This is a genomic window from Azospirillum canadense, assembly GCF_025961225.1.
Lineage (GTDB): Bacteria > Pseudomonadota > Alphaproteobacteria > Azospirillales > Azospirillaceae > Azospirillum > Azospirillum canadense.
Genome location: NZ_JAOQNG010000001.1, coordinates 1400243 through 1630928 on the forward strand (window position 1 = coordinate 1400243; position 230686 = coordinate 1630928).

At 68.1% G+C, this 230686-nt stretch carries 206 protein-coding genes, 1 tRNA gene and 1 riboswitch (2 of these 208 cut by a window edge); of the genes, 141 read left to right on the forward strand and 66 right to left on the reverse strand.

The annotated features are described in order from the left end of the window. Positions 1-1216, reverse strand: partial view of a peptidylprolyl isomerase gene (locus M2351_RS06675; RefSeq protein ID WP_264655326.1) — the 5' portion only. The gene continues 674 nt to the left of window position 1, outside the view; the window shows 1216 of its 1890 coding nt (coding positions 1-1216); it begins with the start codon at positions 1214-1216; its stop codon lies off the left edge, out of view. Positions 1217-1455: 239 nt separating this feature from the next. Between M2351_RS06675 and tpiA the strand changes: the two genes are divergently transcribed. The 6 genes from tpiA to M2351_RS06705 all read left to right on the forward strand — a co-directional run bounded on the left by tpiA (position 1456) and on the right by M2351_RS06705 (position 6714). Beyond that, the gene (tpiA, locus tag M2351_RS06680) at positions 1456-2211 is read left to right on the forward strand and encodes a triose-phosphate isomerase (RefSeq protein ID WP_264655327.1); all 756 of its coding nucleotides are present in this window, start codon (positions 1456-1458) and stop codon (positions 2209-2211) included. A 161-nt stretch (positions 2212-2372) separates the two neighbouring features. After that, positions 2373-2705 carry a preprotein translocase subunit SecG gene (secG, locus tag M2351_RS06685; protein WP_264655328.1) on the forward strand — a complete coding sequence of 111 codons (333 nt, stop codon included), beginning with the start codon at positions 2373-2375 and terminating at the stop codon, positions 2703-2705. A gap of 146 nt (positions 2706-2851) precedes the next feature. Continuing rightward, on the forward strand, positions 2852-4480 hold the full coding sequence (locus M2351_RS06690; protein WP_264655329.1) for a CTP synthase: 1629 nt from the start codon (positions 2852-2854) through the stop codon (positions 4478-4480). Positions 4481-4642: 162 nt separating this feature from the next. Continuing rightward, the gene (locus M2351_RS06695; RefSeq protein WP_264655330.1) at positions 4643-5341 is read left to right on the forward strand and encodes a dienelactone hydrolase family protein; all 699 of its coding nucleotides are present in this window, start codon (positions 4643-4645) and stop codon (positions 5339-5341) included. 79 nt (positions 5342-5420) lie between these two features. Continuing rightward, positions 5421-6248: a 3-deoxy-8-phosphooctulonate synthase gene (gene kdsA, locus M2351_RS06700; protein WP_264655331.1), complete on the forward strand. Its 828-nt coding sequence runs from the start codon at positions 5421-5423 to the stop codon at positions 6246-6248. A gap of 130 nt (positions 6249-6378) precedes the next feature. Then, complete coding sequence (locus M2351_RS06705) at positions 6379-6714, forward strand: hypothetical protein (RefSeq protein ID WP_264655332.1); 336 nt, start codon at positions 6379-6381, stop codon at positions 6712-6714. 41 nt (positions 6715-6755) lie between these two features. On the opposite strand, the gene M2351_RS06710 is transcribed toward M2351_RS06705, so the two are convergent. Continuing rightward, the gene (locus M2351_RS06710; RefSeq protein WP_264655333.1) at positions 6756-7496 is read right to left on the reverse strand and encodes a DUF1194 domain-containing protein; all 741 of its coding nucleotides are present in this window, start codon (positions 7494-7496) and stop codon (positions 6756-6758) included. Positions 7497-7601: 105 nt separating this feature from the next. On the opposite strand from M2351_RS06710, the gene M2351_RS06715 reads away from it, so the two are divergent. Next, a complete protein-coding gene (locus M2351_RS06715; RefSeq protein WP_264655334.1) occupies positions 7602-8045 on the forward strand; it encodes a ComEA family DNA-binding protein in 444 nt (147 codons plus the stop codon). A gap of 86 nt (positions 8046-8131) precedes the next feature. Here M2351_RS06715 and pqqE read toward each other — a convergent pair whose 3' ends face one another. The 5 genes from pqqE to pqqA are packed head-to-tail and all read right to left on the reverse strand — an operon-like array spanning position 8132 to position 11375. Then, complete coding sequence (pqqE, locus tag M2351_RS06720; protein ID WP_264655335.1) at positions 8132-9241, reverse strand: pyrroloquinoline quinone biosynthesis protein PqqE; 1110 nt, start codon at positions 9239-9241, stop codon at positions 8132-8134. Next, the gene (gene pqqD / locus M2351_RS06725) at positions 9238-9537 is read right to left on the reverse strand and encodes a pyrroloquinoline quinone biosynthesis peptide chaperone PqqD (RefSeq protein ID WP_264655336.1); all 300 of its coding nucleotides are present in this window, start codon (positions 9535-9537) and stop codon (positions 9238-9240) included. Before pqqD ends, pqqE begins: the two co-directional genes overlap by 4 nt. Further along, positions 9534-10310: a pyrroloquinoline-quinone synthase PqqC gene (gene pqqC / locus M2351_RS06730; RefSeq protein WP_264655337.1), complete on the reverse strand. Its 777-nt coding sequence runs from the start codon at positions 10308-10310 to the stop codon at positions 9534-9536. Before pqqC ends, pqqD begins: the two co-directional genes overlap by 4 nt. Further along, positions 10307-11236 carry a pyrroloquinoline quinone biosynthesis protein PqqB gene (pqqB, locus tag M2351_RS06735; protein ID WP_264655338.1) on the reverse strand — a complete coding sequence of 310 codons (930 nt, stop codon included), beginning with the start codon at positions 11234-11236 and terminating at the stop codon, positions 10307-10309. The genes pqqC and pqqB overlap by 4 nt, the downstream gene beginning before the upstream one ends. A 58-nt stretch (positions 11237-11294) precedes the next feature. After that, positions 11295-11375: a pyrroloquinoline quinone precursor peptide PqqA gene (pqqA, locus tag M2351_RS45060; protein WP_014240199.1), complete on the reverse strand. Its 81-nt coding sequence runs from the start codon at positions 11373-11375 to the stop codon at positions 11295-11297. Positions 11376-11655: 280 nt separating this feature from the next. On the opposite strand from pqqA, the gene eno reads away from it, so the two are divergent. Then, positions 11656-12933, forward strand: coding sequence for a phosphopyruvate hydratase (gene eno / locus M2351_RS06740; RefSeq protein ID WP_264655339.1), 1278 nt, complete (start codon positions 11656-11658; stop codon positions 12931-12933). 160 nt (positions 12934-13093) lie between these two features. Continuing rightward, positions 13094-13882: a rhomboid family intramembrane serine protease gene (locus M2351_RS06745; RefSeq protein ID WP_264655340.1), complete on the forward strand. Its 789-nt coding sequence runs from the start codon at positions 13094-13096 to the stop codon at positions 13880-13882. A gap of 42 nt (positions 13883-13924) precedes the next feature. Here M2351_RS06745 and M2351_RS06750 read toward each other — a convergent pair whose 3' ends face one another. After that, complete coding sequence (locus M2351_RS06750; protein WP_264655341.1) at positions 13925-14455, reverse strand: peroxiredoxin; 531 nt, start codon at positions 14453-14455, stop codon at positions 13925-13927. Between the two features lie 124 nt (positions 14456-14579). After that, positions 14580-16127, reverse strand: coding sequence for a histidine ammonia-lyase (gene hutH / locus M2351_RS06755; protein WP_264655342.1), 1548 nt, complete (start codon positions 16125-16127; stop codon positions 14580-14582). A 248-nt stretch (positions 16128-16375) separates the two neighbouring features. Here hutH and M2351_RS06760 point away from each other — a divergent pair, with 248 nt between their 5' ends. Further along, the gene (locus M2351_RS06760; RefSeq protein WP_264655343.1) at positions 16376-18073 is read left to right on the forward strand and encodes a type I secretion system permease/ATPase; all 1698 of its coding nucleotides are present in this window, start codon (positions 16376-16378) and stop codon (positions 18071-18073) included. Positions 18074-18134: 61 nt separating this feature from the next. Continuing rightward, complete coding sequence (locus tag M2351_RS06765; protein WP_264655344.1) at positions 18135-19496, forward strand: HlyD family type I secretion periplasmic adaptor subunit; 1362 nt, start codon at positions 18135-18137, stop codon at positions 19494-19496. A 91-nt stretch (positions 19497-19587) separates the two neighbouring features. Here M2351_RS06765 and M2351_RS06770 read toward each other — a convergent pair whose 3' ends face one another. The 3 genes from M2351_RS06770 to M2351_RS06780 all read right to left on the reverse strand — a co-directional run bounded on the left by M2351_RS06770 (position 19588) and on the right by M2351_RS06780 (position 21806). Then, positions 19588-20232, reverse strand: a complete 645-nt coding sequence (locus M2351_RS06770; protein ID WP_264655345.1) for a glutathione S-transferase family protein — start codon at positions 20230-20232, stop codon at positions 19588-19590. A gap of 82 nt (positions 20233-20314) precedes the next feature. Beyond that, positions 20315-20806, reverse strand: a complete 492-nt coding sequence (locus M2351_RS06775; protein WP_264655346.1) for a response regulator — start codon at positions 20804-20806, stop codon at positions 20315-20317. Positions 20807-21062: 256 nt separating this feature from the next. Continuing rightward, positions 21063-21806 carry a hypothetical protein gene (locus M2351_RS06780; RefSeq protein WP_264655347.1) on the reverse strand — a complete coding sequence of 248 codons (744 nt, stop codon included), beginning with the start codon at positions 21804-21806 and terminating at the stop codon, positions 21063-21065. Positions 21807-22019: 213 nt separating this feature from the next. Between M2351_RS06780 and M2351_RS06785 the strand changes: the two genes are divergently transcribed. Beyond that, positions 22020-23495: a hypothetical protein gene (locus tag M2351_RS06785; protein ID WP_264655348.1), complete on the forward strand. Its 1476-nt coding sequence runs from the start codon at positions 22020-22022 to the stop codon at positions 23493-23495. A gap of 81 nt (positions 23496-23576) precedes the next feature. Here M2351_RS06785 and M2351_RS06790 read toward each other — a convergent pair whose 3' ends face one another. Further along, on the reverse strand, positions 23577-24356 hold the full coding sequence (locus tag M2351_RS06790) for an alpha/beta fold hydrolase (RefSeq protein ID WP_264655349.1): 780 nt from the start codon (positions 24354-24356) through the stop codon (positions 23577-23579). A gap of 180 nt (positions 24357-24536) precedes the next feature. Here M2351_RS06790 and murJ point away from each other — a divergent pair, with 180 nt between their 5' ends. Beyond that, positions 24537-26087, forward strand: a complete 1551-nt coding sequence (gene murJ / locus M2351_RS06795; RefSeq protein ID WP_264655350.1) for a murein biosynthesis integral membrane protein MurJ — start codon at positions 24537-24539, stop codon at positions 26085-26087. A 2-nt stretch (positions 26088-26089) separates the two neighbouring features. Here the strand turns inward: murJ and M2351_RS06800 are convergent, their stop codons facing one another. Beyond that, entirely contained in the window at positions 26090-26935 is an 846-nt protein-coding gene (locus M2351_RS06800; protein WP_264655351.1) for a sulfurtransferase, read from the reverse strand. Between the two features lie 201 nt (positions 26936-27136). Between M2351_RS06800 and fliN the strand changes: the two genes are divergently transcribed. Next, on the forward strand, positions 27137-27439 hold the full coding sequence (gene fliN / locus M2351_RS06805) for a flagellar motor switch protein FliN (RefSeq protein ID WP_264655352.1): 303 nt from the start codon (positions 27137-27139) through the stop codon (positions 27437-27439). 127 nt (positions 27440-27566) lie between these two features. Continuing rightward, entirely contained in the window at positions 27567-27905 is a 339-nt protein-coding gene (locus tag M2351_RS06810) for a cupin domain-containing protein (protein ID WP_264655353.1), read from the forward strand. A gap of 58 nt (positions 27906-27963) precedes the next feature. Here the strand turns inward: M2351_RS06810 and M2351_RS06815 are convergent, their stop codons facing one another. After that, positions 27964-28245: a DUF2312 domain-containing protein gene (locus tag M2351_RS06815; protein ID WP_264655354.1), complete on the reverse strand. Its 282-nt coding sequence runs from the start codon at positions 28243-28245 to the stop codon at positions 27964-27966. A gap of 170 nt (positions 28246-28415) precedes the next feature. On the opposite strand from M2351_RS06815, the gene M2351_RS06820 reads away from it, so the two are divergent. The 3 genes from M2351_RS06820 to M2351_RS06830 all read left to right on the forward strand — a co-directional run bounded on the left by M2351_RS06820 (position 28416) and on the right by M2351_RS06830 (position 31357). Further along, the gene (locus M2351_RS06820) at positions 28416-29648 is read left to right on the forward strand and encodes a diaminopropionate ammonia-lyase (RefSeq protein WP_264655355.1); all 1233 of its coding nucleotides are present in this window, start codon (positions 28416-28418) and stop codon (positions 29646-29648) included. Between the two features lie 77 nt (positions 29649-29725). Next, positions 29726-29998, forward strand: a complete 273-nt coding sequence (locus M2351_RS06825; protein WP_264655356.1) for a hypothetical protein — start codon at positions 29726-29728, stop codon at positions 29996-29998. A gap of 174 nt (positions 29999-30172) precedes the next feature. After that, positions 30173-31357: an aminotransferase gene (locus M2351_RS06830; RefSeq protein ID WP_264655357.1), complete on the forward strand. Its 1185-nt coding sequence runs from the start codon at positions 30173-30175 to the stop codon at positions 31355-31357. 3 nt (positions 31358-31360) lie between these two features. Here the strand turns inward: M2351_RS06830 and M2351_RS06835 are convergent, their stop codons facing one another. Next, positions 31361-32032: an ATP-dependent Clp protease proteolytic subunit gene (locus M2351_RS06835; protein ID WP_264655358.1), complete on the reverse strand. Its 672-nt coding sequence runs from the start codon at positions 32030-32032 to the stop codon at positions 31361-31363. Between the two features lie 131 nt (positions 32033-32163). On the opposite strand from M2351_RS06835, the gene M2351_RS06840 reads away from it, so the two are divergent. The 8 genes from M2351_RS06840 to M2351_RS06875 all read left to right on the forward strand — a co-directional run bounded on the left by M2351_RS06840 (position 32164) and on the right by M2351_RS06875 (position 41796). Then, a complete protein-coding gene (locus M2351_RS06840; RefSeq protein ID WP_264655359.1) occupies positions 32164-33039 on the forward strand; it encodes an alpha/beta hydrolase family esterase in 876 nt (291 codons plus the stop codon). Between the two features lie 150 nt (positions 33040-33189). Continuing rightward, positions 33190-34044 (forward strand): ABC transporter ATP-binding protein, encoded by an 855-nt coding sequence (locus M2351_RS06845; protein ID WP_264655360.1) that lies wholly within the window; start codon positions 33190-33192, stop codon positions 34042-34044. A gap of 8 nt (positions 34045-34052) precedes the next feature. Continuing rightward, positions 34053-34862, forward strand: a complete 810-nt coding sequence (locus tag M2351_RS06850; protein WP_264655361.1) for an ABC transporter permease — start codon at positions 34053-34055, stop codon at positions 34860-34862. Positions 34863-34897: 35 nt separating this feature from the next. After that, positions 34898-35917: an ABC transporter substrate-binding protein gene (locus M2351_RS06855; RefSeq protein ID WP_264655362.1), complete on the forward strand. Its 1020-nt coding sequence runs from the start codon at positions 34898-34900 to the stop codon at positions 35915-35917. Positions 35918-36040: 123 nt separating this feature from the next. Continuing rightward, positions 36041-36472: an ArsC/Spx/MgsR family protein gene (locus tag M2351_RS06860; protein ID WP_264655363.1), complete on the forward strand. Its 432-nt coding sequence runs from the start codon at positions 36041-36043 to the stop codon at positions 36470-36472. A gap of 50 nt (positions 36473-36522) precedes the next feature. Beyond that, positions 36523-37149, forward strand: a complete 627-nt coding sequence (locus M2351_RS06865) for a glutathione S-transferase family protein (protein WP_264655364.1) — start codon at positions 36523-36525, stop codon at positions 37147-37149. A gap of 128 nt (positions 37150-37277) precedes the next feature. Continuing rightward, positions 37278-39881, forward strand: a complete 2604-nt coding sequence (locus M2351_RS06870; protein ID WP_264655365.1) for a PAS domain-containing hybrid sensor histidine kinase/response regulator — start codon at positions 37278-37280, stop codon at positions 39879-39881. Between the two features lie 19 nt (positions 39882-39900). Further along, positions 39901-41796 (forward strand): response regulator, encoded by a 1896-nt coding sequence (locus M2351_RS06875; protein ID WP_264655366.1) that lies wholly within the window; start codon positions 39901-39903, stop codon positions 41794-41796. 286 nt (positions 41797-42082) lie between these two features. Here the strand turns inward: M2351_RS06875 and M2351_RS06880 are convergent, their stop codons facing one another. Together M2351_RS06880 and M2351_RS06885 are read right to left on the reverse strand one after the other, a co-directional pair. Next, on the reverse strand, positions 42083-42904 hold the full coding sequence (locus M2351_RS06880) for an alpha/beta hydrolase (protein ID WP_264655367.1): 822 nt from the start codon (positions 42902-42904) through the stop codon (positions 42083-42085). An 81-nt stretch (positions 42905-42985) separates the two neighbouring features. After that, positions 42986-43666 carry a dienelactone hydrolase family protein gene (locus M2351_RS06885; RefSeq protein ID WP_264655368.1) on the reverse strand — a complete coding sequence of 227 codons (681 nt, stop codon included), beginning with the start codon at positions 43664-43666 and terminating at the stop codon, positions 42986-42988. 121 nt (positions 43667-43787) lie between these two features. On the opposite strand from M2351_RS06885, the gene M2351_RS06890 reads away from it, so the two are divergent. After that, positions 43788-44291, forward strand: a complete 504-nt coding sequence (locus M2351_RS06890; protein WP_264655369.1) for a cupin domain-containing protein — start codon at positions 43788-43790, stop codon at positions 44289-44291. Between the two features lie 19 nt (positions 44292-44310). Here M2351_RS06890 and M2351_RS06895 read toward each other — a convergent pair whose 3' ends face one another. Further along, the gene (locus M2351_RS06895) at positions 44311-45285 is read right to left on the reverse strand and encodes a UDP-glucuronic acid decarboxylase family protein (RefSeq protein ID WP_264655370.1); all 975 of its coding nucleotides are present in this window, start codon (positions 45283-45285) and stop codon (positions 44311-44313) included. A gap of 271 nt (positions 45286-45556) precedes the next feature. On the opposite strand from M2351_RS06895, the gene cobU reads away from it, so the two are divergent. From cobU to M2351_RS06910, 3 genes are read left to right on the forward strand one after another with little or no spacing between them, the layout of a single operon-like run. Next, a complete protein-coding gene (gene cobU / locus M2351_RS06900; protein ID WP_264655371.1) occupies positions 45557-46081 on the forward strand; it encodes a bifunctional adenosylcobinamide kinase/adenosylcobinamide-phosphate guanylyltransferase in 525 nt (174 codons plus the stop codon). Next, positions 46078-46701, forward strand: a complete 624-nt coding sequence (gene cobO / locus M2351_RS06905; RefSeq protein ID WP_264655372.1) for a cob(I)yrinic acid a,c-diamide adenosyltransferase — start codon at positions 46078-46080, stop codon at positions 46699-46701. The genes cobU and cobO overlap by 4 nt, the downstream gene beginning before the upstream one ends. Positions 46702-46704: 3 nt before the next feature. Further along, positions 46705-48192: a cobyric acid synthase gene (locus M2351_RS06910; protein ID WP_264655373.1), complete on the forward strand. Its 1488-nt coding sequence runs from the start codon at positions 46705-46707 to the stop codon at positions 48190-48192. 30 nt (positions 48193-48222) lie between these two features. Here M2351_RS06910 and cbiB read toward each other — a convergent pair whose 3' ends face one another. Then, the gene (gene cbiB, locus M2351_RS06915) at positions 48223-49182 is read right to left on the reverse strand and encodes an adenosylcobinamide-phosphate synthase CbiB (RefSeq protein WP_264655374.1); all 960 of its coding nucleotides are present in this window, start codon (positions 49180-49182) and stop codon (positions 48223-48225) included. Positions 49183-49267: 85 nt separating this feature from the next. Between cbiB and cobD the strand changes: the two genes are divergently transcribed. Next, positions 49268-50281: a threonine-phosphate decarboxylase CobD gene (gene cobD / locus M2351_RS06920; protein WP_264655375.1), complete on the forward strand. Its 1014-nt coding sequence runs from the start codon at positions 49268-49270 to the stop codon at positions 50279-50281. 134 nt (positions 50282-50415) lie between these two features. Beyond that, complete coding sequence (locus tag M2351_RS06925) at positions 50416-52059, forward strand: sensor domain-containing diguanylate cyclase (RefSeq protein WP_264655376.1); 1644 nt, start codon at positions 50416-50418, stop codon at positions 52057-52059. An 11-nt stretch (positions 52060-52070) separates the two neighbouring features. Here the strand turns inward: M2351_RS06925 and M2351_RS06930 are convergent, their stop codons facing one another. Continuing rightward, positions 52071-52370 (reverse strand): hypothetical protein, encoded by a 300-nt coding sequence (locus tag M2351_RS06930; protein WP_264655377.1) that lies wholly within the window; start codon positions 52368-52370, stop codon positions 52071-52073. Positions 52371-52477: 107 nt separating this feature from the next. On the opposite strand from M2351_RS06930, the gene cutA reads away from it, so the two are divergent. Next, positions 52478-52816: a divalent-cation tolerance protein CutA gene (gene cutA / locus M2351_RS06935; protein ID WP_264655378.1), complete on the forward strand. Its 339-nt coding sequence runs from the start codon at positions 52478-52480 to the stop codon at positions 52814-52816. A gap of 100 nt (positions 52817-52916) precedes the next feature. After that, positions 52917-54128: an MFS transporter gene (locus M2351_RS06940; protein ID WP_264655379.1), complete on the forward strand. Its 1212-nt coding sequence runs from the start codon at positions 52917-52919 to the stop codon at positions 54126-54128. 162 nt (positions 54129-54290) lie between these two features. On the opposite strand, the gene M2351_RS06945 is transcribed toward M2351_RS06940, so the two are convergent. The 3 genes from M2351_RS06945 to M2351_RS06955 are packed head-to-tail and all read right to left on the reverse strand — an operon-like array spanning position 54291 to position 56912. Continuing rightward, a complete protein-coding gene (locus M2351_RS06945) occupies positions 54291-55577 on the reverse strand; it encodes an O-acetylhomoserine aminocarboxypropyltransferase (protein ID WP_264655380.1) in 1287 nt (428 codons plus the stop codon). A gap of 13 nt (positions 55578-55590) precedes the next feature. Further along, the gene (locus M2351_RS06950; RefSeq protein WP_264655381.1) at positions 55591-56109 is read right to left on the reverse strand and encodes a CoA-binding protein; all 519 of its coding nucleotides are present in this window, start codon (positions 56107-56109) and stop codon (positions 55591-55593) included. After that, positions 56106-56912 (reverse strand): enoyl-CoA hydratase, encoded by an 807-nt coding sequence (locus tag M2351_RS06955; protein ID WP_264655382.1) that lies wholly within the window; start codon positions 56910-56912, stop codon positions 56106-56108. The genes M2351_RS06950 and M2351_RS06955 overlap by 4 nt, the downstream gene beginning before the upstream one ends. 279 nt (positions 56913-57191) lie before the next feature. Between M2351_RS06955 and M2351_RS06960 the strand changes: the two genes are divergently transcribed. From M2351_RS06960 to M2351_RS06985, 6 genes are all read left to right on the forward strand, one after another. Then, on the forward strand, positions 57192-57662 hold the full coding sequence (locus tag M2351_RS06960) for a PaaI family thioesterase (RefSeq protein ID WP_264655383.1): 471 nt from the start codon (positions 57192-57194) through the stop codon (positions 57660-57662). A gap of 195 nt (positions 57663-57857) precedes the next feature. Next, the gene (gene rplM / locus M2351_RS06965; RefSeq protein ID WP_264655384.1) at positions 57858-58322 is read left to right on the forward strand and encodes a 50S ribosomal protein L13; all 465 of its coding nucleotides are present in this window, start codon (positions 57858-57860) and stop codon (positions 58320-58322) included. A 4-nt stretch (positions 58323-58326) separates the two neighbouring features. After that, positions 58327-58815 carry a 30S ribosomal protein S9 gene (rpsI, locus tag M2351_RS06970; protein WP_264655385.1) on the forward strand — a complete coding sequence of 163 codons (489 nt, stop codon included), beginning with the start codon at positions 58327-58329 and terminating at the stop codon, positions 58813-58815. A 113-nt stretch (positions 58816-58928) separates the two neighbouring features. Next, positions 58929-59981 (forward strand): N-acetyl-gamma-glutamyl-phosphate reductase, encoded by a 1053-nt coding sequence (gene argC / locus M2351_RS06975; protein WP_264655386.1) that lies wholly within the window; start codon positions 58929-58931, stop codon positions 59979-59981. A 122-nt stretch (positions 59982-60103) separates the two neighbouring features. Then, positions 60104-60622: a gamma carbonic anhydrase family protein gene (locus M2351_RS06980; protein ID WP_264655387.1), complete on the forward strand. Its 519-nt coding sequence runs from the start codon at positions 60104-60106 to the stop codon at positions 60620-60622. Between the two features lie 217 nt (positions 60623-60839). Continuing rightward, entirely contained in the window at positions 60840-61433 is a 594-nt protein-coding gene (locus M2351_RS06985) for an OmpA family protein (protein ID WP_264655388.1), read from the forward strand. A gap of 216 nt (positions 61434-61649) precedes the next feature. On the opposite strand, the gene M2351_RS06990 is transcribed toward M2351_RS06985, so the two are convergent. Beyond that, positions 61650-63449: a PHA/PHB synthase family protein gene (locus M2351_RS06990; protein ID WP_264655389.1), complete on the reverse strand. Its 1800-nt coding sequence runs from the start codon at positions 63447-63449 to the stop codon at positions 61650-61652. Between the two features lie 277 nt (positions 63450-63726). Here M2351_RS06990 and M2351_RS06995 point away from each other — a divergent pair, with 277 nt between their 5' ends. The 13 genes from M2351_RS06995 (at position 63727) to M2351_RS07055 (ending at position 83159) form a co-directional block, all read left to right on the forward strand. Further along, positions 63727-64134 (forward strand): hypothetical protein, encoded by a 408-nt coding sequence (locus tag M2351_RS06995; protein WP_264655390.1) that lies wholly within the window; start codon positions 63727-63729, stop codon positions 64132-64134. 285 nt (positions 64135-64419) lie between these two features. After that, positions 64420-64872: a MarR family winged helix-turn-helix transcriptional regulator gene (locus tag M2351_RS07000; RefSeq protein ID WP_264655391.1), complete on the forward strand. Its 453-nt coding sequence runs from the start codon at positions 64420-64422 to the stop codon at positions 64870-64872. 17 nt (positions 64873-64889) lie between these two features. Continuing rightward, positions 64890-66197 carry a multidrug effflux MFS transporter gene (locus tag M2351_RS07005; RefSeq protein ID WP_264655392.1) on the forward strand — a complete coding sequence of 436 codons (1308 nt, stop codon included), beginning with the start codon at positions 64890-64892 and terminating at the stop codon, positions 66195-66197. Between the two features lie 137 nt (positions 66198-66334). Continuing rightward, entirely contained in the window at positions 66335-67609 is a 1275-nt protein-coding gene (locus M2351_RS07010) for an LL-diaminopimelate aminotransferase (RefSeq protein WP_264655393.1), read from the forward strand. Then, a complete protein-coding gene (locus M2351_RS07015; protein ID WP_264655394.1) occupies positions 67609-68901 on the forward strand; it encodes a homoserine dehydrogenase in 1293 nt (430 codons plus the stop codon). The genes M2351_RS07010 and M2351_RS07015 overlap by 1 nt, the downstream gene beginning before the upstream one ends. A gap of 45 nt (positions 68902-68946) precedes the next feature. Then, positions 68947-69942, forward strand: coding sequence for a class II fructose-bisphosphatase (glpX, locus tag M2351_RS07020; RefSeq protein ID WP_264655395.1), 996 nt, complete (start codon positions 68947-68949; stop codon positions 69940-69942). A 221-nt stretch (positions 69943-70163) separates the two neighbouring features. Beyond that, complete coding sequence (gene recJ, locus M2351_RS07025) at positions 70164-71969, forward strand: single-stranded-DNA-specific exonuclease RecJ (RefSeq protein WP_264655396.1); 1806 nt, start codon at positions 70164-70166, stop codon at positions 71967-71969. Between the two features lie 112 nt (positions 71970-72081). Further along, positions 72082-72157, forward strand: a tRNA-Glu gene (locus tag M2351_RS07030). Positions 72158-72241: 84 nt separating this feature from the next. After that, positions 72242-73411 carry a tyrosine-type recombinase/integrase gene (locus M2351_RS07035; RefSeq protein WP_264655397.1) on the forward strand — a complete coding sequence of 390 codons (1170 nt, stop codon included), beginning with the start codon at positions 72242-72244 and terminating at the stop codon, positions 73409-73411. Between the two features lie 660 nt (positions 73412-74071). Beyond that, positions 74072-76840 carry a hypothetical protein gene (locus M2351_RS07040; RefSeq protein ID WP_264655398.1) on the forward strand — a complete coding sequence of 923 codons (2769 nt, stop codon included), beginning with the start codon at positions 74072-74074 and terminating at the stop codon, positions 76838-76840. Then, positions 76840-80154 carry a bifunctional DNA primase/polymerase gene (locus M2351_RS07045; RefSeq protein ID WP_264655399.1) on the forward strand — a complete coding sequence of 1105 codons (3315 nt, stop codon included), beginning with the start codon at positions 76840-76842 and terminating at the stop codon, positions 80152-80154. Before M2351_RS07040 ends, M2351_RS07045 begins: the two co-directional genes overlap by 1 nt. A 238-nt stretch (positions 80155-80392) precedes the next feature. After that, complete coding sequence (locus M2351_RS07050; protein ID WP_264655400.1) at positions 80393-80647, forward strand: PAS domain-containing protein; 255 nt, start codon at positions 80393-80395, stop codon at positions 80645-80647. A 274-nt stretch (positions 80648-80921) separates the two neighbouring features. Further along, the gene (locus tag M2351_RS07055) at positions 80922-83159 is read left to right on the forward strand and encodes a PAS domain S-box protein (RefSeq protein WP_264655401.1); all 2238 of its coding nucleotides are present in this window, start codon (positions 80922-80924) and stop codon (positions 83157-83159) included. A 16-nt stretch (positions 83160-83175) separates the two neighbouring features. On the opposite strand, the gene M2351_RS07060 is transcribed toward M2351_RS07055, so the two are convergent. The 4 genes from M2351_RS07060 to M2351_RS07075 form a co-directional block, all read right to left on the reverse strand. Then, positions 83176-83995, reverse strand: a protein-coding gene (locus M2351_RS07060) for an IS5 family transposase (protein WP_264655402.1) whose coding sequence is annotated in 2 segments (ribosomal slippage) — positions 83176-83625 and positions 83627-83995 — 819 coding nt in all. Because the reading frame shifts where the segments join, the coding sequence is not laid out codon by codon here. 53 nt (positions 83996-84048) lie between these two features. Further along, the gene (locus M2351_RS07065) at positions 84049-84195 is read right to left on the reverse strand and encodes a hypothetical protein (RefSeq protein WP_264655403.1); all 147 of its coding nucleotides are present in this window, start codon (positions 84193-84195) and stop codon (positions 84049-84051) included. A 487-nt stretch (positions 84196-84682) separates the two neighbouring features. Further along, the gene (locus tag M2351_RS07070; RefSeq protein WP_264655404.1) at positions 84683-85744 is read right to left on the reverse strand and encodes a hypothetical protein; all 1062 of its coding nucleotides are present in this window, start codon (positions 85742-85744) and stop codon (positions 84683-84685) included. Positions 85745-85796: 52 nt separating this feature from the next. Then, on the reverse strand, positions 85797-87272 hold the full coding sequence (locus M2351_RS07075) for a PIN domain-containing protein (protein WP_264655405.1): 1476 nt from the start codon (positions 87270-87272) through the stop codon (positions 85797-85799). 1508 nt (positions 87273-88780) lie between these two features. Here M2351_RS07075 and M2351_RS07080 point away from each other — a divergent pair. After that, positions 88781-89038: a hypothetical protein gene (locus M2351_RS07080; protein WP_264655406.1), complete on the forward strand. Its 258-nt coding sequence runs from the start codon at positions 88781-88783 to the stop codon at positions 89036-89038. 667 nt (positions 89039-89705) lie between these two features. On the opposite strand, the gene M2351_RS07085 is transcribed toward M2351_RS07080, so the two are convergent. From M2351_RS07085 to M2351_RS07100, 4 genes are all read right to left on the reverse strand, one after another. Next, on the reverse strand, positions 89706-90119 hold the full coding sequence (locus tag M2351_RS07085) for a hypothetical protein (RefSeq protein ID WP_264655407.1): 414 nt from the start codon (positions 90117-90119) through the stop codon (positions 89706-89708). A gap of 100 nt (positions 90120-90219) precedes the next feature. Beyond that, complete coding sequence (locus M2351_RS07090; RefSeq protein WP_264655408.1) at positions 90220-90564, reverse strand: DUF6527 family protein; 345 nt, start codon at positions 90562-90564, stop codon at positions 90220-90222. Then, positions 90561-91958, reverse strand: coding sequence for a ThiF family adenylyltransferase (locus M2351_RS07095; RefSeq protein WP_264655409.1), 1398 nt, complete (start codon positions 91956-91958; stop codon positions 90561-90563). The genes M2351_RS07090 and M2351_RS07095 overlap by 4 nt, the downstream gene beginning before the upstream one ends. 3 nt (positions 91959-91961) lie before the next feature. Then, positions 91962-92705, reverse strand: a complete 744-nt coding sequence (locus tag M2351_RS07100) for a multiubiquitin domain-containing protein (protein ID WP_264655410.1) — start codon at positions 92703-92705, stop codon at positions 91962-91964. A 152-nt stretch (positions 92706-92857) separates the two neighbouring features. On the opposite strand from M2351_RS07100, the gene M2351_RS07105 reads away from it, so the two are divergent. From M2351_RS07105 to M2351_RS07120, 4 genes are all read left to right on the forward strand, one after another. Next, positions 92858-93463 (forward strand): hypothetical protein, encoded by a 606-nt coding sequence (locus M2351_RS07105; protein WP_264655411.1) that lies wholly within the window; start codon positions 92858-92860, stop codon positions 93461-93463. Then, positions 93460-93891 carry a hypothetical protein gene (locus M2351_RS07110; RefSeq protein ID WP_264655412.1) on the forward strand — a complete coding sequence of 144 codons (432 nt, stop codon included), beginning with the start codon at positions 93460-93462 and terminating at the stop codon, positions 93889-93891. Before M2351_RS07105 ends, M2351_RS07110 begins: the two co-directional genes overlap by 4 nt. Continuing rightward, positions 93888-94658 (forward strand): ImmA/IrrE family metallo-endopeptidase, encoded by a 771-nt coding sequence (locus M2351_RS07115; RefSeq protein ID WP_264655413.1) that lies wholly within the window; start codon positions 93888-93890, stop codon positions 94656-94658. Before M2351_RS07110 ends, M2351_RS07115 begins: the two co-directional genes overlap by 4 nt. A gap of 331 nt (positions 94659-94989) precedes the next feature. After that, the gene (locus tag M2351_RS07120; protein ID WP_264655414.1) at positions 94990-97047 is read left to right on the forward strand and encodes a trypsin-like peptidase domain-containing protein; all 2058 of its coding nucleotides are present in this window, start codon (positions 94990-94992) and stop codon (positions 97045-97047) included. A gap of 475 nt (positions 97048-97522) precedes the next feature. Here M2351_RS07120 and M2351_RS07125 read toward each other — a convergent pair whose 3' ends face one another. The 3 genes from M2351_RS07125 to M2351_RS07135 form a co-directional block, all read right to left on the reverse strand. Then, complete coding sequence (locus tag M2351_RS07125; RefSeq protein ID WP_264655415.1) at positions 97523-97774, reverse strand: hypothetical protein; 252 nt, start codon at positions 97772-97774, stop codon at positions 97523-97525. A 452-nt stretch (positions 97775-98226) separates the two neighbouring features. After that, positions 98227-99945 (reverse strand): DUF4236 domain-containing protein, encoded by a 1719-nt coding sequence (locus M2351_RS07130; RefSeq protein ID WP_264655416.1) that lies wholly within the window; start codon positions 99943-99945, stop codon positions 98227-98229. Positions 99946-99955: 10 nt separating this feature from the next. After that, positions 99956-104944, reverse strand: a complete 4989-nt coding sequence (locus M2351_RS07135) for an AAA domain-containing protein (RefSeq protein ID WP_264655417.1) — start codon at positions 104942-104944, stop codon at positions 99956-99958. A gap of 799 nt (positions 104945-105743) precedes the next feature. Here M2351_RS07135 and M2351_RS07140 point away from each other — a divergent pair. The 8 genes from M2351_RS07140 (at position 105744) to M2351_RS07175 (ending at position 111291) form a co-directional block, all read left to right on the forward strand. After that, positions 105744-106541: a class II aldolase/adducin family protein gene (locus tag M2351_RS07140; protein WP_264655418.1), complete on the forward strand. Its 798-nt coding sequence runs from the start codon at positions 105744-105746 to the stop codon at positions 106539-106541. Between the two features lie 42 nt (positions 106542-106583). Further along, the gene (locus M2351_RS07145; RefSeq protein ID WP_264655419.1) at positions 106584-106772 is read left to right on the forward strand and encodes a 4-oxalocrotonate tautomerase; all 189 of its coding nucleotides are present in this window, start codon (positions 106584-106586) and stop codon (positions 106770-106772) included. 10 nt (positions 106773-106782) lie between these two features. Continuing rightward, complete coding sequence (locus tag M2351_RS07150) at positions 106783-107307, forward strand: L-2-amino-thiazoline-4-carboxylic acid hydrolase (RefSeq protein ID WP_264655420.1); 525 nt, start codon at positions 106783-106785, stop codon at positions 107305-107307. Next, positions 107304-108509: a M20 aminoacylase family protein gene (locus M2351_RS07155; RefSeq protein ID WP_264655421.1), complete on the forward strand. Its 1206-nt coding sequence runs from the start codon at positions 107304-107306 to the stop codon at positions 108507-108509. Before M2351_RS07150 ends, M2351_RS07155 begins: the two co-directional genes overlap by 4 nt. A gap of 108 nt (positions 108510-108617) precedes the next feature. After that, positions 108618-109004 (forward strand): YciI family protein, encoded by a 387-nt coding sequence (locus M2351_RS07160; protein ID WP_264655422.1) that lies wholly within the window; start codon positions 108618-108620, stop codon positions 109002-109004. Beyond that, entirely contained in the window at positions 109001-110254 is a 1254-nt protein-coding gene (locus M2351_RS07165) for an RNA polymerase sigma factor (RefSeq protein WP_264655423.1), read from the forward strand. Before M2351_RS07160 ends, M2351_RS07165 begins: the two co-directional genes overlap by 4 nt. 91 nt (positions 110255-110345) lie before the next feature. After that, positions 110346-110840: an SRPBCC family protein gene (locus tag M2351_RS07170; RefSeq protein WP_264655424.1), complete on the forward strand. Its 495-nt coding sequence runs from the start codon at positions 110346-110348 to the stop codon at positions 110838-110840. 19 nt (positions 110841-110859) lie between these two features. Further along, entirely contained in the window at positions 110860-111291 is a 432-nt protein-coding gene (locus M2351_RS07175) for a VOC family protein (RefSeq protein ID WP_264655425.1), read from the forward strand. Between the two features lie 99 nt (positions 111292-111390). On the opposite strand, the gene M2351_RS07180 is transcribed toward M2351_RS07175, so the two are convergent. Next, positions 111391-112131, reverse strand: a complete 741-nt coding sequence (locus M2351_RS07180; protein ID WP_264655426.1) for a FadR/GntR family transcriptional regulator — start codon at positions 112129-112131, stop codon at positions 111391-111393. Between the two features lie 236 nt (positions 112132-112367). Here M2351_RS07180 and M2351_RS07185 point away from each other — a divergent pair, with 236 nt between their 5' ends. The 19 genes from M2351_RS07185 (at position 112368) to M2351_RS07280 (ending at position 136274) form a co-directional block, all read left to right on the forward strand. Further along, positions 112368-113255 (forward strand): fumarylacetoacetate hydrolase family protein, encoded by an 888-nt coding sequence (locus M2351_RS07185; protein WP_264655427.1) that lies wholly within the window; start codon positions 112368-112370, stop codon positions 113253-113255. A 5-nt stretch (positions 113256-113260) separates the two neighbouring features. Further along, a complete protein-coding gene (locus M2351_RS07190; RefSeq protein ID WP_264655428.1) occupies positions 113261-114040 on the forward strand; it encodes an alpha/beta fold hydrolase in 780 nt (259 codons plus the stop codon). Positions 114041-114106: 66 nt separating this feature from the next. Beyond that, positions 114107-115396, forward strand: a complete 1290-nt coding sequence (locus M2351_RS07195; RefSeq protein ID WP_264655429.1) for a metal-dependent hydrolase family protein — start codon at positions 114107-114109, stop codon at positions 115394-115396. Positions 115397-115553: 157 nt separating this feature from the next. Next, positions 115554-116420, forward strand: coding sequence for a branched-chain amino acid ABC transporter permease (locus M2351_RS07200; protein ID WP_264655430.1), 867 nt, complete (start codon positions 115554-115556; stop codon positions 116418-116420). Continuing rightward, positions 116417-117445: a branched-chain amino acid ABC transporter permease gene (locus M2351_RS07205; RefSeq protein ID WP_264655431.1), complete on the forward strand. Its 1029-nt coding sequence runs from the start codon at positions 116417-116419 to the stop codon at positions 117443-117445. The genes M2351_RS07200 and M2351_RS07205 overlap by 4 nt, the downstream gene beginning before the upstream one ends. An 18-nt stretch (positions 117446-117463) precedes the next feature. Continuing rightward, complete coding sequence (locus tag M2351_RS07210) at positions 117464-118714, forward strand: ABC transporter substrate-binding protein (RefSeq protein ID WP_264655432.1); 1251 nt, start codon at positions 117464-117466, stop codon at positions 118712-118714. 133 nt (positions 118715-118847) lie between these two features. Further along, complete coding sequence (locus M2351_RS07215; RefSeq protein WP_264655433.1) at positions 118848-119627, forward strand: ABC transporter ATP-binding protein; 780 nt, start codon at positions 118848-118850, stop codon at positions 119625-119627. Beyond that, entirely contained in the window at positions 119620-121797 is a 2178-nt protein-coding gene (locus M2351_RS44920) for an ABC transporter permease (RefSeq protein ID WP_319801875.1), read from the forward strand. Before M2351_RS07215 ends, M2351_RS44920 begins: the two co-directional genes overlap by 8 nt. Before the next feature lie 163 nt (positions 121798-121960). After that, a complete protein-coding gene (locus tag M2351_RS07230) occupies positions 121961-122803 on the forward strand; it encodes a phosphoenolpyruvate hydrolase family protein (RefSeq protein WP_264655434.1) in 843 nt (280 codons plus the stop codon). 17 nt (positions 122804-122820) lie between these two features. Continuing rightward, entirely contained in the window at positions 122821-124509 is a 1689-nt protein-coding gene (locus M2351_RS07235) for a flotillin family protein (RefSeq protein WP_264655435.1), read from the forward strand. 19 nt (positions 124510-124528) lie between these two features. Next, positions 124529-124969 carry an SRPBCC family protein gene (locus M2351_RS07240; protein ID WP_264655436.1) on the forward strand — a complete coding sequence of 147 codons (441 nt, stop codon included), beginning with the start codon at positions 124529-124531 and terminating at the stop codon, positions 124967-124969. Position 124970: 1 nt separating this feature from the next. Further along, the gene (locus M2351_RS07245) at positions 124971-126470 is read left to right on the forward strand and encodes an SRPBCC family protein (protein ID WP_264655437.1); all 1500 of its coding nucleotides are present in this window, start codon (positions 124971-124973) and stop codon (positions 126468-126470) included. A gap of 63 nt (positions 126471-126533) precedes the next feature. Then, positions 126534-127388: an aldo/keto reductase gene (locus M2351_RS07250; RefSeq protein ID WP_264655438.1), complete on the forward strand. Its 855-nt coding sequence runs from the start codon at positions 126534-126536 to the stop codon at positions 127386-127388. A 192-nt stretch (positions 127389-127580) separates the two neighbouring features. Beyond that, positions 127581-128948, forward strand: coding sequence for a 2-hydroxycarboxylate transporter family protein (locus M2351_RS07255; RefSeq protein ID WP_264655439.1), 1368 nt, complete (start codon positions 127581-127583; stop codon positions 128946-128948). 88 nt (positions 128949-129036) lie between these two features. After that, positions 129037-130134 carry an AbrB family transcriptional regulator gene (locus tag M2351_RS07260; RefSeq protein ID WP_264655440.1) on the forward strand — a complete coding sequence of 366 codons (1098 nt, stop codon included), beginning with the start codon at positions 129037-129039 and terminating at the stop codon, positions 130132-130134. Between the two features lie 4 nt (positions 130135-130138). Next, positions 130139-130813, forward strand: a complete 675-nt coding sequence (locus M2351_RS07265) for a response regulator transcription factor (protein WP_264655441.1) — start codon at positions 130139-130141, stop codon at positions 130811-130813. Further along, entirely contained in the window at positions 130773-133295 is a 2523-nt protein-coding gene (locus tag M2351_RS07270; protein ID WP_264655442.1) for a sensor histidine kinase, read from the forward strand. The genes M2351_RS07265 and M2351_RS07270 overlap by 41 nt, the downstream gene beginning before the upstream one ends. Before the next feature lie 369 nt (positions 133296-133664). Beyond that, the gene (locus M2351_RS07275; protein WP_264655443.1) at positions 133665-135932 is read left to right on the forward strand and encodes a hybrid sensor histidine kinase/response regulator; all 2268 of its coding nucleotides are present in this window, start codon (positions 133665-133667) and stop codon (positions 135930-135932) included. Positions 135933-136067: 135 nt separating this feature from the next. Then, the gene (locus M2351_RS07280; protein ID WP_264655444.1) at positions 136068-136274 is read left to right on the forward strand and encodes a hypothetical protein; all 207 of its coding nucleotides are present in this window, start codon (positions 136068-136070) and stop codon (positions 136272-136274) included. 221 nt (positions 136275-136495) lie between these two features. Here M2351_RS07280 and oxlT (M2351_RS07285) read toward each other — a convergent pair whose 3' ends face one another. Then, positions 136496-137797: an oxalate/formate MFS antiporter gene (oxlT, locus tag M2351_RS07285; protein ID WP_264655445.1), complete on the reverse strand. Its 1302-nt coding sequence runs from the start codon at positions 137795-137797 to the stop codon at positions 136496-136498. A gap of 495 nt (positions 137798-138292) precedes the next feature. On the opposite strand from oxlT (M2351_RS07285), the gene M2351_RS07290 reads away from it, so the two are divergent. From M2351_RS07290 to M2351_RS07320, 7 genes are all read left to right on the forward strand, one after another. Further along, entirely contained in the window at positions 138293-139222 is a 930-nt protein-coding gene (locus tag M2351_RS07290) for a histone deacetylase family protein (RefSeq protein ID WP_264655446.1), read from the forward strand. Positions 139223-139399: 177 nt separating this feature from the next. Beyond that, positions 139400-139840 (forward strand): GNAT family N-acetyltransferase, encoded by a 441-nt coding sequence (locus tag M2351_RS07295; protein WP_264655447.1) that lies wholly within the window; start codon positions 139400-139402, stop codon positions 139838-139840. Between the two features lie 248 nt (positions 139841-140088). Beyond that, a complete protein-coding gene (locus M2351_RS07300) occupies positions 140089-141111 on the forward strand; it encodes a 2-dehydropantoate 2-reductase (RefSeq protein ID WP_264655448.1) in 1023 nt (340 codons plus the stop codon). A gap of 73 nt (positions 141112-141184) precedes the next feature. After that, positions 141185-141652, forward strand: a complete 468-nt coding sequence (locus M2351_RS07305) for a CBS domain-containing protein (RefSeq protein WP_264655449.1) — start codon at positions 141185-141187, stop codon at positions 141650-141652. 145 nt (positions 141653-141797) lie between these two features. Then, a complete protein-coding gene (locus tag M2351_RS07310) occupies positions 141798-142985 on the forward strand; it encodes a Re/Si-specific NAD(P)(+) transhydrogenase subunit alpha (RefSeq protein ID WP_264655450.1) in 1188 nt (395 codons plus the stop codon). A 13-nt stretch (positions 142986-142998) separates the two neighbouring features. Beyond that, complete coding sequence (locus tag M2351_RS07315) at positions 142999-143433, forward strand: NAD(P) transhydrogenase subunit alpha (protein WP_264655451.1); 435 nt, start codon at positions 142999-143001, stop codon at positions 143431-143433. Positions 143434-143435: 2 nt separating this feature from the next. Next, positions 143436-144833: an NAD(P)(+) transhydrogenase (Re/Si-specific) subunit beta gene (locus M2351_RS07320; protein ID WP_264655452.1), complete on the forward strand. Its 1398-nt coding sequence runs from the start codon at positions 143436-143438 to the stop codon at positions 144831-144833. Positions 144834-144993: 160 nt separating this feature from the next. Here the strand turns inward: M2351_RS07320 and M2351_RS07325 are convergent, their stop codons facing one another. Continuing rightward, positions 144994-145698: a CBS domain-containing protein gene (locus tag M2351_RS07325; protein ID WP_264655453.1), complete on the reverse strand. Its 705-nt coding sequence runs from the start codon at positions 145696-145698 to the stop codon at positions 144994-144996. A gap of 584 nt (positions 145699-146282) precedes the next feature. On the opposite strand from M2351_RS07325, the gene M2351_RS07330 reads away from it, so the two are divergent. From M2351_RS07330 to thiC, 10 genes are all read left to right on the forward strand, one after another. Next, positions 146283-146930, forward strand: coding sequence for a GntR family transcriptional regulator (locus M2351_RS07330; protein ID WP_264655454.1), 648 nt, complete (start codon positions 146283-146285; stop codon positions 146928-146930). A 41-nt stretch (positions 146931-146971) separates the two neighbouring features. After that, the gene (gene oxc, locus M2351_RS07335; RefSeq protein ID WP_264655455.1) at positions 146972-148735 is read left to right on the forward strand and encodes an oxalyl-CoA decarboxylase; all 1764 of its coding nucleotides are present in this window, start codon (positions 146972-146974) and stop codon (positions 148733-148735) included. 136 nt (positions 148736-148871) lie between these two features. Beyond that, the gene (frc, locus tag M2351_RS07340) at positions 148872-150146 is read left to right on the forward strand and encodes a formyl-CoA transferase (RefSeq protein ID WP_264655456.1); all 1275 of its coding nucleotides are present in this window, start codon (positions 148872-148874) and stop codon (positions 150144-150146) included. A gap of 194 nt (positions 150147-150340) precedes the next feature. Further along, a complete protein-coding gene (locus tag M2351_RS07345; protein ID WP_264655457.1) occupies positions 150341-152494 on the forward strand; it encodes an acetate--CoA ligase family protein in 2154 nt (717 codons plus the stop codon). A gap of 140 nt (positions 152495-152634) precedes the next feature. Continuing rightward, entirely contained in the window at positions 152635-153834 is a 1200-nt protein-coding gene (sucC, locus tag M2351_RS07350) for an ADP-forming succinate--CoA ligase subunit beta (protein ID WP_264655458.1), read from the forward strand. Then, the gene (gene sucD, locus M2351_RS07355) at positions 153834-154709 is read left to right on the forward strand and encodes a succinate--CoA ligase subunit alpha (protein WP_264655459.1); all 876 of its coding nucleotides are present in this window, start codon (positions 153834-153836) and stop codon (positions 154707-154709) included. Before sucC ends, sucD begins: the two co-directional genes overlap by 1 nt. Positions 154710-154802: 93 nt before the next feature. After that, complete coding sequence (locus tag M2351_RS07360; protein ID WP_264655460.1) at positions 154803-156560, forward strand: NAD(P)H-dependent oxidoreductase subunit E; 1758 nt, start codon at positions 154803-154805, stop codon at positions 156558-156560. Continuing rightward, a complete protein-coding gene (gene fdhF / locus M2351_RS07365; RefSeq protein WP_264655461.1) occupies positions 156560-159316 on the forward strand; it encodes a formate dehydrogenase subunit alpha in 2757 nt (918 codons plus the stop codon). The genes M2351_RS07360 and fdhF overlap by 1 nt, the downstream gene beginning before the upstream one ends. A gap of 151 nt (positions 159317-159467) precedes the next feature. Continuing rightward, the gene (locus M2351_RS07370; RefSeq protein WP_264655462.1) at positions 159468-160292 is read left to right on the forward strand and encodes an IclR family transcriptional regulator; all 825 of its coding nucleotides are present in this window, start codon (positions 159468-159470) and stop codon (positions 160290-160292) included. A 415-nt stretch (positions 160293-160707) separates the two neighbouring features. Then, positions 160708-160818: riboswitch (TPP riboswitch) on the forward strand. 96 nt (positions 160819-160914) lie between these two features. Beyond that, complete coding sequence (thiC, locus tag M2351_RS07375) at positions 160915-162732, forward strand: phosphomethylpyrimidine synthase ThiC (protein WP_264655463.1); 1818 nt, start codon at positions 160915-160917, stop codon at positions 162730-162732. Between the two features lie 105 nt (positions 162733-162837). Here thiC and oxlT (M2351_RS07380) read toward each other — a convergent pair whose 3' ends face one another. The 4 genes from oxlT (M2351_RS07380) to gcl all read right to left on the reverse strand — a co-directional run bounded on the left by oxlT (M2351_RS07380) (position 162838) and on the right by gcl (position 168166). Continuing rightward, the gene (oxlT, locus tag M2351_RS07380; protein ID WP_264655464.1) at positions 162838-164088 is read right to left on the reverse strand and encodes an oxalate/formate MFS antiporter; all 1251 of its coding nucleotides are present in this window, start codon (positions 164086-164088) and stop codon (positions 162838-162840) included. A 394-nt stretch (positions 164089-164482) separates the two neighbouring features. Next, on the reverse strand, positions 164483-165391 hold the full coding sequence (gene glxR, locus M2351_RS07385) for a 2-hydroxy-3-oxopropionate reductase (RefSeq protein WP_264655465.1): 909 nt from the start codon (positions 165389-165391) through the stop codon (positions 164483-164485). A 33-nt stretch (positions 165392-165424) separates the two neighbouring features. After that, positions 165425-166222: a hydroxypyruvate isomerase gene (gene hyi / locus M2351_RS07390; protein WP_264655466.1), complete on the reverse strand. Its 798-nt coding sequence runs from the start codon at positions 166220-166222 to the stop codon at positions 165425-165427. A gap of 174 nt (positions 166223-166396) precedes the next feature. After that, on the reverse strand, positions 166397-168166 hold the full coding sequence (gene gcl / locus M2351_RS07395; protein ID WP_264655467.1) for a glyoxylate carboligase: 1770 nt from the start codon (positions 168164-168166) through the stop codon (positions 166397-166399). A gap of 139 nt (positions 168167-168305) precedes the next feature. Between gcl and M2351_RS07400 the strand changes: the two genes are divergently transcribed. Continuing rightward, complete coding sequence (locus M2351_RS07400) at positions 168306-169013, forward strand: thiamine phosphate synthase (RefSeq protein WP_264655468.1); 708 nt, start codon at positions 168306-168308, stop codon at positions 169011-169013. A gap of 141 nt (positions 169014-169154) precedes the next feature. Then, the gene (locus M2351_RS07405) at positions 169155-169856 is read left to right on the forward strand and encodes a GntR family transcriptional regulator (RefSeq protein WP_264655469.1); all 702 of its coding nucleotides are present in this window, start codon (positions 169155-169157) and stop codon (positions 169854-169856) included. A gap of 162 nt (positions 169857-170018) precedes the next feature. Here the strand turns inward: M2351_RS07405 and pyk are convergent, their stop codons facing one another. After that, entirely contained in the window at positions 170019-171482 is a 1464-nt protein-coding gene (gene pyk, locus M2351_RS07410) for a pyruvate kinase (protein WP_264655470.1), read from the reverse strand. A 171-nt stretch (positions 171483-171653) separates the two neighbouring features. Here pyk and M2351_RS07415 point away from each other — a divergent pair, with 171 nt between their 5' ends. Continuing rightward, positions 171654-172406: an NUDIX hydrolase gene (locus tag M2351_RS07415; protein ID WP_264655471.1), complete on the forward strand. Its 753-nt coding sequence runs from the start codon at positions 171654-171656 to the stop codon at positions 172404-172406. Between the two features lie 215 nt (positions 172407-172621). Next, positions 172622-174313 carry a pyruvate, phosphate dikinase gene (locus M2351_RS07420; protein ID WP_264655472.1) on the forward strand — a complete coding sequence of 564 codons (1692 nt, stop codon included), beginning with the start codon at positions 172622-172624 and terminating at the stop codon, positions 174311-174313. A gap of 57 nt (positions 174314-174370) precedes the next feature. On the opposite strand, the gene M2351_RS07425 is transcribed toward M2351_RS07420, so the two are convergent. Then, positions 174371-174820 (reverse strand): CBS domain-containing protein, encoded by a 450-nt coding sequence (locus tag M2351_RS07425; protein WP_264655473.1) that lies wholly within the window; start codon positions 174818-174820, stop codon positions 174371-174373. Positions 174821-175136: 316 nt separating this feature from the next. On the opposite strand from M2351_RS07425, the gene M2351_RS07430 reads away from it, so the two are divergent. Further along, positions 175137-175886 carry a sulfite exporter TauE/SafE family protein gene (locus tag M2351_RS07430; RefSeq protein WP_264655474.1) on the forward strand — a complete coding sequence of 250 codons (750 nt, stop codon included), beginning with the start codon at positions 175137-175139 and terminating at the stop codon, positions 175884-175886. Positions 175887-175935: 49 nt separating this feature from the next. Here the strand turns inward: M2351_RS07430 and M2351_RS07435 are convergent, their stop codons facing one another. The 6 genes from M2351_RS07435 to dctP all read right to left on the reverse strand — a co-directional run bounded on the left by M2351_RS07435 (position 175936) and on the right by dctP (position 183635). Then, on the reverse strand, positions 175936-177624 hold the full coding sequence (locus M2351_RS07435; RefSeq protein ID WP_264655475.1) for an L-lactate permease: 1689 nt from the start codon (positions 177622-177624) through the stop codon (positions 175936-175938). Between the two features lie 102 nt (positions 177625-177726). Then, entirely contained in the window at positions 177727-179109 is a 1383-nt protein-coding gene (locus tag M2351_RS07440) for a malonyl-CoA decarboxylase (RefSeq protein WP_264655476.1), read from the reverse strand. Between the two features lie 70 nt (positions 179110-179179). Continuing rightward, positions 179180-180703 carry a malonate--CoA ligase gene (locus tag M2351_RS07445; RefSeq protein WP_264655477.1) on the reverse strand — a complete coding sequence of 508 codons (1524 nt, stop codon included), beginning with the start codon at positions 180701-180703 and terminating at the stop codon, positions 179180-179182. A 12-nt stretch (positions 180704-180715) separates the two neighbouring features. Then, positions 180716-182053 carry a TRAP transporter large permease gene (locus M2351_RS07450; RefSeq protein ID WP_264655478.1) on the reverse strand — a complete coding sequence of 446 codons (1338 nt, stop codon included), beginning with the start codon at positions 182051-182053 and terminating at the stop codon, positions 180716-180718. Then, complete coding sequence (locus tag M2351_RS07455; protein ID WP_264655479.1) at positions 182053-182613, reverse strand: TRAP transporter small permease; 561 nt, start codon at positions 182611-182613, stop codon at positions 182053-182055. Before M2351_RS07455 ends, M2351_RS07450 begins: the two co-directional genes overlap by 1 nt. Beyond that, the gene (dctP, locus tag M2351_RS07460; RefSeq protein ID WP_264655480.1) at positions 182613-183635 is read right to left on the reverse strand and encodes a TRAP transporter substrate-binding protein DctP; all 1023 of its coding nucleotides are present in this window, start codon (positions 183633-183635) and stop codon (positions 182613-182615) included. The genes M2351_RS07455 and dctP overlap by 1 nt, the downstream gene beginning before the upstream one ends. A gap of 357 nt (positions 183636-183992) precedes the next feature. Between dctP and M2351_RS07465 the strand changes: the two genes are divergently transcribed. After that, entirely contained in the window at positions 183993-184676 is a 684-nt protein-coding gene (locus M2351_RS07465; RefSeq protein ID WP_264655481.1) for a GntR family transcriptional regulator, read from the forward strand. A gap of 22 nt (positions 184677-184698) precedes the next feature. Here M2351_RS07465 and M2351_RS07470 read toward each other — a convergent pair whose 3' ends face one another. Further along, positions 184699-185217, reverse strand: a complete 519-nt coding sequence (locus tag M2351_RS07470; RefSeq protein ID WP_264655482.1) for a gamma carbonic anhydrase family protein — start codon at positions 185215-185217, stop codon at positions 184699-184701. Between the two features lie 159 nt (positions 185218-185376). Between M2351_RS07470 and M2351_RS07475 the strand changes: the two genes are divergently transcribed. Beyond that, positions 185377-185604, forward strand: coding sequence for an FmdB family zinc ribbon protein (locus tag M2351_RS07475; RefSeq protein WP_264655483.1), 228 nt, complete (start codon positions 185377-185379; stop codon positions 185602-185604). A gap of 15 nt (positions 185605-185619) precedes the next feature. Here the strand turns inward: M2351_RS07475 and M2351_RS07480 are convergent, their stop codons facing one another. Further along, the gene (locus M2351_RS07480; protein WP_264655484.1) at positions 185620-187158 is read right to left on the reverse strand and encodes a sigma 54-interacting transcriptional regulator; all 1539 of its coding nucleotides are present in this window, start codon (positions 187156-187158) and stop codon (positions 185620-185622) included. A 122-nt stretch (positions 187159-187280) separates the two neighbouring features. Between M2351_RS07480 and M2351_RS07485 the strand changes: the two genes are divergently transcribed. The 3 genes from M2351_RS07485 (at position 187281) to M2351_RS07495 (ending at position 190122) form a co-directional block, all read left to right on the forward strand. Then, on the forward strand, positions 187281-188759 hold the full coding sequence (locus tag M2351_RS07485) for a D-amino acid dehydrogenase (protein ID WP_406567391.1): 1479 nt from the start codon (positions 187281-187283) through the stop codon (positions 188757-188759). A gap of 24 nt (positions 188760-188783) precedes the next feature. After that, complete coding sequence (gene nfi, locus M2351_RS07490; protein ID WP_264655486.1) at positions 188784-189470, forward strand: deoxyribonuclease V; 687 nt, start codon at positions 188784-188786, stop codon at positions 189468-189470. A gap of 79 nt (positions 189471-189549) precedes the next feature. After that, complete coding sequence (locus tag M2351_RS07495) at positions 189550-190122, forward strand: type 1 glutamine amidotransferase domain-containing protein (RefSeq protein WP_264655487.1); 573 nt, start codon at positions 189550-189552, stop codon at positions 190120-190122. Between the two features lie 123 nt (positions 190123-190245). Here M2351_RS07495 and M2351_RS07500 read toward each other — a convergent pair whose 3' ends face one another. Next, a complete protein-coding gene (locus M2351_RS07500; protein WP_264655488.1) occupies positions 190246-190797 on the reverse strand; it encodes a LuxR C-terminal-related transcriptional regulator in 552 nt (183 codons plus the stop codon). 459 nt (positions 190798-191256) lie between these two features. Here M2351_RS07500 and M2351_RS07505 point away from each other — a divergent pair, with 459 nt between their 5' ends. From M2351_RS07505 to M2351_RS07580, 16 genes are all read left to right on the forward strand, one after another. Continuing rightward, positions 191257-191958, forward strand: coding sequence for a LuxR C-terminal-related transcriptional regulator (locus M2351_RS07505; protein ID WP_209772172.1), 702 nt, complete (start codon positions 191257-191259; stop codon positions 191956-191958). A 265-nt stretch (positions 191959-192223) separates the two neighbouring features. Continuing rightward, positions 192224-193678, forward strand: coding sequence for a xanthine dehydrogenase small subunit (xdhA, locus tag M2351_RS07510; RefSeq protein ID WP_264655489.1), 1455 nt, complete (start codon positions 192224-192226; stop codon positions 193676-193678). Continuing rightward, a complete protein-coding gene (gene xdhB, locus M2351_RS07515) occupies positions 193671-196025 on the forward strand; it encodes a xanthine dehydrogenase molybdopterin binding subunit (RefSeq protein WP_264655490.1) in 2355 nt (784 codons plus the stop codon). Before xdhA ends, xdhB begins: the two co-directional genes overlap by 8 nt. Further along, on the forward strand, positions 196018-196860 hold the full coding sequence (locus tag M2351_RS07520) for an urease accessory protein UreD (protein ID WP_264655491.1): 843 nt from the start codon (positions 196018-196020) through the stop codon (positions 196858-196860). The genes xdhB and M2351_RS07520 overlap by 8 nt, the downstream gene beginning before the upstream one ends. A 49-nt stretch (positions 196861-196909) precedes the next feature. After that, positions 196910-198175, forward strand: coding sequence for a glycosyltransferase (locus M2351_RS07525; RefSeq protein WP_264655492.1), 1266 nt, complete (start codon positions 196910-196912; stop codon positions 198173-198175). A 37-nt stretch (positions 198176-198212) separates the two neighbouring features. Further along, entirely contained in the window at positions 198213-198515 is a 303-nt protein-coding gene (locus M2351_RS07530; protein WP_209772192.1) for an urease subunit gamma, read from the forward strand. 11 nt (positions 198516-198526) lie between these two features. Then, on the forward strand, positions 198527-198832 hold the full coding sequence (locus tag M2351_RS07535) for an urease subunit beta (RefSeq protein WP_264655493.1): 306 nt from the start codon (positions 198527-198529) through the stop codon (positions 198830-198832). Between the two features lie 24 nt (positions 198833-198856). Further along, the gene (gene ureC / locus M2351_RS07540; RefSeq protein WP_264655494.1) at positions 198857-200566 is read left to right on the forward strand and encodes an urease subunit alpha; all 1710 of its coding nucleotides are present in this window, start codon (positions 198857-198859) and stop codon (positions 200564-200566) included. A gap of 12 nt (positions 200567-200578) precedes the next feature. Beyond that, positions 200579-201430: a glutamate racemase gene (gene murI, locus M2351_RS07545; RefSeq protein ID WP_264655495.1), complete on the forward strand. Its 852-nt coding sequence runs from the start codon at positions 200579-200581 to the stop codon at positions 201428-201430. Further along, positions 201427-201981 carry an urease accessory protein UreE gene (gene ureE / locus M2351_RS07550; RefSeq protein WP_264655496.1) on the forward strand — a complete coding sequence of 185 codons (555 nt, stop codon included), beginning with the start codon at positions 201427-201429 and terminating at the stop codon, positions 201979-201981. Before murI ends, ureE begins: the two co-directional genes overlap by 4 nt. 265 nt (positions 201982-202246) lie before the next feature. Further along, the gene (locus M2351_RS07555) at positions 202247-202843 is read left to right on the forward strand and encodes an urease accessory protein UreF (protein ID WP_264655497.1); all 597 of its coding nucleotides are present in this window, start codon (positions 202247-202249) and stop codon (positions 202841-202843) included. After that, positions 202840-203478 (forward strand): urease accessory protein UreG, encoded by a 639-nt coding sequence (ureG, locus tag M2351_RS07560; RefSeq protein WP_264655498.1) that lies wholly within the window; start codon positions 202840-202842, stop codon positions 203476-203478. Before M2351_RS07555 ends, ureG begins: the two co-directional genes overlap by 4 nt. Before the next feature lie 97 nt (positions 203479-203575). Beyond that, complete coding sequence (locus tag M2351_RS07565) at positions 203576-204475, forward strand: PRC-barrel domain-containing protein (protein ID WP_264655499.1); 900 nt, start codon at positions 203576-203578, stop codon at positions 204473-204475. 34 nt (positions 204476-204509) lie between these two features. Then, on the forward strand, positions 204510-204938 hold the full coding sequence (locus M2351_RS07570; protein ID WP_264655500.1) for a YgaP-like transmembrane domain: 429 nt from the start codon (positions 204510-204512) through the stop codon (positions 204936-204938). 306 nt (positions 204939-205244) lie between these two features. After that, complete coding sequence (gene fabI, locus M2351_RS07575) at positions 205245-206030, forward strand: enoyl-ACP reductase FabI (RefSeq protein WP_264655501.1); 786 nt, start codon at positions 205245-205247, stop codon at positions 206028-206030. 270 nt (positions 206031-206300) lie between these two features. After that, a complete protein-coding gene (locus M2351_RS07580) occupies positions 206301-206711 on the forward strand; it encodes a bacteriohemerythrin (RefSeq protein ID WP_264655502.1) in 411 nt (136 codons plus the stop codon). A gap of 14 nt (positions 206712-206725) precedes the next feature. On the opposite strand, the gene hutG is transcribed toward M2351_RS07580, so the two are convergent. Both hutG and M2351_RS07590 read right to left on the reverse strand, forming a co-directional pair. Further along, a complete protein-coding gene (hutG, locus tag M2351_RS07585) occupies positions 206726-207550 on the reverse strand; it encodes an N-formylglutamate deformylase (protein ID WP_264655503.1) in 825 nt (274 codons plus the stop codon). Between the two features lie 123 nt (positions 207551-207673). Continuing rightward, on the reverse strand, positions 207674-208015 hold the full coding sequence (locus M2351_RS07590) for an ArsR/SmtB family transcription factor (RefSeq protein WP_209772215.1): 342 nt from the start codon (positions 208013-208015) through the stop codon (positions 207674-207676). A 263-nt stretch (positions 208016-208278) separates the two neighbouring features. Here M2351_RS07590 and M2351_RS07595 point away from each other — a divergent pair, with 263 nt between their 5' ends. From M2351_RS07595 to M2351_RS07615, 5 genes are all read left to right on the forward strand, one after another. Then, on the forward strand, positions 208279-208749 hold the full coding sequence (locus M2351_RS07595; RefSeq protein ID WP_264655504.1) for a DUF3299 domain-containing protein: 471 nt from the start codon (positions 208279-208281) through the stop codon (positions 208747-208749). A 127-nt stretch (positions 208750-208876) separates the two neighbouring features. Further along, entirely contained in the window at positions 208877-210061 is a 1185-nt protein-coding gene (locus tag M2351_RS07600) for a hypothetical protein (protein ID WP_264655505.1), read from the forward strand. Between the two features lie 28 nt (positions 210062-210089). Continuing rightward, entirely contained in the window at positions 210090-211394 is a 1305-nt protein-coding gene (locus M2351_RS07605; RefSeq protein WP_264655506.1) for a glycosyltransferase family 4 protein, read from the forward strand. After that, on the forward strand, positions 211387-212340 hold the full coding sequence (locus M2351_RS07610; RefSeq protein WP_264655507.1) for a hypothetical protein: 954 nt from the start codon (positions 211387-211389) through the stop codon (positions 212338-212340). The genes M2351_RS07605 and M2351_RS07610 overlap by 8 nt, the downstream gene beginning before the upstream one ends. Beyond that, positions 212337-213185, forward strand: coding sequence for a glycosyltransferase family 2 protein (locus M2351_RS07615; RefSeq protein ID WP_264655508.1), 849 nt, complete (start codon positions 212337-212339; stop codon positions 213183-213185). Before M2351_RS07610 ends, M2351_RS07615 begins: the two co-directional genes overlap by 4 nt. Positions 213186-213201: 16 nt before the next feature. Here the strand turns inward: M2351_RS07615 and M2351_RS07620 are convergent, their stop codons facing one another. The 4 genes from M2351_RS07620 to M2351_RS07635 form a co-directional block, all read right to left on the reverse strand. Beyond that, positions 213202-213669 (reverse strand): helix-turn-helix domain-containing protein, encoded by a 468-nt coding sequence (locus M2351_RS07620; RefSeq protein WP_264655509.1) that lies wholly within the window; start codon positions 213667-213669, stop codon positions 213202-213204. 122 nt (positions 213670-213791) lie between these two features. Further along, positions 213792-214592 carry a glycosyltransferase gene (locus tag M2351_RS07625; protein WP_264655510.1) on the reverse strand — a complete coding sequence of 267 codons (801 nt, stop codon included), beginning with the start codon at positions 214590-214592 and terminating at the stop codon, positions 213792-213794. Further along, positions 214589-217534 carry an SLBB domain-containing protein gene (locus M2351_RS07630; protein ID WP_264655511.1) on the reverse strand — a complete coding sequence of 982 codons (2946 nt, stop codon included), beginning with the start codon at positions 217532-217534 and terminating at the stop codon, positions 214589-214591. The genes M2351_RS07625 and M2351_RS07630 overlap by 4 nt, the downstream gene beginning before the upstream one ends. Before the next feature lie 49 nt (positions 217535-217583). Continuing rightward, a complete protein-coding gene (locus tag M2351_RS07635) occupies positions 217584-217787 on the reverse strand; it encodes a hypothetical protein (RefSeq protein WP_264655512.1) in 204 nt (67 codons plus the stop codon). On the opposite strand from M2351_RS07635, the gene M2351_RS07640 reads away from it, so the two are divergent. Further along, positions 217786-218391 carry a putative metalloprotease CJM1_0395 family protein gene (locus tag M2351_RS07640; protein ID WP_264655513.1) on the forward strand — a complete coding sequence of 202 codons (606 nt, stop codon included), beginning with the start codon at positions 217786-217788 and terminating at the stop codon, positions 218389-218391. The genes M2351_RS07635 and M2351_RS07640 overlap by 2 nt on opposite strands. Positions 218392-218412: 21 nt before the next feature. Here M2351_RS07640 and aguB read toward each other — a convergent pair whose 3' ends face one another. Both aguB and M2351_RS07650 read right to left on the reverse strand, forming a co-directional pair. Beyond that, positions 218413-219309, reverse strand: coding sequence for an N-carbamoylputrescine amidase (gene aguB, locus M2351_RS07645; protein ID WP_264656850.1), 897 nt, complete (start codon positions 219307-219309; stop codon positions 218413-218415). A 132-nt stretch (positions 219310-219441) separates the two neighbouring features. Next, complete coding sequence (locus M2351_RS07650) at positions 219442-219573, reverse strand: hypothetical protein (RefSeq protein ID WP_264655514.1); 132 nt, start codon at positions 219571-219573, stop codon at positions 219442-219444. A gap of 308 nt (positions 219574-219881) precedes the next feature. Here M2351_RS07650 and M2351_RS07655 point away from each other — a divergent pair, with 308 nt between their 5' ends. Beyond that, entirely contained in the window at positions 219882-220349 is a 468-nt protein-coding gene (locus M2351_RS07655; protein ID WP_264655515.1) for a MarR family winged helix-turn-helix transcriptional regulator, read from the forward strand. Between the two features lie 78 nt (positions 220350-220427). Here the strand turns inward: M2351_RS07655 and M2351_RS07660 are convergent, their stop codons facing one another. Then, positions 220428-221735 (reverse strand): pentapeptide repeat-containing protein, encoded by a 1308-nt coding sequence (locus tag M2351_RS07660; RefSeq protein ID WP_264655516.1) that lies wholly within the window; start codon positions 221733-221735, stop codon positions 220428-220430. 214 nt (positions 221736-221949) lie between these two features. On the opposite strand from M2351_RS07660, the gene phoU reads away from it, so the two are divergent. Together phoU and M2351_RS07670 are read left to right on the forward strand one after the other, a co-directional pair. Next, entirely contained in the window at positions 221950-222675 is a 726-nt protein-coding gene (gene phoU / locus M2351_RS07665) for a phosphate signaling complex protein PhoU (RefSeq protein WP_264655517.1), read from the forward strand. Between the two features lie 91 nt (positions 222676-222766). Beyond that, positions 222767-223210 (forward strand): hemerythrin domain-containing protein, encoded by a 444-nt coding sequence (locus M2351_RS07670; protein WP_264655518.1) that lies wholly within the window; start codon positions 222767-222769, stop codon positions 223208-223210. A 210-nt stretch (positions 223211-223420) separates the two neighbouring features. Here M2351_RS07670 and M2351_RS07675 read toward each other — a convergent pair whose 3' ends face one another. Then, positions 223421-223669: a ChaB family protein gene (locus M2351_RS07675; RefSeq protein WP_264655519.1), complete on the reverse strand. Its 249-nt coding sequence runs from the start codon at positions 223667-223669 to the stop codon at positions 223421-223423. 197 nt (positions 223670-223866) lie between these two features. Beyond that, on the reverse strand, positions 223867-224718 hold the full coding sequence (locus M2351_RS07680) for a helix-turn-helix domain-containing protein (RefSeq protein ID WP_264655520.1): 852 nt from the start codon (positions 224716-224718) through the stop codon (positions 223867-223869). A gap of 441 nt (positions 224719-225159) precedes the next feature. On the opposite strand from M2351_RS07680, the gene M2351_RS07685 reads away from it, so the two are divergent. The 4 genes from M2351_RS07685 (at position 225160) to M2351_RS07700 (ending at position 229948) form a co-directional block, all read left to right on the forward strand. Then, entirely contained in the window at positions 225160-226761 is a 1602-nt protein-coding gene (locus M2351_RS07685) for a DegQ family serine endoprotease (protein ID WP_264655521.1), read from the forward strand. Positions 226762-226867: 106 nt separating this feature from the next. Beyond that, the gene (locus M2351_RS07690; protein ID WP_264655522.1) at positions 226868-227674 is read left to right on the forward strand and encodes a glycosyltransferase family 2 protein; all 807 of its coding nucleotides are present in this window, start codon (positions 226868-226870) and stop codon (positions 227672-227674) included. Then, complete coding sequence (locus M2351_RS07695) at positions 227671-229371, forward strand: ArnT family glycosyltransferase (RefSeq protein ID WP_264655523.1); 1701 nt, start codon at positions 227671-227673, stop codon at positions 229369-229371. Before M2351_RS07690 ends, M2351_RS07695 begins: the two co-directional genes overlap by 4 nt. A 175-nt stretch (positions 229372-229546) precedes the next feature. Continuing rightward, complete coding sequence (locus M2351_RS07700; RefSeq protein ID WP_264655524.1) at positions 229547-229948, forward strand: hypothetical protein; 402 nt, start codon at positions 229547-229549, stop codon at positions 229946-229948. Here M2351_RS07700 and M2351_RS07705 read toward each other — a convergent pair. Further along, positions 229935-230686, reverse strand: the 3' portion of a protein-coding gene (locus M2351_RS07705) for an ROK family protein (protein ID WP_264655525.1). It continues 178 nt past the right edge of the window; 752 of the gene's 930 nt are visible here — the last part of the coding sequence; its start codon lies beyond the right edge, outside the window — the gene reads right to left on this strand; its stop codon occupies positions 229935-229937. The genes M2351_RS07700 and M2351_RS07705 overlap by 14 nt on opposite strands.

Below are 230686 nucleotides of genomic sequence, written 5' to 3' on the forward strand. Positions count from 1 at the left end.
CCTTCATGCCCTGGGCCTGGGCGACCTCATCCAGCGACGCGCCGCTGGCCAGCTGGTCCTCGACCCGATTGGCGATGGAGTAGACCGAGTCGAGCGCCTTTTCCTTCTGCATCTCGGCGAGCAGCTGGGCGCGCACGTCCTCGAAGCTCTTGGTGGCACCCGGCTGGATGGCGGTCACCGCCAGCACGTGCCAGCCCAGGCCAGACTTGACAGGGCCGCCGACGGCGCCCTGCGCCAGCGCGAAGGCGGCGTCGCCGATCTCCGGCAACTCGTTGCGGGCGATGTTGTCCAGCGTGATGGGGTCGACGCCGGCGTCCTTGGCGGCGGTGGGCAGCCCCTTGGCCTTGGCAGCCTCGGCGATGGCCTTCGCCTTCGCCTCGTCGTCCACGACCACCATCTCGATGGAGCGGCGCTCCGGCGTGCCGAACTCCGACGCGCGCTCGTCATAGGCGGCGCGCAGCTGATCGTCGGGGATCTGGATGTCCTTCGCCAGCGAATCGGGGGACAGCTGGGCGATGGTCAGCGCCCGGTACTCCGGCGCTGTGAAGCGGACCTGATGGTCCTCGTAATAGCGGGTCAGCTCCGCGTCGTCGGGCACGCCGACGTCGCCGACGCTGGCGTTCGGCAGGGTGATCATCTCGGCCACGCGCTTCTCGCCGCGGTAGCGATAGAGATCCTCCACCAGCACCTTCGGCGGCGCCACGCCGGAGCTGACGGCGCCGGACACGAACTCGCGCGCCAGTTCGCGGCGCAGGATCGCGACGTAGCCGTCTTCCGTCAGCTGGTTGTTGCGCAGCACGGTGCGGAACAGCGCCGGGTCGAACTGGCCCTGCGGGTTGCGGAAGGCCGGTTCGTCGCCGATGCGCAGCCGGACGACGTCCGGACCGACGGCGATGCCCAGGTCGCGGGCCGCTTGGTCGTACAGCGCGCGCTGCACGAGCGCCGACAGCGACTGGTCCAGCAGGCCGAACTGGCGCGCCTGCTCGGCCGTCAGGTTGCCGCCGAACATCGGGCGCAGCCGCTCCATCTGGCGGCGGAACTCCTGGTCCAGCTCGACGCGGTCGATGTCCACCTTGCCGACCGACGCGACGGTGCTGGAGACGCCGCCTTTGCGGATCATGTCGCCGATGCCCCAGATTCCGAAGCTGAGGATCAGGAGCACGAACAGGATCTTGACGATCCACGAACCGGCGTAATTGCGGATGAACTGAAGCATGGGACCCGAATGAGAGCGCGAAATTCGGCCGGTCGGCCGGGCGGGGCATCATAGGCACCCCGCGAAAGCCCGGCAACACCCCATTTCCCCCGTCATTTCGCCCCGGAAGTGGCGGCCGGAAAGGTGGATTCGCCAGCGGATTCGGATAGGTGGAAAATGCCCGCGCGGCTTGCTAGACAGGGTCCGCACTTCGCCAAAACAACCGAACACCAACCAATAATTCCGGAGGACCGAACCCGATGACCGCTCGCCGCAAGCTGATCGCCGGAAACTGGAAGATGAACGGCCTGAAGGCCGACGGGCTGGATCTCGCCTCCGACCTCGCGGGGCGGCTGAAGGGGGCGGGCGCCGTCGCCTTCGACATGCTGGTCTGCCCGCCCTTCCCGCTGCTGTTCCCGGTCCACGAGGCCATCGCCGACAGCCCCCTGGCGCTGGGCGCCCAGGACTGCCACGCCGAGACCTCCGGCGCCCACACCGGCGACGTCAGCCCGGTGATGCTGAAGGACGCAGGCTGCCGCTTCGTCATCCTCGGCCATTCGGAGCGCCGCGCCGACCACGGCGAAACCGACGCGGAGATCGCCGCCAAGGCGGTGGCCGCCCACAAGGAAGGCCTGGTCGCCATCATTTGCGTCGGCGAGACGGAAGCGCAACGCGACGCGGGCCAAGCGAACGCCGTGGTGTCCACCCAGCTGAAGGGCTCGATCCCCAAAGGCGCCACCGCCGCCAACACGGTCATCGCCTACGAGCCGGTGTGGGCCATCGGCACGGGGAAGACCGCGACGCCGGACGACGTGAAGGCGATGCACGCCCACATCCGCGCGGAGCTGGACGGCAAGGTCACGGAACCGGGCGCCGTGCGCATCCTCTACGGCGGCTCGGTCAAGCCCAGCAACGCGGCGGAGCTGATGGCGGTGGACAACGTGGACGGCGCGCTGGTCGGCGGCGCGTCGCTGAAGGCGGACGATTTCTGGGCCATCGGCGTCAGTTGCCGCTAGCATATCGGACCGGTCCGCGCTAAAAACGATGGGCGCGCGCCACGGGCCCCTACCAAGGTCCGTGGCGCGCTGTTGGTTTGGGCGATCCTTTGGGGTCGCCCCTCGCTGCGTTGGGCGGTCCTTAGGGGCCGCCTTGGGATGGGCTCAAGGGAACGGGTTGCATGGAATCGGTGATTCTGGTCATTCACCTGCTGATCGCTCTGGCGCTCGTCGGGGTCATCCTGATCCAGCGTTCGGAAGGCGGCGGTCTCGGCATCGGCGGCGGCAACATGGGCGGCATGATGACCACCCGCGGCACCGCCAACCTGCTGACGCGGACCACGGGCATCCTGGCCGGCTGCTTCATGGCGACCAGCCTGATCCTGGCGATCATGGCGGGGGCGCACACCCAGCCGGCCTCGATCATCGACACCATGCCGGCCCAGCCGGCGGCTCCGGCCGCACCCGCCCAGCCGGCGGCGCCGGCGCAGCCCGCCCCGCCCGTCGCCCAGTAACGACGGCGCGGCACGGTCGGGTCTGACGCGAGAGGCGGCCTCCCCCGAAGCCGCCTCTTTCTTTTGAGGAACGCGCATCTTGGACTAGTCCGGGGCGCCATCCTCTCTCGGGGAACGGATCTGGCTCTCAAGGTCTTCGGACGGACATGACTCGCTACATCTTCATCACCGGTGGCGTCGTTTCCTCGCTGGGCAAAGGTCTGGCGTCGGCGGCGCTGGGGGCGCTCCTCCAGGCGCGCGGCTACAAGGTGCGGCTCCGCAAGCTGGACCCGTACCTGAACGTTGACCCCGGAACGATGAGCCCGTACCAGCACGGCGAGGTCTACGTGACCGACGACGGCGCTGAGACCGACCTCGACCTCGGCCATTACGAGCGCTTCACCGGCGTTCCGGCCCGCCGCGGCGACAACATCACCACCGGCCGCATCTATTCGACCGTGATCGCCAAGGAGCGGCGCGGCGACTATCTGGGCGCCACTGTGCAGGTGATCCCGCACGTCACCGACCAGATCAAGGACTTCATCCGCGCCGACACGACCGACGAGGACTTCATCCTCTGCGAGATCGGCGGCACGGTGGGCGACATCGAGTCGACCCCGTTCCTTGAGGCGATCCGCCAGTTCGGCAACGAGGTCGGGCCGGAGAACGCGCTGTTCATCCACCTGACCCTGCTGCCCTACATCCCGACCGCCGGCGAGCTGAAGACCAAGCCGACGCAGCATTCCGTGAAGGAACTGCTGGGCATGGGCATCCAGGCCAACATCCTGCTGTGCCGCGCCGACCGCCCGATCCCGGAGAACGAGCGCAAGAAGATCGCGCTGTTCTGCAACATCCGGCCGGAGCGGGTCATCGCCGCGCTCGACGTCGATTCGATCTACCAGGTGCCGATCAGCTACCACGAGGAAGGCTTCGACACCCAGGTGCTGGAGTATTTCGGCCTGCCGACCGCCGGCAAGCCGGACCTCTCGCGCTGGACCAACATCATGGAGCGCGTGCGCAAGCCGCAGGGCGAGGTGACCATCGCCGTTGTCGGCAAGTACACGAGCCTGCTCGACAGCTACAAGTCGCTGGCCGAAGCACTGACCCACGGCGGCATCGCCAACAACGTGAAGGTCAAGCTCGACTGGATCGACTCGGAGATCTTCGAGGACGACAGCGCCGTCCAGAAGCTGGAGAACGTGCACGGCATCCTGGTGCCGGGCGGCTTCGGCTCCCGCGGGACCGAGGGCAAGATCCGCGCCGCCCAGTTCGCGCGTGAGCGCAAGGTGCCGTATTTCGGCATCTGCTTCGGCATGCAGATGGCGGTGATCGAATCGGCGCGCAACATGGCCGGCATCGTCGACGCCGGCTCGACCGAGCTGGGCAAGCCCGGCAATCCGGTCGTCGGCCTGATGACCGAGTGGATGCGCGGCAACATGCTGGAGAAGCGCACGGAGGGCACCGACCTCGGCGGCACCATGCGGCTCGGCACCTACCCGGCGAAGCTGGTCCCCGGCAGCAAGGTCGCCGATGTCTACGGCATGACCGACATCACGGAGCGGCACCGCCACCGCTACGAGGTGAACGTCTACTACAAGGAGCGGCTGGAGAAGTGCGGTATGCTCTTCTCGGGTCTGTCGCCGGACGGCGAGCTGCCGGAGATCGTCGAGATCCCGGACCACCCCTGGTTCATCGGCGTGCAGTTCCATCCGGAGCTGAAGTCGAAGCCCTTCGACCCGCATCCGCTCTTCACCTCCTTCATCAAGGCGGCGATCGAGCAGAGCCGGCTGGTCTGAGTCGCCAACGGTGCTGACCTGAACGGACGGGGGAGTTGATGACTCCCCCGCGTGCTCCAGATTCCGGGTCTTGAGGCTATAGTGAGAACGGCGGCCGAGCCAACGGCCGCCGTTTTTGCGCGTTGAGGGCTGGAAACCAAAAGAACGGAAAGGGGTACGGGCATGACCGACATCAGCATCCAGGCCGCGGACGGCGGCAGCTTCTCGGCCTATGTGGCGAAGCCGGTCAAGGGTGGCCAAGCGCCGGCCATCGTGGTCATCCAGGAAATCTTCGGTGTGAACAAGGTCATGCGCGACCTGTGCGACGGCTTCGCCGCGCAGGGCTACCTGGCCGTTTGCCCCGACCTGTTCTGGCGGCAACAGCCGGGCATCCAGCTGACCGACAAGACGCAGGAGGAATGGAACCGCGCCTTCGAGCTGCTGAACGGCATGGACCAGGACAAGGCCGTGGACGACATCAAGGCCACCCTCGCCTGGGCACGCCAGAGCCCGGACTGCACAGGGAAGGTCGGCTCGGTTGGCTACTGCCTCGGCGGGCGGCTGGCCTTCATGGTGGCGACACGTTCCGATTCGGACGCCAACGTCAGCTACTACGGCATCATGCTCGACGCCCTGACCGGCGAGGTGCCGAACATCAAGAAGCCGCTCCTGATGCACATCGCGGAGCAGGACAAGTTCGTCCCGCCGGAGGCGCGGGAGACGGTGCTGGCCGCGGTGAAGGGCAACCCGAACGTCACCGCCCACGTCTATCCCGGTGTGAACCATGCCTTCGCCCGCGTCGGCGGCGAGCACTACGACCAGCAAACCGCCGACCTCGCCAACGGGCGCACGGCTGCCTTCTTCAAGCAGCATCTGGGTTGACCCGGATCCCCACTTTCTGTGATTGAGAGACGAGGGCGAGAGGGCGTATGCCCTCTCGCATCGCTTTTGGGAGCATGAGATGACCACCGCCAAGACCGTCCAGATCGGCAACCTGACCATCGCCAACGACCGGCCCTTCACGCTCATCGCCGGGCCGTGCCAGATGGAAAGCCGCGAGCACGCGCTGGAAACGGCGGCGGCGATCGTCGAGATGACGGGCAAGCTGGGCATCGGCCTGATTTACAAGTCCTCCTTCGACAAGGCGAACCGCACCTCCATCAGCACGGCGCGTGGCCTGGGCATGGACAAGGCGCTGCCGATCTTCGCCGAGATCCGCGAACGCTTCGGCTGCCCGGTGATCACCGACGTGCACGAGCCCGACCAGTGCGCCGCGGTGGCCGAGGCGGTGGACGTGCTGCAGATTCCGGCTTTTCTCTGCCGCCAGACCGACCTGCTGATCGCGGCGGCCAAGACCGGCCGTGCGGTGAACGTGAAGAAGGGCCAGTTCCTGGCGCCCTGGGACATGAAGAACGTCGCGGCGAAGCTCGTCGCCTCGGGCAACGAGCGCGTGCTGCTGTGCGAGCGAGGCGCCAGCTTCGGCTACAACACGCTGGTGTCGGACATGCGCGCCCTGCCGATCATGGCGGAGACCGGCTTCCCGGTGGTGTTCGACGCGACTCACTCCGTCCAGCAGCCGGGCGGGCAGGGGACGACGTCGGGCGGCCAGCGCGAGTTCGTGCCGGTGCTGGCCCGCGCCGCCATCGCGGTCGGCGTTGCCGCCGTCTTCATGGAGACGCACGAGAACCCGGATTGCGCGCCCAGCGACGGCCCGAACATGGTCCCGCTGAAGGACATGCCGGCCCTGCTAGCCCGGCTCCAGGCCTTCGACCGGCTGGCGAAGATGTAAACGGAAAGCGCGTCGGGCGGCAGCTGCGACAGTGTGACGCGCTAAATTCCACAAGAGTCATATTCGGTTAGGTTGTTGATGGCTCGCCCGAAGATTAGCATTCCGGCATATAGATTTGCTGGAGGTGCTCATGCTTACGCCTGTGCAGGCAGCCATCGCTAAAGGAATGCGCGCTCGTGGTGAGTTCAACCATCACATTGCGGCGTGGTTGGATACCAACCAAGGTCGGCCTGCCGAACTTAATACTGGAGAGGAATATCCAAATATTCAGCCTGCTCTGCCGCAATGTCTTCCTCCAAGGGGGACGCCAGTCGGCCACCTTCGTTACGCTGTGACGACAATGCGTACGTTGCAAACTATGATTCATCAGGGACGATCGACAGAAGAACTGCGACCTGCCATTGAAGAGTTTCTATCGAACGTTACTGGCGGTACGAATTTCTTCGACGGTCAAGGATTCCTGTGAGTTCGAATTCATTCGACTGCGGAACTAAAGGAAGCTGAAATTTATGGACGCTCCGCGGTCTGCATGGCCGCGGGGCGATTCTCGGTGATCTCCCAGATGAGCTTGTCGAGGAGGGCGCGGCCGAAGCTCTCCACGCGGTCGGCAACCGCCACGAAGGCGGACGGCCCGCCGATGACGTGCGCCGCGAAATAGTCGGCCAGCCACGGCACCTCGTCGAGGATGACCAGCCCGTTGACGGTGATCCCCTGGGCTAGGATGCGCTCGCGCGCCGCGTCGGGCGTGATGCCGATGTTGTTGTAGCCGTTGCTGACGATGTCGATGACCCGCCGCGGCCCGCCCTCACCGGCGCTGCGGAACAGCCCGGCCGCGTTCAGCATGGCGGCACCGATCCCCGTGCTGCCGCGCAAGGGGCGGCGGGGCAGGGCGTCGATGGCGGCGGCGAACCTCGCGGCCCCCGCGGGATCGGCGACTTCCGTCCAGGGGATCAGGACGCGGAAGGCCGACGGGTCCGACCATTGCACCAGCGTCACGGCGATCCCGCCGCTTTGGCCGCTGATCGCCTCCACCAGTTTGGTGTCCCGGAAGGCGGCGGCGTGGCCGCGCAGCTGGAAATCGAACAGGTCGCCGTCGACGCTGGTCGACGCGTCGATCGCCAGCACCAGTTCGAGCGCCGCCGAACCCTGGGCCCGGCCGTCGCCGGCCCACGTCAGGGCGGCAAGCGCGAGAATTGCGGCGATGAAGGACCTGCCGATGCGCGAATCCATGCCGTAGGGAACGTCCATCGGCCTCAGACGTTGCCTTGGCATCGCGAACGCCGTGCTTACGGTGGAGCGTTCGCGGGCATCCCCGTGGGAAAACCCCGGGGTGCACCAGACATGGAGGATGCCATGAAGCTGACCCGCCTGTGCGCCGTCGCCGCCATCGGAGCCCTGCTCGCCGTTCCGGCGCTGGCCCAATCGACGACGACCAGCCCCTCCACCACCAACCGGACGGCGCCGCCGATGGCACCGCCGACGCCCCAGGCCAAACCGGTTCCGCCGGCGACCAGCGGCTCGACGGCCCCGTCCTCCACGATGGGCACCGGCGCCTCGACCTCGAAGTCGTCGAAGGTCATCGACATCAACACCGCCAGCAAGGACGAGCTGATGACCCTGCCGGGCATCGGCGAGGCACGGTCCGACGCCATCGTCAAGAACCGCCCCTACCGCTCCAAGGACGAGCTGGTCAGCAAGAAGATCGTGCCGTCCAACGTTTATACCGGCATCAAGGACCAGATCGCAGCCGTCGGCGGTTCCAAGAACACCGCGTCCGCCACGACGAAGAAGCAGTAGAACGAATCGTAGGTTGGGTGAAGGCGCAGCCGCAACCCAACATCGTCCCTACGGCGACGTGTTTTGGGCTTCACCCAACCGACGATTCACAGGCTGAAGCTGCGATAGGTGAACGGCACCTCCGCCGTGCCGCCGTCCGCAGAGGTGATGCCGGCGAGCAGCCCGTGATGCTCCGACAGGTCGCAGACCGGGTCGGCGTTGTCGGCGTTGCCGGTCAATGCCATGGCCTGGCAGCGGCAGCCGCCCCAGTCGACCTCCTTCTGGTCGCAGGACCGGCAGCGCGCCGGCATCCAGTCGGTGCCGCGGTAGCGCTGGAAAGCCGCGGAGTTCGCCCAGATGTCGGCCAGCGGACGCTCCGTCACCCGGTCGAAGGTCAGGCCGGGGATGGTCTCGGCGGCGTGGCAGGGCAGGACCGCGCCGCTGGGGTTGATGTTCAGGAACTTGCGGCCCCAGCCGCCCATGCAGGCCTTCGGGCGCTTGCCGTAATAGTCCGGCACGACGTAATCGACGACGAGTCGGCCCTTCAGCTCCGGCAGGCGGGCGCGGACGCGCTCGTCCATGCGGATCAGCTGCTCGTGCGTCGGCATAAGCGCGCCGCGGTTCTTCAGCGCCCAGCCGTAATACTGGACGTTGGCGATCTCGATGCGCCCGGCCCTGAGGCCCAGCGCCAAGTCGATGAAATCATCCACCCGGTCGATGTTGTGGCGCTGGACGATGGCGTTGACGGTCAGCGCCAGCCCCAGGTCGGTGACGTCCCGCGCCACCTCCAGCTTCTTCGGGTGCCCGCCAGGGAAGCCGCTGATCAACTCCGCCTTGTCCGCTACCGTGTCCTGGAAGCCGATCTGAACGTGCTGGAGCCCGGCGTTGCGCAGCCGCTCCAGCCGCGCCCGGTCGAGCAGGACCGCGGAGGTGATCAGGTTGACGTAGAGCCCGGCCCCGGTCGCGTGGGCGACGAGCGTCTCCAGATCCTTGCGCGCCGTCGGCTCCCCGCCGGAGAAATGGACCTGGATCACGCCCATGTCCGCGGCCTGATCCAGCACCCGGCACCAAGTGGCCGTGTCCAGTTCCCGGCTCGCCGGGTCGAGTTGCAGCGGGTTGGAGCAGTAGGCGCAGCGCAGAGGGCAGCGGTGCGTCAGCTCCGCCAGGATCGCCAGCGGTGGTTCAAGGACCGTTCCGGTGCTGCAATGGGCCGTCATCGGGTCAGGAATCCCTTTGCGATCATGTCGGCCAGAACCTCCCGCACGTCCGCCGCGATCTCCGTGCGGGGGGCGTCGAACTGCGCGGCGAGCGCGTCGATGGCCTCGGCCACTGTCACCGGCGGCTGCCCCGTCGTCGCCCGCACCACCTCCAGCGCCACCTCGTCCAGGATCAGCACGCGCTCCGGCCCCAGAAGCTGCCAGTGGTTGCGCACCCGGTCCTGGCGGAGCATGACGCCGGGCGCCAGCCGCACCCGGTCGTCCTCCCCGACCGACATCTCCTGTGGCGCCGTCATCGCGTGTAGACCGGCGGCTCCATGTCGTCCGGCACGAAGGCGCCGGGCGGGATGAGGCCGGGGGACACATAGGCGTGGTGCAGCGCGTCCAGCTGGGCCCACAGCAGCTCCGCCTTATGGCGCAGGGCGGCGATGACCTGCTGCTGCTGCTCCGCGGTGCGGGCGTTCTCCAGGACGTATTCCAGCCCGAACTCCACGTCGCGCGGCGCCTCATCCAAGCGCTTGCGGAAATAGGACAGGGTGGCGTCGTTGGCGAAGGCGTAGTAGGCCTCGAACCCGGCGATGCGCTCCCGGTGGATGGCCGGCGCGAACAGCTCCGTCAGGGAGGAGGCGATGCCCTCCAGCGTGCTCTTGCTCGCAACGAAGTTGACATAGCTGTCCACGGCGTAGCGCGTGGCCGGCAGGATGCCCTGCAGCGACATCACATAGTCGCGGTCGAGTCCCAGCCCGTCGGTCAGGCGCAGCCAGCGCTCGATGCCACCGACCTTGCCTTCCTCGCGCTGCGCTTCCTCGCCGAAGCCGTCATGGTCCAGCACGCGGCGGATCCAGGCGCGGCGCAGCGCCGGATCGTCCATGCGCGCCATCAGGGACAGGTCCTTCTTCGGGATCGAGACCTGGTAGTAGAAGCGGTTCAGCGCCCAGGCCTGGACCTGCCCGCGCTTCAGCTTGCCGCCGTGCAGGAGTTTGTGGAACGGGTGCAGGTCGTGGTATTGGCGCTCGCCGATGGCGCGCAGCTCGCGTTCCAGTTCCTCACGCGACAGCAGTCTGGTCATAAGGTGAACTCCATCCCGTCTTGGGCGATCTCCCAGCCGGCACCTTCGGCCGCGGCTCGTTCGGGCGAGTCGTCAAGCAGTGCCGGGTTGGTGTTGTTGATGTGAATGAAGATTTTGCGGTGCACGTCCAGCCCTTCGAAGGCGGCGATGGAGCCCTTCGGGCCGGACATCGCCATATGGCCCATGCGCTGGCCGGTCTTGGTCCCGGTGCCGGCGCGGATCATCTCGTCGTCGGTCCAGGTCGTGCCGTCGAACAGCACCAGCGGCGCCCCGCGCAGCCGGTCGGCCAGCCAGCCGGGCATGGCGGAACAGCCGGGAATGTAGAAGAACACCGCGTCGCTGTTCAGGTCGCGGATGCGCAGCGCCACCGTGTCCTCGGCGACCGAACCGAATCCGGTTGCAGTCGGGTCTTCCAGATAGAGCGCCACCTTGCCGGGCACGGCGAAAGCCTCGATCTCGAAGGGCAGGGGCACGCCGTCGGCGTCGGCGGGGACGTAGGGCCGGTCCAGCGCGACGGCGCGGCGCGGCACCAACTCCGGATTCACCACGCGGAAGACCGAGTTCGCGGCCAGCACGGAGTGCACCCGTTCCGTCGCGTAGACGGCGAACGGCTGGGACTCGCGGAGCGTCAGCAGGCCCGCGACATGGTCGATGTCGGCGTTGGTCAGCACCGCCGCCGCGATCGGGCTGTGGCGGATGCCATCCCTGGGGTGCAGCGCCGCGTTGGCGCGGATCTGGTGGCCGAGGTCGGGCGAGGCGTTCAGCAGCACCCAGCGCCCGTCGCCGCCACTGACCGCCAGCGAGGACTGGGTGCGGGGCTTTGCCGCGGGGTCGCCTGAGCGGGCGCGGCGGCAGCCGTCGCAGTTGCAGTTCCATTGCGGAAACCCGCCGCCCGCCGCGGAGCCGAGGACCAGGATCGTCAGCATCGGGGAATCCCCCTGTGAAGGGTGTAGAGCGGCGGGTTCCGCAACGGGCGCGCCAGGATCAAAGGCGGGCGCAGGCGTAGGCGTTGATCTCGGTGCCGACGGCGATTTCGACGATCTGGGGCTTGCGCCAGGTCTTCATGGTGCGTTCCTCCGCGTGGGGTGCCGGGATGGCGATTCGTTCGCCGGACCAGCGAACACTGAAACGCTACGAGCCCCCGTTCAGCCGGTCTATGCGACTTTGGAAGGAGGCGCCGGCTCAACAGGATAGGGAGCTGCCGGGCGGGACGCTTCCTTCCGCGCGTCCATCCGATCGATTTTCCGCCCCTGCGGCCTTGCATCCCCCCTCAGGCGGGGCTATCAAGCCCGCGCGCTTCTTTTTTCGCCCGGATTACGCGCGCAACGCGGAGGAAAAACCAATCATGAGCGCCATTACCGAAATTCACGCCCGCGAGATCCTCGACAGCCGCGGCAACCCGACCGTGGAGGTCGACGTCCTGCTGGAATCCGGCGCCTTCGGCCGCGCCGCGGTTCCGTCGGGCGCCTCGACCGGCGCGCATGAGGCGGTCGAGCTGCGCGACGGCGACAAGTCCCGCTACGGCGGCAAGGGCGTGCTGAAGGCCGTGGTGTCGGTGAACGGCGAGATCTACGACACCCTGGCGGGTCTCGACGCCTCCAACCAGCGCGCGGTCGACCTGGCGATGATCGAGCTGGACGGCACGCCGAACAAGGGCCGGCTGGGCGCCAACGCCATCCTCGGCGTGTCGCTGGCCGTCGCCAAGGCTGCGGCGGAAGAGGCCGCGCTGCCGCTGTTCCGCTACGTCGGCGGCGCGTTTGCCACGCTGCTGCCGGTGCCGATGATGAACATCATCAACGGCGGCGCGCACGCCGACAACCCGATCGACATCCAGGAGTTCATGATCATGCCGGTCGGCGCCACCTCCGGCGCCGAGGCCGTCCGCATGGGCTCGGAGATCTTCCAGGCGCTCAAGAAGAAGCTCAAGGACGCCGGCCACAACACCAACGTCGGAGACGAGGGCGGCTTCGCCCCCAACCTCGCCTCCACCGACGAGGCGCTCGGCTTCGTCATGAAGGCCGTCGAGGCCGCCGGCTACAAGCCGGGCGACGACGTCATGCTGGCGCTCGACGCCGCCTCGACCGAGTTTTTCAAGAACGGCAAGTACGAGCTGGCCGGCGAGGGCAAGTCGCTGAGCTCCGAGCAGATGGTCGCCTACTGGGCGGACCTGGTCGGCCGCTACCCGATCATCTCGATCGAGGACGGCATGGCCGAGGACGACTGGGAGGGCTGGAAGGCCCTGACCGACGCCATCGGCAACAAGGTGCAGCTGGTCGGCGACGACCTGTTCGTGACCAACCCGGCGCGCCTGGCCGAGGGCATCAAGAAGGGCGTCGGCAACTCGATCCTGGTCAAGGTCAACCAGATCGGCACGCTGTCGGAGACGCTGGAAGCCGTGGACATGGCGCACAAGGCCGGCTACACCGCCGTCCTGTCGCACCGCTCCGGCGAGACCGAGGACAGCACCATCGCCGACCTCGCCGTCGCCACCAACTGCGGCCAGATCAAGACCGGCTCGCTGAGCCGTTCGGATCGCCTCGCCAAGTACAACCAGCTGATCCGCATCGAGGAGATGCTGGGCACCGCATCCCGCTTCGCCGGCCGCGGCATCCTCAAGGCCTAACCGCCGGGCGCGCCTGACCCTGGTCTGGAACGCGCGAGGGGCCCCATTGTGGGCCCCTCGTCGTATATTCAGGGTGCGGTGCGACGCTGCGGGAACTTGGCGGAACACAACGCCGTCGCCATCCTATGGGCGGGGTTCCCCGCAACCATAGGCCCGGCCGATGCTGTTCCTTCCGCTGTACGACGACAACCCGACGCGGCGGACGCCGGTCGTCACCATCGCGGTGATCGCGCTGTGCGTGCTGGTCTTCCTCTGGCAGCTCTCGCTCGGGTCGCGGGGGGAGCAGTTGGCCGTCTACTCCTTCGGGGTCGTGCCGGCGGTCCTGTTCGGCCATGCCGAGTTGCCGGAACCGTTGCGGGTGATCCCGCCCTGGATGTCCGTCGTCACGTCGATGTTCATGCACGGCGGCTTCCTGCACATCGCCGGGAACATGCTGTATTTCTGGATTTTCGGGAACAACGTCGAAGACAGCATGGGGCGGGGCCGCTTCATCGTCTTCTACCTGCTGTGCGGCACGGCCGCGGCACTGGCGCAGAGCATCGCCAACCCGACGTCGGAGGTTCCCATGCTGGGCGCCAGCGGGGCCATCGCCGGCGTTTTGGGGGCCTATCTGGTGCTGCACCCCCGCGCCAACGTCGGGGTGCTGTTCTGGTTCATCATCATCGTCCGGATCATCACCGTGCCGGCGATCCTGGTGCTGGGCGTCTGGTTCCTCGGCCAGATTCTCAGCGGCCTGTCCACACCGACGACCAGCGACGGCGGGGTGGCCTTCTGGGCGCATGTCGGCGGATTCGTGGCCGGGGTCGTGCTGATCACCTTCTTCAAGCGGCCGAACGTGCCTCTGCTGGAACCGGCGCACAGCCAAGCCTTCGCGGTGCTGCCGCCGGGCGCACCGATGCGGCGGGGCAGCGTCCCCGACGCGGGCGACCGCCGCCGCCCGTTCCGCTGAATGCCCTCTCCCGCGTCATGCGGGAGAGGGGAAAGCCCTGGCTCAGCGCGCGCGCAGGTAGGCCAGCACCGTCTCCGGCGACGATTCGCCGTACGGGTCGCCGCCCTGGCCGGCGTCGTTGATGCCCGGCTCCTCGAAAAGCTTCTCGATGACGCCGTCGTTGACGACCATGGCGTAGCGCCAGCTGCGCTGGCCGAAGCCGACATGGTCCTTGTTGATCAGCATGCCCATGCGGCGGGTGAAATGGCCCGAGCCGTCGGGGACCAGCTTCACGTTCTTCACGTCCAGGTGCTTGCCCCACTGGAACATGACGAAGGCGTCGTTGACGCTGAAGCAGTAGACCTCGTCGATGCCAAGCTCCTTGAACTCCGGATAGAGCTTGTCGTAGGTCGGGACCTGCTGGTTGGAGCAGGTCGGCGTGAAGGCGCCGGGCAGCGAGAACACGACGACGCGCTTGCCGGCGAACAGCTCGTCGGTGCCGACGTCCTGCCAACGGAACGGGTTCGGCCCGCCGACGCTCTCGTCGCGCACGCGGGTCTTGAACACAACCTGGGGGACCTTGCGCCCTTCCATGACCATCTCCGGAATGATTGGTGCGGTGGCGGCCGCGACGGGGCGGCCGGCGGAATGAGATCCCGACCTTAACCGTTTGTTTTCGCCGCTCCAAACGAAGACGGAACGCGTGCGCGGTCATGTCTCATGCGCGGGCGTTCGCGATGTCGTGCCCGGCCTCGCGCAGGATCCCGGCGAAGACGTTATCCACGACCAGCGCCTTCGCGGCGGCGATGTCCGGGGCCATGGCGCGGTCGTCCGTCCACGGCGCCACACGGGCGCGCAGCAGGGCTTTCGCGCGCTCCAGAAGGGGGGAGGAGGCGAGCGGCGCTCGCAGGTCGATGCCCTGCGCGGCGGCCAGCAGCTCGATGGCCAGGATGCCGGCAAGGTTGTCTGCCATGTCGCCCAGCCGTCGGGCGGCGTGGGTCGCCATGCTGACGTGGTCCTCCTGGTTGGCGGAGGTCGGCAGGCTGTCCACGCTGGCCGGGTGGGCCATCTGCTTGTTCTCGCTGGCCAGCGCCGCCGCGGTGACCTGCGCGATCATGAAGCCGCTGTTCAGGCCCCCGTCGGCCACCAGGAAGGGCGGCAGGCCGGACAGGTTGGTGTCCATCAGCAAGGCGATGCGCCGTTCCGACAGCGCGCCGGTTTCGGCGATGGCGAGCGCCAGCACGTCCGCGGCCATCGCCACCGGCTCGGCGTGGAAGTTCCCGCCGGACAGGATGTCGCCGCTGTCGGGGAAGACCAGCGGGTTGTCGGAGACGGCGTTCGCCTCCCGCTCGAGCACCCCGGCGGCGAAGCGCATGTGGTCGAGCACCGCGCCCATCACCTGCGGTTGGCAGCGCAGGCTGTAGGGGTCCTGCACCGTCCCGTGGTCGCCGCGATGGGACTCGCGGATGGCGCTGCCCTGGAGCAGGTTGCGGTAGACGGCGGCCACATCCCGCTGCCCGGGCTGGCCGCGCAGATCGTGGATGCGCGCGTCGAACGGCCCGTCGCTGCCCAGCGCGGCGTCGACGCTGAGCGCGCCGGCCACCAGCGCTGCGGCGAAAGCGTCCTCCGCCGCGAACAGCCCGACGAGGCCGAGCGCGGTGGACACCTGCGTGCCGTTGAGCAGCGCCAGACCCTCCTTCGCCTCCAGCACCAGCGGGGACAGGCCGGCGCGCTTAAGCGCCTCGGCGGCCGGCAGCCTTTCCCCGTCGATGTCCGCCTCGCCCTCGCCGATCAACACGGCCGTGAGGTGGGCGAGGGGGGCGAGGTCGCCGGACGCGCCGACGGAGCCCTTGGCCGGTACCACCGGCAGGACCCCGCGGTTGAACAGGGCCAGCAGCGCCTCGATCACCTCCACCCGCACGCCGGAATGGCCACGGGCCAGCGCGTTGACCTTCAGCGCCAGGATCAGCCGCACCACCGCCGGGGACAGGTCCGGCCCGGTGCCGGCGCAGTGTGACAGGACAAGCCGCCGCTGCAGCTCCCGCACCTGGTCGGGGGCGATGCGCTTGCGGGCGAGCAGGCCGAAGCCGGTGTTCACGCCATAGACGGCCCGGTCGCCGCCCGCCGCCGCCGCCACGGTCCGGGCCGACGCCTCGATGCGCGGGCGGCAGTCGGCCGCAAGCAACAGCGTGGCCGGACCGCGCGCGATCCGCCGCAACTGCGCCAGCGTCAAATGGCCGGGTTCCAGCGTCAGCCTGTCGTTCATGCGATCTTCCCCCTCGGGTACTTGCGAAAACGTCCTCCCCTACACATGAGGTTCCGACCTGGCCTGCGCAAAGGGGGTGGTTTTCGGTGGCAAACCTGTGATGTGGGTCAATCTTTATCTTTCATTTACCAAGCTGGCGTCAATTGGTCCTCGCCTGCATCCAGTGGGCACTGCCTCAAACGGTGACAATTGGAGGGCTATAAATGCCTCGCCTCTTTAATCGCGGCTCTGAAAAGGCCGATAAAGACATGACGTTCGGTGGGCGCTATTTCTCCAGGATACTTGTTGGTGCCTTTGTGTTCAGCGCCGCCATCAACGCCTTGATGCTGGCGATGCCGCTGTATTCCCTTCAGGTGTTCAGCCGGGCCATCCCGTCCGGAAACATTGAGACGCTGGTCATGCTGACGGTGATCGTGGTGATCGCCCTGTCGCTGATCGCCGCCATGGAAACCGTCCGCTCCCGCATCCTGTGCCGCGCCGGCAACGCGCTCGATGTGGCTTGGCGCCGCCGCCTGACCGCGGACGTGCTGGAGGCCTCGGGCCGCGGCCGGCCGGACAGCACGCCGCTCAACGACCTCATGGAGGTCAAGGGCGCGCTGACCCGGCCGTCGATCCCCGCCCTGATGGACCTGCCCTGGGCGCCGCTCTACGTGATCGGCATCTACCTGATCCACCCGCTGCTCGCCGCCCTGCTGGTCGCCTCCATGGCGGTCATGGCCTTCATGGGCTTCCTCGGCCACTGGGCCGTCAAGGGCTTCGCCGACGAGGGCAAGCTGCCGGCCGGCCGTTCGCAGAAGCTGTTCGACGCGCTGCTCACCAAGTCCGACACCGTGCGCGGCCTGCGCATGGGGCCGAGCGCGCTGGACGCCGTCGCCCGCGACGCCCTGACCTCGTCGGCCCTGCAGGGCCGCTCCACCGAGCGGTCGGCCGCCATCGGCGCCGTGACCAAGTGGGTGCGCATGATCCTGCAGATCGCCGTGACCGGCGTCGGCGCCTGGCTGGTGATCGAGCAGCACCTGTCCTTCGGCGGCATGATCGCCACCTCCATGCTGGTCGGCCGCGGCCTCGCCCCGGTCGAGCAGACGGCCGGCGCCTGGGGCCAGTTGCAGAAGTCCTGGCAGGCTTTCCGCCGCCTCTACCCGCTGCTGAAGCGCCTGGCGCGTGAGCCGGCCCGCCCGGCGGTCCCGCTGGAGCGCGAGCGCCTGACGGTGGAGAACCTGCTGTTCGTCTCGCCGCGCGACCAGAAGCCGATCCTGCGCAGCGTCACCCTGGCGATCGAGCCGGGCCAGACCATCTGCATCGCCGGTCCCAACCGGTCGGGCAAGTCGGTCCTGGCGCGCCTGCTGGCCGGTGTCGCCGTGCCGTCGGCCGGCACCGTCCGCCTCGGCGGCCTGGCGCTGGCCGCGCTGAACCCGGACGAGCCGGCGCACGGCATCGGCTACATGGCGCAGAACGCCGACCTGCTGCCCGGCACCATCGCCGAGAACATCGCCCGCTTCACCGAGGCGACCCGCGAGCAGGTCGAGGACGCCGCCAAGCGCGCCGGCATCCACGAGTGGATCGAGACGCTGCCGAACGGCTACGAGACGGACGTCGCCGATCCCTTCTTCCCGATCACCGGCGCTTCGGCCCGCCTGATCGCGCTGGCCCGCGCCGGCTTCGCCACCCCGCCGCTGCTGGTGCTCGACGAGCCGTCGGCCGGCATGGACGAGATCGGCCACAAGGCGGTGCGCGAGTTCATCGCCGAGGCCAAGAGCCGCGGCACCACCACCATCGTGCTGACCCATTCCCCGGCCTTCGTCGACCTGTCCGACAAGACCTTCGTGCTGAAGAACGGCATGGCGGTCGAACTGCCGCAACGCCAGGAGCAGCCGCAGCAGGGCGCCAACTGGGCCCGCCTGCGCAACATCGGCCCGGCGCCGGTGCAGCAGAGCGCGGCCGGCTGACGCCGACCCCCTGATTGCACCGAAGGCAGCCGCGACTCCAGGCGATTAAGGACCGAATTCCATGACCGACATCACCCTGCATTCCTACAAGACCAAGACGATGACGTCGCTCAGCGCGCTCCGCGCGCTGGTCCCCGACACCCGGGTCAGCGGGCTGCTGACCGGCGGCTTCCTGGTGCTCGCGGTTGGCTTCGGCGGCATGACCGCCTGGGCCGCCCTGGCGCCGCTCCACAGCGCGGTGATGGCGTCCGGCGCCCTGGCTCCGGAGACCGGCCGCAAGACCGTGAAGCACACCGAAACCGCCCAGATCGACGAAGTCCTGGTCAAGGAAGGCGACAAGGTGAAGGCCGGGCAGGTCCTCATGCGTCTGGACAGCACCGAGGCCGCGACCAAGCTCCAGGTGCTGACCACCTCCTGGATCGAGACGCAGGCCCTGGAGGCCCGCCTGACCGCCGAACTGTTCGAACAGCCGCAGATCCAGTGGCCGGACGACCTGTCCCGGCGCCGCGGCGCCGACCGCACGGTGGACAAGCTGATGGGCAACCAGGACACTCTGTTCCAGGTCCGCCGCAACCAGCTGGACACCGAGGCGCGCCTGACCAGGGAGCGCGTCGCGACCCTGCGCGAGGAAGGCGTCAGCCTGCAGAGCCAGCGCCAGTTCCTGGCCCGCGAGATCGCGCTGAGCGAGGAAGACCAGCGCATCACCCAGGGCCTGCTGTCCCGCGGCAACTCGACCCGGACCAAGCTGGTCGAGCAGCAGAAGGAACTGGCCCAGCTGATGGGCCGCGACCGTGAGCTGGAGGCCCGCATCGCCCAGTCCAAGCAGTCCGCGGTGGATGCCGAAGGCGACCTGTTGCGCCGCCGGAACGATTTCCGCGAGAAGGTGCTGGTCGATCTGGAAAAGGCCCGCGGCGACATCGTGAAGCTGGCGGAGCAGATCCGCGACGCCGCGAACCGGCTGGAGACGCGCGCGATCAAAGCGCCGGACGAAGGCACGGTGGTGATGCACAGCCATTGGACCGCTGGCGGAACGATCACCGCCAACGAGCCGATCATGGACATCATCCCGGACGAGCGCGCCCTGCTGGCCGAGGTGAAGGTGCAGCCGAAGGACATCAAGTCGCTGTCGGTCGATCTGCCCGTGAAGGTGCAGCTGACCGCCTACGACAGCCGCGTCGTCGGTTCGCTGGACGGCACGGTGACCTACGTGTCGGCCGACCGGATCATGGACCCGATCACCCGGCAGGAAAACTACATCGCGCGCATCCGCCTGCAGGACAGCGATTCCCACCAGGTGCACAACCTGAAGATCAAGCCGGGCATGCCGGTCGAGGCCCGCATCGTCCTGTCGGCGCGCACGCCGCTGGACTACCTGATCCAGCCGATCAAGAGCACCTACGTGAGGGCCTTCATTCAGGAGTAATTCCTGGACGATCCGACGGGTTCTCGACAAGGAAAGGGCGGCTTCCCCAGGGAGAGCCGCCCTTTCCTTGTGCCCATTTGATGTCTGGATGTCAGGTGCCAACCGCGGCCGCGTGCGCGGCGGCGAGTTCGGCGTCTTCCGCCTGGACCTTGGCGAAGGAGGGGCGGGCGGTGACGCGCGCGATGTAGTCCATGAACTCCGGCCGTTCCGGCACCAGCTTGAAGCCGACCGTCCAGGAGAGCGCCATGCCCCACAGCACGTCGGCGGCGGTAAAGCGGTCGCCCAGCATCCAGGGGCCTTTGCGCAGCTGGCCGGACAGCGTGTCGAACACCGTCTCGGCGCTGCCGTAGGGCGACATCGTCGCGGGCGCCGGCTCGCGTTTCAGGGCGATGTCGACGACCGCCGGTTCGAAGCAGGAGCTGTAGAACACCATCCAGCGCAGGTACGGGCCGCGCAGCGGGTCGTCGAACGCGGGGGCGAGGCCGGCCTCCGGAAACAGGTCGGCGAGGTGCAGGAAGATGGCGGCCTGCTCCGTGACCAGCGCGTCCCCGTGCAGGATGGCGGGCACCTTGCCCATGGGATTCACGGCCAGGAACGCGGGCTGGCGCTGTTCCCCCGCCTTCATGTTCAGGACTTTGAGCGTGTAGGGCGCCCCGAGCTCCTCCAACAGGATGAGCGTGCCCGTCGAGCGGGTGTTCGGGCTGTGGAACAGCGTGACGTCGCGGTTTGATGCCACCGGTGGAATCCTCCCTTTTTCGTTGAAGCCGATCATCGGCTGCAACGAAAGGGCGGTCAAGGCTTCCGGGACGGGGAGGGGGTCAGTCGCGCGCCACCCGCACCCGGCGCGCCGCGAGGTCGAGCGCGAGCTTGAGCTGGGTCAGCGAGAAGGGCTTGTTCACGATGCCCAGCGGATAGGTTTCCGTGATTCGGGCCATGATGGTGTGGTTCGCGTAACCCGACAGGAAGATCGACCGGATGCCGTAGTTGGCGTGCAGCCGTCGTGCGGCCTCGATCCCGTCGCCGCCGGCGAGGCGGACGTCCATCAGCGCCACGTCGGGACGCTCGCGCCCGGCCAGTTCGACCGCCTCCGCCTCGGTGCGGGCGGTGCCGCACACGGTGTGGCCGAGGTCGGTGACGGCCATACACACGGCCTCCGCGGCAATGGCCTCGTCCTCGACGATCAGAAGGCGCAACGACCGGACGACCGGCGGTGCGTACCCGCGGACGGAGTCATGCCGTTGCAGGATGTTTGCGGGGCCGCAGCGATGGCGTCGTTCCGCGCTGGAGCCCGGCTTGGTCAATGTATCCATGTCGTCCCGTGCCACGACCGCCCCCGCGCGCTTGTTGCGCCCGATGGGACCAGCGCTGCCAGCGAAGCGCCGCCGGCGTGGCCCCATCCTGTTTTTTTGGTAAAAATTCATTTACCAAAGAAAGTGGTAGCCTTCGCCAAAAGGAATATCAAGCAAAATTGCAACGAACACGCACATTCGCGGCAACAGCGTCACAGACTGTTGCTGGAATGCTTCAGTGTGTCCCGTTTGGCACCGGACGACGGAAGGTTGCGGTTCAGCGGTCGGAGCGGCTGAGCCAGTCGATGCCGTTGGGCGGGTTTGTGGCTGTCCCGTCTCGCGGTTCGGACTTCCGCCCGTTTCCCGTCAAGGGCGACAGCCATGACCCGGATGACGACTTGGCGGGTTCCTGTTTCGGTGGCTCCGGCTTGGGTGGAGGAGGGGGCGCGGCATAGACCGTGGGCGTGAAGCGCGATGCGGAGGGCGGCGGTGGCGCCGCGGTCGGCTCCGGCCGCACACCCGGGAACTCCGGCGCGGCCGGGGGAGCCGGCGCCGCTGGAGGAGGTTCAGGTTTCCTCGCAGCCGGAGCGGGGGGCGCGGGCGGGGAAGCGGGCGTATCCGGAGCTTGCGCCGGCTGGCTTGGACGCAGGCGCGGTGTTTCGTTCGCCGCCATCCAAGACGGGCGGTCCTCGTCCGCGACGGGTCCGGTCCGGGTGTCGATGCGGCGTGCCTCGTCGCGGATTTCCAGGAGCGTGGACACGGCGAATTGCAGGAGCGGCGCCATGCGCTCCGAGTCCGCCAGATCCTCCGCCGTCATCGACGCGAAGCGCTTGCGGACCAGTTCCACCGCATCCTCAATCCGGTCGCGAAGCCCTTCCGTCCCCTGGACCAGCCGTTCCACATCCTCGCGGAGGGTCGAGATCTCCCAGGCCTGCCGAAGCTCCTGGAAGCCGATCGCCTGCGACGGACCCCGGGTCCCGTCGGGTCCCGGCGGCAACTGCGGCCGAAAGTCATTGGGCATCTTTGCCAAACCCCTGGGTCCTATCCTGCAATCAACCCTGGGACGAAGGAAGGATGCCGTGTCACATGTTTAACGCGGTTGAACATGTTTGGAAACCGTTTGCGCACCCCAATCGCTTGTACTATTTTTTGCGCGCCGGAGGGAACGGAATCCTGCGGTATCACAAATCCTACCCACCCCTCCCTCGAACGACCTATTTGCCGGACAAGCACGGTGTCGATTGATCGCGCGGAACTTGAACGGCTCCTGGCCGATCGCCCGACTGGCAACCGCTCGGCCATGCAGGCGGTTCGCGAAAGCTACGCCGACATCGGCCTGATGCGAGAGCGCGGGCTGTCCTGGGCCGACATCTCGGACATCCTCGCAAAACTGGGCATCACCGCCCGCGACAACCAGCCGATTTCGCCCGTGACGCTGCGCTCCGCCTTCTTCCTGGTGGGCAACGAGGCGCGCTCTGGCGATGCGGAGGCCGACGGCCCGCCGGCTTCCGCGGAGACGCTGGAGGCGGTTCACCGCGCCGCCCTTGAAGCCGGACGTGCGTCCGACGCCTCGGCAACCGCGTCCGATGCGAGCGAGCCTATGGCCGCCGCGCCGGGCGGCGTTCCGGAGGAGGATGCCGCACCGGTGTCCGAACCGCCGCCGTCTCTTCCGTCGACTCCCGTCGTGCCGCCCGAACCGGAACCGGCTGAACTGGCGTTTCCCGAACCGGAGTTGCCGGTGGCAGTTTCGCCCGTGGCGGAGTCCGTCGCCGTCGAGGCCGCCGTCCTGCCGCCCGCCACGCCGGCGCCTGTGGCGCCCGCGCCGATTCCATCCACCCCCATTCTTCAAGACCCGGTCCACGGGATTTTGACAACGAACACTCTTTTGAAAGGCGATCGCATGCTGGGCACGATCTTCGTCCTCAATGACCGTGGCGGCGTCGGCAAGACGTTGCTGTCCCATCACCTGATGGCGACCGCCATGCTCGAAGGCCTCCAGCTCAAGGTCGTCGAGTACGAAGTGAACGAGCGCCTTGCCCGTCTCTTCGGGCCGGAGGTGGTGGAGCACCGCCGCATCACCCAGGACTTCATGAACATGATGGGTTCGGGCGATGGCTTCTACGAGTTCTGGGACCTGATCGGGCCGGAACTGCAGCGCGGCGGCCGCCTGTTCGACTTCGGCGGCAACATCTCCCAGTGGTTCTTCAACTGGGCCGAGGTGTCCGGCTTCGATTACTACGTCGGCGAGGGCGAGCGGCTGACCTTCATGGTGCCGGTGACCGTCGATCTGGCCTCGCTGTCCACCGGCATGAACACGCTGGAACGCATCGCCACCATCGCCCCGAAGGCGAAGCGCGTGCTGGTGGAGAACGGCTTCTCCGGCCCCTTCTCGCAGTTGGAGGACAGCCAGTACGCCCGCCGCAAGGCGGAAATGGTGGAGCGTGAGGGCGTGGAGGTCATCTCCATGGCGCCCTGCACGGCCCCGGCCTGGGCGCGGCTGACCGGCCACCGCATCGACCAGGTCGCCCAGATGACCCGCGAGGATCTCGTGAAGCTGGGCATGACCCCGCCCGTCGCCTCCCGCTCGCTGATCATCATCCACGAATGGCTGCGCACCATGCGCCAGGCGCTGTCGCCCTACCTGCGCGACGCCTTCAACCAGACGGCGGGCGCGGCGGCCAAGAGCGGCGTCCGCCAGGGCGCGGTCTGATCCTCGGTTCGGCTTTTCGCTTGCACGCGCATTACGGGGGCCTTCGGGCCCCCGTTTCTTTTGTGCTTGGACTTGTTTGGCTCAGACGAACGCTTCGACGATCTTGGCGAAATCCTCCGGCCGCTCGGCGTGCAGCCAGTGGCCGGTGCCCTCGATCATCTCGATCCGCGCGTTCGGGAAGTGGTGGCGGATCGGGGCGGTGTATTCCGGCAGGATGTAGTCGGACCGTCCGCCGCCGACGAACAGCGTCGGGCCGCTGTAGCGGGCGTCGCCCAGATCCGGGAAGCCGATCAGGCTCTCCATGCAGGACCCGATGGCGTCCAGGTTGATGCGCCAGTGGAACGCGCCCTGCTCCAGCACGAGGTTCTGCAACAGGAAGGAGCGCAGCGGCGCCTCCGGCACCGCCTCGGCCAGTTGGGAATCGATCTCCGACCGCCGGGTGCGGCCGGCCAGGTCGGCGCGCTTCATGGCGGCGACGAAGGGGGCGTGGGTGTGGGTGTAGGTCACCGGCGCGATGTCGGCGACCAGCAGTCGCTCGACCCGGTCCGGGTGCTTCAGCGCCAGCGTCATGGCGGTCTTTCCGCCCATGGAATGACCGACCACCGCCGCCCGCGCGAAACCGCGGTCGTCGAGGAAGCGCAGCACGTCGTCGGCCATTTCCGCATAGGTCATGCTGTCGGACCAGGGCGATCCGCCGTGGTTGCGCAGGTCGAGCGCGTAGACGCGGTGCGTCTCGGCAAAGCGCCGGGCCAGCGTCTGCCAGTTGCGGGCCGAACCGAACAGCCCGTGCAGGACCAGGAGGGGCGTGCCGCCGTTCGCTTCGCCGGCTTCCAGATAGGTGAGGGGAAGACCCTGGGCCATGGAGATCCCGATGCATGGTCGTTGGATGATGGCCGATCCTAGCAGAGCGGTCCGCTTGAAAGCCCCGCAAATTCCACGAACGGTGCCATGCCGAAAGGCGTGACGCGGACGCGGAAAACGCTAGGATGGCCCAGCTTTTAGGGGGCCTTTTCGGGGGCCTTTCAGGGGATTGGACCCATCGTGCTTCGCAACATCCTGTCCGTCGGCGGGCTGACGCTGGTCAGTCGTGTGCTTGGCTTCCTGCGCGACGTGCTGACCGCGGCGCTGCTCGGCGCCGGGCCGGTCGCCGACGCCTTCTTCGTCGCCTTCCGCCTGCCGAACCACTTCCGCGCCCTGTTCGCCGAGGGCGCCTTCAACTCCGCCTTCGTGCCGCTGTTCTCGGCCAAGCTCGTGCAAGATGGCCGCGACGCCGCGCGGCGCTTTGCCGAGGAGGTGATGGCGCTTCTGGTCGTGGTGCAACTGGTCTTCCTGGTCGTCATCCTGGCGATCATGCCCCAGTTTATGACGGTCTTCGCCCCCGGCTTCTCCGACGAGCCGGAGAAGTTCCGGCTGGCCGTCCTGTTCACCAGCATCACCTTCCCCTACCTGCTGTTCATCTCGCTGGTCTCGCTGCAAGGCGGCGTGCTGAACAGCCTGGGCCGGTTCGGCGGAGCGGCGGCGGCGCCGATCCTGATGAACCTGTGTCTGATCGCGGCCATGGTGGTGCTGAGCCCGCTGCTGCCCACCGTCGGGCACGCCCTGTCCTGGGGCGTGTTCGCGTCGGGCGTTGCCCAGTTCCTTTATTTGTACTGGGACATGAACCGCGCCGGCATGAGGCTGCGGCTGCGCCTTCCCCGGCTGACGCCCGACGTGAAGCGGTTCCTGACGGTGCTGGGGCCGGCGGCGCTGGGCTCCGGCCTCACGCAGATCAACCTGTTCGTGGACACGCTCGTCGCCTCCATGCTGCCGACGGGGTCGGTGTCCTACCTCTACTACGCGGACCGACTGAACCAGTTGCCGCTGGGTGTGATCGGCATCGCGGTGGGGACCGTTCTGCTTCCGGAAATGTCCCGGCGCATCAAGGGCGGGGACGAGCCCGGCGCGGTGGAGAGCCAGAACCGCGCGGTGGAACTGTCGCTGGTGCTGACGCTGCCGGCCGCCGCCGCCTTCATGGTCGCCGGGCTGCCCATCGTCTCCGTCCTGTTCCAGCACGGCGCCTTCGGCCCCAGCGACGCGGCTCAGTCGGCGGCGACCCTCCAGGCCTACGCCTTCGGCCTGCCGGCCTTCGTGGTGATCCGCAGCCTCGTCAACGGCTTCTACGCCCGGCACGACACGGTGACGCCGGTGCGCATCGCGCTGGCCGCCACCGTGGTGAACGTGGCGCTGAAGCTGGCGCTGATGGGACCGCTGGCGCAGGTGGGGCTGGCGGTGGCGACCTCCGTCTCCGCCTGGGTCAACGCCGGCCTGCTGGCGTGGCTGCTGACCCGGCGCGGCCTGTTCCGCGCCGACGCGCGCCTGACGCGGAACCTGCCCCGCATGGCGATGGCGGCGGTCGCCATGGGCGTTGCCCTGTGGGCGGCGCAGGAGCGGCTGTCGCCCTGGCTGACTGCCCACGGGCTGATCGAACGGCTGGGCGGCCTCGTGCTGCTCGGCGCTGCCGGGATGCTGGTCTACGCCGTGATGGCCCTGGTGCTCGGCCTCGTGCGGCGGTCCGACCTCGGCCGGATTCGCCGCCGTCGCAAGCCGGCCTGACGTTACTCAGCGGGGCCGTTCTTCAGCGGGCGCGCGGGATCGGCGGCCCATTCCGACATCGAGCCGTCGTACAGCCGCACGCCGGACAGGCCGGCCAGTTCGCTGAGCGCGAACCAGGACACGGACGCAAGGTGCCCGGTGTTGCAGAAGGTGATCGGCGCGTCCGTGGCGTCGGCCTTCTCCGCCAGAAACTTGACCGTGTCGGCCGAGGCGAAGCGCTTGTCGGCGCCAAGGTAGAAGGCGCCGTTCGCGATGTTCACCGCGCCGGGCAGCGTTCCCGGTGCACGCGCTTGGGGGCTCTTGGCCTGCCCGGCAAACTGGTCGGCCGCCCGGGCGTCGATCAGCGGAACGGTGCCGGCGGCGATGGCCGCCTCGACCTCGGGCAGGGTGGCGCGCAGGTCGCTGCGCGGGGCCGCCGTAAAGGTCTTCGGCGGGCGGCTTCCGGCGGAGTCGGCAACCGGGTTGCCGGGATCGGCCGTCCAGCCGGCGAACCCGCCGTCGAGGACCGACACGCGGTCGTGGCCCAGCGATTTGAAGGTCCAGTAGACGCGGGTCGCGTTGCCCATGTCCGACGCGTTCTGGCCCGCCGCGACCAGCACGACATGGTCGTCGTTGCCGATTCCCAGCCCGCCGATCAGGCGTTCCAAGTCCGCGGCCTCCGGCAGCAGCCCCGGCACGCCGTCGACGGTGGCGCGCCAGCCGGCCGTTGCGTAATCGGAATGAACCGACCCCGGAATGAAGCCACCGGCGGGCGGGGTGCGGACGTCCATCACCACGAGGTCCGAACGCCCGAGCTGGCCCTTCAGCCAGGCGGCGTCCACCAGCGGACGAAGGGAATCGGTCGTCATGAGGTCTGCCTTCGCTGTGGATATGCTCGGGTGGACAGCCTAACAACACAAGTGCGGTACGGAAAACCAATTCTTCCCTGTTGATACCGCCCGCCCATTGTCGCACCCCTGCCGCACGCGCGGCGTTGCCCCATTAATGCTGAAGGGTGTAACTCTACCGAATCTCGGGAATGCGCGCCGGACGCGGCGAAGGAGTTCTGCATGGCCAACATCGATGACCTGCTCGGCGCCAGCTCGTCCGACGACATGAGCACGGACGCCTTTGCCATCGGCGACGCTCCGGTCGAGATCAAGGTCGTCATCGGCACGGCCATGTTGCGCGTCCGGGACCTGCTGAAGCTCGGCCGCGGCGCAGTCGTCGAACTGGACCGCCATCTTAAGGATCCGACCGACGTCTATGTGGAGGGCGTGCTGGTCGCGCGCGGCGAGGTGGTGATCGTCGACGACAAGATCGGCGTGACCCTGACCGACTTCGTGAAATCCAGCCGCGAGTGGAAGCGCTGAGCACGGCACCGTTGCGATAGCGCAATGACCTACTGACCAAAACATCCGTTCCCGGTATTGCCGTCTCCGCCGCGTGACCTTTCGGCCCGCCATGCTGTTGGCGAAGAGGAAACGGCTGGAGGGTCCGATGGCTGACAGCAGCGTGAAGAAGGTCGACGCCGACTATTCGCCCACCGGGGCGATGGGGCAGCGCTATCTGGCGTCCGGGAAGCTGGTGTCGATGCGCCTGTGGGACGAGGAGCCGCTGGCGACCGACAAGGCGCCGAGCCGGCGCGACTATGAAACCGTGGGCTTCGTCATCGCCGGGCGTGCCGAATTGCACATCGAAGGGCAGATCATCCAACTGCGGCCTGGCGACTCCTGGGTGGTGCCGAAAGGGGCCGAGCACGCCTACCGGATCCTGGAGCGCTTCCAGGCGGTGGAGGCGACATCGCCGCCGGCCCAGGTGCACGGGCGCGACGAATAGGGCGACACCTTAAAGCGACGGCCGCCCCCTCCCGACGGCGGGAAGGGGCGGCCTGCGGTCATTCGGCCGGCTCGGGCATCACGATGTCGAGCGGCGTACCGGTGGCGTGGGCGTAGAGCATCAGGTCGTTGAGCATCTCCGCCTCCTGCTCGCTGGCGTCCTTGCGGCGGATGGCGACCAGCTTGTCGAGCGCCTTGATGTTGAAACCGGCGGCCTTGACCTCGCCGCGCAGGTCCTTCAGGTCGCCCTTCAGGCCGTCGATCTCGTCCATCAGCCGCTCCATGCGGTCCGCGAACTGCTTCAGCTGGTCGGCGGCGGTGTTGTTGAACCCGATCGTCACGTCGGAAAAACTCCCCTGATCCTATGATCCGCTGTGGCCTCCGCCGCCCGAGTGGCGACGGGGGAGGGGCTGTTAGCACAGCTTGTGACCGTTTGTCCGGGGACAACGCGCGCGGCTTGACGGGGGCGGTTGGCAATGCTTTCGTGGCATCGGCCTGGAGAGCGAAACCGATGCACGATCTGCCCCCGCTTGGCGCCCCGCGTCTCTTTTCGAACCCGCGTGCCGATCATGACCGGGTCTATGGACCATCGGAGCGCGCGATCCTGAGCCGCGCCGCCTTCCAGGAGGCCATGACGGAAATCGGGGCATGGCCCGGTTACGCGCCGACGCCGCTGCGGTCCCTGACCGGCCTTGCCCGCGCCGCCGGGATCGACCGGATCTGGTACAAGGACGAGGGCACGCGCTTCAACCTGAACAGCTTCAAGGCGCTCGGCGGCGCCTACGCCGTGCTGCGGCTGCTGGCGCGCGAGGTGCAGGCGCGCGTGCCGGGCGTGCCGGTCACGGCGCTGGACCTCGTCGTCGGCCGCTACGCCAAGGTGACTCGCACCGTCACGGTGACCACCGCCACCGACGGCAATCATGGCCGTTCCGTCGCCTGGGGTGCCCAAGTGTTCGGCTGCGACGCCGTCGTCTACATCCCCGCCAATTGCTCCCAGGGCCGGCAGGAGGCCATCGAGGCGTTCGGCGCGCGCGTCGTGCGCGTGAACGGCCTGTACGACGACGCGGTGCGGCAGGCGGCGGCCGACGCGCGGGACAACGGCTGGCACGTGGTGTCGGACACCTCCTACACCGGCTACATGGACATTCCCCGCGACGTGATGCAGGGCTACGCCGTCATGGTGGAAGAGGCGATTTCCCAGCTTCCGGCCAGCGAGCGCCCGACGCACGTGTTCATCCAGGGCGGGGTGGGCGCCCTTCCGGCTGCGGTTTGCGGCCACCTGTGGGAAACCTGGGGGCGCCAGCGCCCGCGCCTCGTGGTCGTGGAGCCGCACACGGCCGATTGCCTGTACCAGAGCGCCCTCGCCGGCCGGCCGATGAAGGCGGACGGCGATCTCAACACCGTCATGGCCGGGCTGGCCTGCGGTGAGGTTTCGCTGCTCGCCTGGGCGATCCTGGAACGCGGGGCCGACGACTTCCTGACCATTCCCGACCAGGCGGCCGTGACGACCATGCGGCTGCTCGCCGACGGCGCCTATGGCGCCCGCCCGGTGGTGGCCGGCGAGTCCGGCGTTGCCGGCTTGGCGGGATTGCTGTGCGCCGCCGCCGACCCGCAGGCGCGGATCGGGCTCGGCCTCGCGCCCGACGCCCGCGTGCTGGTCTTCGGCACGGAGGGGGCCACCGACCCCGATGTGTTCGAAAACCTCGTCGGCCGTTCGCCAGAGGCGGTTCTCAACCCTGCTTGATGACAAATAGTTTAGATTCGGAACATCCACGCTTTTCGCTCGTCTTTCCTGGGCACAATCCAAGGAGGACGGGTGCGATGAAAACGATTCTGACGCTGGGTGCCGCGGCCCTGCTGGCGGGAGCGCTCGCTCTGCCGAACGCGGCTGAAGCCAAGGGCTGCGCCAAGGGCGCCGCCGTGGGCGGCATCGCCGGGCATGAGGTCGGCTCCGGCCATGGCGTCGCCGGTGCCGCGGTCGGTTGCGCGGTCGGGCACCATGAGGCGAAGAAGAAAGACGAGCAGAAGCAGCAGCAGGCTGCCTCTCAGAACAACGCCCAGAACGGGCAGCCGAACGACCAGCCGAAGAAGTAGGGGCTCGGTTTATTCGGTAATGCGCGGAACAAGGGCGGCCAGGATACGGCCCTGGTCGTCCAGCCGCTTCAAAGCAGCGTTTCCAGCCCTGCATCGCAGGTCACTTGCGCGCCGTGGCGATGCCGGTCCACCATGGCGGCCCGAAAAAGGCCAACGAAGACTGGACACCAGGGCATGGACCGCAGAGACGTCAACCCGCTCGTCACCGCCACCGAGGCCCCGCCCATCGCCGAGGCGTGGCGCTGGGTGGAGGGGCGCGTGTTCCCGGCCGACAAGCCGCTGATCGACCTCTGCCAGGCGGTGCCCGGCTACCCGCCGGCGGACGCGCTGACCACTTACTTGGCGGAGCAGGTGAAGGCACCGGACACGGCGCGCTACACCGGGATCGACGGTGTCCCGGCGCTCTGCGCCGCGCTCGCCAAGCGGACGAGCGACCTGTACGGAGCGACCGTCGCGGCCAACGAGGTGCTGATCACCGCGGGCTGCAACCAAGCCTTCGCCGTCGCGGCCATGAGCCTCGCGCGGGCGGGCGAGAACATCATCCTGCCGGCGCCCTGGTACTTCAACCACAAGATGACGCTCGACATGCTGGGCATCGAAGCCCGGCCGCTGCCGTTGCGCGAGTCCGACGGGCTCGTTCCGGATCCGGCCGAAGCGGAAAAGCTGATCGACGCGAACACCCGCGCCCTGGTGCTGATCACGCCGAACAACCCGACCGGCGCCATTGCCCCGCCGAAAGCGATCGCGGCGTTGTACGAGCTGTGCGAGCGGCGCGGCATCCGCCTCCTGCTCGACGAAACCTACCGGGACTTTCCGGAGTGGGGCGGGCAGGCGCCGCACGGCCTGTTCCGCCGGTCCGGTTGGCAGAAGACGCTGGTGCAACTCTACAGCTTTTCCAAGGTGTACAGCTTGGCCGGCTATCGCGTCGGCGCGGTGATCGCCGACGCGGCCCTGTTGACGCACGCGCGCAAGGTGATGGACTGCCTCGCCATCTGCGCCCCGCACATCGGGCAGAAGGCGGCGCTGTTCGGCCTGGAGAACCTCGACGATTGGGTGGCGGGCAAGCGTGCCGACATCCTGGCCCGCGTCAACGCCTTCCAAGGCGCCATGGAGGAAAGCGGCACGGCGTACCGGATCGCCAGCATCGGCGCTTACTTCGCCTATGTCCGGCACCCGTTCGGCGACCGGCGCGCCCACGACGTGGCGGAGATGCTGGCGCGCGACCACAACATCCTGTGCCTGCCGGGCTCCATGTTCGGTCCGGGCCAGGATACCTATCTGCGCTTCGCCTTCGCCAACGTCGATGCCGCGGTGATGCCGGAGATCGGCCGGCGTCTGGTGGACAGCGAGCGGTCCTGACGGTCAGTGCAGCAGGTCGGTGACGATGTTCGCGCCGACCGCCGCCAGATGATCGGCACGGTCGCGGTAGTCGAGGTGGCCGGAGAAACCGCCGGCGGCCTTGACCTGCTCGATCCACCCGGGTGAGGCGCCCAGCGCCACGAGGCGCTTCACCATCGTGTCGGTGGACCGCAGCGTCATCCGGCCGTTCTCGGCCAGCCGCGGGGCGTGGACCATGAACTCCGCGGCCGGGGCCGCGTAGCGCGGGTAGCCGGCCAGATACAGCCCGACGCACATGCTTTCGCAGGACTGGCCGTCCAGAACGCGCGTGGCCACGGCACGGCCGGCCTGCCGCTGGGCCAGGATCGCGTCGATCATCCGATAGCCGGACATCGTGAACCCGCCGGGGCTGTTCAGTTCCACCACCACCGGACGGCCGGACGGCACACCGTTCAGCGCGTCGTTGAAGCGCTGCTCCGCGCCGGGGGTGATGATTCCGTCCAGGCGCAGCAGGGTGGAGCCGGGCTGGTCGACCCGGACCAGCGTGGCGTCCGGGAATTCCGACGACGTGGTCTGCGGCTGGGGCTGCGGCGATGGGCGGTTGACGGAGACGCTGTCCGCCGTCGCGGCACTGGTGGCACCCACGGCCAGCAGCAGTCCCAGACCCATCAACCTTGCGGTCGCTCGCATCGCCATCCCAACCTCCTTGATCCGTGAAGGAGGGTGGCCGGAAATGCTTGCATGATGGTTAACGCGTCGCCTGCCCAGAAGGGTAACATCCGTCGGTGACGGCTGTTGCTGGAATAAAGTGGCCGGACGGACGCCGAATGAAGACCGAAGTTTGCGCATTTTGCGCCATTGTTGTGATGATTCTATGCCCGTCAGTCGGCATAGCGGGGAAATTGGTTAATAATGTGGCGGCGCAACATGGATCGGCGGGTTGTGGAAACCCTCCTCCGGACGCCGCTCCGACCAGCGTGGCGATCGATGGCCGGACCCGCAACCTGATCACGGTGATTCCTTCCGACTACCGGCCGGACCGGCCGCACGATCTCGTCGTCGCGTTCCACGGTCGCACCAACTCGAACGCGGAGGTGCGCCGATACTTCGACCTGGAACGGCACGCGGTCGTCCCGACGATCTTCGTCTATCCGGAGAGCCTGCGGGACGCCCAGGGGCGGAACATCTGGTCAGACCCGGCGGACCGTCCGGAAAAATTGCGTGATTTCAGCTTCTTCGACACCATTCTTCAGACGATGTCCGAGGACTATTGCATCGACCGCGAGCGTGTGTTCGTCGTCGGCCACTCGTTGGGAGCGTCCTTCGCGAACGCCTTGGCCTGCGCGCGCGGCGACGTCATTCGCGGGCTCGCCGGCGTCGGCGGCGGGTCGTCCCGGCCGAGCCGCTGCGCCGGCCCGGTGGCCGCCATGGTGATGCACAACCCGCGCGACGCGCAGGTGCCGATCGCCGAAGGATTGCGCCTGCGGCGGGAACTTCTCAGCCAGGACGGCTTGCCCACGGGAAGCGAGCCGGCCGTCCCGCAACACTTCAACTGCCGCCGCTATGGCCTTGAAAACGAAGAAAACCCGGTGTTCTGGTGCCCACTGGGCGACGATCGCACGTCCTCCGGGCGGTTCTACCCGCACCAATGGCCGGCTGGCACCGGGGCGGCGATCATGAGCTTCTTCAGCCGGCTTGGCTAAGCCGCTGACCCGGCGATGAACCGGTCTGCCGATGATGGGCCAACGAGGGGCCAATGATGGGGAAGCAGGATTGCGTGCCACCCCCATTGCCGTAATCGGTTCGTTCCGCCAAGATGCCGGAAAAGACACATCAGGGACGGATTGTTGCCAATGCCAGAAGTCGCCGCCAAGGCGCCCGCGCTCCAGACGGATGGAGGCGCCCCGCCCGCGCTCCGCCTGGAGGGCGTGACCTGCACCTTTCCATCCCCCGACGGACGGGGGCGCACCTACACCGCGGTGCAGGGTGTCACCTTCACGGTCGCGGCCGGGGAATTCGTGTCGATCGTCGGCCCGACGGGCAGCGGCAAGTCGACGATCCTCAACGTCGCCGCCGGCCTGCTGACGCCCAGCCAGGGCAGCGCACTGACCTTCGGCGCGCCGGTCAGCGGCATCAATCCGCACGCCGGCTACATGTTCCAGGCCGATGCCCTGATGCCCTGGAAGTCGGCGCTGGAGAACGTCGCCGCCGGCCTGGAGTTCCGCGGCGTGCCAAAGCGCGAGGCGGAGGAGCGGGCACGCCCCTGGCTGGCGCGCGTCGGGCTCGACCGCTTCGGCGACCGCTACCCGCACCAGCTCTCCGGCGGCATGCGGAAGCGCGTGGCGCTGGCCCAGACGCTGATCGTCGACCCGAAGATCATTCTGATGGACGAGCCCTTCTCGGCGCTCGACATCCAGACACGGCAGCTGATGGAGAATGAACTGCTCGACCTCTGGTCGGCGGACCGCAAGTCGGTGGTCTTCATCACCCACGACCTGGAGGAGGCCATCTCCATGTCCGACCGGGTGCTGGTGCTGTCGGCCGGCCCGGGGGCCCGCCTGATCGGCGAGTACAAGGTGGACCTCGACCGCCCGCGCGACGTGGCGGAAATCCGCATGACCCCGCGCTTCCTCGACCTGCACCGGGAGATCTGGGGGCAACTGCGCGAGGAAGTGCTGAAGGGCTATGCCCAGACCAAGCTGACGTGAGGATTCCCATGGCCCTGGCCCGTACGAAACGTCTGCCGAGCCGCCCGGTGATCTTGCTGCTTCAGCTGGGTGTCCTGGTCGCCTTTTTCCTCATCTGGCACGTCCTGACCGAAACGAAGATCCTCAGTCCCTTCTTCTTCGGCACGCCCATGGCGGTGCTGGCGCGCACCTGGACCGATTTCATGTCGGGTGCCGTCTGGTACCATCTGGGGATCACGCTGCTGGAGACCGCGCTGGCCTTCGCCATCGGCACCGTGGCCGGCATCGCCTTCGGCTTCTGGTTCGCCCGCGCGCCGCTGATCTCCGTCGTGTTCGACCCCTACATCAAGGCGGTGAACGCGCTGCCCCGCGTGGTGCTGGCGCCGATCTTCGCGCTGTGGCTCGGCCTCGGCATATGGTCGAAGGTTGCGTTGGGCGTGACGCTGGTCTTCTTCATCGTCTTCTTCAACGTCTACCAGGGCGTGAAGGAGGTCAGCCCGGTCGTGCTTGCCAACGCGCGCATGCTGGGAGCGAATTCCCGCCACCTGTTCCGCCACGTCTACCTGCCGTCGGCGTTGTCCTGGGTCTTCTCCAGCCTGCACACGGCGGTCGGCTTCGCCATGGTCGGCGCGGTGGTGGGCGAATATCTGGGCTCGGCCGCCGGGCTCGGCTACCGCATCCACCAGGCGGAAGGCGTGTTCGACACGGTCGGCGTGTTCTCCGGAATGCTGGTGCTGACCATCTTCGTCGTGGTCATCGACGCCGTGGTGACGGTCATCGAGAAACGCCTGCTGCATTGGCGCCCGCAAGAGGCGCACACGACCAACGCGCAGGGTTAAGCAAACAGCTATCGAAAAACATCGGGAGGGACTCCATGCGTCTGAAAAGCGTGATCGCCGCCGCGACGGTGGTGCTGGCCTTCGGCATCGGCGCTGCACATGCGCAGCAGGTCGAGAAGAAGGACCTGAAGCTGGCGGTCGGCGGCAAGCCGCTGCTCTATTACTTGCCGCTGACCATCGCGGAGCGGCTGGGCTACTTCAAGGAAGCCGGGCTGAACGTCGAGATCAGCGACTTCGGCGGCGGCGCCAAGAGCCTCCAGGCGTTGGTCGGCGGGTCGGCGGACATCGTCACCGGGGCCTTCGACCACACGGTCCAGATGCAGGCGAAGGGGCAGCCGATCACCGCGGTGACCCTGCTCGGCCGCTATCCGGGCATCGTGCTCGCCTCGGTCAAGAAGGCCGGCGAGATCAAGTCCATCAAGGACCTGAAGGGCAAGAAGATCGGCGTGACCGCGCCGGGGTCGTCCACCAACTTCATGGTCAACTACCTGCTCTCGCAGAACGGCATGAAGGCGGAGGATGTGTCCTTCATCGGCGTCGGCGGCGGCCCCAGCGCCGTGGCGGCGGTGAAGCGCGGCGAGATCGACGCCATCGCCAACCTCGACCCGGTCATCAGCCAGCTGCAGGCCGACGGCGACATTGCCATCATCGAGGACACCCGCACCGAGAAGGGCACGCTGGACACCTACGGCGGTCCGTACCCGGCCGCGGTGCTCTACACCACGCCGGCCTTCATCAAGGAGAATCCGAAGACCACCCAGGCGCTGGTCGACGTGTTCGTCAAGACGATGAAGTGGATCGACCAGGCGAAGACCGAGGACGTGCTGAAGGTCCTGCCGGAGGAGTATTTCCTCGGCAACAAGACGCTGTACGGCCAGGCCTATGAGCATTCCAAGCCGACCTACTCGCCGGACGGCCGCTTCACCCGCGAGGGGGCCGAGGCCGCCTACAAGGTGCTGAAGGCCTTCGACCCGGCGGTCGCCTCGGCCAGCATCGACCTCGACAAGACCTACACCAACGCCTTCGTCGAGGACGCGCTGAAGCGCCTGAAGTGATCCCGCCGCGGCTGTAAAAAGCATTGACGGTTCGGGGGTGCGACATTCCGTCACCCGCACCCCCGGTTCCGCTCCCGCTAGACTGGACGAAATTCGTCCTGTTTCCCGAGCGGAGCGATCCCCATGACGGAAGTGATCTTCTACGGCCTGTCCGGCTGCACGGCGAACGCCAAGCAGAAGCTGCAGCTCCAATCCGCCGGCCACACGCTGGTCGAGCGCGACTTGGCGACGGAGCCCTTCACGGCCGACACCCTGCGCCCCTTCTTCGAGGACCGGCCGGTCGAGGACTGGTTCAACCGCCGCGCCGCCGCCGTGAAGTCCGGCAGCGTCAAGCCCGACGAGTTGGAGGAGGCGGAGGCACTGGGCCTGCTGCTCGCCGACCGCGAGCTGATCCGCCGCCCGCTGCTCCAGGTCGGTGCGGACCGCAAGGCCGGCTTCGATCCCAACGCGCTCAACGCCTGGATTGGCCTGACGGCAACGGGCGAGAGCTGCGACGACAAGCATTCCCGTGGTCAGTGTGACCACGGCCACCATCATTTCCCCAAGCACGCCTGATCCCCAACGGCGCGCCGCGGCGAGGGGATCGGGCAGGAAAGGACCGACGCATGATCCTGATCGGCCAATACGACAGCCCCTTCGTCCGGCGCGTGGGCATCGCGCTTCGCCTCTACGGCTTTTCCTTCGAGCACCGGCCCTGGTCCGCGTTCAGCGACGCGGACAAGATCGCGCAGTTCAACCCGTTGCGCCGCGTGCCCACGCTGGTGCTCGACGACGGGGAGGTGCTGATCGAGAGCGGCGCGATCCTTGACCATCTGGACGAGCGCGCCGGCCCATCGCGCGCCCTTATCGCGGACAACGGCGCAGAGCGGCGGCAGGCCTTGAAGGTCTGCGCGCTGGCCACCGGCCTGGCCGACAAGGCGGTCAGCCTGATCTACGAGCGCGCGCTGCACGCGCACACCTCCGACCGTTGGATCGAACGCTGCACGGCGCAGATCCAGTCCGTGCTCGACGCGCTGGAGGCCGACCGCGCCGGGCGGGCAGGGCCGTGGTGGTTCGGTGCGTCCATCGGTCACGCCGACATCGCCGTCGCCTGCGCCCTGCGCTTCCTGCGCGATGGGCACCCGGCCTTGCGCGACGACGCACGCTGGGGACGGCTGGCCGCGCATCTGGAGCGTTGCGAGGCCCTGGACGCCTTCCGGGAGATCGCGCAGCCTTTTTCACCACCCTCGTGATCATTCGAAATAAATTACAGTCCTGAAACGAGCCGTTAACGGCTTGCCTTCTAAGAAGACGGAACGCCCCCGTCTGCAACATCGTGTGCAGCGCGGCACAACCGTCTTCCTCGAAGGGGCAGGGCTCCTTGGACGCTTCCGGAACCGGCGACCGCCGCCAGGACAGGACCGAACCGCCCGCCGCGCCCACACGCAGGAGCGCGGTGCCGGAGCTTTTGCTCGTCCTGCTCGGCGCCGTCGCGGTGGTCGTCCTGCTGGCGCTGGACCGGGGCGACGACGGGCTGGCGCTGCCGATCGGGGGCGTGCTGGCTGGCATGGCTGCGCTGGCGGTCCTGGCGGTGCGCCGGGCGCACGCCGCCGCTGCCGCGCTCGACCGTTCGGCCCGTCTTCTGCGCGCGGCGAACGAGGAGCTTGATGCCAGCCGTCTGCGCTTCCGCGACTTCGCCGAGGCGGCCTCCGACTGGTTCTGGGAAACCGGGGCCGACCATCGCTACAACTACCTGTCCGACCGCCTCGCCGCTTTGCTGGGCCGCGACCCGCAGCCGGTCTTCGGCACCTCCCTTCTTGACCTCGGCGCGCTGGTGGAGGATGCCGGCACCTGGCTGGAGCGTCTGGCCGACATCGAGGCCGGGCGAGCCTTCCGCGACCTGGAAGTGATGGTGCGGGATGCGGCCGGCGGAATCCGCGTCTTCCATCTCAGCGCCCAGCCGGCGTTCGACCGGTCCGGGCGGTTCGCCGGCTACCGGGGCACAGGGATCGACGTCACGGCGGAGACGCTGGCCCGGCGCGACGCCCAGTTCCTCCAGGAGGTCGTGCACGACGCGCTGGCCAGCATTTCCGAAGGCTTCGTGCTGTTCAGCGCCGACGGCCGCCTGATCCTGTGCAACGAGCGTTACCGGCAGGCCTACCCGAACCTGGCCGACGTGTTGGTGCCGGGGGCGGCCTTCGAGGACATCCTGCGCGCGGCGGCGGAGCGTGGCGCCTACGGCGGCGACGGCTCGGACATGGCCGCCTGGATCGAGGACCGGCTGAAGCGCCACCTTCTGCACACCGACCCGGTGGACGGTTGCCTGTCCGACGGGCGCTGGTACCGCATCAGCGAGCATGCCACGGGCTCCGGCGGCATCGTGAAGATCCTGATGGACATCACCGAGCTGAAACGGCGCGAGGAGGAACTGGCCGGGCAGACCGAACGGCTGGAGGCGACCGTCGGCGCGCTGCGGGAAAGCGAACGCCGCTACCGGCAATTGGTCGAGCTGGCCCCCTACGGGATCGCCATCTGGGACCGCGCCGCCATCCGCTTCGCCAACGCCGCCGCGGCCTCCATCCTCGGGGTGGGCGGCGGCGGGGGCGAGGGCGGGCTGGTCGGGCTGGGCATCGCGCCCTTCATCGCGGACGGCGGCCCGGTGGTCGAGCGGCTCGCCCGGGCAGCCGACGGCGAGGGGCAGCGCGCGGAATGCGAGATCCTGCGCCCCTCCGGCGAACGCCGCCACGTGGAGATCGGCGCCTACCCGGCGGTGTACCAGCGCGCCGCCGCGGTGCTTCTGGTGCTGAACGACGTCACCGACCGGCGGCGGGCCGAAGCGGAACTCCAGCGCTCCCAGAAGATGGAGGCGGTCGGCCGGATGGCCGGCGGCATCGCGCACGAGTTCAACAACATGCTGACCGCCATCGGCGGATTCGCGCGGCTGGCCGAGCGCGGCCCAGACGACCGGGACCGGGTGGTGACCTGCGTGCGGGAAATCGCCAAGGCGTCGGACCGGGCGGCGGCGCTGACCGCGCAGCTGCTCGACTTCTCCCGCCGCCGCGCGTCGGACGAGATGGAGGTTGTGGCGCTGGCGCCGCTGGTGCGCGACCTGCGCATCTTCCTGAAGCCGCTGATGAGCGCCGGGATCGACCTCGACCTCCAAATTCTGGACGAGGATGCGCACGCTGTCGCCAACCCGGTCACGCTGAACCAGGCGATCCTGAATCTTGCCCTGAACGCCCGCGATGCCATGCCCGACGGCGGGCGCCTCTGCGTCTCGCTGGCGGTGGAGATGCCGGACAGCCTTTTCCTGGCGCGGCACAAGACGCTGGCGCGCAGTCCCTTCGCCGTCATCCGCGTCACCGACGAGGGCGGCGGCGTTCCCGCCGACATCCGCGACCGCATCTGGGAACCCTTCTTCACCACGAAGGAGCCGGGGAAGGGAACCGGCCTCGGCCTCTGGATGGTCTACGGCACCGCGCAGCAGGCCGGCGGCGCCGCGGAAATGGAGTCCCGGCCGGACGGGCGCGGCAGCGTCTTCTCCATCCATCTTCCGGCGGTGGGCGCCCCCGACGTCCCGGTGGGCGACGACGACAGTGTCCGCCTGGGCGAGGGCGATGGGGCATCGATCCTGCTGGTGGACGACGAGGATTCGGTCCGCGCCTACCTCAAGCTGACCCTGGAGGAAGCCGGCTGCACCGTCACCGAGGCCGCCGACGGGCTGGAGGCGCTGGAGCGCTGGGACGAGTGCGGCGGCCTGTTCGACGCTCTCGTCACCGACGTGTCGATGCCGCGCATGAACGGCCCGGAGCTTGCGCGGGCCCTGGAGGAACGCAACCCCGGCCTGCGCGCCCTCTTCCTGACCGGCTACGCCTCCCGCGGGACGGCGGCGGATCTCACCGCGCAGCCGGGCCGGCGGATCCTGATGAAGCCGGTCCCGCCGGAACGGCTGGTCCAGGCCATCCGCGACCTGCTGGCGGATTGACGGCGGGGATGCGGCGGACATGACGGGACCCACCACAGCGGACGTCGTCGCACCCCTGGACGCGGGGCATGCGGACCCCGACGGCGGGGCCGATGCGCCCGTCTGCCGCGAACCGGACGAGTTCTACACGGCGCAGGCCCGGGACACGATCGGCCGCTACTGCCAGCGCTTCTTCGACGAGAACGCCCTGACGCCGACCGAACTGCTCCACTCGCCCAAGCACCAGCAGAGCCTGTCCAACACGCCGACCTTCGTCGCCATCCTCCAGCAGGCGGAACGGGCGATGGACCGCAAGGGCGCGCTGACCGCGCTCGTCAACGAGGTGGCCCGCCTGACCCGGGAACGGCTGAAGGACGCCCTGCCGCCCGACCTGACGCCCGCCACCTACGCCGCCGCGGTGGCCCGCCTGACCGGCGGAACGGACAGCTTCAGCGGCCGTTTCCGGGTGGACGCGGCCCTGACCACGCACCTGTACCAGGGGCGCAGCTTCGCCGAGAAGGCGCGGCTTCTGCTCGACCTCGGCGCCGAGACGGAGGATGCGGACGCACTCGCCCCCATCGACCGGTTGCTGGGGGAAATCGTCCGCAGCGACAGCGGCACGGCCTCCTGCGCGCAGGACGCGCCCTTCGCCGACCTCGTGGAGATGATCGTCACGCTGATCGTCGGCGACCGGACCCTGCCCGACACGGCACCCTCCGCGCTGGCGGGGCTCGAACGGCTGATCCGGCGCACGGCGATGCCCGCCCTGTGCGACGGCCTGATCGTCGCGCTGCGGCGGGAGCTGTCGAAGCCCCACCGCTTCACCATCACCAGCTCCGGCGACCTGTTCGGGATCGAGGCGGTGCAGCGGGAGATCATGGCGCTCAGCCAGCTGGCGCAGCGGCTGCGCACGGGCGAGGGCTATTTCGGGGGCGAGCGGACCGAGGCGTCCCTGCAACGGCGGACCGCGCTGCTGGTCAACGAGGATACGCTGCCGGAGATCACGAAGGGGCGGAGCCTGATGCAGAAGCTTCGCATTCTGTTCGTCCTGCAGAAGATGCCCCTGTCGCCCAGTGCGGCCCGCGCGGTCAACGGCTACGTGCGCCAGTTCTTCGACGGCCGCGACTTCGCGGGACGCCTGCTCGACTGCTGGAAGGAGCGGCACGACAAGCTGAAGGGCTTGGGCGAGGTGCAGAAGCTCGTCCTCGACAGCGACTTTCCGGAGGACGACCGCGCCGCCATGGCGCAGCAGGTGGACGAGATCCAGAACGCCTTCATCCGCACCCAGCGCCTGCTCGGCCCCCTCCAGGCCAAGGAGGAACCGAACCCCGACCTCGTGCTCGACATGGTGCGGCTGGCCGGGGAAGGCGCCTTCTGCACGGGCAAGAGCCGCACGGGCGTGGCGAAGCTGCTCTACCGGCAGGTCCACCGCCCGCGCTTCGTGCGGTCCTTCCTGCTCGGGGCGGCGGGGGGCAAGGAACGGTCGGCGCGCGCCTCCTGGCTGCGCGGGGCGTTGGCGGAGGTCGGCGTGCCGTTCATCGACCTGGGCAGCCTGCGCGCGCTCGTGGTCGACGACGAGGAGGGGCCGCGCCGCTTCGTCGCGTCGGTGCTGCAGGACCTCGGCATCGGGCACATCGACACGGCGGTCGATGGCCAGGACGCGCTCGACCGGTTGGCCGCGCCGGAGGCCCGCTACGACCTGATCGTCTGCGACTGGATGATGCCGAAGGCGAGCGGGCTCGACGTGCTGAAGCGCGTTCGGGAGACGCGGCACGACCTGCCGTTCCTGATGGTCACGGCGCTCGCCACGCTGAAGGCGGTGCAGCGCGCGCTCGCCTTCAACGTCAGCGCCTACATCGCCAAGCCCTTCACGCCGGAGCAGCTGGAGGACAAGATCTTCCTGGTGCTGACCCAGAAAGGAACGCCGGCGGCTTAGCCTTCTGTGCGTCAATACGCGCGGGGCGCGAGACGCACGCGGATGTATTCGAACGCTTGTTGTGTCTGTGGGGGGCCCTTAGCCTCTGGCGGTCGGCCGGGAATTGGCCCGGCCGACGCAACAGACGGAGAACACGATGCTGACGTCATCGTTTCTCTTCCTGTTTCGGCGCAAGCCCCTGCGGTTCAAGATCCGCTGGGAACTCACGCTGAAGTGAGGAAGGGCCGGGGTGCGGTTGGCGCCGCTCCCCGGCTTCCTCTCAAGATAATACAACCCGTTGCCTTTCTCAATCCGCCGCTTCGCGCTGCCCCTCCCGCGCCGTGGTCTTTTCGACCCAGCCGGCGATGTGGCTTGCTACCGTCTCCCACCCCTGTTCCAGCATCATGGCGTGGCCCATGGCAGGGAAGAAGACCGGCTCCGTCCGGAACGCGCGGGCGGTGGCGCGCACCTGGTCGGCGGGGAACAGCAGGTCGTGTCCGGCGCCCAGGACGGCGACGGGGATGCTGCGGTCGGGCAGGGGCGGGAAGGGGATCCAGCCGCCGATGTCCATCAGGACGCGGCGCGATTCCTCCTGGAGGTAGGGCTCATAGCGCCGCGCCTCCGCGGCCGGCATGGCGTCGGAGAACATGGCGCGGCGAATCGCTTCCGGATCGATGGCGTTCGCCCCGAAGGTCATCAGCATGCCCATCTGCTGGAACACGTAGGGGGACCGCCAGGCGAGCCCGACAGTCGATTCCCACAAGCCATGCGGCGGCGCCGAAGCCATCAGCACCGCGCCGGGCAGCTTGCGGCGCAGCAGCGTCCGCTGGACCATCATGCCGCCCATGGAGTGGCCGATCAGCACCGGCGGCGCCCCGCAGCGCTCCACGGCGGCCAGCACGTCCTCCACGAAATCCGAAATGCCGAAGCTGTGCAGGCGCTCGCGTCCCGGGCTGCCGCCATGGCCGCGCAGGGACACGGCGTGGGCCTCCCAGCCCTGGTCGGCGAACCAGGGCAGGAACTTCTCGGCCCAAATCCAGGCACCGCAGAAGGCACCGTGGACGAACAGCAGGGGCACGGGTCTGGCGGGGCCGGAGGGCTTCCGGCTGAGAATTTCGAGCTGCGGCATGAATAATCCGGTCAGGAGAAGCCAGCGGCGGACAGGGCCGCCCATCACCTAGATCCGGACGGTATCCCTGTCCACCCGCGCTCAGCCGTTGTCTGCCTTGAGAAAATCCGCCTTGAGCAGATGGCTGTCGAACCATCCCCGCGCGGAGTCGGAGACCATGTCGAGCTTGCCCGGTTCCTCGAACAGGCGCCCCGCGCCGGGCACGACCTCCAGCGCCTTGACGCAGTGCAGGCGGGAGAAGGCGTCGCTGTTCAGGTCCAGCGCCGTGGCGTCCTTGCTGCCGACGATCAGAAGCGTGGGGGCGGCCACCCCGTCCAGCCACGCCTCCGCAAGGTCGGGACGCCCGCCGCGGCAGACGACCGCGCCGATGCCGTCGTGCTCGGCCGCGCGGCCCGCGGCGATCAGCGCCGTGGCGGCCCCAGTGGCGCCGCCGAAGAATCCGACGGGCTTCTGCTCGACGGCGGTTTCCGACCTCAGGAAGCGCGTCGCCTGGATCAGCCGTTCCGCAAGGCGGTGGACGTCGAAGTCGTTGGCGGGATCGGCCTTCTCCTCCTCGGTCAGCAGATCCATCAGGAGGGTGGCATAGCCGGCCTCCCGCAGCTTGGCGGCGACGTGGAGATTGCGCGGGCTGCAGCGCCCGCTGTTGACGCCCGTGCCGTGGGCGAACAGGACGGCTGCGGAAAACCCGTCCGGCACGTCAAGGGATCCGGGGAGGTTCAGCGGCGGTATGCGGATGTTCGGTTCGCCTGCCTTCGGATCCATGCGTGCGTCCCCCTGCCGTTAAGATGTTGGACGGATCAACAGCCCGGCTGGCCGGTCGGTGCCGCCCCATGTAATCTTATGGTCAAGATAGGAACTGAACCTGCATGAAGGGAGACGCCCTGTGTCTGCAGATGGTCCGTCCACCGAAACCGAAAGCCTGCGACCGGTTCCACCCATCCTCGATCCCGCGACGCTGGAGGCAAAGACCGGCGCCAGCGGCTACCCGGAACCGTTCCTGGCAGCGGTCGCCGGACGCACGCGCAAGCGGCTCGGCAACCCGCTCGGCCTGACACGTTTCGGCGTCAACCTGACGCGGCTCGATCCCGGGTCGGCCTCGGCGCTCCGCCACTGGCACACCAACCAAGACGAGTTCGTCTATGTGTTGGAAGGGGAACTGACGCTCGTCACCGACGCGGGCGAGACGGTGCTGCGGCCGGGCATGTGCGCGGGATTCCCGTCGGGCCGGCCGGACGGCCACCATCTGGTCAACCGGTCCGGCGCGCCCGCCGTCTATCTGGAGGTCGGCGACCGCGCGCCGGGAGACGACGCCTTCTACCCCGACGAAGACCTCGTCTACCGCAGCGAGGACAACCGCTACTACCACCGCGACGGAACGCCGTGGTAACGGCCGGTCGCCCGGCCGGTCATTCGGCCGGGCGGACCTTCTGCCGGTTGATCTGCATCTCGAAATAGGCGATGGTGCGGCGCAGGCCCTCCTCCAGCGGGATCGTCGGCTTCCAGTCGAGCAGGGTCTTCGCCCGCGTGATGTCGGGCTGGCGCTGCTTTGGGTCGTCCTGGGGCAGCGGGTGGTGGACGATCTTGGACTTGGACCCCGTCAGGCGGATGACCGCCTCGGCCAGTTCCAGGATCGTGAACTCCCCAGGGTTGCCGAGGTTGATGGGACCGGTGATGTCGGCCGGCGAGTTCATCAACCGGACGAACCCCTCGATCAGGTCGTCGACGTAGCAGAAGGAGCGGGTCTGCGATCCGTCGCCGTAGATGGTGATCGGCTTGCCTTCCAGGGCCTGCACGATGAAGTTGGACACCACGCGGCCGTCGTTGGGGTGCATGCGCGGTCCGTAGGTGTTGAAGATCCGCGCGACCTTGATCGACAGGCCGCAGTGGCGGTGATAGTCGAAGAACAGCGTCTCCGCGCAGCGCTTGCCCTCGTCGTAGCAGGCGCGCGGGCCGATCGGGTTCACGTTGCCGCGGTAATCCTCCGGCTGCGGGTGCACCTCCGGGTCGCCGTAGACCTCGCTGGTGGACGCCTGGAAGATCCGCGCGTTCAGCCGCTTGGCGAGGCCCAGCATGTTGATGGCGCCGTGCACGCTGGTCTTGGTCGTCTGCACGGGATCATGCTGGTAGTGGACCGGGGAGGCCGGGCAGGCGAGATTGTAGATCTCGTCGACCTCGACATAGAGCGGGAAGGTGACGTCGTGCCGCATCAGTTCGAAACGCGGATGCGACAGCAGGTGGACGACGTTGTCGCGCGTGCCGGTGAAGTAGTTGTCCACACACAGCACCTCGCACCCGTCCGCCAGCAGGCGCTCGCACAGGTGCGAGCCGAGGAAGCCCGCACCACCGGTGACCAGAACGCGTTTTGAAGCAAACGTCTTCACGGTGTTCCTCGCTGTTGACGGCGGTCACCAGACCGTCCGGTGATCGTCCATCCGTTGGTGTTTGTTCCGATCGCGATCCCACCGGGGGCTCGACCGGGCGTCCATGCGCAACGCCCGGATGAATCCGATGTTCATTTCCCCTTTCGACATATTCCCTCCGAACCGCGGCCGTCGGTGCCGTGCGGAAGGCGGTTTGCAAGGGGAGGGCTTTTGCGCTAACCATCCGGCCTTCGCAGCCACGGGGTGCGCCATCGTTATGAGCACCGGCACCATGAGCACCGACCTCACCTTGGTTCTGGGCGGTGCCCGGTCCGGCAAGAGCCGCCATGCGGAAGCGCTCGTCACCGCCATGCCCGGCCCGCGCGTCTACATCGCCACCGCGCAGGTCTGGGACGAGGAGATGGCCGACCGCGTGGCCCGCCACCAACAGGATCGCGGCCCCGGCTGGATGACGGTGGAGGAGCCGCTGGACCTTTCCGGCGTCTTGCGCCGCCACGCCGTGCCGGGCACCAACGTGCTGGTGGATTGCCTGACGCTCTGGCTGTCCAACCTGATGATGGATGAGGCCGACATTCCCGCCCATTCCGCGCAGCTTCTGGAGACGTTGGCCGCGGTCGGGGGGCGAGTGGTGCTGGTGTCGAACGAGGTCGGGCTGGGCATCGTGCCGGACAACGCGCTGGCCCGCCGCTTCCGCGATCATGCCGGGCGCCTGCACCAGGACGTGGCGGCGCTGGCCGGCCGGGTGGTCTTCGTCGCCGCGGGGCTGCCGATGGTGCTGAAAGGGGAGAGACCATGACCGAAGATGCGCCGAATGAGGCCGAAACCAACGCCCGGCATGCCGAGAAAATGAAGCGCCGCAAGGCGCTGCGCGACCGCGTGATGGCCAGCAAGACGGAGGAGAAGGGCCTCCTGATGGTCAACACCGGCAACGGCAAGGGCAAATCCACCGCGGCCTTCGGCCTGATCCTGCGCGCCGCCGGCCACGGCCAGCGCGTCGGGGTCGTGCAGTTCGTCAAGGGCGCCTGGTCGACCGGCGAGACCGTGGCGCTGGAACGCTTCGACGACCTCGTGGACTTCTACACGATGGGCGAGGGCTTCACTTGGGAGACGCAGGACCGCGCCCGCGACATCGCCGCCGCCAAGGCTGCCTGGGCCAAGGCGCAGGAGCTGATGGCCGATCCCAAATACAGCCTGATCGTGCTGGACGAGCTGAACATCGTGCTGCGCATGGACTATCTGCCCGTTGCCGAGGTGCTGCCCGTGCTGACCGGCCGGCGTCCGGGCTTGCACGTTCTGGTCACCGGCCGCACCGCGAAGCCGGAGTTGGTGGAGGCGGCCGACCTCGTGACCGAGATGACGCTGGTCAAGCACCCCTTCCAGGCCGGCATCAAGGCCCAGCCCGGCATCGAGTTCTGAGCCATGGCCGGACGGACGCCGCCGCAACAGACTCCGCCGCGCGCGATCATGCTCCAGGGGACGGGCTCCGACGTCGGCAAGTCCCTGCTGGTCGCCGGGCTGTGCCGCGCGCTGGTACGGCGCGGGCTGTCCGTGCGGCCCTTCAAGCCGCAGAACATGTCGAACAACGCCGCCGTCACCGCCGACGGCGGGGAGATCGGCCGCGCCCAGGCCTTGCAGGCACGGGCCTGCGGCGTCGCTCCGTCGGTCCACATGAACCCCGTCCTGCTGAAACCGCAGTCGGAGGTGGGATCCCAGGTGGTGGTCCGCGGCCAGGTCGTCGGCACGGCCAAGGCCGGCGACTACCAGTCGCGCAAGGGGCAGCTGCTCCCCACCGTGCTCGACAGCTTCGCCCGCCTGAAGGGCGAAGCCGACATCGTGGTGGTGGAAGGTGCGGGGAGTCCTGCGGAGGTCAACCTGCGCGCCGGCGACATCGCCAACATGGGCTTCGCCACGGCGGCGGACGTGCCCGTGCTGCTGGTCGGCGACATCGACCGCGGCGGGGTGATCGCCAGCCTCGTCGGCACCCACGCGCTGCTGCCGCCCGACGAGCAGGCGCGGGTGAAGGGCTTCCTGATCAACAAGTTCCGCGGTGACGTCCGTCTGTTCGACAGCGGCCTGTCGATCATCGCGGAGCGGACCGGCTGGCGCTCCTTCGGCGTCGTGCCCTGGCTGGGGGAGGCCGCCCTTCTGCCGGCCGAGGATGCGGTCGCGCTCGACACCTGGAAGACCCGGAGCGGCGGGCGGCTGAAGGTCGCCGTGCCCATGCTGTCGCGCATCGCCAACTTCGACGACTTCGACCCGCTGGCGCAGGAGCCCGACGTCGCGCTGACCATGGTGCCGCGCGGCCAACCGCTGCCCGGCGACGCCGACCTGATCATCCTGCCCGGCACCAAGGCGACCATCGCCGACCTCGCCGTGCTGCGCGCCCAGGGCTGGGACGTGGACCTGCTGGCCCACTGGCGGCGCGGCGGGCGGGTGCTCGGCATCTGCGGCGGCTACCAGATGCTCGGCCGCCGCATCGCCGACCCGGAGGGGATCGAGGGACCGCCCGGCGACGCCGCCGGCCTCGGCCTGCTCGACGTCGAGACGGTGCTGAAGGGCCCCAAGGTGCTGGAGGAGGCGCAGGGCACCGAGCACAGCACCGGCGCCGCCGTTGCCGGCTATGAGATGCACATGGGCCGCACAGACGGGCCGGACCGCGCCCGCCCGATGCTGACCCTGGCCGACGGCCAGACCGACGGTGCCATGTCGGTCGACGGGCGGGCGATGGGCTGCTACCTCCACGGCCTGTTCACCGCCGACGGCTTCCGCGCCGCCTTCCTTGGCCGGCTCGGGGCCACGCCGTCCGGCGTCTCCTACCAGGACACGGTGGAGCGGGCGCTGGATAGCGTCGCGGACCGGCTGGAAACGCACCTAGACGTGGACGGCCTGCTCGCGGTGGCGGGCTGACCGTCGCGTAGGTTCGTAGGATCTGGTCCCCTACACCACCGCCAACACCAGCGCGCCGACGATCAGCGCCAGGCAGGCGCGGCGGTAGAGGAACAGCGCACGGTCGATGTCCTGCGGGGTCGCGGCGGTGCGGCCAGGACCCATCCAGGCGTCCTCGATCCGCACGGAGCCGTAGACGCGCGGCCCGCCCAGCCGCAGGTCCAGCGCACCGGCCATGGCGGCCTCCGGCCAGCCGGCGTTGGGGGAGCGGTGGCGGTGGGCGTCGCGGCGGACGGAACGCCACGCCTCCGCGGCATCGGCCCCCGCCGTGAATCGGGCGGCGAGCGTGATCAGCACCGCTGTCAGGCGGGAGCCGGGCAGGTTCACCAAGTCGTCCAGCCGGGCGGCGGCCCAGCCGAACGCCTCGTGCCGGGGCGTGCGGTGGCCGATCATGCTGTCGGCGGTGTTGATGGCCTTGTAGAGCGCGACCCCCGGCAGCCCGCCGACCAGCAGCCAGAAGGCCGGCGCGACGACTCCGTCGGAGAAGTTCTCCGACAGGCTCTCGATGGCGGCGCGGCACACCCCATGCTCGTCCAGCGTGGCCGGGTTGCGGCCGACGATGCGCGACACCGCCTTCCGCGCCGCGTCGAGTCCTCCGGTGCGGAAGGCCATGGCGACGGCCGCCACATGCTCGTAAAGGCTCCGCTGCGCGATCAGAGTGGAGGCCAGCGCCGCCTCCACGATCCCGCCGAAGGGCAGATGCCGGCACAGCCACGCCACCGCCGCCGCGACGCCGCCGACCACCAGCAGCAGGACAACCACCGCCAGCACGCCCATCGCCTTCCGCAGGTCGAAGCCGTCACTCTCCCGGTTGAGGGCGCGGTCGAGATGGGCGATAAGCGCGCCGATCCACACCACGGGGTGGCGGATTTGGGCGTACAGTGCGTCCGGATAGCCGACGGCGGCCTCGACGACGAGGGCGACGGCGAGCACGAACGGATGAAGCTCCACGGCACGGGATCCTGACGGGGGAGGGAAGGGGCGCGATCATGGCGGAAACGGCGGGATTCACCAAGGGCACGATGAAGGTGGCACGATGAAGCCGGGCATCATTCCCCCCATCATCCATGGCGGTGACCTGGACCGCGCGCGGGCCGCCTTTCCCGATGCGCCGGAGCCCTGGGTCGATCTGTCGACCGGAATCAATCCCTGGCCCTATCCCTTGCCCGCCATTCCCGCGGATGCCTGGACCCGGTTGCCCGCCCGTTCGGCCGAATCCGGCCTGCGCGCCGCGGCGGCCGGCTGCTACGGCGTGCCGTCCCCTGACATGGTCGCGGCGGCTTCCGGCTCGCAGGCAATGATCCAGCTGCTGCCGCGATTGCGCGCGGCGGGAAGCGTCGCGGTCCTCGGCCCGACCTACGCGGAGCACGCCGCGGCTTGGACGGCGGCCGGGCACGGCGTGGCCTTGGTGGAGGGGCTGGACGGTCTGGACGCGGACGTGATCGTGATCGTCAACCCGAACAACCCCGACGGCCGGATCGTCCCCATCGACCGCCTGCTGGAACTGGCGGACCGGCAGTCCGCGCGCGGCGGCTGGCTGGTGGTGGACGAGGCCTTCGCCGACGTGACCCCGGCGGCGAGCGTTTCCGCCCACGCCGGCTGGCCGGGGCTGCTGGTGCTGCGCTCCTTCGGGAAATTCTTCGGGCTGGCCGGGCTGCGCCTCGGCATCCTGCTCGCGGAGCCGGCGCTGGCCGGCAGGGTGCGCGCCGCCGTCGGTCCCTGGGCGGTGTCGGGCCCGGGGCTGGTCGTCGCCACCGCGGCCCTGGCGGATTCGGCGTGGATCGCCGCGACGCGGGCGCGTCTGGACGCGGAGGCAGATCGGCTGGACAAGCGTTTGATCGCCGCCGGCCTGCCGGTCGTCGGGGGCACGTCCCTCTTTCGTCTAATTTGCACGCCGGGCGCGCATGAGTTGTACAATGCGCTGGGGCGCGCGGGGGTGATCGTGCGCCGCTTCGACTACCGGACGGATTGGCTGAGGCTGGGGCTTCCGAAGGATGACAAATCAACCACGCGCCTTCTGGATGCCGTTCGAACGGTCAAAAATTCGTAGCAATTGCCAACGATTTGAGCGATCAACTCTGTCGGCGCGACAAGATGGCACACACGGACCGATTCACACTTCGGCTAACGTATGGGCGGTTCGGACCGCCGCGGCGCAAGAATCTTCCATGACATCGGGCCGCCATGCTTGATTCGGTTGGTACAACGACGGGTCCCGCGGGGGGCGCCGGGGAGACGCGGGGGCCGCTGTGGCAAGCGTTCGACGCGCTGCCTACCGGCGTCTGCGTCACCGCGCCGGACGGTACGGTCGTTTATGCCAACCCCGCCCTGCACCGGCTGTTGGGGCATGCGCCGGAGTCCCTGCCGGGCCTCGATTTCAACCGGTTGGCAACGCAGGATGGTGGAGCCGACCTCCCCGGTGAGCCGGAAGTCCGCGAACGGCTGCTGCGCCGACAGGACGGTGGGGCCGTCTGGGTGGCGGAGGCCGCGAGCATCATCGAAGATTCCTCCATTGGCGGTCTTGGGGGCGAGGCGCTGACCCTGCGCGTCCTGACCGACGTCAGCCACCATCGCCGGGCCGAGGCCGCACTGCGCGACCAGCTGCTGATGAAGGAGGTTCTGTTCGAGACGCTGCCCGTGCCCGTGTTCGTGAAGAACGCGGAGGGGGAGTATGTCGACTGCAACGATTCCTTCGAACGCTACACCGGGCTGTCGCGGCGCAAGATCATCCAGAAGACCGCCTTCGCGGTGATGGACCCGCGCATGGCCAAGGCGCATGAGGAGCAGGACCGCGAACTGGTCGTCAACTGGGGGCAGCGCAGCTACGAGGAGGCGGTGCCCTTCGCCGACGGGTCCACCCGCATGGCCAGCTTGACCAAGGCGGTCTACTGCGACAGCACCGGCAATTTCGGCGGCATCGTCGGCGTGATCCACGACCTGTCGGAGGGGCTGCCCAGCGAGGAGCGGCTCCAGACCATCCTGGAGCAGAGCCCGATCGGCGTGTCCGTGTCGCGCCGCGACAACGGGCGCATCATCTTCGTCAACACCCGCTTCGCCGAGCTGATCGGCCTGACGCGCGAGGACGTGATCGGACGGCAGGCGCGCGACTACTACCTCGATTCCAACCAGCGGGAACGGGTGATCGAGCGGCTGCGGCTGTCCGGGTCCGTCGTGAACATGGAAATCCAGTTCCGCCGCGCCGATGGTTCGTCCTTCTGGACGCTGTTCACCGTCAACCAGGCGGTGATCCAGGGCGTGCAGGTGAACCTCGCCTGGATCTACGACTACACGGAACGGCGCAACATGGAGGAGGCCCTGCGCGACATGGCCTCCCGCGATCCGCTGACCGGCATCTACAACCGGCGCTCCTTCATGGAGTTGGCGCGGTCGCAGCTTGCCCGCGCCCATCGCTTCCAGGAACCCCTGTCGGTCTTCGTTCTGGACGTCGACCATTTCAAGCGCATCAACGACAGCTATGGGCACGCCACTGGGGACGACGCGCTGCGCATGGTGGCCGGCGGGTGCCAGTCGATCCTGCGCGAATACGACATCCTGGGCCGTCTCGGCGGGGAGGAGTTCGTGGTGGTGCTGCCGGGCGCCACGGCGGACGAATCGCGCGTGGTGGCCGAACGGGTGCGGCGCCATCTGGCCCGCATGGCGATCCCCGGACCGGAAGGCCGTTTCCACCTGACTACCAGCATCGGCATCTCGGCGCTGGACGGTTCCAGCGACACGTTGGAAAAGGCCATCCACCGCGCCGACCTCGCGCTCTACCGTGCCAAGCGCGAAGGGCGCAACCGCGTCGTCGTGTTCGAACCGGGTATGTAATCCCCGATCCCTTACTCCACCCGCACACCCTGCTGGAAATCCACCGCGATGACCGTGGAGCGGTCGAGGATCGCGCTGCGGCCCGACTCGGTCAGGCGACAGACAAGCCAGTCGGGCTTTAGGGGATTGTGGAACCAGCGCTCCGCCCAGCCAGCCTTCAGGCAGCTTTCGATGGTCTGCCGCTTCACCCGCTGGCCGGTGTCGTCGAACAGGGGCAGCTTGCCGCCGGGCTGGTCCAGGCCGCGGCAGAGCCAAGCCGCCTGCTGGTCGGTGGGCTTGCGGCGGGACCCGGGGCGGCGCGGCGTGGCCATAATCGTCTCGCGGTTGTTGCGGTCGGAAGCGGCTGTGGCAAAGATGGGCCCAGTCTACGCGCAAACGGCGCAGGGCGCATCACGGCCCGGCGAAAAAGAGGTGCGGCATGGAACGCCATGAGGAAGGAGACGGCGACGTCGTCTTCGCCTACATCACCGCGGGCTCGCCGGAGGAGGCGCGGCGCATCGGCCGCGCCCTGGTCGAAGAACGGCTGGCCGCCTGCACCAACATCCTGGACGGCATGACATCCATCTACCGCTGGCAGGGCGCGGTGGAGGAGGCGACGGAATCGGTGCTGATCGCCAAGACCCGGGCCGCGCTGTTCGAGCCGCTGGCCGCGCGGGTGCGGGAACTGCACAGCTACGACGTGCCCTGCGTCGTGGAACTGAAGGTCGGCCGCGGCAACCCCGCCTACCTCGACTGGTTGCGCGACGGGACCGCTTAGCGTCTCCAGTTCGCATGCCGGCCATGTCCGGCGCGCATTGGACCACCCCCGGCCGGCGTGTCAGTTTCATCGGCAATCCATCCGGGGGCGGAGATATCCCATGACCGATCTGTCAGCGCGCCTGTCCATCGGCTTTTCCTGGATCGGCCACGCGCTGATGCACATCGTGTCCGCGCTGTTCCTGACCGTCGTGCTGGCGCTGGAGCGGGAATGGCATCTGCCCTACGACGAGCTGATCCGGCTGTGGACGCTGGGGGCGCTGCTGATCGGGCTCGGCGCGCCGCTGGCGGGCTGGCTGGGCGACCGCTGGAGCGAGTGCCGCATGATGGCGGTCTTCTTCCTGGTGACCGGCGCCGGCACCATGGCTTGCGGCCTGACGGAGGGGCCGACCAGCCTGCTGTGGGCGCTGGCGGCGCTGGGGCTGGGGTCGTCCATCTACCACCCCGTGGGCATGGCCTGGATGGTGAAGAACGCCGTCAACCGGGGCAAGGCGCTGGGCTATCTCGGCATCTTCGGCACGGTGGGCATCGCGTCGGCCGCGCTGGTGGCCGGCGGCCTGACGGAATGGCTGGGCTGGCGCGCGGCCTTCCTGATCCCCGGCGCCATCTGCGTGGGGCTGGGCGTGTTGCTGGCGGTGCTGATCGCCGTCGGCGTGGTGGAGGACCGCAAGGGTGACCTGAAGCCGCAGCCGAAGGCCTCGCGCGGCGACGTGATCCGCGCCTTTTTCGTGCTGTCGGTGACGATGGTCTGCGCCGGTCTGATGTTCAACGGCATGCAGGTCGTGTTGCCCAAGCTGTTCGAGGCGCGACTGAGCCATCTGCTGGGCGACAGCACGCTCGGCGTCGGCGGTCTGGTCACCGCGGTCTATCTCGTCGCCGCGCTGCCGCAGCTGATCGGCGGGCACCTTGCCGACAAGTTCCCGCTGAAGCGCATCTACACGCTGTGCCTGCTGGTGCAGGTTCCGATGATGGCGGCCGTGGCGGTGCTGGCCGACCTGCCGCTGGTTGGGGCCGCCGCGTTGGTGGTGATCGCCTCCCAGGTGCAGATCCCGGCGGAGAACCTGCTGCTCGCCCGCTACACGCCGGAAAAGCACCGCGGCCTCGCTTACGGCGCCAAGTTCATCCTGTCCTTCGGCGCCGGCCCGATCGCCGTGCAGCTGGTCGCCTACGTCTACGAGCGGACCGGCGAGTTCGTGATGCTGTACGTGACCCTGTCGGCCCTGGCGCTGATCGCCTTCCTGGCCGCGCTGCTGCTGCCCGCCGACCGCGACGGCGGCCGCAAGGCGGAGGCCGTGCCGGCACCGGCGGAGTAGGCGAGGGCGGTCTGAGTGTAAATTTCACCACAGAGACACGGAGACACAGAGGGCGTGGTTTCTCTGTGCCTCTGTGCCTCTGTGGTTATTAATTGTTTCCGCATCCCGCCTCCTCTCCCAAGCGGAGAGAGGAGGCTTTAAAACAATCGGAAAGCTCCGGTTTTACGCCGACAACGCCCGATCCAGGTCGGCGATGATGTCCTCCACCGTCTCCAGGCCGATCGACAGGCGGATCACCTCCGGCCCCGCGCCGGCCTTGGCCTGGGCCTCCGGCGAGAGCTGGCGGTGCGTGGTCGAGGACGGGTGGATGACCAGCGAGCGGCTGTCGCCGATGTTGGCGAGGTGGCTCAGCAGCTGGACGTTCTCCACCACCTTCACGCCAGCGTCATAGCCGCCCTTCACGCCGAAGGTCAGCACCGCGCCGGCGCCGCGCGGCAGGTACTTCTTCGCAAGGCCGTTGTACTTGGACGATTCCAGGCCCGCGTAGCTGACCCAGCTCACCGCCGGGTGGCCCTCCAGGAACTGCGCGACCTTCATGGCGCTGTCGCTGTGGCGCTGCATGCGCAGCGGCAGCGTCTCGATGCCGTTCAGGGTCAGGAAGGCGTTCAGCGGCGCCTGGCTCGGCCCCAGGTCGCGCAGGCCGACGGCGTGGCCGTGGATGGTGAAGGCCAGATGGCCGAAGGTCTCGTGGAACTTCAGCCCGTGATAGCCGGCGTCCGGCTCCGACAGGGCGGGGAACTTGCCGGACTTGGTCCAGTCGAATTTACCGCTGTCGATCACCACGCCGCCGACCGAGGTGCCGTTGCCAGACAGGAACTTGGTGGTGGAGTGCACGACCAGCGTGGCGCCCCACTGGGTCGGGTTGATCAGGTAGGGCGTGGCCAGCGTGTTGTCGACGATCAGCGGGATGCCGGCGGCGTCGGCGATCTTGGCGATGGCCTCGATGTCGGTCACCACGCCGCCGGGGTTGGCGAGGCTTTCCACGAAGATCGCCTTGGTCTTCGCCGTGATGGCGGCGCGGACGTTCTCCGGGTTGTCGGTGTCCACGAAGACCGACTTCCAGCCGAAGGCGCGCGGGAAGCTGATGCCGAGCTGGTTCAGGCTGCCGCCGTACAGCTTCTGCGAAGCGACCACCTCGTCGCCCGGCTCCATCAGCGGGAAGAGGGCGAGCAGTTGGGCGGCGTGGCCCGACGAGGTCGCCGTGGCGCCCGCACCGCCCTCCAGGTTCGCCAGCCGCTCCTCCAGCACCGCGACCGTGGGGTTGGTCAGGCGCGAGTAGATGAAGCCGACCTTCTGCAGGTTGAACAGCGACGCCGCGTCGTCCACGTCGTCGAAGACGAAGCTGGTCGTCTGGTAGATCGGCGTCTGGCGCGCGCCGGTGGCCGGGTCGGGGGCGGCGCCCGCGTGGATGGCGCGGGTTTCGAAACCGAAGGTCTTCTGCTCGCTCATGGTCGGATTCCCCTTACATCAATTTTTTGAAGCTTTTCGCGGGTGCAGTCTTCTTGGACGTCAGGATGTTGGAGTTGACGCCGATGCGCCCGATTTCGTGGAACAGGCGCTGAACCTCGATCTTCGGGCAGCGGTTCATGATCACGGTCAGCCCGGCCGCCTCGGCCCGGGCCGCCGCCTCGTCGTTGCGCACGCCCAGCTGCATCCACACGACCTTGACGCCGGCGGCGATCGCCTCCTCCGTCACGCCCGCGGCGGCGGTGGCGTTGCGGAAGATGTCGACCATGTCCGGCGGCTCCGGCAGGTCCTTCAGGCTGGCGTAGACCGGCTCGCCCAGGATGGTCTGCCCGGCCAGCTTCGGGTTGACCGGGATGACGCGGTAGCCCTTGTCGCGCAGGTATTTCAGCACGAAGAAGCTGGCCTTCACCGGGTCGGCGCTGGCGCCGACGATGGCGATGGTCTTCACGCGGTCCAGGACGCCCCGGATGTGGTCGTCGCTGTAGTCGTCGTGGTGGGGCAGGTGAACGGTCATTGGCCGCACCACACCGGCGCGCGCTTCTCGATGAAGGCGTCGATGCCCTCCGCGGCGTCGCGGGCCATCATGTTCTCGGTCATCACGCGGGCGGCGTAGGCGTAGGCCTGCTCCACGTCCAGGTCGATCTGGCGGTGGAAGGCCTCCTTGCCGGTCGCCACGGTCAGCGACGACTTGGACGCGATCTTGGCGGCGACTGCCTGGACCTTGGAGTCCAGCTCCCCAGCCGGCACGGAGCCGTTGACCAAGCCGATGCGCACCGCCTCCGCGGCGTCGATCAGGTCGCCCAGCAGCAGCATCTCCATGGCCGCCTTGCGGCCGACCGCGCGGCTCAGCGCCACCATGGGGGTGGAGCAGAACAGGCCGATGTTCACGCCCGGCGTGGCGAAGCGCGCAGTGTCGGCGCAGTAGGCGAGGTCGCAAGTGGCGACCAGTTGGCACCCCGCGGCCGTGGCGATGCCGTGCACCTTGGCGATCACCGGCTGGCGCACCCGGTTGATCGCCAGCATCAGGCGGGAGCACTGGACGAACAGCGCCTCGTACGCCTCGCGTGTGGGAGAGGCGCGCATCTCCTTCAGGTCGTGCCCGGCGCAGAAGGCGGGACCGGCCCCGGCCAGCACGATCACCCGCACCGACGGGTCGTTGTGCAGCGCGTCCAGCTGGTCCTGCAACGCGGCCATCAGCCCGACCGACAGCGCGTTGCGCGCCTGCGGCCGGTTGAGCGTCAGCTTCGCGACTCCGTCGCGGTCCTCGCGCAGGACCAGGGCGTCGGACGATGACGTGGCGGGGTGGGCTGTGCTCATCGGTATCAATCCTCCCGGCAACCTCGGCGGTTGGCTCTTTTGGCAATTGGAGGGGCAGACTACCCCGCCGCCGGCCGCCGCGGAACCGGGCGCGTTGACGAAGTTGCCATAAGGCGACGAGCCTATCAGACGACAGGCCGCCGCCGTGTTCAACACTTAAATCCGCCAATTAGTGTGAAAACATGTCTTGCAATGCGGTGGGGAATACCGCCCGCGCATTCCTGCTGCCGGTCGCCTACAATCGGGGGCAAGCGAAGACCAACAAAGGAAGGGTGAGGGATGAGCAAGCCCGCTATGACAGCTGACGAACTCGAAGCCCTGATTCGGGAGGGCGTCCCGCTGGTCGGCGCCCACGGAATCTCCATCGAGCAGCTGGGCGCCGGCAACGTCCGGATGCGCATGCCTTACAAGGACGAGTTCGTGCGCCCCGGCGGCACCGTGACCGGCCCGGCCATGTTCGGGCTGGCCGACGTGGCGCTCTACGCCGCGGTGCTGAGCCTCGTCGGGCGGGTGGAACTGGCGGTGACCACCAGCATGACCATCAACTTCCTGCGCCGCCCGGCGCCGGTCGCCATCACCGCGGACTGCCGCATCCTGAAGATGGGCAAGCGGCTGGCCTACGGCGAAGTCCTGCTGTTCTCCGACGGCGATCCGCAGCCCGTGGCGCACGTCACCGGCACCTATTCGATTCCCCCGCACGAGCCCGTGTCCGTCGCGGTATCAGGATACCAATCTCCCGACGCTGACTGAAAAGTGCAACAATATCAACGGCTTTGCTTTTCGGGTATTATAATACCGTTCCAGCAAGCCGTTGATATCGCGCGGAATTTTTTCCATTGACAGGGCGTCGGCCAAACCGTACAAAACCGGCCGCTTCGGCGCCCCGGGGATTGAACGTCCAGTATCGGTGGCCCGCCGATCCACGTTTAGTCAACGAGTGTGGCGATGAAGACCTTCAATCTGAAGCCGACCGACATCGAGAAGAAGTGGTACGTCGTCGATGCCGACGGCCTCGTTCTCGGCCGGCTCGCCAGCATCCTGGCGAACATCCTGCGCGGCAAGACCAAGCCGACCTACACCCCGCACATGGATTGCGGCGACCACGTCGTCGTGATCAACGCGGAGAAGGTGAAGCTGACCGGCAACAAGCGCCAGGACGACATCTTCTACTGGCACACCGGTTATCCGGGCGGCATCAAGGGCCGTTCCAAGGGCCAGATCCTGGACGGCAAGTACCCGGAGCGCGTGATCGAGAAGGCCGTGGAGCGCATGGTTCCGCGCGGTCCGCTCGGCCGTAAGGTCATGACCCACCTGAAGGTCTACAAGGGCGCTGCCCACCCGCACGAGGCGCAGCAGCCGGTGGCGATCGACGTCGCCGCCATGAACCCGAAGAATAAGCGGAGCGCGTAATCCAATGGCTCAGGTTACCACCACCCTTTCCGGCCTGAAGGACCTCGCCGGCGCCGCCGTTCCGGCCGCCGCTTCCGCCGAAGTCGTCGCGCCGAAGCTGGACGCCCAGGGCCGCGCCTACGCCACCGGCAAGCGCAAGGACGCCGTCGCCCGCGTGTGGATCAAGCCGGGCTCCGGCAAGATCACCATCAACGGCCGCGACCAGGAAGTCTACTTCGCCCGCCCCGTGCTGCGCATGATGATCGCCCAGCCGTTCGGCATCACCGACCGCGTCGACCAGTTCGACGTGATGGTGACCGTCGCCGGCGGTGGTCTGTCGGGCCAAGCCGGTGCCGTCCGCCACGGCATCTCCAAGGCTCTGACCTACTTCGAGCCGGCGCTCCGTCCGCCGCTGAAGGCCGCCGGCTTCCTGACCCGCGACGCCCGCGTCGTCGAGCGTAAGAAGTACGGCCGCGCCAAGGCCCGCCGCAGCTTCCAGTTCTCGAAGCGCTAAAGCCTACCGCGGACCCGCGTTTCTACTGTACAAGCGAGGGGCGTCCCGGACGGGGCGCCCCTTTCTTGCTTTCTGCGCCTTCCATTACCTGTGCGTCGAGAGGATACCCTTCCATGGCCAACAGCAACTCCCCGATCCGCGTCGGCATCCTGGGCGCGTCCGGTTACACCGGCGCCGAGCTGGTGCGCCTGCTTCTCCGCCATCCCGGCGTCGAGATTTGCGCGCTGACGGCCGAGCGACAGGCGGGCAAGCCGATGGCCGAGGTGTTCCCGCACCTGGGCAGCTACAATCTGCCCGGCCTCGTGAAGATCGAGGAGGTGTCGTGGGACAAGCTCGACGCCGTGTTCTGCGCCCTGCCGCACGGCACCACGCAGGAGGTCATCGCCGGCCTGCCGCGGCACCTGAAGGTGGTCGACCTGTCGGCCGATTTCCGGCTGAGCGACCCGGCCGAATACGCCACCTGGTACGGGCATGAGCACCGCGCCGTGGAGCTGCAGAAGGAAGCCGCCTACGGCCTGACCGAGTTCAACCGGCAGGGCGTGCGCAAGGCCCGCTTGGTCGCCAACCCCGGCTGCTACCCCACCTGCTCGCTGCTGCCGCTGCTGCCCCTGCTGATGGAGGAGCTGATCGAGCCGGGGGGGATCGTCATCGACGCCAAGTCGGGCGTGTCGGGCGCCGGCCGCGACGCCAAGCAGCAGAACCTCTTCTCCGAGGTGTCGGAGGGCTTCAACGCTTACGGCGTCGGCTACCACCGCCATATGCCGGAGATCGAGCAGGAGCTGCGGCTGGCCGCCGGCCGCCCGATCACCGTCAGTTTCACGCCGCACCTCGTGCCGATGAACCGTGGCATGATGGCGACCATCTACGTCCGCATGGCCGACGGCGCCAACGCCGACGATCTGCGCGAGGCCCTGGTCAAGCGCTACGAAAGCGAGCCCTTCGTCGGCGTCACGCCGGCCGGCGTCGTCCCGGCGACGCGGCATGTCCGCGCCTCCAACCACGCGCTGATCGGCGTCGTCCCGGACCGCACCCCGCGCGGCGCCATCATCGTCTCGGTCATCGACAACCTGGTGAAGGGTGCCTCGGGCCAAGCCGTCCAGAACATGAACGTCATGTTCGGCCTGGGCGAGACCGCCGGCCTGGAGCAGGCTCCGCTCTTCCCCTAACCACTTGATCCACCCGTAGGTTGGGTGAAGCGCAGCGCAACCTAACACGCACCGCACGGCGACGCTGTTGGGTTGTGCCTGCGGCTCCACCCAACCTAAGTTCTCCCATTTCCGGAGTCGCCATGTCCGGCCTGATCCTGCCCTACAAGGGCATTTCGCCGACCATCGACGCGAGCGTCTACATCGCGCCGACCGCCACGGTGATCGGCGACGTCGTGATCGGGCCGGACACCAGCGTCTGGTTCGGCTGCACCGTGCGCGGCGACGTGAACGAGATCCGCATCGGCGCCCGCACCAACATCCAGGACGGCACCGTCATTCACGTCGCGGCGGCGGGGCAGGGCACCTACATCGGCGACGACATCTCCGTCGGGCACATGGCGTTGCTGCACGCCTGCACGATCGACAGCGGCTGCTTCATCGGCATGAAGGCCTGCATCATGGACGGCGCCCACGTCGAATCGGGTGCCATGGTCGCGGCCGGCGCGCTGGTCACGCCGGGCAAGCGCGTGCGGACCGGCGAGCTGTGGGCCGGAAGCCCGGCGCGCCCGATTCGCAACCTCACTGAAAAAGATTTGGACTTCTTCCCCCTCAACGTCCGGAACTACGTCGCCCTCGCGGCGGCCTACCGAGGCGCGTAACTTGCGCAACTTTTCGCCGATCGTAAGTGTTGCAACGCAGCAACAGTGACGCCGAAGCGAAACGGTTAGGACTTCAGGAGGGGATGTCTTCGCGCGGATTCACCCCACATGTCTCGCGATTTGTCACTTCGCATGCACGCGGAATGACCTATCGTTCGCACGATTCGTCCTCCGCGAGACAAGCGGTAGGGAGAGGATCTCGAAGGGAGTGGAGAACATGAAGACCCTGATCCGCGCAACCATGGCCGTCGTTCCGGCCGCTGTTATCGCCATCGGCCTGTCGGCCGGTGCGCAGGCCCAGACCGTCGACGGCACCGTCGCCGAGTGGTGCAACCCCGTCATCGGCTGGGGCAACACCCCGGTCCGTACCGCCTCCGGCGGCTACGCCATCCACCAGGGCAGCTATCCGTGCCCGCCGGCCGCCGCCCCGGCGGTCGCCCCGGCCCCGGCCGCCCGCGCCCAGACCGAATATCTGGTGTTCTTCGACTGGGATAAGTCGAACATCACCCCGGCCGCCGACCGCGTGATCGGCGATGCCGTGAACGCCATCGGCCGCGGCGCCAACGCCCGCGTCCACGTGATCGGCCACACCGACACGTCGGGCTCGCCGGCCTACAACCAGCGCCTGTCGGTCCGTCGCGCCGAGGCGGTGAAGTCGTCCATGGTCGCCAAGGGCATCCCGGCCACCAACATCACCACCGAGGGCAAGGGCGAGAGCCAGTTGCTCGTCCAGACCGGCCCGAACGTCCGCGAGCCGTCGAACCGTCGTGCGCAGATCCTGCCGCGCGGCGCCAACGCCCCGTCCTCGTAACGACGCGGCGTTCCCTCGCGGGAAAAAGGAAAGGCCCCGGACGATGTCCGGGGCCTTTTTCTTTGGCCGACTTTTCTTCGGAAGGCATTTGCCCCCTCCCTAACCCCGCAGGGGAGGGAACTCCGCCGCTGCGGGTAAACTCCCTCCCCTGCGAAGCGGGGGAGGGAAGGGGCCCGTGGCAACGCCATGGGAAGGGTGGGGGCAAGCGCCCCCTTATCAGACGATCCGCACCTTCGCGTACGATCCGGGCGCGTCCTCCAGGGCCGGCAGGCCGCCCTTGTTCGGGTCGCGGGCCGGGACCTTGCCTTCGGAGAACTTGCCAACCCACGTGTTCCACTCCGGCCACCAGGAGCCGGGGGTCTGCTCCGACGACTTCAGCCACTCGTCGGAGGTTTTCGGCAGCTTGGCGTTGGTCCAGTAGCAGTACTTCTCCGCGGCCGGCGGGTTGACGACGCCGGCGATGTGGCCGGAGGCCGCCAGCACGAACTTCACCGGGCCGGTGAACAGGTTGGCACCCATGTAGGTCGACTTCCACGGGGCGATGTGGTCCTCGCGCGCCGACAGGAAGAAGGACGGGGTCTTCACCGTGCGCAGGTCGATCGGCACGCCGCGCAACGTCACCGCGCCGGGCTGGGCCAGCAGGTTCTTCTGGTACATGTTGCGCAGGTAGAAGCTGTGCATCGCCGCAGGCATGCGGGTCGAATCGCTGTTCCAGTACAGCAGGTCGAACGGGAACGGATCCTTGCCCAGCAGGTAGTTGTTCACGACAAACGACCAGATCAGGTCGTTGGCGCGCAGCATGTTGAAGGTCGTCGCCATCTTCGAGCCGTCGAGATAGCCCTGCTCGGCCATCTGGCTCTCGATGAAGGTCAGCTGCTCCTCGTCGATGAAAACGGACAGCTCGCCGGCCTCGGTGAAGTCCAGCATGGTGGTGAAGAAGGTCGCCGACTTGATGCGGTCGTCCTTCTTAGCCGCCATGTAGGCGAGCGTGGAGGCCAGCAGCGTGCCGCCCAGGCAGTAGCCGATGGCGTTTACGTCCCGCTCGCCGGTGATCTTCTCGATGGCGTCGAGCGCCGCGAGCGGGCCCTCGACCATGTAGTCCTCGAAGCCCTTCTGGGCCAGCTTCTCGTCCGGATTCACCCAGGACAGGACGAAGACCGTGTGGCCCTGGTCGACCGCCCACTTGATGAAGCTGTTCTTCTCGCGCAGGTCGAGGATGTAATACTTGTTGATCCAGGGCGGCACGATCATCAGCGGCCGCTTGTTCACCTCCGCCGTGGTCGGGGTGTACTGGATCAGCTGCATCAGGCTGGTCTGGAAGACGACCTTGCCCGGCGTCACGGCGATGTTCTTGCCGACCTGGAAGGCGTCGTAGTCGGTCATGGAGATGCGCAGCTCGCCCTTGCCGCGCTCCAGGTCGGTCAGCAGGTGCTCCAGGCCCTTCACCAGGTTCTCGCCGCCGGTCTCGATGGTCTTGCGCAGCACCTCCGGGTTCGTCATGACGAAGTTGGAGGGCGCCATCGCGTCGACGAACTGGCGGGTGTAGAAGTCGACCTTCTTGGCCGTGTGGTCGTCAAGCCCGTCCACCTCGTTCACGGTGGACTGCATCCACCGGGCCGACAGCAGGTAAGACTGCTTGATGAAGTCGAACAGCGTGTTCTCGTCCCAGGCGGAGTCCTTGAAGCGGCGGTCGTCCTTGGCCGGGGCGATGACCGGCTGGGCCTCCTGGCCGAAGAAGCGCTGGGTCGTACGCTGCCACAGGGTCAGGTAGTCCTGCCACAGCGTCATCTGCGCCTTCATCAGCTTGGCCGGGTCGGCCATCATGCGCGTGGTCATTTCCAGGAAGGCATGGCCGACGCCCATCGGGTCCGGATTCTTCGCGCCGACGCCGTCCGAGGCCTGACGCGACAAGAAATCGGTGACCAGCCGCTGGCTCTGCTCGGCGATGCGGGTCATCGCCCGCGACATCTCGACCGGGTCGGGAAGCTTGACGTCAGGGGCCTGGTTCTCGGCCATGGGTTCGGTCCTTCTTCTTTAGGCGAGTTTGAGCTTCAGGAGGCGCGTGCTGCGGTTTATACAAAGCCAGCCGGGCATCGGGGTGTTGGACGCCGGTCCGGCTGGACGTGCAGTCCGGGGCCCGTGCTTCGGATGGAGTGTCGAAATGGTGTGTCGCGTGGTTCGTCGGTTGCGGGGACCCTCATACACCTCTCGTATGAAGATTTCATTTCGCCCTGCGCCGTGCAAGCGGTGCGGCAGGCAGGAGCATAGGGGACCAGAGCATGAGGGGTGCGGGATGAAGACGGATATCCGCCGGGGAACGACGGCCATTGGACAGCTGGCCCGCCTGGGCGCCGCCGCGCTGGTTGCGCTGGCGCTGCCCGCCTGCAGCAACCGCGTGCTGGACACCGGCCTGGTCGGCGCGGTCACGGGGTCGGACGTGCCGGTCAAGGACGACACCACGCTGATCCGCGGGCTGAAGAACGAGAACCGGGAGTACCCGAACCTGGGCAGCGTGCCGCCGCGCCCGACTGACATCCGCACCGAGGCGCAGCGCCAGCAGGAGCTGAACAAGCTGGCCGAGGACCGCGCGTCGGCGAAGAAGATGCTGCCGAACCCGGCGCTTCCGACCCCGGCCGATGTGCCGCCGGCGCCCGACATCACGCCCGGCAAGCCGTCCGCCAAGACAGGGAAAGCCGGCTGAGGGGACGCCACGGACGGGCAGGGCGCGGCCGGGCCTTCGCCGGGCCCTTCGCTGGACCGGTGCGACCGTTCGACGGTGGCGGAGCGGACCACGGGGCACCCTCTGCTGGAACAAGGATGGAAAACCTACGTCCGTTGGTGGTGAACGGGCAATAGAATTTCAGGCTGCGACTTTTGGGCGCACCGTTCGGGGGCAGCGACAAGGCCATCGGCGGTGCCCGCGCGCATGGCCGCCCCGCAATCACGGCGGATTGCCGGCATTGATAAGGCGCCCTTACGATGGCGCATGCTTGACGAAGCTCCCTTCGGGCTGGTCCTGATCGACAGCGCGCGTCTTCTGCGCGCGCGGTGCGACCGTGCCCTCGACGCTGCCCAGCTCGGCCTCACGGCGGGCGAGGCGCGGGCTCTCTTCTACGTCAACCGGCACCCGGGCTCGCGCCAGGCGGCGCTGGCGGCCTTCATGGGTGTGGAGCCGATGACCCTGGTCGGCTATCTCGACCGGCTGGAATCGCTGGGCCACATCCTGCGGGAGCCGGACCCGACCGACCGGCGCGCCAAGACCGTGCGCCTCGCGCCGGGAGCGGAGCCTCTGCTGGAGCAGGTGCTGGCGGTGTTCCGCACCGTGCGCGAGAGCGTGCTGGAGGACTTCGCGCCCGAGGAGTTCGACCGCTTCAAGTGCATGCTGGCGCGCCTTCGCGCCCGGCTCCTGGCCGACGAGCGGGACGGGGTGGCCCCTTGACCACCCGGATGTCCGAGATGCGGACGGCGGTCATCGGCACGCTGATCGTCACGCTGGGGCCGCTCAGCCTCTCGCTCTACACCCCGGCAATGCCGATGCTGGTGGAGGCCTTCCACAGCACCCCGGCGGCGCTGAAGCTGACCCTGTCCGTCTACTTCTTCGGATTCGCCTTCTCCCAGCTCGCCTGCGGGCCGCTGTCCGACGCCTTCGGGCGCCGGCCGGTGGCGCTGGCCTTCTACGTCACCTACGCCATCGGCAGCGTCGTGGCGGCGCTGTCGGACAGCATCGAGTGGCTGCTGGTCGGCCGCGCCCTGCAAGGCATTGGTGCCGCGGCGGGAATTGCCATCTCGCGCGCCATCGTGCGCGACCAGTTCACCGGGCAGCAGTCAGCGCGAATCCTGAACCTGATCGGCCTGATGCTGGCCATCGTGCCGGCCGTGGCGCCCACGCTGGGCGGCCTGATCCTGGCCACGGTGGGGTGGCACGCGATCTTCCTGGTGATGACGATCTACGGGCTGGTCGTGCTGGGCGTCTTCGCCTTCGGTGCGGCGGAGACCAACGCCAACCGCAACCCTGCCGCGGCGCGGCCTAGGCTCGTGGTGCGCAACTACGTCGCGCTGCTGACCGACCGCCGCTTCATGCGCGCCGGCCTTGTGCTCGGCCTGACGCTGGGCGGGCTCTACACGTTGGCGGCGCTGCTGCCCTTCGTGATGATCGAGCGGGTCGGCTTGACGCCGACCGAGTTCGGCTTCGCCATGCTGCTGCAAACCGGGTCCTACACGCTGGGGGCGACGGTGACCGGGCGGTTGCTGCGCCGGACGGACGCGATGCGGCTGATCCCCTATGGGCTGGGCTTCGTGATTCTCGGTGGGCTGGGCTACGCGGTGGGGCTGCGCCTGCTGCCGGCCTCCGTGGCGACGATCATGGCGCCGACCGCGGTGTGGGCGTTCGGGATCGCACTGGTCATGCCCGGGGCGACCAGCGACGCGCTGGCGGGGTTCCCGCGCATGGCGGGGGCGGCCTCGGCGCTGATCGGCTTCATGCAGATCGGCGGCGGGTTGGCAGGCTCCGCGGTCGCGGCGCTGTTCCCCGACCCCTTCCTGGCGGTGACCACCATCATGCCGGGGATGGCGCTGCTGTCGCTGCTGTCCTACGTCCTGCTGCGCGTGCGCGGCCAGGGCAGGACGGAGCCGGCCACACCCGCCGACCTAGAGGTTGCGGTGGACCCCGCCGCGGTGGTCGGCGCCGGCGGCGAGGAGATCGAGGAGGCGCTGCACCAGCGCTCACGGAAGAATATCGGGGCGGGTGGCCGACCGCTGCGGTGAAAATCCGCGGCGCTCCGCACGCGGAGTTCACGGATTGCAAATTTTAGCCTCGCATCTGCTGGGGCGGGGCGGTAAGTAAGTGGTCCCGGTCCGCTGGTATGGGTTCGTGGCGCGGCCGGACAGGCTTCGGAGCGTCCATGAGCGATTCAGAATTCCACCGCATCAAGCGGCTTCCGCCCTACGTCTTCGCCGAAGTGAACGCGATGAAGGCGCGAGCTCGGGCCGCCGGCGAGGACATCATCGACCTCGGCATGGGCAACCCCGACCAGCCGACCCCGCAGCACATCGTCGACAAGCTGGTCGAGGCCGTGCGCGATCCGAAGACGCACCGCTACTCGAATTCCCGAGGGATTCCCGGGCTTCGCAAGGCGCACGCGGCCTATTACAAGCGCCGCTTCAACGTCGACATCGATCCGGAGACGGAGTGCATCGTCACCATCGGGTCGAAGGAAGGCCTCGCCAACCTCGCCCAGGCGATCACCAGCCCCGGCGACATCATCCTGGTGCCCAACCCCAGCTACCCGATCCACCCCTTCGGGTTCATCCTGGCCGGGGCGTCGGTGCGCCACCTGCCGGTGGGGCAGGCGAATGGCACCTCCACCGACATCGACAGCTTCATGAACATGCTGGAGCGCGCCGTGCGCCACAGCGTGCCGAAGCCGCTGGCGCTGGTGCTGAACTACCCGTCCAACCCGACGGCGGAGGTGGTTGGGCTCGACTTCTACCGCCCGATCGTGGAGTTCTGCCGCAAGCACGGCATCTACATCCTGTCGGACCTCGCCTACGCCGAGGTGTTCTTCGACGGTGAGCCGCCCCCCTCCATCCTGGAGATTCCGGAGGCGCGTGACATCGCGGTCGAGTTCACGTCGATGTCCAAGACCTATTCGATGGCCGGCTGGCGCATCGGCTTCGCCACCGGCAACAAGAAGCTGATCACCGCGCTGGCGCGCATCAAGTCCTACCTGGACTACGGCGCCTTCACGCCGATCCAGGTCGCCGCGACCGCCGCGCTGAACGGCCCGCAGGACTGCGTGGAGCAGGTGCGGACCATGTACCGCCAGCGCCGCGACGTGATGATCGAGGGGCTGGCGTCGGCCGGCTGGCAGGTGCCGAGCCCGGCCGCGTCGATGTTCGCCTGGGCGCCGATTCCGCCCCAGTTCGCACACCTCGGCTCGTTGGAATTCTCCAAGCTGCTGCTGCAGGAGGCCAAGGTGGCCGTGGCGCCGGGCATCGGCTTCGGCGAGTACGGCGACGGGCACGTCCGTCTGGCGCTGGTGGAAAACGTCCACCGCATCCGCCAAGCGACCCGCAACATCAAGGAGTTCTTCCGCTCCAACGCCGCGGGCGCGGCGTCGAGCCAGGACCCGGCGGCGCGCGCTGCTCTCCTCGAACCGGCGAAAGCGAAAGCCTGATGACCGAGTCCTTGAAAATTGCGGTCGCGGGCCTCGGCACGGTCGGCGCGGGCGTCCTGAAGCTGTTGGCCGAGCAGGCCGACGTCATCGAGCAACGCTGCGGCCGCCGCATCGAGGTGGTGGCGGTCAGCGCCCGCTCCCGCGGCAAGGACCGCGGCGTCGACCTCTCCACGGTCGAGTGGTACGACGACCCGGTCAAGCTGGCCGCCCATCCCGGCGCGGACGTGGTCGTCGAGCTGATCGGCGGGTCCGAAGGTGCCGCGAAGGAGACGGTGGAGACCGCCCTGGAGGCCGGCCGCCACGTCGTCACCGCCAACAAGGCCCTGCTCGCCCACCACGGCACCGAACTGGCCGCCAAGGCGGAGTCCAAGGGCCTCGCCGTCGCCTTCGAGGCGGCGGTGGCCGGCGGCATCCCGATCATCAAGGGGCTGCGCGAAGGGCTGGCGGGCAACCGCGTGTCCGAGGTGCACGGCATCCTGAACGGCACCTGCAACTACATCCTGACGGAGATGCGCACCACCGGCCGCGACTTCGCGGACGTGCTGGCCGACGCGCAGAAGCTGGGCTACGCCGAGGCGGACCCGAGCTTCGACATCGACGGCGTGGACGCGGCGCACAAGCTGGCGGTGTTGACCTCGGTCGCCTTCGGCACGCCGGTGGACTTCGGCAACGTGTATGTGGAGGGCATCCGCCACGTCTCGGCGCTGGACTTCGACTACGCCGACGCGCTGGGCTACCGCATCAAGCTGCTGGGCATCGCGCGCCGGACGGAGCAGGGGATCGAGCAGCGCGTGCACCCCTGCATGGTGCCGAAGGCCGCCCCGATCGCCGCGGTGGACGGCGTGTTCAACGCCGTGATCGCCCAGGGCGACTTCGTGGACCGCGTGCTATTCGTCGGCCGTGGCGCCGGCGCCGGCCCGACCGCGTCGGCCGTCGTCGCCGACCTGATGGACGTGGCCCGCGGCCGCTTCACCCCCACCTTCGGCGTGCCGGCGGCCCAGCTTTCCAAGGCCCAGCCGTCGCCGATGGAGGCGCGCCGGGGGGCGTACTACGTACGCCTGATGGTCGTCGACCGGCCCGGCGTGATAGCGGATATCGCGGCGGCCATGCGCGACCAGAACGTCTCGATGGAGCAGTTCCTGCAGCGCGGCCGCGCGCCGGGAGAAGCGGTGCCGGTGGTCCTGACGACCCACGACACCAACGAGGCGGCCATGCAGCGGGCGCTCGCCACCATCGGCGCGAAGGAAGCCGTGGTGGAACCCCCGCGCATGATCCGCATCGAGCAGTTTTGACCGTCTCATAGAACATAACCGAGCATCGATTCGGGGGAGAACAACATGTCCGTTCATGTCGACCTGTCCGGTATGGACCGGAACCTGGCGCTGGAAGCCGTCCGCGTTACCGAGGCCGCCGCGCTGTCCGCGTCGCTGCTGATGGGCCGCGGTGACGAGAAGCTTGCCGATCAGGCCGCGGTCGACGCCATGCGCCAGGCGCTCAACACCCTCTACATCGACGGCACCGTCGTGATCGGCGAGGGCGAGCGCGACGAGGCGCCGATGCTCTACATCGGTGAAAAGGTCGGCGCCGGCATCGGCACGGGCCCGAAGGTGGACATCGCGCTCGACCCGCTGGAAGGCACGACCATCTGCGCCACCGGCGGCCCGAACTCGCTGGCCGTGATCGCCATGGCGGACGAGGGCGGCTTCCTGAACGCCCCGGACGTCTACATGGACAAGATCGCCGTCGGCGCCGGCCTGCCGGAAGGCATCGTCGACCTGGACGAGACCCCGGCCAACAACCTGAAGGCGCTGGCCAAGGCCAAGGGCACCGAGGTGCAGGAGCTGCTGGTCTGCATCCTGAACCGCCCGCGCCACGCCGAGCTGATCGCCCGCGTCCGTGAAGCCGGCGCCCGCATCATGCTGATCAACGACGGCGACGTCTCCGGCGTCATCGCCACCAGCCAGGCCGGCACCGGCGTGGACATGTACGTCGGCTCCGGCGGCGCGCCGGAAGGCGTCCTGGCCGCGGCGGCGCTGCGCTGCATCGGTGGCCAGTTCCAGGGCCGCCTGCTGTTCCGCAACGACGACGAAAAGGCCCGCGCCGCCCGCTGGGGCGTCAAGGACCTGAACAAGAAGTATAGCCTGCACGAGCTGGCCAGCGGCAACGTCATGTTCGCCGCCACCGGCGTGACCGACGGCGCCATGCTCCGCGGCGTCCGCCGCTTCGCCGGCGGCGCCACCACCCACTCGGTGATCATGCGTTCGAAGTCCGGCACCGTCCGCTACATTGAGGCGCACCACAACTGGAACCGCAAGCCGGGCGTGGCGAAGTAAAGAGCGCAGGGTCAGGGTGCCGAAAGGCCCTTGTCCGGATTAGAGAAGGGGCGTGCGGCACACAAGCCGCGCGCCCTTTTTCGTTGTGGCTGATGATCGATCGGGATCACCGGTCGCCATGGCACCGGTCGTCACACGCTTGGCGCATGAGGCAGTCTGTACCAGCGTCTCCCTCTTCTGCTATGGGTTCGGGCTTCCCGATCCGTGGCATCCTGGGCAGCATGACCGACACCGTTCCCGCCTTCCTGAACGTCGCCCACTCCCTCTCCGGCAAGCGCTGGCAGGCGCGGCCCTATGACGAGCGGCTGGCCTGGGGGCTGGCGCAGGGCAGGGGGCTGCCGGAGATCGTCGGGCGGGTGCTGGCCGCCCGCGGCGTGACGGAGGAGGTCTGCGATGGCTTCCTCAACCCCACTCTGAAGGCGCTGCTGCCCGACCCCTCCCGATTCAAGGACATGGACGCCGCCGCCGCGCGCATCGCCCGCGCGATCCAGGAGGGGGAGCCGGTGGCCGTCTTCGGCGACTATGACGTGGACGGGGCAACCTCCGCCGCCGTCATGCGGCGCTTCTTCCGGGCGGTTGGGGCGGACATCCGGGTTTATGTGCCCGACCGCATGATGGAGGGCTACGGGCCCAACGCGCCCGCCCTGCTGCGGCTGAAGGCCGAGGGCGTGCGGCTGGTCGTCACCGTGGACTGCGGCGTCTCCGCCTTCGCGGCGCTGGAGGCCGCGGCGGAGGCGGGCCTCGACGTTGTCGTGCTGGACCACCACGCGGCGGAGCCGCGGCTGCCGCCGGCCGTGGCGCTGGTCAACCCGAACCGGCTGGACGAGGATGGGACCTACCGCACGCTCTGCGCGGCCGGGGTGACCTTCCTGACCATCGTGGCGATCAACCGGGCGCTGCGCAGCGCCGGCTTCTACCAGGCCCAGGGCCGGGCGGAGCCGAACCTGCTGGACTGGCTGGACCTCGTGGCGCTGGGCACCGTCTGCGACGTGGTGCCCCTGACCGGGCTGAACCGGGCGCTGGTGGCGCAGGGGCTGAAGGTCATGGCGCGGCGCTCCAACCCCGGCCTCGCGGCGCTGGCCGACATCGCCGGGGTGAAGGACAAGCCCGATGCGTACCACGCCGGCTATGTGCTGGGCCCCCGCGTGAACGCGGGCGGGCGGGTCGGCGCCTCGGACCTCGGCGCGCGGCTGCTGTCCACCGACGACCCCATGGAGGCCATGGAACTGGCGCAGAAGCTGGAGGCTCACAACGCCGAACGCCGCGCGGTGGAGCAGGGCGTGCTCGAAGACGCCCTGGCGAAGCTGGACAAGCACGCCGACGAATTGGCCGAACTGGTCTTCGTGGCGGGGGAGGGCTGGCACCCCGGCGTCATCGGCATCGTGGCGAGCCGCTTGAAGGAGCGCTACAGCCGACCCGCTTGTGTGATCGCGCTGGAGCAGGGCGCCGACGGGACAGTCATCGGCAAGGCCTCCGGCCGGTCGGTGCGCGGGGTGGATCTGGGCGCGGCGGTGATTGCGGCGCGGCAGGAGGGGCTGCTGCTGGCCGGCGGCGGGCATCGCATGGCCGCCGGCTTCACGGTGGCCGGCGACAAGATGGCCGACTTGCAGGCCTTCCTGACCGGCCGCGTCGCCGAGCAGGTGGCGGCCGCGCCCCTGGTGCCGACGCTGGAACTGGACGGGGCGCTTTCGGTGGGGGCGGCGAACTCCGGCCTCGTCGGCACGCTGGACAAGCTCGGCCCCTTCGGCACCGGCAACGCGGAGCCGCGCTTCGCCATCACCGACGCCCGCGTGGTGCGCGCCGACGTGGTCGGGGCGAATCACGTCCGCTGCATCTTGCAGGGCAATGACGGCGCCCGGCTGAAGGCCATCGCCTTCCGCGCGCTGGACAGCGATCTCGGCAAAGCCTTGCTGATGGGCCGCGGATCGCCCTTCCACGTGGCCGGCATCCTGCGCATCGACCGCTGGAACGGGACGGAGGGAGTCCAGCTTCTGATCGACGACGCCGCACCCGCGCAGACCATGTGAATGCAAACAAAATCGGTGCATGGGCGGCATACGCCGGGGCCGTGACGAGGGGTTGGAAAAAGTGCTTGCACTCCCGCCGCTTGGCCATTAGTAATCCCGCCACGCCAACGACGTCCCCGTCGTCTAGAGGCCTAGGACACCGCCCTTTCACGGCGGCGACACGGGTTCGAATCCCGTCGGGGACGCCACGCTTTTCCGCCCACGGCCGGCTTGGCCGGGCCAACCTTGGTCCAATCTCCCTTTCGTCCGTTTGACGTGAGCAGGAGAGGGCCATGCCCCGCACCACGACATCCGTCGATCCCGCCACCGGCCTGCGCTTGCCCACGGGCGTGGAGTGCCGCGGCGACGGTCAGTACCGCGCCCGCAAGCTCATCGACGGCAGCCGCCACTCCCAAACGTTCGCGACGGCCGCCGCCGCCCGGGCCTGGCTCGAGGAAGTGTCGGTCGATGCACGGCGCAACGCCTTCCGCGACCTGCGCGAGGCGCGGCGCACCACCCTGCGCGACGTGATCGACCGTTACGAGAGGGAGGCGCTCGGCGCCAACTCGGAACTGCTCGGAGCTCAGGAATTGCGGACCGGCCATCTGCCGACGATCCGCGCGGATCCGGTGTGCGACATCACCATGGCGCGTCTGGAGCGGCACCACATCGCGCAGTTCCGCAATCGGATGAGGAAGGCCGGGTACGCGAAGGCCACCATCGTCCGCCGCCTCAACATCCTGGCGAAGATCATTCGCTACGCCATCCAGGAGTTCGGCCTCGGCATCACGGACAACCCGGCGTCGTCCGCGAACGTGGCCCGCCCCGCGTACGCCGACGTGTGCCGCGACCGCCGCCTTGTGGGCGACGAGGAGGAGCGGCTGATCGCCGCCATGGAAACCTCCTGCAATTCCTGGGACGTTTGGCTGGTCCGCTGGGCCATCGCCCAAGCCATGCGGCGCGGCGAGACGTTTGCGCTGCGTTGGTGCGACATCGATCAGGAGCGGCGGGTGGTAACGGTGCATGGCCGCAGCGGCATCCGCAACAAGAACGGCAGCGTGGCGGAACGGCGTCCGCTAATGCCCGAAGCCATCGCGATCCTCCAGCAGATCCCGCACGGCGGCCCGAACGATCCGGTGTTCCCGGCAGGCCCGCGGGGGGCGTTCAGCAAGCGCTTCGAACGCCTGGTGGCCGCGGCCGGCATCGCTGACCTGACCTACCACGACCTGCGGCATGAGGCGACGTCACGCTTGGCCAAGCGGTACAACAACAAGCTCGACCTTATGCGCGTCACCGGCCATCGCACGCTGAAGAGCCTCAACCGGTACTACAACGTCCAGCCGGAGGAACTGGCGTGGACCGCCGACCGGCACGCCCGTCGGAGCGTGGCTCGGCAGGCGGCGCGTGCGGCGGGGCGCCCGCATCGGTTCAGCGTGGCGGCCTTCACGCTGCCGACGCTGTGACCCCGCGCGACGGTCGGGCCGGTGTCTTGAGCCGGACCGCCGGACACCCACGCCAAGCTCGGCGCCAAACGAGCGGAGCCCCGATGACGCGGCAGGATCCCGACGATGTGAGCCCCCGTCCCGAGCATGTCCGGCGGGGCGCCGTTGCCAAACGGCGCGCTCGATGCGCGGCTGGCGGAGCCACGCCCTTGCGACAGGCGGGGCGGTGCCGTGCGGCCCCGCGCTGTGGCACGGGACCGGTCATAGGCTCATCGTCCGAGCGGGACCCCGTTGCCGAACCCGGGTTGCTGATTCATCATGTTCGCGTTTTGTTCAGAGAGGCGCATGAGACTCAGGCAAGCATTACCGGCCGCATGGGGGTCCAGACCCGAAACGAGGATTGCGGCCGGGCTGCCCGCAAGGGCCCACCGCGCTCTGCGCAATCCCGGTTCCGAAGGAGAGCCATCATGACGCCGTAACCGTGACCACGCAGGCTCGCCGCCGCTCGAGCGGCGGGCTCTCACACGCCTGACCCGGAAAAGAGGAACGGGGCGCCAGCGGCAACTGGCACCCCGTCCAACGATCAGAATCCGTATAGCGCCGGATCTGCCGTCAGTCTCCTCAAAAGCGGGTCGTTCGTCAACCGCTCCGTCCGCACGGAGCGAACGGGAGACTGCATCCATGACGTCCCGAAATCGCCCCGCCTCGACGCCTTTGACCGTAACCGCCGGCCGAAATGGCACGGACGCCACGGATAAACCGCTCCACCAAGAGGCCGCTGAGCCGGTTGAAGCCGCACCGCCAACATCCTCAAGCGGCGCCCAGCCGATCCCCGGAGCGGGTGCGGCGCCGGCGGCCGTGACGTTCCGCGATGTGCTGGCGGCCGATGCCTGCGCGCGGTCGACGCGGCGCCGCGATGCCCAAGCCCTCAACATCCTTCTGGCGCTCTGGGGCAAGTCGCTCGACGACCAGGTTGGAGCGGAACTGCTGGCTGATGACATCGAGCCGGTGTGTCGCACGCTGCGGGAGCGGCTTGGCTCCAACTACACCCAAAAGCGCGTCGGACAATTCGTGGCGGCGGCCAAACGGCTGCATCTGGCGGCGCTCGACCTTACCGGACGTCCGCGGCCGGCGTCGTTGCACAAGAACGCCGGGAAGCGGCCGCCGCCGCGCAAGGTGGTCTCCCCAGCCGGATACCCACGGACTTGGCGCGGCTTGCTGGACTACCGGAACAGCACGCTGAAGTCGTGGTCGCGCGTGACGCAGTGCACGGACTACAACCATCTCCGGCAGTATCTGGAATTTGCCGACACCGATGTTCCGGATGACCGAATCCTCGGCGGATTCGCGGCGACCAAGGCGGGGTTCCTCGCCCTGAAGACCGCCCAGGGATACTCGGCGGCGTCGCTGGAGGGGTTCTCGTCCTTCCTCAACGAGCTTCATCGCGCAGCCCAACGCATGTTCCCGGCGCGTGGAACGACGGACCCGGACAGCGACGCGCCCACGTTCGGCGCCCTTCTGGACACGCATCGGGATCACGTCCCTGAGGCCGTGTTCCCGCAGCACGCGTCCACGCTGCGGGCCTTCATGGGGTACGTGCTGGCCAGCGACGACACGGCGATCGTTCCGTCGATGGCGGCCGACCACGACGACTTGGCGGCCGCCTTCCTCGCCGACCGGACCCGTGGCGGCGACGGCGCCAAGCGCGTCGCCGAGCACCGTCGTCACCTCCGGGCGCTCAAGGCCACGGCGGATCTGATCCTGCAGTCTCAGGCCAGCCAGCACGGCTTCGCAGCGGCGCTCACCGCGGGGATCCACAACTCCGGGCTCACCTTCGAGCAGGTGAGTCACGCGGCGGGGATGACCGACACGTTGCTGCACGCGTGGGCAAAGAGTTACAGCCGTCCCCGGACGGTGGGCACCAAGGCCGGTCGCACCTTCGAGCGCATCGCCGCGCTCGAGCGCGTGCTCCGGCTGCCCGAGGCCGCGCTCTCGTCGTTGCTGGCGACCCGCGCCGATGCCGGCACGCGCGGCGACGGCGGGCGGCCGGACGAATCCATGGCCCATCGTCGGCGCGGAGGCATCCTGACGCAGTTGGAATACCGCTTCGCTCTTCCCGATCACGTCGAACAGCCGGCGCGCCGGCTCATCGCCTTCCATCGGAGCGTCAACCCAGGGCGCCGGCGCGACGGCAAGCGCTTGGTCCGCCACCGTCGGGGCGAATGGCGCAGCAACGAATTTGGGACGCCGGCCGAGGACATCACGCGCAACACCCTTGAGGGCTTCTTCGGCTGGCTACGGCTGCCGTCCGACCCCGCACAGGCCCGGGAGAGGGTGGCCGCGAGCCTTGCCGCAGAGACGCCCGACGACACCGTGGAGGCCCACATCCCGAGCCTAATGGGCAGGGGCTGGCAGGACGCCGATCTCGACCTCTGCCAGATCACGGATGACCAACTCGTCACCGAGTTCCTCGAATTCACGGTGGTGCGCAACAAAGGGTGGAGCGGACACCAGACGCTGCTGCTGGCCAAGATCAAGGCCATCATCCATCCCAATCAGGGGTGGCTTGCGCAACACCCGGAAGAAGCCGAACGCTACAAGGGTTGGCCGTCGATCGATCCCCGGATCGATCCGGACGGCTATGAGGCGCAGGCGCGCATGTGGCGCGAGCACTGCCGGGATGCTTGGCAGGCTCTGGAAGCGATGACGCCGTCGGTCGAGCGCAAGGCGCGCCGTGAGAGCCGCAAACTCAAGCGCCTGTCCGACGTCTTCCAACTCGACGACCCGGCGCAGGCCTTGGCGCTGCTGGAGCGCCGTCTGGACGAGGACCGTCCGGTGGAGCGGATGCGGGAAGCGTCGACGGCCGTCTGGCTGCGCGATGGTCTGCTCGTCGGCATGATCAACCGCAACCCGCTGCGGGCTTACAACTACGCCATCATGACGTACCGCGCCGACAACACGGGGCATCTCTACCAGCGCCAGGATGGGTCGTGGTGGCTGCGCTACGCCCCGCACGAGTTCAAGAACGAGGAAGGCGCGGCCCAGACCGCATACGATGAGCCCATTCCCAAGGACGTCTGGCCGCTGATCGAGGCGTATCTCAAAGCGGGCCGGCCGCAGCTGTCCGGGGCCGACCACTGCGATCGCGTGTTCCTTACCCGCGACCAGCACAACAAGCACGGCTACGGCTTCCTGCCGTCCAGCATCAGCGTGCGCCTCGAAGAGCTCGTGATCCGCTACCTGCCCGAGTATCGCCCGTGGCGCGCCCACACTTGGCGCCACATCATTGCGACCAGTTGGCTCCGGAGCCACCCGAACGACTTTCTCAACGTCGCCCTGATTCTGCACGACAAGTTCGAAACGGTCATGCGCAACTACAGCCATTTGCGCGTCGCCGATGGTCTGCAGAAGTACCACGAGCATTTCCACGGCCTGTTGGAGGGCGTGTGATGCCCGGTGAGCGGAACCCCCGGCTCGGCGCGGCGCTCGAGTACGCCGCACTCGGGCTGCGCGTCGTCCCCGGCCACTGGGTTCACCGCGAGGGGCGCTGCTCCTGTGGCAATCCGGAGTGCACGTCCCCCGGCAAGCATCCGCGCAGTCGGCATGGCTACAAGGACGCGACGGTCGACCCACGGCTCCTGCGCGAGGTCTGGCGCCGTAGCCCCTACGCCAACGTGATGATCGCCACCGGCCCGGAGTCGGGGATCTGGGTGCTGGACATTGACCCGCGGCACGGTGGGGCGGACAGCTTGGCGGCGCTGCTCGACGCCCACGGCGCGCTGCCGGAGACGCTGGTTGCAGCGAGCGGCGGCGGTGGATGGCATTACTTTTTCCGGTGGGTGCCGGACCGCCCTGTGCCCTCGCGCAGCGGCGCGCTCGGCGCCGGGCTCGACATCCGCGGCGCCAAGGGCGTCATCGTGGCGCCGCCGTCGATGCACGCCAGCGGCGTCGCCTATGCGTGGGTGGACGGCCGCGGGCCGGGGGCGCGCCCCATCGCCGATCCACCGGCGTGGCTGCTGGACTGTGCGCAAACTGGGCGGTCGGGGGCGCCGCTCCGCGCCGCGCCTCCTGTTGGGCGCCTTGGTGTGGCCACGGGGGCGCCCTCCAGTCATCCTTCCGACGGCGCGGCGGAGCGCGGGTTGCCCCGGGCCTCCGCCGAGCGCGTCGATTCGCCAAGCGTGCCGGCGGGCGGCGGGGCGGGCGGCGCCCCATCCCCCCGGCGCCCCGCCGAAGCCGTGTCGCTGCCGGCTTACGTCGAGGCGGCGTTTCGCACGGAGATCGCGCGCGTGGAGGGAGCCACGCCGGGAACGCGGAACGAGACGCTGCTGGCCGCGGCGCGCGCGCTCGGCACGCTGGTCGCCGCCGGCGCGCTCGGTGAGCCGCTGGTGCGGGCCACGCTGACCGCGGCGGCGCTGCGGGCCGGCTTGAGCGAGCCGGAGATCACGCGCACCGTCGAGTCCGGCCTTGGCTACGGCTTGGCGCGGCCCCGCGACCTGACGACCGTGGTCGGCCGGTCGCAACGCCCCCCGAACGCCGAGGCCCAGGCGGTGCGCCAGCGGCGCCTCGCCGACAATCCGGCGGCGCTGGCCTTCGTGACTGATGGCTTGGGGCTGGACGCAGAGACGCGTCGGCATTTCCAGCTGGGGCTCGACCCTCCGTACCAGAGCCGCAAAACCGGGTTGACGCGCGCCGACAGCCTCACCATCCCGATCCGCTCGGCCGAAGGCGCCGCGCTCGGCGCCTTTTGCCGCGCGGACATTCCCGGGGTGACGCGCAATCCGCGCGCCCGGCTGTGGAGCGCTGGCGAGCCGGTGACCTTCTTCGCCTACCCGCAGACGGCGCAGACCACGGCCGTGGTGGTCGATCTGCTCGACCTTCTCCGCCTGTGGCAGGAGTGCCGGGCGGTGCCGCCGGCCGAGCGACCGCAGTTCATCGCCTCCACCGGCGCCGAGCGGTTTCCCACGGCGTGGGGCGATCCAGCCTTCTGGCAGCGATGGCGCCGTGTTGTCATCGGGCTGCCGGACCGCGGCAGCGCCGAGCGGTCCTTGGCGATCGCACGAGCCGCCGGTCGACCGGTCACCGACATGGCGGCCCGCGCCCCGTGGCTTGAGCATTTTCGAGCCGGTGGGACGATCGCGCAGGTCCTTGAGGCGATCGATACGGCCGAGCCGGTCGGCGAGCCGGCGCCTCACCCAGCGTCCGATGACCAAGCGCTCGGACGAAGCGCGTACCGTCCGGTCGATCTTGGGCGCTCGTACCACCGTGGCCATCTCTACTACCCGGTCGACACCCTGTTCCGAGACCAGGAGATCGACGGCAACGGTTTGGCGCGGGTCGTCGAACGGCGGGAGACGATGGTCGTGCGCTCCGACGGCAGCCTGTTGAGCATCGTCGAGGTGCCGGCACCACGCGGCACGCCGGCCGACCGCCGGGTGCTGCGCCTCTCCGACGGCACACTGATCGAGGAGCGGCCGCAGTCCTCGACCGCCGCAAGCTGGTCTTGGGACGCGGTGGACGGCTACATCCGGGCCAAGAAGGCCGGCCATCCGGCGGCGACGCGGCCGCTCGGCGCCATCGTCGCCGAGATCATGGCGATCTTGAAGGCCACCGTCTGGTTGCCCTACGAGGATGATCACACGATCTTGGCGCTGGCCGCCGTCGTGAGCTTCGGGCAAGCCGTGTTCGACGCGGTGCCGCTCATTCTGCTGTGCGGCGAACCGGACAGCGGCAAAAGCACGTTGGGCATTGCCATGGCCAACCTGTCCGCCAACGGCAGCATCGTCGGGCAGGTCAGTGCGGCGGCGGCGGCGCGCCTCATTCATGAGACGCGCGGCCTCGTGGTCCTGGACGATTTGGAAAAGATCGCCTCGCGGTCGGGCGACGACACGTCCTTCTCCGAACTCGTGCAGTGGCTCAAGGTGAGCTACAACAAGAACACGGCGGTCAAGGTCTGGGTGGACACCGCGCGTGGCATGGCGGTGCGCCGCCTCAATGGCTTCGGCGTGAAGATCGTCAACAACACGGGCGGCGCCGACGGGATCCTCGGCAGCCGGATGATCCGGATTCAAACCCGAAAGATGCCCGCGGCGGTGGCCAGCGTGCGCGCGAAGGCCACGGTTGCGGATCCCGCGCGCCTGCAGGCGATTCGGGACGAACTGCACACCTGGGTGTTCGAGAACGCCGCGGTGATCGATCAGACCTACCGCCGCCTCACCCCGGCGGTGCAGGATCGCGCGGAACAGATTGCGGCCCCTCTGCGAACGTTCGCCCAGCTCTGCGGCGAGGCCGTTTCGGCGTCTCTGGAGGCGGCGCTCGCGCGCAGCGCCAGCCGGCCGGTGGAGTTCGACGACCCCATCGCCCTGTTGCAGGAGGCCGCCGCCACCTTGGTCCGGCAGGGATTCCGCGAGGTCAACCCGAGCCACCTGATTCTCGAAATGCGGCGTCTGGTCGACACGGATTTCGGCAAGCGGGCCACGACCGACATTCCGGAGTGGGAGCAGCCGGGCTGGGTCGGGCGCACACTGCGCAACCGCGACATCATCGATCCCGGCCATCCGGGATTTCGCAAGCGGGTGAGGCAGCGCAACCTGCGCTTCTACCCATTCAGCCGGAACTTCCTCACCGAAGCGCTCGCGGATCCGGACACCACCGTGCGCGACCCGGCCAGCTTTTGTCAGGGGTGTGGCGGCTGCGCCTATCAGGCGGTGGGATGCACGCTGATGGAGGCGGAGACACGGTCGCAACGGCGCCCTCGCCGTGACTGAAGCCACACTGTGGTGCGCAGCCGGACTTCGCGCGGCTGAACCCGTTACTCGCGTTACAGGTCTTGCGGGAGATGGATTCACGTCTTCGGCCCTGGTGGCTCATAGCCCACCTGGAAGGTGGTCGCATGCCCTCCTAGGCTCACCCACGCGGACGGCCGTTCAGACATCCTAGCCTTGCGATTAGGGCGCGTTGGCAAAGGGGTGGCGAGTTGAAGAAGATTTCCCTAACTCATGCCGGATGGAAGCCGAGTATCGTGTCCGCCACCGAGACGGCCATTGGATCTGGGTCTGGCAGCGCTCGATCGGCGTGCGGGACGAGACCGGACGGCTGCGCCGCATGATCGGCAGTATTCTCGACGTGACCGCGCGGCACGAGGCCGAGGCGGCGCTGCGCGAGAGCGAGCGCCGGCTCACGGAAACCATCATCCTACAAAGCAGTGGAAAAGGTATCGGTGTTGCGGCGTTCAGTCTCCCCGGCTGGACGCCGCAATGATATCTACCTGCTGACAAAGCCGGCCTCGTCCTTCGCGATATGCCCTCTGAACTGACGTATAGGCACGGCCACGCGGTGTTGAACGAGCATATCGTTGCACAGGGGAAGGAGCTTTCATATACCCCCGATGACACGACCTCCTAAGAACAGTGAGCAACGCGGCGTCCGTTAAGCTTCTGGGGTGCCGCGCATCTTTGTCTGTCCTTCAGCCCCCCTCTCTGCGCCGTCACCCTCTGGGAATTCGTCCTATGAGTGCTTCCACGGAGGGAATGAAGTGAGCGCGGCGGACGGTTTCCCCGGCGGCGGCATCATGGGCGAATGCGTGCGAACCCACGACTGGACGGCCACGCCTCTCGGGCCGGCAGAGACTTGGCCACAGTCGCTCCGCACCGCCTTGAGCATCATGCTGAATTCCGCCTTCCCCACCTACCTGGCCTGGGGGCCGGAACTGACGAGCTTCTACAATGATGCCTACATTCCGATCATGGGTGACAAACCGAACGGCCTCGGGCGGCCGTTCCCCGAGGTCTGGTCGGAGGTGTGGGACACCATCGGTCCGATCACCGAGCGGGCCATGCACGGCGAAGCCAGCTACTTCGAGGACCTGCCGCTGACGCTTATGCGCCGCGGCCATCCCGAGGCAACATGGTTCTCGTTCTCCTACAGCCCCATTCGTGATGAGACGGGCGGGGTTGGCGGGGTCCTGTGCACGGTCCATGAGACCACCCAGCGTGTCCACGCCGAGACGGCCCTGCGCCAAAGCGAGGCGCGGCTCCAGGCCGCCATCGATCTCGTCGATGTCTCACCCTACTCATGGGATCCGGCAACCGGTGCGCTGGACTGGGATGCTCGCCTGAGGGCCATGTGGGGCCTGTCCCCGAATACGCCGGTCTCCAAAGATGTCTGGATGTCCGGCATTCATCCTGAGGACCGGGCCCAGGTCGAAGCCGCGCTGGCCCATTGTCTCGATCCCACGAGCGATGGTGTCTACCACATCGACTATCGCGTCATCGGGATTGAGGACGGGGTCGAGCGCTGGGTCTCCACCCATGGCCAGACCACCTTCGAAAATGGCCAGCCGGTGGGCTTCATCGGGGTTGCGCTTGAGATAACCGAGCGCAAGCGGGCCGAGGCGGCCCTGCGTGAGAGCGAGGCCCGGCTCTCGGCGATCCTGGACCAGCTGCCGGTCGGTGTGGGGCTCGCCGACCAGGAGGGGCGCATCACGCTGGGGAACCGGATGCTTCAGCAATACACCCTCGTCAACATCCCCTCCAGAAGCTCGAAGCAAGTTGGGCGTTGGCGAGCCTACACCCCCGAGGGCCAGCCTCTCAGCCCCTCAGACTATCCAGGCGCGCGGGCGTTGCGGGGCGAAACGGTCGTTCCCGGGATCGACTTCATCTTCACCTTGCCGGACGGGCGGGAGGCGTGGACGCGCGTGAGCGCTGCGCCCTTCCACAACGCCGCCCTGGAGAGCCTGGGCGCGGTCTTCGTGGTGCAGGACATCGACCGTGAGAAGCGGGCCGAGGAGCGCTTCCGCGAGTTCGCGGCGCATTCCACGAACGCGTTCTGGATCGCCAACGCGGGAGACCGAACGGTTGAATATCTCAACCCGGTCTTCGAGACGGTTTTCGGGACAGCGCATAACGGCTTCCGGCAGGACATAAGCCGGTGGATCGAGGTCGTTCATCCCGATGACCGCGCCCGCGTCGTAGAGGCTTTCGGCAGGACTGCGCTCGGTGTGGTCTCCGTGGAGGAGTTCCGCATTACCCGATCCGACGGGGCGTTGCGTTGGATCCGCAACACCTTCTTCCCCATCCGGAACGAACAGGGTCAGATCCGGCGCACCGGTGGCATTGCCCAGGACATCACGCGCCATGAAGGGCGCTTCGTGTATATCGTCGACGCAGATGGGACCTCACGCGAGAGCCTCTCTCGCGTGCTCCGGGAGGCCGGTTATGACGTCAGAGCCTTCCCTTCCGGCAAAGCCTTTCTGGAGTCGGCACCCGCCCTGGTGTCAGGCTGCGTCGTGCTCGACATCCAGCAACCTGACGCGGGTGGCCTCACCATCCCGAGAGAACTCAAGGCTCGGCGGATCGGGCTGCCGGTGATCGTTTTGGGTGATGCCGAAGGCGACGTAACCTTTGGTGTGCACGTGATGAAGGCCGGCGCGGTGGATTTCCTGCCGTTGCCTTATCGTACCGATACCCTGCTCGCCGCCGTCGCATCAGCCGCGGCTGACATTCGTCAGACTGAAGAGGCCGAGCACGAGGCCGGCTGGGCCCGGGCTCGCATGGCCGAGATGTCGGAGCGGGAACGGGAGGTGTTGGCCGGCATTCTGGCTGGCCAGACGAACAAGCAGATCGGGCGGGACATCGGCATCAGCCCGCGCACGGTGGAGGCCCATCGGGCCCATGTCATGCAGCGGCTTGGTGCGAAGACTGTGGCCGATGCGGTGCGGATTGCCGCATCAGCGGGCGTGCAGGCGCCGCGGCGGTCAAGTGATGGAGGCTAGGCCATGTCGGCAAAGCTCAGAGCCATAGAAGGATCGCCGCGATGGTGATCATGGCGAGATAGTTGGCGGCGCGCTTCTCATACCGTGTGGCGATTCGGCGGAACTGCTTCAGCTTGTTGATCAGCCGTTCGACGCGATTGCGTTCACGATAGGCGTTTCGGTCGAAACTCGGGTCCGGGCGCTCATTGCTCTTGGTCGGGATGACCGGTTGGATGTGGCGGCGACGCAGGGCGCACCGGATGACGCCGCTACTGTACGCTTTGTCGGCAGCCAGTCGATCCGGTTTGAGGCGCGGACGTCCACGCCCCAGGCGCTTGATCCAGCCGCTCCCCATCAGCGTGGCAAATGCTTTGCTGTCGTGGACTTCCCCGCCGGTCAGGGTGAATGTCACTGGTTTGCCCAGGCCTTCGGCCCGAATGTGGATCTTGGTTGAGAAACCACCGCGCGAGTGACCGAGCGCCTCACCGTCGATCCCCCTTTTTGCCGCTGGCCTTGCGGGCTCCAGCGGCGTGCTGATGGGCGCGAACAATGGTGCTGTCCACGAAATGCAGGCTCCAATCCACCCGGCCCTGGCGGTCGGCGCGGGCCTGCAAGGCTTCCAGGATGCGCTGCCAGATTCCGGCGCGGCGCCAGCGGTAGAACCGGCTCGCCACTGTGCCGAACGCGCCGTACCGCTCCGGCAGGTCCCGCCACGGCGCGCCCGTCCGGGCGATCCATAACATGCCATTGATTATCCGGCGGTGAGAATGGTTCGGCCGTCCGGTCCACGGTTTTTCGGGAGGAAGGTGCGGTTCCAGCCGCTCCCATTGAGCATCGGTCAGGTCATAACGTCCCATCCAGCATAAATGGGGAACGCTTTTTCAACCTTCTAACACTTTGCCAAAGCGCCCTAGATATTCCGTGACCGCGGTTCCTTGCTCAATAGGGCCACGCTGCGGTCGGACAGCGGCAGCTCGGCGGTCGCGTCGTTACCGACGCTGCGCAGCAACGGGCCGCGGGTAAAGGACACGGCGAGCCAGCCGAGGATGGCGACCATCGGACAGGTGGCGGGAACCCGGCCGAAGCGGATGGCGACGGTGCGACCGCGGCCGGGCCCTCGCGGTCGATCTTGCCGCGGCTGACGCGGACGAGAAGACCATCCGGGGTGAACGTCAGGTCCTCCGCCGAGAGCGCCGCCAACTCGCCGCGCCGGAAGCCGGCGGCGAAACCGAGCAGCAGCAGGGCACAGATGCGCCGGCCGCGGATTGTCGGTCGGCGGGGCGGCGCTCATGCGGCGCAACTCGGCGGCGGAGACGGCGGTCTTACGGTGCGCCGCGACGATGTGGACGGTGCGGGTGCCACGACGCACCAGATTGACCACGCCGTCGCGGCGAGTGCGTTGCGTCGGTGCGTGGGGCGCGAGGTCGTCCCCGCTTCCCGTCCTGGCCATCTCCCCTCCGGCGTCGGCGGCGGTTCGTGCGAGCGCGATCCTGCCAAAGGTCAACGGACGTTGCGGCCGGTGGTGCCGGCCATCGCCGCGTGGATCATGCCGTCGGTCCTTCGAACGCCTGCTGCTCGATCCTCCGCCCGGTGTAGAGGTCCTGATCGTGATGCCGGCGCCAATACGCGAAGAGATCGCCGTCCTCCTCGCAACGCTCGATCTTGAACAGCTCCCGTGTGTCCTCTTCGTCGTACGGCGCGACGAGGCCGGCGTGGGTGGTCGCAAAGCCAAGGACGGCATAGTCGAAGCGCTTGAGCGCGGCGCGCGCCAAGTCCACCGCACCATCGGCGAACGGGAGGACGGTTCCAGGTTCGAGGCCGACGCGGAAAATGGCCGGGTGGCTTGCCTCGTAGTAGGTCGGCTGGTCGTTGGCGTCGTGCCGCCAGACGTGCTGCGGCGCTACCGTGTCGGCCGGCACCCGCAGGCGGATCGTGTTCCGGCGGTTGAGGGTGCTCTCGCGATAGACCTTGATACTCAGGATGTCGCGCGGCGCCACGCCGTTCGTGGTAATGAGACGTAGCGCTCCGTCGGTGGCCATGGCGATGCGCTCGAGGTGCTTGCGGCTGGAGATCCTTGGCAGGCTGGTGAAGTAGGCGTATTCGACGTTGGTGAGCCGCTTGGTGCCCTGGATGTTCCAGCGCGAACCGCGGAAATGCTCGCTCGCGCGGATCGCCGCCGCGGCGTCCGCCGACGTGTGGTGGAACAGGTCGAGCCAGACCGTATGGTTGGCGTCGAGGGAGCAGGTGCCAGCGGCGAAGGCCTTGAGCCGCTTCGGGCCGGCGAGCCGACAGCGGTACAGGAAGGAGCCGTCGGCGTAGGATCGCACCAGACGATCGCGGGTGATCCCGATCAGCAGCTTGACTCCGGGCGCCGGCTCAATATTGAACTCGGCGTGCCCGGCGTCGTCGAAGAAGCTGAGGAGCGGCGCGCTGAAGTACTGCGGCTGGAACCAGCGCCAGCCGCCGAGGTCAGCGATCAGCAGGTCCGGCAGGAGCACCGTGAAGCCGCGGGCGTGCGCCAGCTTCACCTTGACGTAGCCTTCGTGGATAGCCTCCCCACGCAACGGGATAAGGTCCAGTAGGTCGCGGTTCGGATCGTCGGGCATAGTCTCCAGGGGGGCTTGTCGGGGATACCTGCCGTGTCGGCCGACATCGGCGCTACGGGAGCAGTAGGCGCGCCTCGGCTGCCGTGTCCTTCTCGTCGTAGGCGATGGCGACCGGCACCGTCACCGAGACGGGCTCTGGCAGGTTGCTGGCGCTCACCCGGCAGGTCACCGCGGCTTTGGTGATCAGCGCGGTGCGCGGGACGAAGATCACGAGATCGAACGGCTCCGGGTCGGCCTTGTGGCGGAACTCCGCGCAGGTGAGGGTCCATTCGGACTGATGCCGTACTGGCCGCCCGCCTTTCCAGTAAAAGGCATGCGGGTCCCGCTCGGTGCGGCCCTGGGGGAGGAAAGGAGGGATGTGCGGCGTGGCGAAAACGGGGTCGAGGCCGTAGCCGCGCAGCAGGGAGTCGGTGAGGCTTGAGGCCAGCCCTCGGTAGCGCGCCGCCGGCGGGCGCGGGGGCTGAGGTAGCCTGGGCGCGCGATCGGGTGCGCCGTCCGTCTGTTCTGCGTCATCCTCATCCCTGCTCTTTGGCGGGGCGATCAGCAGCCCGCCTTGCGCCCGGATCTCGACGACCACGTTCTCGGCAGGACGGGCGCCGTCGTTGGTGAGCACGAAGCTCAAGCCGAAGCTGCGCACCGGAGCCTCGAGCTGCTCCGGCAACTCCTCCAGCCACGTCCGCGCCGCCCGAAGCCACGCGGGGTAATCGACATCGCGGTACTGCTCGATTTCCGCCTCAGTCGGCGGCTCGTAGCGCCCCCGCGTTGAAAAACCGGCGAGGCCCCCCGCGATGCCCAAGGGAGGCCGCGTCGGCATCGGCTTGCCATGCCCCTCGAAGCTGTCCGCGATTGGATGATTGGCCTGCAGCTCCGCGAGGATGCCGTCGATCTCCGCCTCGGCGAGATCCTTGAAGGCATCGATGCGGTGCCGCACGCGCTGCATCGGATTCCCCTCGCCGTCGGTAGCGGAGACGGCGATCGCCGGATGGACTCGTTCCAGGGTATCCAGTCGTCGTTGGACCTCAGCCAGCGCCTTGTCGCGCTCGTCCGGCTCCGGCGGCAGCAGCCAAGCGTCGGGAACGGCGACGCAGGGCAGGCCGCAATGGCGTGCCGTCAGCATCGGGTTCGTGTCGTGCGTCAGCAGGCGCACGTCCTCGTTCGGGTGCGTCGCGCGGTACGCCAGCGCCTCCTCGATGATCCGGTCGTCCGCTTGCGCGAGGTCGAGCTGCGCCGGCCGTGCGCGGTGCGGGTCCGGGGGCGGCGGGAACGACAGCTCGATGCGGGGACCGGCGTCGTGCGCCGCCGTCTTCAGGTCCGGAGACTCGATGATCCGGCGGAACAGCGACGACGCCTTGCGCGCCCGCTTGGCCCGTCGGGAATTGCCGGCCTGCTTGAGCCGGTCGACCTCCTGCTGCACCGTCCGCGGGATTAGCACCAGCGCATCCTGCCCGCCAGTCGCCTGTTCCCAGGCGAGTTCCGCCGGGTCGCGGCACTGCAGGAAGAAATTGGTGTCGACGAAGAGGATTAGCATTGCACGCGATGGTAACGGCTCGTCGATGTCATGGCAACCGGTGCGTCGCCGCCCCCGGGATCGGCCTGTCGGCGTTCCGGCTGGGAGACGGAATGAGCGCAGCCCGCCGCGGCGACGAGGTGTATCCGGATGCTGAGCGGCGGGTCGGTCCGCGCGCTACTCTTCGTTCGCGGTCGCAATGGCGGTTGAACAAATTGGCGCTCCAATGTGGCTGACATCCAAGGCCGTCAAGCCATTGATAAACCCTAATGTTTTTCAAAAAGCTCCGACGAAAAGGGCGCGCTTTAAGTCAAGAATCGTGGTGACGTAAGCAACCGTTTCCAAGACGTAGAATTGTGGTAAAACAAAGGGTTGCGAGACTTATCCACAGTGAACGCCCTAAGAATAGGAAAATCCAGCCGTCGCGATACCGAAAAAAGTGGCTTTCGGAAGACGGGGGAGGACATCAGTCCGCTGTGTCACCAGAGCCGGTTCAGATGCCGAATTCATCTAGCAGCTCAGGGTGTTGTGTGGCGCGGATGAGTGTTCCAAATGCAGATCCCGTTCCGCGAGCGATTCTTATAATATATTGTAAAACATAATAAAATGGCCCTTCTGGCGGGTGTTCCGGTATGTGTACCAGCACGCCACTGAATGAACCGGTACCGCCGGTCCAGGACTTTTGTCCGGTGCCACCGCGGCGCGCTTCTGGTCGCCCGGCCGGGTGCGGAGAAAATGCTGTGTAGTCAGTCCCTTGCGTGGGTTCCCGGCGTGTGGACCCCGAACGGACGGCGCGATCCGGTGCCTGTGTTCGTTTTTTGTTCTGGTGGCTGCGATTCCTGCCAACGGATTTGGCTGGGACTGAAGCCCTGGGCGTGGGCGGGGTCGGCCTGCACGCGCGAATTTCTTTGGCTCTTGCTGGCGGTGCCGGCGCGGCTGGTTGTCGTGTGAGCGCGTCGGCACGGGGCGGCAGGCCTCCCGGAAAATGCCCGGCGCCCTTTTGGTGCGCGCCGGCGTCCAGAGCGCGCTCAGCTCGTTGGTGTTGCGGGCAACATCTCTGGACGGACCATGCGCGGGCGCCTGACCCGGCGTCGATCGGTGGAGCAGGGGGCGCTGGCGTGTTCGTGCGTCGTCTCCGGCGCGGCGCCGTTCGTTGGGGTACGTCGGCGGCGTCAGCGTCGCGGTGCCCTGGTCCGCGCAACGCGGTTTCGACGGCCGTGTGCGCACCGACGACCCAACATGGTTGGCCATCGAGCGCCTGCGCTTCGTCAGGTCTTGGGCGGCGGCGCCATGACGGTGGGACCAGGGACGCGCGCCACCGGGCGCGAGCGGATGATGAGAACCGCGTGGTCCTACGTTGCGCGGATCCGGATCGGCAACGTTTGCCCCGCAGGCGTTTGAACGCTTCAGCGTTATCAAGACCTTGGTTGCTGCGGCCAGATCGGCAAACCGATCGGCAAAATTCTGACGCTTGCGGTCATTTCGGGTTTAAGAATCAAGATTTTAGTCCGTGGGAAGATCGGCAGCCCATGTGTGCCGCACGGGAAACGCTGAGGCGCATTGCGCACTGCCGCATTGAAGATGCGATCGAGGCGTTGAGCACTCTGATGGCCGAGCAGCAGAGTATGGAGTTCCGCCAGCCCAACACGATCAGCCAGGCGCTGCGCCACAGGAGGGCGCTCGCCGATCAGGAGGACAACGCACGCCGACGTCGCTACGGCGTTGTCATCCGTGTTGTCGAGTTCGAACCGGCGTTCGTCGGCAGTATCCTGGATGGCCTACGCTAGGCTGGGCCGCCGATCGCGGTACAGCACCAGGGTGAGATCCCGGCCTTCGCCTTCGGCGAGGCGGTGGCTTGCGGCGGTTGCCTGTACGCCTCCTTGCTCTAAGGCCTGCCTGGACCTGACGGAGTCCAAGGAGTCCGGGCGCGGCGTCGGCGCGGCGCGTCGGCGCAGGTAGCGGAGGGCTCGACATGGCCGACGACACGACGTTTACCCCGACCCCGCGACCCGCACGGTTCCGCCCGGATGGCCAACCGTATCCCACATGCCCCTGCGGTGAGTTTCAGGCCACGTCCCCGGACTGGCATGGCTGGCGCGCCTGCCCGTGTGACGGCGCGACCGGGGAGGTCACGAGCGTCGGGACGGCGCGCTGGTTGTTGTCCGATCGGCGCCTCGTCGAGGAGAGGCGCAAGGCGCGGACGGAGCGGCAGGAGGCTGAGGTGGCCGACCGTGTGCGGGGCCGGCTCGCAAGCCTCAGAAAGCGGCCCTGAGCATGTTCTCAGCATCGAAAAACAACGGAGGCGAACAGCCTCAGCGCTGTGATGCCGCAACGCCGTTGTGGCCCAGAGGGTAGAACAGGGAGACGAGGGGGGGTGGGAAGGCAGCCTACGGGCTGTCTTCCCTGCCGATGTTGGAACGCGGTACCCCGACAGGGACCACTTCGACACAGCGGTCAGTAGCCGCGCTTCGCGCGCGCGTTGAGCCCCAAGCCGGCGCCGATCAGCACCATGCCGCCCATGATGTGAATCCAGTAGTGAGCGTACCCGGGCAAGTCGGACTTGGGGGCCTCGAAGCGCGGATCCAGAACCTGTGCTTGGCGCGGCGGGCTGAGCAACGAAGGCGCTTGCGTGGTCCTGGCCTGCGCGATCGCGACGGCGACACCCTCACCGTAACCGACGATGAGCGGGCTGATGGCGATCCAGAGCACGCCGACGGCGACCAGCCGCTGGCCGCGCCGCATCTCCTCGTAGGCGCGCTTCATGAGGACATGGAGAAGGAAGGCGCCGGCGAGCAGAGCGATGGTGAGCATCCAGTATCCAAATTGGATGCCCAGCGGGTGGGTGATCATGGTCAGGATATCGCGCATGAAACAATCCGTGGTTGTGACAGAACGAACTGACGTCGCCTGTCCAGGTGATGGCGGGTGGGAGAGCAAGACGCAGGCCGTGTCAGCCGGCGAGCACGCTTCAGCACCAGTGAACTCTTCCGCGCCGAAGCCAGAAGTGACTGCGGCACCCGGTCGTCCGCCAAACCGACGGGTGTAGGGTGGGCGTGCCGTTCCAATGTTCGGTGAGCGTCCAGCGCGGTTTGACCTTGGGCATCAGTGCCGTCTGAATCGTCGCTCCGCAGCCGCATGGGCAGGCGAAAACGGCGAACCAGCGTTGTCCGTCCTCGCCGACGACATAGAGCGTGCGGCTGTCGAGTGCGTCCGGCGCATTGCTGACTTCGACCACGCGGTAGCGGCCGAGCAGCCACGCGAGTGCCAACCCAAGCACCCGCGCGGCGTGCCGAAGGGCATCGGCCATGCTCATGCCGCCTCCTTGGCCAGCGTGTCGAGGTACGGCATGCCGAGCATGGGCGCCATGTCGCCGCGCCCGATGTGCCGCACCAGGCCGGTGTCGGGGAGCGCCTCCGGTTTGCGCAGCCAGAACCCGCCGGTCAGAGTGATGGTCTGGACGGCGTACTCCGCGTTCGGATCGTCCCGGTAGGGGTGCAGACGGGCCAGCAGATCCAGCACCGCCATGGCCGAGAAGACCATGTTGACGCTGTTCACCGCCGGTCGATCCTCGGCAACGCCGCGCAGGTAGCCCTCCGCGACCTGGGCATCGTACGCCCCCGGGGTGTGGCGCTTCATGCCCGCGGCGCGGAGCTGCTCCTCCGTGTAGACCTTGCGTGTCAGCAGGCTCGACAGCCCGGGCTGGAGGTAGTGCACGCTCCCGCAGACCTGGGTCACCCCGCCCTGGCCGTCGGCGTCGAGGCGGACGCCGACATCGATGTACGGCAGCAGGTAGAAGGTGGCGAGGCGGTTCAGCAGGTGGCGCCCGTCGACGCTGTCCATGCAGCCGAAGACGACGTCCGACGCCGCCACGGCCTGCAGGACGGCGGGATCGGTCAGGTCGGCGGCGAAGGCGTCGACGCGGGCGCGGGTCGGCAGGCGCATGACGAAGTCGCGCTGGACGTCCACCTTGTGGCGGCCGACGTCGGCCGTCGTGGCGTTCAGGATGCGGTTGAGGTTCTTCTCCTCCACCCGTTCCGGGTCGACGAGCACCAAGTGGCCAACGCCGAGCCGGGCGAGCTGGTCGATGACCACGCTGCCGGTGCCGGAGCAGCCGACCACGGCGACGCGCAGATCCCGCAAGGCGGCGAAGGTACCCTTGCCGAAGGCCTGCGCGTGCCGCAGGGCGAACTCGGGCACCTCCGCCAGCGGGGCATCGCCAGCCCGCCAGCGGCGCAGCGTGTCGCCAATCACCGTGACGCCGTCGAGCTCCGCCATGGCGCCGTCGGCGTGGTGCGCGCGGCCGAAGATGCGGCCATCGGGCAGCATGATCGCGCTGGCGTGCGGGAGGTCGTCGTCGGTCCAGCCGTGGATCGACGGGAACAGCACCGCGTCGGCGTCGTCGTCGACGTCGCTGAACTGCGCGTAGCCGCCCGGATGGCTGTGGATCTTGACGATCGCCATGTGCTCGCGCATCGCGCGCTCCAGCAGGGGGCGCAGGAAGGACGTCGGCCAGGTGACGCGGCGGTCGGTGCGGATGCAGGCCTCGTAGGGCACGAGGACGATCTCATGCACCAGCAGGCGGTGGGTGTCGGCGGCGGCGCAGCGGCCGCACAGGGCCAGGGCGACCGCCTCGCGGCCGTCGCCGGGGAGAAGGTGCCGCTGCAGCATCTCATGCTGGGCGGCGACCATCGTCAGGGACGTGCGCATCGGTCAGGCCCCCGTCAGCTCGCGGACGAACCAGTGGTTCACGAGCGCCAGGTGAGTCGAGAGGTCGTCGACACCGGGGCGCCAGGGGTTCTCAGCGGTGCGGTGGCGCGACCAGCGCTGCCACACCTTGTCGTCGAAGGGATCCTCGGCGAGCGCGCGGATCGCCCGGCCGTCGGTGCGGACCAGCGCCGGGTGCACGTAGACCATGTCGATCTGGGTGTCCGGGTAGGTCGGATCGATGCGGACGTTCAGGTCGACGGTGGTGTGGTTGTAGCCTGGCGGGACCGGGTAGCCGTAGACGACCACGCGGGCCAGGCCACCGTCGCTGATCGTCTCCCAGCGCAGGCCGAGCGCGTTCAGGAAGGCCGCGTCCTCCGGGAGCGGGGTGAAGTCCTGGCGGGGCGCCGGGACTGCCGTCTGCTGGGTGTGCTCTGACGCGAAGCCCTGAACCTCGCCCTCGGTCTGATCGAGGGCGAGGGTGACGAAGCGCTCGACGCCCGGCTCGGCGAGGTCGATCGTGGCATCGAGCCCGATCTCGGTCAGCTCGGCGCCCTTCTTGGCGAAGAGCTGGAAGCGCTCGGGCGGGGTCCGACCGGCCAGGAGCAGCAGCGCGCGCCCCGTGAGGTCGGCGGTATCGCTCACCAGGTCGAGCTTGTCGACGCGGAGCTTGTAGGTGGTGGGCTTCTGAGGGGTGTGCTCGCCGGAATTGCCGCCGGTACCGTTCGTGGTATGATCGTTACTGTTCATGCTCAACTCTCCCAATTTGGAGCTACGGCCGAGGGCCTCTATCCTCCTAATCGGGCGAAGAAGAGCGGCGCGGACAGCATGTCGAAAATTTTTTTGATGGGCCTCCGGTCCGCGCGGAACGCCGCCGATCGATTACGCTGGTAGGAAGGATCATGAACAAGCCGGACGAGCCGGATGACTTGGGAGGAAACCATGCGACGATCGACGAGGTGGCCGATGCGCTCCGCGCCCTGACCGACGTCGACTACCGGAACCTCATGCGCTCCGCGCGGATCCGCGCGCGCGGCATGACGGGGCAGACGGCTGAGGAGCTCCTGCACACGGCGATTGGTCGTCTGATGACGGGGCAACGGACGTGGAAGCGGGGGGTGCCGTTCCTGGCCGTGATCAGGGGCACGTTGCGCAGCTTGGCCATGGATTGGTGGCGCGGGGTGGAGACCGCCAAGGTTCTTCCCGAAGCCGACCTCACGTTCGTGGCTGACGAGGATGAGGATGACGCGCAGTTGGGCGTCATCGACCGCGCCGCCGATGCCTACCCCGATGCTGAGCGGCAGCTGATTGCGCGCCAGGAACTCGAGGCCGTCAAGGCGGCCTTCCAGGACGACAAGATGACCTGGGAGATCGCGCTCGCGCTGGCCAACGGCGACAGTCCGGAAACGATTCGCTACGCATACGACTTGACGGAGACGCAATACGACTCGGCGCTGAAACGCATCTGGCGCCTGAAGCGGACGCTGTCTTCTGGAGGTGGAAAATGACGCATCCTCGGGACGATGTGGAACGGCTGCAGCGACTCCTCGATGCCATCGAAGAGGTCGCTCTGCGCACGCCCGAAGAGGAACTTCTGGCCGAAGAGGGGCCGCAGGCGAAGCGCGACGAGGACATCGCGCGGAACATTGTGGCTGCCCATCTCAAGGCCTACGGGCTGAGCAAGCGCGAGGAAGCCAAGCGGGGCATGGAGCAGGCGCGCGCGGCGCGTGCGGCGGCGCTTGGCCGCTTGCCGGCCGCGCCGGCCGCGCGGCGCGCCCTCTTCGAACGGATCGTTGCCAATCAGCCGGCTCTGGTGCCGCAAGGGCTGACGATGGCGTTTCGGGATGGCAAGGAGATCACCGATGCTGAGATCGACAGCATTCTGGAGGCTCTGGCCAAGGTCGGCGCCCTGCCGAAGGACGGCGGCACGGAATGAGGATTTACCGGAACGCTCAAGAGATCCTGGACGAGCTCTACATCACCGAGCCCGAAGAAATCGACCTTGAGGTCATCGCCTATCACTGCGGCGCGCAGGTGCAGTACGCACCGTTGAAGGGATGTGCCGCGCACATCATCGGCGTCGGCGACGAGGCGGTCATCACGGTCGACGCACATGCCCGTGAAGGTCGAAAGCGGTTCTCGATTGGCCATGAACTCGGCCATTGGATGCGGGATCGCGGCAAGGCACTCTCATGTCAGCGCGCCGACATGAGCAAGCCGTGGAGCCCCCATGGGCCGGAGCCGCTCGCCAACGGCTTCGCCGCGGATCTGCTGATGCCCGCCTCGCTGTTCGTGCCGCGGGCCGACAAGCGATCCGTCACCTTCGACGCCGTCGACGAGCTTGCCGAGATGTTCCGGGTCAGCCGCTCCGCCGCAGCCAAGCGCCTGGTCGAGCTGGGCTCGTACGACGCCATGATTCTGCACTACGGGCCCGACGGGCGGCGCCGTTGGTTCAAGGGCAGCCGCCGCGTTGACCGCAACCTCTGGCCACACGAAGATCTGTCGCACGACACCGATGCTTGGGACATCATCAACGGGCGCGACGGGAATGGTCGCTCGGTGACCGTAGACGCCTGCGACTGGATCAACCATCGCCGGGCCGGCGACTACCGGATCAAGGAGCACTCGGTACCCTACCTGGACGGCGCCTTGACCTTGCTCTGGTGGCAAAAGGCCGACATGGTGGAAGATCTAGTCGGCTGAGCGCGCCGGAACCCAGCCTCGCGTAGTTTTTCGCCCGTTCTTGTATGTTTTGTGTCCGCCTTTCCAGCTGCCGGTGCTGATCGTCGTCGGTTAGGGCGGAAGAGGGGTGTCGTCGCCCGTTCCCGACCGCTACCAGCCCGGCCTTTGTGCACCAACATCCCGCCGGGCTCCTCCATCAAGGGGAGGCCCGGCACCCGTGAATACCGTGGAGTTGTGGGCTCTAAAGGGCGGGAGTATTGTTGCGGGGAATCGGTCGGGGGAGCAGGAAATGCGGGGGAAACCCGTGGTACGAGTGGCGCTGACGGTGGTGCTGTTAGGGACGGCATCCTGCATGAGTTGGCAGGCCGCAGCGAAAGAGGTCCACACCAGGAAGATCGGGCCGGTGGAGATCCGGGGCGACAACCTCGACTTCGAGATCCTGCTTAACGGTCGGGTGGCCGTCCGCGACACCATGTCGACGTCCGTCAACGTCGTCGCGGCCTTCCCGGACGAGTCCAATCCGCGCTGGCTCGTGGTCTCGCACAACTCGGGCGCCATGATATGCGAGCCCAGCCACAGCGTCGTCGACCTGACCAAGGAGCCGCCCACCATCTCCGCCCAGTTCGGGAACTGCCGCATCACGTCGCTTCTCGAGGGCACGGACCAGCTCGTCTTCGCGCTCGGGGAAGGTGCTGTCTGGGCGTTCGACGCCAAGGGGCTCGTCGAAGTCCCGAAGCTGCCTCTGGACGAGCACGTCCGCATCGGCGTCGAAGCCTACAAGGCCGGGAACTACTCCGTGGCGCTGCGTCATCTTTGGCCGTTCACCGATGAGACGAATCCCGAGGCCGCCTACTTCACGGGCCTCATGCGACACCTCGGCAAGGGCATCGTCCAGGACTACAAGGCGGCGATGCTCCACTACAAGCAGGCCGCCGAGCACGAGTACCCGCAGGCGTTCTTCCGGATCGGTGTGCTGTACGCGAACGGCCGCGGCGTGCCCAAGGACATGGCCGAGGCCAATCGCTGGTACCGCAAAGCGGCCGACCGCGGCGACGGCCTGGGGATGTTCAACCTCGGCCTCAACCTCATGACCGGCAGCGGGGTGCCCAAGGACCTCAAGGCATCGCTCATGTGGTTCGTGCTCGCCGAACCCCGCATGACTGATCCCAAGGACCGCGAGGGGGCCAAGAAGAACATCGCCTTCCTCGAAGGCAAGTTGACCGCCGAGGAGATCGCCGACGCGCGGTCGAAGGCAGCGGCATGGGCGCCCGCCGAGGCGAAGGGGCTCGAGACCGCCGCCGACCTGCGCGCCTGGGTCGGCAAGCATCCCTTCGATCACGTGAAGGGGCTCCCCATGCTCAAGGTGCCCGCCTTGGACGCGCGGCTGCGCACGCTGCTCGGCGACGAGACGGTCGACGAGATCGGCAAGATGCAGGTGTCCGGCAAGGTATCCGAATCCAAGGACTGGCTGCTGCTCGACGGCTGCATGCCGCATTCCTGCGGCACCGACCGTTTCGCCCTCGCGGTCAACACGCGCAGCTACGATGTCCTCGTCTGCGCGGTGCAGTGGCAGCCGGAGCGGAAGGGGCAGGGCGTCGTGTGGGCGGGTACGAACCGTCCGAAGGTCGAGCGGGCGTTGGTGCGCGACACCGACGACTGCACGGTCGGGCGAGGCCCCTACACGCTCATGGCCGTCCTTGACGCGGCGAAGCCGCGCGCTCCGCTGCCCGATCCGCTGCGCCCGCAGGTAGCTGCGGTGCCGCTTCCGCCCAAGCCTTCCGGCCGCGAATCGTCCGGCAGCGGCTTTCCGGTCAACGGCAAGGGCGACATCCTGACCAACCACCACGTCGTGGACGGCTGCCGCTCATTCAAGGCGCGCCGCGGCGAGCGCGTCGTGGACGCCGAACTGGTCGCGACGGACGAGAAGAACGATCTCGCGGTCGTGCGCGCCGCCGTGCCCGGCGTGCAGCCGCTCAAGTTCCGGGACGGCAAGGGCATCCGTCCGGCCGACGGCGTGGTTGCGGTGGGCTACCCGTACGCCGGGCTGCTGGCCACCACGCCGCAGGTGACCACCGGCAGCGTAACTGCGCTGGCGGGGATCGCCGACGACACCCGGTTCCTACAGATCACCGCGCCGATTCAGCCCGGTAACAGCGGCGGCCCGCTGCTCGACCTGTCCGGCAACACGGTCGGCGTCGTGGTCTCGACGCTCAGCGCGCTGGCCGTTGTGAAGGCAACCGGCAGCATCCCGCAGAACGTGAACTTCGCCGTCAAGTCCTCGGTCGCCCGTGAGTTCCTCGACAGCAAGGGGATCGATTACCTGACGGCGGCCTCGACGGCGAAGCTCGACCCCGCCGATGTAGGCGAGATCGGCTCGAAGGCGGCCGTCATGGTGGAGTGCCACAAGTGAAGGTGTGGGCGGTGGGGTGCGCCGTCGACTTAGCCGCTTCGCCGGAGGAAGGACGCCTCAGGGAAGGCGGCTGTGGTGACTGATGACATCGCGACATTTGCGCGGCAAACAACCCCAAGGCAGAACGCGCCAAGAACAATGGTCGTCTCTGAAACAGCAAGCTGCATTTTGGGAAGTTGAGAATTGGTGGACGGATTTCTTGGACGGGAAAACAGCCCCAAAAGCGGCTTCTGAAAGGCGTCCACCGAACGGACGGTTCCGGGGCGGCAAGCCGAAGCCTTTGTTTCCGAGTAAGATTTCGCTTAACGTTGTTTACCAAACAAATGTCGCGATGCCCTTTCCCGAGTGCCCCTGGAGAGAGTATCTTCCAATCGCCCCGTCCTCGACGTAGATTCGCGGCCGTGTCGTACTATCGAACGTCCGTTCAACAGTAGGGCGAGGGGCGGTGAACCGTTGGGTGCCCTACATGGGCGCCTCAGCGCGCACCGTGGGCCCGGCGGTGGGGAATGGTTGCGGAGCTCGGCTCGACGAGATCGAGGACCTGCTCCAGCGGCCGGGGCACGATGGCCATGCGATTACCGGGCAGGGCGACGATCGTCTGCGACTGGTCCTGGTCGCTGTCGTGCAGTCCCTGGATCGAGTTGATGCGCACCGCATGGCGCTGGCCGTTCGTATCGACGAGGAGAAGGAAGCTCCCGCGCCGCGTGCCCTCAACGAACTCCGTCATGGTGCCTCCCGGGCCGGACACTTCATTGTATCTGGGAACATAGGCTCGGCAAGAGGATCGCAGACCTAATACCGCGGGATTAGAAGTCGATCAGGTGCGCCAGCCATTGGCTCCGGCGCCGCTGGCGCGCGCTCAACGGTGCGGGCTCTGGGCGGTCGCCGATCGGCAGGATGCGTGTGTACCGAGAGCGCGCATCGAGCAAGACGCGACCGCAGCCACATGGGATCGGGGTTCCAGGAACGACGACGGTTGCAATGCCACACGGGCAGGTCACCGCGGCATGAATAGAGCGCGTCATGCGCCGATGATAGGGGGCGCACGACCACGGTCGAGATGGATGAGCCGCTGGTTTGGACGCGTCCGTCGGTAGCGTCAATGGTGACGGCGGACGAGGGCGGGACCCCGAGGGTGACCGCGGCGGCGGGCGCCGCAGTAGGCTCTCGGCCCTTGCGTCACCTCGCCGTCGACTCCCCGACCAAGCTGCGGTGGATCCACCCCGCTGGCTGCTTGTCGCCAACCTCCAGCCAGTCTTCCTTCTGGGAGAACACGGCGAACCGCTCGCCCTTGCGCGCGGTCCGGAGGACCGGCGCGTTGGCGCCCGCGTCCTTCCGGACGTTCGCGGCTTGGGCGCGTACTTCGATCGTCTCGCGGGCCACTGCCTTGGGCGCGGGCGCGGCCGCGCCGCTCTCCGTCGGCGCGCTTGGGATGCTTGCAGCCATCAAGCCCTGCGGCGGGGCCGCGGGGGACGTCACGGACGTCTCGGAGGCCGTCGGCGCCGGCGCGGTGAGCGCGGCGACCGGCGCCGGGGCATGCCAGAGGCGCGGCCCGACGAACCAAGCGCCGGCGCCGACGGCGAGCAGCGCCAGGAACACGGCGTCGAGGACGGGGAACGGCGGGCGGCGGTCCGGGGCATCGCCGTCCGCGTCGACCTCGAACGCGGTTTCGACCGCTCCGCCGTCGGCCCCGTCGTCGAAGGGCGCCGCCACGCCGCCCGCTGCCGCGGCGAGCGCCGCCTGGTACGTGGCGAAGGCGGAAGCGAAGCTGGCCGCCGCGCCCGCGTTGCTGAACATGTAGGCCTCGTTGATCCCGGTCTTGCTCCGGATCGTCAGCTCACCGTAATGGGCGATCGGAATCTGGTAGTTGTCCCGAAACCGGCGGTCGGGGGAACCGTCCTTGTTGGTCTTCTTCCAGGTGGTTCCAACGACGGTGGCGTCGTGCGGCACGCCGTCCTCCTCGTGGAACCGCACGGCGCCGGCCTGGATGCGCAGGTCCGCGATGTCGACAAGCGCGAAGTCGCCGCTGCGCTCCTTGAGGAGGGCGAAGCCCGGGTACAGGTGAAGGTCTTCGCCGTTCGCGTTCCCGAACCGCAGCGCCTCCCAGTCGGCCTTGACGATGTCCGTCCGGGCGGTGCCGAAGGTGACGAGGGTCCGGGTCACCGCTCTGGACGCGAGGGTGCGTTCGGCGAACTGGTTCGTCGCGTTCTCGGTGGTGACGTCCCAGACCCGTGCGCTCCGCCGGAGCCGGTCGAAAGCTTCCCGGAGTTCATTGAAGAGGCGCAGCACATGCTCGTCAAAGTCGAAGTCCAGTTGGATGCTGGTGAGTTCCAACTCCTTCGTTGAGGCTTCGATTTCGAGCCGTCCGGTCTCGATCTCCTCTACCAGGCATGCGATGCGGCCGCGGGAGAAGAGGCGGACGATGAAGGTCTTCGCGAACGCCAGGCGCCTTTCAGCAACGTCGACGGAGAACCTGCGGCTGGAGATCGTGCCCTGGAGGCTCTGCCGCCGATCCGCCGCTGCGTTGACCAGCGTCTTCAGCCGGATCAGGTTGGGGCTAGTCAGGCTCCGGATCGCCGCGCTGCGGATTTCGCCCGGCAGGGGCTCCGCCCGTGAGGGCGCGTCAAAGGGTAGGCCGTGCTCCGGGACGCGGAACGGCCGCGGCTCGGGCGACCGCTGGGCGGGCACCCGGTGAGTGGGCGCCTGCGGCGGAGCCGTGATCCTGGCCCGGTACGATAGCCCGGTGCCGGGGATGCCGAGCGTCATGTGTGCTTGGCCGTCCAGGCCGAGGTTCAGCGACGCCCCCGGTATGCCGATGGTCGTGCTGACACGCCCGCCGCTCAGGTTGAGCCGCACGCCGGGGAAAAGCCGGATCGTCTTGCGAAAGCGCACGCTCATCGTTGCTTCCTCAGACTGTCGCCGGGGCGCGCTCGATGCGCTCGATCACGCCGAGCCGGGTTTTCCCGCCGCCGAGGTCCACCTCGAACTCGCCTTCGAGCGCGCTGCCGAGCAGCGCCTTGGCCAACGGGTCGCCGACGCGGATGATGCCGACCTCCGGGGCATGCTCCGTCTCGCTGATGCGGACGCGGGTGGCCCGGTCCGGCGTGTCGTCGTAGCGCACGATCACGAGGTCGCCGGGGCTGATGGGCGGCGTGGCCGAAGACGGCCCGAGCGGGTCCAGCGTCTCGGCCGCCACGCCCTCCGGCCGCGCCTCGGCCCGGGGCACAGCGACGACCTCGCCTTCCTCTGCCTCGGGGGCGGGTTCGGCTGCCGCCGATCCGGCCTCGGACGGATCCGCGGCCTCGACCTCGCGGAACTCGGTCCACGCCCCCTGCGGCGGCTCGGCGCCGAGCGGCTCGATTCCCATTGCGCCGAGCGTGCGCTTCAGGTCGGCCAAGCATCCATCGGGGTCGGCCGTCCATTCCGAGCCCCAGCACCGCCAGAAGGTCCAGCCCAGCCGTTCGAGCGCCTTCTGGCGCCGGAAGTCCTCGGCCCAGCGGTCCGGGCCATGGTAGGCGTCGCCATCGAGCTCGATCGCCAGCCGTCGGTCATCGGCGCCCTCAACAACGAAGTCGATGCGGCGGCCGCCGACCGGCACTTGGGGCCGGACGCGGTACCCGAGGTCGAGCAGGCGCGCGCCGAACTCCCTCTCGAAGCCGGAATCGCAGACGTCGAGCACGTCCTTGCGGACGATGACCTTGCCTTCGCCCATGGGGTTGCGGAAGTGCTCAATGACCTGGAGCTTGAGGTCGCCGGGCTTCAGATCCGAAGAGGTGACGGACCGGACGAGCACGAGTCGGTCGCGGGCGCGCGACAGAGCCACGTTGTAGCGCTGCTCGTACGCGCGCGTCCTCTGCATGATCGCCGTCTTGGGGCAGGCCACCATGGACAGGAAGATGATGTCGCGTTCCTGTCCTTGGAACGTCGCGGCGCTGCCGCACATGATCCGGTGGCGGTCGATGACCTCTGCCCCGAGTTCGCGCATGAGCCGGTCGTAGATGAGCTTTGCCTGCTTGTCGCCGATCAACGAGATGATGCCGATGGAGCGCTTCTCGTAGGCGGGATCTTCGGACAGGCGCCGCACCTCGTCGACGATGACGTCGGACTCCCGTTTGTTGACGTCCCCCGTCTTCACGCCGTCGCGCACCAGGATGTCGATGAGAGGCGGATCGAGGCGCTCTGTCGCCTTGGGCAGGCGCATCGGCACCAGCAGGTTCTGGTAGAACCGTGCGGAGAAGCGGATGATCGGCTCGACGCAGCGGAAATGCTCGCGCAGCAGCACCGCCTTCCCGGGGAAGACCATGCTGCCGAGTTCGTAGAGCGACGTCGCCGGGTCCATCTGGTCGGCGAAGGGCAAGTCCGTCAGGTAGGTTGTGCGCAGTTGGATGATGGTGCGCTCATCGAGGCCGATGGGAGTGGGGCTCACCTGCTTGTCGTCGCCGACGATCAGCAGCTTCCGGCCGCGCAGGACGGCGGGCAGGGCGGTGATGTCGGACTGGCTTGCTTCGTCGACGATCACCAGATCGAAGGCGTTCAGCGTGGCCGGCAGCTGCTCGGCCACCCGCCATTCGGGCAGGATCCAGCACGGGACCGCGTCCGCGGCGTCGAGCGTGGCATCCCGGATGACGCGGCGGTGGCGGCCCGCCGCCTTGCCGGTCCCGGCGCCCAGCTTGGCGATCGCCGAGGCGAACTTCGCCAGGGCGGCCTCGATGCGTCCGGTCAACGCGCGCTTCAGCCCCAGGAACGTCCGAAGCCGCACAACCTCGGCCAGGATAGCCCGCTGACGGGTTTCGAGTTCTGAACGCTCATCGGCCAGCTTTTGAATGGCGGCGCGGTCGCCGATGCTGCGGACGAAACCATCGGCCCTGGCCCACTCCCAGCTGTTCCGCCACGCCTCCGGCGTCCAACGGTCCGTGCCGTCGAACGCCGGATCGCCGGTGAGCTTGTCCGCCCACGACGGCGCGCCGGACCGGCGCACCAGGTCGGTGATCTCGTCAAGCCGCGCGCGGAACGGGCGCAGGTGCGACAGCCGTTCCGCTTCCGTCCGGATCTGGCGCCACCCTTCGGCGAGGTCGTTCGGGGCGACGGAGGCGTCGCCGAGCGCCGAGGCGAACTCAGCCAGCCCCGCGTGGAACGGCAGGCGCCGCCCCCCGATGAGCGTCTCGAACTCCCCGCGGACCGCCTGGGCGTCGGCGAAGTCCGCCTTTTCCAGGTTGGCCGCCAGGGCATCGAGCGCGCGCGTGATCTCACCCTCGTAGACGACCGCGCGGGCGTCGAGGCCGTAGGGGAACAGGGTCTGGAGCGTCTCGAGGCTGGCCCGGGCCTCCGACGCGAAGCGCAGGAGCGCGGCGATCAGCCGCCCGAGGCGGAGAAGTTCGCCGCGGCCGCGCTCCCAGTCGGTCGGAACCGGCGGTAGGCCGAGGCTGCCGCAGACGGCCGCCCAATGGCGCAGGAAGGCTTGCGCCTCGCGCTGCCAGGTTCGGGCGGCCTGCACCTCTTGCCAATGCTCCGGAGCGGCGGGCGGGTTCCCGCCGACCAGGACCCGCGCGAGGCGTTCCTTGAGGGCGCCCTTGCCGAACGAGAACAGGCCGAAGGGCTTCTCGCCACGGGCGTGGGCGGCGACGGCCGCGTCGAACGCCGGATCGTCGAGCGGCGCGTCGCCCGTGTCGATCCCCTTGAGGGCGAGTTCCCGTCCTTCGGCGTAGAGCTTCGCCCATTGGTCGAGCGCCCGCCGCAGGGCCGTCTCGGCCGCTTCGTCTGACCGCCGGACCCCGAGCAGGATCTGGTACGTGCCGACCATCCAGGTTTCAGCCCGGACCTCCTCGAAGAAGGTCCGGTAGTCGGTCAGCCAGACCTGGACGGCGCGCGCCTGCTCCACCGAACCGACGGCCATGTAGGGCACCTGGCCGGAGCGCGCCTGCTCCTCAAGCTCCTTGGCGCGGGCGAGTTCGCCGTGCGCCGCCAGCACGCGGGCCACGTCCGGCAGGGCGTCCGGGTCGGGCAGGTCGGTTGCGCCGTAGGCCAAGTCCCCAGCCAAGTGGCGGCGGATGTCCCGCGCCTCGGCGATGTCGGCGTCGGTGAAGCGCGGAGCGTAGCGGGCGTCGAGGTCCAAGCGGTCCTCGAACCAAGCGTGCAGGGCGCGGTCCTGCACGACCCGCTTTGCCAACTCCATGGGAAGCACGCTCTCCCCGGCGCTCTCAACCTTTTCGAGGTTTCGACGGGCGTAGGACAGCAACTCCGCGTCGATCTGGGCGATGCGGTCGCGGATATCAGCGAGAAGGCGCTGGTTGTCGACGATGCTCTGGCTGACCAGCTTCGGGTTGATCTGCTTGGCCTCGTTCGCCAGGACCTGAACGGCCTGTTCCAGATGCCGCGCGCCCTCCCGGTCGCTGTGGATGACCGAAATGGCGAGATCGCGGATTCCGGGCGGCAGCTTCTCCTGCAGGGCGGTCAGGGCCTCCGCGTTCTTGGCCGTGACGAGCACCCGCTTGCCGGTTGCCAGGAAATGGCAGATCACGTTCGCGATGGTGTGCGTCTTGCCGGTGCCGGGCGGCCCTTGGACGACGACGCCGTCCGCTTCGCGCAGGCGCTTCAGGATATCGCGCTGATCGTCGTTGTACGGCAGGGGGAAGAAGAAGTCGGGTTCCGGTCCGGAGCCCTGGTCATTGGCCCCGCCGCCCCCGCCGCCATGGGATCGGGCGACCGCGTCGGGCAGGCGCCAGGACACGTCGTCGAGGTTCAGGCCGCCGTCGTCGTAAAGGCGCTCATCGTTCGGCGGCTTGACGAACTGCAGCCCGGCCGTGGGGAGATCCTCCTCGGCTTCGGCCTCCTCGACGCGCTTGATCAGCTTCTGGATGTCCTCCTGCCGGAAGTTGGCCGCGCGCTGGCGGACGTAGAGGACCCAGGTGTCGCTGATGCGCAGAACACCGTCGAGGGACGGGAGCGAGCGGTCGGCGGGATCCCGCCCGGCCTCGTCGGGCAGGTAGATGCCGGAGGCCGACAACCGTGCGGCGCAGGATTTGAGCAGCGGCTCGAAGACCTTCCGCTCGAACGGCGAGAAGGCGATGTCCGGGTCCTCGACGACGCGCTCCAGCTGGGCGCCGGCATCCCGCTGGAGGGCCTTCGACCCCTCCACTTCCAGCGCATGGAACGGCTTCAGCGCCAAGGACGGCGGCACCTGGCGCGGCCCGACGATGAGCGTGCCGTCCTCAAGCAGCTCCAGCTCGACCAGCTGCTCCAGGATCGGCGCGCTGATGCGCATGCTCTCGCGCTGCCAGCGCGCGACGCCGATGCCCCAGACGAGCTCGATGGCGTTGTCCTCGCCGGCCGCCGTGACGGCCTGCTGCACCTTGTAGAGGCGGTTGTAGACCTCGATGCTGCGGCGGCGGGGCTTCTCCACCTCGGCCCACTTCGCCCAGGGGCCCTCGACGTACGCGCGCCATGCCTCGCGGAACTCGGGCATGCGCGCGGTGCGCAGGATGGCGTCCATCGCCTCCGGGAACGCGACGTCGGCGTCCCGCGGCCGCATGACCTCGTCCGGATCGAGCAGGCCGGCCTCGGCGAGGTCCGAGATCTCTTCGATGCTGAGACGCAGCATGCGGTGGTCGAGCAGCGTCGGCGCCTTATCCGGCGACGGATGCGGCTGTGCCTTGACCCACCCCTCGAACATGGCGTCGGGGGGCGGTGGTTGCGTCTCGCGAAGGCGCCGGAGCCGCAGCCAGATCTCTGGGTCGACGTTCGCATCCACGCCTTCGAGATCAATCAGGGCGCCTTCATGGAAGGATGGATGGGGCTCGGCCGCAAGGTCGTAGATGACCTTCTCATTGAAGGTTACCAACTCCTGCGTGTAGAGCAGAACGTTGCGCAAGTCTTTTTGCGTCTTGGTGAGCCCTGCCATGATGCCCCGGTACCACTATCGAATTAACTAGGATTGGGGTTTAGCAAAACTACCATCAATTGTAAACAATGGGCGAGCTCTGCCATTTTGTTACAGGCTTGCAACCTGCCGGCTTGGCCACCTCGCGCTCGTCGCCGGGACCCTTTGGATCATGAGGGTGCGTCGTCCGCTCGCCCTGTGGTGCCGGGGGCGGCGATGATCGCGTGGAGGTTCTTTCCCAGCGCGGGGCCGCGCCGGCGTCGGCGGCGCCGCGTCGCTGGAGGTGTTTTGGGAGACGATCGTGTCAAAAATCCTTGTCCAATGAGGCAAAGCTACCCCCTCTTTGCACCGGAGGTATGCGGATTGACGTGCCGCCGCCGTGTCGACGTGTGGCAGGATTGGTCCAGGAGATTGGACCGGGATGGCCCCGGTCGCCCGGAAAGGGTGTGTTCCGCGCCGTTCGGCGGTTGAAGTCTGGTCCAACGCTGGTCCAACGCCGGCGTCCGTTGGTCTGGATTTCTATCCGATCGGCATTCGTTGAGAGGGGCTTGTCGCGAGATCCCGCCGTGGTTTGACCGTCATCCGACGGACCATCCCGCAGCGCTCCTTGCCCTTTCACGGCGGCGACACGGGTTCGAATCCCGTCGGGGACGCCACCTTCCACAGGTTGGCCGATCGCAGAAGCTCAGCTGTTCAGCTGAGCTTTTTGCGTTTTGGGCTCCGGCTCTTGCGGTCCGCGGAATCCGTTCCGGCGGTGCTTGGAAAAGGCGGCCGGCTCGTGCGAAGCTCCTGATCCTTCGTGTGCGTCGGGAGCAGGCCCTTGTCGACCAATCCGCCAACCAGCCCTCAAAGCTTCGTGCACGCCGCCGGCCGGGTCGCCGGCACGGGCATCGGCGATGCCGAGCGGCGGGCGCGGGTCGATCTGGCGGCGTGCTATCGGCTGGTGGCGGAGCGTGGCTGGGGCGACCTGATCTACACCCACATCTCGCTGGCGGTGCCGGGCGAGCCGGGGCGATTCCTGATCAACCCCTTCGGCCTGACTTTTGACGAGGTAACCGCTTCCAACCTCGTGAAGATCGACATCCAGGGCAACATCGTCGGCGACACGCCCTACGCGGTGAACGCGACAGGCTTCACCATCCACGGCGCGGTCCACGCGGCGCGCGAAGACGCGGCCTGCGTGATGCACCTGCACAACGAGGCGGCGGTCGCCGTGTCCATGCTGAAGGATGGCCTGTTGCCGCTGTCGCAGCACGCCCTGCGATTCTACCGGGACCTCGGCTACCACCGCTACGAGGGGCTTGCGCTGACCGAGGCCGAGAAGGCGCGGCTGGTGGACAGCCTGGGACAGCGCAAGGCTCTGCTGCTGCACAACCACGGCAGCCTCGTGCTGGGGCGCACGGTGGCGGAGGCCTTCTGCCTGATGGATATGCTCGACAAGGCCTGCCGCATGCAGCTGGCTGCGCAGGCGACTGGGGCGGAGCTGGTGCTGCCGTCGCCGGAAGTGTGTGAAGCGACTTACCGACAGCTGACCGCCGACCCGGAGCCGGAGGGCGAGCTGGAATGGCCGGCCCTGCTGCGGCGCCTGGACCGGCTGTGCCCCGACTACAAGAACTGACGTCGAATCACTGAACTCAACACACAAGGAGAGGGACCAACCATGCCGATCATCAATGTGCAGATGTTCGAAGGCCGCACCCCGGAGCAGAAGCGCGCCTTCGTGAAGGCCCTGACCGACGCCTCGGTGGAGACGCTGGGCTGCAGCGCGGACGCCGTCGACGTGATCCTGACCGAGGTGAAGAAGAGCGATTGGGCGACCGCCGGCAAGCTCTGGTCGGACGCGAAGTAAGGCGACACCCATGACCCAAACCACGGCGGCGCTGCCGATCATCGAGCGGCGGCGGATCGAGGCGGAGTTCGCCAAGGCGCTCTACGACCAGTTGGTGCCGGAGATCGGGCGCGACCGCGCGCGGGCCGTCCTCGCCCGCGCGGTGGAGACCATGGCCCGCGCCGCCGGGGCGGCCATGGCCGCGGAGGACCGGGCGACGTTGGGCACAGCCGACCTGTCCACTTTCCGCGACCGCCTCGCCCTGTGGACGGCGAACGACGCGCTGGCGCTGGAGGTGGTCGAGTCCACGCCCGACCGGTTGGCCTTCAACGTCACGCGCTGCCGCTACGCGGAAACCTACCGCGCCATGGGCGTGCAGGAGATCGGCGACGTGCTGTCCTGCAACCGCGACGGCGAGTTCATGTGCGGCTATCGGCCGGACGCCCGCTTCACCCGCACCCAGACCATCATGCAGGGCGCCAGCCACTGCGACTTCCGCTACAGCCTTCCTGAAAGCGGACCCCTCAATGGCGGAACCACGGAGACGCCGGAATGACCGTTCCCAGCAACGTCCAGCTCGACCCCGCGGCCGAGGCCCTGGCCCCGACCATGCGGGAGTGGCGGCACCACCTGCACGCCCATCCCGAAACCGCCTTCGAGGAGCATGAGACCAGCGCCTTCGTGGCGGACAAACTGCGCTCCTTCGGGCTGGAGGTGACGACGGGGTTGGGGCGCACCGGCGTGGTCGGCACGCTGAAGGGGCGGCACCAGGGCAACCGCGCCATTGCGCTGCGCGCCGACATGGACGCCCTGCACATCCAGGAGCAGAACGACTTCGCCCACCGCTCGGTCAACCCCGGCCGGATGCACGCCTGCGGCCACGACGGGCACACGACGATGCTGCTGGGCGCGGCGAAGGTGCTGGCCGACGACCCGGACTTCCACGGCACGCTGCACGTGATCTTCCAGCCGGCCGAGGAGAACGAGGGCGGCGCACGGGAGATGGTCGCCGACGGCCTGTTCGACCGCTTCCCCGTGGACAGCGTCTACGGCATGCACAATTGGCCGGGGCTGCCGCTGGGTCGCATGGCGCTGCGCCCCGGCCCGATGATGGGCAGCTACGACATCTTCGAGATCGTGGTCCACGGCCGGGGGAGCCACGCCGCCATGCCGCACCTTGGCGCCGACCCGATCACCGCGGCGGGGCACCTGCTGACCACCTTGCAGACCATCCCGGGCCGCAGCCTGCACCCACTGGACAGCGCGGTGGTGTCCACCACCCAAATTTTCGGCGGCGACACCTGGAACGTCATTCCGCCGTCGGTCACCATCCGCGGCACGGTCCGCGCCTTCAAGGGCGGCGTGCAGGACACGGTGGAGGCCCGCATGCGCACGCTGGCGGAGCACACCACGGCGTCCTTCGGCTGCACGGCGGAGGTGCGGTACGAGCGGCGCTATCCGGCCACCGTGAACAGCGCGGCGGAGACGGCGCTGTGCGCCGGGGTGGCGGCGCGGCTGGTCGGGGCGGAGAACGTCGACCACGACCCCATGCCGTCGATGGGGGCGGAGGATTTCGCCTTTATGCTGGAGAAGCGGCCCGGCAGCTACGTCTGGCTCGGCAACGGGCCGGCGGAGGGCGGCTGCACGCTGCACAACCCCGCCTACGACTTCAACGACGCCAACCTCGCCATCGGCGCCAGCTATTGGGTGACCCTGGCGCGGACGCTGCTGTCGCCGAATGCGGAGAAGGCCGCCTGAGCATCGCTTCAGCGTCCCAAACCAAATTGGCGGAAATTTTTGTCGGTGGGGTGTCGGGCGCGGGCATACTCGGTCGTCCTGGGGAGGACGAACAAGGGGACTGCCCGCATGCTCTACGCGATTCTCTGCTACGACCATGAAGACGCCATCGGCGCCTGGACCAAGGAGGAGGAGGCCGCGGTGATGGGCCGCCTCTCCGTGGTGCAGGAGGTGCTGTCCCGGCAGGGACGGCTGGGGCCGGTGGCGCGGCTGGTGCCCACGACCGCAGCGACCACCGTCCGCAAGGCGCAGGACCCGGTCGTGCTCGACGGCCCCTTCGCCGAGACCAAGGAACAGCTGCTCGGCTTCTTCGTGGTCGAGTGCGCCGACCTGGAGGAGGCGATCGAGACGGCGAAGGACCTCGCCCGTGCCAACGCGCCCGGCGGTTCCTACGAGGTCCGGCCCATCGCGCTCTTCAAGCCGGGCCAGATCCAGACAGAGGGCGCGGCGGGATGAACGACATCGCCTGGATCGATGCGGCGTTCACGGCGGCGCGTCCCCAGGCGCTCGGCGCGCTGCTGCGCTACTTCCGCGACCTCGACACGGCGGAGGAGGCGTTCCAGGACGCCTGCCTGCGGGCGCTGGACAGCTGGCCGCGCAACGGGCCGCCGCGCGATCCGGTCGCGTGGCTGATCCTGGTCGGGCGCAACGCGGCGCTCGACGGCGTGCGGAGGCGGAATAGGCTTGAGTCGCTGCCCGACGAGGAGGCGCTGTCGGACCTGGGAGATGCCGAATCCGACATGGCCGAGCGGCTGGACGGTTCCCACTACCGCGACGACATCCTGCGCCTGCTCTTCATCTGCTGCCATCCGGACCTGCCGTCAACGCAGCAGATCGCGCTGGCCCTGCGCATTGTCAGCGGCCTGTCGGTCAAGCAGATCGCCCGCGCGTTCCTCGTGGGCGAGAGCGCGATGGAGCAGCGCATTACCCGCGCCAAGGCGCGCGTCTCCGCCGCCGCCGTGCCGTTCGAGACACCCGGCGCGGTAGAGCGGGCGGAGCGGCTGTCGGCCGTCGCGGCGATGATCTACCTGATCTTCAACGAGGGCTATTCGGCCAACGCGGTCGTTGACCGGGGCCGCGCTCCCCTCTGCGACGAAGCGATCCGGCTGGCCCGGCTGCTGCTGCGCCTGTTCCCGGCGGAGCCGGAGATCATGGGGCTGGCCGCCCTGATGCTGCTCCAGCACGCGCGCACGCCGGCCAGGGCCGACGCGGAAGGCAACGCCGTGCTGCTGGAGGACCAGGACCGCAGCTTGTGGAACCGCCCGATGATCGTGGAGGGGCTAGCACTGATCGACAAGGCGATGCGGCACCGGCGGCCCGGCCCCTATCAGGTGCAGGCGGCCATCGCCGCGCTTCACGCGCGGGCCCAGCAGGCGGCGGACACGGACTGGGCGCAGATTGACCGGCTCTATGCCACGCTGGAGCGCTTGCAGCCGTCCCCGGTGGTGACGCTGAACCGCGCCGTGGCCGTGTCGAAGCTGCGCGGTGCGGCGGAGGCGCTGGCCATGATCGAGCCGCTGGCGCCGCGGCTGTCCGGCTATTTCTTCTTCTTCGGCGCGCGCGGCGCCTTCCTGCACCAGCTTGGCCGGACGGAGGAGGCACGGGAGGCCTTCAACCGCGCCATCGCGCTCGCCAACACCCCGGCGGAGGCCGCGCACATCCGCATGCACCTCGACCGTCTGGTGGCCGATGTGCAATCCGGCTGACCGAAGAAAAAAACCGAAGGGAGATGTCGGGAGACCGGCCGGCGCTTCGTCCTTGGGACACAGTCTCAGCCACGGGAGGACAGGGACCATCATGACCACTGCCGACATCGACCCCGCCGTCAGCCGCACCCTGACGATCAGCCGCGTCCTGGATGCGCCGGCAGCACTCGTTTTCCGGGCCTGGACCGATCCGGTGCAGCTGCCGCACTTCTGGGGGCCGCACGGCATGACGACGCCCTTCGTGGAGATGGACCTGAAGCCGGGCGGCGCCTTCCGCACGCTGATGCGCGCGCCGGACGGTGCGGAATACCCGACCTCCGGCGTGTTCCTGGAGATCGTGGAGAACCGGCGACTGGTCTTCACCGACGCTTACGAGCCCGGATTCGTGCCCGCCGCCAAGCCTTTCTTCACCGCCGTGATCACCTTCGAAGAACAGGGCGACGGCAAGACCCTGCTGACCGCACAGGCGCGCCATTGGCGGGACGAGGACCGCGACGCGCATGAGAAAATGGGCTTCCATGACGGCTGGGGGCAGAGCCTGGACCGGCTGGCCCAGCATCTGGACACCATTCAAAACACGAAGTAACCAGAGGGAAGAGAACGATATGAGCACGACCGACACCGAATTTCCGGCGGTTCCGAAGGATCTTCCCCCGCTGGTCGGCGGGGTGGTTCCGCACCTGACGCTCAGCGACGCCGTCGCGGCGATCGACTTCTACACGCGGGCCTTCGGCGCGCAGGAACTGGCCCGTATTCCGGCCCAGGACGGCAAGCGGCTGATGCACGCCCACCTGCGCGTCAACGGCAGTTCGATCATGTTCAACGACGCCTTCGCCGAATGCGGCCAGGGGCTGGTGCCGCCGCAGGCCTTCGCGCTCCACCTGCAGGTGGACGACGTCGAGGCTTGGTGGAAGCGCGCGGTGGAGGCCGGGGCCGAGGTGGTGATGCCCTTGCAGGACATGTTCTGGGGCGACCGCTATGGGCAGGTCCGCGACCCCTTCGGCGTGACGTGGTCGCTCGCCGCGCACATCCGCTGAGCGAGGGTTGAATTCACCACCAAGGCACCAAGACACCAAGAGTCCCCGCTATGCCGGGCGCGAGGATTCTTGGTGCCTTGGTGTCTTGGTGGTGAATCCTCACAACGTGAACAGCGCGTCCCGCACCGCGATCAAATGGGCGCGGATCACCTCGCGGGCGGCGGCCGGGTCGCGGGCTTTCAGGGCGGCGACGATGGCCCGGTGCTGTTTCTCATACAGGATGCGCCGCTCTGGCGTCAGGCTGCGCTGCTTCAGCACGTTCCATTCCGCGTTGTCGCGGATGCGGTTCAGCACGGCGTAGAAGGCGTCCAGCAGTTCGTTCCGGCAGGCGGCGATCACCGCGCGGTGCAGGGCGCCGTCCCAATGCTCGAACTCCGGGATCGACCGCGCTCCTTCCGACTCCCGCAGGCAGCGCTCCATCTCCGCGAAGTCGGCCAGCGTCGCGCGGGCGACGGCGAGGTCGGCGATGGCCGGCTCCAGCAGGATGCGCGCTTCCATCACCTCCGCCGGGCTGGCGTTCATAAAGGCGGCGGGCAGCAGCAGGGCGGAGCCGTTCAGCGCCGACGCCCCGTCCAGTTCCACCAGGAAGGTGCCGCGCCCGACGCCGCGGGCGATGCGCCCCTCCGCCTCCAGCATGTCGAGCGCCCGGCGCACCGTGTTGCGCGCGAGGCCTAGGGATTCCGCCAGCCGCCGCTCCGTCGGCAGTTGCTCGCCGGGGCGCCAGAGGCCGCTGGCGATGGCGCGCTGGAGATGGTCGTAGGCAATCTGCGCCCGGCCGAGCGTGTCCGGCGGCTTCACGCCGGAGACGGATGTCAGGTTGGCCATCGGGAGCTTGGACATGGGGCCGGTCCCCTGGTCGCGCGGGAGGGTGCCATTCCGGTTCGGAACGCACCAATGACGAACCATAAGGTCCGTCGGCACTGTGAGCCAATACGCTATATCGTGATACGAATAATCAGCCTTACGGATTATTGACGTACAACGCATCCCTGCGACAGGATGAACCAGCGGTGAGGCAATTTTGTACCGATAAGGTTCACCGAAAAACCAGTCACCCTTTCACAAAAGGAATGGGCATGAAACTGGCGACAATTCGCAGGGAGGACGGCGCACGGGTTGCGCTGGTGGACGCGGACAAGGGACGGGTGTGGCCGATCGAACCGCCGGCCTGGGCTCCGAAGCCCTTCAGCATGGCGGATGTGATCCGGGGCTGGCGCGACCTGCGCGACAGCTTGCGGGCCGAGGGGGAGGGGATTCCCCTGTCGCAGGTGGACTTGCTCGCCCCGATCCCGCACCCACAGCGCAACCTGATGTGCGTCGGAAAGAATTACTTCGACCACGCCCATGAATTCACGCGGTCCGGCTTTGACAGCAGCGCCTCGTCGGCCAAGGACGCGATCCCGGAGCATCCCATCATCTTCACCAAGGTGCCGGAAACGGTGATCGGCCCCGGCGCCGCGATCCGCTACCCGCACGGGGTCAGCGACCAGATCGACTACGAGGTCGAACTGGTCGTGGTGATCGGCCGGGCCGGGCGGGACATCCCCAAGGCGCAGGCGATGGACCATGTCTTCGGCTACACCATCGCCAACGACGTGACCGCCCGCGACATCCAGGCCCGGCACAAGCAGTGGTTCCTCGGCAAGTCGCTCGACACCTTCTGCCCGCTCGGCCCCTGGATCGTGACGGCGGACGAGGTGGACCTGTCCGACACGCCGGTCCGCACCTGGGTGAACGGGGAGCTTCGGCAGGACTCCAACACCCGCGACCTGATCTTCGACGTGCCGACGCTGATCGAGACGATGTCGCGCGGCATCACCTTGCAGCCGGGCGACCTGATCCTGACCGGCACGCCGGCCGGGGTGGGCCTTGGCTTCACGCCGCCGAAGTTCCTGAAGCCCGGCGACCGGGTGAAGCTGGAGATCGGCGGGATCGGCGTCCTGGAAAACACGCTGGAAGGCTGACCGCCATGGCGACGGTGACCGTGGACCGCATGGCCGTGGAGGTGGACGGGCAGGGCGACCCGGTGCTGATGATCCACGGCCTGGGCGGCACCTCCAACACCTACACGCCGCAGGTCATGGGGCTCGGCGGACGCTACCGGTTCATCCGGCCGGATCTGCCGGGGTCCGGCCGGTCGAAAACGCCGGACGGGGCGCTGTCCATCGGCCTGTTCGTCGCCTCCGTGGCGAAGCTCTGCGCCGTGCTGGGGATCGAGCGTGCGCATGTGGTCGGGCATTCGCTGGGCACCATCGTGGCGCAGCATCTGGCGGTGGAGCATCCGGGGCTGGTGCGCTCCCTGACACTGTTCGGGCCGCTGATGGCCCCGGCCGATGCCGGGCGGCAGGGCCTGCGCGACCGCGCCGCCAAGGCGCGGGACGAGGGCATGGCGCCCATCGCCGACGCCATCGTGCAGAGCTCGCTGTCCACCGACACGCGGGCCAGCCAGCCGGCGGTCGCGGCCTTCGTGCGGGAATCGGTGATGCGCCAGTGCGCCGAGGGCTACGCCAAGACCTGCGAGGCGCTGGCCGGCGCGCAGGCCGCCGACCCGTCGCGCATCCGTGTGCGCACGGTGCTGATCGCGGGGGACGAGGACGCGGTGGCCCCGGCCTCCGTCGCGCGGACGATCTCGGACCGCATGAACGGCGCCGCACCCGTGCGGGTGCTGCCCCGCTGCGGCCACTGGCAGACGCTGGAGCGCGCCGCAGATTGCACGGCGATCCTCAGGGAGGCGCTTCAGGGACGATAGACGGTTTGGCCGCTCCCCGGAACAGCCGCGACAGACGGCGAGGCGAGCGCTTTCAGGGAGGAAACCATGGCGAACGTTCTGGTCACGAACGTGCGCATTCTCGACGGCACGGGCGAGTACCCTTACACCGGCGAGGTGCTGATCCAGGGCAACCGCATCCTGCGCGTGGCGCGCGGCCTGCGCAGCCTGCCGACCGTCGGCGCCACCGTCATCGACGGGGCCGGCGCCACGCTGATGCCCGGCATGACGGAGGCCCACACCCACTTTTCCTGGAACGACCAGCCCGACCTGGAATCCATCCAGCGCATGCCGCCGGAGGAGCACACGCTGTGGGCCGCCCGCGTGGCGAAGACCTACATCGATTCCGGCTTCACCTCCTGCGTGGGCGCGGCGGCGGCCAAGCCGCGGCTGGACGTGGTGGTGCGCAACGCCATCAACAGCGGCCTGATCCCCGGCCCCCGCTACCTCGCCAACGGGCAGGAGATCGCCACGACCGGTGGCCTCGGCGACACCTCGCCGCCGCACATCCCAGCACCGGAACTCAGCTTCGGCTGGGTGGTGACCGGGCCGGAGGACATGCGGCGCGCCGTGCGCATGTTCATCAAGTACGGCGTGGATCTGCTGAAGCTGAACATCTCCGGCGAGGAGATCGCGGGCGTCGCCGCCGAGGAAACGCCCATGTGCGACGACGAGGTCGCCATGGCGGTCAGCGAAGCGCACCGCCGCGGCCGGCGGGTCTGCGCCCACGCGCGCTCCGCGGAATCGGTGAAGATGTGCGTCCGCCACGGGGTGGACATCATCTACCACGCCTCCTACGCCGACGAGGAGGCGCTGGACATGCTGGAGGCGGCGAAGGACCGCCACTTCGTGGCCCCGGCGCTCGCCTGGCTGTTCCGCACCGGGCGCGACGCCGGCCCCTGGGGCATCAAGCCGGACAGCCCCATGGCCATCAAATACCAGCGCGAGGCGGAGATCGCCTGCGAGACCATGCGCAAGATGCTGAAGCGCGGTATCCGCGTTCTGCCCGGCGGCGACTACGGTTTCGCCTGGATCCCGCACGGCACCAACGCCAAGGACCTGGAATACTTCGTCGACCACTGCGGCTTCTCCCCCATGGAGGCCATCGTTTCGACGACGAAGTGGGGCGGGGAGATCATGGGACGCCCTGGAGAACTGGGGCAGATCAAGGAAGGCTATCTCGCCGACCTGATCCTGGTGGACGGCGATCCCGTCGCGAACATCCGCATCCTCCAGGACCGCACGCGCCTGCTGTTCGTCATGAAGGACGGCGAGTTCCACAAGGCCCCGGACATGGCCCCGCAGCGCAGCCGCTATGGCATGGGGGTGGTGGCGTGAGGACCGCTTCCGCACCGCGCGCCAGAACCCTCTCCCCCCCGGGGAGAGGGCAGGGTGAGGGGGAAACGTCGCCTCTCCTGCAATGCGCTGGGAGTCGTGCCCCCTCACCCCAACCCTCTCCCCGGGGGGGAGAGGGGGAAAATGCGGGGTGCGGGCGATGAAGCAATTCATCCTCACCACCCTCAACGGGCTCACCCTCGGCGCCTTGTACTTCCTGGTCGCCAGCGGCTTCACGCTGGTGTTCGGGCTGATGCGCAACGTCAACCTGGCGCATGGCGCGCTGTACCTGCTGGGCGCCTATGTCGGTTGGACGGTGGCGGACAAGACGGAATACTGGCTGCTCGGTGTGGCCGCCGGCTTCGCGGCGACGGCCGTGCTCGGGCTGGGGCTCCAACTGCTGATCTTCCGGCGGATGGAGGGGCAGGACCTGCGGCAGACGATGGTGACCATCGGCATCTCCATCGTGCTGGCCGACCTGATGCTGTGGTTCTGGGGTGGGGAGACCTACCAGTTCTCGCCGCCGGAGGTCATCGACGGGTCGTTGCTGCTGCCCTTCACGCCGAACTGGCGCTACCCCAGCTACCGCATCGCGCTGCTGGTGGCCGCCGCCGCCATCGGGGTCGGGCTGTGGCTGTTCCTGAACCGGACCAAGGTCGGGATGATGATCCGCGCCGGGGTGGACGACCGCGCCATGCTGGCGGCGAGCGGAGTCAATGTACAGCGGGTTTTCGCCATCACCTTCATGGTCGGGGCCGGACTGGCCGGCTTCGCGGGCGTGGTCGGCGGCACCGCCCTGTCCATCGCGCCGGGTGAGGACGTGCGCTACCTGCTGGCCTCCCTGATCGTGGTGATCGTCGGGGGCTTGGGCAGCATCACCGGGGCGGCGGTCGGCGCGCTGATCATCGGGCTGGCCGAGCAATACGGGCTCGCCTACTCCCCCACCTACGGGGCGGTCTACACCTTCCTGATCCTGGTGGCGGCGCTGGCGCTGCGACCGCAAGGGCTGATGGGGCGCCGGGCATGACCATCGCCATTCAAGACACCGCTGTACGGAGCCCCGCGAACGTCGCCCTGCACGGGCGCATCGCCAAGTATGGGTTGCTCGGGCTGGCGCTGCTCGCTTACCCGCTGATGGCGAGCGACTTCTGGATCGTGCAGATCGGCGCGCAGACGCTGTTCATGGGCACCATCGCGCTGTCGCTGATGTGGCTGGGCGGCTACGGCGGCATGGTCAGCCTGGCGCAGCTGACCTTCGCGGGGGTGGCGGCCTACATGGTTGCGGTGTTCGGCGTGTCGAACCGGCCGGACATCTCGCTGGGCTGGGAGTGGTGGGCGGCGATCCCCGTGGCGCTGCTGATCGCCACCGCCTTCGCCACCATCACCGGCATGCTCGCGGCGCGGACCGAGGGCATCTACACCATCATGATCACGCTGGCGATCGCGGTGGCCTTCTCGCTGTTCTGCCGGCAGAACTACGCGATCTTCAACGGCTTTGCGGGCTTCGCCGGGCTGAAGCCGCCCAGCCTGTTCGGCCTCGACCTCCGGGCGCCGCTGCCCTTCTACTACCTCAGCCTCGCTTTCGCGGCGGCCTCCTACGTCGGCGTCGTCTACGTGACGCGGTCCACCTTCGGACTGGCGTTGCAGGCGGTGCGCGACAATCCGCGGCGCATGCGGGCGATCGGCTTCAACGTCTACGCCCACCGGGTCGCCGCCTACGCCATGTCCGGCCTGCTGGCCGCGGTCGGCGGGCTGCTGCTGGCCTGGTTCAACGGGCGCATCTCGCCGGGCACCATCGCCGCGGGACCCTGCATCAACACGCTGGTCATGGCGGTGCTGGGCGGCATGGTGCATCCGATCGGCCCCTATGTCGGGGCGCTGGTCTTCATCCTGTTGCAGAACTTCGCGATCGACCTGATCGACCCCGAGCGCTTCAACCTCGTCATCGGGGTGGCCTTCCTGATCATCGTGCTGGCGTCGCCCGACGGGCTGGTCGGGCTGTGGCAGCGCATGACCCGGCGCAGGCCCGAAGGCGGGTCTTCACAACGATAAAATTCTTGGGAGGGAACGATGATGCGGAGCGTAAGGGGTGCATTCCTGGCCGCGACGATGCTGGCGGGACTTTCCATCACGGCGTCGGCCCAGGCGGCCGACAGCATCAAGGTGGGCGGCCTCGCCACGCTGGAGGGCGCCTTCACCGTGTTGGGCCAGGACGGCCTGCGTGGGCTGGAACTGGCGCTGAAGGAGGCGAACTACACCGCCGGCGGCAAGAAGATCGAGCTGGTGAAGGGCTCCTCCGACGCGACGCCCGACAGCGCCATCCGCGCCGCCCGCAAGCTGGTGGAGCAGGACAAGGTCGACATCCTGGTCGGCCCGCTGTCCGGCGACGAGGGCGTCGCCATGCGCGACTTTGCCAAGACGCACCCGAACGTGACCTTCATCAACGGGTCTTCGGCGGCCCAGGACACCACGCTGCGCAGCCCCGCGCCCAACTTCTACCGCTTCAACACCGACGGCGTGCAATGGGCGGCGGGCCTCGGCGACTACAGCGCCAAAACCAAGGGCTACAAGCGCGTCGTCACGGTGGCGGAGGACTACGGTTTCCCCTACAGCCAGGTCATGGGCTTCATGCTGGAGTTCTGCAAGGCCGGCGGCAAGGTCGCGGACAAGTTCTGGGTGCCCATCGGCAATAAGGACTTCTCCTCCATCATCGCGAAGATCCCGGACAACATCGACGCCATCTATGTCGCGCTGGGCGGTGCGGACGCCACCAACTTCCTGACGCAGTACGAGCAGTCCGGCGGCGACAAGCCGATGATCGCCGGCTCCATCACCGTCGACCAAACGGTGCTCGGCGCCAAGGGGAAGCGGCGCAGCTACCTGATCGGCACCCCGTCCGCCGGTCCCATCGCCGACACCTGGGACGACGCGAAGTGGAAGCAGTTCGTCGCTGATTACAAGAAGGCCTTCCCCGACGGCCTGCCGTCGCCCTCGCTCTTCGCCCACGCCTATTACCTCGCCGGCAAGGCGATGGTGGAGGGATTGAACGAGGTGAAAGGCGACCTCGGCGACGGGGAGAAGAAATTCCAGGCAGCACTCGCCAAGCTGACGATGGACACGCCGACCGGCAAGGTCAGCCTCGACAAGAACCGGCAGGCCATCGCCGACATCTTCCTGACGGAGGTGGTCGAGGGGCCGAACAACACCCTGATGAACAAGGTCGTGAAGGTCATCCCGCAGGTGAACCAGACCATGGGCATGGACGAGGCGGAATTCATGAAGCTCGGCCCCGCCAGCCGCGACAACCCGGAGTGCCGGTAAGGGGAAGCTCAAACCCCCACCCTAACCCTCCCCCGCTGGGCGGGGGAGGGAACTCCGCCGTCTCCCCTGCAAATCCATCTCCCTCCCCCGCCCAGCGGGGGAGGGTCGGGGTGGGGGTAAACTGAGGATCCGCATGCAACGCGCCGAACGCCTGAAATCCGTCGCCTCATCCAACGCGCTGGAACTCTCCGGGGTCAGCCGGGTGTTCGGCGCGCTGGTGGCGGTTGACAATGTGACCTTCTCCGTCACGGCGGGGGAGCGACGGGCGATCCTCGGCTCCAACGGGGCGGGGAAGACGACGCTGTTCAACACCATCACCGGCGACTTCCCGCCGTCGAACGGGCGCATCCGATTTTTCGGGGAGGACATCACCGAGCTGCCGCCCTACGAGCGCATCCGGCGCGGCCTGCGCCGCACCTATCAGAACTCCCAGCTGTTCCGCGGGTTGCCGGTGCTGGACAATCTGTACCTCGCCGTGCGCGGGGTGGGGCGACGGCGCATGAGCCTGCTGCGGCCGGGCGAGGACCACCCGGCGCGCGTCGCCGCGCAGCAACTCGCCCACGCCATCCATCTGGAGGACGTCGCCGACCGCCCGGTGTCGGAGCTGTCGCATGGGCAGCAGCGGCAGCTGGAGATCGGCATGGCGTTGGCCGGTGCCCCCCGCTTCATCCTGTTCGACGAGCCCGCCGCCGGCCTCAGCCCCGCGGAGCGGCGCGAGCTTGTGGACATCCTGAAGGCGCTGCCCACCCACATCGGCTTCATCATCATCGAGCACGATTTGGCTGTCGCTTTGCAGGTCGCGGAGACGGTGACCGTCATGCACCAGGGCCGCGTCTTCAAGCACGGCCTGCCCGCGGACATCGAGACCGACCCCGAGGTCCAGAGGATCTACCTGGGGGGACGGCATGGCTGAACCGGTCATCCAGGTCACCGACCTCCACGTCTATTATGGCCAGTCGCACGCGCTGCAAGGGGTGACGCTGCGGCTCGACGGCGGCGTGCTGGCGGTGGTCGGGCGCAACGGCATGGGCAAGACCACGCTGTGCAACGCCATCATGGGCATGGTGCGAGCGCAGCGCGGGTCGGTGCGGGTGCTGGGCAAGGACATCCTCGGCTTCGCCCCCAACGACGTGGTGGCGCACCGCGTCGGCTACGTCCCGCAGGGCCGCCGCGTCTGGCCGTCGCTGAGCGTGGACGAGCACCTGCGGCTCGCCTCCGGCTCCAAGGGGCCATGGACGGTGGAGCGTGTCTACGAGGCCTTCCCCCGCCTGAAGGAGCGCCGCAACAACGGCGGCGGGCAGCTGTCGGGCGGCGAGCAACAGATGCTCGCCATCGGGCGGGCACTGCTGGCCAACCCCCGGCTGCTGATCATGGACGAACCGACGGAAGGTCTCGCCCCCGTGATCGTGGAGCAGGTTGCCGCCATGCTGAAGCGGCTGGGCGGCGAGGCGGAAATCAGCGTGTTGCTGGTCGAGCAGAACCTGGGCGTCGCGCTCGACGTCGCCTCCCGCGTCGCGGTGATGGTCAACGGCCGCATCGCCCGCGAGCTTCCCTCGGCGGAGCTGGCGCGCGACGCTGAGCTGCAGCGCCGCCTGATCGGCGTCGGCAGCCACGGGCACGAGGACGAGGTGACGACCGACGCCGCTCCCATGGCGGAGCCGGAACCGGAGGTGCGCGCCTACGTCGTCCGCCGCGCCGCCGCGGAGATCGCCTCAGTCCCGACCATCGACCTGCCGATGGAAGAGCCGGTCGTCAGCATTGCCCGCGCCCCGACGCGCTGGGGCTCCGGCAGCCGAACCGCTGCGCGCCCGGCGCCGGATTCCTTGGCCAGTGCGCTCGTCGAGGACACTGCCCCGCGCGAGATGGCGGTGCCCATCGCCCAAACCGTCGGCCGTGCCGCCTACATCGCCGGCACCTTCGACACTAAGGCGAAGGAGCTGTTCTTCCTGAAGAACCGCATCGAGAAGCTCGGCCTGTCCACGGTCACCGTGGACCTCTCCACCTCCGGCCGGCCGAGCCCGGCCGACGTCGGTCCGCAGGAGGTCGCGCGGCACCACCCGAAGGGCACGGCCGCCGTCTTCACCGGCGACCGCGGATCGTCCGTCGCGGCGATGGCCGAGGCGTTCGAGCGCTTCATCCTGACGCGACGCGACGTAGGCGGGCTGATCTCCGCCGGCGGGTCGGGGGCAACGGCGCTCGCCACGCCGGCCATGCGGCGGCTCGCCGTTGGCGTGCCGAAGGTGATGGTGTCCACCGTCGCCAGCGGCGACGTGAAGGGCTATGTCGGGCCGTCGGACCTCTGCATGATGCACTCCGTCACCGACGTGCAGGGCATCAACCGCATCTCCGAACAGGTGCTGTCCAACGCTGCCCACGCGCTGGCCGGCATGATCGCCCACCGCCCGCGCAGCGTGATGGCCGACAAGCCCGCCGTCGGGCTGACCATGTTCGGCGTCACCACCCCCTGCGTGCAGATGGTCCAGCGGGCACTGGAGGAGCGCTACGACTGTCTGGTCTTCCACGCCACGGGCACCGGCAGCCAGTCCATGGAAAAGCTGGTGGACTCCCGCCTTCTCGCCGGCGTCATCGACGTGACGACGACGGAGGTTGCGGATCTCTTGATGGGTGGGGTGATGAGCGCGGGAGAGGGGCGGCTCGAATCCATCATCCGCAGCCGCGTGCCATACGTCGGCTCGTGCGGGGCGCTGGACATGGTGAACTGGGGTCCGATCGACACGGTGCCCGCCCAATACAAGGGCCGCAATCTCTACCGCCACAACCCGCAGGTGACGCTGATGCGCACCACGGCGGAGGAGAACGCCCGCATGGGCCGCTGGATCGGCGAGAAGCTGAACCGCATGGACGGCCCCGTCCGCTTCCTGATCCCGGAAAGCGGCGTGTCGCTGATCGACGCGCCCGGCAAGCCCTTCCACGACCCCGCCGCCGACGCCGCCCTGTTCCGCGCGCTGGAGGAAACGGTGCGGACGAACGCGAACCGCAAGCTGGTCCGGCTGCCGCTGAACATCAACGACCCCGCCTTCGCGGAGGCTTTGGTGAAGGCCTTCGAGGAGGTGATGGGATGACCGGGAGGAGTGTCGGGAGTTCGGCCCCCACCCTAACCCTCCCCCATCTTCGACGGGGGAGGGAACTCCGCCACGCGTCGCCGAAAGCCCTCCCCCGCGAAGTGGGGGAGAGTTGGGTGGGGGCCCAGCGCGACCACTCCACCATCTACGAGAAGGCACCCCAATGCCCCGCATAGCCCGCCAAACCATCCTTGACACCTTTCGCGCCAAGATCGCGCGGGGGGAGCCCATCGTCGGCGGCGGAGCCGGCACCGGCCTTTCCGCCAAGTGCGAGGAGGCCGGGGGGATCGACCTGATCGTCATCTACAACTCCGGCCGTTACCGCATGGCAGGACGGGGCTCGCTTGCCGGGCTGCTCGCCTACGGCAACGCCAACGAGATCGTCGTGGAGATGGCGCGGGAGGTGCTGCCGGTCGTGAAGCGCACGCCCGTGCTGGCCGGCGTCAACGGCACCGACCCCTTCATGATCCGCGGCCATTTCCTGCGGCGGCTGGCCGACCTGGGCTTTTCCGGTGTGCAGAACTTCCCGACCGTGGGGCTGATCGACGGCACCTTCCGGGCGAATCTGGAGGAGACCGGCATGGGCTATGGGCTGGAGGTGGACATGATCCGCGCGGCCCATGAGTTGGGCCTGCTGACCACTCCCTACGTTTTCTCCGAAGGGGAGGCGGAAGCGATGGCGGAGGCCGGCGCCGACATCGTCGTCTGCCACATGGGCCTGACCACCGGGGGCAGCATCGGGGCGGAGACGGCAAAGACGCTCGATCAGTGCGCCGAGGATATCAACGCCTGGATCGCCGCCGCCAAGCGCGTGCGCAAGGACGTCATCGCGCTGTGCCATGGAGGGCCGATCAGCATGCCGGAGGACGCCGCATACATCCTAGACCGCTGCCCGGATTGCGACGGTTTCTACGGCGCTTCCAGCATGGAACGGCTGCCGGTCGAAACGGCGCTGACCGAACAGACGCGGGCCTTCACCGCCATGAAGCGCAAAGCACGAGAGTAAAAAGGGAGGAACCACCCATGTCCGGAGAAACGATCGGCGCGTTGATCGCCTGGTTGGTCGTCATCGCCATCGTCGTGGCGGTCGTGGCCTACTTCCTCTACTTCTTCTACCGACGTTCCACCAAGGAGGTGAGCTTCGTCCGCACCGGCCTCGGCGGACAGCGGGTTGTGGTCAACGGCGGTGCGATCGTACTGCCGGTCATCCACGACCTGACGCTGGTCAACATGTCCACCCTGCGGCTGGAGGTGCGCCGCGCGCGCGAACAGGCGCTGATCACCCGCGACCGCATGCGCGTGGACGTGATCGCGGAATTCTACGTCCGCGTCGCCCCGGCGCCGGAGGCGATCTCCATCGCCGCCCAGACGCTCGGCTCCCGCACCATGAAGGCGGAGGGGCTGAAGGAATTGGTGGAAGGCCGCTTCGTCGACGCGCTGCGCGCCGTCGCCGCCGAGATGAGCATGGAGGAAATGCACGTCAAGCGCGGCGACTACGTGAAACGCGTCCGCGCCACCGTCGCCGAGGATCTGGCGCTGAACGGGCTGGAGCTGGAAAGCGTGTCGCTGACCAGCCTCGACCAGACGCCCATGGAATACTTCAACCCGTCCAACGCCTTCGACGCCGAAGGCTTGACCCGCCTGACGCAGGAGATCGAGCAGCGCAAGAAGGTCCGCAACGACATCGAGCAGGACACGGCCATCCAGATCCGCAACAAGAACCTGGAGGCCGAAAAGCTGATGCTGGACATCGAGCGTGAGTCCGAATACGCCCGCCTGTCACAGGAGCGGGAGCTGGAAATCCGCCGCGCCATGCAGCGCGCCGAACTGGCCCGTGAGCGGGCCGAGCAGGACCGCAGCGCCGAGGAAGCCCAACTGACCGCCCGCGAGCAGGTGGAGCGCATCCGCATCCAGACCGAACGCCGCCTGGAGGAGGAGCGCATCCAGCGCGAACGCGAGGTGCAGCGGCTGGAGGTGGAGCGCCGCAAGTCCCTGGAACTGGCGGAGCAGGAACGCCAGATCGCCGTCGCCGAACAGTCGCGTGCCCAGTCGGAGGCGCTGGCCCGCGCCGAGGAGGCCCGCGCGCTTGCCGTCGCCGCGGAAGAAAAGGTCTTCTCCGCCCGCGAGATCGAGCAGGCCGAACGCCGCAAGCAGATCGAGCTGATCGCCGCCGTGCAGGACGCCCAGCGCGACGCCGTCCGCCTGCGCACGGAGGCGGAGGCCGAACGGCTGGCCGCCACGGACCGCGCCGAGGCCGCGCGCATCGCCGCAGAAGCGGAGGCGGAGGCCGACAAGATCCGCGCGCTGGCCGCCCGCCTGCGCTACGAGATCGAGGCCGAGGGCGCGCGCCAGATGAACGAGGCGCAGAACGTGCTGACCGCGGACTCCCGCGCTTCCGCCATGCGGCTGAAGCTGATCGACAAGCTGGAGGCGATCATCCGCGAGAGCGTGCGCCCCATGGAGCGGATCGAGGGCATCAAGATCCTGCATGTGGACGGGCTGGGCATGAACGGGCACCATTCCAACGGCGACGGCAACGGTGCAGGGATCGCGGACTCGGTCGTGAACTCCGCCCTGCGCTACCGCGCCCAGGCGCCGCTGGTCGACCAGTTGCTGCGCGAGATCGGCATCGAGGGCGTGGACATCAACAAGCTCGCCGGCGGCCTCAACCACCGCGCGCTGGCCGAGCCGGACGACGGCACGAAGCATTGATCAGCAAGGGGAGGGGTACATGGTGAAGGTCTACACATCCACCGTCATCGACGCTCCGGCGGAGCAGGTCTGGGCGATCGTGCGTGACTTCAACGGGCTGCCGAACTGGACGCCCTTCTGCGCTGAAAGCCGCATCGAAGGGGGCGAGCCCGCCGACCGGATCGGCGCCGTGCGGAACTTCCGCCTGAAGGACGGCGGCGTGCTCCGCGAAAAGCTTCTGATGCTGTCCGACTACGACTACCAGTGCAGCTACTCGATCCTGGAAAGCCCATTGGGCGTCACCGACTATGTCGCGACGCTGAAGCTGTCGCCGGTCACCGACGGCGACCGCTGCTTCGCGGAATGGTCGGCGGAGTTCAATTGCGCCGCCGGGCGGGAAGGAGAGCTGTCGCAGCTGATCGGGCAGGGCGTCTTCCAGGGGGCGTTCGACACCCTGAAGGAGAAGGCAAGGCGAGCCTGACATGCCGCGCATCGTCCGCTCCACGGTCATCGACGCGCCGGTCGCGGAGGTCTGGCGGATTCTCCGCGACTTCAACAGCCACCGCGACTGGCACCCGGCCATCGCCGACAGCGTGATCGAGGACGGGCAGGCGCCGGATTCCGTGGGTGCGGTGCGGCGCTTCCGCCTGACCGGCGGCGTGGTGCTGCGCGAGCAGCTGCTGAGCCTGTCGGATCGGGACTTCGCCCTGTCCTACTGCATCCTCGACGCGCCGCTGCCGCTGTTCGGCTACGTCGCGCACATCCGGCTGCGCCCGGTGACCGACGGGAACCGGACCTTCTGGAGCTGGATGAGCGACTTCGACTGCCCGCCGGAGCGCGAGGCGGACATGGTCCGGCTGGTGGCGGAAGGGGTGTACGAGGCGGGGTTCGGGGGATTGAGGAGAACCCTCTACCCCCTGGGGAGAGGGCAGGGTGAGGGGGCCACGCGCGTCGGTATGTTCGGTAAAAGCGCTACCCTCTCACCCCAACCCTCTCCCCAGAGGGGAGAGGGAGCAAACGCCATCGTCGCGCGCGCCTATGGCCCGCCGGATGTCCTGCAATGGACGCGCGTTTTGGTCCCGCCGCCCGGTTTCGGCGAGGTGACGGTGCGCCACACGGCCATCGGCGTGAACTTCATCGACGTCTACTGCCGCACCGGCTATTTCCGCCTGCTCCAGCCGCCGGGGGTTCTGGGCATGGAGGGTGTGGGCGTTGTCGAAGACGTCGGCCCCGGCGTCACCGGCCTATCGCCGGGCGACCGCGTCGGCTATGCCTGCGCGCCGGTCGGCGCCTACGCGGAGCGGCGCACCATGCCGGCGGCGCTGCTGGTGTCGCTCCCCGACGACATCGACGACGAGACGGCCGCCGCCACCCTGCTGAAGGGCATGACCGCGGAATTCCTGCTGCACCGGGTGCATCCGCTCACGGCCAGCGAGACGGCGGTGGTGCACGCGGCGGCCGGCGGGGTCGGGGTGCTGCTGTGCCAGTGGGCAAGCGCGCTCGGCGCCCTGGTGATCGGTGTCGTCGGGTCGGAGGCCAAGGCGCGGGTCGCCCGCGCCCAAGGCTGCGCGCACGTCGTGCTGGCGAGCGACGACGTGGCTGGCCGCGTCCTGGAGCTGACCGGCGGGCGCGGCGCCGACGTGGTCTACGACGCGGTGGGGCGCGACAGCCTTGCCCGCGACCTTGCCATGCTGGCGCTCTGCGGGCACATCGTCAGCTACGGGCAGGCGGGCGGCCATCTGGAACCGCTGGACGCCGCGGCGCTGGCCGAACGCTCGGCGCGGCTGTCGCGGCCGAACTTCGGGCATTACGCCGGCACGCCGGCGCAGGTGCGGCTGTCCTCGCAACGCCTGTTCGACGCGCTGCGCCGCGGGCTGGTCCGGCCGCTGGTCGGCGCGCGCTTTCCGCTGCGCGAGGCGGCGCAGGCGCACCGGCGGTTGGAGGACCGCGCCAGCGTCGGGGCCACCATTCTGGTTCCCTGAAAAAGCCCTGTGGGCTAACGTTGCGTGGCATCCCATATCACAGCCGCAAAACGGAGAGTGACCATGGCGATTCCCAAGACGGCGATTCCCACCACGACGCTGCCCTCGGGGCGACCCATCCCGGTGCTGGGCCAGGGCACTTGGTACATGGGGGAGGACGGCCGCGAGCACACGCGGGAGGTGGACGCGCTGAAGCTCGGCCTCGACCTCGGCATGACGCTGATCGACACGGCGGAGATGTACGCCGACGGTGGGGCGGAGGAAGTCGTCGCGGACGCCATCGCCGGCCGCCGTGACGAGGTCTTCCTGGTCAGCAAGGTGCTGCCGCAGAACGCCAGCCGACGCGGCACCATCGCCGCCTGCGAGCGCAGCCTGAAGCGCCTGCGCACCGACCGCATCGAACTGTACCTGCTGCACTGGCGCGGCAGCCCCGACTTCGCGGAGACGGTGGAGGCGTTCGAGGCGCTGATGCGCGACGGCAAGATCGGTCAGTGGGGCGTCAGCAACCTCGATCTTGCGGACATGCAGGAGCTGGCGGACGTGCCCGGCGGGGCCGGCGTGCAGACCAACCAGCTGCTCTACAACCTGACGCGCCGCGGCATCGAGCATGACCTGAAGCCCTGGCTTCGCCAGCGCGGCATCCCGATCATGGCCTACTCGCCGATCGAGCAGGGACGCATGCTGCGCCATGCCGAACTGCGCCGGGTGGCGGAACGCCACGGTGTGACCCCGGCCCAAGTGGCGCTCGCCTGGCTGCTGCGGCAGGACGGGGTGATCCCGATCCCGAAAGCGTCCTCTCCCCAGCATGTCCGCGAGAACCGCGCTGCGCTGGACCTGACGCTGACCGCGGAGGATCTGGCGGACCTCGATCGCGCCTTCCCGCCGCCGCGCGGCCCCCGCCCGCTGGAGATGCTGTAGACCCCTCTCCCGCCCCCGGCGGGAGAGAGTGATAGGTTTCCTTTCCATCGAAACTTTTTCGCTCCCCAACGATCGCTGACAGCTTTCCGACAGGAATCGTCAGCAAAACGGATGAATTCGCCGGCCACGCCCGACCGACAAGGGGGCGCGGAAAAGCCGGCGCTCCGAAACATTCGTCTGGGGAGGACGACCATGCAGGTCTCTCAGAACACCGCGGTCATGGACCGCGCGGTGCAGGACAAGGCAGTGGGAACGCCGCGGCGTTCCTTCCTGTCGGTCTGGTGGGCGCTCGTCGACACCCGCATCGGCGTCATCCCGGTGCCCATCTACGCCATCCTGGTCGCGCTGATCGCCGGCTTCATCGCGACCGGCAAGCTGCCGACCGAGATCTGCATGGTGATCGCGATCCTGGCGGTCTGCGGCTTCACCTGCGCGGAGATCGGCAAGCGCCTGCCGGTGTTCCGCAACATCGGCGCTGCGGCCATCTTTGCCACCTTCATCCCGTCCTACCTCGCCTACAACCACCTGCTGCCGGACGAGCTGTTCAAGGTGGTGACCGACTTCACGAAGCAGAGCAACTTCCTCTACCTGTTCATCTCCGCGATCATCGTCGGCAGCATCCTGGGCATGGACCGCAACGTCCTGGTCAAGGGCTTCCTGAAGATCTTCGTGCCGCTGGCCGTCGGCTCGGTCGCGGCGGGCGTCGTTGGGACTCTGGTCGGCATGGCGGTGGGGATGAGCGCCTATCACAGCTTCTTCTTCGTGGTCGTGCCGATCATGGCCGGCGGCGTGGGCGAGGGCGCCATCCCGCTGTCCATCGGCTACGCGGAAATCCTGCACGTTCCGCAGGGGGACCTGTTCGCGCAGGTTCTGCCGCCGGTGATGCTGGGCAGCCTGACCGCTATCCTGCTGTCCGGCGCCCTGAACTTCGTCGGCAAGCGCTACCCGCATCTGACCGGCGAGGGCCGCCTTCAGCCGGCGGGCGACGATGACCTGCACCCGGCGGCGCATCCGGAAATGACCGGGGCCAGCGCCGTCACGACGCTCGCCGCCGCCGGCATCACCGCCATCACGCTGTATCTGGTCGGCCTGATGTGCCACCGCCTGTTCGGCCTGCCGGCGCCGGTGTCGATGCTGTTCCTGGCCGTGCTGGTGAAGCTGCTGCGCGCCGTGTCGCCGGAGCTGCAGGAAGGCGCCTACGTCGTCTACAAGTTCTTCTCCACCGCCGTGACCTACCCGCTGCTGTTCGCCATCGGCGTGGCGATGACGCCCTGGGACAAGCTGGTGTCGGCCTTCAACGTGCCCTACATGGTCACCATCGTCGCCACCGTCGCGACGCTGATGGGCACGGGCTTCCTCGTCGGCCGGAAGCTCGGCATGTACCCGATCGAGAGCGCGATCGTGAACGCCTGCCACAGCGGCCAGGGCGGCACCGGCGACGTCGCCATCCTGACGGCGGCCAACCGCATGCAGCTGATGCCCTTCGCCCAGATCGCCACCCGCATCGGCGGCGCCATCACCATCACCGTCGTGTTGATCGTGCTGGCGCATATCGTTTGACGTGACACCCCAGGCTGTTGTTGAGAACACCGCCTTCCGTATGCTGCGGAAGGCGGTGGTTTCTTGTGGGCGGAAGGACCGGGTGGCGATGCCGCGTGACGGTGTGCGGGCAGGGGCGGGCGGAAGGCTCGCCGGGCGGCTGAAGGACGCGCGCGTCGTCGCGACGACCCTCGCCCTGGGTGCCGCGGGCGGGGCGCTGTTCGATTGGATCGGCATGCCCGCGGCTTGGCTGGCCGGCGCCATGGTCGCGGTCGCCGCCGGGGCCATCGGCACGCGGGTGCCGCTGCGCGTGCCGGAATGGATGCGCGAGGTCGCCTACACGCTGGTCGGCCTGTCCATGGGCGCCGGCATCACGCCCGACACGCTGCGCGTCATGCGCACATGGCCGCTCAGCATGATCCTGCTGGTGGTGTCCATCGCCGTGACGGTGATGGCCAGCGCCGCCTATCTGGAACGGGTGCACCGCTGGGACCGCGCCACCGCACGCTACAGCGCCATTCCCGGCGCGCTCGCCGGCGTGCTGGCGATGGCGGCCAAGGCCAACGTGGACCTGCCGCGCGTTGCCTTGGCGCAGAGCCTGCGGCTGTTCATCCTGGTCGTCGCCATGCCCTGGATTCTGCGACTGATCGCGCCGCCGCCGGGCATGAGCGCGCCAACGGTGGTGGCGAGTCCGGAAGGGGCCTTCGGCGTCCTGCTGCTCCTGGTGGCGAGCGGGGCGGGCGCTTGGCTGTTCCACCGCTTCCGCCTGCCGGGGGACGTGCTGCTCGGCGCCATGCTGGCGAGCGCGCTGCTGCACGCGACCGGCCTCGTCCAGGGGGCGGCGCCCACGCCCGTGCTGATCGCCGGCTTCCTGATCGCCGGGTCGGTGATCGGCGCGCGCTTCCGCGGCGTTCCGGCGGCGGTGCTGCGTCGGTCGGTCGGGCCGGCGGTGGGCAGCGTGGTGATCGCGCTGGTCCTGGCGGCGGGCTTCGCCTGGGCGGGCAGCCGATGGCTGGACATGCCCTTCGGCACGCTGTGGATCGCCTATGCACCGGGCGGGCTGGAGGCGATGACCATCGTCGCCTACGCGCTGGGGCTCGACGTCGCCTTCATCGGGGCGCACCATGTGGTGCGCTTCCTCGGCATCGGCGTCGCAGCCCCGCTGTGGGAGCCGAAAAAGAGGGCACCGGTGGCGGTGGAGTCCTGACCCCATGCGCATTCTCGTCGTCGAAGACACCGAGGATCTGGCCGACGCCATCATCCACCGCCTGCGCAAGCTCGGCTACGGCGTGGACTGGGCGCCGGACGGGGAGCAGGCGCAGGAGCTGCTGCGGACGGAAACCTATCAGCTGCTCGTGCTCGACATCATGCTGCCGGGGGTCGACGGGACGGCGATCCTGCGCGCGCTGCGGCGCAGCGGCGACCGCACGCCGGTGGTGGTGATCACCGCGCGGTCGGAGGTGGACACCAAGGTGGACCTGCTCGACCTCGGCGCCGACGACTATGTGGTGAAGCCCTTCGACTTCCGGGAGCTGGAGGCCCGCTGCCGCGCCCTGCTGCGCCGGCCGCACGGCATGGCCTCGTCGGAGACGGCGTTCGGCAACGTCACCTTCGACGGGGCGTCGAAGAAGGTCGCCGTTGCCGGGCGCCCGGTCGACCTGTCGGCGCGCGAGTTCCGGCTGCTGGAATTGTTCCTTGCCAACCTCGGCCGGGTGATGAGCAAGGACAACCTCATCGACCAGCTGTGCAGCCTGGACGAGGCGGTGGCCCCGAACGCCATCGAGCTGTATGTGTCCCGCCTGCGCCGGAAGATGGACGGGGCGAGCGTGGTGATCCGGACGGTGCATGGGCTGGGCTATGTGGCGGACATCGACCCGGCCGGCTGAAGCGTCATCGCTGCAACGGCGGCCTGAGGCCGCCTCGCTGCAGCGCCGGCTGTTGCTGCGGCTGCTCGTCGTTCTGGGGCTCGTCGGGGCGGCGCTGTTCCTGTTCGTACGCGCCTACGCCCACCGCGCGGCCGACAGCGCCTACGACCAGCTTCTGTCCGCGTCGGCTCTGTCCATCGCGGATTCCGTGCAGGTGGAGGACGGCGTCATCACCGCGGACCTTCCCTATTCCTCGCTCAGCATCCTCGGCATGGCGCGGCGGGACCGCGTCTTTTACAAGATCCTGGCGCCCGGCGGCGTGCTGGTCACCGGCTACGACGACCTGCCGGCCAAGCCGGCCGCGGGGGCGCAATCCGGGCCGGTGTTCAGCGACGCCACCTACCGCGGTGTTCCGGTGCGGGTGGCGGTGCTGGGGCGGCTGGTGGTCCGGCCGAACATCAGCGGACCGGTGACCATCGTCGTCGCCCAGACGCGGGAGGCGCGCGACGCGCTGGCCCACGACATCTTCACCAACGCCTTCGCGCCCATCGCGCTCGCCGTGATGGCGGGTGCGGCGTTGCTGTGGTTCGGGGTGCGGCAGGCGCTGGAGCCGCTGGGCTATCTGGAGCGGCTGATCCGCGCGCGGCGGCCCAACGACTTCAGCCCCATCGACGTGCCGGCCCCGGCGGAGGTGAGCCAGCTTCTGGGCGCCATCAACCATTCCATGGCGCGGCTGAAGGCGAACCTGGACCAGACCAAGACCTTCCTGGCCGACGCTGCCCACCAGATCCGCACGCCGCTGGCCGCACTCCGCGCCCAGGCGGAAATCGCGGCGGAGGAGACGGAGCCCGACCGGCTGCGCCGGATCGTCGGGCGCGTCCACCGCAATGCCGTGGAGGTCAGCGAGCTGACCACCCAGCTGCTCAGCCACGCCATGGTGCTGCACCGGGGCGAATCCGCGCAGCGCGAGGCGGTGGACCTGACCGCGTTGGTCGCGCAGATCGTCCACCGGGCGGAGGCGGTCTGCGAGGGGACGCCGATCCGTATCCTGCAGGACGAGCCGGGCACGCCCGCCGTCGAACCTGCCATCGTGTCCGGCGATCCGGTGAGCCTGTGGGAAGCGCTTGCCAATCTGCTTAATAACGCCGTCAAGTACGGCGGCGGCGCGGCGGGGGTGGAGGTGCGCGTGCGGCCCGGCGGCGCCGGCCATGGTCCGGTGGTGGAGATTGCCGACCATGGCCCGGGCATCCCCGACGCCGAAAAGCCGGCCGTCCGCAAGCGGTTCGGGCGCGGCAGCACGGCCGCGGGCACGGTCGGCAGCGGCCTCGGCCTCGCCATCGTCGAGGCGGTCGCGGAGGCGCACGGCGCGGACTTCAGCCTGCACGACCGGCCGGAAGGCGGGCTGCTCGCCCGGCTGGCTTTTCCGACGATCGAGAAGGCGGTGGCGCTGCTGCCCGCTGTGCTGGCCGCGGCTCTCCTGCTGTGGACGAGTTCCGGGATCGCGGCGGAGACGACGCTGTTCCCCGCGGTCGGCGCGGAGACCGAGCGGCTGAGCATCCACACGGCGACCGACCGGCCGCAAATGGAGGTCCTGGTCCACGACTTCCAGCAGGCGAACCCGAACGTCGCCATCCACTATGTCCAGATGACCAATACGGAGCTGTACGACAGCGTGGTCTCGCAGGAGGGGGAAACGCCGGACGTCATCATCAGCTCCGCAGCGGACCTCCAGGCGAAGCTGGTGAACGACGGTTACGCGCTGCCGCACGTCTCCTCCCTCACGGCCGCTCTGCCGGACTGGGCCAACTGGCGGGACGAGGCCTTCGGCTTCACGCTGGAGCCGGCGGTGATCGTCTACAACCGCAACCTCGTCCCGGAATCCGAAGTGCCGCGGTCGCGCGACGCGCTGATCCGCCTGCTGCGCGATCGGGAGGAGCGGTACCGCGGGCGCGTCATCACCTACGACCTTGCCCAGCGGGGCATCGGCTATCTGTTCGCCGCCCAGGACTCCGTGCTGTCCAGCCAGTTCTGGCAACTGGCGGACGCGCTGGGCGACGTGGGCGTGCGGGTGGAATGCTGCACCGCCGACATGCTGGACGCCATCGAGCGCGGGGACGCGCTGATCGGCTACAACCTCCTGGGCACCTACGCGCGGGCGCGGCAGATCGCCGGCGCGCCGATCGGCATCGTCCTGCCGTCGGACTACACGCTGCTTGCCATGCGCGTCGCGACCATCCACCGGGACGCGCGGTCGCCTCAGCTCGCAGGGCGCTTCATCGACTACCTGCTGTCCGACCGGGGGCAGGGGGTGATCGCGCGGGGCGATGCCTTCTACGCGATTTCCCCCACAGCGGACGGGCCGATGTCCGCCTCGCACCTGCTGGAGGCGCTGGCCGGGCCGGTCCAGCGCATCGCGCTGGGGCCGGCCCTGCTGGTGTTCCTCGACGACCTGAAACACGAGCGCTTCCTGCGCCATTGGCAGAGGGTGGTGCAGCGCCCGTGAGGACGGGTTCGGCCGGAACATTCCCCTCTCGGCAGAGCCGGGCAGGCCGGAAACCCGTCCGATACCGGCCGCCGCCGGCCATCCTGATGACCTGAACTTTGGGGCATGGCAGGCTATCCGGTTCTGACTACTCGTTTCACCGAAGCTGCATAGGCTACAGTGCTGCGCTGCCCTGCCGAAAGGAACGATCGTGTTCCACCAGTCCAAATCCCTTTGAAAAGCCGCATGCTCCCACTTCTCGTGGTCTTGATATCGGTGGCCTGTTCAGCCGCCCTGGCACAGGACGTCGTTGCCGATCCCCAGAACTCAACGGGTGTATCGGCGATCCTTTTTGGATTTTTGGTTGTCGTCGGCGCTTTGGTCTTTGGAGTGTTCTGGCAATTTCTGCGTGCGCAGCGCCGTGCCCACGCCATGGGCCGCCGCATGGCGGCGGTGCTGCGCAGCACCACGGACGCGATCATCGAATTCGACCGCGGCTGGCGGGTGACCTTCGTCAACGAACGGGCCAAGGCGTTGCAGACGAAGGGCGGACCCGCTCTGCTCGGCCGCAGCGTCCATGAGATGCTGCCGGAAACCATCGGCACCCCGGTCTGGGAAGCCGCACAGCGGGTGATGGACGGCGGGGAGCCGGCGGAGTTCGAGTTCTTCAGCCCGCGCAGCGGGCGCTGGTACTTCGTGCGGCTGTTCCCGACCGACGGCGGCGTCGCGTCCTATCTGCAGGACATCACCGAACGGCATCGGATGGAGGAGCGGCTCCGGCGCAGCGAGGAACACCTGACGATGGCGCTCAGCGCCGCGCGGGCCGGCACCTTCGAAACCGACCTGGGCACCGGACAGGCGCGGTGGTCGGACGAGACGTTCCGCATCATGGGGCTGGATCCGGAGCGGGACGAGCCGGGACTGGACAGCTGGCTGAAACTCGTCCACCCCGCCCACCAGAGCGACGGCTTCCTCGCCAAGCGGGAGGAGATCGTCAAAGGGCTGCACCCGCGGTTCGAGGTCGAGTACAGCATCGTCCGTCCCGACGGCGCGGTGCGCTGGCTGTCGGCCTGGGGGCGTGTCCTGTTCCGGCCGGACGGAAGCCCGGAACGCATGGTTGGCCTGACCGTGGACGTCACCGACCAAAGGCAGACCGAAAACGCCCTGCGGGCCAGCGAGGAGCGCTTCCGCGCGCTGGTCGACAACGCGCCGCAGATCATGTGGATCAACCGCCCGGAAGGCACGGTGGAGTCGATCAACGCGGCTTGGCGGCGGTACGGCGGTGTCGAGGTGACCGAGGAGAACCGGTGGGAGATCATTCATCCCGACGACCGCGACCGGGTGCGGAGCCTCGCCGAGGCGGCCGTCGCCGCGGGCGCGCCCTACGAGTCCGACTACCGGTTGCGCCGCGCGGACGGCGTGTACCGGTGGCATGTCGGCCGGGTGAATCCCATGCGGCAGAACGGCGTTCTGGTCGCCTGGATCGGCACGGCGGTCGATGTCCACGCCGCCCGCGAAGCCCAGGCGGAGGCGGAGCAGGCCAACCGCGCCAAGAGCCGGTTCCTGGCGGCGGCCAGCCATGACCTGCGCCAGCCCATGCAGTCGCTGTTCCTGTTCACGGAGGTCGTCCGCGGCCATGTCGCCACCCACGAGGGGCGGAACGCCCTGACCATGCTGGAGCGCGGGCTGGACACGCTGAAGAGCCTGCTGGACAGCCTGCTCGACGTCTCCCGCCTCGACGCCGGGGTGATCAAGGCGGAGGTGGCGGAGGTGGCCCTTGGGCCGCTGCTGGAGGAGGTCGCGGCGTCCTACGCGCCCATCGCGCTGAGCAAAGGCCTGTCCTTCACCGTGGACGCCGCCTGTTCGACCGCCATCGCCAGCGACCGGACCCTGTTGGCGCGCATGCTGCGCAACCTCGTCGAGAACGCGGTCCGCTACACCGACGACGGCTTCGTCCGGCTGCGCTGCCGCGCCGATGCCAAGACGAAGCGCCTGCACATCACGGTGGAGGACAGCGGCGTCGGCATCCCGAAGGAGCATCTGGACCGCATCTTCGAGGAGTTCCACCAGGTCGGCAATCCGGAGCGCGACCGCGCCCAGGGCCTGGGACTTGGCCTCGCCATCGTAGAACGCCTGTCGGCCCTGCTCGACCACCCGGTCGAGGTGCGGTCGGAAGTGGGCAAGGGCTCCGCCTTCACCATCGCCGTGCCGCTGGCCACCGGGACGTCGGTGCCCAGCGCGCCGGTCGGCACCGCCCTGGAGCGCAGCGGTCGGGACCGGCTGGCCGTGCTGGTCGACGACGACGCCATCGTGCTGCTCGGCCTGCGGGCCATGCTCCAGGACTGGGATTACGAGGTGCTGATCGCCGGCTCCACGGACCAGGCCCTGGAACGACTGAAGGAAGCCGGACGCTCGCCCGACATCGTCGTCGCCGACTACCGCCTGCGCGACGGCCGCGTCGGCACCGAGGCGATCCTGCGAATTCGCGAACTGGTGGGCGCCCAAGTCCCCGGCGTGATCCTCACGGGCGAGACCGGGGCGGAGTGCCACCGGGACGCCCAGGCACACGGGCTTGGCCTGCTGCACAAGCCCGTCACCCCCCGCCAGCTGCACGGCATGCTGGAGGAGCATCTCCGGCTCGTCCGCTGCGTCACTTGAGCGCGGCCGCAACGACTCGCAATCCCTGACCGAAAGGCGTATGTATGCTGCACTGCGGCATGACGCTCGTGCGCCCCCGTGCCGCCCGGTCATTCAGGCCCGTTCATTCAGGCCTGATCATTCAGGGATTTGAGCATGGTTGCCATCGTCGCGCTGTCGCTGTTGCTGTCTGGCTTCGGCCTCGTCGTCGTCCGGATCCTGTCCGCGGAGTTCGCGACCGCCGGGCAGCCGGTGCGCAATCCCTGGGCGGCCAGCCATCTGCGCCGCGTGCGCAAGGCCCGTAAGACGGAGGAGGAGATCGCCAATGGTCCTTCCTGGGCCTCCTTCCCGCGCGCGTTCTGAACCAGCGCGTTTCCAATACTCCACAGCCGAATTGATGTGGCGGCAGACAGCCGGAAGCCCTTCTCCCCACAAGGGGAGAGGGGCTTTCCAGTACTTCGCCAGCACTTTCAAGAAGCTTGGCAGGCAGGCGAGTGTTGGTCCGGGCATAAAGGAACCGGGCCGGGAGATATCCCCCGGCCCGGCCCTTGTTGTTCGGGTGCTGTGTGCTGTTCGGCTAAGCCTTACTGGGCAGGCTCGGCGGCGAGCTTCGACGACTGGGTGGTCGAGGACATCTGCTTGGCCCGCAGCGGCTTCAGGACGAAGAGGGCCAGGAGAGCGGCGATGCCGTTGACCGCGGCGGCGAAGAAGAACACCGACTGCCAGCTGCCGGTCGAGGCGACCATGATGTTGGCGAACGGAACGACCAGCGACGCGGTGCCCTTGGCGGTGTACAGCAGGCCGGCGTTGGTGGTGGCGTACTTCGAACCGAAGCTGTCGCCGCAGCAGGCCGGGAACAGGCTGTAGATTTCACCCCAGGCGAAGAACACCAGACCGGTCAGGATCACGAAGGCGACCGGGTTGTGGCCCCACTGGTTCAGCGCGAGGATGCCGAAGCACTCCAGGGCGAAGGCGACGAACATCGTGTTCTCGCGGCCGATGTTATCCGACACCCAGCCGAAGAAGGGACGGGTGACGCCGTTCAGCACGCGGTCGATCGACAGGGCGAAGGTCAGCGCCGGCAGGGTCAGGCCCATGATGCTGACGGGCACGCCGTCGAGCTGGAAGTCCTTGGCGATCGGGCCGAGCTGGGCGGTCGCCATCAGGCCGCCGGCCGCAACCATCACGAACATCAGGTACATGACCCAGAAGACCGGGGTCTTCATCATCTGCACCGGGGTGTAGCTCTCGCGGGACTGGGCGACGCCGGACTTCAGGACCGACGGGACCTGGCCGGCCTTCGGCTCCGCCAGGAACCAGGCGAGGAGGAAGACGACCAGGCCCTGGCCGATGCCGAAGGTCAGGAAGGTCGCTTCAAAGCCGGACGACTTGATCATGTTGGCGATCGGAACGACCGTCAGGGCCGAGCCGGCGCCGAAACCGGCGGCGGTGAGGCCGGCGGCCAGGCCGCGGCGGTCCGGGAACCACTTCAGGGCGTTGCCGACGCAGGTGCCGTAGACGCCGCCGGCGCCGATGCCGCCGATGGCAGCACCCAGGTACAGCATGGCCAGCGAGTCCGCCACGGAGTTGATCGCCCAGGCGAGGCCACAGAGGATGCCGCCGATCAGGACGACGATGCGGGGACCGAACTTGTCGACGAACCAGCCCTCGACCGGGACCAGCCACGTCTCCATGACGACGAAGATCGTGAAGGCAACCTGGATGCCGGCGCGGCCCCAATGGTACTTTTCATCGATCGGGTTGACGAACAGCGTCCAACCATATTGCAGGTTCGCGATCATCGACATGCAGATCACGCCGATGACCAGCTGGAACCAGCGGCCGCCGAGAGGACCCTTCTGACCCTCGGTTAGCGCTTGGTGCATTTCTCTCCTCCTCGAAGCGATCTCTTTTGCGTGAGTCGGGCGTTTGTTTTTTGATTTTTGTTTTGGGAGGTCGGCGTTCGAGCAGATGCCGCTCCGTTGCCAGGGCTTGCCGGGGATTAAGCTACACCGACTTTCCGGCGGAGGTTCCTCGGGATACCGTCGATTGGCATTAAAGATATGGTATGCCAGATACGATCAGCAGTGCAAGCATTTTTGTACGCGCAACAAACTATCGGCCCGCCATGCTGTTAAGTGGGGCTGCGGACCGTTGGGCGCAAAAGGGGTAGAGCGTTTGTCGGGTCCTATCCGTCGTGAGGCGCGCGGCCGGATCGGTCGCGCTCCGACAGTCTCGGCGGCTTGCAATCCTGGTCTTCCTGGAATTCGGTATACCTATTAAGAGCAACGCGCCCGGCAGGTTCGCGTCCGCGCCCCTTCGGCAGCGGGGCCGGCACCATCCGAACCCTGCCATGTGGAAACATCCAAGAGGGGGGAGCCATGGGCACCACGATCATCACGCATCCCGACTTCCTGCAGCACGACACCGGCCCCGGCCATCCGGAACGTCCGGAGCGAATCGCAACGGTGTGGCAGGTGCTCGACCGCGACGAATTCCGCGACCTTCCGCGCCGCACCGCGCCGGAGGCCACAGTGGAGCAACTCCGCTGGGTGCATGAGCCGGCCTATGTGGAGGCGGTGCTCGACGCTGTGCCGGAGGCCGGCTATGCGCGGCTCGACGCCGACACGCTGCTGTCACCGAAATCGCGCTCCGCCATCCTGCGCGCCGCGGGCGCGGTGTGCGAGGCGGTGGACGCCGTGATGGGCGGGCAGGCGACCAACGCCTTCTGCGCCGTGCGCCCCTGCGGCCACCACGCCGAACCGGCGCGCGCCATGGGCTTCTGCGTCTTCAACAACATCGCCGTGGGGGCGGAGCACGCGCGCAAGCGCCATGGGGTGGAGCGCGTCGCCGTCGTGGATTTCGATGTCCACCACGGAAACGGAACACAGGCCATGTTCTGGGACGAGCCGAACCTGTTCTTCGCCTCCACCCACCAATCGCCGCTCTACCCCGGCACGGGGAGGATGAGCGAGACCGGCGCGTCGGGCAACATCGTCAACGCACCGCTGCCGCCCCATTCCGGCACGGTGGAATTCCGCCAAACCATGGAGCGCACTGTGCTTCCGGCGCTGGAGTCGTTCAAGCCGGACCTTCTGATGATCTCCGCAGGATTCGACGCGCACGCCCGCGATCCGCTGGCGCAGCTGAACTTCACCGACGCTGACTTCGAATGGGCGACGCGCAAGCTGGTCGACGCCGCCGACCGCTTGTGCGGCGGGCGGGTCGTGTCGGTGCTGGAAGGAGGCTACGACATGGTCGGTCTGGCAGGCGGTTTGGCCGCCCATCTGCGCGCCCTGATGCGGGCCTGACGCCCCTCACGTTCAGGCCCAAACTGTTGCCGAAGGGAAATGTCCACACGCGCTGTTGCTCTGCTCGCGGATAATCTGGTATACCAAATACCAGCGACGGCGATCCGCGATGATCCCGCGCCATCCCAAATCCCAAAGACCGAACGACTCAACGATAGAGATAGGGAGTTGCGCATCATGGAGCAGCAGACGGTGGACATCACCCTGGCCAAGGACGATGCCGAGATCGCGGAGAGCTATTTCGTCATGAAGGAGCTTCGCACCCACATGACGGACGCCGACGCCTATCGCGCGCAAATCCGGCGCCAGATGGACGACGGCTACAACCTCGCCCTGCTGCGCTTCAACGGCGAGGTCGCCGGCTGCGGCGGCTTCCGCGTGCACGAGACGCTGTCGCGCGGGCGCTATATGTATGTTGAGGACCTGGTCACCTCGCCGAAGCACCGTTCCTACGGCCTTGGCGACCAGCTGTTCGATTGGCTCGCAGCCCAGGCCCGTGAGCGCGGCTGCGCCCAGATGGAGATCATCTCCGGGGTCCATCGCGGCGACGCGCACCGCTTCTACCACCGCAAGCGCATGACCATTAAGTCGTTCCAGCTCGTCCTGCCGCTTACCTAATCCACCTACGCGAGCGGACGGCGAACCGGGTGTCCGACCTCCGGGTGTCCGGTTTTTAAGTGTGCGTTTCCCCACAATCCGCACCCAAATCCGGTGAGTTCCGCTCTCCTCCTGGGCGGCCATTTTGTGGATTGACATCTGGTATCTGGTATACCAAACTCCGTATATGTTCGGTGTGCTGATTGATTGAGGGCGACGCAATAGCCGCGCGGAGGCGCGGCAAAATTAGGGGGGAGAGGTATCGGGTTATGAAGATCTGCATCTTTGGATCCGGAGCCATCGGCGGGTACCTGGGGGTGCGCCTGCACCAGGCCGGCGCGGAAGTCAGCCTCGTGGCGCGTGGGGCCCACCTCGCGGCGATGCGCCAGAACGGCGTGAAGCTGATCGTCGGCGAGGAAGAGACGGTCGTTCACCCCCGCTGCACCGACAACGCGGCGGAGCTTGGTCCCCAGGACTACGTCATCATCGGCCTGAAAGCCCATTCGGTGCCGAGCGTGGTGCCGGCCATCCAGCCGCTGCTGGGCAAGGACACCGCCGTCGTCACCGCGGTCAACGGCATTCCCTACTGGTACTTCTACAAGAACGGCGGCGAGTTTGAAGGCCGCGTTCTGGACAGCGTCGATCCAAACGGCGCGCAGTGGAACGGCTTCGGGCCGGAACGCGCCATCGGCTGCGTCGTCTATCCCGCGACGGAGGTCGTGGAGCCCGGCGTTATCCAGCACATCTACGGCGACAAGTTCTCGCTGGGCGAGCCGGACGGCACGCAGTCGGCCCGCGTCAAGGCGCTGAGCGCCGCGATGGAGGCCGGCGGCCTGCGCGCCCCCGTACTCGACCGCATCCGCGACGAGATTTGGCTGAAGCTGTGGGGCAACCTCTGCTTCAACCCGATCAGCGCGCTGACCCACGCGACGCTGGACGTCATCTGCTCCGACCCGGAAACCCGCGCCGTCGCCAAGGCGATGATGCTGGAAGCGAAGGAGATCGGCGACCGGCTGGGCGTCCACTTCCGCGTGGACGTGGAACGGCGCATCAACGGCGCCGGCGCGGTCGGCGCGCACAAGACCTCCATGCTCCAGGACCTTGAACGCAGTCGCCCGATGGAAATCGACGCGCTGCTGTCCGTGGTCCAGGAAATGGGCCGCATGGTCGGCGTCGACACCCCGACCATCGACGTGGTCCTGGCGCTCGTCCGTCAGCGCGGCGAGGTCGCGGGCATTTACAGCCGGCCCGGCGTGAAGGAAGCGGCGACACCCGCGGTCGCCGCCCAATAGGCGGAAACGGTCCGGCCCCACAATCCAAAACGAGAATGGGGGCCGGACCCCAAAGGTTCATTGGAGGAGCGTCATGAGGGTTGAAGACATTCTCCGCCGCAAGGGGACGCGCATCGGCACCGTGCGGATCAACGAGACCATCGAGACCGCGCTGCGCCTCCTGAAGGCGGAGAACACCGGCGCGCTGGTGGTCAAGGACGTCTGCCGGACCGAGGGCAACACCGTCGTCGGCGTCATTTCGGAGCGCGACATCGTCCGCGGCCTGACCGACCGTGGCCCGGTGGTGCTCACCCAGCCGGTCACCGCGCTGATGAGCCGCAACCCGGTCTGCTGCGGGCCGAAGGATTCGGTGCGCCGCGTGCTTCAGCTGATGGACGAGCACACGATCCGGCACGTCCCGGTGCTGGAAGGGGCGTCGCTCGTCGGCGTGGTCAGCGTGCGCGACATCATCAAGGCGCAGCTCGAAGCGGCGCCGCGCGACGATGCAGACGAGGCGGAAGCCGCCGAAGGCTGGAGTTTTCCGGTCGCGGCGAACCAGTAACGGTGAGCCAGTAACGGCGAATGTGCGCCGCTCCTTTTGAAATTTTGAAGAACGACCGGCGGGCCGCCCGCCGAGGCCGCCCGCCTGACCGGCTGGAGCGCTGACGCCTCGCCCCGCCGTGAGCTTTGGGAGGCAACCAAGAATCATGAAAATCGCCATACCCAGGGAGCGGCGCGCGGGCGAGCTTCGCGTTGCGGCGTCCCCTGAGACGGTCAAGAAGCTGAGGGGCCTCGGCCTCGACGTGGTCGTGGAAAGCGGCGCCGGGCTGGGCTCCAGCCTGCCGGACCAGGTTTATGCGGATGCCGGCGCCACCATCGCGCCGGATGCCGCGTCGGCGCTGGCCGACGCCGACATCGTGCTGAAGGTGCAGCGCCCGCTGATCGCCCAGGATGTTGAAAGGGGCGAGGGGGACCTCGACGAGCTGGCGCTGATCAAGCGCGGCGCGCTGCTGCTCGCCATCCTGAACCCGTACAACAGCCGCGAGCATGTGGCCGCCTACGCCGCCGCGGGGGTGAACGCCTTCGCCATGGAGTTCATGCCGCGCATCACCCGCGCCCAAGTCATGGACGTGCTGTCCTCCCAGGCCAACCTCGCCGGCTTCAAGGCGGTGGTCGACGCCGCTTCCGAGTACGGCCGCGCCTTCCCGATGATGATGACCGCCGCGGGCACCGTGCCGCCGGCCAAGGCCTTCATCATGGGCGTCGGCGTCGCCGGCCTGCAGGCCATCGCCACGGCCAAGCGCCTGGGCGCCATCGTCTCGGCGACCGACGTGCGCCCGGCGGTGAAGGAGCAGGTGCAGAGCCTCGGCGGCAGCTTCGTCGCGGTGGAGAACGAGGAGTTCAAGCAGGCCGAGACGGCCGGCGGCTACGCCAAGGAGATGTCGGACGACTACAAGCGCCAGCAGGCGGCGCTGGTGGCCGAGCACATCAAGAAGCAGGACATCGTGATCACCACGGCGCTGATCCCCGGGCGCAAGGCGCCGGTGCTGGTGACGCGCGAGCATGTGGCGTCGATGAAGCCGGGCTCGGTGATCATCGACCTGGCGGTGGAGCAGGGCGGCAACGTCGAGGGCTCCGAGCTGGGCAAGGTGGTTGTCACCGACAACGGGGTGAAGATCGTCGGCCACGCCAACTACCCCAGCCGCATCGCCGAGAGCGCCTCGCTGCTCTACGCCAAGAACCTGCTGGCCCTGCTCCAGTCGCTGCACGACAAGGAGAAGGGCGTCGCGCTCAACTGGGACGACGAGATCGTCAAGGCCATCGCGCTGACCCGCGACGGCCAGGTCGTCCACCCCGCCTTCGCGGACAAGGTCCGCGAAGCGCAGACCGTCTGAGGAGGCGGCGTCCATGGAACATCCCGATCCCGCGAGCCAGCTGGATGCGTTTCGCCAGTCGCTCCTCACCCTGACCAACCAGACCGCTGAACTCAACGTCCAGGTCGCGCAGCTGACCCACGCCATGCCCGTACCCGCCAACATCGTGGACACCGCCAGCCACGGCAGCTTCATCATCACCGGCCTGACGGTGCTCGTCCTGGCCTGCTTTGTCGGCTACTACGTCGTGTGGCGGGTGACGCCGGCGCTGCACTCGCCGCTGATGGCGGTGACCAACGCCGTGTCCTCGGTGATCATCGTCGGCGCCCTCATCGCCGCCGGCCCGGCCGGCTTCGGCTTCTCCAAGATCATGGGCTTCCTCGCCGTCATCCTGGCCAGCGTCAACATCTTCGGCGGCTTCCTGGTCACCCAGCGCATGCTCTCCATGTTCAAGAAGAAGGGCAAGTAACCATGGAAACGCTGTCGGCCCTTCTCTACCTCGTCGCCTCCATCTGCTTCATCATGGCGCTGCGCGGGCTCAGCAGCCCGGAGACCTCGCGCCAGGGCAACCTCTACGGCATGGTCGGCATGACCATCGCCATCCTGACCACGCTGGCCCTGCCCATCGTCCAGTCCTACTGGATGATCGTCCTCGGCATCGCGATTGGCGGCGGCATCGGCTACGTCATCGCCAAGAAGATCGAGATGACCGCGCTGCCCCAGCTGGTCGCCGCCTTCCACTCGCTGGTCGGCCTCGCCGCGGTGTTCGTGGCGCTCTCGGCCTTCTACTCGCCGGAGGCCTACGGCATCGGCGTGTCCGGGGCCATCGCCAAGGGCTCGCTGGTCGAAATGGCGCTCGGCACCGCGATCGGCGCCATCACCTTCACCGGCTCGCTCGTCGCCTTCGCCAAGCTGCAGGGCCTGGTCACCGGCAAGCCGCTGGTCTTCCCCTTCCAGCACCACCTCAACGCCGGCCTCGGCGTGCTGACCATCCTGCTGATCCTCTGGCTGGTGCAGTCCAACGCCTCGGTGGCCATGTGGCTGATCGTGCTGGTGGCGCTGGCGCTGGGCTTCCTGCTGATCCTGCCGATCGGCGGGGCGGACATGCCGGTGGTGATCTCGATGCTGAACAGCTACTCCGGCTGGGCGGCGGCGGGCATCGGCTTCACGCTGCAGAACAACCTGCTGATCATCACCGGCGCGCTGGTCGGCTCCTCGGGTGCCATTCTGTCCTACATCATGTGCAAGGGCATGAACCGCTCGATCTTCAACGTCATCCTCGGCGGCTTCGGCGGTGACAGCGGCGCGGCCGCAGCCGGCGGCGCCGGCGGCGGTGAGCGCGGGACGGTGAAGGCCGGCTCGCCGGAGGACGCGGCCTACATCATGAAGAACGCGCAGTCGGTGATCATCGTGCCGGGCTACGGCATGGCGGTGGCGCAGGCGCAGCACGCGCTGCGCGAGATGGCCGACCTGCTGAAGAAGGAAGGGGTGGACGTCAAGTACGCCATCCACCCCGTCGCGGGGCGCATGCCCGGCCACATGAATGTGCTGCTGGCCGAGGCCAACGTGCCGTACGACGAGGTGTTCGAGCTGGAGGACATCAACCGCGACTTCGGCACGGCGGACGTGGCCTTTGTGATCGGCGCCAACGACGTGACCAACCCGGCGGCCAAGACCGACCCGCAGTCGCCGATCTACGGCATGCCGATCCTGGATGTCGAAAAGGCCAAGACGGTGTTCTTCATCAAGCGCGGCATGGCCGCCGGCTACGCCGGCGTGGAGAACGAGCTGTTCTTCCGCCCCAACACCATGATGCTGTTCGGCGACGCCAAAAAGGTCACCGAAGAGGTCGTGAAGGCGACCGAGTAACGGGGTGGGTGCTTAAAAAAGGAAGCCCCTTTCCGGTGAGCCGGGAAGGGGCTTTTTGTTTGTGTTAGTATTGCCCCCACCCTAACCCTCCCCTGCGAAGCGGGGGAGGGAAGGGGCCCATGCGGCAGCATGGGAAGGGAGGGGGCACTCGGCGTTGGGCTCAGAACCCCACCGCACCTTCGGCCACATGGTCGACGATGACCAGGTTGTTCTCCACGCGCTTCACGCCCGGGGTGTTCTCCGCCGCCACGCGCAGGGCGTCCCTTTGCGCCTCGGTGCGGACGCTGCCCCAGAGATGCACCACGCCGTTGCGAACGACGATGTTGTCGCTGATCTCCGGCGCCCAGGGCTCGGCGCGCAGGGTTTGCAGGATGCGGTCGCGCAGCGCGCCGTCGTCGGCCGCGGCCGGGGCGACGTCGGGTGCGATGGTGGCCAGCACGTGCAGCAGGTTGGCCCGGCTGATGATGCCCACCAGCCTGCCGTCGTGGACGACCGGGACGCGCTTGATCCGGTGCGACTCCATGCGCCGGACGACCTCCTCAATCGGCGAGTCCTCGTTCACCGCGACCAGATTGGTGGACATGACGTCGCGCACGCGGCGGCCGTGCGACTTGCTGTAGTCGTGCGCCTGGGTCGACGAGGCGCCAGCGAACATGGCGAGCCACCAGCTGGCCCGGCGCACCGTGCCCGTCTCGGCGCGGCGCAGCAGGTCCCCTTCGCTGATGATGCCGAGCAGGCGCCCGTCCGCGTCGCAGACCGGGAGCCCGCTGATCCGGTTTTCCAGCATGCGCTGCGCGGCGTCGGTCACCGTGCTGTCCGGATCGATGGTGATGACCTGGCGGGTCATGATGTCAGCCGCCTTCATGGCGTTTCCTCCTGCTGCGGTTTTGCTTGTGAGCCCAGTCTACACCGACTCGGCCGAGCCCATGGCCGCGCTTTGGTGTACGGTATACCACTGCGCCGATCCGCCGCAGGGCAGGGCGGAAAAAAGAAGGCTCCCACGGTGGTGAACCGGGGAGCCGCCAGTCGGGGAATCTACAGGGAGGAATGCGTGTAGTTCCGGTTAAGGTTTTAACCCGGTATTTGCTTGCCCAACCAACATGGATTCGGTATACCAGTCATGTTGCGCTGGAATACCGTATACCAGATGCCAGATCGGGGTCGCCGCGCCGTTCGATGTCCGCCGCGCCCGGTCCTAAAGCCCTGATAATAAACAAAACAGTTCTTCGGTTACTTCCTGATCTGGTTCCAGCCGAAAACAGTTCGCATCGCTAACATATTCCCTTGAGTTCGCTTGGCATCTGGTATACCGTATCACCAATCCAAGCCCGCAACAGAACCACAAGAAGCCGGTAAGGCAGGTGCAATCAGCGCAAAACGCGCGGCGGATACAGGGACGGGAACGTGATGAATCGAATGAGTTTCTCCGTAGAACCCCTCGACCAGGGGATGAGTTTCAAGGCAAAGGCCTATCAGGCGCTCCGCCACGCCATCACCCAGATGGACATCTACGGAGAGGCCAACGAGATCCGCCTCGACGAACGCCAGCTCTGCGAAGCGCTCGGCGTCAGCCGCACCCCGGTGCGCGAGGCCATGGCGCTCCTGGAGCAGGAGGGATTCATCCGCTCCATGCCGCGCCGGGGCATCTTCGTGGTCCGCAAGACGAAGGCCGAGGTCATCGAGATGATCACGGTCTGCGCCGCTCTCGAAGGCATGGCCGCGCGCCTCTTCGTGGAGCGCGCCACCGAGCGCAAGATGAAGGAGCTGAACGCGACCTTCGACCGCTTCTCGGAAGGCGAGCTGGCCGACCACGTCCTGGAATACTCCGACGCGAACATCCTGTTTCACCAGTCGATCATCCAAGCCTCGGGCTGCACGTTGATCGGCGACCTGACCGACCGGTTCTTCATCCACATGCGGGCGATCCGCCGCGTCACCATGCGACGCGGCCGGAGGGCCGAGAAATCGATCGTCGAACACCGGGAAATCATCGAAGCATTGATGAACCGCGACGCCGATCTGGCCGAGCGTCGTGTGCGTGAACACACGCTCGGCCTTGCCCGCTATGTGGAACTGCACTGCGATTTTCTCGACTGACCGCTCTCGAAACCAAAGAAGCTCGGGGAGGACTTACCCTTATGTCTAGTGCGGCTGCAACGATGGTCAAGAACCAAGCCACGGACGAAACCGAAGTCGACGCAGCGCTGACGGATGGCTTTCAGCTCGTCATCGATGCGCTCAAGCTCAATGGCATCGAGAATCTGTACTGCGTGCCCGGCATTCCGATTTCCGACCTGCTCCGCATGGCGCAGGGCGAGGGCATGCGCGTCATCTCCTTCCGCCACGAGCAGAACGCCGGCCATGCCGCCGCCGTCGCCGGTTTCCTCACCAAGAAGCCGGGCGTCTGCCTGACCGTGTCGGCCCCGGGCTTCCTGAACGGCCTGACCGCTCTCGCCAACGCGACCACCAACTGCTTCCCGATGATCCTGATCTCCGGGTCGTCCGAGCGCGAGATCGTCGATCTCCAGCAGGGCGACTATGAGGAGATGGACCAGCTCGCCATCGCCAAGCCGCTCTGCAAGGCGGCCTTCCGCGTGCTGCACGCCCAGGACATCGGCATCGCCGTCGCCCGCGCCATCCGCGCGGCCGTCTCCGGCCGTCCGGGCGGCGTCTACCTCGACCTGCCGGCCAAGCTGTTCTCGCAGGTGATGAACGCCGCCGAGGGTGCCAAGTCGCTGGTGAAGGTCATCGACCCGGCCCCGGACCAGCTGCCGGCCCCGTCGGCGGTGGCCCGCGCGCTCGACGTGATGAAGGGCGCCAAGCGTCCGCTGATCATCCTCGGCAAGGGCGCCGCCTACGCGCAAGCCGACGACGCGGTGCGCGAGCTGATCGAGAAGAGCGGCATCCCGTTCCTCCAGATGAGCATGGCCAAGGGCCTGCTGCCCGACACGCACCCGCAGTCGGCCGGCGCCGCCCGCTCCACCGTGCTGAAGGATTCGGATGTCGTCCTGCTGGTCGGCGCCCGCCTGAACTGGCTGCTGTCGCACGGCAAGGGCAAGTCCTGGGGCGAGCCCGGCTCGAAGAAGTTCATCCAGATCGACATCGAGCCGAAGGAGATGGACAGCAACGTCGAGATCGTCGCCCCGCTGGTCGGCGACATCGGCTCCTGCGTGTCGGCCCTGACCGCCGGCCTGGGTGGTGACTGGACCCCGCCGCCGTCCGAATGGCTGGAGACGGTCAGCACGAAGAAGGACGCCAACATCGCCAAGATGGCGCCCAAGCTGATGAACAACAAGTCGCCGATGGACTTCCACGGCGCGCTTGGGGCCCTGCGCCGCATCATCAAGGAGCGTCCGGACGCGATCCTGGTCAACGAGGGCGCCAACACACTCGACCTCGCCCGCGGCATCATCGACATGTACCAGCCGCGCAAGCGCCTGGACGTCGGCACCTGGGGCGTGATGGGCATCGGCATGGGCTACGCCGTCGCCGCCGCCGTGGAGACCGGCAAGCCGGTGCTGGCGATCGAGGGCGACAGCGCCTTCGGCTTCTCCGGCATGGAGGTGGAGACGGTCTGCCGGTACAACCTGCCGGTCTGCATCGTCGTCTTCAACAACAACGGCATCTACCGCGGCACCGACACCAACCCGACCGGCGGCGCCGACCCGTCGCCGATGGTCTTCGTGCCGGACAGCCGCTACGACAAGATGATGGAAGCGTTCGGTGGCACCGGCGTCCACGTCACCTCGCCGGACGAGCTGTACCGGGCCGTTGCCGAGGCGATGAACTCCGGCAAGCCGACGCTCATCAACGCCGCCATCGACCCGGCGGCCGGCACCGAGAGCGGCAACATCGGCAGCCTGAACCCGACGAGCGCGGTCCGCAAGGGCCCGAAGACCTAAAGCAAACACCAAGGAACCGAACAGTCCCCCGTTGAAGTAAAGCGCGGTCCGCCCCCAACAAGCGGACCGCGACATCCCGAAAAACGCGGACCAAGGGACGCGGGGACAACACCACACGAGACCCTGGGAGGGTTGGATGGCAAAGGCACTTGAAGGCGTCAAGATTCTCGACTTCACCCACGTCCAGTCGGGCCCGACCTGCACGCAGCTGCTGGCGTGGTTCGGGGCCGACGTGATCAAGGTCGAGCGTCCGGGGGAAGGGGACATCACGCGCGGCCAGCTGCGCGATATTCCCGATGCCGACAGCCTTTACTTCACCATGCTGAACCACAACAAGCGGTCGATCACGCTCGACACCAAGAACCCCGCCGGCAAGGCGATCCTGGAAGAGCTGGTCCGCACCTGCGACGTGATGGTCGAGAACTTCGCCCCCGGCGTCCTCGACCGCATGGGCTTCTCGTGGGAACGCATCCAGGAGATCAACCCCCGCATCATCGTGGCCTCGGTCAAGGGCTTCGGCCCCGGCCCCTATGAGGACTGCAAGGTCTACGAGAACGTCGCCCAGTGCGCGGGCGGTGCCGCCTCCACCACCGGCTTCGACGACGGCCCGCCGCTGGTCACCGGCGCGCAGATCGGCGACAGCGGCACCGGCCTGCACCTGGCGCTGGGCATCGTCACCGCGCTCTACCAGCGCACCCACACCGGCCGCGGCCAGAAGGTGCTGGCGGCCATGCAGGACGCCGTTCTGAACCTCTGCCGCGTCAAGCTGCGCGACCAGCAGCGGCTCGCCCACGGCCCGCTGAAGGAATACCCGCAGTACCCGAACGGCGAGTTCGGCGACACGGTGCCGCGCGCCGGCAATGCCTCGGGCGGTGGCCAGCCGGGCTGGATCCTGAAGTGCAAGGGCTGGGAGACCGACCCGAACGCCTACATCTACTTCATCACCCAGGCCCCGGTCTGGGCCAAGATCTGCGACGTGATCGGCAAGCCGGAGTGGGTCACCGACCCGGACTACGCCACGCCGGTTGCCCGCCTACCGCGCCTGAAGGAGATCTTCGCGACGGTGGAGGAATGGACCATGACCAAGACGAAGTTCGAGGCCATGGAAATCCTGAACCAGCACGACATCCCCTGCGGCCCGATCCTGTCCATGAAGGAACTGGCCGAAGACCAGTCCCTGCGCGAGACCGGCACCGTCGTGGAGGTCGATCACCCGAAGCGTGGCAAGTACCTGTCGGTCGGCAACCCGATCAAGCTGTCGGACAGCCCGACCGAGGTGACGCGCTCGCCGCTGCTGGGCGAGCACACCGACGAGATCCTGAGCGAGGTGCTGGGCTTCGACCCGCAGCGCATCGCCGAACTGCGGGAGAGCGGCGCGCTCGGCGCCACCCGGCGTCTGGCCGCCGAGTAACCGCAGGAGCCTCGCACCACAGCCTACAGCCTTCCCCGCCGCAGGGCGGGGGAGGCGGGAGCGCCGCTCCCACGCCGAGACACCTCATGTGCGCCGCGGACACTAACCGCTGCCGACCAACGTTAAGAAATCTGCCCGCGACGCGAATTCAAAAGAACAAAGCCCGAAAAAGAAGTTCGCAAGGAGGGAACGCCATGAGCGTAGCCTACGATCAGAGCCGGAAAGGCTCCGCAGAGACCGTCCGCCGTCTTCTCGACACCGCGAAGGCGGAAGGCCGCAATGCGCTGACCGCGCCGGAGGCCAAGGAACTCTGCGACCTTTACGGCATTCCGGTGCCCAAGGAAGGCTTGGCGAAGACCGCCGACGAGGCGGTGACGCTGGCCGAGGGCATGGGCTTCCCGGTCGTCCTGAAGATCGTGTCGCCGCAGATTCTGCACAAGACGGAGGCCGGCGGCGTGCTGGTCGGCGTCCAGAGCGCCGACGCCGTCCGCGACGGCTTCAAGACCATCATGGACCGCGCCCGCGCCTATGACCCTAAGGCCGAGCTGATCGGCATCCAGGTCCAGCAGATGCTGAAGGGCGGGACCGAGGTCATCGTCGGCTCCATCACCGACCAGAGCTTCGGCAAGCTGGTCGCCTTCGGCCTCGGTGGCGTGCTGGTCGAGGTGCTGAAGGACGTCACCTTCCGCCTCGCCCCGGTGTCGCGCGACGAGGCCCTGACGATGCTCGACGGCATCCAGGCCGCGGAGATGCTGAAGGGCGTGCGCGGCGGCAAGCCGGTCGACCGCGAGGCGCTCGCCGCCGTGATCGTCAACGTCTCCCGCCTCGTCGACGAGGTGCCGGAGATCGTGGAGCTCGACCTCAACCCGGTCTTCGCGCGGGAGGACGGCGCCACCGCCGCCGACGTGCGCGTGGTGCTCGACTTCGAGGCCAAGACCCCGCGCTACCGCCCGACGCAGGAGCAGATCGTCCGGCAGATGAACCGGATCATGAAGCCCGACGCGGTGGCGGTCATCGGCGCCTCGGCCGAGGACGGGAAGATCGGCAACTCCGTGATGAAGAACCTCATCAACGGCGGCTACAAGGGCCAGATCTACCCGATCCACCCCAAGGCCGACGACATCCTGGGCTACAAGGCCTACCGAAGCGTCAAGGACGTCCCGGGCAACATCGATGTGGCGGTCTTCGCCATCCCGGCCAAGTTCGTGGCGCAGGCCCTGACCGAGGTCGGCGAGAAGAAGATCCCCGGCGCCGTGCTGATCCCGTCGGGCTTCGCCGAGACCGGCAACGTGGAGGGCCAGGAGGAGATCGTCGCCATCGCGCGCAAGCATGACGTGCGCCTGATGGGGCCGAACATCTACGGCTTCTACTACACGCCGAAGAACCTCTGCGCGACCTTCTGCACGCCGTACGACGTAAAGGGCAAGGCGGCGCTGTCGTCGCAGTCCGGCGGCATCGGCATGGCGATCATCGGCTTCAGCCGGTCGGCCAAGATGGGCGTGTCGGCCATCGTCGGGCTCGGCAACAAGTCGGACATCGATGAGGACGACCTGCTGTACTTCTTCGAGCAGGACGAGAACACCCAGGTCGTTGCCATGCACTGCGAGGACCTGAAGGACGGCCGCTCCTTCGCGGAGGCCGCCAAGCAGGTGTCGAAGAAGAAGCCGGTCGTCGTGCTGAAGGCCGGGCGCACCTCGCTCGGCGCGCGGGCGGCCAGCTCCCACACCGGCGCGCTCGCCGGCAACGACAAGATCTACGAGGACGTGCTGAAGCAGTCGGGCGTGGTGCGGGCGCGCAGCCTGCAGGACCTGCTGCAGTTCGCCCGCGGCATCCCGGTGCTGCCGACGCCGAAGGGCGAGAACGTGGTGATCATCACCGGCGCCGGCGGGTCGGGCGTGCTGCTGTCGGACGCCTGCGTGGACAACGGCCTATCGCTGATGGCGATGCCGCCGGACCTCGACGCGGCGTTCCGCAAGTTCATCCCGCCCTTCGGCGCCGCCGGCAACCCGGTGGACATCACGGGCGGCGAGCCGCCGACGACCTACCAGAACACCATCCGCCTGGGCCTGCAGGACGACCGCATCCACGCGCTGATCCTGGGCTACTGGCACACGATCATCACGCCGCCGATGGTGTTCGCCAAGCTGGTCGTCGAGGTGAAGGACGAGATGAAGGCGAAGGGCATCGAAAAGCCCATCGTCGCCTCGCTGGCCGGCGACGTGCAGGTGGAGGAGGCCGCGACCTACCTCTACGACCACGGCGTCGTCGCCTACCCGTACACGACCGAAACGCCGGTCGCGGTCCTGGGCGCCAAGTACAAGTGGGCGCGCGCGGCGGGCCTGCTCTAAAATAAAATCGTAGGTTGGGTGAAGGCAAAGCCGGAACCCAACAATGGCCGCCAGGGGAGCCCGTTGGGTTCCGCTGGCGCTTCACCCAACCTACAGGGCAACCGAACAAACTGCTTTTTGGGGGAGGGGACACAAACACCATGAACATCCACGAGCATCAGGCGAAGGACCTTCTGCGCAAATACGGGGTGGCGGTTCCCCGCGGGGGCGTCGCGTTCACCGCCGAGGAGGCCGAGGTCGCCGCGCGCGAGCTGGGCGGCCCCGTTTATGTGGTGAAGTCGCAGATCCACGCCGGTGGCCGTGGCGCCGGCCGCTTCAAGGACAACCCCGAGGGCAAGGGCGGCGTCCGCGTCGTCAAGTCGGTCGAGGACGTCACGAAGAACGCTGGCGAGATGCTGGGCCACGTCCTGGTGACCAAGCAGACCGGCGCCGAGGGCAAGGAGGTCAAGCGCGTCTACATCGAGGAAGGCGCCGACATCAAGCGGGAGCTGTACCTCGGCATGCTGGTGGACCGCGCCTCGGGCCGCGTGACCATCATCGCCTCGACTGAAGGCGGCATGGAGATCGAGGAGGTCGCCCACAACACGCCGGAGCGGATCATCAAGGTCGCCGTCGACCCGGCCACCGGCATCCAGGGCTATCACACCCGCAAGGTCGCCTTCGCGCTGGGCCTGGAAGGCAAGCAGGTGGGCGCCGCGGCGAAGTTCCTGACGGCCATGTACCGCGCCTTCAACGACCTGGACTGCTCCATCCTGGAGATCAACCCGCTGATCGTCACCGGCGCGGGCGACATCCTGGCGCTCGATGCCAAGATGGCCTTCGACGACAACGCGCTGTTCCGCCACAAGGACGTCGCCGCCCTGCGCGACGAGGCGGAGGAGGACCCGGCGGAGATCGAGGCGGCCAAGCACGACCTGAACTACGTCAAGCTCGACGGCAACATCGGCTGCATGGTGAACGGCGCCGGCCTGGCGATGGCCACCATGGACATCATCAAGCTGTACGGCGGCGAGCCGGCCAACTTCCTCGACGTCGGCGGCGGCGCCACGAAGGAGCGCGTAACCGCGGCCTTCAAGCTGATCCTGTCCGACCCGAACGTGAAGGGCATCCTGGTCAACATCTTCGGCGGCATCATGCGCTGCGACGTCATCGCCGAGGGCGTGGTCGCCGCCGCGCGCGAGGTGCAGTTGCACGTCCCCCTGGTCGTTCGGCTGGAGGGCACCAACGTCGCGCTCGGCAAGCAGATCCTCGCCGACTCCGGTCTTCCCATCATTTCCGCCGACAATCTGGCCGACGCCGCCGAGAAGATCGTTCGTGCCGTCGTGAAGGAGCGTGCCTGATGTCCGTCCTCGTCGACAAGAACACGAAGGTCATTTGCCAGGGCTTCACGGGCGCCCAGGGCACCTTCCACTCGGAGCAGGCGATCGCCTACGGCACGAAGATGGTCGGCGGCGTCACCCCGGGCAAGGGCGGCACCAAGCACCTCGACCTGCCGGTGTTCGACACGGTGGCCGACGCGGTCGAGAAGACCGGCGCCAACGCGTCGGTGATCTACGTGCCGCCGCCCTTCGCGGCCGACGCCATCCTGGAGGCGATCGACGCCGAGATCCCGCTGGTGGTCTGCATCACCGAGGGCATCCCGGTGCTCGACATGGTCCGCGTCAAGCGCGCGCTGGGCAACTCCAAGACCCGTCTGATCGGGCCGAACTGCCCGGGCATCATCACGCCCGACGAGTGCAAGATCGGCATCATGCCGGGTCACATCCACAAGCGCGGCAAGATCGGCATTGTCTCGCGCTCCGGCACGCTTACCTACGAAGCGGTGGCGCAGACCACGGCCGCCGGGCTGGGGCAGACGACCTGCATCGGCATCGGCGGCGACCCGGTCAACGGCACCAACTTCGTGGACAGCCTGGAGCTGTTCCTGAAGGACCCGGAGACCGAGGGCATCATCATGATCGGCGAGATCGGCGGCGACGCCGAGGTCAAGGGCGCGGAGTTCATCAAGGACTCCGGCACCAAGAAGCCGGTGGTCGGCTTCATCGCCGGTCGCACGGCGCCTCCGGGCCGCCGCATGGGCCATGCGGGTGCGGTGATCTCCGGCGGCAACGACACCGCCGACTTCAAGATCGAGTTCATGAAGTCGGCCGGCATCGCCGTCGCCGACAGCCCGGCCAGCCTGGGTTCCACCATGCTCAAGGTCTTCAAGGGCTGATGGGTTAAGGGTCCGAGACGCGTGGCGCACCAAGAACAACAACCCGCGCCACGCCATAACAAACGCTAACGAACGACGAGAGGGGGCGGAGCAATGGACACGGCCATTGTCGCCAATAACGAGAAGAAGCGCGAACCCGGAAAACGGGCCATCCATCCCGGCGCCGGGCGGCGGAACACCCGCGTTCAGCCCAAGGGCCGCCAGGTCGACCCCGCAGCGTTGGCCGAGGTGCAGGAACTGCTCGGCGACCGGTCCCGCCAGCGCGACCTGCTGATCGAGCACCTGCACCTTCTGCAGGACACCTTCCACGCCCTGCACGCCCGCCACCTCGCCGCCCTGGCGCAGGAAATGCGGCTGGCGCTGGTCGAGGTGTACGAGGTGGCCTCCTTCTACGCCCACTTCGACATCGTGATGGAGGGGGAGGAGGCTCCTCCCGCGCTCACGGTGCGGGTCTGCGACAGCCTGAGCTGCTGCATGGCCGGCGGCGAGAAGCTGCTGGACGACCTGAAGGCGGAGATGGGCTCGGACGTCCGCGTCATCCGCGCGCCCTGCATGGGCGCCTGCCACAACGCCCCGGCGGTCGCCATCGGCCACGCGCTGCACGAGAACGCCACGGTCGAGAGCGTGGTGGAGGCCGTGAAAAGCGGCGACACCCACCCGCACCTGCCGAACTGCATCGGCTTCGATCAATACCGCCAAGACGGCGGCTACAAGTTGCTGGTCGACTGCAAGGAAGGCCGTGTCGCGGTCGAGGACATCCTTGGCAAGCTGGAATCGTCCAACCTGCGTGGCCTCGGCGGCGCCGGCTTCCCGACGGGCCGCAAGTGGCGCTTCGTCCGGCACGAGCCCGGCCCCCGCCTGATGGCGGTGAACGGCGACGAGGGCGAGCCCGGCACCTTCAAGGATCGCTTCCACCTGGAGAACGATCCGCATCGCTTCCTGGAAGGCATGCTGATCGGCGCTTGGGTGGTCGAGGCGACCGACGTCTACATTTACCTGCGCGACGAGTACCCGCACATCCGCGAGGCGCTGCTGCGGGAGATCGCGAAGATCGAGGAGGCCGGCCTCGCCGACCACACCCGCATCCACCTGCGCCGCGGCGCCGGCGCCTATATCTGCGGCGAGGAGTCCGCGATGCTGGAAAGCATCGAGGGCAAGCGCGGCCTGCCGCGCCACAAGCCGCCGTTCCCGTCGGTCGTCGGCCTGTTCGGCCGCCCGACGCTGATCAACAACGTCGAAACGCTGTTCTGGATCCGCGACATCCTGGAAAAGGGCGGCGACTGGTGGGGCAGCTTCGGCCGCAACGGCCGCAAGGGCCTGCGCAGCTTCTCCGTCTCCGGCCATGTCAAGGAGCCGGGCGTCAAGCTGACTCCCGCCGGTGTGACGATCCGCGAGCTGATCGAGGAGTATTGCGGCGGCATGGCCGACGGCCACCGCTTCATCGGCTACCTGCCGGGCGGCGCGTCCGGCGGCATCCTGCCGGCCAGCATGGACGACATCCCGCTGGACTTCGGCACGCTGGAGCAGCACGGCTGCTTCATCGGTTCGGCGGCCGTGGTGGTCCTGTCGGACAAGGACGACATGCGCAAGGTCGTCCGCAACCTGCTGGACTTCTTCGAGGACGAGAGCTGCGGCCAGTGCACGCCCTGCCGCGTCGGCACCGAAAAGGCCGTGGCGCTGATCAAGCAGCCGGTCTGGGACGAGCCGCTGCTGGATGAGCTGGCCGCCCTGATGGGCTCCGCCTCCATCTGCGGCCTGGGCCAGGCCGCCATGAACCCGCTGAAGACCGCGCTGAAGCATTTCCGCGCCGAGCTTGCCCTGGGTTCCAAGACCGGGCAGGGAGACAAGTGATGAGCGACCGCATCCTCTTCCATCTGGACGACGAACTCGTCGAAGCGCAGCCGGGCGAGACCATCTGGCAGGTCGCCAACCGCCTCGGCACCGAGATCCCGCACCTCTGCTACTCCGACGCGCCGGGCTACCGGGCCGACGGCAACTGCCGCGCCTGCATGGTCGAAGTCGACGGCGAGCGCGTGCTGACCGCCTCTTGCGTGCGCCATCCGACCGCGGGCATGCGCGTCCGCTCGGCCAGCGACAAGGCGAAGTTCGCCCGCAAGATGGTCATCGAGATGCTGGTCACCGACCAGCCCAAGCGCGAGGAAGCCCACGACCCGAACTCCTCGTTCTGGCATTGGGCCGACCATCTGGAGGTGTCCGACAGCCGCTTCCCGCGCCGTGAAAGCGCGCCGAAGCCGGACTTCAGCCACCCGGCCATGGCCGTGCAGCTCGACGCCTGCATCCAGTGCAACCTGTGCGTCCGCGCCTGCCGCGAGGTCCAGGTCAACGACGTGATCGGCATGGCGCTGCGCGGCCACAAGGAGACGATCGTCTTCGACTTCGCCGACCCGATGGGCGACAGCACCTGCGTGGCCTGCGGCGAGTGCGTGCAGGCCTGCCCGACCGGCGCGCTGATGCCGAAGACCCAGGTGGACCTGAACACCGGCGTCTTCACGGCGGAGCCGGACCGCAAGGTGGACAGCGTCTGCCCCTACTGCGGCGTCGGTTGCCAGCTGACCTACAACATCAAGGACGAGAAGCTGCTGTCGGTGGAAGGGCGCGATGGCCCGGCCAACAAGAACCGGCTGTGTGTGAAGGGCCGCTTCGGCTTCGACTACATCCACCACCCGCACCGCCTGACCAAGCCGCTGATCCGCAAGGAAGGCGTGTCCAAGCACGACGTGGACATCGACCCGCTGAACCCGCTGACCCACTTCCGCGAAGCCACGTGGGAGGAAGCCCTGGCGGTCGCCACCGGCAGCCTGCGCAAGATCCGCGACGATCTGGGCGGCTCCGCGCTCGCCGGCTTCGGCTCGGCCAAGGGCTCCAACGAAGAGGCGTACCTGTTCCAGAAGCTGGTGCGCGTCGGCTTCGGCACCAACAACGTCGACCACTGCACGCGTCTTTGCCACGCCTCCTCCGTGGCGGCGCTGATCGAGGGCATCGGGTCGGGCGCGGTGACGGCCCCCTTCATGGCGGCCAAGGACGCCGAGGTGATCGTCGTCATCGGCTCCAACCCGACCGAGAACCATCCCGTCGCCGCGACCTTCTTCAAGAACGCGGTGAAGAAGGGCGCCAAGCTGGTCATCATGGACCCGCGCGGCCAGGCGCTGAAGCGCTTCGCGACGCACATGATGCAGTTCAAGCCCGGCCGCGACGTGCCGATGCTGAACGCCATGCTGCACACGATCATCGCGGAGGGGCTGTACGACGCCGACTACGTCCGCGACCACACCGAGGACTTCGAGGAGCTGCGCGCCCACGTCGCCAACTTCTCGCCGGAGGAGATGGCCCCGATCTGCGGCATCCCGGCGGAGACCCTGCGCGAGGTCGCCCGGCTCTACGCCACGTCCAAGGGCTCGATCATCTTCTGGGGCATGGGCGTGTCGCAGCACACCCACGGCACCGACAACGTGCGCTGCCTGATCGCGCTGTCGCTCATCACCGGCCAGATCGGCCGCCCCGGCACCGGCCTGCACCCGCTGCGCGGCCAGAACAACGTCCAGGGCGCGTCGGACGCCGGCCTGATCCCGATGATGTTCCCGGACTACCGCCCGGTGGACGATCCGGAGGTCCGCGCCTTCTACGAGGACTACTGGGACACCAAGCTCGACCCGAAGCGCGGCCTGACCGTCGTGGAGATCATGGACGCGATCCACGCCGGGAAGCTGAAGGGCATGTACATCATGGGCGAGAACCCCGCGATGTCCGACCCCGACGTTGAGCACGCCCGCGACGCGCTCGCCAAGCTCGACCATCTCGTGGTTCAGGACCTGTTCCTGACGGAGACGGCCAAGTACGCCGACGTCGTCCTGCCGGCTTCGGCCTGGCCGGAGAAGACGGGCACGGTGACCAACACCAACCGTCAGGTGCAGCTCGGCCGCCAGGCCCTGCCGACGCCGGGCGATGCCCGCCAGGATCTGTGGATCGTGAACGAAATGGCCCGCGGCCTGGGGCTGGACTGGAACTACGCCCACGCCCGCGACGTGTTCCGCGAGATGAAGGGGGCCATGCCCTCGCTCGACAACATCACGTGGGAGCGTCTGGAGCGTGAGGGCTCGGTCACCTACCCGAGCCTGTCGGCCGACGACCCGGGCCAGGAGATCGTCTTCGGCGACGGCTTCCCCACAGCCAACGGCCGCGGTCGCCTCGTCCCCGCCGACGTGATCCCGCCGGCCGAGGAACCGGACGCGGAGTTCCCGATGGTGGTCACCACCGGCCGCCAGCTGGAGCACTGGCACACCGGGTCGATGACCCGCCGCGCCCAGGTCCTGGACGACATCGAGCCGGAGGCCGTCGCCTACATGAGCCCGGCGGATCTGCGCCGCCTGGGTGTGGATGCCGGCGCCATGGTGAAGGTCACCACCCGCCGCGGCGCCATCGAGCTGAAGGCGCGGTCCGACTACGCGGTCCCGTCGGGCCTCGTGTTCGTGCCTTTCTGCTACGCGGAGGCCGCGGCCAACGTCCTGACCAACCCCAAGCTGGACCCCTACGGCAAGATCCCGGAGTTCAAGTTCTCCGCTGCCCGGATCGAGCCTGTCGTTCAGTAAACGCTTGCCCCCACCCTAACCCTCCCCCGCTGGGCGGGGGAGGGGACCGCCTTCTCCCTCCCCCGCCCAGCGGGGGAGGGTCGGGGTGGGGAAAACCGCCCAAACAAACCAAAGGCGCGCCAAAAAGCGCCGATACACCGAGGGATGGACCATGAAGTCGAACGTGCGAGCCTGTGGTACCGAAGCGGCCAATGACCGGGCCTCCAAGGGCAACCTGGTGCAGTCCCTGTCGCGCGCCCTGCACATCCTCACCATTCTCGGCCAGTCGGACGGCCCGATGAGCCTGACGGCGGTGGCCGACGCCGCCGACCTGTCGCCTTCCACCACGCACCGCCTGCTGACCACCTTGCAGGAGGAGCGCTACGTGCGCTTCGACCAGGGCAAGCGCGGCTGGGCGGTGGGCGTGCAGGCTTACATGACCGGCACCGGCTTCCTGAAGACCCGCAGCCTCCTCGACGTCGCCAGGCCGCGCATGCGCCGGCTGATGGAGGAGACCAGCGAGGTCGTGAACCTCGCCGTGGAGGAGAATGGCGAAGCCATCTATCTGCACCGCGTCGGCGGCCCGCGCGTCGTCCAGGCGGCGCTGCCGGTGACCGACCGCACGCTGCTGCACTGCTCCGCCGTCGGCAAGGCGCTGCTGGCCGGCATGCCGGAAACCCGCATCCAGACCATCCTGACCGAGCGCGGCATGCGCCAGTTCACCCGCACGACCGTCTCCTCCCTGCCGGCGTTGCACCGCGAACTGACGCTGACCCGCAGCCGCGGCTACGCCGTCGACCAGGAAGAGCGGGTGAACGGCATGCGTTGCGTCGCCGCCCCGATCTACGACGAGAACGCCCATGTCATCGGCGCCCTGTCGCTGTCCAGCACCAACCACCGGATCGACGAAACGCGCGTCTCCGCCTACGGCGAGCTGGTCAAGCGCACCGCCGCGTCGGTGACTGCGGAAATCGGCGGGCGCCTGCCAGCCGCCTGACCAGCCACGCCATTCGAATCGCGCCGGCCGGGCGGCGCGCTCCACCGCCCTGAAGGTGGAGATTATCGCGAGTCCCGGAGGAGCGATGGTATTCGCTTCGTCACGTAGTGCTCCCTGCAAGTCCTGGCCGCGCCGAATTCGGCGCGGTCTTTTTTTGTGCGCCGCGATTTGCTTTTCCGCAGCGTGGAAAAGCGTGAATAGACCTTTGCAAAGAGCGGTCGAGGTCGGCATTATTGGAAATGCAAAGGGTGCTTCACCCTCTGTATCGGGCGGGTTGTTGCTTCGCATTTATGCGAGCCTCTCGGAAACTGGCCGTGCTGGCTTCAGCACGGCCATTCTTTTTTGTTCTGATCACACATTGTCGGAAAAGCCGCAATGCGGCGTTGACACCGGTACCCCGCATCCGTAAGCATGGCCGTGTTCCAAGGGGGGCCCCTGTTGCGGGGCTGAGATGACACCGGAAGGTGCGGACCCTTTGAACCTGATCCGGGTCGTACCGGCGTAGGGACAGGAACAAATGGACCAGAACACGCACGCCCTGAAAAGGGCCTGCCCGCACAGGTCCGTTCTGCCGCTCCGTCACACCCGGATCTCCACGATCTGAATGCGATGGAGATCCAGAATGCCTGACACTTACTCCCCCACATCAATCGACGACGACCGTTTCGCCGTCACCACCGGCCCGCTGCCGGCTTCCCGCAAGGTTCATGTGCCGGGTGAGTCCAACTCCGACCTGCGCGTCGCCATGCGCGAGATCGACGTGGGCGGCGGCGAGGCGCCGGTGCGCGTCTACGACACCTCAGGGCCCTACAGCGATCCCGCCGTCGCTATCGACATCCGCCGTGGCCTGCCGGAGCTGCGCCGCGCCTGGATTGAGGCGCGCGGCGACGTGGAGGCCTATGAAGGCCGCGCCATCCGCCCGGAGGACGACGGGCTGCGCGTGGGCGAGGCCCGCGCCGTTCCGGTCTTCGACCGCGCCGGCCGCCGTCCATTGCGCGGCAAGCCGGGCAGGGCGGTCACGCAGATGGCCTACGCGCGCGCCGGCATCGTCACGCCGGAGATGGAGTACATCGCCGTGCGCGAGAACCTGGGTCGCCAAAAGCTGGCCGAGGCCGCCGCGCGCGACGGCCATGACTTCGGCGCTTCCATCCCCGATTTCGTGACGGCGGAGTTCGTGCGCGACGAGGTGGCACGCGGCCGGGCGATCATCCCCGCCAACATCAACCACCCCGAAGCGGAGCCGATGATCATCGGCCGCAACTTCCTCACCAAGATCAATGCGAACATCGGCAACTCCGCCGTCGCGTCCTCGGTGGGGGAGGAGGTGGACAAGATGGTCTGGTCGATCCGCTGGGGGGCCGACACCGTCATGGACCTGTCCACCGGCCGCAACATCCACACCACCCGCGAATGGATCCTGCGCAACAGCCCGGTCCCCATCGGCACGGTGCCGATCTACCAGGCGCTGGAGAAGGTCAACGGCAAGGCCGAGGACCTGACCTGGGAGATCTTCCGCGACACGCTGATCGAGCAGGCAGAGCAGGGCGTCGACTATTTCACCATCCACGCCGGTATCCGGCTGGCGCACATCCCGCTGACGGCGAAGCGCGTCACCGGCATCGTGTCGCGCGGCGGCTCCATCATGGCGAAATGGTGCCTGTCCCACCACCGGGAGAGCTTCCTCTACGAGCGGTTTGAAGAGATCTGCGAGATCATGAAGGCCTACGACGTGGCCTTCTCCCTGGGCGACGGGCTGCGGCCGGGCTCCATCGCCGACGCCAACGACGCCGCCCAGTTCGCGGAGCTGGAGACGCTGGGCGAGCTGACCAAGATCGCTTGGAAGCACGACGTGCAGGTGATGATCGAGGGGCCCGGCCATGTGCCGATGCACAAGATCAAGGCCAACGTGGACAAGCAACTGGCGCTCTGTGGCGAGGCGCCCTTCTACACGCTCGGGCCGCTGACCACCGACATCGCGCCGGGCTATGACCACATCACCAGCGCCATCGGCGCCGCCATGATCGGCTGGTTCGGCACGGCGATGCTCTGCTACGTGACGCCGAAGGAGCATCTGGGCCTGCCGGACCGTGACGACGTCAAGGTGGGCGTGGTGACCTACAAGATCGCCGCCCACGCCGCCGACCTCGCCAAGGGCCATCCCGGCGCCCAGGAGCGCGACGACGCCCTGTCGCGCGCCCGCTTCGAGTTCCGCTGGCGCGACCAGTTCCACCTGTCGCTCGACCCGGAGACGGCGGAGCGCTTCCACGACCAGACCCTTCCGGCGGAAGGGGCCAAGGTCGCCCACTTCTGCTCCATGTGCGGGCCGAAGTTCTGCTCCATGAAGATTACGCAGGAGGTGCGCGACTACGCCAACTCCGGCATGGCCGAGATGTCGGAAAGCTTCCGCGCCAAGGGCGGGGAAATCTACCTGACGGAGTGACCCCAGTTCCTTCTCCCCTCCGGGGAGAAGGTTAGGATGAGGGGGCGGCCGAAGGTCGGAAACGCACGCTCATTGCAGCGCTCGGACGCCCTTGCGGGCGCCCCCTTACTTCACCGACACCGCCATGCGTGCCCGCTCCGCCTCCTGTGCCGCTTCCGTATAACGCGCCCGCATGGGGCGCAGCACGAACAGGGCGAGGAACGCAGCCAGCGCGTTCACGATGGCGGCCAGGAAGAACACCGCCTGCCAGCTTCCCGTCGCGTTGGTTATCAGGTTGGCGAAGGGCACCAGCAGCGCCGCCGTGCCCTTGGCTGTGTAGAGCAGGCCGGCGTTGCTGGCGGCGAAGCGCGAGCCGAAGGTATCGGCGCAGCAGGCCGGGAACAGGCTGTAGATCTCGCCCCAGGCGAAGAACACGATGCCGGTCAGGATGACGAAGGCAATCGGGTCGTGGCCGAACTGGCTGAGCGCCAGAATGCCGGCGGCCTCCGCGGCGAAGGCGACGAACATGGTGTTCTCGCGCCCGATGCGGTCGGACACCCAGCCGAAGAAGGGCCTCGTCAGCCCGTTCAGCACCCGGTCGATGGACAGCGCGAAGGTCAGGGCGGGCAGCGTGAGGCCCATCAGGCTGACCGGCGTCTGCGACAGCCCGAAATCCTCCGCGATGGGGCCGAGCTGAGCCGTCGCCATCAGCCCGCCACCGGCGACCATGACGAACATGGCGTACATGACCCAGAAGACCGACGTGCGCACGATCTCGTTCGGTCGGTACTGGCGCTGGACGGGGGGAGAGCCGACCCCGCGGCTGAACAAGGCGGGCGGGGGAGGTTCGGTCAACAGCCAGGCGAGCGCGAAGACGACCAGCCCCTGGCCCAGCCCGAAGGCGAGGAAGGTGGCCTCATAGCCGCTGGACTCGATCATGGTGGCGATCGGCACCACGGTCAGGGCGGAGCCCGCACCGAAGCCCGCGGCGGTGATGCCGGCGGCCAGCCCGCGACGGTCCGGAAACCACTTCAGCGCGTTGCCGACGCAGGTGCCGTAGACCGCACCAGCGCCGATGCCACCGATGGCCGCCGCCACATAGAGCAGGGCCAGCGAATCCGCGTTGGCGTTCAGCACCCAGGAGGCGCCGCACAGCAAGGCGCCGGCCAGCACGACGACCCGCGGGCCGAAGCGGTCCACGAACCAGCCCTCCACCGGCACCAGCCAGGTTTCGGTCACGACGAAGATGGTGAAGGCGATCTGGATGGCCGCGCGGCCCCAACCGTGCTTGGCGTCGATGGGCTCGACGAACAGGGTCCATCCATACTGGAGATTGGCGATCATCGACATGCAGATGACGCCGACAAGCAACTGCATCCACCGACCACCGAACGGCCCCGCGTGGGAGCTGGCGGCTTGCGCACCGTGTTGGCGCATATGGTTCCTCCCGGACAACCGCTATCTTTCTTGCTTCTTCTGGCGCGTGCGGAGCGCGTTCGGTCGGTCTCCGCCTCGCTTGTCATTGAAATGCGGCGCCTGGTATGCCAGACGCCGCATTCCTGATGCCTTAAAAGCAAGTGTGGCTGACAATTGGTTGCCATAGCAACCAATTTCGCCGGAAAGCGGGTTCAGCCTTCTGTGAGAACGGAAGGCCGATGCGCCGGGTGGTGAGGAGTTCGTAGGTTGGGTGGAGCGAAGCGCAACCCAACACATCGGGCAACGCCGACATGTCGGGTTGCGGCTGCGCCTCCACCCAACCTACGGAATTACATCACTCCGCGGGTTCGGAGACGCGCTGGTTCTGGCCGATTTCGAAGTTGGCCATGATCTCCAGCGCGCGGACCATGCCGGAATGGTCCCAGGCCTTGCCGCCGTGGGCGGCGCAGGCGTTGAACAACTCCTGGCACGTCGCCGTGTTCGGCAGCGACAGGCCGAGCGCGCGGGCGCCGCTGAGCGCGAGGTTCAGGTCCTTCTGGTGCAGTTCGATGCGGAAGCCCGGATCGAAGGTGCGCTTCACCATGCGCTCGCCGTGCACCTCCAGGATGCGCGAGGACGCGAAGCCGCCCATCAGCGCCTGACGGACCTTGGCTGGGTCGGCGCCGGCCTTGGAGGCGAACAGCAGGGCCTCGCCGACCGCTTCGATGGTCAGGGCGACGATGATCTGGTTGGCGACCTTGGTGGTCTGGCCGTCGCCGTTGCCGCCGACCAGCGTGACGTTCTTGCCCATCTTCTCGAAGAGGGGCTTCACCGTCTCGAAGGCCTTGTCCGGGCCGCCGACCATGATGGTCAGCGATGCCGCCTTGGCGCCGACCTCACCGCCCGACACCGGCGCGTCGAGATAGTCGCAGCCCAGCTCGTTGATGCGCTTGGCGAAGGCCTTGGTCTCGATCGGGGAGATGGAGGACATGTCCACCACGATCTTGCCCGGCTTCAGCCCCTCGGCAACGCCGTTCTTGCCGAACAGCGCGGCCTCGACGTGCGGGGTGTCGGGGACCATCGTGATGATGACGTCGGCCTTCTCGGCGACTTCCTTGGAGGAACCGCAGGCCTTGGCGCCCTTGCCCAGAAGGTCTTCCGGGGCCGGGTTGATGTCGTAGACGTACAGCGTGTGGCCAGCGTCCGCCAGATGGGCGGCCATGGGACGCCCCATGATGCCGAGACCGATGAATCCAACGTTCATGGCAATTTCCTCGCTTTTCTTAGGGCGGATCAATCAGGCGGCGACGGTGTCGGTGCGCTGAGCGGCGCGCATCCAGCCGAGACCCTCGCTGGTGCCGCGGGCGGGCTTGTACTCGCAGCCGACCCAGCCGCTGTAGCCGAGCTTGTCCAGGGCGGCGAAGACGAAGGGGTAGTTGATCTCGCCGGTGCCGGGTTCGTTGCGGCCGGGGTTGTCGGCGATCTGCACGTGCGCAATCTTCGGCAGCAGGCGCTGGATCGTCGGGACGAGATCGCCCTCCATGATCTGCATGTGGTAGACGTCGTACTGGATGTAGAGGTTGTCGGACCCGACCGCCTCGATCAGCTGCTCCGCCTGCTTGGTGTTGGTCAGGTAGAAGCCCGGAATGTCGCGCGTGTTGATCGGCTCGACCAGGAAGCGGATGCCGGCCTCCTTCAGGGCCTTCGCGGCGAACTTCAGGTTGTCGACCAGCGTGCGCTCCAGCGTGTCGCGCGACACGCCGGCCGGGGCCTTGCCGACCAGACAGTTCAGCTGCGGGCAACCCAGCGTCTTCGCGTACTCGATGGCCTTGCCGACGCCGTCCTGGAACTCGCCCACGCGGTCCGGCAGGATGGCGATGCCGCGTTCCCCGGCGTCCCAGTTGCCGGCTGGCAAATTATGCAGCACCTGTTCGAGGCGGTTACCCTTCAGACGCTCGGCCAGGACGTTTTTGTCGTAGGCGTAGGGGAACAGGTACTCGACCCCGGAAAAGCCGTCCTTCGCGGCCGCGGCGAAGCGGTCGAGGAAATCCAGCTCGTTGTAGAGCATGGTCAGGTTGGCGGCGAACTTGGGCATGTCTCTCTCCCGGATTTAGGTTTCGGGCCGTTCGTTCTTGTCAGGATCGCGTTTGCCCCCTCCCTAACCCTCCCCCGCCTTTGGCGGTGGAGGGGGCTGCCGCCGTCTTCCCCTCCACCGCCAAAGGCGGGGGAGGGAGGGGCCCACGCAGTGGGAGGGAGGGGGCAGCCGCTGTTACACGCGGACCAGTTCCGGCTGGTCCGCGGGGACGTCCAGCACCTCCTCGAACTCGGTGATGTTGTTGATCTCCGTGCCCATGGCGATGTTGGTCACGCGCTCCAGGATGACCTCGACGACCACCGGGACCTGGAACTCGTCCATCCAGGCCTGCGCCTGGGTGAAGGCTTCCTGGATGCGGTCCGGCTCGGTGACGCGGATGGCCTTGCAGCCCAGCCCCTCCGCCACCGCGACGTGGTCGACACCGTAGACGCCGATCTCCGGCGCGTTGATGTTCTCGAAGGACAGCTGGACCTGGAAGTCCATCTGGAAGGCGCGCTGCGCCTGACGGATCAGGCCGAGGTAGCTGTTGTTCACCAGCACGTGGATGTAGGGCAGCTTGAACTGCGCGCCGACCGCCAGCTCCTCGATCAGGAACTGGAAGTCGTAGTCGCCGGACAGCGCCACGATCTTGCGCTTCGGGTCGGCGACGCGGACGCCCAGCGCCGCCGGCAGGGTCCAGCCGAGCGGGCCGGCTTGGCCGCAGTTGATCCAGTGCCGCGGCTTGTAGACGTGCAGGAACTGCGCGCCGGCGATCTGCGACAGGCCGATGGTCGAGACGTAGCAGACGTCCTGGCCGAAGGCCTGGTTCATCTCCTGGTAGACGCGCTGCGGCTTGATCGGCACGTTGTCGAAGTCGGACTTGCGCAGCATGGAGCGCTTGCGGGCCTGGCAGGTGGCCACCCACTCCGACCGGTCCTTCAGCTTGCCGGCCGCCTTCCACTCCCGGGCGACCTCGACGAACAGGGCCAGCGCCGCGCCGGCGTCGGACACGATGCCGAGATCCGGCGCGAAGACGCGGCCGATCTGGGTCGGCTCGATGTCCACATGCACGAACTTGCGGCCCTTGGTGTAGACGTCGACGGATCCCGTGTGGCGGTTGGCCCAGCGGTTGCCGATGCCCAGCACGAAGTCGGACGCCAGCATGGCGGCGTTGCCGTAGCGGTGGGCGGTCTGCAGGCCGACCATGCCGGCCATCAGCGGGTGGTCGTCGGGGATGGTGCCCCAGCCCATCAGGGTCGGGATCACGGGAACGCCGATGATCTCGGCGAACTCCACCAGGGCCGGGCTGGCGTCGGCGTTGATGATGCCGCCGCCGGCCACGATCAGCGGGCGCTCCGCCTCGTTCAGCATCGTCAGCGCCTTCTCCACCTGGGCGCGGGTCGCGGCCGGCTTGTAGGCGGGCAGGGGCTGGTAGGCGTCGGGGTCGAACTCGATCTCGGCCATTTGGACGTCGATCGGCAGGTCGATCAGCACGGGGCCCGGCCGGCCGGAGCGCATCAGGTGGAAGGCCTGCTGGAAGGCGTAGGGGACCTGCCCCGGCTCCAGCACGGTGACGGCCCACTTGGCGACGGGCTTGGCGATGGACGGGATGTCCACGGCCTGGAAATCCTCCTTGTGCAGGCGGGCGCGCGGCGCTTGGCCGGTGATGCACAGGATCGGGATGCTGTCGGCGGACGCCGAATAGAGGCCGGTGATCATGTCGGTGCCGGCCGGGCCGGAGGTGCCGACGCACACGCCGATGTTGCCCGCGGTGGCGCGGGTGTAGCCTTCGGCCATGTGGGACGCGCCCTCGACATGGCGGGCCAGAACGTGACCGATGCGGCCGTTCCTCTGCAACGCGGCGTAGAACGGATTGATGGCCGCTCCGGGGACGCCAAAGCACACGGACACGCCTTCCTTCTCCAGGACATGCACCGCCGCTTCAATCGCCATCATCCTTGCCATGGCTTGGTCTCCTCCCTCGGGTAACGGGTCGCGGTTTCGTTGGTACCAAGCATTGATCCCGCGGCGACGGATCGGCAAAGACTTGGCGAAAGCTTTCCGCGTGATGGAAAAAAGCGCCGAAAGTGGCAAGGAAGCGGCCTTGCGCAGCGGACTTCGCCGCTGCTTGCGCGGGATCGGGCGGGCTGGCATCGTCCATGCCATGACCACGCTTCCGACACCGTCTCTTCTCGCCATCACCGACCGGTCACAGGCCGCGTTGCCGCTTCCGGAGCTTGCCGAGCGCCTGTTCGCCGCCGGCCTGCGCTGGTTGTCCCTGCGCGAGAAGGACCTCCCGCGCGAGGAGCAGCGGGATCTCGCCCGCGCGCTGGTGGAGCGGGCGCGGCCCTGGGGGGCGGTGGTGACGGTCCACGGCGACCCGGCGCTCGCAATCGAGGCCGGGGCCGCCGGGGTGCATCTGGCGGACGGGGGCGATCCCGCCGACGCGCGCCGGCTGCTCGGCCTCGGCGCGCTGGTCGGCCTGTCGGCCCATGGTCCGGACGGACTGCGCCGCGCCGCGGAGGAGGGCGCCGACTACGCCACGCTCTCGCCCGTGTTCCCGTCGTCCAGCAAACCGGGTTACGGCCCGGTGCTGGGGCCGGAGGGTCTGCGGCTCCTCGCCCGGGGAACGCCGATCCCCGTTCTGGCGCTCGGCGGAGTCGGGGCGGAAACGGCTGGGGCCTGCCTCGACGCCGGGGCTGCGGGCGTTGCGGTCATGGGGGAAATGATGCGCGATCCCGACTCCGTGGCCCGATTCGTGAAATCTATGGCAAGAGAATCGGGCATAAAAATGCCAATCCGAACCGGATGAGCGGATCATCAAGCCAGTCCTGGACATTTCGGGGTGGAATGTGCATCTGGTATGTCAAATACGAAATCAAAAGACACACTCGCCCACAGGACCGCTGCACTGGCGCCGCAACGCGCGCAGCCCGGCGGACAGCTCAGGGAAATGGCACTCGACATGAACCCGCCGCCGATCAACGTGCAGCCGCTCGACACCGGATCGACCTTCCGCAGCCAGGCGTACCACGCGCTGAAGCAGGCGATCTCGCAGATGGACATCTACGACCACAACGACGAGATCCGGTTGGAGGAGCGGCAGCTCAGCGATATGCTCGGCGTCAGCCGCACGCCCATCCGCGAAGCGCTGACCCTGCTGGAGCAGGAAGGCTTCATCCGTCTGCAGCCGCGGCGCGGCATCTTCGTGATCCGCAAGACCAAGGCCGAGATCATCGAGATGATCCAGGTCTGGGCCGCGCTGGAAAGCATGGCCGGCCGTATGGTCGCCGAGCACGCGTCGGACGAGGACATCCGCACCCTCTGGGACCTGTTCCGCAACTTCGAGGAACATGACCTGAAGGACCACGTCAGCGAATATTCGGACGCGAACATCGCCTTCCACAAAAGCATCATCCGGCTCGGCGGTTCCAAGCTGATCCAGGAGATGACCGACAACCTGTTCATCCACATCCGCGCGATCCGCAAGCTGACCATCGGCCAGGAGAACCGCGTGGAGCGGTCGATCCACGACCACAAGGAAATCATCAAGGCCTTGGAGCGCCGCGACGTGGACGGGGCGGAGCGCCTGATCCGCGACCACACGCTGGGCCTTGCTGCGCACGTGGAAAAGCACTGCGATTTCCTGGAGTAAACCCCCTCTCCCCTAGAGAGAAACTCCCTCTCCCCTCCGGGGAGAGGGTTAAGGGTGAGGGGCCCGCTAGGGCGCCAACGCAGCCTCGTTGCAGTGCGTTTCTGGCCTACGGCCATCCCCTCATCCCAACCTTCTCCCCAGGGGGGAGAAGGAGTTTTCCCCTCACACCACCTCTTGCGCCTCGCGCTTCGCCGCCGTCCCAAGCCCATCCGCGGTGATGGTGACGACGCGCAGGCTGTTGGTCGTTCCGGGGGTGCCGAAGGGGACGCCGGCGGTGACGATCAGGGACTGGCCGGGCTGGCCGATTCCCTCCTGAGCGGCGACGAGGCTCGCCCGTTCGACCATCTCCGCGAAGTTTTGCACGTCCGACGTCCAGACGGGGTGAACGCCCCAGGCGAGCGCCAGCCGGCGCGCCGTTTCGCGCTCAGCGCTGAGGCCGAGGATCGGCACCGTCGGGCGCTCGCGCGAGGCGCGGCGGGCGGTGGAGCCGGTGGAGGTGAAGGTGGCGATGCCGGCGGCGGAGATGGTCTCGGCGATCTGCCGGGCGGCGGCCGACAGGGCGTCCGGCGTCGTGGCCTCCGGGCTCGGGTGTTCGGAGTCCATGATGCGGCGGTAGAGCGGGTCCGTCTCCACGCGGCGGACGATGCGGTCCATCATCGCCACGGCCTCCACCGGGTGCTTGCCCGACGCGGATTCCGCCGACAGCATCACGGCATCGGCGCCGTCATAGACGGCGGTCGCCACGTCCGACGCCTCGGCGCGGGTCGGGGTCGGTTCGGTGATCATGGATTCCAGCATCTGCGTGGCGACGATCACCGGCTTGCCGGCGGCGCGGCTCATGCGGATCATGCGCTTCTGCAGGCCGGGAACGTCCTCCGGCGGCAGTTCCACGCCCAGGTCGCCGCGGGCGACCATGACGGCGTCCGACAGGTCGATGATCTCCTTCAGGCGGGGCAGGGCGGCCGGCTTCTCGACCTTCGTCATGATGTGGGCGCGGTCGCCGATCAGCGCGCGCGCCTCCAGGATGTCCTCCGGCCGCTGCACGAAGCTGAGGCCGATCCAGTCGACGCCAAGCGTCAGGCCGAACTGGAGGTCGCTGCGATCCTTCTCCGACAGGGCGCTCAGCGCCAGCGCGGTGCCGGGCACGTTCATACCCTTGCGGTCCGACAGGGTGCCGCCGACCAGGATCTCCGTCTCCGCATGGTCCGGCCCGTGGCTGAGCACGCGCAGGCGCAGCCGGCCGTCGTTCAGCAGCAGCTCGTGCCCGTCCTCGACGCTGGCGAAGATCTCCGGGTGCGGGACGCAGACGCGGGTGCGGTCGCCGGGCGTGGGGTCGAGGTCGAGGCGGAAACGGTCGCCGGCGGCGAGCGTGACGGCGACGTCCTTGAAGGTGCCGACGCGCAGCTTCGGCCCTTGCAGGTCGAGCAGGACCCCGATGGGACGCCCCAGTGTTTCCTCCACCGCGCGGATCTGGCGGTAGCGTTCGGCGTGGTCGAACTGGGTGCCGTGGCTGGCGTTCAGACGGAAAACGTCGACGCCGGCTTCGGCCAGCGCGAAGATCTGGCTGTAGGTCGAACTGGCCGGCCCGAGGGTGGCGACGATTTTGGTGCTGCGGTTGCGCGGCATGGCGCAGGCCTCCAGAGAGGGCGGGGATGGGGGATGCTGCGTCCGGCCGGTCGGACGGGTCAAACGGCAGCGTCCCGATTTCCGCATGGCGGGAATTCGCGGAACCCGGTTTGACGGCCAGCGTGAGCCGTGCGGGAATCGGACTGTCCGAATGGCAAACGGGATGGTCGCATGTCCCCTCCGGTCGCATCTCGGCCCGTTGAGCCGCATCCGGCGGCGAGCCTGATCCTACTGCGCGACGGTGCGGACGGGCTTGAGGTGCTCATGATCCGGCGCCACGAAGGGCTGCGTTTCGCCCCCGGTGCGACGGTGTTCCCCGGTGGGCGCATCGACCCGGACGACCACGCTCCCGCCGCCACCCCGCTGGACCTTCTGCCGCAGCGGATGGCGGCCATCCGCGAAGCCTTTGAGGAATGCGGGATCCTTCTGACAGCCCCACCGGTGGAGAGCCGCGGGCTGGCCAGTATGCGCGGGCCGGCGGAGCAGCCGTTCCGCGAACGCCTGTGTGAGGCGGGGCTTGAACCGGCCGTGCATGCGCTGACCCCCTTCGCCCGCTGGCAGACGCCGGAGACGGTGTGGCGCCGCTTCGACACCACCTTCTTCCTGGCTCGCGCGCCGGAGGGCCAGGACGCTGTGGTCGATGGCGGGGAGGCGGTCGCGGCGCTGTGGGCTTCGCCGTCAGCTGTCCTGGAAGCGGAGGGGCAGGGGCGCCTCTCCCTCGTCTTCGCCACGCGCATGAACCTGCTGCGGCTCGCCCCCTGCCGAACCGTGGAGGACGCCCTGGCCGAGGCCGCCCGGCACCAGCCGATGGTGGCCATACTGCCATGGGCGGTCGAAACCCCTGACGGACCGGTGCTGTGCATCCCGGCCGGACTCGGCTACGCGCCGACGGAGTTTCCCGCAGGCCTTGTTCGCCTGGGCTGAATCCGCCCTTCCCAACGGCTCAGTTTCCGTATTGCGAAATAGCCGGGACCCACATCGGCCCCGGCCGCGTTATTCACGCGCAATGCGACTATTTGTGCATTGCACTCCATGCGCATTTCGGCATTATGGCGCAACAAGATGTTACGAAATGACGGCTGATGTTGCGGTTAATGTCCGGTCTGCGCGGTAACGCGTCGCCTACACGGGAATAAGCCATGCTCCACGAGTCCATCATCGATCCGGATTGGGATGCCGCGCGCGCGCCGGTGACCGGTGCCGATGGACTGCGCTGGGTATATGGCTTCGGCGCCGGTGTCGCGGAAGGGCATGGCGGCATGGCGACGGAACTGGGCAACAAGGGTGCGGGGCTGGCCGAGATGGCGCAGCTTGGCGTGCCCGTGCCGCCGGGCTTCACCATCGTCGCGGAGGCCAGCCGCCATCATCGCGCGAACAGGGGTGCCTTTCCGCCGGGCCTCGTGGAGCAGGTGGAAGAGGCCTTGCGGCGGCTGGAGGGTACGGCCGGCGCCGGTTTCGGCGCGTTGGGCCGGCCCTTGCTCGTCTCCGTCCGTTCCGGCGCCCGCGCCTCGATGCCGGGCATGATGGACACGATCCTGAACCTGGGGCTGACCTGCGCGACGGTGCAGGGGCTGGCGGCCGCGTCCGGCGACGCGCGCTTCGCCTACGACTGCTACCGGCGCCTGGTGCAGACCTACGGCGCGGTGGTCCAGGGGGTGGACGCCCACCTGTTCGACGCGGCGCTGGAAACGCACAAGGCGGAACGCGGCTTGGCGCGCGACGCCGACCTGACGGCCGAAGACTGGCGCGCCGTGGTGGCGTCCTACCAAGAAATCATCGAGCGCGAGGCGGGGGAGCCCTTTCCGCAGGACCCGCGCACCCAGCTGTTCGGGGCGATTGGCGCCATCTTCCGGTCCTGGGGCAACACGCGCGCCGTGGCCTTCCGCGCCATGCACGGCATCCCGGACGACTGGGGCACCGCCGCGACGGTCCAGTGCATGGTGTTCGGCAACCGGGGGACCGAGTCCGGCACCGGCGTGGCGCACAGCCGCGATCCGGCGACCGGTGAGCCGGGCCTGTGCGGGGAGTTCCTGAGCGACGCGCAGGGGGAGGAGATCGTCTCCGGCCTGCGCACCCCGGGGCCGCTGACGGGCAGCGCGCAATCACTGGAGACCGCGGCGCCCGCCGCCTTCGCGGAACTGGGCGGGATCGCCGAGCGACTGGAACGCCATTTCGGCGACATGCAGGAGATCGAGTTCACGGTCCAGCAGGGCCGGCTGTTCATCCTCCAGACACGGTCGGGCAAGCGCTCGGTCGAGGCGAACGTGCGCATCGCCACGGACATGGCGGAGACCGGACTGATCACGCGGGCCGAGGCGGTGCGCCGCGCCGACCTGTCCGCGCTGAAGGACCGCTTGCGTCCGGTCCCCGACCCGGACGCGCCGCGGACGGTGATCGCCACCGGCCTGCCGGCCTCGCCCGGTGCGGCGACCGGCATCGCCGTCTTCACGTCGGAGGAGGCGGTGCGGATCGCCGCCGACGGCACGCCGGTCGTGCTGTGCCGGCCGGAAACCTCGCCCCACGACGTGCACGGCATGCAGGCGGCCTGCGCCATCGTCACGGCCCGCGGCGGCGCCACCAGCCACGCGGCGACGGTTGCCCGCGCCATGGGGCGCCCCTGCGTGGCCGGCGCGCGCTCTCTGCGCATTGATCCCGCCCAGGGCACCATGAGCGTCGATGACACGCGCGTCCAAACCGGCGACACGATCACTGTGGACGGGACGACGGGGGAGGTGATCCTCGGTGCGGTCCCGATGCTGGAGCCCGAAACGCCGCCGGCCGTGGCGCTGCTCCTGGATTGGGCGCGGGAGTTGGGGCTGGATCCGGAATGAACGAAGGCCCTTCCCCCGGGTGGGAGAAGGGCCTCGTCACGTCCTCCATGATGATGATCAGTGCGCGTAGGCCGGGGCTTCCGGCGGCGCGCGGCGCGCGGGCGCGGTCAGGTCGGCAAGCTGCAGCTTGGTCAGGTCGCGGGCGCTGACCACGCCGACCAGCGTCGTGCCGTCCAGGACCGGCAGATGGCGGATGTGATGCTGGTCCATCAGTTCCAGCACATGCTGCAGGCTGTCGTCGGGCGCGCAGGTCTGGATGGTCCGCGACATCAGCATGAACACCGGAGTCTTCAGCACCGAGGCGCCACGCTCCAGCAGGGCGTAGACGATATCGCGCTCCGACAGCATTCCGGCGACGGCGTTGCCCTCCGTGCGGCAGACATCCTTCACGACGAGCGCGCTGATGTTCTCCGCCTTCATCAGGCGGATGGCTTCCTCGATGGACTCGCCCGACCGGACGGTGACGACGCGGGACTCCTTGGTGCGGAGAATGTCTGCGACTTTCATGGCCTGCCCCTCCACCCGATGCGGGTTCTGCTGAAACGGACTGTGTGTTGGCGTACCGGTGCCCGGCGACGTTGGGCGTCACGCTTGATATTTGGTATACCAGATGCCAGAGTCCGTCAATGGCTAATGTAGCAAACAATCAGCATATAGCCACTTTTCGCCGGCGCGCCACGTTTGACAAGCGGGATGTGCAGTTCCGCTCTGGCTGCCATGCAGGATTCTCCCACTTGCGTTCTATTGGTATACCAAATACGCAAGAGCTAGAATGACGGCCATCGGCGCGTCGGCGCGCCATCCGCAGACTCCGAGAGTGGTCATGCTTGCCTTGTCCCTTCTGATGCTGGCGGCCTTTTCGTCCGGCATGCTCAACGCCATCGCCGGCGGTGGCGCCTTCATCACCTTTCCGGCCCTTCTCTTCGCCGGTGTGCCGCCGGTCAGCGCCAACGTGTCCAGCACCGTAGCGCTGTTTCCCGGCCAGATGGCCAGCGCCTGGGCCTACCGCGGCGAGATCAAGGACGTGCGGGAGGTCAATGTCGGCGCCTTCGTGGCCGTCAGCGTCGTGGGCGGGATCATCGGCGGGATCCTGCTGCTGACAACGCCGGACCGGGCCTTTGCCGGGCTGGTCCCATGGCTGCTGCTGTTCGCGACCACGGTCTTCGCTGTCGGCAACTTCATGCCGGGCCTCGCCGGCCGGCTGAAGCTCAGCGGGCCGGGGGTGCTGTTCGTGCAGTTCCTGATTTCGGTCTACGGCGGCTATTTCGGCGGCGGCATCGGGTTCCTGATGCTGGCCGCGCTGACCCTGTTCGGCATGCGCGACATCCACGCCATGAATGGCTTGCGCATCCTGCTGGCCGCGTTGATGAACGGGGCGGCGGTGGTGGCCTTCTGCCTGTCGGGGTCGGTCTCCTGGACGGAGACGGGGGTGATGGCCGTGTCCGCGGTGGCCGGCGGCTATGCCGGGGCGCTGGGGGCGAAGCGGGTCAGCCGAGTGGTGCTGAAGTGGGTCGTCGTCGTGATTGGTGTCGTGATGACCCTGTATTTCTTCACGAGAGGCGCCGGGGCCTGACGGGAAACGGCGGCGCGGCGAACCGGCCGCGCCGCCCTCCCAACAGCCCTTACCCGCCGACGACCATGGCGGTGAAGGGGTAGACGTAGGCTTGCAGCATCACCAGCACGCCGACCAGGCAGGCCAGCACGATGGAATGCCAGAAGACGTAGCGCAGGATCTCGCTCTCATGCCCGAACCAGTTGGTGGCGGTGGAGGCGACGACGATTGACTGCGCGTCGATCATCTTGCCCATGACGCCGCCCGACGAGTTCGTGGCCGCCATCAGCACCGGCGACAGGCCGAGCTGTTCGGCGGTGATCTTCTGCAGCCCGCCGAACAGAACGTTCGACGCCGTGTCGGACCCGGTCAGCGCCACGCCCAGCCAGCCCAGCAGGGCTGAGAAGAACGGGAACAGCGCGCCGGTCCCGGCGAAGGCGAGACCCAGTGTCGCGTCCACGCCGGAGTAGCGGGTCAGCGTGCCCAGCGCCAGCATGGCGGCGATGGTGATCAGCGAATAGCGGACGACCCACAGCGTCTCGCCATAGGCGCGGAGCAGGCGGCCCGGCCGGTAACCCATCACGAAGCCGCTGACGATGGCGGCGACGAAGATGCCGGTGCCCGTCATGGTCAGGATGTTGAACCCGAACACCGCCGCCTCGGCCGTCGGCTTGGCCACGACGGGCGGCACCTTCTGCACCATGTTGTGCAGCCCCTCGATGGGGAATTTCGGGAAGAACAGCGGGTTGACGATATCCTTGAAGGTCTGCGTGCCCCAGATGAAGACGAAGACGCACAGGATGATCCAGGGAATCCAGGCGCGCATCACCGAGCCGCTGTCGTGATGGCGGAAGCCGGCCGGCGTGGCCGCCGCACCCACGGATGCCGGGCGCGGGGTGACCGCGCTGTTGTCGACGCGGCCGCGCAGCGCCGGGCTCGTCCAGATCTCCTTCGGGTGCCAGACCTTCAGGAAGGCGACGAGGCAGCCCATGGAAACCAGCGCCGCAACCACGTCCACCAGCCACGGGCCGTGGTAGTTGGAGACGACGAACTGCGGAACGGCGAAGGACACGCCGCACACCAGGATCGCCGGCCAGATCTGCAGCATGCCGCGGAAACCCGCGAAGGCGGCGATCAGCCAGAAGGGCACCATCAGCGAGAAGAACGGCAGCTGGCGGCCGGCCATGGCGCCCAGGTCGAAGGCGTCCAGGCCCGTCACCGCGGCCAGGGTGACGATGGGCGTGCCCAGCGCGCCGTAGGCAACCGGGGCCGTGTTGGCGATCAGCGACAGGCCCGACGCTGCCAGCGGCGAGAAGCCCAGGCCGATCAGGATGGCGCCCGTCACCGCCACCGGCGTGCCGAATCCCGCTGCCCCCTCGAAGAAGGCGCCGAAGGAGAAGGCGACCAGAAGCAGCTGCAACCGCCGGTCCGGCGTGATGCCCGCGATGGAGTCCTGAAGGACCTTGAAGGATCCGTTCTCCACCGTCAGCCGGTACAGGAAGATGACGTTGAGGATGATCCAGCCGATCGGGAACAGGCCTGTCAGCGCCCCGAGATAGGCGGCCTCAAGCGCCATGCCCGCGGGCATGGTGAAGCCGAAGATCGCCACGCACAGCGCGACCACCAGCGTGATCAGCGCCGCGATGTGCGCCTGCATGTGCGCGAACGCGATCAGCCCCAGAAGCACCACGACCGGCATGGCCGCGATCACGGTCGATAGGAATGCGCTCCCCAATGGGTTGTATACTTGGCTCCACATTGCGTGTCCTCGCCCTGACTTGGGTTGTTTTATGGGGTCGTTTTTTCGGCGTGAGTTGTTTGTTGTTAAAGCGAACAATGGGACGACAGCTTTGAAGCGCGGTCAAGAGTCCCCGATTGCCGAACCCGCACGGGGACGGGTCTGGATGCGGGTGGGCTCCTTCAAAAGTTTGCGGACGGCGGAAGAGGCAGCGATGCGCCCCTCGCCGACAAAGGCTTCGTGGTTCCTTTCGATGTGCTTCAGGTCATAAAGGTAATTCACCATCAAGCCATGGGATTGCTTCAGCCCCTTGGGCGACAGGTCGGCCAGCGGGTTGATGCGCTCCAGCCGCGCGCCGTTGCCGAGGTGGAAGCGCGCCACCGGATCGACCGGCTTGCCGTTCGGCTGCTTGGCTTTCAGGAAATACTGGCTGGCCGCGGCCAGCAGGGCGGGCATGACCTGTTCTGTCTTGGCCGGGTCAGCGTGCCAGCGCGGGTCGGCGAGCAGGGAGAGCGCGCGCCGGTCCTCCGCGGATAGGGTTTCCGTGGCGGCGTCCCGGCGCGCTTCAGCGAGCCACGCGGCGAAGCCGGGAACCGGCGACAGCGTGACGAAGGTCCGCAGGGTCGGGATCTCGCGGCTCAGTTCCTCCACGACCTGCTTGATCAGGAAGTTGCCGAAGGAGATGCCGCGCAGCCCCTCCTGGCAGTTGGAGATGGAATAGAAGACGGCGCTGGTCGCCTGGTCGGCGGTGATCGGCTTGCGCTCTTCCGTCAGCACCTCGGCAATGGAGGAGGCCATGTCGGCGGTCAGCGCGACCTCCACGAAGATCAACGGGTCGTCGGTCAATTGCGGGTGGAAGAAGGCGAAGCAGCGGCGGTCGGGCGGCTCCAGCCGGCGGCGCAGGTCGTCCCAGTCGCGGATTGCGTGGACCGCCTCGTACTGGATGATCTTCTGCAGGATGTTGGCGGGCGTCGACCAGTCGATCCGCCGCAGGACCAGGAAGCCCCGGTTGAACCAGGAGGAGAACAGGTGGGTGAAGTCGGCGTCCATCGCCTCGAATCCGGGGATGGACTTGGCGTTGCGCAGCGCCTCCTCGCGCATGCGGACGAGGCTCGCGGTGCCGCCGGGTGCGAGATTCAGGCGGCGGATCAGCTCCTGCCGGCGCGGTTCGGCCGCCATGTGAAGCTCGATCACGCTGCGCCCCTCGGGCTTGGCTTGGTAAGCCTTGATCGCGGCGTCCAGCCGCTCCCGGTCGGGGCCGTAGCCGATGGCGAGCATGCGCAGGAAGCCCAGCCGCTCCTCCGGCGGCAAGGCTTGGTACTGGGCCAGGATTTCGCGGGCCAGCGCCACCCCGGACGCCTCGCCGCGGCCCGACAGCAGCGCGTCGCACAGCATGGCAAGGTCGAGGCGCCGCGCACCCCCGTCGCCACGAGACAGGCCCACCAACGCCCGGCCCCGGTCGGCAATGGTCTGCAGGAGATCGCCGAAGAACGTGGTGTCCATCATCGATGGCCCCTCTCCTGTATTTCAGGTTTTCAGCCCCTCTCCCAGCGGGGCTGGGCGAGGGGAATCGACGCTATGCCCCCGTGAACAGCCCCTTATGCTCGTCGCGCAGCAGGTTCTTCTGCACCTTGCCCATGGTGTTGCGCGGCAGCTCATTCGTGAAGAAGGCCGCTTTGGGAACCTTGTAGTTGGCCAGTTGCTCCTTGCAGGTGCGGATCACGCCGGCTTCGTCCAGCGTGGCGCCGGGCTTGCGCAGAACCACCGCGACCACCGCCTCGCCGAAGTCCGGGTGCGGGACGCCGACCACTGCGGATTCCACGACGCCGTCGATGGCGTCGATGACCGTCTCGACCTCCTTCGGGTAGACGTTGAAGCCGCCGGAGATGATCAGGTCCTTGGCACGGCCGACGATGTGGACGTAGCCGCGACCGTCCACCTTCCCGACATCGCCGGTGATAAAGAAGCCGTCCGGCTTGATTTCCTGCTTCGTCTTCTCGGGCATCCGCCAGTAGCCGGAAAAGACATTCGGGCCTTTCACCTCGATCACGCCGATCTCATCGCGGCCCAGCACCGTGCCCGTCTCCGGATCGACGATGCGGACGTGGACATCGGGCAAGGGGAAGCCGACCGTGCCTGGGATGCGGTCTCCGTGCAGTGGATTGGAGGTGTTCATGCAGGTTTCGGTCATGCCGTAGCGTTCCAGGATCGCGTGGCCGGTGCGCTCCTGGAATTCGCGGTGCGTGTCGGCCAGCAGGGGGGCAGACCCGGACACGAACAGGCGGATGTGGGCTGTGGCCTCCCGCGTCAGGCGCGGGTCGGCGAGCAGGCGGGTGTAGAAGGTCGGCACGCCCATCATGACCGTGGCCCGGGGCAGCAGTCGGAACACGGTGTCGGCGTCGAACTTCGGCAGGAACAGCATGGCCGAGCCGTTCAGCAGCGTGCAGTTGATCGCCACGAACAGACCATGGGTGTGGAAGATCGGCAGCGCGTGCAGCAGCACGTCGTCCGGCCGGAACCCCCAGTATTTGTGCAGGGTCAAAGCGTTGGAGCCGAGATTCCGGTGCGTCAGCATCGCGCCCTTGGACCGGCCGGTGGTGCCCGACGTGTAGAGGATCGCCGCCAGATCGTCCGGCCCGCAGTCCACCGTGGCGAAGGACGGGTCGAGCCCGGCGGAACGCTCCGGCAGGCTGCCGTCGCCGTGGGTGCCCAACGTCAGCACGGTGCCGACGCCGGCCTTGTCGGCGACCTCGCGCAGGACGTCCTCGGTTTCCGGGCGGCAGACGAAGACGCGCGGCTCGGCATCGGTCAGGAAATAGTCGATTTCGGCTTTGGTGTAGGCGGTGTTCAGCGGCAGGTAGGCCGCCCCGGCGCGCAGGCAGGCAAGGTAGAGGAACACCGCCTCCGGCGACTTCTCCACCTGCACCGCCACCCGGTCCCCCTTGACCACGCCGTGGCTGGCGAGCAGCCGCGCGTAACGGCCGGAGACATCTTGCAGGTCGTCGTAACTGTAGCGCTGGCCATCCTCCGTCTCGATGAAGGTCGCGGACCCGTCGCCGGGGAATCGGGCGGAGGCGATCTCGTAGAAGTTCTCGTTCATGGTTCTTCGTCCTTAACCGCCGTAAACCCAGCCGGGCAGGGCGGTCGCGATGCCGGGGAAGAAACAGAGCAGCAGCACGCACAGGATCATCAGCGCCACGAAGGGCATCACCCCCCAGATCACGTCGCGCAGCGGGATGTCCGGTGCGATGTTCTTGATGACGAAAATGTTCAGCCCGACCGGAGGATGGATCAGGCCCATCTCCATCACCACCATCATGATCACGCCGAACCAGATCAGGTCGAAGCCGGCGGCGCGCAGCGGCGGCAGGATGATGGGTGCCGTCATCAGGATGATCGACACCGGCGGCAGGAAGAAGCCCAGCACCACGACCATCAGCAGGATGGCGGCCAGCAGCAACCATTTCGACAGGTGCATGGACACGATCCACTCCGCGGCCCCCTGGCTGATGTGCAGGTAGCTCATGACGTAGGAGTAGAGCAGCGACATGCCGATGATCATCATCAGCATCGTCGATTCCCGCAGCGTCGCCGTCAGCATGGGGCCGAGCTGGTCCAGCTTGTAGGCGCCGTAGACGATGGCGACGAGCACCAGCGCCAGGATGCCGCCCAGGCCCGCCGTCTCCGACGGGGTGGCGAAGCCGCCGTAGAGGGCGACCATCACGCCGGTCAGCAGGATGACGAAGGGCAGCACGCGCGGCAGGGAGGAAAGCTTCTCCCGCGTCGTGAAATGCTCCTCCTTCAGCAAAGGGGAGTTCAGCCGCCCCTCGGCCAGCGCCATCGCCTTCTCCTTGCGGAAGCGGATGACGGCATAGCCGGCGAACAGCACGACCATCAGCAGGCCCGGTCCGATGCCGGCCAGGAACAGGCGGCCCAGCGACTGCTCCGCCGCGACCGCATAGAGGATCATGGTGATCGACGGCGGCAGCAGGATGCCCAGCGTGCCGCCGGCCGCGATGATGCCCGCCGCGAAGCCGCCGGAATAGCCGCGCCGGCGCATCTCTGGAATGCCGGCGCTGCCGATGGCGGAGCAGGTGGCGGGGCTGGACCCGGCCATGGCGGCGAACAGGCCGCAGGCGAAGACGTTGGCGACGCCCAGGCCGCCCGGCACCTTGTGCAGCCAGGCGTGCAGGGCCGAATAGAGGTCGGCGCCGGCCCGCGACTTGCCGATCGCCGCCCCCTTCAGGATGAACAGCGGGATGGTCAGCAGGGTGATGCTGGCCATTTCCTCGTAGACGTTCTGCGCGATGGTGTCGAGCGAGGCGGCCGGCATGAAGAAGAGCATGAAGACCGTCGCCACGAGGCCGAGCGCGAAGGCGATCGGGATGCCGGCGAACAGCACGCCGAGCGTGGCGGCGCTGTAGAGCAGGCCGATTTCGAGCGTGCCCATCACGCACCCTCCCGGCTGGACAGAAGGCGGTCGAGAACCTGGAGGAGAAGCTGCAAGGACAGCAGGGTCATCCCGGCGGCCATCACCGAATAGGGGATCCACAGGGGCGGCGCCCAGCTGGAGCTGGTGACCATCCCGTCCTCCCACGCCTCCTGGAACAGCGCCCAGGCCTTCCACGCGAAGAAAGCGCAGAAGGCGAGGGAGGCGACATCGGCGATGAAGCGGCGAATTCTCTCCACGCCCTCCGGCAGCAGCTCGGCGACCGCGTCGATGGCGACGTGGCCGCGCCGCTGTTGCACCCACGCCGCGGACATGAAGGTGGCGCCGACGAGCAGGAACACCGCCAGTTCGTCCTGCCAGTCCGCCGGGTGGTGGAAGACATAGCGGACGACCGCCTCGTGGGTCAGCACGGCGCCGGCCACCACAACGGCGATGGCCGAGAACACCATGACGATCCGGTTGACGATGTCCAGCAGCATGCCGACGAGGCGGAGGCCGGGAGCCCGTTCCACGGGCGCCGCGCCGGTCCCAAGAATCAGGTCCCGTTCCGCCGCCGACATCACACCTGCTCCGCCAGCTTCAGGAGGCGGGCGCCGTCCTTGACGCGGTCGGCGAAGTCCTTCCAGGCGGTGGTGCGGGCGATGTCCTTCCACTTGTTGACCACGTCCTCGGGCATGTCCTGCACCTGGACGCCGGCCTTGGTGTAGATTTGGGCGACCCGCTCGTCGTCCTCCCGCGCAGCCTTGTAGCCGAAGCTTTCCATCTCCTCGCCGACGGCCTCCAGCACCTTCTGCTGGTCCGGCGGCAGGCTGTCGAAGACCGACTTCGACATCATCAGCGGCTCCAGCATGTACCAGTAGCTCTTCTGCCGCGGGGCGGTCAGGTGCTTGGACAGTTCCTCCAGCTTGAAGGAGATCAGGCTGGTGGAGGAGGTGATGGCGGCGTCCACGGCGCCCGTCTGCATGCCTGCGTACAGCTCGTTCGACGGGATGGTGCTGACGGCCGCACCGGCTTCCTTCAGCATCATGTCCATCTCGCGGCTTCCGCCGCGGATCTTCATGCCCTTCACGTCCGCCGGGTTCAGCACGGCGCCGGAGCGTGACGCAGTTCCACCGGCCTGCCAGATCCAGGTCAGAAGCTTGATGCCCTTGCCGTCCAGGATGCGGGTCATCTCCTGCCCGATCTCGGCCTTGCGCCACTTCATGCCTTGTTCATAGCTGGTGACCAGGCAGGGCATCAGGCCCAGGTTGGTCTCCGGCACCTCGCCGCCCGCGTAGGGCATGGGATAGAAGCTGAGGTCGAGCGCGCCTTTGCGCATCGCGCTGAACTGCGCCAGCGTCTTCATCAGGGACGAGTTCGGGTACATCTCGAACTTCAGCGCACCGTTGGTGCGCTTTTCCACCTCGACGGCGAACTTGCGGCACAGCCGGTCGCGGAAGTCGCCCTCTTCCAGCGTGCCGCCCGGAAACTGGTGCGAGATCTTCAGCGTGCGGGCGTCCGCCGCCCAGCCCAGCCGGGTGGCCGCGACGATGGCCGGAGCGGCCATCACGCCGCCGAGAAGGGTGCGTCGGGAAAGGATCATGGGATCAGCCTTTCATCAGGCTCAGCAACGCCGGGAAACCGTCTGGGTCTTGGCGGGACGGGGCAGCGATGCTGGTATGTCGGATGATGGAGAGCGCGCGCAATGCGCGTCTTGACGCCATACGCCCGCAACCTTTCAAAGGGTGGCCTGCGGGGAATGACGTGGCGCGCTAACAGCGCGGATCAGGCTGCCGTGTGTGTCTCATCGTGTCCTCCCATGGCCCGCAAGCGGGCTCGTGTATGCGTTTTTGTGCCTCTTGCATACATCAGTTTGTTGGTGTTATCAACAGTTTCGACCCAGACGATTTGTCGGCCGGTCTTCACGGCTCGGCGAGGCCCCGCGGGAGGAAGAGCAGGCATGGCAGACCGTGGCGAGGTGAAGCAGAACCGTGCCGACCAGATCCGCGAACTGATCGCGGAGGAAATCACAGCCGGAAAGCTGCACCCCGGCGTGCGCCTGGAAGAGGTCGCACTGGCGGAGCGCTTCAACGTGTCGCGCACCCCGGTCCGCGAGGCACTGGCCCAGCTCGCCTCGGCGGGGCTTGTGGAGATGCGCCCGCGCCAGGGCGCCGTCGTTGCGACGCTGAGCCTGGAGCGTGTCCTGGAGATGTTCGAGGTGATGGCGAACCTGGAGTCGCTGTGCGCCGAATTGTGTGCCCGCCGCATGACGGCGGCCGACCAGGCCGGTTTGATGGCGCTGCATCAGCGCTGCGTCGAGGTGATCGAGAGCGGCGATTCCGACGCTTATTACGAGGCGAACCGGCGCTTTCACGAGGCGATCTACGCCGGCTGCGGAAACTCGTACCTTGAGGAGACCACGCGGTCGCTGCGCAACCGCGTGTCGCCCTACCGCCGCATCCAGCTGCGCCACCCCGGCCGCCTGCGCCGCTCGCTGGAGGAACATGGCGCCATCGTGAAGGCGATCGTCGCGTCGGACCCCGACACGGCGCGCGAGGCGACCAAGCGCCACATCGCCGTGCAGGGCGACACCTTCACCGACTTCATGGCGCTGCTCCGCTCCTCCCGCCGGGAGGTGGCGTAGTGGCCAAATCTGAATTTAGGGTTCAGACCGCGCGCAGGCCCTTGGAATAAGCCTTCCAGCGCTCCTTGTAGACCTTGGCAGCGCCGTGCATGCGCTCGACGTCCTCGTCGGACAGCGTGCGGACGACCTTGCCCGGCGCGCCGAGCACCAGGGAGCGGTCGGGGATCTCCTTGCCCTCGGCAATGAAGGCGTGGGCGCCGATCAGGCAGTCGCGGCCGATGCGGGCGCCGTTCAGCACGGTGGCACCGATGCCGATCAGAGTGCCCTCGCCGACGGTGCAGCCGTGCACCATCGCCAGATGCCCGACGGTCACGTTGCGGCCAAGCGTCAGCGGAAAGCCGGGGTCGACGTGCAGCACGGCGTTGTCCTGCACGTTGCTGCCGGCGCCGATGTGGATGCGCTCCTGCTCGGCGCGCAGCACGGCACCCCACCAGATCGACGCGTCCTCCTCCAGCAGCACGTCACCAATCACCGTGGCGCTGGGCGCCACCCAGCTGGCCTCGGCAAGCTGCGGGACCTTGTCGTCGAGCGCGTAGATCATCCGTTCCTCCCGTTCGTATCAGGAGGCGCATCCTAACCCAGAACGACGGCAAGGAACGAACCTCTGCATCGGTCATATACCCATGCCAGGAGTGCGTGTTATCATCGCGTGCGTCGGGCGGGATCGAAACCCTTTCCAGTTTGGAGCGTGCGAGGCCACATGCCGCTTTTCTCCTACCGCTGCACAGCCTGCAATTACGAGTTCGAAACCCTGGTCCGCGCGGAGGCGCCGGTTTGCGCCTCCTGCGGCAGCGCCGCGCTCGACAAGCTCGTGTCCCGAATCGCGCCGGAAGGCCGGTCCGGCCAGATCCTGAAGAACGCCCGCACCGCCGCTTCCCGGGAAGGCCACTTCAGCAACTACAGCAAATCCGAACGGTCAAAAATTTAGAAGACTCCCAATGACTCACCGCCCGTCGGGGATGCCGTACTTGCGCAGCTTGTTCGCGATCATCGTGTGCGAGGTCTGCAAACGGGCGGCCAGCTTCCGGCTGGACGGGAAGCGCGGGTAGAGGCGGCGGAGCAAGGCGCGCTCGAAGCCTTCCTGCGCGTCCTCCCAGCTGCCGGCTTCCGAACCGTCCGGGCTGTCGTCCGACGCCATCCGGGCTCCGGCGAGATCCAGGTCCGCGGCGTCGAGGAAAGCGCCGTCGCTCATGGTCACGGCGCGGAAGATGACGTTCTCCAGCTGCCGGACGTTGCCCGGCCAGGGGTTGGCGAGCAATGCGGCGCCGGCCGCGACGGTCAGGCGGACCGGCGGACGCCGCGCCTGGGCGCAGGCGCGGGCGATGAAGTGCCGAGCCAGCAGCAGGATGTCCTCCCCACGCTCCCGCAGCGGCGGCACCTGGAGCGACAGGACGTTCAGCCGGTAGAACAGGTCCTCGCGGAAGCTGTGCTCCGCCACCATCGCCTCCAGATGGCGGTGGGTGGCGCTGACGACGCGGACATCCACGGTCTGCTCCCGGTCGCCGCCGACACGGCGGAAGCGGCCGTCGTTGAGGAAGCGCAGCAGCTTGGCCTGGAGGTAGGGCGACATCTCCCCGATCTCGTCCAGGAAGACCGTGCCGCCGTGCGCCAGTTCCAGCAGGCCCGGCTTGCCGCCGCGCTGCGCCCCGGTGAACGCGCCGGGGGCGTAGCCGAACAGCTCGCTCTCTGCAAGGTTCTCCGGGACGGCGGCGCAGTTCAGCGCCAGGAAGGGCTTGTCGCGGCGCGGGCTGGCGCGGTGGCAGGCGTGGGCGATCAGTTCCTTGCCGGTGCCCGTCTCGCCCAGGATCAGCAGGGGCGCGTCGACCGCTGCCACACGCGCGGCGCGGGCCTTCAGGCCGCGGACCGGCGGCGAGTCGCCCAGGATGCGGTCGAAGCCGCCCTCGTCGAAGTTCTGCAACGCGTTCAGGCGCTCGCCCAGCCGGCTCGGCGCGAACAGGGTGACCACGCCGCCGGCCGCCCGTCCGTCCTCCACGATGGGCGTGGCGTCGAGCAGGAAGGGCCGGCCGTTCAGCATCATCTCCTGCCCAGGCAGGCGGAAGCCGGTGTCGACCAGAACGTCGGTCAGTTCCGGGTCGCCGAACAGGCGGCCGAAGTCGGCGCCGGTCAGCGCCTTTTCCGACCGGCCGGCCGCCTCCGCCGCGGCCGCGTTCGCCACCACGATCCGCCCGGCGCGGTCCACAGCCAGCACCGGGTCGGGCAAGGCGGCCAGCAGCGCGTCGAGGTGAAGGCGCCGCCGGGTGCCCGGCAGGATGTCGATGGGCGTGACCGACCGCACCCCCTCCACCGTGCGCAGCGCGGCGTCGAGCTGGCCGAGCGATTGCGCGTCCAACTCCGGCGCGTCGATGTGGATGTGCGGCGGGTCCACCTCCACCGCCACGACGTTCAGCCGCCGCTTGGCGAGCACAGCCAGGATTTCATGGGCAATGCCGACCCGGTCGGCGAACAGAACGTCGATGCGCATCGAGAGTCCCCGTGAATGCGCCGACAGGTTACCACGGCAGGAGGTCATGTAAACAGAGATGTACGGTGTAACGATCCTTTTACATGCTTGCCAAGCTTTTGAAAAATATGATGTTCAGCGGCATGGCGGTCGCGCTTAGCACGGCTTATGTATGCATAAGTTTACAGGGCGGTTTCTGGCCCGCACGCCAACCTCAGCAAATCCGCGGGGTTCGTCACTTGGCATCCCGCTTGCTCATAGGACCGCTAACAAATCTGCGACCAATCCTGCGACCTCGGGGGCCTTTCATGCGCGTCATCGTTCTCGGCAGCGGCGTCATCGGCGTTTCCACCGCCTACTATCTGGCGAAGGCCGGGCATGAGGTCACCGTGGTCGACCGCCAAGCAGGTCCGGCGCTGGAAACCAGCTACGCCAACGCGGGCGAGGTGTCGCCGGGCTACTCCGCGCCGTGGGCCGCGCCGGGGCTGGTGCTGAAGGCCGCCAAGTGGCTGATGATGAAGCATTCGCCGCTGGTCATCCGGCCGAAGCTGGATCCGGCCATGTGGTCCTGGATGGTGAAGCTGCTCGCCAACGCCAACGAGCGCTCCTACGAGATCAACAAGGCCCGCATGGTGCGGATCGCCGAATACAGCCGCGACTGCCTGAAGGCCCTGCGCGCGGAGACCGGCATCCATTACGACGAGCGGGCCAAGGGCACGCTCCAGCTCTTCCGCACGCAGAAGCAGGTGGACGCTGCCGCCACGGACATGGCCGTGCTCGACCGCTTCAACGTGCCTTACCAACTGCTGAACGTGGTGGGCTGTGCGGCCGTGGAGCCGGCGCTGGGTCTGGTCAAGGAGAAGATCGTCGGCGGCCTGCTGCTGCCGGGCGACGAAACCGGCGACTGCTTCCGCTTCACCAACGCGCTCGCCACGATGGCCGAGGGCCTGGGCGTGGAGTTCCGCTACAACGTCGGCATCAAGACGCTGGAGGGCGACGGGCGCCGCGTCACCGGCGTGGTGACCGACACCGGCACGCTGACCGCCGACGCCTATGTGGTGGCGCTCGGCAGCTATTCGCCGATGCTGGTGAAGCCCTTCGGCCTGAACCTGCCGGTCTACCCGGTGAAGGGCTACTCGCTGACCCTGCCGATCACCGACCCGGCCGGCGCGCCGGAATCGACCGTGATGGACGAGACGCACAAGATCGCCATCACGCGGCTGGGCGACCGTATCCGCGTCGGCGGCACGGCGGAGCTGACCGGCTTCGACCTGACGCTGCGCCCCGGCCGCCGCGGGCCGCTGGACCATGTGGTCAGCGACCTGTTCCCGACGGGCGGCGACCTGTCGAAGGCGGAGTTCTGGACCGGCCTGCGCCCCAACACGCCGGACGGCACACCGATCGTCGGCCAGACGCCGGTGCGCAACCTGTTCCTGAACACCGGCCACGGCACGCTTGGCTGGACCATGGCCGCCGGTTCGGGCCGTGTTGTCGCCGATGTGGTTGGCGGGCGCCAGACGGAGATCGACATGGACGGACTGACGGTGGAGCGCTATGGCCGCCCGGCCGACGCGACCCGCAGCCGTCCGGCTGTCGCCGGCGTGGCGCGCCCGACCGCCTGACGCGTTTTCTGCAACGGACCGTCCATGCCGCCTGTTGTGGCCGGCATGGACGGTGTCTTTTCCGAGCCCTGGCCCACCACCGAAGCCGTCGCCCACGCCGTGCAGGAGCGGCTGCGACGGCTCGTGGTGACGCGCGACGACTTCGGGCCGCTGCGCCGCATCGCGGCGGTCGACGCGCACTTCAGCGAGGATCGCGGCCTCACCTGGGCGGCCGTGGCCGAGTTGGACGCGGACAGCCTGGAGTTGACCAGCTCGGCCCTGCTCTGCCAGCCCACGCGCTTTCCCTACATCCCCGGCCTGCTGTCCTTCCGCGAGGCGCCCGCGATGGTGGAAGCCATCGGCCTGCTGCCGGAGCCACCGGACCTGCTGGTCATCGACGGGCAGGGGACTGCGCACCCGCGCCGCTTCGGCTTGGCCTGCCACGTCGGCGTGCTGACCGGCCTGCCGGCCATCGGGGTCGCCAAGTCGCGGCTGGTCGGCCGGTACGAGGATCTGGGCGAGACGCGTGGCTCCTGCGCGCTGCTCTGGCACCGGCGGGAGGTCATCGGGGCAGCGCTGCGCACCCGCGACGGCACCAACCCGCTGTTCGTGTCGCCCGGCCACCGGGTGAGCCTGGAAACCTGCATCCAACTCGTTCTGCGCTTCGCGCCGCGCTGGCGCCTGCCGGAGCCGATCCGCCTCGCCGATGCCCTGTCGCGCATGCATGGCTGACCCCTGTCGACATTCACGCGGAACCCCAACGGGTTAAGCCCGGTTGCTGCGGCATGAGGCCAACTGAGGAGGGGCTCCCATGGCACAGAAGCTTCAGAACAAGACCGTGGCCGTCCTGGCCACCGACGGGTTCGAACAGGTGGAACTGACCGAGCCGGTCAAGGCACTCCGCAACGAAGGGGCGACCGTCCACATCGTGGCGCCGAAGGGCGGCCAGATTCAGGGCTGGAACCACCACGACAAGGGCGACCGGGTGGACGTGGACGAGACGCTCGACAAGGCCGACCCGAAGACGTTCGACGCCCTCGTCCTGCCGGGCGGCGTGATCAATCCGGACGCGTTGCGGCTGGAACCAAAGGCGATCGACTTCGTCCGCGCCTTCGTCCAGTCCGACAAGCCGATCGCGGCCATCTGCCATGGCCCCTGGACGCTGATCGACGCCGGCGGCGTGAAGGGCAAGCGCATGACGTCCTGGCCATCGCTGAAGACCGACCTCAGCAACGCCGGTGCAGCCTGGGAAGACAAGTCGGTGGTGACCGACCACGGCCTCGTCACCTCGCGCAAGCCGGATGACCTGCCGGACTTCTGCCGCAAGATGGTCGAGGAGTTCGCGGAAGGCCAACATCCGGGCCATCGCCACGCGGCTGAGTGAAGGGGGCGGAGTGGTTTGCCCCCTCCCTAACCCTCCCCCTTCTTCGAGGGGGAGGGGACTGCCGCCGTTCCCGGAAAAAGCTCTCCACCCCGCAGAGGGGAGAGCGAGGGGGGCAACGGTGCCTTACGCCGACATCAGCGGCGACAGGCCGTTCTGGATCGCCCAGACCGCCGCTTGCGTGCGGTTCTGGGCGTTGATCTTCCGCATCACGTTCTTGAAGTGCATCTTCACCGTCGATTCCGTGATGTGCAGGTTGCGGGCGATGGCCTTGTTCGACTGGCCCGCCAGCAGGCAGCGCAGGATCTGCACCTCCCGCTTCGACAGTTCGTTGTTGGCCGGCTGGATGCGCTCCGGCGTCGGATGTTCGTTCGCGTTGGCGATCAGAAGGCTGGCGACGTGGGTGGGGTAGACCACCTCGCCCAGCATGACCAACTGCAGCGCCCGCAGCAGCGATTCGCTGGACATCGACTTGTTCAGATAAGCGTCGGCGCCGGCCTTCAGGGACAGCGACAAGGTTCGGTCGGCGATGGTGTCGGCCAGCACCACGATGCGGGCGCCCGTGGCGCCGCGCAGCCGCTTGACCCCGCCGACATCCTCTCCGGCACCTTCGCCCAGCGCCACCACGATCAAATCCGGCTCCACCCCCTGGCCGATGGCGGATTGCGCGTCGTCCACGTTCGCCGCGTGATGGCACACGCGAAAAGGCCCGCCACTGATAAGTGTTCCGAGCGCTGCTGAAAACAGCTTGTCGTGGTCAACGAGCATAACGTTCCAAGTTTTCATCGAATCCCCTCCGCTACGCCACCGGCGCGGGCGGCGTACAACGTCGATCGTTGATCGGTATCGCCCGGAAAAGGGAAAAATACCGCCTTTATTGTTCCGAAAAAGCATACTTTACGCTGGTTGTCGCAATGATTTATACGAGTGGACAGGGAGTGGCGCAAGACGGTTGGATAAAGTTTAATGTAGAAGGGTTGCTTGAACCAGGAAGCGCGCCGCTTCGCCTGCGAAACGCCCAAAAGGGTAAGAACTATACTTTTTCGCCGGACAAGAAAGTCGAGCTGAAGCAGAGCCGTCTTGACGAGTTCTACGGCGGTTCCTTTGGTCGCGACGGCTTGATGAGGTGGTCAAACAATGGAAGTGCAGCTGCAAACGCGCGGCAAAGAGCGTGCCCTGGCACACAAGGCGCAAACGTTTCTGGTGGTCGACGACCACCCTCTTGTCCGGCATGGCTTTGCCCTGTCTGTGGGGGAAATCCATCCCGACGCCCGGGTGCTGGAGGCAGGCTCGCTGGAAGAGGCGATGTCCATCGTCGACCGCACGCCCGACCTGACCCTGGTTCTTTTCGACCTCAACCTCGGGGAACGCAGCGGCCGGGACGGCGTGCGCCGGATGGTGGAGGCGCTGGGCAGCCGCCCGCTCCTGGTCATCTCCGGGTCGGATGAGGTTGCGGACATCGTGGACAGCGTGCGGCTCGGCGCCCGGGGCTACATCCTGAAGACGAGTTCCACGGCGGTGCTGGAACACGCCATCTCCCTGGCCCTGACGGGGGAAACCTTCCTGCCGCTGCCCCGCGCGGTGCTCTCGGGGAATGTGGCGGCAGAGGCCTCGCGGCCGACGGGCCAGATCCTCGACCGTCTGACCGACCGGCAGCGCGACGTTTTCCAACTGCTGCTGGCCGGCCATTCCAACAAGGAGATCGCCCGCGAGCTGGGCGTCCTGGAAGGCACGGTGAAGGTGCACGTCCGCGCCATCATGCAGAAGCTCGGCGTCCGCAACCGCACCCAGGTCGCCGTGGTCGCCGCCCGTAGCGGCTGCTTTCCCGACGAGACCTGATCGGGTTCTTGTCAGCCGGCGCGCCGAACAAGGGGCGCCCAAAAATCGGTCAGGCGCCCCGTCCTTGCCTTTCCCTTGAGCGGGTGGTGGCCCGCTTTGCGCGATCTCGTCCAGGAAATCCCGGCTGGTACAGGGCTTGCGTTTTGCCCGCCCGTTCTAAACCTTTCTTTGTGGGTACGGCGCCGGGCCGGCGTTGCGGGCATGAACGGAATTCCGGCACAATGCTCCAAAGGCCCGCAAGGACGGGCGCCCGACGGGAGGGGCAATGACGGGTTCTGTGCGATTTGTGCTCGGCGGACGGGTGGTGGAGGTGCGCGATCCGGACCCGACCACCACCGTGCTGCAATGGCTGCGCGCCAACGGCCGGCCGGGCAGCAAGGAAGGCTGCGCGGAAGGCGATTGCGGCGCCTGCACCGTGGTGCTGGGCGACCTGGGCGCGGACGGCCGGCTGCGCTACCGCTCGGTCAACGCCTGCATCCTGTTCCTGCCGATGATCGACGGCAAGCTGCTGCTGACCGTGGAGGATTTGGCGGCGGAGGACGGCGAACTGCATCCCGTGCAGAAGGCCATGGTGACCAGCCACGCCTCGCAATGCGGGTTCTGCACGCCGGGCTTCGTGATGGCTTTGTTCGCGCTCTACCACACGGATCGCGCGCCCAAGGACGACGCGATCCACGACGCGCTGGCCGGCAACCTGTGCCGCTGCACCGGCTATCGCCCGATCCTGGACGCAGCCCGCGCGGCCACGGCCGACCGGCAGGATGATCGGTTCGACCGCGCGGAGGAGGGCATCGTCGCGCTGCTGGAGTCCATCCGGCGCGACGCTCCGCTTGCGGTCAGCGGCGGCGGCAACGGCTTTCACGCACCGCGGACGGTGGACGAGTTGGCCAAGCTCGTGGCCGCGAACCCCGGCGCCACGCTGGTGGCCGGCGCCACCGATATCGGGCTGTGGGTGACCAAGCAGGGCCGCCGCTTGGCCACGCTGATCCACCTCGCCGAGGTTGCGGAGTTGCACCGCATCGAGGAGCATCCCGACCGGCTGGAGGTCGGCGCTGCGGTCACCTACACGGAACTGCTGCCGGTGCTGCGCCGTCGCCTGCCCGAACTGGCCGACCTCGTCGGGCGCATCGGGGCGGTGCAGGTGCGCAACTCCGGCACGCTGGGCGGCAACGTCGCCAACGGCTCCCCCATCGGCGACAGCATGCCGGCGCTGCTGGCGCTGGGCGCCACGCTGGTGCTGAACCACGGCGGCGCGCGGCGCGAGCTTTCGCTCGACCGCTTCTACCACGGCTACCGCAAGAGCGACTTGAAACCCGGCGAGTTCGTGGAGCGCATCCGCATCCCGCTTCCCAAGCCCGGCCAGATGTTCGCGACCTGGAAGGTGTCCAAGCGGCGCGACCAGGACATTTCCGCCGTCTGCGCCGCCTTCCTGCTGACGCTGGACGAGGGCGGCCGGGTGGCGGAACTGCGCACCGGCTACGGCGGCGTGGCGGCGATGCCCGCCCGCGCGGCGGCGCTGGAGGCGGCGCTGGCCGGGCAGCCCTGGACGGCCGACGCGGTCGCCGCGGCGCTGCCGGCGCTGGACCGCGATTTCCAGCCCATCACCGACATGCGGGCGAGCGACCGTTACCGCGCGCTGGTGGCGAAGAATTTGCTCGTGCGTTTCCATCTCTCCACCACCGGCGCCGAGGCGCCTTCGCTGGAGGCGGCCCATGGCTGACGGCGGCACCCTTCCCGAAACCTCGGGCATCCACCCGATCAGCGGCGGCGTGCATCTCGGCATCGAGCATGAGAGTGCCCGCAAGCACGTCACCGGCGCTGCGGCCTACACCGACGACATCCCGGAACTGCCGGGGACGCTGCACGTCGCCGTGCACCTGTCGGCAAGGGCGCACGCGCGCATCCTCGGCATGGACCTGACCCGCGCGAAGCAGGCGCCGGGCGTCCACGCGGTGCTGACCTTTGACGATGTGCCGGGCGAGGGCGACATCGGGACGATCATGCCCGGCGACCCGGTGCTGGCGCCGGACGTGGTGGAATACGCGGGACAGGCGGTGGTCGCCATCGCCGCCGAGACCTTGCTCCAGGCCCGCGCGGCGGCCCGGCTGGTCGAGGTCTATTACGAGGACCTGCCGGCCATCCTAACCGCCGAGGAGGCGGTGGCGAAGGACAGCTTCGTGTCCCCCAGCCTGACCTTTACGCGCGGCGACGTCCCAGCCTCGGTCGCGGGCGCGCCGCACCGGTTGACCGGCAAACTGGATGTGGGCGGACAGGACCACTTCTACCTGGAAGGCCACATCGCCTACGCGGTTCCGAAGGAGGACGGCGACCTGCTCGTCCACTCCTCCACCCAGCACCCGGCGGAGGTGCAGCACGCGATATCCAAGGTGCTCGGCCGGCCGATGCACGGCATCGCGGTGGAATGCCGACGCATGGGCGGCGGATTCGGCGGGAAGGAAAGCCAGCCGGCGCAGATCGCCTGCATCGCGGCGCTGCTCGCCAACGCCACGCGTCGGCCGGTGAAGTTCCGCATGGACCGCGACGACGACATGGCGATGACCGGCAAGCGCCACGACTTCTTCGTCACCTACGACGTGGGCTTCGACGGCGACGGACGCATCCAGGGGCTGGAGATGGACCTCGCCGGCCGCTGCGGCATGTCGCTGGACCTGTCCAACGGCGTCGTGGACCGCGCCATGTTCCACGCCGACAACGCCTATTACCTGCCCGCCGCGCGGGTGACCGGCCATCGCTGCAAGACGCACACGGTCTCCAACACCGCCTTCCGCGGCTTCGGCGGGCCGCAGGGCGTAATCGCCATCGAGCATGTGGTCGACGAGATCGCCCGCAAGCTTGGCAAGGACCCGCTGGACGTCCGACGCGCCAACCTCTACGGCGGGCCGGGGCGCGACGTCACCCCCTACGGCATGCCGGTGGAGGAGCCGGAAATCCTGGCCGAGTTGCTCGACCAGATCGAGCGCGACAGCGATTATCGCCGCCGGCGGGAGGAGATCGACGCCTTCAACGCCCGGAACACCGTGCTGAAGAAGGGCCTTGGCCTGACGCCGGTGAAGTTCGGCATCTCCTTCACCGTGAAGCACCTGAACCAGGCGGCGGCGTTGGTTCACGTCTACACCGACGGCTCCGTCCAGGTGAATCACGGCGGGACGGAGATGGGGCAGGGCATCCACACCAAGATGGCCCAGATCGCCGCCCAGGAATTCCAGATCGACGTGGATCGGGTGAAGGTCACGGCCAGCGCCACCGACAAGGTGCCCAACGCGCCGCCCACCGCGGCCTCGGCCGGCACCGACCTGAACGGCATGGCCGTGCGCATCGCCGTGCGGACCATCAAGGGCCGGCTGGTCGATTTCCTGGCCCAGCACTGCCACACCGCTCCGGACAAGGTGGAGTTCCGCGACAACGCGGTCTTCGCCGGCAATCATGCCATGACCTTCCCGGAGGTGGCGAAGCTTGCCTACCTGAACCGGGTGTCGCTGTCCTCCACCGGCCATTACGCCACGCCGAAAATCTGGTGGGACCGCGAGAAATGCGAGGGGCGGCCCTTCTTGTACTTCTCCTGCGGTGTCGCGGTGACGGAGGCGCTGATCGACACGCTGACCGGCGAATACAAGTTCCCGCGCGCCGACGTGCTGCACGACTGTTCCGGCAGCATCAACCCGGCCATCGACCTGGGGCAGGTGGAGGGCGCCTTCGTCCAGGGCCTGGGCTGGGTAACGTCCGAGGAGCTGTGGTGGGACCCGCAGGGACGCTTGCGCACCCACGCGCCGAGCACCTACAAGATCCCCACCTCGCGCTCGCTGCCGGAGGATTTCCGGGTGTCGCTCTACACCGCGCGCCCGAACCGGGAGGACACCGTCTTCCGCTCCAAGGCGGTCGGGGAGCCGCCGCTGATGCTGGGCATCTCCGCGTGGCTGGCGCTGAAGGACGCGGTGGCGGCGGTCGGCGGGCACAGGCTGCCCGTCCACATCGACGCCCCCGCGACGCCGGAGCGCGTGCTGCTGGCGGTCGAGGACGTGAAGGCGAGGATGGCGGCTGGTGGCTGAAGTTTTAACGAAAAAGGTCGCCGTGCATGGCGCGGCGACGGTGCGGTTCGAGCATCGCCACGGGGCCACGCACCTCGCCACGCTCTACCACCACGACCCGCTGCGCGTGCTGCTGCCCGACCCGCGGGCCGGCGATTTGCCCGTCGCGGTCCTGGTGACGACCTCCGGCGGGCTGGTCGGCGGCGACCGGCTGGACATCGCCCTGTCGGCCGGGCCGGGTGCCGCGGCCCTGGTCACCACCCAGGCGGCGGAGAAGGTCTACCGCTCCGCCGGGCCGGACTGCCGCATCGACACCCGCGTGACCGTGGAGGCCGGCGGCTGGCTGGAGTGGATGCCGCAGGAGGCCATCGTCTTCGAAGGATCCCGCCTGCGCCGCCTGACCCGGCTGGAGCTGGAGGGCGACGCCCGCCTGATCGCCGGGGAGATGCTGGTCTTCGGCCGCGCCGCCTTCGGCGAGACGGTCAGCCGCGGGCTGGTCCGCGACGCCTGGGAGGTGGTCCGCGATGGCCGCCTCGCCTGGGCCGACGCCCTGCACATGGACGGCGACCTGGCGGAGACGCTGGCCCATCCGGCTGGATTCGCCGGGGCGGGAGCCTGCGCCACGCTGCTGCACGCGGCCCCGGATGCGGCCAATCGCCTCGACGGCGTGCGGAGCGCGGCCGAGGTGCTGGAGGGGGTGCGCGTCGGGGCAACCGCGCTGGACGGCTTGCTGTTGGTGCGCATTCTCGGCGGGGAGGCGGTCGCGGTGCGCCGTGCCTACGCCGCGCTGTGGTCGCACCTGCGGTCGGACGCAGCGGGATTGCCGACGCGGCTGCCGCGCCTGTGGGAAGTGTAGAAGGCGCAGGGCTGTTGCCTATTGCCGGTTGATCGGCTAGCCACTCGGCATGCGCTTCACGATCATCTCCTACGGGTCACAGGGCGACGTCCGCCCCATCGTGGCTCTCGGCAAAGGGCTGCTGCGGGCCGGCCACTCCGTTGTCTTTCCGGCCGACCGGGAGTTCCGAAGCCTGGTCGAACGTCACGGGTTGGACTTTCGCCCCATATCCGGCGATCTGCGCGCGGCGATGCAGGGCGGTGCCGCCGACGACATGTTCCGCAAGGGCATCGACCCGGTCGCGATGATGCGCTCGATCACCGCCCTGTCCCGCGACCACGCGAACGCCTGGGCGAAGGAGTATTGGGAGGCGGCGAAGGGCTCCGACGCCATCATCGCGTCGGGCCTTGCCTTCTATGCCGGGGTTGCGGTCGCGGAGAAGCTGGGCATCCCGGTGGTCGGCGTCGCGTTGCAGCCTCTGGCGCCGACGCGCGCCTTCCCGCCGCCGATGATCCCGCCGCGCCGCAATCCGGGCTGGGTGAATTACGCGCTGCACCATGTCTTGCTGCAACTGGTGTGGCAGATGTTCCGCCCAGCCATCAATCGGGCCCGGCGGGAGGTGTTGGGGCTGAAGCCGTCCTACGTCGGGCCGGGTGCGCAGTTGATGCGGGAGCGATGGCCCGCGGCCTATGCCTATTCCGCCCACCTCGTGCCACGGCCCGACGACTGGCCCGACTTCGTCCAGCCGACCGGTTTCTGCTTTCTGGACGAAGGGGAGGACTACACGCCGCCGTCCGATCTGGCGGCCTTCCTGGAGGACGGGCCGCCGCCCGTCTACGTCGGATTCGGCAGCATGGGCGGCTACGACCCGACCGCGACCACCGCGCTGGTCGTGGAGGCGCTGAACGGCCGGCGTGCGGTGCTGTCGGCGGGATGGGGCGGCATAGACCGGTCGGCACTGCCGCCGACGGTCTTCGGGCTGGATGCGGCACCGCACGACTGGCTGTTCCCGCGCATGTCCGCCGTCGTGCATCACGGCGGTGCCGGCACCACGGCGGCGGCCTTGCGCGCGGGCAAGCCCGCGGTGGTCGTTCCGTTCCTTGGCGACCAGCCTTTCTGGGGCGCCCGGCTGGAGTCGCTTGGCGTGGCACCCGCACCGATCCCGCGCAACGCGCTCACGGCCCCGGCGCTCGCCCGCGCCATCGCCGCGACCGACGATCCGGCCATGCGCGCCCGCGCCGCGGAACTCGGCGCGCTTGTGCGGGCGGAGGATGGCGTGCGCAACGCGGTGCGCTTCATCGGAGAGGGGTTGGCGCACCGCAGCAACGTGGCATAATCCCGCCAAACCATTGGGTAGGCGGAGAGACACCCCCATGAACCTGACACCGCGCGAGAAGGACAAGCTTCTCGTCGCCATGGCCGCCGTCGTGGCGCGGCGCCGGCTGGAACGAGGCGTGAAGCTCAATCACCCGGAAGCGGTGGCCCTGATCACCGACTACGTGGTGGAAGGCGCGCGCGACGGCCGCACGGTGGCGGAGCTGATGCGCGACGGCGCCACGGTGATCACCCGCGATCAGGTGATGGAGGGCGTGCCCGAGATGATCCACGAGATCCAGGTGGAGGCCACCTTCCCCGACGGCACCAAGCTCGTCACCGTCCACCAGCCGATTCGCTGACAGGGGGCCTCATGAAACCCGGTGAAATCATCCCCGCGGCGGGCGAGATCGAGCTGAACGCCGGCCGCGACACGGTGGAGCTGGACATCGCCAACGCCGGCGACCGGCCGATCCAGGTCGGCTCCCACTACCATTTCTTCGAAACCAACGAAGCGTTGAAGTTCGACCGCGACAAGGCGCGCGGCTTCCGCCTGGACATCCCGGCCGGCACGGCGGTGCGCTTCGAGCCGGGCCAGACCCGCCATGTGCGGCTGGTTGCCTACGCGGGCAACCGGGTGGTCATCGGGTTCAACGGCAAGGTCAACGGCGCCCTGTGACGGGCCGGTTCGGAGGGCAGGGACATGGCGCATCGCATCGACCGGGCCGAATACGCGGCCCTCTATGGCCCCACCGTCGGCGACCGCGTGCGGCTGGCCGACACCGACCTGATCGTGGAGGTGGAGAAGGACCACACGATCTATGGTGAGGAGGTCAAGTTCGGCGGCGGCAAGGTGATCCGCGACGGCATGGGGCAGGCCCAGGTCTCGCGCCAGGGCGGCGCCGTGGACACGGTCATCACCAACGCGCTGATCATCGACCATTGGGGCATCGTCAAGGCCGACATCGGCATCACCGGCGGGCGCATCGCCGCCATCGGCAAGGCCGGCAACCCGGACGTCCAGCCGGGCGTGACCATCGTCGTCGGGCCGGGAACCGAGGTGATCGCGGGCGAGGGCAAGATCGTCACCGCCGGCGGCATCGACGCGCACATCCACTTCATCTGCCCGCAGCAGGTGGACGAGGCGCTGTACAGCGGCGTCACCACCATGTTGGGCGGCGGCACGGGGCCGGCCGCCGGCACGTCGGCCACCACCTGCACGCCGGGGCCCTGGCACATGGCCCGGATGCTCCAGGCGGCGGAGGGGCTGCCGATCAACCTGGGCTTTTTCGGCAAGGGCAATGCCAGCCGCCCCGACGCGCTGATGGAGCAGATCGCCGCCGGCGCCTGCGGCCTGAAGCTGCACGAGGACTGGGGCACCACGCCGGCCGCCATCGACACCTGCTTGACGGTGGCGGAGGAGACCGACATCCAGGTGGCGATCCACACCGACACGCTGAACGAGTCGGGCTTCGTGGAAAACACCATCGCTGCCTTCAAGGGCCGCAACATCCACGCCTTCCACACGGAAGGGGCGGGCGGCGGCCACGCGCCGGACATCATCAAGGTCGCGGGCCTCGGCAACGTGCTGCCGTCGTCAACGAACCCGACGCGGCCCTTCACGGTGAACACGGTGGACGAGCATCTGGACATGCTCATGGTCTGCCACCACCTGAGCCCCCGCATCCCGGAGGACGTGGCCTTCGCCGAAAGCCGCATCCGGCGCGAGACCATCGCGGCGGAGGACATCCTGCACGACCTCGGCGTCTTCTCGATGCTGAGTTCGGACAGCCAGGCCATGGGGCGGGTGGGTGAAGTCATCATCCGCACCTGGCAGACCGCGCACAAGATGAAGGTCCAGCGCGGCCGGTTGCCGGAGGAAACGGGGGAGAACGACAACTTCCGCGTCAAGCGCTACGTCGCCAAATACACCATCAACCCGGCCCTGTCGCACGGCGTCGCGCACGTCGTGGGATCGGTGGAAGTTGGCAAGCTGGCCGACCTCGTCGTCTGGTCGCCGGCCTTCTTCGGCGTGAAGCCGGACATGGTGCTGAAGGCCGGCACCATCGCCGCGGCGCTGATGGGCGACCCCAACGCCTCCATCCCCACGCCGCAGCCCGTGCACTACCGCCCGATGTTCGGCGTCTATGGCCGTTCCCTTCAAGCCAGTTCCCTGACCTTCGTCAGCAAGGCGGCGCTGGAGAACGAGGCGGTTCGGTCATTGGGGCTTCAGCGCGAGCTGGTGGCCGTGACCGGCGTGCGCGCCGTCGGCAAGAAGCAGATGATTCACAACGATTCCACACCACACATCGAGGTCGATCCGGAAACCTACGAGGTGCGCGCCGACGGGCAGCTCCTGACCTGCGAGCCGGCCGACGTCCTGCCCATGGCGCAGCGGTATTTCCTGTTCTGAGGTCGTGATTTCGTGATTGGTGTCTTCGATTCCGGGCATGGCGGGCTGACGGTTCTGCGCGCTCTGGTCACTGCAGCCCCCGCCCGGCCCTTCGTCTATCTCGGCGACCACGCCGCCGCCCCCTATGGTCCCCGCAGCGAGGAGGACATCCACCGCCTGACGGTCCAGGGGGTGGAGCGGTTGTTCGAGCAGGGCTGCGGGCTGGTCCTGCTGGCCTGCAACACCGCGGCGGCGGTGGCGCTGCGGCGCATGCAGCAGACGTGGCTTCCCACGGCCTATCCCGGCCGGAACGTGCTGGGCGTGCTGGTGCCGGTGGTCGAGGCGATCACGCGCGTCCCCTGGATGCAGGATGGCCCCTCCGCCGACTGGCGGCCGGAGCCGCGCACGGTCGGCGTCTTCGCCACGCCGGCCACCGTCCGCTCCGGCTCCTTCCCGCGGGAGATCGGCAAGCGTGCGCCGGACGTGCGAGTGGTCCAGCAATCCTGCCCGGACCTCGTGCCGCTGATCGAGCGCGGAGCCGGCGACGACGAGTTGGAGCCGGCGGTGCGCGGCTACGTCGACGCCCTCCTGGCGCAACTCGACGGACAGGTGCTGGACGCGGTGGTGCTGGGCTGCACCCATTACCCCCTCGTCGCGCACCTGTTCGCCGAGGCGCTTCCGCCCGGCGTGGAGGTGCTGTGCCAGCCTTCCCTGGTCGCGCGGTCGCTGGACAAATACCTGGAGCGGCACCCGGAGTATGCGCCCGTCATGAACGGGCACGCCGTGGCGCCGCGCTTCTTCACCACGGGGGCGGCGGAACCGGTCGGCGCGCTCGCCGGGCGCTTCTTCGGCCGACCCACCCCTTTCGAACGGCTTTCCCCATGACCGACACGCTCCGCCGCGCCACCCGGGTCCACGCCCGCGGCCATTGGTCCGCGGAGCGTCAGGTCGGCACCGTGACTCTCGCCTTCGACGACCGCCACCGCCGTCGCATGATGATGACGGACGACACTGGCAAGGACTTCTTGCTCGACCTGCCACGCGCCGTGGCGCTGGACGACGGCGACGGGCTGGAACTGGGCGACGGCAATTACCTGCGCGTCGTCGCCGCGGCGGAGGACCTGATGGAGGTTCGCTGCACCGGCGGGACGGAAGCCTTCGCCCGCATCGCCTGGCACCTCGGCAACCGGCACCTGCCTGTGCAGATCGTTGGCGAGACGATCCGCCTGCGCCGCGACCACGTGATCGAGGACATGCTGCGTGGCCTGGGGGCGAGCGTGGAAGCCATCCACGCGCCCTTCGCGCCGGAGGGCGGGGCGTATTCGGGCGGGCATGGGCATTCGCATGGTCATTCGCATGACCATGATCACGGCCATGACCACCACCATGGGCACGGCCATTCGCACTCCCATTCCCATGGGCACTCGCATGAGTGAGGGCGCTGGCCCCTACCCCGACCCTCCCCCGCTCTCGGCGGACCCAGAGGGTCCGCCTGCCGCGTCAGCGCAAGCTTCGCTTGCGCGAGAGCTGGGCGGGGGAGGGGAAACGCGCGTTGGCGAGGATAGGCACCCTCTCCCGCCCAGCGGGGGAGGGTCGGGGTGGGGGCACGTCTCGACCACGCACCTCACCAAACTCCTCGCCTGGCTCTCCCCCTCCTTCCCGGTCGGCGGCTTCTCCTACAGCCATGGCATTGAGGCGGCGGTGGAGCAGGGGCTGGTGCGCGACCGCGACAGCCTCGCACGTTGGATGGACGGCATCCTGCGCCACGGCGCCGGGCGGACCGACGGCATGCTGTTCGCGGCGGCGCACCGCGCCGTGCTGGCCGGCGATGAGGCGGGCTTCGCCTGGGCGGTGGAGCGTGCCGACGCGATGCGCGCCTCCGCCGAGACCGCGCTGGAAAGCCGGGCGCAGGGGCAGGCCTTCCTGATCGCCGTGCGCGCCGCTTGGCCGATGGACGGGCTGGAGCGTTGGGACCGCGTCATCGCCGGCACTGGCCGCCCGGTCGCCTACGCCGTGGCCGTGGCGCTGGCCGCCGCCCTGATCGGCGTGCCGGAGGGGCCGGCGCTCGCCGCCTATCTGCACGCCTTCGCGGCGAACCTCGTCTCCGCAGGGGTGCGGCTGGTGCCGCTGGGGCAGACGGATGGGCAGAAGGCCATCGCCGCGCTCGACTCGGTGGTCCACTCTGCGGCTGAGGCCGCGCTCACTACACCGCTCGACGACCTGGGCAGCCGCGCCATGGCCGTCGATTGGACCTCCATGATCCACGAAACCCAATACACGAGGCTGTTCCGCTCATGACCGCTGCAATCTCGAAAAGCCATGGTGGTCCCCTGCGCGTCGGCATCGGCGGGCCGGTCGGGTCCGGCAAGACCGCGCTGACCGACGCGCTGTGCAAGCGCATGCGCGACGATTGGGAGGTCGCGGCGATCACCAATGATATCTACACCAAGGAGGACGCCGAATTCCTCACCCGCTCCGGCGCACTGAAGCCGGATCGGATCATGGGTGTGGAGACCGGAGGCTGCCCGCACACGGCGATCCGCGAGGACGCGTCGATCAACCTCGCCGCCGTGGACGAGATGAACCGCAAGTTCCCGAACCTCGACCTGATCTTTATCGAATCGGGCGGCGACAATCTGGCGGCGACCTTCTCGCCGGAACTGGCGGACATCACCATCTACGTCATCGACGTGTCGGCCGGCGACAAGATCCCCCGCAAGGGCGGGCCGGGAATCACGCGGTCGGACCTGCTGGTCATCAACAAGATCGACCTCGCGCCGCTGGTCGGCGCCAGCCTGGAGGTGATGGACCGCGACGCCCGCAAGATGCGCGGCGACCGGCCCTTCGTCTTCACCAACATCAAGACCGGGCAGGGGCTGGACGCGGTGCAGTCCTTCATCGTCCAGCGGGGCGGGTTGCCGCTTCCGGGCTGACCCTCTCCGGTTGGGTCGCGCCGGAACCTCCGCCTTGGCCGTGCTGTTCTCTGGGTGACACCTGCATCACCCGAGAACCGACCCGGAGGGACCGACGATGAGACGCCTGATCCTCAGCGCCACCATGATCGCGGGGGCGCTCGGACCATGGCCCGTGTTAGCGCAAGGGGCGACGCCGTCCTGCCCGGACGGCATCGACCGCCTCGGCCAGCGCATCGCCGCCTTCGAAGCGGCCGCCGCCCAGTCACCCGCGGCGGCGACTCCGCAGGAAATCGGTCAGCTCCGCGGGCTCCGCCAGACCGCGGAGCGGGCCGGGCAGGGCGGCAACGAGCCGGGTTGCCAGACGATCCTGGGCGAGGCCGGCGCGCTCGTGCGCTCCATCGAGAAGCCCCGCGTGGTCGCCGCCGACGATCTGGCGAAAGCCAAGCTGCACAGCCCGAACGGCGAAGAGATGGGCTCCATCTCCGAACTCGTCGTCGATCCGGATACCGGCCGGGTTGCCTACGCGGTGGTCGAACTGGGCGGTTTCCTGGGGCTGGGGCAGCGGAACTTCCCGGTTCCCTGGACGCTCGTCCAGGCCACGCCCGCCGGCGATGGCTATGTGCTGAACGTCCCGAAGGACCGGTTGACGGCCGCGCCGCAATTCACCAATTCCAACCGACCGGACATGTCGGACCGCCAGTGGGCGATGGCGCTGCACACCTACTACGGCGTGCAGCCCTACTGGATTCGCGATTCGGCGGCGCTCGCCGCGGCGGGGCTGCCGGTCGGGTCGACCGGGGGCCCGCAGGTGCAGCAGGAGGTGCAGCGCCTGTCGCAGGAGGTTGACCGGCTGAAGCGGGAACTGGCGCAGGCGCGCACCCTGGGCGACACCACTGCGCAGCAGAAGCCGGGCAGTCCGGCCGGGCCAAGCGCCGGCGGAAGCGGCGACGCACCGCCGGCCCCATCCCAGGGCGGGTCGGCGCCGCCGTCCCCATCCCCGTCCCAGCCGCAATAGGACGGACGCGCACAGCAGGAACAGGAGGAACAGCATGGCGATGATGAGCCACCAAGCCTCGGACCACCAAATGCCGGCCCGGACCGAGGATTACGAGCGGATGATCAACGTTGGCCATACCGAGCGGCTGGTGTCGCTCGTCGGGGGCGGGCTGCTGGCCGTACTCGGGCTCCGTCGGCCAACGGTCGCCGGTGCGGCGATGGCGCTGGCCGGCGGGGCGCTGGTCGCCCGCGGGCTGACGGGCTATTGCCCGGGCAAGGCGCTGATCGAGGAGCGTTTCGGCCACCACGGCCATGACGCGCGGACCATTCCCGCCCAGGATGTGGAGCACGGGCGAGACCGCTTCTCGCGACATCCCGGCGACATCTATTCGGAAGCCTGCGACGAGGAGAAGGTGGACGAAGCGTCAAAGGAATCCTTCCCCGCCAGCGATCCGCCGTCATTCACACCAGGCACTGCGTGACCGCGGATTGCCCGCCCTTTAGAAAGCCCTCCCCACCGGGGAGGGCTTATTTCGTTCAGCGTCGAATTTGTTTGATCTCGGTCATGGCGGTGCACCCAAGTTCGTGGTAGGTGCATCATCACATCTATTCTCGCCTTTCGCGCATGCACGTTCGGTTACGGAAGCATAAAGAGATAATGTCTGTTTTATTGCGACTTTAACTCGTTGCCTATATCCTTCGTCTGGATTATGTTGCGTTGCACAACGAGGGTGTTCCATTTCGCTCACCCCGTCCTCCGGCCACTCTGAAACCCGGGAAAGTCAGCCATGACCACGATTATTCCTGCTGCCGCCACTCTCGAAGGCAAGAAGGGCCTCGTGCTCGGCATCGCCAACGATCAGTCGATCGCGTGGGGCTGCGCCCGCGCCTTTCGCGCGCTCGGCGCGGATCTCGCGATCAGCTACCTGAACGAGAAGGCGAAGAAGCACGTCGAACCGCTGGCGAACCAGCTTGAGTGCGAAATCTTCGAGCCGGTGGACGTCACTGGCGAGGGCCAGCTGAAGGCCATGTTCGAAAAGATCGAACAGAAATGGGGCAAGCTCGATTTCGCGCTGCACTCCATCGCCTTCGCGCCCAAGGAGGATCTGCACGGCCGCGTCGTCGACTGCACGCGCGAGGGCTTCCAGATGGCGATGGACGTGTCCTGCCACTCCTTCCTCCGCATGGCACGCTACGCGGAGCCCCTGATGAAGGACGGCGGCACGCTGTTCACCATGTCCTACTTCGGCGCCAACCGCGTGATCGACAATTACGGCGTGATGGGGCCGGTGAAGGCCGCGCTGGAGAGCTGCGTGCGCTATCTCGCGGCGGAACTTGGCCCGAAGGGCATCCGCGTCCACGCCATCTCCCCGGGTCCGATCAAGACCCGCGCCGCGTCGGGCATCGCCCATTTCGATGAGCTGATGGCCAAGGCGGCGGAGCGCGCGCCGGAGCAGCGGCTGGTGACCATCGAGGAGGTCGGCTACACCACCGCCTTCCTGGCGACCGACGGCGCCAAGGGCATCACGGGCGACACCACCTACGTGGATTGCGGCTACTCGATCGTCGGGTAAACGACCGGTTCAGGGAGCGGATTGTCGCTCCTTCTTCCAATATTGGCCGGCGGGGCGGGCGAAGACGGCAAGTCTTCGTTCGCCCTGTCGCGTGAAGGCGAGCAGGTGCGGCAAATTGCCATGTGACGATCGTATGTGTAGGGACTTGTCGAAAATACGCCCATAATCCGACGGCCAGGACGCCCATCAGGACATTCTGCCCACCAGGACACGCTGCAAGTCCAGGCGACGAATCCGGGGCGGCCCTGGGTGTGAGGATCCGGAGGGTTCATGGGTGTCATTTCCTGGCGGCGGCAGCTCAGCGTCGGACAGCCGTCCATCGACGAGGATCACAAACACCTGATCGAGTATCTGAACGAGCTGGACGCGGCGATGAACGGCCGCGTGTTTTCGCCAGTGCGCGTCGCGAAGATCCTGATGAAGCTGCTGGAATACACGCAGCAGCACTTCGCCCGCGAAGAAAAGATCATGCAGAAGGTCCACTACCCGAAGTTCGACGAGCACGTGCACCAGCATCACGAGGCCGTGCGGATCCTGAGCGAGCTTTCGGACGCCTTCACCAAGGAACCGAATCACCAGAACGCGGAGCGCATCTACAAATTCACCGCCAAATGGCTGGTGAACCACATCATCATGCAGGACACGCTGCTGACGCCCTACGTGCGCGGCGTGTGGATGTAGAAAGGCGGGCTATCTTAAAGGAGCGAACCGCGACGGCGCGTGGACGCCTTTTCCCAGGCCCACTCGACGATCACGCTCAACATTCGCTCCAGCGACGGTCGCACGTCTTGAGCCAAGTCCTCGCGGAAGCGGAAAGGGGCGTCCTCGTCCATGTAGGTGCGCTGCGACAGCTCCAGCTGCACCGTGTGGATGTTGTCGTCGGGATTCCCGTAATGGCGGGTGATGAAGCCGCCCTTGAAGCGGCCGTTAAGGACCGACGAATAGCGGCCGGAGGTGGCCAGCACGTTCATCAGGCGGCCGACCAAGGCCGCCGCCGCCGTTCCGCCGCCGCCGGTGCCCAGATTGAAGTCGGTCAGCTGCCCGTCGAAGAAGCGCGGAACCACGGACCGGATGGAATGGGCGTCGAACAGCACGGCCACGCCGAACCGGTCCTTCAACGCCTGCAACTCCCCGCGCAACTGTTCGTGGTAGGGGCGCCAGTACGCGCCGACGCGCCGATCAACCTCGGCCGCATCGGGTTCCTGCCCTGGTTTGTAGAGAGGCTGGTTGTCGAAGCTGGTGAGGGGGCACAGCTCGGTGTTGTTGGCACCGGGGTAGAGAACACTGCCGGCCGGATCGCGGTTCAGGTCAACCACGTAGCGCGAACAGGTCGCCTTCAGGTACCCGATCCCCAGCGCCGGGGCAAAATGGTAGAGACGGTCTAGGTGCCAGTCCGTGTCCGGCACAGCCAGCGCCGCGTCGGTCATGGTGGCGGCGATATCAGGCGGTACCGCGGTGCCGACGTGGGGAATGCTGAGCAGGACCGGGGTTTCCCCCGGCTGGAACCGGAACGCTTCCATGCCACGATCCTCGAAGCCGCCGCGGTTCGGGTGCACCGCAACATGACGGGGACTATGGTATGTCCGTTCCCGACCGTCAAACCATATTGCGATTTTGTTATAACCTTTTGCCTTTTAAGGAAATTATGGTTCCAGGTCGCCCTCGCTTTCCGCAACGTGGTCGACCATGTCGGACAGGACACGCCGGATGTGCTCGTCGGTGATCAAGTAGAAGACCCGATTGCCGCGCCGTTCCGCCTGGATCAGCCGCCCCGCGCGCAAAAGCCGCAGATGATGGCTGACCAGGGAGGGCGACAGCGCGAGCGCCGTCGCCATGTCGCCGACGGAGGTCGGCGTTTCCAGGCAGGCCAGGATGATGCGCAGCCGCGACGGGTCGCTCATCAGGCGGAACATGTCCGCCAGTTCGGTGGTCTGGTCTTCGGACAGCCGCAAGTGCGCCGGCTTCGAGGTGGGCCCTTTTTGCATGCCCCTGGCGTTCCCCAATGTTGATGCCCCTGAAAAAGTATAGGCAGAGCCCCCGCTCAATCCTATAGGGCGGCGTACGAATGTCCGAAGACAGGGGGTGGCCGGGCCCTTCCGTATGGCCGTCCTGTAGCCGAGGTCCGTCCTGTTGACGTCTGGCGGATAAGGGTGAACAATCCTGTCCAAAGCATAAGGCCCAGCCGACGGTCGGTTCCTTTGGTGGCAACCGTCGTGGAACCAGGGTCCGGAACTGAGGGAGGACAGCCATGACGTCACGCCGACAGCTGCTGATGCCGCTGGCGCTCGCGCCCGTGGCCGGTTGGGCCATCTGGGCAACCGGCACCACGGAGCCGAGCCACCCCGTCGGCCCCTTTCACCTGCCGCTGGATGACACCACCGCGCTGTGGCGCGACCTCGTGCAGGTGCGGATGGACGGACCGGCCGCCGACCCGAAGTTCCCGACCCGCGTGACGGCGCTGGATGGAAAGCAGGTCACCGTGCGCGGCTTCATGATTCCGTTGAGCGATGCGGCGGCCCACAACCGCTTCATTCTGGCCGCCAACCCGATTTCCTGCCCGGCCTGCCAGAGGCCGAACCCCGCCACCATGCTGCACGTCCACAGCCAGATCCCCATGCGCGAATCGCAGGAGCCGGTGGTGCTGAGCGGCACACTGCGGCTTCACCCGCAGGAAGGGCTGTTCTACCGTTTGGACCGCGCCGAGCAGCGCTACGCCTGATCGGCGTCCATTCCGATCTTTTCACGCGTCATGCGGGTGTGTGATGGTGCCGGGCCGCGATCCTGCGGCATCCATACCGGCGAGAGGACGCGTGAAAAGATCGGATTGGGCGCCGTCGTTGCGAGCCTTGGGGCTTTTCCTCGCGTTGGCGCTTTACGGCCTGTTCAGCGCGCCCGCCCCGTCCGACATCCGCATGGCCGAGGCCGGCATAGGCCTTTTGCTCCTGCTGGCCATCGGCCTGCGGCGGCCGCTGTACGTCGCAACCGCCCACGCGTTGCGCGACCCCCGCCTGGACGGTTGGGAGACGCCGGCCGTGCTCGCCCTGGCTTGGCTGCTCTGGGTGCCGGTGCTGCGCGGCGTTTGGGTGGGCTGGGCGCCCGGTGACATGCTGCGGGATGTGGTTCCCCTGCTCTACCTGTTCCTGCCCGTGCTGCTCGTTCCGCTTCTGGACGATGACGCGGAGCTTGCCGTGCGCCGGCTCCGCTGGGGCTTGATGCTGGCCGGTGCGGCTTTCGCTCTGCGTTGGTGGAAACAGGCGAGTTGGGGATTCGGAGCGGTTGGGTCGCGAGCGATGGCCGACGGCGGCGTCTATCTGCTGAACGCCCCTTCGGTCCTGTTCGCGGCTATCGCCCTGCCGTTGACGGGAATCCAGATGGCGACGCGCGGTGGGGTGGCGCAGCGGACCGCCGGGGCGGTGTGCCTGGCCCTCGGCTTCCTGTGCTTGGGCGCCCTGGCCGGCGCGGTGCATCGGATGGCGCTCGGTCTCGCCGCGGCGGCTTTCCTGGTGGTCGGCGTCTGGCGGGTCCGCCGTGCGCCGCTGGCGGTCGGGTTGGCGCTCCTCGCTGTGGCCGGCGTGGTGTTGGCCTTTCCCGACATGGTCGTCGGCGCGCTGACGCAGGTGGCGGAGAAGAACCGGCTTGCCGGGGCGAACACGCGGTGGGAGGAGGCGGCTGCGGTCGTCGCGCTGACCATCGCCGATCCGGGCTCCTTCCTGTTCGGCCAGGGATGGGGGGCGCTGATCGCCAATCCGGCGGTGGGCGGCTGGCGCGTGTCCTACACCCACACGCTGCCGACCTACGCGCTGGCGAAGACGGGCCTTCTCGGCGCCTTGGCCCTGAGCGCCTACATCCTGGCGTTGGCACCCCGGGCCCTGTCGGCCCTGCGCTGCGATCCGCCGCTGGCCTGGGCGGTCCTGCCGCCGCTGGTGATGGCCTTTTGCGTGCACACAAGTTTCAAGTATCTGGATACCGGCCTGTTGCTGACCTTGCTGCTTCTCACCGCGGAGCGCCGGAACGCGTTGTCATCGTCCTGACCGAAAGGCATACTTATGCGTGCTTTTCATGCGACGGTGTCGGCCCTTGGCGCATTCCCCTTCCATCCTCTTCGTCAACCGCGTGTTTCCTCCAGACAAAGGGGCGACCGGTCGTTGTGCGTTCGACTTGGCGCAACGGATGGCGTCGGCCGGTTGGCGGGTGACCGTGGTGGCCGACGGCGATGGGCCAAGCGCCGCGCCGCCCGGCGTGACCGTGGTGCGCACGGGCGCCGGCCCGATGGACAGCGGGGCTGGGGAACATGGAAGCCGGCGCGGCGCAGCCACGATGGTTCGCGATTACCTGGATGCCTTGCGACGCCTGACGTCACGCGCCATGCGGCTGCCGCGCCACGACGTGGTGGTGACCATGACCGACCCGCCGCTGATGGCGCGGGTGGGGCCGATGCTGGCGGCTTGGCACGGTGCTGCTGCCGTCCATTGGTGCCACGACCTTTATCCGGCGCTGCTGCCGGTCCTTGGCTTGCGGATTCCGGATCCGCTGTACCGGCTGGTGGAATGGTCGGTGGCCGGGGCGCTGCGTCGGCATGATGCCGTGGTGGCGATTGGGCGCTGCATGGCGCGGCAATTGGGAGCGCTCGGCGTCCCGGCCGAGCGGATCGTGCTTCTGCCGAACTGGGCGGAGCCTGGCATCCGCCCGGTGGCGCGGGAGGACAACCGATTCCGTGCCGAACTCGGCCTCGGCGAGCGTTTCACCATAGCCTATTCCGGAAATCTGGGGCTGGCGCACCCGATGGGTGGCGTGCTCGATGCTGCCGCCGAACTCGCACGCACCGATCCGGACCTTGCCTTCCTGGTGATCGGGGAGGGGCGCGGCCGGCCGGCGCTGGAGACAGCCGCGGCATCGCGCGGCTTGCGCAACCTGCGCGTCTTGCCGCTTCAGCCGGTCGGACGGCTGTCCGAAAGCTTGTCCGCGGCCGATCTCCACCTCGCCAGCATGGATCCACGGGCCGAGGGGCTGCTCGTGCCTTGCAAGGTGGCGGGGGCGCTGGCCGCCGGCCGGCCCTGCCTGTTCCTTGGCCCGGCGGGAAGCGAGGCGGCCGCTCTCGTGGACGGCTGCGGCCGTGTGCTCGACCCGGCGGACGGCGCCGGGCTCGCCGCAGCAGTTCGCGGCTATGCCCGGGATCCGGTGCGTTGCGCGGAGGAGGGGCGGCGGGCGTTGTCCGCATCGGTGCGCTGGGGTGCCGACGCGGCGGCCCGGCGTTTCACGGCCTTGGCGGAGTCGCTGCTGGAGCGGGCGGCCCGTCCCGTGACGACCCCTGCCGTGGCGACACCGCTCGTCCGTGTGACCGGGCGGAGGCTTCCGCATGCCTGACGGGTCGTCGAGCCTGCGGTTGGGTGACGCCGGGGGGCTGTCCGGCCGTCAGCTGCGTGGCTTCGTGCACACCCTGCGGGAGGGGTGGCGGATCCCGCTGGCCGGTGCCCTCCTGGGGCTGTTGCTGGGCGCGGGCGCCATCCGCGTTGTGACGCCGCAATACACCGCCGGCATGGTTGTGGGACCAACGGCGCGGGTCGGCGCGGCGGCGATGGGCGCGCGCCTGCCCGTCCTGTTGGGGCACGATACGCCGCTCGCCGCGGCGGAGCCCGGACCGGGCGACGAGCTTCTGTCCGACTTCGGTCGCTATTTGGAGCTGTTCGGGTCCGTTCCCGTGGCGGAGCGGGTGATGGCCGACGCGGACCTGATGCGGGCGCTGTTTCCCGGCCGCTGGGACGCGGAGGCTGGCCACTGGCGTCCCGCGCCCGGAGTGCTGCCCTGGATGAAGCGCCTGTTCCTGGCGGCGGTTGGGCGGGAGGATTGGCTGGAGCCGGACCCTGAGCGCGTGTCGAGCGCGATGAAGGATCGCATCCTCGTCGAGATGGTGCGCAGCGGCCCCATGCGCCGGATCACCCTCCGCCATGCCGACCGGGAGATGGCCCTGCGCCTGTTGACCGCCGTCGCGTCGGCCACCGACGCGCATCTGCGGGCCGAGGCGGCGCGGCGGAGCGCCGCGCAGATCGCCCATGTCCGCGCGCGCTTGACCGGCATCACGGTTGCGGAGCATCGCCGCGCCCTGGCCGACCTGCTGTCGGAGCAGGAGCGCGTCGCCATGATGATCGAGGTCGACCTGCCGCTCGCCGCCGACGCGATCGTACCGCCCACGGCCGCCCGCCTGCCGGATTGGCCGAACCCCATCCTGGTGGTGCCGGTGACGACGCTGGTGGGTCTGGTCGCGGGCGCGGTGTTCCTATCGCTCCGCACCGTCTGGCGGGCGGGCGCATGATCCCGGTGTCCGTCGTGGTGATGACGCGCAACGAGGCCGCCAACCTTCCGCATTGCCTCCCGGCGCTGGAACGGTTCGCGCAGGTTTTCGTGGTCGACAGCGGCAGCACCGACGGCACCGTCGTCATCGCCCAATCTTTCGGCGCCATGGTTGTGCCCTTCCGGTGGGACGGCCGCTATCCGAAGAAGAAACAATGGTGCCTCGATCACTTGCCCTTGTCCCACGACTGGGTGCTGGTCGTGGACGCCGACGAACGGCTGGGCGAACCGCTGGTCGCGGAAATCGCGCGACTGATGGCGGATGGACCGCGCCACGCCGCCTATTTCATCGATGGTCGTCCGGTGTTCCTCGGCCGGCGGCTCCGCTTCGGGGCCGGCAACCGCAAGCTGGCCCTGCTGGACCGGCGGCGCGCCCGCTTCCCCGAGGTGCCCGACCTCGACGTCGCCGCCATGTGGGAGGTGGAGGGGCACTATCAGCCGGACGTCGCCGGCAGCGTCGGGCGCCTGCGCCACACGTTGGACCACGCGGACGATAAGCCGCTGTCCGCTTGGTTCGACCGGCACAACCGCTATTCGGACTGGGAGGCCGCCCTGCGCGCGGACAGCCGCATGGCGGCGCTGATCGGGCGGGAAACCGGGCTGCGGCGCTGGCTGAAGCGGGCGCTCCACCGCGCGCCGGGGAGACCGCTGCTGGTTTTCCTGCACGCCTACCTGCTTCGCCTGGGATTCCTGGACGGGCGGGCGGGGCTGGACCACGCGCTGGCGCGGGCCTTCTACTACTGGCAGGTGGGCGTCAAAACGCGCGACGCCGGGCGATGCAGGGCGCCCGGCGTGTCACGGTGGTGAAGTGTGCCTTGAAGGGTCAATCGTCCTCGTCCGTGGCCTTGTCGCCGCCCAGCGCCTTCAGCAGATCGAAGGTGCGCTTGCGCACCGACGCGTCGTCGATGCGGTAATAGGCGCGGACCAGCTCCAGCGTCTCGCGCCGGGCCATGGACTCGAACTCCTCCGTCTCCGACGGCGGCAGATCGGGCGAGGGGGTCGCGATGTGCTCCGGCGACGGCATGTCGTCGAAGAAGTAGCTGACCGGTACGCCCAGAACCTGCGACAGGTTGAACAGCCGGCTGGCGCTGATGCGGTTGGATCCGCGTTCATACTTCTGCAGCTGCTGGAAGGTGATGCCGACCGCCTCGCCCAGCTTCTCCTGGCTCAGCCCAAGCAACGTGCGACGCAGGCGCAGCCGCGCACCGACATGGATGTCGATGGGATTGGGGCCCTCGCCGCGGCGCGACAGCGTGTGGGCGGGCGCGAGCTTGGTCTTGGTCGAGCTCATCAAATTGACCCTCAGTATGGAGGCGGCAAGCACCACCGGGGAAAATGGTTAGTTCAGAAAGTAAATTGTATGCAACCATTCGTGCGTATCAACACCTTCCTGCACTGTCCAGGGGTGAAAAATCACAAAAGACAGGATGTATCAGAGGGGTGGAAACGAAATTTCTCGTAGAGTCGCGGAACATGCCGTCGCATGGTCAAGGTCAAGCATTGAAGGCCGAACAATGTTGCGTTTCCAAGGATTCCGTACCCCAACAGGTCGCTCCGGATGGTGCACTGCTCGCGGCGTCCCAGGTTGGCCTGCCGTTGCGACCGACCGTTGGGGGCGAATTCGCACAAGGAACAGGGACTCAGGACGGCACGGCCACCCCGACTCAGGACGCCCAACGTAAAGGCGTAATCCGCGGCCACCGCGAAGCGCGTGTCGAAGCGCAGGTCGGCCACGGCGCCGCGCCGGTACAGCATCGCTTGGTGGTGGGTGAACATGCCCAGCGCCGCCCACCGGTGGGAGCGCGCCCGCTTCATAACCACACGCCCGTCCGGCAGCCGCTCGTGCGCGTGACCGTAGATCAGGTCGGCGTCCGGCTCGCGCCCGGCCAACCGAGCGAGATGGTCGAGGACGAAGGGGCCGGCCAGCCGATCGCCGGCGTTGAGGAACAGGACATGGCTGGCCGTGGTGACCGCCAGTGCTGCTTCCAGCGCGATGTTCATGGCGTCGTAGAGGCCGCCGTCAGGCGCTGACCGGCACCACGCCGTCTCGTGCGCGTGTTCGGCCAGCCATTCGGCGGTCCCGTCGGTGGAGGCGCCGTCCACCACGATCCAGTCGAACGCTTGGGACGTCTGCTCCCGCAGGCTCTGGTGGGTGGCGATCAGGCCGGCCCGGTCGTCGCGTACCACGGTCAGGATGGCGAGGCGGACGCTCACCGCGCGATCACCGACACCGACGCGGCGGTGATGGCCAACTGTCCGAGGATGCTGCCGATGCTCTTGGAAAATTCCAGGAAATCGAAAGGCTTCGGATCCCGCGGCACCACCAGCATCGACCCCGGCGGGATCGCCTGGACCATGTGGTTCCAGGACGACAGCGCCAGCGGCTGGGCCCGCCCGTCGGGGAGCACCAGGAAGACGCGGTCGGAATCGGCGTTGCGGGTGGGCCCGCCCGCTTCCCGCAGGTAATCGTCCTGGGTCTTGCCGCTGACGAACTGGGCCGCGACGGGGTGCTGCACCTCCCCGGTCACGGTGACGGTCAGCGTCCGCTTCGGCACGTTGATGCGGTCGTCCGGTTCCAGCAGCGGGTCGAGGTCGGGCCGGCCGCGCAGCACCATCGGATCGGCTTCCACCACGATGCGCCCCAAAGGCTCGACTCCGCGCAGCTGGGTGGCCAGTTGGCGGGCGAGCCCGACCACGTCGGACCGCGCGGCCTCGCCCTTTTCCACCTCGTGCACCATCCATTCCTCAAGCTCGCGGGCCTTCTGGGCGTAGACGTCGCGCTCGCGCCGCCGTTCGCTTTCGCGCAGGAACACGGTCCCGGCGGGATAGGCCTCCGCGGTCAGGCCGCCGGCCCGGTCGATCAGCGAGGACAGCCGCTCCCCGCGCGCGATGTCGTAGCTGCCGGGACGCCGCACCGCGCCGGCGATGGTCACCGCGCGCGTCTCCATGGCCTGGGCGGCGGGGTTGACGCGGATGGCGTCACCGGGCCCCGCGGTCAGGCGTTCGGCCGCCGCCAGATCGACACGCCGCCGCGTTCCGTTCGCCGCCGTGATCTCCACGGCGCCGGGATCGGCGGTGGCGGCAAGCCCACCCGCCGCCGCGACGAGCGCCTCCAGCGTCGCCGCCTCGGCGACCGGATAGGGACCGGGGGCGCGCACCGCACCCCGAACCTGGACGATGCGCTCGCCGAGCAGGGCGACGACCGCTGGCGGAATCGGTTCTTCCGCCGTTGGCGGAGCGGGTTCGGCCGGCGTCGGCGACAGCAGGGCGCGGACCCGGTCCGCGGAAAACAGGTGTACGCGGTCACCATCGGCCAGCTTGCGGTTGGCGCGGCCGGCCGCGACCTCTTGCGGCGAGAAGGGGATCAGCGCGCGGGCGAGCGTCCGCCGGTCCGTGCGCTCGATGACGCCGAGCAGCGGGTAGACGTCCCGCTTCAGCGCTCCGCCGCCGGTCAGCGCGTCGCGCAAGGTCGCCCCACCGGCCAACGGCCGCACGCCCGGCCGGCGCACATGGCCGACCAATTCGTACAGGGGCTCGTCGGATTCGACGATCACGCCTTCCGCGGCCGTGCGGCCTCCGTATGCCCCGCCAGAGGATGCCCCGCCGTAGGACGGCGTTTCCAAACCACCCGCCGCGCGCGCGAGCGCTTCCCTTCCGGCACCTGCGGCGGAGGGATAGAAGCCCGGCCTTGGCACACCGCCGAGCAGGAGCGTGGAGTGCTCCAGCGCGAAGGCCAGCAGGTCCGGCACCGCGTCGAACAGGGGCGGGCAGGCGATGCGCGAACCGGTCAGCTCGGCCGCGGCGCGGGCCTGCGGTCCCTTCGCCAGGGGGCCATCGGGCCGGGCGGCCAAAGCGCGCGCGAGCACCACGAGGCCTTGGCAGGATTCCGCCGCGGGCGCCTTGGCGCCGCGCAGCAGGTCGAGCACGGGCTCCGATGTTAGAAAATCAACGTCGTCGGCGCCCAGCACGTAGAGCGCGTCGCCCTCAGTGAGCGAACGGCGGTCGCGCCCGCGAAGCACCGCCGCCAAGTCGACGGGCACCAGCGTGCGCGAGCGGGTCGCCGGGTCTTTCGCGGCGAGGACGGCGAAGGGCAGGTACGGCTCCGGCCGAAGGTCGGCTTTGGTCAGCAGCGCGTCGAGGCTGCGCGCGGCGGCGAGCGCCCGCGGACCGGGACGCAGCACGTGCCCCTCCAGCCGGACCTCGCCCCGGCGGTCTTCCCGCAGCGGGGCCAGGGACAGCAGGTCGCCATCGGCCAGGACGGGTTCCGGTGCCCCGCCGAGTTCCTCCGTGGTTTCCTCGCCGTTCGGACCGATCGCGAAGCGCAACGCGCGTTGCGCGCCGGGGCGCAGCACCCCGCCGGCCAGTTCCTTCGCCTCGGCCAGCGTCAGCGCGTTGCGGTCTGGGGGAAGTTCGTAGATGCCCGGCCGGTTGACCGGCCCCATGACGGCGAGGGTGGGGCCGAGCGGCGGCACGAACAGCCGGTCGCCGTCTCGAAGGCGCAGGCCCGCCTGAGCCCCGTTCCCGGTGATGAAAAGATCGTAGAGGTCAACGGCGCGGCTGTCGTCGCCCGCGCCGGCGCGGAACAGGCGGATGCGGCGCAGGGAACCGGAACGGGTGACCCCACCCGCGGCCGACAAGGCGTCGAGCAGGGTGCCGAAGGCGCCGATCTCGTGACGGCCGGGCCTTCCGACGGACCCGGTCACCAGGACGCCGATGCGCCGGACCTCGGTGACCGACACGAAGACATCGGTGTTGGGGTAGGAGGACGCCACGGCCCCGGCCAGTTCGGTGCGAAGCTCCGCCAGGGTCAGGGCCTGGGCAACGACGGGGCGCACGTCGTCGACGGTGAGCAGGCCGGCGTTGTCGATCACGTACCGCTTGCTGACGGATTTCTGCCCGCGCAGCGACACCAGCAACTCGTCCCCCGGGCCGAGCGCGTAGTCGGCCTGCACGGCGCCGGAGCTGTTGTGGGTGGCGCTGTCCGGGCCGAACTGGTCATAGCCGAACTGCCGGAGCGGGTTTGCGGCGCGGGCCGAATAGGCGACCTCCACCGGCGAGGCGGTGGTCTGCCCCGCTTGAGGCGCGTTTGGCGGAGGGTGGGGCGACCGCGCCGGCTCGGTGGCCAACGCCGCGAATGCCCACAGGGCCAGCGCCATCCAAGGCGCCACCCAGGACACGACGCGAGCAAAAATCCTGCGTGTCGCTTCAAGCATCAACTGTCGTGGCCTGCGCCGCGTCCACCAGCGGGATGCTGGTACTCTGGACGGAATACCAATGCGTGTGATTTTCGGGAAAAACAATCGTTTTCGCGTGATGCGACCAGCCGTACACCGCCCCGTTGCCGTCGCGCCGGTGCGGGTGTATCGTCATTATCCTGTCGGGGGAGAGCGCGCGGGGATCGCGGGCCATGATTTCGGGTGTGTCGTCGAACGCTCTGTCCGGGCTGTCGCGCCTGCGCGCCGGCCGCGGGGTGTCCGCGTCCGGCGCCGCCGACCCGTCCGCACAACCGGCATCCGACCAGCAGCAACAGCAGATCCAGGCGCTCCAGCGCGCCGACACCAGCGTGCGCCAGCACGAGGCGGCGCATCAGGCGACGGGCGGACCCTACGCCGGCGGCGCCTCCTTCACCTACACGCGCGGCCCGGACGGCAAGAACTACGCGACCGCCGGGGAAGTCCCGGTGGACACCAGCCCGGAGCGCGACCCGCAGGCCACCATCCGCAAGATGGAGACGGTCAAGGCCGCAGCCTTGGCGCCCGCTGATCCGTCGCCGCAGGATATGCGTGTCGCGCAGCAGGCGGACGCTGCAAAGGCGCAGGCCCAGCAGGAACAACGCAGTGCGTCATCGGGAACGGGCGGCGCCGGAGAGGGCACTTCCAGGGGCGGAACACCCGGGGAACGGCCCCCCGAAAACGGATCCGCCGCCCCGGCGTTGGCGGCGCGCGGGGCGGCGGCATATGGGGCGGCTTCCGCGATCGGGCGGCGACCGGCCTACGCCGGCATCACCGTCTGACCGCCCGCCTCTGGACGGTCATCAGCGCCGGACCGGCGTCTCACCGTCCAGGGTCATCAACGGGCCGTACAGTTCCGGACGGCGGTCGCGGAACACGCCCCAGGAGGCGCGCTGCGCAGCGATCCGGTCAAGGTCGAAGCTGGCGGTCAGCACCGTCTCGCTTTCGCGGTCGGCCTGCTCCACCAACTCGCCCGTCGGCCCCGCGATGAAGGAGGAGCCGTAGAAGGTGATGGCGCAGGTCTCCCCCTGTTCCCGCCCGACGCGGTTGGACGCGACCAACGGCATCAGGTTGGCACCGGCATGCCCCTGCATCACCCGGGTCCAGTGGGCTTGGCTGTCGAGCGAGGAGTCCTGCGGCTCCGACCCGATGGCGGTCGGATAGAGCAGGACCTCCGCGCCCTTCAGCGCCATGGCGCGCGCTGTTTCCGGGAACCACTGGTCCCAGCAGATCGCGCAGCCGACCGCCGCGTAGCGCGTCTTGTAGACCTGGAATCCGGTGTCGCCGGGGCTGAAGTAGAATTTTTCCTGATAGCCCGGCCCGTCGGGAATGTGCGACTTGCGGTAGACGCCGAGCACGGAGCCGTCGGCGTCGATCATGGCGATCGAGTTGTAATAGGCGTTCCGCGCCCGCTCGAAGAAGCTGGTCGGGATGACCACCGAAAGCTCGCGCGCCAGCGCGCTCATCCGGGCGATGACCGGGTGGTCCTCCACAGGGTGCGCGAGCGCGAAGAGATCCTGCTTCTGGTCCTTGCAGAAGTAGGGAGTCTCGAACAGTTCCTGCGGCAGGATGATCTGGGCGCCGCGCGCCGCCGCCTGGCGCACCAAGCGCTCGACGCCGGCCACGTTGGCCTCGCGGTCCCAACCGCAGGCCATCTGGGTGGCGGCAAGGGTAACGGTGCGTCCGGAGGTGGGGCGCATGCTGCGGTGCTCCTGTGCTCTGATCTGCTGCGTGGTGGCGGTGGTGCCCGACGACGGGGCGCCGGCCCCTGATTGCTTGGCCATGTTCGGCCCGGCGCCTTTTTGGGGACGGCGCGTGGCTTTCGCAACCCTTCACGCCGCCGGGAAAACGACTGTCACAAACTCTTCAACAAACGCGCGGCGCTCCGCGTCTTCCAGCCGGGTGCGCTCGGCGCGTTCGGCAAAAGGAATGGAAGAGCATACCTGAGTATGATGCGTCGACACGTCGCTCCATCCGTGTATCCGCTTCCCATTCTTGCCCACCTTCGGAAATTTGAGCGATGATGTTCATAACGCGGATTTTTCGCATCCATGCGGCTGGCGGAACCGCCGCTGCGCCGACATTGCTTGGTCACGCATTGTCTTTACGCATTTTTCGCGAAACGATATGATCAATGGAGTGGTTTTTAATTGCTCTAGAGGGGTGCCGAGCGCTGCGTCCCCCTCGGTGCGGCTGCTGAAAGATTGCTTTTATGGAACGGAGAATCAAGAGACAGGAGCCCGACATCGTCTGCGCGCAGGTCGGTCGGCCGATGACCGAATCGCAGGGGTCCGAGGGCAACCTGTCCCATGCCGCGCGGGAGGTGCATCGTGCGTTTGCACGCGCCCTGCAGAACCGCATCTCCAGCCATGGCGTCAGTATGGGGCAATGGTATTTCTTGCGCGCCCTGTGGGACGAGGACGGACTGACCCAACGCGAGTTGAGCCAGCGCGTCGGCATGATGGAGCCGACGACCGTCACCGCGCTGAACAACATGGAGCGGCAGGATCTGGTGCGGCGCGTCCGCAACCCGCACGACCGGCGGAAGGTCAACATCTTCCTGACGCCGAAGGGCAGGGCGCTGCGCACCGACATTCTGCCCTGCGCGAACGAAATCGCCCAACAGGCGACGCTCGGCATTGCCCCCGGTGAGATCGCGACGGCGATCAGCGTACTGCGCCGCGTCGCGTCCAATCTCGCCAGCCTTCCCGTGATGGACATGGACGACGAACTGGGCTGAGGTCCCGGTCGCTCGGGAAGTTCGATCGGGGCGATCATACGGTCGGCGGCTGGACACTTCCCGTGCCCGCCGACCGCATCAGTCGTCGAGATCGGGGGGCGGGGGCAGGCTGGCGCCGGTCAGGTTGGCCCCGGTGAACTTGGCGTCGCGGATGTTGGCGTCGCTCAGGATCGCCCCGGTCAGGTCCGCGTTCGAGAAATCGCAGCCGGCCAGATTCGCTCCGCGCAGATTGATCCGCACGCAGGACGCGCCGGAGAAGTTGCAGCCGGTGAGGTTGGCGGCCCACAGCCGTCCGGTGGGCTTCCCGTCCGGACCCTTGATGTCCACCCAGCCAATGCCGGCCCCGTCGAAGCGGGCACCGCTGAGATTGGCGCCGCGCAGCGTGGCGCCGTCGAGGATGGCGCCGGTGAAATCGCTCTCAGACAGATCGGCGCCGGAAATGTCGCACATGATCAGCAGCGCGTCGCGCATCTTGGCGCCGGTCAGTATGGCGCCCTTCAGGTTGGCGCCCGACAGGTTCACGCCGTGCAGGTCGATGTGCGACAGGTCGGCCCCGCCGAGGTCGGCGCGGGCGCCCATAGCGCCGTTGGTGTTGATCCAGGTGTAATGGCTGTGCAGCGATTCCTGGATCTGCACCGAGAAATTCTCAGCGGAACGGGCGAGGTTGGCGCCGGTGGTGTCGGCCCCGGCGAGGTCCGCGCCCTCCATCCTGGCGCCCTGAAGGTCGGCGTTCCGCAAATTGGCCCCGGCCAGCACCGTGCCGGTCAGGTTGGCGTCGCGCAGAATTGCGCCTTGAAGATTCACGCCCGACATGTTGCAGCCGCGCAGGTCGGCACGCGCGAGGTTGCAGTTTTTCATGCTGGACCGCATCATCGTCGCGCCGGTCATCAGCGCGCCTTCGCAGTCGGCCCCGTTCATCGAAACGTCGGTCAGGTCGGCGCCGGACAGGTTGGCGTTGGCCATCATGGCGTCATCGAAGTCGCTGCCGGTCAGGTCCGATCGGACGAAATCCAGGCCTTTCCCGCCTTTGCCGCCGCCGCCGTACAGCAGGGCGCCGCCGCGCAGGTCGGCCTCCTTCAGGATCGCGCGCTTCATCTTCGCGCCGCGCATGCGGGCGCCGCGCAGGTCGGCGCGGTAGAGATTGCAGCCCGTCAGATCGGCCTTGGTCAGGTGCGCCGCGAACAGGTCCGCGTGGCTGAGGTTGGCGTTGGACAGGTCGCAATGCGCCAGGTTGGCGCCGGACAGCTTCCCCTGGGTCAGGTCGACGCCCGACAGGTTCGACCCTTCCAGGTTTCCCATGGTCAGGTTGGCACGGCTTCCACCGGCTTTGTTCTTCAGCCATCGCTCGTGCTTTTCAAGCACGGCGACCAACTCGTGTGGCGTCATGGCCAGACCCGATGTCAACCGTTGCAAATCGCCCTGTCCCAGGGGAGCGGGCGCGGATTACCGAAATCCTGGGCCAGTGTCATAAGATAATCTCTTTCATTCGTTAAGATGGTTCGCCGCCCCGCGGCATCGGCGACCTCGTCGCCGGCTGGAGTGGAAGAAGCGTCACAGACGCGGGGCAAGCGCTATGGGGCCATCAAGGAGGGTTTTGGGAATGAGCACGGGACACACGGTCGCGGCCTTCGACGCCGAACTGGCGCAGCTGCATCGGATCATCGTGACCATGGGGCAGCGGGTGGAGACTCAGTTCGCCGCCGCGCTGGAGTGCATCACCGAGCGCGACGCCGAGAAGGCGGCGGACATCATCCGCAACGATGCGGAAATCGATCGGCTGGAACTGGAACTGGAGGGGATGTGCGTCCGCCTACTGGCGCTTCGCCAGCCCATGGCCAAGGATTTGCGGGACATCGTGTCGGCACTGAAGATCGCTTCCAACCTGGAGCGGATGGGGGATTTCGCGGGTTCGGTCGCGAAGCGCGCGGTGACGCTGGCGGCCCTGCCGGTAGCCCCGCCCGTGGCGTCCTTGTCCTGGATGGGCCAGACGGTGCTCGGCATGATCCGCGACATGGTGCGCGCCTACGAGACGCAGGACGCTGAGCTTGCCATGTCCGTCCGCAACCGCGACGGCGATGTCGATTCGGCCTACACCAGCCTGTTCCGGGAATTCCTCACCTACATGATGGAAACCCCGACCCAGATCACCGGCTGCACGCATCTGCTGTTCGTCGCCAAGTCGATCGAGCGCATCGGCGACCACGCAACCAACGTGGCGGAAAACGTCTGCTACATGGTTCAAGGCCGCCTGCCGTCGGAGGAGCGCGTGAAGGGCGACCTCAGCAGCTTCGCGGTGGTCAACGACCGGCCGGAGGATGGAAAGTAGGCTTCAACCGGCGCAACGGCGCGGGACCGGGGAACCGACGGCTCCGCCCGCGGTTCTTCGATCCGGGCGCAGCAACCGGAGATCGGCCGCCATGATTGCCGCGATCATCGAACAGGACCACGACGCCGGTCGGGAATTTTTCGCCGACATCGGCAACGAAACCCAACCCGCCTGGGAAGGGCGCGCGGGCGGGATGGAAGCCTTCGCTTCCCTTTGGGAACGCCACGGAACGATGCTGGAACGCGCTGTCGCCCCACGCCTGTCCGCGCTGGCCCTTCACGCCGACCTGGAGGCGCTGCTCGCCCAGCAACGGCTTGTGGTGGAGCGGGCCCGCGACCTGGTGCGGCGCGCGTCCGGGCGTGACGCGGATGGGCGCTGGTTGACCGACTTTGAAGGGCTGAAGACGCTGTTCGATGATCAATGCCGGCGCGAATCGGCGCAACTGCTTCCGATGATCCGCGACCGCGCCGCGCCCGAGGACGTTGCCGAGATGACCCGCATCGCCCGCTCGCTGCGGGAGCAGCGGCCGGGGTGATGCCCCGTCCGCCGTCCCGTGGCGATCGGTCGGGTTCTAAAGCGAACTAACGTTCGCTTTAGATTCAAATGGCCTCACACGCCGGCTCTCAGCGGATGCCCGTGGCATCCGCCTGCCGCCAGCGGGAACAAAGTTCCCGCGAGAGGCCGGGCTTCGGCCGCACGTGCGGCCGGGACCGCCGTCGCGGTCCAAAGCGGATCGCAATCCGCTTTAATGCTTCGGCTTCCAGCCGTCTTGATGCTTCGGCTTCCAGCCGTTGCCCACCCGTTCATACCGGCGCTCCACGGCCGCCCAAGCGACCTTGCGCGCCAATTCTTCGCGTTGAAGGGCCTGCCGGGCGGCGGGCGACCGGCAGCCCTGCCAAGCGTTGTTGAACGCGGAGCGGTAAATATCCTGGGCCGCGGGAGGCAGGTTGGCCTTCACCGAGTCGGGAAGCTCCGTGTTGGTGCGGTAGGTCATGAGCGATTTCCTCCGTACATTCTTCAATTTCTTTTTCAAACAGTATAGACCGATGTTCCTCACCGTTTGTAGGGGTTTTCCGGGGCAGGCGACTTCTCAGCGTCGGGCACCGGTGAAAACGCGCAACGCAAAAGGCCCTTCCCCGGCTGGCGGGGAAGGGCCTTTTCACGAACCCAAGCGGATGACGAAACCCGATTTTATGGCGTGCGGCGCGCGGTGCGGTGGGCCGGGATCGGGATGGGGCGAATCGCCTGTTCTTCACGGCGGCTCGCCGACATATCGATCTCGATCCGGGCCAGCGCCTTGCGCAGTTCATGCACAGCGTCGGACAGTGCCTGGATCGAGTCCTCGCCCGGCTGCTGGCGCCAGCCGCGGTAAGCGGCCAGGCACCCGCGCGCGGTGTCCCGCAGGCGGGCCTCCACGGCGTCCACCGGCGGCGGGTTGCTGCCGGTGCGCGGCGCTTCCCCAGCGGCGACCGGTGCCGCGGACGGGGTTGCCGCCGCGGCGGGCTGGACCGGTTCCGGCGCCAGCTGCGCGACCGGCTGGGGATCCGGACGGTTCAAGCGAAGCGTCTCGGTCTGCTGCGGGGCCGCGCGGCGTTCCTCGACCTGCGGAGCGGCCGGCTGCGCCGCTGCGGCCGGGGGAACGGACGCACGCACCTCCGGCTTCGGCGCTTCGGCGACCGCCTTCGGGCGGCGCTCGGCGCGTGCCGCGGGCTTGACGGCCGGCGGAGCGGACGATTCGGCAACAGCCGATGCCGCCTCCTGGGGCTCAACCGCCGGCGGTTGTGTGACCGGCGCCTCGCTCACGGGCGCTTCGGCGGCTGCGGACTCGGCCGGAGCCTCGGCGGTGTCCTCGCCGGCTCCGCCGGCCGCCTCGGCCTTGCGGATGATGTAGGAGATGGCGCTCGGCGTGCACTCGAATTCTCGCGCGATCGCCGACAGGGTTGCGCCGGAACGATAACGCTCAAGAATCTGCGGCCATGCCGACTGGGGGATTCTTCCGCGCTTCTTTGGAGCCTCCGGTTCGGTCCCGGTTTCTGCGTTCATTATGTCGCTCGGTTGCCAAAGTGAATTTTGAGTCATTCGTCAGCTGCTTGGGCCGTATCGCACGCCTCTGACGCTGCGTGACGCGGGCGCGTACACGAGCGAAACGCCAGGAGCCGGTCTTGCGGGCGATGTTGTCGGTACCGATGAATATCGGGAACTTGCCGGGAAATTACCAGCAGAACTTTGCGCAGCAAAGCAAAATTGCGCCTATGCAGGACGCGCGAAGCCTTAGTCCGAACGCACGAACGCCGGTTGCGCGGCCGCTCCCTCGAAATGCATAGCGGTGTGCCGGGACGCCTTTTTAAAAGGCATGTTTGTTGTCGAGAATCCGCGGTCGTCTCCGTTTGAAAATCGCATGGTCCGGAATGCGTCGTGGCGCGTTCTGTTGAAAAGACGCGGTCCTCTTGAGGGCGCGTGCAGTCCGACTGGCGGAGTTCCTTCATGCCGCATTTTCCCCATCCCACCCGGCTCATGCCGCGCTTGGCGCGATTCACGGTCCAGGCCGGCGTCGTCGCGACCGCGCTGGTAACGCTGCCGATCGTTGCAATGCCGGCGAGCGCCCAGGATCAAGCTCAGGACCAAGCCCAGGGTTCCGCGCCGGCCACGCCCGCTCCGGCCACGACGATGCAGCCGGCACCCGTTTTGCGCGGTGCGTCGGCGGGCTTTGCCGACTTGGCGGAAAAGCAGGTCGACGCCGTCGTCTTTATTTCGACCACGCAGGCCGCCCCGCAGGCCGGCGCGCGTGGCCAGGAGGCGCCCGAATTCCCGCAGGGCTCGCCCTTCGAGGAGTTCTTCCGTGAATTCCGCAACCGCCAACGCGACCAGCAGCCCCAGCAACAGCAGCAGCGCCCGACCGCGGCGCTCGGTTCGGGCTTCATCATCGACGCCGCCGGCTTTGTGGTGACCAACGGCCATGTGGTGTCGGAAGCCGACGAGATTTCGGTGACGCTGCACGACGGCACCAAGCTTCCGGCCAAGGTGGTGGGGGTCGACACGCCAACCGACATCGCCCTGCTGAAGGTGGAAAGCCGCAAGCCGCTGATCGCCTCGGCCTGGGGCGACAGCGACAAGACCCGCATCGGCGATTGGGTGGTCGCCATCGGCAACCCGTTCGGGCTGGGCGGCACCGTCACCGCCGGCATCCTGTCGGCGCGGGCCCGCGACATCCAGCAGGGCCCGTACGACGATTACCTGCAGACCGACGCGTCGATCAACCGCGGCAACTCCGGCGGTCCGCTCTACAACATGAACGGCGAGGTGATCGGCATCAACACGGCGATCTATTCGCCGACCGGTGGTTCCGTCGGGATCGGCTTTGCCATCCCCTCCACGATTGCAAAACCGGTGGTGGACCAATTGCGCGAGCGCGGCCAGGTCCGGCGCGGCTGGCTCGGCGTGCAGGTGCAACGCGTAACCCCCGACATCGCCGACAGCCTGGGCATGCCAGACCCGAAGGGCGCGCTGGTCACCAGCGTGTCGCCGGAAAGCCCGGCGGGGAAGGGCGGGGTGCGGCAGGGCGACATCATCACCCGCTTCAACGGCAAGGCGATCGAGCAGATGCGCGAGCTTCCGCGCGTCGTCGCCGCGACGGAGATCGGCCGCAAGGTTCCGGTGGACGTCCTGCGCGAAGGCAAGCCCACGACGGTCGACGTCACGGTGGGCGAACTGGAGCAGCAGCAGCAGGTTGCGGCCGCGGGCTCCAGCGGCACCCCGCCGGCGACCTCGCAGGTCGAGTCGAAGAAGGTTCTTGGCCTGACGCTGTCGCCGCTGACCCCCGGTCTGCGCGAAGCCTTCTCCATCAACACCGACGTGGAGGGCATTGTCGTTACGGAGGTCGGCGACGCCAGCCCGGGCAACGACCGCGGCATCGAGGCCGGCGACGTGATCGTGGAGGCGGGGCAGGAGCCCGTGAAAACCCCGGACGAGTTGGACAAACGCATCCAGGCGGCACGGACGGAGGGGCGCAAGACCGTCCTGATGCTGGTCAGCCGCGACGGTGACCTCCGCTACGTTCCGCTGCCCATCGAGGACAAGAAGGGCTGAGGCGCCCCCAACACCCGCGACGTGCCACGCGGTCATACCTTTTCCTCTACCGTTCGTCCGGCGGCCGGCGTATTTTGCCGGCCGCTTGGCGAATGGGATTAGTCCAGTGAGCGTTCATTCCGAAGGCCGTCCGCCCGTTCGGCTGTCGGTCGTGGTCCCGGTCTTCAATGAGGCCGACAACGTCCTCCCCCTGCTTGAGGAAATCGAGCGGGCCCTGGCGCCGGTCGGCGATTTGGTCGGCGCCTTCGAAGTGGTCTATGTGGACGACGGGTCCAGCGACGACACGCTGCTCCGGCTTGCGCCGGTCGTCGCGGCCGGGCGCCTGCGGCTCATCCGCCACCTGAACCGCTCGGGCCAGAGCGCCGCCGTGCGCACCGGCGTAAAGGCGGCGCGCGGCGAATGGATCGCCACGCTCGACGGCGACGGGCAGAACGACCCGGCGGACATTCCCAACCTGTTCGCGCTGGTCGCCAAGGGCGGCCCGGACGCGCCGGTGCTGGTCGGCGGCTTGCGCAAGAAGCGCCAGGACACGTTGTCGAAGCGGCTGGCGTCCAAGTTCGCCAACGCGGTGCGCCAGTCCTTTCTGCAGGACGGCTGCACGGACAGCGGCTGCGGACTGAAGCTGTTCCGCCGCGACGCTTTCCTCGACCTTCCCTTCTTCGGGGCGATGCACCGCTTCTTGCCGGCGCTATTCCGCGCACACGGCCATCCGGTCGCCTACATCCCGGTCAATCACCGCCCGCGTGAGCGCGGCGTGTCCAAGTACAACAACTGGCGCCGCGGCCTGATCGGCGTGGTCGACCTGCTCGGCGTCTATTGGCTGAAGCGGCGCACCGCGCTGTCGGCGTCGGTGGAAACCTCCGGTGAGCCGGCCGGCGCCAAGAATGAGCCCGCCGTGGCGGGCGAACCGTGAGCGAGGCGTTGATCGACGCGGCCCCGGTTGCGCCGGCTGTGGTCCTCCAACGCAGTTTGCCGCTTTACGCCTACGCGTTGCTGGTGGTGATCAGCGTCCTGCTGTTCCTGCCGGGCTTCTTCGATCTTCCGCCCTTCGACCGCGACGAAGCACGTTTCGCCCAGGCGTCCTACCAGATGCTGGAAAGCGGCGATTACGTCGACATCCGTTTCCAGGACGAGGCGCGGCACAAGAAGCCCGTCGGCATCTATTGGCTCCAGACCGCGGCCACTGCCCTAGTCGATGGCGCCCTGGGCGATGCGCCGAAGGTCATCTGGACCTACCGCATTCCGTCCTTGCTCGGGGCGGTGGCCGCCGTGCTGGCGACGGCCTGGACCGGGGCTCGCCTGTTCGGCGGCACGGTCGGCTTCCTGGCCGGGTTGATGATGGCCTCCTGCGTCGTGCTGGGGGTCGAGGCCCGGATGGCCAAGACCGACGCCGTGCTGCTCGCCACCGTGGTGATCGGGCAGGCGGCGCTCGCCGGCCTCTACCTGAACCGCCATGCGGAGCGGTCCGGCTGGGGCGCCCCGCTCGCCTTCTGGATTTCGGCGGGAATCGGCATCCTGATCAAGGGGCCGATCGTCCTGCTGGTGTCCGGGACGACGGTGCTGGTCCTCGCGGCGGTCGACCGCAAGGCCGGCTGGTTGAAGCGGCTGCGTCCGTTGGCCGGGCTCGCCATCGTCGTCGCCATCGCAGCACCCTGGCTGGTCGCCATCGCCATCAAGACCAAGGGAGCTTTCTTCGCCGAATCCGTTGGGCACGACATGATGGGCAAGGTGGTCGGCGGGCAGGAAAGCAAGGGCCTGCCTCCCGGCTATTACCTGGGCACCTTCTGGGTGACCTTCGCGCCCTGGTCCTTCCTGGCGCTGCTCGCCGTTCCCTGGGCCTGGATCAACCGCCGCAGCGACGCGGTGAAATTCTGCATCGCCTGGGTTGTGCCGAGCTGGCTGGTGTTCGAGGCGGTTCCCACCAAGCTGCTGCACTACACGCTCCCGGTCTTCCCGGCCATCGCGATCCTGACCGCCTGCGCGGCGCAGGACCACTTCGCGCGTACCGCTACGGTGCGGCGGCGGGTCCTGCTGGTGATCGCCTCGGCCCTGGGCGTCGTCGGCTTCGGCGCGCTTGCCGCGGCGGTGGCGGTCATTCCTTACCTCGTGGACGGGCGCATCAACCCGGTCGGCGTTGCCATGCTGCCGGTCGTCCTGGTGCTGTACGCGCTGACCATCCGCCAGTTCGTGCAGCGGCGGGAGAAGGCCGGCTTCGGGGCCGGGCTCGCCGCTGCCCTGGTGCTGTACGTCTGCGCGTACGGCGCGGTGCTTCCGGCGATTGACGGCGTCTGGATCAGCCGGCAGGCGGAACGCGCGGTAGCCGCGGCGCGACCATGCCCGACGACCACGGTGGCCTCGGCCGGCTATTCGGAGCCGAGCCTCGTCTTCCTCCTCGGCACCGATACGCGGCTGACTCATGGCGCGGGGGCCGCGGAAGCGCTCGCCTCCGATCCCGCCTGCGCGCTCGCCCTGGTGGACAGCCGGGAGGACGCGGACTTCCGGTCCGCTCTGAAGGGGCTTGCCCCGGTGGAACTGAGCCGGCTGTCGGGCTTCAACTACAACACCGGAAAGCGCGTCACGCTGACCCTGTACGGCGCCGCGAAGCCCTGACATCGGGGGAGCCGGCGGCGCATGCACCATTGCGCCCCGGTGGTGCCTGTCCGCGTTGTCCGGGAAAGCATGCGAGGGCCCCCCGGCTGGGTACCCCGCATCCCCGCTGGACGTCCGACCGACGTTGCGGCGGAATCCGAACTCCGCTCTCAAACGGATGGAAGGCCGCCCCGTCATGCTCCGAACGATGACTTTCGCGACCCTTACGGTGCTCGCGCTTGCCGCGCCGGCGCAGGCACAGAAGCAGGAATATCCCCAGTGGATGTTCGATGAAATGGTGCCGACCGGCCCGTTCATGCGCCACATGGACGAAGCGCAGCCCGTTCCGGGCGCCCGCCCGTCGCACTGGGGCGCCATGGGCAAGAATGGCGAGTTCCGCGCCGGCATGCCGCAATACGGCACGGACAACCGCCAGAAGACCCCCAGCTATGCCCGCACGCAGTCGCTGACTCCGCCGGTGCGCGACGGGCGCGCCACCGCCAACACCGGCGGCGAACTGACGAACTCGGTGCCGCGCGAGGTGACCGTCAATCCGGACTTGGCGATCCAGCGCAGCAAGGCCTTCACGGGCAACTAAAATCCGGCCGCTCATCCGGGCGCCACAGCCACGCCGCACCGCGCACGCCGCTTGAATCGCCGTGCGCGGCGCGGCGTATCGGCGTGTCGATGCGGTCCGAAAAGGCCCAGCGCTCGACGATCGGGGGCAGGGCGTCGTACAGGAATTCCAGGTTCGACAGGCCACCGCCCAGCACGATCACGTCGGGGTCGACGATGTTCACGATGCCGGCCAGCCCCCGGCCCAGCCGGTCCGCGAGGCGGTCGAGGGTCGCGCGGCACGTCGCGTCGCCGGCCTGGGCGCGGGAGGCGATTTCCTCCATGGGCAGGGTTGCCCCGGTCACACGTTGGTGGTCGGCGGACACCGCCGGGCCGGAAACGAAGCACTCCAGGCAGCCGCGCTTGCCGCAGTAGCAGGCGGGACCCGGCAATTCGTCGCCGCTGGCCCAGGGCAGGGGATTGTGCCCCCATTCACCGCCGACGGCGTTCCGGCCCGCGAGCACCCGGCCGTGCACCACGATCCCGGCACCGCAGCCGGTCCCTAGGATGGCGGCGAACACGACGCCGCAGCCGGCGCCCGCACCATCGGCCGCCTCTGAAACCGCGAGGCAATTCGCGTCGTTTTCCACGCGTACCGGGCGGCCTAGCACGTCGGCCAAGTCACGGTCAAACGGCTTCCCGATGAGCCAGGTCGAGTTCGCGTTCTTCACCAGCCCGGTGGCGGGCGATACGATTCCGGGTATGCCGACGCCGACCTTCG

Bases quoted from the DNA above. Each gene is read 5' to 3' on its own strand.
- tpiA (WP_264655327.1), top strand. From the start codon at position 1,456: ATGACCGCTCGCCGCAAGCTGATCGCCGGAAACTGGAAGATGAACGGC.
- secG (WP_264655328.1), top strand. From the start codon at position 2,373: ATGGAATCGGTGATTCTGGTCATTCACCTGCTGATCGCTCTGGCGCTC.
- M2351_RS06690 (WP_264655329.1), top strand. From the start codon at position 2,852: ATGACTCGCTACATCTTCATCACCGGTGGCGTCGTTTCCTCGCTGGGC.
- M2351_RS06695 (WP_264655330.1), top strand. From the start codon at position 4,643: ATGACCGACATCAGCATCCAGGCCGCGGACGGCGGCAGCTTCTCGGCC.
- kdsA (WP_264655331.1), top strand. From the start codon at position 5,421: ATGACCACCGCCAAGACCGTCCAGATCGGCAACCTGACCATCGCCAAC.
- M2351_RS06705 (WP_264655332.1), top strand. From the start codon at position 6,379: ATGCTTACGCCTGTGCAGGCAGCCATCGCTAAAGGAATGCGCGCTCGT.
- M2351_RS06710 (WP_264655333.1), bottom strand. From the start codon at position 7,496: ATGGACGTTCCCTACGGCATGGATTCGCGCATCGGCAGGTCCTTCATC.
- M2351_RS06715 (WP_264655334.1), top strand. From the start codon at position 7,602: ATGAAGCTGACCCGCCTGTGCGCCGTCGCCGCCATCGGAGCCCTGCTC.
- pqqE (WP_264655335.1), bottom strand. From the start codon at position 9,241: ATGACGGCCCATTGCAGCACCGGAACGGTCCTTGAACCACCGCTGGCG.
- pqqD (WP_264655336.1), bottom strand. From the start codon at position 9,537: ATGACGGCGCCACAGGAGATGTCGGTCGGGGAGGACGACCGGGTGCGG.
- pqqC (WP_264655337.1), bottom strand. From the start codon at position 10,310: ATGACCAGACTGCTGTCGCGTGAGGAACTGGAACGCGAGCTGCGCGCC.
- pqqB (WP_264655338.1), bottom strand. From the start codon at position 11,236: ATGCTGACGATCCTGGTCCTCGGCTCCGCGGCGGGCGGCGGGTTTCCG.
- pqqA (WP_014240199.1), bottom strand. From the start codon at position 11,375: ATGAAGACCTGGCGCAAGCCCCAGATCGTCGAAATCGCCGTCGGCACC.
- eno (WP_264655339.1), top strand. From the start codon at position 11,656: ATGAGCGCCATTACCGAAATTCACGCCCGCGAGATCCTCGACAGCCGC.
- M2351_RS06745 (WP_264655340.1), top strand. From the start codon at position 13,094: ATGCTGTTCCTTCCGCTGTACGACGACAACCCGACGCGGCGGACGCCG.
- M2351_RS06750 (WP_264655341.1), bottom strand. From the start codon at position 14,455: ATGGAAGGGCGCAAGGTCCCCCAGGTTGTGTTCAAGACCCGCGTGCGC.
- hutH (WP_264655342.1), bottom strand. From the start codon at position 16,127: ATGAACGACAGGCTGACGCTGGAACCCGGCCATTTGACGCTGGCGCAG.
- M2351_RS06760 (WP_264655343.1), top strand. From the start codon at position 16,376: ATGACGTTCGGTGGGCGCTATTTCTCCAGGATACTTGTTGGTGCCTTT.
- M2351_RS06765 (WP_264655344.1), top strand. From the start codon at position 18,135: ATGACCGACATCACCCTGCATTCCTACAAGACCAAGACGATGACGTCG.
- M2351_RS06775 (WP_264655346.1), bottom strand. From the start codon at position 20,806: ATGGATACATTGACCAAGCCGGGCTCCAGCGCGGAACGACGCCATCGC.
- M2351_RS06780 (WP_264655347.1), bottom strand. From the start codon at position 21,806: ATGCCCAATGACTTTCGGCCGCAGTTGCCGCCGGGACCCGACGGGACC.
- M2351_RS06790 (WP_264655349.1), bottom strand. From the start codon at position 24,356: ATGGCCCAGGGTCTTCCCCTCACCTATCTGGAAGCCGGCGAAGCGAAC.
- M2351_RS06800 (WP_264655351.1), bottom strand. From the start codon at position 26,935: ATGACGACCGATTCCCTTCGTCCGCTGGTGGACGCCGCCTGGCTGAAG.
- fliN (WP_264655352.1), top strand. From the start codon at position 27,137: ATGGCCAACATCGATGACCTGCTCGGCGCCAGCTCGTCCGACGACATG.
- M2351_RS06810 (WP_264655353.1), top strand. From the start codon at position 27,567: ATGGCTGACAGCAGCGTGAAGAAGGTCGACGCCGACTATTCGCCCACC.
- M2351_RS06820 (WP_264655355.1), top strand. From the start codon at position 28,416: ATGCACGATCTGCCCCCGCTTGGCGCCCCGCGTCTCTTTTCGAACCCG.
- M2351_RS06825 (WP_264655356.1), top strand. From the start codon at position 29,726: ATGAAAACGATTCTGACGCTGGGTGCCGCGGCCCTGCTGGCGGGAGCG.
- M2351_RS06830 (WP_264655357.1), top strand. From the start codon at position 30,173: ATGGACCGCAGAGACGTCAACCCGCTCGTCACCGCCACCGAGGCCCCG.
- M2351_RS06835 (WP_264655358.1), bottom strand. From the start codon at position 32,032: ATGGCGATGCGAGCGACCGCAAGGTTGATGGGTCTGGGACTGCTGCTG.
- M2351_RS06840 (WP_264655359.1), top strand. From the start codon at position 32,164: ATGAAGACCGAAGTTTGCGCATTTTGCGCCATTGTTGTGATGATTCTA.
- M2351_RS06845 (WP_264655360.1), top strand. From the start codon at position 33,190: ATGCCAGAAGTCGCCGCCAAGGCGCCCGCGCTCCAGACGGATGGAGGC.
- M2351_RS06850 (WP_264655361.1), top strand. From the start codon at position 34,053: ATGGCCCTGGCCCGTACGAAACGTCTGCCGAGCCGCCCGGTGATCTTG.
- M2351_RS06855 (WP_264655362.1), top strand. From the start codon at position 34,898: ATGCGTCTGAAAAGCGTGATCGCCGCCGCGACGGTGGTGCTGGCCTTC.
- M2351_RS06860 (WP_264655363.1), top strand. From the start codon at position 36,041: ATGACGGAAGTGATCTTCTACGGCCTGTCCGGCTGCACGGCGAACGCC.
- M2351_RS06865 (WP_264655364.1), top strand. From the start codon at position 36,523: ATGATCCTGATCGGCCAATACGACAGCCCCTTCGTCCGGCGCGTGGGC.
- M2351_RS06875 (WP_264655366.1), top strand. From the start codon at position 39,901: ATGACGGGACCCACCACAGCGGACGTCGTCGCACCCCTGGACGCGGGG.
- M2351_RS06880 (WP_264655367.1), bottom strand. From the start codon at position 42,904: ATGCCGCAGCTCGAAATTCTCAGCCGGAAGCCCTCCGGCCCCGCCAGA.
- M2351_RS06885 (WP_264655368.1), bottom strand. From the start codon at position 43,666: ATGGATCCGAAGGCAGGCGAACCGAACATCCGCATACCGCCGCTGAAC.
- cobU (WP_264655371.1), top strand. From the start codon at position 45,557: ATGAGCACCGACCTCACCTTGGTTCTGGGCGGTGCCCGGTCCGGCAAG.
- cobO (WP_264655372.1), top strand. From the start codon at position 46,078: ATGACCGAAGATGCGCCGAATGAGGCCGAAACCAACGCCCGGCATGCC.
- M2351_RS06910 (WP_264655373.1), top strand. From the start codon at position 46,705: ATGGCCGGACGGACGCCGCCGCAACAGACTCCGCCGCGCGCGATCATG.
- cobD (WP_264655375.1), top strand. From the start codon at position 49,268: ATGAAGCCGGGCATCATTCCCCCCATCATCCATGGCGGTGACCTGGAC.
- M2351_RS06925 (WP_264655376.1), top strand. From the start codon at position 50,416: ATGCTTGATTCGGTTGGTACAACGACGGGTCCCGCGGGGGGCGCCGGG.
- M2351_RS06930 (WP_264655377.1), bottom strand. From the start codon at position 52,370: ATGGCCACGCCGCGCCGCCCCGGGTCCCGCCGCAAGCCCACCGACCAG.
- cutA (WP_264655378.1), top strand. From the start codon at position 52,478: ATGGAACGCCATGAGGAAGGAGACGGCGACGTCGTCTTCGCCTACATC.
- M2351_RS06940 (WP_264655379.1), top strand. From the start codon at position 52,917: ATGACCGATCTGTCAGCGCGCCTGTCCATCGGCTTTTCCTGGATCGGC.
- M2351_RS06945 (WP_264655380.1), bottom strand. From the start codon at position 55,577: ATGAGCGAGCAGAAGACCTTCGGTTTCGAAACCCGCGCCATCCACGCG.
- M2351_RS06950 (WP_264655381.1), bottom strand. From the start codon at position 56,109: ATGACCGTTCACCTGCCCCACCACGACGACTACAGCGACGACCACATC.
- M2351_RS06955 (WP_264655382.1), bottom strand. From the start codon at position 56,912: ATGAGCACAGCCCACCCCGCCACGTCATCGTCCGACGCCCTGGTCCTG.
- M2351_RS06960 (WP_264655383.1), top strand. From the start codon at position 57,192: ATGAGCAAGCCCGCTATGACAGCTGACGAACTCGAAGCCCTGATTCGG.
- rplM (WP_264655384.1), top strand. From the start codon at position 57,858: ATGAAGACCTTCAATCTGAAGCCGACCGACATCGAGAAGAAGTGGTAC.
- rpsI (WP_264655385.1), top strand. From the start codon at position 58,327: ATGGCTCAGGTTACCACCACCCTTTCCGGCCTGAAGGACCTCGCCGGC.
- argC (WP_264655386.1), top strand. From the start codon at position 58,929: ATGGCCAACAGCAACTCCCCGATCCGCGTCGGCATCCTGGGCGCGTCC.
- M2351_RS06980 (WP_264655387.1), top strand. From the start codon at position 60,104: ATGTCCGGCCTGATCCTGCCCTACAAGGGCATTTCGCCGACCATCGAC.
- M2351_RS06985 (WP_264655388.1), top strand. From the start codon at position 60,840: ATGAAGACCCTGATCCGCGCAACCATGGCCGTCGTTCCGGCCGCTGTT.
- M2351_RS06990 (WP_264655389.1), bottom strand. From the start codon at position 63,449: ATGGCCGAGAACCAGGCCCCTGACGTCAAGCTTCCCGACCCGGTCGAG.
- M2351_RS06995 (WP_264655390.1), top strand. From the start codon at position 63,727: ATGAAGACGGATATCCGCCGGGGAACGACGGCCATTGGACAGCTGGCC.
- M2351_RS07000 (WP_264655391.1), top strand. From the start codon at position 64,420: ATGCTTGACGAAGCTCCCTTCGGGCTGGTCCTGATCGACAGCGCGCGT.
- M2351_RS07005 (WP_264655392.1), top strand. From the start codon at position 64,890: ATGCGGACGGCGGTCATCGGCACGCTGATCGTCACGCTGGGGCCGCTC.
- M2351_RS07010 (WP_264655393.1), top strand. From the start codon at position 66,335: ATGAGCGATTCAGAATTCCACCGCATCAAGCGGCTTCCGCCCTACGTC.
- M2351_RS07015 (WP_264655394.1), top strand. From the start codon at position 67,609: ATGACCGAGTCCTTGAAAATTGCGGTCGCGGGCCTCGGCACGGTCGGC.
- glpX (WP_264655395.1), top strand. From the start codon at position 68,947: ATGTCCGTTCATGTCGACCTGTCCGGTATGGACCGGAACCTGGCGCTG.
- recJ (WP_264655396.1), top strand. From the start codon at position 70,164: ATGACCGACACCGTTCCCGCCTTCCTGAACGTCGCCCACTCCCTCTCC.
- M2351_RS07035 (WP_264655397.1), top strand. From the start codon at position 72,242: ATGCCCCGCACCACGACATCCGTCGATCCCGCCACCGGCCTGCGCTTG.
- M2351_RS07040 (WP_264655398.1), top strand. From the start codon at position 74,072: ATGACGTCCCGAAATCGCCCCGCCTCGACGCCTTTGACCGTAACCGCC.
- M2351_RS07045 (WP_264655399.1), top strand. From the start codon at position 76,840: ATGCCCGGTGAGCGGAACCCCCGGCTCGGCGCGGCGCTCGAGTACGCC.
- M2351_RS07050 (WP_264655400.1), top strand. From the start codon at position 80,393: ATGGAAGCCGAGTATCGTGTCCGCCACCGAGACGGCCATTGGATCTGG.
- M2351_RS07065 (WP_264655403.1), bottom strand. From the start codon at position 84,195: ATGGTCGCCATCCTCGGCTGGCTCGCCGTGTCCTTTACCCGCGGCCCG.
- M2351_RS07070 (WP_264655404.1), bottom strand. From the start codon at position 85,744: ATGCCCGACGATCCGAACCGCGACCTACTGGACCTTATCCCGTTGCGT.
- M2351_RS07075 (WP_264655405.1), bottom strand. From the start codon at position 87,272: ATGCTAATCCTCTTCGTCGACACCAATTTCTTCCTGCAGTGCCGCGAC.
- M2351_RS07080 (WP_264655406.1), top strand. From the start codon at position 88,781: ATGTGTGCCGCACGGGAAACGCTGAGGCGCATTGCGCACTGCCGCATT.
- M2351_RS07085 (WP_264655407.1), bottom strand. From the start codon at position 90,119: ATGCGCGATATCCTGACCATGATCACCCACCCGCTGGGCATCCAATTT.
- M2351_RS07090 (WP_264655408.1), bottom strand. From the start codon at position 90,564: ATGAGCATGGCCGATGCCCTTCGGCACGCCGCGCGGGTGCTTGGGTTG.
- M2351_RS07095 (WP_264655409.1), bottom strand. From the start codon at position 91,958: ATGCGCACGTCCCTGACGATGGTCGCCGCCCAGCATGAGATGCTGCAG.
- M2351_RS07100 (WP_264655410.1), bottom strand. From the start codon at position 92,705: ATGAACAGTAACGATCATACCACGAACGGTACCGGCGGCAATTCCGGC.
- M2351_RS07105 (WP_264655411.1), top strand. From the start codon at position 92,858: ATGAACAAGCCGGACGAGCCGGATGACTTGGGAGGAAACCATGCGACG.
- M2351_RS07110 (WP_264655412.1), top strand. From the start codon at position 93,460: ATGACGCATCCTCGGGACGATGTGGAACGGCTGCAGCGACTCCTCGAT.
- M2351_RS07115 (WP_264655413.1), top strand. From the start codon at position 93,888: ATGAGGATTTACCGGAACGCTCAAGAGATCCTGGACGAGCTCTACATC.
- M2351_RS07120 (WP_264655414.1), top strand. From the start codon at position 94,990: ATGAGTTGGCAGGCCGCAGCGAAAGAGGTCCACACCAGGAAGATCGGG.
- M2351_RS07125 (WP_264655415.1), bottom strand. From the start codon at position 97,774: ATGACGGAGTTCGTTGAGGGCACGCGGCGCGGGAGCTTCCTTCTCCTC.
- M2351_RS07130 (WP_264655416.1), bottom strand. From the start codon at position 99,945: ATGAGCGTGCGCTTTCGCAAGACGATCCGGCTTTTCCCCGGCGTGCGG.
- M2351_RS07135 (WP_264655417.1), bottom strand. From the start codon at position 104,944: ATGGCAGGGCTCACCAAGACGCAAAAAGACTTGCGCAACGTTCTGCTC.
- M2351_RS07145 (WP_264655419.1), top strand. From the start codon at position 106,584: ATGCCGATCATCAATGTGCAGATGTTCGAAGGCCGCACCCCGGAGCAG.
- M2351_RS07150 (WP_264655420.1), top strand. From the start codon at position 106,783: ATGACCCAAACCACGGCGGCGCTGCCGATCATCGAGCGGCGGCGGATC.
- M2351_RS07155 (WP_264655421.1), top strand. From the start codon at position 107,304: ATGACCGTTCCCAGCAACGTCCAGCTCGACCCCGCGGCCGAGGCCCTG.
- M2351_RS07160 (WP_264655422.1), top strand. From the start codon at position 108,618: ATGCTCTACGCGATTCTCTGCTACGACCATGAAGACGCCATCGGCGCC.
- M2351_RS07165 (WP_264655423.1), top strand. From the start codon at position 109,001: ATGAACGACATCGCCTGGATCGATGCGGCGTTCACGGCGGCGCGTCCC.
- M2351_RS07170 (WP_264655424.1), top strand. From the start codon at position 110,346: ATGACCACTGCCGACATCGACCCCGCCGTCAGCCGCACCCTGACGATC.
- M2351_RS07175 (WP_264655425.1), top strand. From the start codon at position 110,860: ATGAGCACGACCGACACCGAATTTCCGGCGGTTCCGAAGGATCTTCCC.
- M2351_RS07180 (WP_264655426.1), bottom strand. From the start codon at position 112,131: ATGTCCAAGCTCCCGATGGCCAACCTGACATCCGTCTCCGGCGTGAAG.
- M2351_RS07185 (WP_264655427.1), top strand. From the start codon at position 112,368: ATGAAACTGGCGACAATTCGCAGGGAGGACGGCGCACGGGTTGCGCTG.
- M2351_RS07190 (WP_264655428.1), top strand. From the start codon at position 113,261: ATGGCGACGGTGACCGTGGACCGCATGGCCGTGGAGGTGGACGGGCAG.
- M2351_RS07195 (WP_264655429.1), top strand. From the start codon at position 114,107: ATGGCGAACGTTCTGGTCACGAACGTGCGCATTCTCGACGGCACGGGC.
- M2351_RS07200 (WP_264655430.1), top strand. From the start codon at position 115,554: ATGAAGCAATTCATCCTCACCACCCTCAACGGGCTCACCCTCGGCGCC.
- M2351_RS07205 (WP_264655431.1), top strand. From the start codon at position 116,417: ATGACCATCGCCATTCAAGACACCGCTGTACGGAGCCCCGCGAACGTC.
- M2351_RS07210 (WP_264655432.1), top strand. From the start codon at position 117,464: ATGATGCGGAGCGTAAGGGGTGCATTCCTGGCCGCGACGATGCTGGCG.
- M2351_RS07215 (WP_264655433.1), top strand. From the start codon at position 118,848: ATGCAACGCGCCGAACGCCTGAAATCCGTCGCCTCATCCAACGCGCTG.
- M2351_RS44920 (WP_319801875.1), top strand. From the start codon at position 119,620: ATGGCTGAACCGGTCATCCAGGTCACCGACCTCCACGTCTATTATGGC.
- M2351_RS07230 (WP_264655434.1), top strand. From the start codon at position 121,961: ATGCCCCGCATAGCCCGCCAAACCATCCTTGACACCTTTCGCGCCAAG.
- M2351_RS07235 (WP_264655435.1), top strand. From the start codon at position 122,821: ATGTCCGGAGAAACGATCGGCGCGTTGATCGCCTGGTTGGTCGTCATC.
- M2351_RS07240 (WP_264655436.1), top strand. From the start codon at position 124,529: ATGGTGAAGGTCTACACATCCACCGTCATCGACGCTCCGGCGGAGCAG.
- M2351_RS07245 (WP_264655437.1), top strand. From the start codon at position 124,971: ATGCCGCGCATCGTCCGCTCCACGGTCATCGACGCGCCGGTCGCGGAG.
- M2351_RS07250 (WP_264655438.1), top strand. From the start codon at position 126,534: ATGGCGATTCCCAAGACGGCGATTCCCACCACGACGCTGCCCTCGGGG.
- M2351_RS07255 (WP_264655439.1), top strand. From the start codon at position 127,581: ATGCAGGTCTCTCAGAACACCGCGGTCATGGACCGCGCGGTGCAGGAC.
- M2351_RS07260 (WP_264655440.1), top strand. From the start codon at position 129,037: ATGCCGCGTGACGGTGTGCGGGCAGGGGCGGGCGGAAGGCTCGCCGGG.
- M2351_RS07265 (WP_264655441.1), top strand. From the start codon at position 130,139: ATGCGCATTCTCGTCGTCGAAGACACCGAGGATCTGGCCGACGCCATC.
- M2351_RS07270 (WP_264655442.1), top strand. From the start codon at position 130,773: ATGGGCTGGGCTATGTGGCGGACATCGACCCGGCCGGCTGAAGCGTCA.
- M2351_RS07280 (WP_264655444.1), top strand. From the start codon at position 136,068: ATGGTTGCCATCGTCGCGCTGTCGCTGTTGCTGTCTGGCTTCGGCCTC.
- oxlT (WP_264655445.1), bottom strand. From the start codon at position 137,797: ATGCACCAAGCGCTAACCGAGGGTCAGAAGGGTCCTCTCGGCGGCCGC.
- M2351_RS07290 (WP_264655446.1), top strand. From the start codon at position 138,293: ATGGGCACCACGATCATCACGCATCCCGACTTCCTGCAGCACGACACC.
- M2351_RS07295 (WP_264655447.1), top strand. From the start codon at position 139,400: ATGGAGCAGCAGACGGTGGACATCACCCTGGCCAAGGACGATGCCGAG.
- M2351_RS07300 (WP_264655448.1), top strand. From the start codon at position 140,089: ATGAAGATCTGCATCTTTGGATCCGGAGCCATCGGCGGGTACCTGGGG.
- M2351_RS07305 (WP_264655449.1), top strand. From the start codon at position 141,185: ATGAGGGTTGAAGACATTCTCCGCCGCAAGGGGACGCGCATCGGCACC.
- M2351_RS07310 (WP_264655450.1), top strand. From the start codon at position 141,798: ATGAAAATCGCCATACCCAGGGAGCGGCGCGCGGGCGAGCTTCGCGTT.
- M2351_RS07315 (WP_264655451.1), top strand. From the start codon at position 142,999: ATGGAACATCCCGATCCCGCGAGCCAGCTGGATGCGTTTCGCCAGTCG.
- M2351_RS07320 (WP_264655452.1), top strand. From the start codon at position 143,436: ATGGAAACGCTGTCGGCCCTTCTCTACCTCGTCGCCTCCATCTGCTTC.
- M2351_RS07325 (WP_264655453.1), bottom strand. From the start codon at position 145,698: ATGAAGGCGGCTGACATCATGACCCGCCAGGTCATCACCATCGATCCG.
- M2351_RS07330 (WP_264655454.1), top strand. From the start codon at position 146,283: ATGAGTTTCAAGGCAAAGGCCTATCAGGCGCTCCGCCACGCCATCACC.
- oxc (WP_264655455.1), top strand. From the start codon at position 146,972: ATGTCTAGTGCGGCTGCAACGATGGTCAAGAACCAAGCCACGGACGAA.
- frc (WP_264655456.1), top strand. From the start codon at position 148,872: ATGGCAAAGGCACTTGAAGGCGTCAAGATTCTCGACTTCACCCACGTC.
- M2351_RS07345 (WP_264655457.1), top strand. From the start codon at position 150,341: ATGAGCGTAGCCTACGATCAGAGCCGGAAAGGCTCCGCAGAGACCGTC.
- sucC (WP_264655458.1), top strand. From the start codon at position 152,635: ATGAACATCCACGAGCATCAGGCGAAGGACCTTCTGCGCAAATACGGG.
- sucD (WP_264655459.1), top strand. From the start codon at position 153,834: ATGTCCGTCCTCGTCGACAAGAACACGAAGGTCATTTGCCAGGGCTTC.
- M2351_RS07360 (WP_264655460.1), top strand. From the start codon at position 154,803: ATGGACACGGCCATTGTCGCCAATAACGAGAAGAAGCGCGAACCCGGA.
- fdhF (WP_264655461.1), top strand. From the start codon at position 156,560: ATGAGCGACCGCATCCTCTTCCATCTGGACGACGAACTCGTCGAAGCG.
- M2351_RS07370 (WP_264655462.1), top strand. From the start codon at position 159,468: ATGAAGTCGAACGTGCGAGCCTGTGGTACCGAAGCGGCCAATGACCGG.
- thiC (WP_264655463.1), top strand. From the start codon at position 160,915: ATGCCTGACACTTACTCCCCCACATCAATCGACGACGACCGTTTCGCC.
- oxlT (WP_264655464.1), bottom strand. From the start codon at position 164,088: ATGCAGTTGCTTGTCGGCGTCATCTGCATGTCGATGATCGCCAATCTC.
- glxR (WP_264655465.1), bottom strand. From the start codon at position 165,391: ATGAACGTTGGATTCATCGGTCTCGGCATCATGGGGCGTCCCATGGCC.
- hyi (WP_264655466.1), bottom strand. From the start codon at position 166,222: ATGCCCAAGTTCGCCGCCAACCTGACCATGCTCTACAACGAGCTGGAT.
- gcl (WP_264655467.1), bottom strand. From the start codon at position 168,166: ATGGCAAGGATGATGGCGATTGAAGCGGCGGTGCATGTCCTGGAGAAG.
- M2351_RS07405 (WP_264655469.1), top strand. From the start codon at position 169,155: ATGGCACTCGACATGAACCCGCCGCCGATCAACGTGCAGCCGCTCGAC.
- pyk (WP_264655470.1), bottom strand. From the start codon at position 171,482: ATGCCGCGCAACCGCAGCACCAAAATCGTCGCCACCCTCGGGCCGGCC.
- M2351_RS07415 (WP_264655471.1), top strand. From the start codon at position 171,654: ATGTCCCCTCCGGTCGCATCTCGGCCCGTTGAGCCGCATCCGGCGGCG.
- M2351_RS07420 (WP_264655472.1), top strand. From the start codon at position 172,622: ATGCTCCACGAGTCCATCATCGATCCGGATTGGGATGCCGCGCGCGCG.
- M2351_RS07425 (WP_264655473.1), bottom strand. From the start codon at position 174,820: ATGAAAGTCGCAGACATTCTCCGCACCAAGGAGTCCCGCGTCGTCACC.
- M2351_RS07430 (WP_264655474.1), top strand. From the start codon at position 175,137: ATGCTTGCCTTGTCCCTTCTGATGCTGGCGGCCTTTTCGTCCGGCATG.
- M2351_RS07435 (WP_264655475.1), bottom strand. From the start codon at position 177,624: ATGTGGAGCCAAGTATACAACCCATTGGGGAGCGCATTCCTATCGACC.
- M2351_RS07440 (WP_264655476.1), bottom strand. From the start codon at position 179,109: ATGATGGACACCACGTTCTTCGGCGATCTCCTGCAGACCATTGCCGAC.
- M2351_RS07445 (WP_264655477.1), bottom strand. From the start codon at position 180,703: ATGAACGAGAACTTCTACGAGATCGCCTCCGCCCGATTCCCCGGCGAC.
- M2351_RS07450 (WP_264655478.1), bottom strand. From the start codon at position 182,053: ATGGGCACGCTCGAAATCGGCCTGCTCTACAGCGCCGCCACGCTCGGC.
- M2351_RS07455 (WP_264655479.1), bottom strand. From the start codon at position 182,613: ATGTCGGCGGCGGAACGGGACCTGATTCTTGGGACCGGCGCGGCGCCC.
- dctP (WP_264655480.1), bottom strand. From the start codon at position 183,635: ATGATCCTTTCCCGACGCACCCTTCTCGGCGGCGTGATGGCCGCTCCG.
- M2351_RS07465 (WP_264655481.1), top strand. From the start codon at position 183,993: ATGGCAGACCGTGGCGAGGTGAAGCAGAACCGTGCCGACCAGATCCGC.
- M2351_RS07470 (WP_264655482.1), bottom strand. From the start codon at position 185,217: ATGATCTACGCGCTCGACGACAAGGTCCCGCAGCTTGCCGAGGCCAGC.
- M2351_RS07475 (WP_264655483.1), top strand. From the start codon at position 185,377: ATGCCGCTTTTCTCCTACCGCTGCACAGCCTGCAATTACGAGTTCGAA.
- M2351_RS07480 (WP_264655484.1), bottom strand. From the start codon at position 187,158: ATGCGCATCGACGTTCTGTTCGCCGACCGGGTCGGCATTGCCCATGAA.
- M2351_RS07485 (WP_406567391.1), top strand. From the start codon at position 187,281: ATGGCGGTCGCGCTTAGCACGGCTTATGTATGCATAAGTTTACAGGGC.
- nfi (WP_264655486.1), top strand. From the start codon at position 188,784: ATGCCGCCTGTTGTGGCCGGCATGGACGGTGTCTTTTCCGAGCCCTGG.
- M2351_RS07495 (WP_264655487.1), top strand. From the start codon at position 189,550: ATGGCACAGAAGCTTCAGAACAAGACCGTGGCCGTCCTGGCCACCGAC.
- M2351_RS07505 (WP_209772172.1), top strand. From the start codon at position 191,257: ATGGAAGTGCAGCTGCAAACGCGCGGCAAAGAGCGTGCCCTGGCACAC.
- xdhA (WP_264655489.1), top strand. From the start codon at position 192,224: ATGACGGGTTCTGTGCGATTTGTGCTCGGCGGACGGGTGGTGGAGGTG.
- xdhB (WP_264655490.1), top strand. From the start codon at position 193,671: ATGGCTGACGGCGGCACCCTTCCCGAAACCTCGGGCATCCACCCGATC.
- M2351_RS07525 (WP_264655492.1), top strand. From the start codon at position 196,910: ATGCGCTTCACGATCATCTCCTACGGGTCACAGGGCGACGTCCGCCCC.
- M2351_RS07530 (WP_209772192.1), top strand. From the start codon at position 198,213: ATGAACCTGACACCGCGCGAGAAGGACAAGCTTCTCGTCGCCATGGCC.
- M2351_RS07535 (WP_264655493.1), top strand. From the start codon at position 198,527: ATGAAACCCGGTGAAATCATCCCCGCGGCGGGCGAGATCGAGCTGAAC.
- ureC (WP_264655494.1), top strand. From the start codon at position 198,857: ATGGCGCATCGCATCGACCGGGCCGAATACGCGGCCCTCTATGGCCCC.
- ureE (WP_264655496.1), top strand. From the start codon at position 201,427: ATGACCGACACGCTCCGCCGCGCCACCCGGGTCCACGCCCGCGGCCAT.
- ureG (WP_264655498.1), top strand. From the start codon at position 202,840: ATGACCGCTGCAATCTCGAAAAGCCATGGTGGTCCCCTGCGCGTCGGC.
- M2351_RS07565 (WP_264655499.1), top strand. From the start codon at position 203,576: ATGAGACGCCTGATCCTCAGCGCCACCATGATCGCGGGGGCGCTCGGA.
- M2351_RS07570 (WP_264655500.1), top strand. From the start codon at position 204,510: ATGGCGATGATGAGCCACCAAGCCTCGGACCACCAAATGCCGGCCCGG.
- fabI (WP_264655501.1), top strand. From the start codon at position 205,245: ATGACCACGATTATTCCTGCTGCCGCCACTCTCGAAGGCAAGAAGGGC.
- M2351_RS07580 (WP_264655502.1), top strand. From the start codon at position 206,301: ATGGGTGTCATTTCCTGGCGGCGGCAGCTCAGCGTCGGACAGCCGTCC.
- hutG (WP_264655503.1), bottom strand. From the start codon at position 207,550: ATGGAAGCGTTCCGGTTCCAGCCGGGGGAAACCCCGGTCCTGCTCAGC.
- M2351_RS07590 (WP_209772215.1), bottom strand. From the start codon at position 208,015: ATGCAAAAAGGGCCCACCTCGAAGCCGGCGCACTTGCGGCTGTCCGAA.
- M2351_RS07595 (WP_264655504.1), top strand. From the start codon at position 208,279: ATGACGTCACGCCGACAGCTGCTGATGCCGCTGGCGCTCGCGCCCGTG.
- M2351_RS07605 (WP_264655506.1), top strand. From the start codon at position 210,090: ATGCGACGGTGTCGGCCCTTGGCGCATTCCCCTTCCATCCTCTTCGTC.
- M2351_RS07610 (WP_264655507.1), top strand. From the start codon at position 211,387: ATGCCTGACGGGTCGTCGAGCCTGCGGTTGGGTGACGCCGGGGGGCTG.
- M2351_RS07615 (WP_264655508.1), top strand. From the start codon at position 212,337: ATGATCCCGGTGTCCGTCGTGGTGATGACGCGCAACGAGGCCGCCAAC.
- M2351_RS07620 (WP_264655509.1), bottom strand. From the start codon at position 213,669: ATGAGCTCGACCAAGACCAAGCTCGCGCCCGCCCACACGCTGTCGCGC.
- M2351_RS07630 (WP_264655511.1), bottom strand. From the start codon at position 217,534: ATGGCGCTGGCCCTGTGGGCATTCGCGGCGTTGGCCACCGAGCCGGCG.
- M2351_RS07640 (WP_264655513.1), top strand. From the start codon at position 217,786: ATGATTTCGGGTGTGTCGTCGAACGCTCTGTCCGGGCTGTCGCGCCTG.
- M2351_RS07635 (WP_264655512.1), bottom strand. From the start codon at position 217,787: ATGGCCCGCGATCCCCGCGCGCTCTCCCCCGACAGGATAATGACGATA.
- aguB (WP_264656850.1), bottom strand. From the start codon at position 219,309: ATGCGCCCCACCTCCGGACGCACCGTTACCCTTGCCGCCACCCAGATG.
- M2351_RS07655 (WP_264655515.1), top strand. From the start codon at position 219,882: ATGACCGAATCGCAGGGGTCCGAGGGCAACCTGTCCCATGCCGCGCGG.
- M2351_RS07660 (WP_264655516.1), bottom strand. From the start codon at position 221,735: ATGACGCCACACGAGTTGGTCGCCGTGCTTGAAAAGCACGAGCGATGG.
- phoU (WP_264655517.1), top strand. From the start codon at position 221,950: ATGAGCACGGGACACACGGTCGCGGCCTTCGACGCCGAACTGGCGCAG.
- M2351_RS07670 (WP_264655518.1), top strand. From the start codon at position 222,767: ATGATTGCCGCGATCATCGAACAGGACCACGACGCCGGTCGGGAATTT.
- M2351_RS07675 (WP_264655519.1), bottom strand. From the start codon at position 223,669: ATGACCTACCGCACCAACACGGAGCTTCCCGACTCGGTGAAGGCCAAC.
- M2351_RS07680 (WP_264655520.1), bottom strand. From the start codon at position 224,718: ATGAACGCAGAAACCGGGACCGAACCGGAGGCTCCAAAGAAGCGCGGA.
- M2351_RS07685 (WP_264655521.1), top strand. From the start codon at position 225,160: ATGCCGCATTTTCCCCATCCCACCCGGCTCATGCCGCGCTTGGCGCGA.
- M2351_RS07700 (WP_264655524.1), top strand. From the start codon at position 229,547: ATGCTCCGAACGATGACTTTCGCGACCCTTACGGTGCTCGCGCTTGCC.